The 230,686-nt window shown below is 65.7% G+C and carries 210 protein-coding genes, 3 pseudogenes and 1 riboswitch (2 of these 214 running past the window's edge); of the genes and pseudogenes, 107 read left to right on the plus strand and 106 right to left on the minus strand.

The genetic code is table 11. The features are described 5' to 3' along the window. On the plus strand, positions 1–1,337 hold the 3' portion of the coding sequence (locus ACIBW7_RS16805; protein WP_397047140.1) for a DUF4873 domain-containing protein. Its footprint begins 364 nt before the window's first position; the window shows 1,337 of its 1,701 coding nt (coding positions 365–1,701); its start codon lies off the left edge, out of view; it ends in the stop codon at positions 1,335–1,337. Here the strand turns inward: ACIBW7_RS16805 and ACIBW7_RS16810 are convergent. Then, complete coding sequence (locus ACIBW7_RS16810) at positions 1,334–2,203, minus strand: alpha/beta fold hydrolase (protein ID WP_397047141.1); 870 nt, start codon at positions 2,201–2,203, stop codon at positions 1,334–1,336. The two genes, ACIBW7_RS16805 and ACIBW7_RS16810, sit on opposite strands and share 4 nt — an antisense overlap. A 45-nt stretch (positions 2,204–2,248) precedes the next feature. Between ACIBW7_RS16810 and ACIBW7_RS16815 the strand changes: the two genes are divergently transcribed. After that, a complete protein-coding gene (locus tag ACIBW7_RS16815; protein ID WP_397047142.1) occupies positions 2,249–3,025 on the plus strand; it encodes a helix-turn-helix domain-containing protein in 777 nt (258 codons plus the stop codon). A gap of 1 nt (position 3,026) precedes the next feature. On the opposite strand, the gene glnA is transcribed toward ACIBW7_RS16815, so the two are convergent. Further along, positions 3,027–4,460, minus strand: a complete 1,434-nt coding sequence (gene glnA / locus ACIBW7_RS16820) for a type I glutamate--ammonia ligase (protein ID WP_397048130.1) — start codon at positions 4,458–4,460, stop codon at positions 3,027–3,029. Between the two features lie 643 nt (positions 4,461–5,103). Between glnA and ACIBW7_RS16825 the strand changes: the two are divergent. The 10 genes and pseudogenes from ACIBW7_RS16825 to ACIBW7_RS16870 all read left to right on the plus strand — a co-directional run bounded on the left by ACIBW7_RS16825 (position 5,104) and on the right by ACIBW7_RS16870 (position 16,614). Then, positions 5,104–6,911: pseudogene (locus ACIBW7_RS16825) on the plus strand (AMP-dependent synthetase/ligase). 19 nt (positions 6,912–6,930) lie between these two features. Further along, positions 6,931–8,103 (plus strand): PucR family transcriptional regulator, encoded by a 1,173-nt coding sequence (locus ACIBW7_RS16830; protein WP_397047143.1) that lies wholly within the window; start codon positions 6,931–6,933, stop codon positions 8,101–8,103. Between the two features lie 277 nt (positions 8,104–8,380). After that, positions 8,381–9,199, plus strand: coding sequence for a helix-turn-helix domain-containing protein (locus ACIBW7_RS16835; RefSeq protein WP_397047144.1), 819 nt, complete (start codon positions 8,381–8,383; stop codon positions 9,197–9,199). Positions 9,200–9,244: 45 nt separating this feature from the next. Next, positions 9,245–9,580 (plus strand): annotated as a pseudogene (locus ACIBW7_RS16840) (hypothetical protein); the annotation flags it as partial. After that, complete coding sequence (locus ACIBW7_RS16845; protein WP_397047145.1) at positions 9,495–9,794, plus strand: DUF6412 domain-containing protein; 300 nt, start codon at positions 9,495–9,497, stop codon at positions 9,792–9,794. The pseudogene ACIBW7_RS16840 and the gene ACIBW7_RS16845, both read left to right, overlap by 86 nt. An 88-nt stretch (positions 9,795–9,882) precedes the next feature. Further along, positions 9,883–10,761 (plus strand): membrane protein insertase YidC, encoded by an 879-nt coding sequence (gene yidC, locus ACIBW7_RS16850; protein ID WP_397047146.1) that lies wholly within the window; start codon positions 9,883–9,885, stop codon positions 10,759–10,761. 303 nt (positions 10,762–11,064) lie between these two features. After that, positions 11,065–11,715 (plus strand): slipin family protein, encoded by a 651-nt coding sequence (locus tag ACIBW7_RS16855; RefSeq protein WP_397047147.1) that lies wholly within the window; start codon positions 11,065–11,067, stop codon positions 11,713–11,715. An 873-nt stretch (positions 11,716–12,588) separates the two neighbouring features. Next, positions 12,589–13,212, plus strand: a complete 624-nt coding sequence (locus ACIBW7_RS16860) for a hypothetical protein (RefSeq protein WP_397047148.1) — start codon at positions 12,589–12,591, stop codon at positions 13,210–13,212. Between the two features lie 339 nt (positions 13,213–13,551). Further along, positions 13,552–15,786: a serine/threonine-protein kinase gene (locus ACIBW7_RS16865; RefSeq protein WP_397047149.1), complete on the plus strand. Its 2,235-nt coding sequence runs from the start codon at positions 13,552–13,554 to the stop codon at positions 15,784–15,786. A 546-nt stretch (positions 15,787–16,332) separates the two neighbouring features. Continuing rightward, entirely contained in the window at positions 16,333–16,614 is a 282-nt protein-coding gene (locus ACIBW7_RS16870) for a hypothetical protein (protein WP_397047150.1), read from the plus strand. 590 nt (positions 16,615–17,204) lie between these two features. Here ACIBW7_RS16870 and ACIBW7_RS16875 read toward each other — a convergent pair. Beyond that, on the minus strand, positions 17,205–17,603 hold the full coding sequence (locus tag ACIBW7_RS16875; RefSeq protein ID WP_397047151.1) for a hypothetical protein: 399 nt from the start codon (positions 17,601–17,603) through the stop codon (positions 17,205–17,207). 201 nt (positions 17,604–17,804) lie between these two features. On the opposite strand from ACIBW7_RS16875, the gene ACIBW7_RS16880 reads away from it, so the two are divergent. Next, positions 17,805–18,248 (plus strand): pyridoxamine 5'-phosphate oxidase, encoded by a 444-nt coding sequence (locus tag ACIBW7_RS16880; RefSeq protein ID WP_397047152.1) that lies wholly within the window; start codon positions 17,805–17,807, stop codon positions 18,246–18,248. On the opposite strand, the gene ACIBW7_RS16885 is transcribed toward ACIBW7_RS16880, so the two are convergent. Continuing rightward, positions 18,233–18,394 carry a hypothetical protein gene (locus ACIBW7_RS16885; protein WP_397047153.1) on the minus strand — a complete coding sequence of 54 codons (162 nt, stop codon included), beginning with the start codon at positions 18,392–18,394 and terminating at the stop codon, positions 18,233–18,235. The genes ACIBW7_RS16880 and ACIBW7_RS16885 overlap by 16 nt on opposite strands. A 581-nt stretch (positions 18,395–18,975) precedes the next feature. On the opposite strand from ACIBW7_RS16885, the gene ACIBW7_RS16890 reads away from it, so the two are divergent. Both ACIBW7_RS16890 and ACIBW7_RS16895 read left to right on the plus strand, forming a co-directional pair. Then, positions 18,976–21,480 (plus strand): hypothetical protein, encoded by a 2,505-nt coding sequence (locus tag ACIBW7_RS16890; protein WP_397047154.1) that lies wholly within the window; start codon positions 18,976–18,978, stop codon positions 21,478–21,480. A gap of 458 nt (positions 21,481–21,938) precedes the next feature. Further along, the gene (locus ACIBW7_RS16895; RefSeq protein ID WP_397047155.1) at positions 21,939–22,379 is read left to right on the plus strand and encodes a hypothetical protein; all 441 of its coding nucleotides are present in this window, start codon (positions 21,939–21,941) and stop codon (positions 22,377–22,379) included. Positions 22,380–22,980: 601 nt separating this feature from the next. On the opposite strand, the gene ACIBW7_RS16900 is transcribed toward ACIBW7_RS16895, so the two are convergent. From ACIBW7_RS16900 to prpD, 3 genes are read right to left on the minus strand one after another with little or no spacing between them, the layout of a single operon-like run. Continuing rightward, complete coding sequence (locus tag ACIBW7_RS16900; protein WP_397047156.1) at positions 22,981–24,105, minus strand: bifunctional 2-methylcitrate synthase/citrate synthase; 1,125 nt, start codon at positions 24,103–24,105, stop codon at positions 22,981–22,983. Further along, entirely contained in the window at positions 24,105–25,019 is a 915-nt protein-coding gene (gene prpB / locus ACIBW7_RS16905; protein ID WP_397047157.1) for a methylisocitrate lyase, read from the minus strand. The genes ACIBW7_RS16900 and prpB overlap by 1 nt, the downstream gene beginning before the upstream one ends. Further along, positions 25,019–26,521: a 2-methylcitrate dehydratase PrpD gene (gene prpD, locus ACIBW7_RS16910; RefSeq protein WP_397047158.1), complete on the minus strand. Its 1,503-nt coding sequence runs from the start codon at positions 26,519–26,521 to the stop codon at positions 25,019–25,021. Before prpD ends, prpB begins: the two co-directional genes overlap by 1 nt. Positions 26,522–26,676: 155 nt before the next feature. On the opposite strand from prpD, the gene ACIBW7_RS16915 reads away from it, so the two are divergent. Then, complete coding sequence (locus ACIBW7_RS16915; protein WP_397047159.1) at positions 26,677–28,101, plus strand: short-chain fatty acyl-CoA regulator family protein; 1,425 nt, start codon at positions 26,677–26,679, stop codon at positions 28,099–28,101. 23 nt (positions 28,102–28,124) lie between these two features. On the opposite strand, the gene ACIBW7_RS16920 is transcribed toward ACIBW7_RS16915, so the two are convergent. Together ACIBW7_RS16920 and ACIBW7_RS16925 are read right to left on the minus strand one after the other, a co-directional pair. Beyond that, the gene (locus ACIBW7_RS16920) at positions 28,125–28,814 is read right to left on the minus strand and encodes a class I SAM-dependent methyltransferase (RefSeq protein ID WP_397047160.1); all 690 of its coding nucleotides are present in this window, start codon (positions 28,812–28,814) and stop codon (positions 28,125–28,127) included. Positions 28,815–29,262: 448 nt separating this feature from the next. Continuing rightward, positions 29,263–29,751, minus strand: a complete 489-nt coding sequence (locus tag ACIBW7_RS16925) for a hypothetical protein (protein WP_397047161.1) — start codon at positions 29,749–29,751, stop codon at positions 29,263–29,265. A 235-nt stretch (positions 29,752–29,986) separates the two neighbouring features. Here ACIBW7_RS16925 and ACIBW7_RS16930 point away from each other — a divergent pair, with 235 nt between their 5' ends. After that, the gene (locus ACIBW7_RS16930) at positions 29,987–30,880 is read left to right on the plus strand and encodes a hypothetical protein (protein ID WP_397047162.1); all 894 of its coding nucleotides are present in this window, start codon (positions 29,987–29,989) and stop codon (positions 30,878–30,880) included. Positions 30,881–30,904: 24 nt separating this feature from the next. Then, the gene (locus ACIBW7_RS16935) at positions 30,905–31,087 is read left to right on the plus strand and encodes a hypothetical protein (protein ID WP_397047163.1); all 183 of its coding nucleotides are present in this window, start codon (positions 30,905–30,907) and stop codon (positions 31,085–31,087) included. 380 nt (positions 31,088–31,467) lie between these two features. On the opposite strand, the gene ACIBW7_RS16940 is transcribed toward ACIBW7_RS16935, so the two are convergent. From ACIBW7_RS16940 to ACIBW7_RS16960, 5 genes are read right to left on the minus strand one after another with little or no spacing between them, the layout of a single operon-like run. Then, on the minus strand, positions 31,468–32,355 hold the full coding sequence (locus ACIBW7_RS16940) for an aldo/keto reductase (RefSeq protein ID WP_397047164.1): 888 nt from the start codon (positions 32,353–32,355) through the stop codon (positions 31,468–31,470). Positions 32,356–32,395: 40 nt separating this feature from the next. After that, a complete protein-coding gene (locus ACIBW7_RS16945; RefSeq protein ID WP_397047165.1) occupies positions 32,396–32,917 on the minus strand; it encodes a hypothetical protein in 522 nt (173 codons plus the stop codon). A gap of 12 nt (positions 32,918–32,929) precedes the next feature. Next, the gene (locus ACIBW7_RS16950) at positions 32,930–33,304 is read right to left on the minus strand and encodes a DUF2255 family protein (RefSeq protein WP_397047166.1); all 375 of its coding nucleotides are present in this window, start codon (positions 33,302–33,304) and stop codon (positions 32,930–32,932) included. 27 nt (positions 33,305–33,331) lie between these two features. Then, a complete protein-coding gene (locus ACIBW7_RS16955) occupies positions 33,332–34,369 on the minus strand; it encodes a zinc-dependent alcohol dehydrogenase family protein (RefSeq protein WP_397047167.1) in 1,038 nt (345 codons plus the stop codon). A 51-nt stretch (positions 34,370–34,420) separates the two neighbouring features. After that, positions 34,421–34,843 (minus strand): cupin domain-containing protein, encoded by a 423-nt coding sequence (locus tag ACIBW7_RS16960; RefSeq protein ID WP_397048131.1) that lies wholly within the window; start codon positions 34,841–34,843, stop codon positions 34,421–34,423. Positions 34,844–34,995: 152 nt separating this feature from the next. Here ACIBW7_RS16960 and ACIBW7_RS16965 point away from each other — a divergent pair, with 152 nt between their 5' ends. Together ACIBW7_RS16965 and ACIBW7_RS16970 are read left to right on the plus strand one after the other, a co-directional pair. Continuing rightward, positions 34,996–35,871, plus strand: a complete 876-nt coding sequence (locus ACIBW7_RS16965) for a helix-turn-helix transcriptional regulator (RefSeq protein WP_397047168.1) — start codon at positions 34,996–34,998, stop codon at positions 35,869–35,871. A 58-nt stretch (positions 35,872–35,929) separates the two neighbouring features. Further along, the gene (locus tag ACIBW7_RS16970; protein WP_397047169.1) at positions 35,930–36,475 is read left to right on the plus strand and encodes a GNAT family N-acetyltransferase; all 546 of its coding nucleotides are present in this window, start codon (positions 35,930–35,932) and stop codon (positions 36,473–36,475) included. Positions 36,476–37,480: 1,005 nt separating this feature from the next. Here the strand turns inward: ACIBW7_RS16970 and ACIBW7_RS16975 are convergent. Both ACIBW7_RS16975 and ACIBW7_RS16980 read right to left on the minus strand, forming a co-directional pair. Continuing rightward, on the minus strand, positions 37,481–37,780 hold the full coding sequence (locus ACIBW7_RS16975; protein ID WP_397047170.1) for a hypothetical protein: 300 nt from the start codon (positions 37,778–37,780) through the stop codon (positions 37,481–37,483). Between the two features lie 222 nt (positions 37,781–38,002). After that, positions 38,003–38,155 carry a hypothetical protein gene (locus ACIBW7_RS16980; RefSeq protein WP_397047171.1) on the minus strand — a complete coding sequence of 51 codons (153 nt, stop codon included), beginning with the start codon at positions 38,153–38,155 and terminating at the stop codon, positions 38,003–38,005. Between the two features lie 459 nt (positions 38,156–38,614). Between ACIBW7_RS16980 and ACIBW7_RS16985 the strand changes: the two genes are divergently transcribed. Further along, a complete protein-coding gene (locus ACIBW7_RS16985; protein ID WP_397048133.1) occupies positions 38,615–39,124 on the plus strand; it encodes an NUDIX domain-containing protein in 510 nt (169 codons plus the stop codon). Between the two features lie 214 nt (positions 39,125–39,338). Here ACIBW7_RS16985 and ACIBW7_RS16990 read toward each other — a convergent pair whose 3' ends face one another. From ACIBW7_RS16990 to ACIBW7_RS17040, 11 genes are all read right to left on the minus strand, one after another. Then, on the minus strand, positions 39,339–40,019 hold the full coding sequence (locus tag ACIBW7_RS16990) for a TIGR00266 family protein (RefSeq protein WP_063037160.1): 681 nt from the start codon (positions 40,017–40,019) through the stop codon (positions 39,339–39,341). Between the two features lie 27 nt (positions 40,020–40,046). Next, the gene (locus ACIBW7_RS16995; protein WP_397047172.1) at positions 40,047–40,421 is read right to left on the minus strand and encodes an arsenate reductase family protein; all 375 of its coding nucleotides are present in this window, start codon (positions 40,419–40,421) and stop codon (positions 40,047–40,049) included. Positions 40,422–40,434: 13 nt separating this feature from the next. Next, a complete protein-coding gene (locus ACIBW7_RS17000; protein WP_397047173.1) occupies positions 40,435–41,967 on the minus strand; it encodes an ArnT family glycosyltransferase in 1,533 nt (510 codons plus the stop codon). 80 nt (positions 41,968–42,047) lie between these two features. Then, on the minus strand, positions 42,048–43,355 hold the full coding sequence (locus ACIBW7_RS17005; protein ID WP_397047174.1) for an aspartate aminotransferase family protein: 1,308 nt from the start codon (positions 43,353–43,355) through the stop codon (positions 42,048–42,050). Next, positions 43,356–44,498 carry an ABC transporter substrate-binding protein gene (locus ACIBW7_RS17010; protein ID WP_397047175.1) on the minus strand — a complete coding sequence of 381 codons (1,143 nt, stop codon included), beginning with the start codon at positions 44,496–44,498 and terminating at the stop codon, positions 43,356–43,358. It lies immediately after the preceding gene. Continuing rightward, a complete protein-coding gene (locus ACIBW7_RS17015) occupies positions 44,495–45,271 on the minus strand; it encodes an ABC transporter permease (protein ID WP_397047176.1) in 777 nt (258 codons plus the stop codon). The genes ACIBW7_RS17010 and ACIBW7_RS17015 overlap by 4 nt, the downstream gene beginning before the upstream one ends. Continuing rightward, a complete protein-coding gene (locus ACIBW7_RS17020; protein ID WP_397047177.1) occupies positions 45,268–46,176 on the minus strand; it encodes an ABC transporter ATP-binding protein in 909 nt (302 codons plus the stop codon). The genes ACIBW7_RS17015 and ACIBW7_RS17020 overlap by 4 nt, the downstream gene beginning before the upstream one ends. Then, positions 46,173–47,063, minus strand: coding sequence for an ABC transporter permease (locus ACIBW7_RS17025; RefSeq protein ID WP_397047178.1), 891 nt, complete (start codon positions 47,061–47,063; stop codon positions 46,173–46,175). The genes ACIBW7_RS17020 and ACIBW7_RS17025 overlap by 4 nt, the downstream gene beginning before the upstream one ends. 91 nt (positions 47,064–47,154) lie before the next feature. Continuing rightward, the gene (locus tag ACIBW7_RS17030; RefSeq protein ID WP_397047179.1) at positions 47,155–48,192 is read right to left on the minus strand and encodes a TIGR03842 family LLM class F420-dependent oxidoreductase; all 1,038 of its coding nucleotides are present in this window, start codon (positions 48,190–48,192) and stop codon (positions 47,155–47,157) included. A 19-nt stretch (positions 48,193–48,211) separates the two neighbouring features. Beyond that, positions 48,212–49,633, minus strand: a complete 1,422-nt coding sequence (hydA, locus tag ACIBW7_RS17035) for a dihydropyrimidinase (protein WP_397047180.1) — start codon at positions 49,631–49,633, stop codon at positions 48,212–48,214. 16 nt (positions 49,634–49,649) lie between these two features. Beyond that, positions 49,650–50,486: a nitrilase-related carbon-nitrogen hydrolase gene (locus tag ACIBW7_RS17040; RefSeq protein WP_397047181.1), complete on the minus strand. Its 837-nt coding sequence runs from the start codon at positions 50,484–50,486 to the stop codon at positions 49,650–49,652. A gap of 122 nt (positions 50,487–50,608) precedes the next feature. Between ACIBW7_RS17040 and ACIBW7_RS17045 the strand changes: the two genes are divergently transcribed. Continuing rightward, positions 50,609–52,060 carry a PLP-dependent aminotransferase family protein gene (locus ACIBW7_RS17045; protein ID WP_397047182.1) on the plus strand — a complete coding sequence of 484 codons (1,452 nt, stop codon included), beginning with the start codon at positions 50,609–50,611 and terminating at the stop codon, positions 52,058–52,060. On the opposite strand, the gene ACIBW7_RS17050 is transcribed toward ACIBW7_RS17045, so the two are convergent. Then, complete coding sequence (locus ACIBW7_RS17050) at positions 52,057–53,943, minus strand: CocE/NonD family hydrolase (protein WP_397048135.1); 1,887 nt, start codon at positions 53,941–53,943, stop codon at positions 52,057–52,059. The two genes, ACIBW7_RS17045 and ACIBW7_RS17050, sit on opposite strands and share 4 nt — an antisense overlap. Before the next feature lie 260 nt (positions 53,944–54,203). On the opposite strand from ACIBW7_RS17050, the gene ACIBW7_RS17055 reads away from it, so the two are divergent. Then, complete coding sequence (locus tag ACIBW7_RS17055; protein WP_397047183.1) at positions 54,204–54,923, plus strand: peptidylprolyl isomerase; 720 nt, start codon at positions 54,204–54,206, stop codon at positions 54,921–54,923. A gap of 154 nt (positions 54,924–55,077) precedes the next feature. Then, positions 55,078–55,953 carry an LLM class F420-dependent oxidoreductase gene (locus tag ACIBW7_RS17060; protein WP_397047184.1) on the plus strand — a complete coding sequence of 292 codons (876 nt, stop codon included), beginning with the start codon at positions 55,078–55,080 and terminating at the stop codon, positions 55,951–55,953. A gap of 257 nt (positions 55,954–56,210) precedes the next feature. On the opposite strand, the gene ACIBW7_RS17065 is transcribed toward ACIBW7_RS17060, so the two are convergent. The 4 genes from ACIBW7_RS17065 to arc form a co-directional block, all read right to left on the minus strand. Continuing rightward, positions 56,211–56,648 carry a VOC family protein gene (locus ACIBW7_RS17065; protein ID WP_397047185.1) on the minus strand — a complete coding sequence of 146 codons (438 nt, stop codon included), beginning with the start codon at positions 56,646–56,648 and terminating at the stop codon, positions 56,211–56,213. 113 nt (positions 56,649–56,761) lie between these two features. Further along, positions 56,762–58,282 (minus strand): ArnT family glycosyltransferase, encoded by a 1,521-nt coding sequence (locus tag ACIBW7_RS17070; RefSeq protein ID WP_397047186.1) that lies wholly within the window; start codon positions 58,280–58,282, stop codon positions 56,762–56,764. Then, positions 58,260–58,910 (minus strand): TetR/AcrR family transcriptional regulator, encoded by a 651-nt coding sequence (locus ACIBW7_RS17075; RefSeq protein ID WP_397047187.1) that lies wholly within the window; start codon positions 58,908–58,910, stop codon positions 58,260–58,262. The genes ACIBW7_RS17070 and ACIBW7_RS17075 overlap by 23 nt, the downstream gene beginning before the upstream one ends. Before the next feature lie 373 nt (positions 58,911–59,283). Then, positions 59,284–61,044: a proteasome ATPase gene (gene arc / locus ACIBW7_RS17080; protein ID WP_397047188.1), complete on the minus strand. Its 1,761-nt coding sequence runs from the start codon at positions 61,042–61,044 to the stop codon at positions 59,284–59,286. Between the two features lie 179 nt (positions 61,045–61,223). Between arc and ACIBW7_RS17085 the strand changes: the two genes are divergently transcribed. Then, complete coding sequence (locus ACIBW7_RS17085; protein WP_397047189.1) at positions 61,224–61,745, plus strand: hypothetical protein; 522 nt, start codon at positions 61,224–61,226, stop codon at positions 61,743–61,745. Between the two features lies 1 nt (position 61,746). Here ACIBW7_RS17085 and ACIBW7_RS17090 read toward each other — a convergent pair whose 3' ends face one another. Beyond that, entirely contained in the window at positions 61,747–62,580 is an 834-nt protein-coding gene (locus ACIBW7_RS17090; protein WP_397047190.1) for a tRNA (adenine-N1)-methyltransferase, read from the minus strand. A gap of 80 nt (positions 62,581–62,660) precedes the next feature. Between ACIBW7_RS17090 and ACIBW7_RS17095 the strand changes: the two genes are divergently transcribed. Next, positions 62,661–63,560, plus strand: a complete 900-nt coding sequence (locus tag ACIBW7_RS17095) for a RecB family exonuclease (RefSeq protein WP_397047191.1) — start codon at positions 62,661–62,663, stop codon at positions 63,558–63,560. Between the two features lie 2 nt (positions 63,561–63,562). Here ACIBW7_RS17095 and ACIBW7_RS17100 read toward each other — a convergent pair whose 3' ends face one another. From ACIBW7_RS17100 to metH, 11 genes are all read right to left on the minus strand, one after another. Next, positions 63,563–63,712, minus strand: coding sequence for a hypothetical protein (locus ACIBW7_RS17100; RefSeq protein WP_397047192.1), 150 nt, complete (start codon positions 63,710–63,712; stop codon positions 63,563–63,565). 201 nt (positions 63,713–63,913) lie between these two features. After that, the gene (locus ACIBW7_RS17105; RefSeq protein ID WP_397047194.1) at positions 63,914–65,077 is read right to left on the minus strand and encodes a YeiH family protein; all 1,164 of its coding nucleotides are present in this window, start codon (positions 65,075–65,077) and stop codon (positions 63,914–63,916) included. Continuing rightward, positions 65,077–65,211: a hypothetical protein gene (locus ACIBW7_RS17110; RefSeq protein WP_397047196.1), complete on the minus strand. Its 135-nt coding sequence runs from the start codon at positions 65,209–65,211 to the stop codon at positions 65,077–65,079. Before ACIBW7_RS17110 ends, ACIBW7_RS17105 begins: the two co-directional genes overlap by 1 nt. 146 nt (positions 65,212–65,357) lie before the next feature. Next, positions 65,358–66,209 (minus strand): ATP phosphoribosyltransferase, encoded by an 852-nt coding sequence (gene hisG / locus ACIBW7_RS17115; RefSeq protein ID WP_397047198.1) that lies wholly within the window; start codon positions 66,207–66,209, stop codon positions 65,358–65,360. A gap of 121 nt (positions 66,210–66,330) precedes the next feature. Then, entirely contained in the window at positions 66,331–66,612 is a 282-nt protein-coding gene (locus ACIBW7_RS17120; RefSeq protein WP_397048138.1) for a phosphoribosyl-ATP diphosphatase, read from the minus strand. Between the two features lie 95 nt (positions 66,613–66,707). After that, on the minus strand, positions 66,708–68,519 hold the full coding sequence (locus ACIBW7_RS17125) for a choline/carnitine O-acyltransferase (RefSeq protein WP_397047200.1): 1,812 nt from the start codon (positions 68,517–68,519) through the stop codon (positions 66,708–66,710). Next, positions 68,516–69,355: a class I SAM-dependent methyltransferase gene (locus ACIBW7_RS17130; RefSeq protein ID WP_397047202.1), complete on the minus strand. Its 840-nt coding sequence runs from the start codon at positions 69,353–69,355 to the stop codon at positions 68,516–68,518. Before ACIBW7_RS17130 ends, ACIBW7_RS17125 begins: the two co-directional genes overlap by 4 nt. 10 nt (positions 69,356–69,365) lie before the next feature. Further along, positions 69,366–70,229: an arpA protein gene (locus tag ACIBW7_RS17135; RefSeq protein ID WP_397047203.1), complete on the minus strand. Its 864-nt coding sequence runs from the start codon at positions 70,227–70,229 to the stop codon at positions 69,366–69,368. 201 nt (positions 70,230–70,430) lie between these two features. After that, on the minus strand, positions 70,431–71,099 hold the full coding sequence (locus ACIBW7_RS17140) for an HAD family hydrolase (protein WP_397048140.1): 669 nt from the start codon (positions 71,097–71,099) through the stop codon (positions 70,431–70,433). A 98-nt stretch (positions 71,100–71,197) separates the two neighbouring features. Next, positions 71,198–72,886 (minus strand): serine/threonine-protein kinase, encoded by a 1,689-nt coding sequence (locus ACIBW7_RS17145; RefSeq protein WP_397047205.1) that lies wholly within the window; start codon positions 72,884–72,886, stop codon positions 71,198–71,200. A 382-nt stretch (positions 72,887–73,268) separates the two neighbouring features. Next, positions 73,269–76,865 (minus strand): methionine synthase, encoded by a 3,597-nt coding sequence (gene metH, locus ACIBW7_RS17150; protein WP_397047207.1) that lies wholly within the window; start codon positions 76,863–76,865, stop codon positions 73,269–73,271. Positions 76,866–77,004: 139 nt separating this feature from the next. On the opposite strand from metH, the gene ACIBW7_RS17155 reads away from it, so the two are divergent. The 10 genes from ACIBW7_RS17155 (at position 77,005) to ACIBW7_RS17200 (ending at position 95,451) form a co-directional block, all read left to right on the plus strand. Further along, entirely contained in the window at positions 77,005–77,907 is a 903-nt protein-coding gene (locus tag ACIBW7_RS17155; protein WP_397048142.1) for a PAC2 family protein, read from the plus strand. Positions 77,908–78,006: 99 nt separating this feature from the next. Further along, positions 78,007–80,613 carry an AMP-binding protein gene (locus ACIBW7_RS17160; protein ID WP_397047209.1) on the plus strand — a complete coding sequence of 869 codons (2,607 nt, stop codon included), beginning with the start codon at positions 78,007–78,009 and terminating at the stop codon, positions 80,611–80,613. Between the two features lie 531 nt (positions 80,614–81,144). After that, positions 81,145–82,284, plus strand: a complete 1,140-nt coding sequence (locus ACIBW7_RS17165; RefSeq protein WP_397047211.1) for an XRE family transcriptional regulator — start codon at positions 81,145–81,147, stop codon at positions 82,282–82,284. A 47-nt stretch (positions 82,285–82,331) separates the two neighbouring features. Then, positions 82,332–86,273, plus strand: coding sequence for a CHAT domain-containing protein (locus ACIBW7_RS17170; RefSeq protein ID WP_397047213.1), 3,942 nt, complete (start codon positions 82,332–82,334; stop codon positions 86,271–86,273). 61 nt (positions 86,274–86,334) lie between these two features. Then, positions 86,335–86,547 (plus strand): hypothetical protein, encoded by a 213-nt coding sequence (locus ACIBW7_RS17175; RefSeq protein ID WP_040691708.1) that lies wholly within the window; start codon positions 86,335–86,337, stop codon positions 86,545–86,547. Continuing rightward, positions 86,537–86,860 carry a type II toxin-antitoxin system PemK/MazF family toxin gene (locus ACIBW7_RS17180; RefSeq protein WP_040691710.1) on the plus strand — a complete coding sequence of 108 codons (324 nt, stop codon included), beginning with the start codon at positions 86,537–86,539 and terminating at the stop codon, positions 86,858–86,860. Before ACIBW7_RS17175 ends, ACIBW7_RS17180 begins: the two co-directional genes overlap by 11 nt. Positions 86,861–87,013: 153 nt before the next feature. Then, a complete protein-coding gene (locus ACIBW7_RS17185; RefSeq protein WP_397048144.1) occupies positions 87,014–88,501 on the plus strand; it encodes a TIGR02677 family protein in 1,488 nt (495 codons plus the stop codon). Then, positions 88,501–89,916 carry a TIGR02678 family protein gene (locus ACIBW7_RS17190; RefSeq protein ID WP_397048146.1) on the plus strand — a complete coding sequence of 472 codons (1,416 nt, stop codon included), beginning with the start codon at positions 88,501–88,503 and terminating at the stop codon, positions 89,914–89,916. Before ACIBW7_RS17185 ends, ACIBW7_RS17190 begins: the two co-directional genes overlap by 1 nt. A gap of 2 nt (positions 89,917–89,918) precedes the next feature. Then, complete coding sequence (locus tag ACIBW7_RS17195; RefSeq protein WP_397047215.1) at positions 89,919–94,130, plus strand: TIGR02680 family protein; 4,212 nt, start codon at positions 89,919–89,921, stop codon at positions 94,128–94,130. Between the two features lie 16 nt (positions 94,131–94,146). Further along, positions 94,147–95,451: an MFS transporter gene (locus ACIBW7_RS17200; RefSeq protein ID WP_397047217.1), complete on the plus strand. Its 1,305-nt coding sequence runs from the start codon at positions 94,147–94,149 to the stop codon at positions 95,449–95,451. Here the strand turns inward: ACIBW7_RS17200 and ACIBW7_RS17205 are convergent, their stop codons facing one another. From ACIBW7_RS17205 to ACIBW7_RS17220, 4 genes are all read right to left on the minus strand, one after another. Next, positions 95,452–96,057 carry a D-alanyl-D-alanine carboxypeptidase family protein gene (locus ACIBW7_RS17205; protein ID WP_397047219.1) on the minus strand — a complete coding sequence of 202 codons (606 nt, stop codon included), beginning with the start codon at positions 96,055–96,057 and terminating at the stop codon, positions 95,452–95,454. A 295-nt stretch (positions 96,058–96,352) separates the two neighbouring features. Further along, positions 96,353–96,553 carry a hypothetical protein gene (locus ACIBW7_RS17210; protein WP_397047221.1) on the minus strand — a complete coding sequence of 67 codons (201 nt, stop codon included), beginning with the start codon at positions 96,551–96,553 and terminating at the stop codon, positions 96,353–96,355. Positions 96,554–96,681: 128 nt separating this feature from the next. Beyond that, the gene (locus tag ACIBW7_RS17215) at positions 96,682–97,083 is read right to left on the minus strand and encodes a hypothetical protein (RefSeq protein WP_397047223.1); all 402 of its coding nucleotides are present in this window, start codon (positions 97,081–97,083) and stop codon (positions 96,682–96,684) included. Between the two features lie 284 nt (positions 97,084–97,367). Next, complete coding sequence (locus tag ACIBW7_RS17220) at positions 97,368–99,044, minus strand: fumarate hydratase (RefSeq protein WP_397047225.1); 1,677 nt, start codon at positions 99,042–99,044, stop codon at positions 97,368–97,370. 255 nt (positions 99,045–99,299) lie between these two features. On the opposite strand from ACIBW7_RS17220, the gene ACIBW7_RS17225 reads away from it, so the two are divergent. Beyond that, the gene (locus ACIBW7_RS17225) at positions 99,300–99,770 is read left to right on the plus strand and encodes a MarR family winged helix-turn-helix transcriptional regulator (protein ID WP_063037244.1); all 471 of its coding nucleotides are present in this window, start codon (positions 99,300–99,302) and stop codon (positions 99,768–99,770) included. A 9-nt stretch (positions 99,771–99,779) separates the two neighbouring features. Here the strand turns inward: ACIBW7_RS17225 and mftD are convergent, their stop codons facing one another. After that, positions 99,780–100,973, minus strand: coding sequence for a pre-mycofactocin synthase MftD (mftD, locus tag ACIBW7_RS17230; protein WP_397047227.1), 1,194 nt, complete (start codon positions 100,971–100,973; stop codon positions 99,780–99,782). Beyond that, the gene (mftE, locus tag ACIBW7_RS17235; RefSeq protein ID WP_397047228.1) at positions 100,970–101,698 is read right to left on the minus strand and encodes a mycofactocin biosynthesis peptidyl-dipeptidase MftE; all 729 of its coding nucleotides are present in this window, start codon (positions 101,696–101,698) and stop codon (positions 100,970–100,972) included. Before mftE ends, mftD begins: the two co-directional genes overlap by 4 nt. Positions 101,699–101,764: 66 nt before the next feature. On the opposite strand from mftE, the gene mftR reads away from it, so the two are divergent. From mftR to ACIBW7_RS17270, 7 genes are all read left to right on the plus strand, one after another. Next, positions 101,765–102,382, plus strand: a complete 618-nt coding sequence (gene mftR, locus ACIBW7_RS17240) for a mycofactocin system transcriptional regulator (protein WP_397047230.1) — start codon at positions 101,765–101,767, stop codon at positions 102,380–102,382. Between the two features lie 108 nt (positions 102,383–102,490). Next, positions 102,491–103,399, plus strand: coding sequence for an STAS domain-containing protein (locus tag ACIBW7_RS17245; protein WP_040691747.1), 909 nt, complete (start codon positions 102,491–102,493; stop codon positions 103,397–103,399). A 12-nt stretch (positions 103,400–103,411) separates the two neighbouring features. Continuing rightward, positions 103,412–103,801, plus strand: a complete 390-nt coding sequence (locus tag ACIBW7_RS17250) for an STAS domain-containing protein (protein WP_040691749.1) — start codon at positions 103,412–103,414, stop codon at positions 103,799–103,801. Continuing rightward, a complete protein-coding gene (locus ACIBW7_RS17255; protein WP_040691752.1) occupies positions 103,779–104,204 on the plus strand; it encodes an ATP-binding protein in 426 nt (141 codons plus the stop codon). Before ACIBW7_RS17250 ends, ACIBW7_RS17255 begins: the two co-directional genes overlap by 23 nt. After that, positions 104,197–104,835 carry a SpoIIE family protein phosphatase gene (locus ACIBW7_RS17260; protein ID WP_397047232.1) on the plus strand — a complete coding sequence of 213 codons (639 nt, stop codon included), beginning with the start codon at positions 104,197–104,199 and terminating at the stop codon, positions 104,833–104,835. The genes ACIBW7_RS17255 and ACIBW7_RS17260 overlap by 8 nt, the downstream gene beginning before the upstream one ends. A 73-nt stretch (positions 104,836–104,908) precedes the next feature. After that, positions 104,909–107,248: a SpoIIE family protein phosphatase gene (locus tag ACIBW7_RS17265; protein WP_397047234.1), complete on the plus strand. Its 2,340-nt coding sequence runs from the start codon at positions 104,909–104,911 to the stop codon at positions 107,246–107,248. Between the two features lie 85 nt (positions 107,249–107,333). After that, the gene (locus ACIBW7_RS17270) at positions 107,334–107,666 is read left to right on the plus strand and encodes an STAS domain-containing protein (RefSeq protein ID WP_397048148.1); all 333 of its coding nucleotides are present in this window, start codon (positions 107,334–107,336) and stop codon (positions 107,664–107,666) included. A gap of 186 nt (positions 107,667–107,852) precedes the next feature. On the opposite strand, the gene ACIBW7_RS17275 is transcribed toward ACIBW7_RS17270, so the two are convergent. Further along, the gene (locus tag ACIBW7_RS17275; RefSeq protein WP_397047236.1) at positions 107,853–108,893 is read right to left on the minus strand and encodes an LLM class F420-dependent oxidoreductase; all 1,041 of its coding nucleotides are present in this window, start codon (positions 108,891–108,893) and stop codon (positions 107,853–107,855) included. A gap of 117 nt (positions 108,894–109,010) precedes the next feature. Here ACIBW7_RS17275 and ACIBW7_RS17280 point away from each other — a divergent pair, with 117 nt between their 5' ends. From ACIBW7_RS17280 to ACIBW7_RS17290, 3 genes are all read left to right on the plus strand, one after another. After that, positions 109,011–109,643, plus strand: a complete 633-nt coding sequence (locus ACIBW7_RS17280; RefSeq protein ID WP_397047238.1) for a cyclodeaminase/cyclohydrolase family protein — start codon at positions 109,011–109,013, stop codon at positions 109,641–109,643. 162 nt (positions 109,644–109,805) lie between these two features. Then, complete coding sequence (locus ACIBW7_RS17285; protein ID WP_397047240.1) at positions 109,806–110,558, plus strand: L,D-transpeptidase family protein; 753 nt, start codon at positions 109,806–109,808, stop codon at positions 110,556–110,558. A 133-nt stretch (positions 110,559–110,691) separates the two neighbouring features. Beyond that, complete coding sequence (locus ACIBW7_RS17290) at positions 110,692–112,134, plus strand: hypothetical protein (protein WP_397047242.1); 1,443 nt, start codon at positions 110,692–110,694, stop codon at positions 112,132–112,134. 3 nt (positions 112,135–112,137) lie between these two features. Here the strand turns inward: ACIBW7_RS17290 and ACIBW7_RS17295 are convergent, their stop codons facing one another. Beyond that, positions 112,138–113,046, minus strand: a complete 909-nt coding sequence (locus ACIBW7_RS17295) for an NADP-dependent oxidoreductase (RefSeq protein WP_397047244.1) — start codon at positions 113,044–113,046, stop codon at positions 112,138–112,140. A 67-nt stretch (positions 113,047–113,113) separates the two neighbouring features. Between ACIBW7_RS17295 and ACIBW7_RS17300 the strand changes: the two genes are divergently transcribed. Next, the gene (locus tag ACIBW7_RS17300; RefSeq protein WP_397047246.1) at positions 113,114–113,524 is read left to right on the plus strand and encodes a winged helix-turn-helix transcriptional regulator; all 411 of its coding nucleotides are present in this window, start codon (positions 113,114–113,116) and stop codon (positions 113,522–113,524) included. 5 nt (positions 113,525–113,529) lie between these two features. On the opposite strand, the gene ACIBW7_RS17305 is transcribed toward ACIBW7_RS17300, so the two are convergent. After that, positions 113,530–115,290 (minus strand): ABC transporter ATP-binding protein, encoded by a 1,761-nt coding sequence (locus ACIBW7_RS17305; protein WP_397047248.1) that lies wholly within the window; start codon positions 115,288–115,290, stop codon positions 113,530–113,532. An 81-nt stretch (positions 115,291–115,371) separates the two neighbouring features. Here ACIBW7_RS17305 and ACIBW7_RS17310 point away from each other — a divergent pair, with 81 nt between their 5' ends. After that, positions 115,372–115,845: a MarR family winged helix-turn-helix transcriptional regulator gene (locus ACIBW7_RS17310; RefSeq protein WP_397047250.1), complete on the plus strand. Its 474-nt coding sequence runs from the start codon at positions 115,372–115,374 to the stop codon at positions 115,843–115,845. 132 nt (positions 115,846–115,977) lie between these two features. Here ACIBW7_RS17310 and ACIBW7_RS17315 read toward each other — a convergent pair whose 3' ends face one another. Together ACIBW7_RS17315 and ACIBW7_RS17320 are read right to left on the minus strand one after the other, a co-directional pair. Further along, positions 115,978–117,768 (minus strand): exonuclease domain-containing protein, encoded by a 1,791-nt coding sequence (locus tag ACIBW7_RS17315; RefSeq protein WP_397047252.1) that lies wholly within the window; start codon positions 117,766–117,768, stop codon positions 115,978–115,980. A gap of 111 nt (positions 117,769–117,879) precedes the next feature. After that, positions 117,880–118,734, minus strand: coding sequence for a bifunctional 5,10-methylenetetrahydrofolate dehydrogenase/5,10-methenyltetrahydrofolate cyclohydrolase (locus ACIBW7_RS17320; protein ID WP_397047253.1), 855 nt, complete (start codon positions 118,732–118,734; stop codon positions 117,880–117,882). A gap of 206 nt (positions 118,735–118,940) precedes the next feature. Here ACIBW7_RS17320 and ACIBW7_RS17325 point away from each other — a divergent pair, with 206 nt between their 5' ends. From ACIBW7_RS17325 to ACIBW7_RS17335, 3 genes are all read left to right on the plus strand, one after another. Continuing rightward, positions 118,941–119,813: a YdcF family protein gene (locus tag ACIBW7_RS17325; RefSeq protein WP_397047255.1), complete on the plus strand. Its 873-nt coding sequence runs from the start codon at positions 118,941–118,943 to the stop codon at positions 119,811–119,813. A gap of 93 nt (positions 119,814–119,906) precedes the next feature. Continuing rightward, positions 119,907–120,707 (plus strand): putative protein N(5)-glutamine methyltransferase, encoded by an 801-nt coding sequence (locus ACIBW7_RS17330; protein WP_397047257.1) that lies wholly within the window; start codon positions 119,907–119,909, stop codon positions 120,705–120,707. 82 nt (positions 120,708–120,789) lie between these two features. Then, positions 120,790–121,422 (plus strand): maleylpyruvate isomerase family mycothiol-dependent enzyme, encoded by a 633-nt coding sequence (locus ACIBW7_RS17335; RefSeq protein ID WP_397047259.1) that lies wholly within the window; start codon positions 120,790–120,792, stop codon positions 121,420–121,422. A 5-nt stretch (positions 121,423–121,427) separates the two neighbouring features. Here the strand turns inward: ACIBW7_RS17335 and ACIBW7_RS17340 are convergent, their stop codons facing one another. Both ACIBW7_RS17340 and ACIBW7_RS17345 read right to left on the minus strand, forming a co-directional pair. Beyond that, positions 121,428–122,258, minus strand: coding sequence for an SDR family oxidoreductase (locus ACIBW7_RS17340; protein WP_397047261.1), 831 nt, complete (start codon positions 122,256–122,258; stop codon positions 121,428–121,430). A gap of 43 nt (positions 122,259–122,301) precedes the next feature. After that, positions 122,302–123,873, minus strand: coding sequence for a succinic semialdehyde dehydrogenase (locus ACIBW7_RS17345; protein ID WP_397047263.1), 1,572 nt, complete (start codon positions 123,871–123,873; stop codon positions 122,302–122,304). A 164-nt stretch (positions 123,874–124,037) separates the two neighbouring features. Here ACIBW7_RS17345 and ACIBW7_RS17350 point away from each other — a divergent pair, with 164 nt between their 5' ends. Continuing rightward, positions 124,038–124,733: a TetR/AcrR family transcriptional regulator gene (locus tag ACIBW7_RS17350; protein WP_397047265.1), complete on the plus strand. Its 696-nt coding sequence runs from the start codon at positions 124,038–124,040 to the stop codon at positions 124,731–124,733. Positions 124,734–124,735: 2 nt separating this feature from the next. Here ACIBW7_RS17350 and ACIBW7_RS17355 read toward each other — a convergent pair whose 3' ends face one another. Beyond that, positions 124,736–125,806: a PDR/VanB family oxidoreductase gene (locus ACIBW7_RS17355; protein ID WP_397047267.1), complete on the minus strand. Its 1,071-nt coding sequence runs from the start codon at positions 125,804–125,806 to the stop codon at positions 124,736–124,738. Next, complete coding sequence (locus ACIBW7_RS17360; RefSeq protein WP_397047269.1) at positions 125,803–126,672, minus strand: metal-dependent hydrolase; 870 nt, start codon at positions 126,670–126,672, stop codon at positions 125,803–125,805. The genes ACIBW7_RS17355 and ACIBW7_RS17360 overlap by 4 nt, the downstream gene beginning before the upstream one ends. A 104-nt stretch (positions 126,673–126,776) precedes the next feature. Between ACIBW7_RS17360 and ACIBW7_RS17365 the strand changes: the two genes are divergently transcribed. Further along, on the plus strand, positions 126,777–127,463 hold the full coding sequence (locus tag ACIBW7_RS17365) for a TetR/AcrR family transcriptional regulator (protein WP_397047271.1): 687 nt from the start codon (positions 126,777–126,779) through the stop codon (positions 127,461–127,463). On the opposite strand, the gene ACIBW7_RS17370 is transcribed toward ACIBW7_RS17365, so the two are convergent. Further along, on the minus strand, positions 127,460–128,953 hold the full coding sequence (locus ACIBW7_RS17370) for a flavin-containing monooxygenase (protein WP_397047273.1): 1,494 nt from the start codon (positions 128,951–128,953) through the stop codon (positions 127,460–127,462). The genes ACIBW7_RS17365 and ACIBW7_RS17370 overlap by 4 nt on opposite strands. Before the next feature lie 130 nt (positions 128,954–129,083). On the opposite strand from ACIBW7_RS17370, the gene ACIBW7_RS17375 reads away from it, so the two are divergent. Then, entirely contained in the window at positions 129,084–129,539 is a 456-nt protein-coding gene (locus tag ACIBW7_RS17375) for a hypothetical protein (protein ID WP_397047275.1), read from the plus strand. Positions 129,540–129,580: 41 nt separating this feature from the next. After that, complete coding sequence (locus ACIBW7_RS17380) at positions 129,581–130,108, plus strand: DUF3558 domain-containing protein (RefSeq protein WP_397047277.1); 528 nt, start codon at positions 129,581–129,583, stop codon at positions 130,106–130,108. Positions 130,109–130,148: 40 nt separating this feature from the next. On the opposite strand, the gene ACIBW7_RS17385 is transcribed toward ACIBW7_RS17380, so the two are convergent. The 9 genes from ACIBW7_RS17385 to recC all read right to left on the minus strand — a co-directional run bounded on the left by ACIBW7_RS17385 (position 130,149) and on the right by recC (position 142,110). Beyond that, positions 130,149–130,661, minus strand: coding sequence for a DUF664 domain-containing protein (locus ACIBW7_RS17385; protein WP_397047279.1), 513 nt, complete (start codon positions 130,659–130,661; stop codon positions 130,149–130,151). Positions 130,662–130,708: 47 nt separating this feature from the next. Continuing rightward, a complete protein-coding gene (locus ACIBW7_RS17390; protein ID WP_397047281.1) occupies positions 130,709–131,221 on the minus strand; it encodes a methylated-DNA--[protein]-cysteine S-methyltransferase in 513 nt (170 codons plus the stop codon). Between the two features lie 62 nt (positions 131,222–131,283). Further along, the gene (locus ACIBW7_RS17395) at positions 131,284–131,538 is read right to left on the minus strand and encodes an Ada metal-binding domain-containing protein (RefSeq protein ID WP_397047283.1); all 255 of its coding nucleotides are present in this window, start codon (positions 131,536–131,538) and stop codon (positions 131,284–131,286) included. Position 131,539: 1 nt separating this feature from the next. Next, positions 131,540–132,259, minus strand: coding sequence for a 2OG-Fe(II) oxygenase (locus ACIBW7_RS17400; protein ID WP_397047285.1), 720 nt, complete (start codon positions 132,257–132,259; stop codon positions 131,540–131,542). 11 nt (positions 132,260–132,270) lie between these two features. Beyond that, a complete protein-coding gene (locus ACIBW7_RS17405) occupies positions 132,271–132,885 on the minus strand; it encodes a methylated-DNA--[protein]-cysteine S-methyltransferase (protein ID WP_397048150.1) in 615 nt (204 codons plus the stop codon). Next, entirely contained in the window at positions 132,885–133,358 is a 474-nt protein-coding gene (locus ACIBW7_RS17410; protein WP_397048152.1) for an RNA polymerase sigma factor, read from the minus strand. Before ACIBW7_RS17410 ends, ACIBW7_RS17405 begins: the two co-directional genes overlap by 1 nt. Positions 133,359–133,413: 55 nt before the next feature. Further along, complete coding sequence (gene recD, locus ACIBW7_RS17415) at positions 133,414–135,294, minus strand: exodeoxyribonuclease V subunit alpha (RefSeq protein ID WP_397047287.1); 1,881 nt, start codon at positions 135,292–135,294, stop codon at positions 133,414–133,416. Continuing rightward, positions 135,291–138,641, minus strand: a complete 3,351-nt coding sequence (locus ACIBW7_RS17420; protein ID WP_397047289.1) for a UvrD-helicase domain-containing protein — start codon at positions 138,639–138,641, stop codon at positions 135,291–135,293. The genes recD and ACIBW7_RS17420 overlap by 4 nt, the downstream gene beginning before the upstream one ends. Positions 138,642–138,762: 121 nt before the next feature. Beyond that, positions 138,763–142,110, minus strand: a complete 3,348-nt coding sequence (gene recC / locus ACIBW7_RS17425) for an exodeoxyribonuclease V subunit gamma (RefSeq protein ID WP_397047291.1) — start codon at positions 142,108–142,110, stop codon at positions 138,763–138,765. A gap of 263 nt (positions 142,111–142,373) precedes the next feature. On the opposite strand from recC, the gene ACIBW7_RS17430 reads away from it, so the two are divergent. Further along, positions 142,374–142,571, plus strand: a complete 198-nt coding sequence (locus tag ACIBW7_RS17430) for a hypothetical protein (protein WP_397047293.1) — start codon at positions 142,374–142,376, stop codon at positions 142,569–142,571. A 234-nt stretch (positions 142,572–142,805) separates the two neighbouring features. Continuing rightward, positions 142,806–143,522 carry a tat pathway signal sequence gene (locus tag ACIBW7_RS17435; RefSeq protein WP_397047295.1) on the plus strand — a complete coding sequence of 239 codons (717 nt, stop codon included), beginning with the start codon at positions 142,806–142,808 and terminating at the stop codon, positions 143,520–143,522. On the opposite strand, the gene ACIBW7_RS17440 is transcribed toward ACIBW7_RS17435, so the two are convergent. Beyond that, on the minus strand, positions 143,509–144,990 hold the full coding sequence (locus tag ACIBW7_RS17440; RefSeq protein WP_397047297.1) for a cytochrome P450: 1,482 nt from the start codon (positions 144,988–144,990) through the stop codon (positions 143,509–143,511). The two genes, ACIBW7_RS17435 and ACIBW7_RS17440, sit on opposite strands and share 14 nt — an antisense overlap. A 231-nt stretch (positions 144,991–145,221) precedes the next feature. On the opposite strand from ACIBW7_RS17440, the gene ACIBW7_RS17445 reads away from it, so the two are divergent. Continuing rightward, complete coding sequence (locus ACIBW7_RS17445) at positions 145,222–146,661, plus strand: NAD(P)/FAD-dependent oxidoreductase (RefSeq protein WP_397047299.1); 1,440 nt, start codon at positions 145,222–145,224, stop codon at positions 146,659–146,661. 107 nt (positions 146,662–146,768) lie between these two features. Continuing rightward, complete coding sequence (locus tag ACIBW7_RS17450) at positions 146,769–147,539, plus strand: hypothetical protein (protein ID WP_397047301.1); 771 nt, start codon at positions 146,769–146,771, stop codon at positions 147,537–147,539. Between the two features lie 144 nt (positions 147,540–147,683). On the opposite strand, the gene ACIBW7_RS17455 is transcribed toward ACIBW7_RS17450, so the two are convergent. Genes ACIBW7_RS17455 through ACIBW7_RS17465 form a run of 3 tightly spaced genes read right to left on the minus strand, consistent with a single transcriptional unit; the run spans position 147,684 to position 149,728 of the window. Beyond that, positions 147,684–148,334 carry an urease accessory protein UreD gene (locus tag ACIBW7_RS17455; RefSeq protein WP_397047303.1) on the minus strand — a complete coding sequence of 217 codons (651 nt, stop codon included), beginning with the start codon at positions 148,332–148,334 and terminating at the stop codon, positions 147,684–147,686. Then, a complete protein-coding gene (gene ureG / locus ACIBW7_RS17460; RefSeq protein ID WP_397047305.1) occupies positions 148,324–149,040 on the minus strand; it encodes an urease accessory protein UreG in 717 nt (238 codons plus the stop codon). Before ureG ends, ACIBW7_RS17455 begins: the two co-directional genes overlap by 11 nt. Before the next feature lie 40 nt (positions 149,041–149,080). After that, a complete protein-coding gene (locus ACIBW7_RS17465; RefSeq protein WP_397047306.1) occupies positions 149,081–149,728 on the minus strand; it encodes an urease accessory protein UreF in 648 nt (215 codons plus the stop codon). A 123-nt stretch (positions 149,729–149,851) separates the two neighbouring features. On the opposite strand from ACIBW7_RS17465, the gene ACIBW7_RS17470 reads away from it, so the two are divergent. After that, positions 149,852–150,430 carry a phosphatase PAP2 family protein gene (locus ACIBW7_RS17470; RefSeq protein ID WP_397047308.1) on the plus strand — a complete coding sequence of 193 codons (579 nt, stop codon included), beginning with the start codon at positions 149,852–149,854 and terminating at the stop codon, positions 150,428–150,430. Positions 150,431–150,496: 66 nt separating this feature from the next. Next, positions 150,497–151,594, plus strand: a complete 1,098-nt coding sequence (locus ACIBW7_RS17475; protein WP_397047310.1) for a 4Fe-4S binding protein — start codon at positions 150,497–150,499, stop codon at positions 151,592–151,594. Here the strand turns inward: ACIBW7_RS17475 and ACIBW7_RS17480 are convergent. Genes ACIBW7_RS17480 through ACIBW7_RS17490 form a run of 3 tightly spaced genes read right to left on the minus strand, consistent with a single transcriptional unit; the run spans position 151,555 to position 154,423 of the window. Further along, positions 151,555–152,466 carry an SDR family NAD(P)-dependent oxidoreductase gene (locus ACIBW7_RS17480; RefSeq protein WP_397047312.1) on the minus strand — a complete coding sequence of 304 codons (912 nt, stop codon included), beginning with the start codon at positions 152,464–152,466 and terminating at the stop codon, positions 151,555–151,557. The two genes, ACIBW7_RS17475 and ACIBW7_RS17480, sit on opposite strands and share 40 nt — an antisense overlap. Before the next feature lie 26 nt (positions 152,467–152,492). Next, positions 152,493–152,912, minus strand: a complete 420-nt coding sequence (locus ACIBW7_RS17485) for a hypothetical protein (RefSeq protein WP_397047314.1) — start codon at positions 152,910–152,912, stop codon at positions 152,493–152,495. Between the two features lie 50 nt (positions 152,913–152,962). After that, a complete protein-coding gene (locus ACIBW7_RS17490) occupies positions 152,963–154,423 on the minus strand; it encodes an MFS transporter (protein WP_397047316.1) in 1,461 nt (486 codons plus the stop codon). A gap of 90 nt (positions 154,424–154,513) precedes the next feature. Here ACIBW7_RS17490 and ACIBW7_RS17495 point away from each other — a divergent pair, with 90 nt between their 5' ends. Further along, positions 154,514–155,191 carry a TetR/AcrR family transcriptional regulator gene (locus tag ACIBW7_RS17495; RefSeq protein ID WP_397047318.1) on the plus strand — a complete coding sequence of 226 codons (678 nt, stop codon included), beginning with the start codon at positions 154,514–154,516 and terminating at the stop codon, positions 155,189–155,191. Positions 155,192–155,216: 25 nt separating this feature from the next. Continuing rightward, on the plus strand, positions 155,217–156,230 hold the full coding sequence (locus ACIBW7_RS17500; protein WP_397047320.1) for a zinc-binding dehydrogenase: 1,014 nt from the start codon (positions 155,217–155,219) through the stop codon (positions 156,228–156,230). On the opposite strand, the gene ACIBW7_RS17505 is transcribed toward ACIBW7_RS17500, so the two are convergent. From ACIBW7_RS17505 to ACIBW7_RS17525, 5 genes are all read right to left on the minus strand, one after another. Then, positions 156,221–156,994, minus strand: coding sequence for an ESX secretion-associated protein EspG (locus tag ACIBW7_RS17505; RefSeq protein WP_397047322.1), 774 nt, complete (start codon positions 156,992–156,994; stop codon positions 156,221–156,223). The genes ACIBW7_RS17500 and ACIBW7_RS17505 overlap by 10 nt on opposite strands. Beyond that, positions 156,991–158,247: a hypothetical protein gene (locus ACIBW7_RS17510; protein ID WP_397047324.1), complete on the minus strand. Its 1,257-nt coding sequence runs from the start codon at positions 158,245–158,247 to the stop codon at positions 156,991–156,993. Before ACIBW7_RS17510 ends, ACIBW7_RS17505 begins: the two co-directional genes overlap by 4 nt. 19 nt (positions 158,248–158,266) lie before the next feature. Beyond that, positions 158,267–158,632, minus strand: a complete 366-nt coding sequence (locus tag ACIBW7_RS17515) for a hypothetical protein (protein WP_397047326.1) — start codon at positions 158,630–158,632, stop codon at positions 158,267–158,269. Positions 158,633–158,646: 14 nt separating this feature from the next. Then, positions 158,647–159,180 carry a DUF3558 domain-containing protein gene (locus tag ACIBW7_RS17520; protein ID WP_397047328.1) on the minus strand — a complete coding sequence of 178 codons (534 nt, stop codon included), beginning with the start codon at positions 159,178–159,180 and terminating at the stop codon, positions 158,647–158,649. Positions 159,181–159,344: 164 nt separating this feature from the next. Then, positions 159,345–160,025 (minus strand): O-methyltransferase, encoded by a 681-nt coding sequence (locus ACIBW7_RS17525; RefSeq protein ID WP_397047331.1) that lies wholly within the window; start codon positions 160,023–160,025, stop codon positions 159,345–159,347. A gap of 156 nt (positions 160,026–160,181) precedes the next feature. Between ACIBW7_RS17525 and ACIBW7_RS17530 the strand changes: the two genes are divergently transcribed. Beyond that, positions 160,182–160,394, plus strand: coding sequence for a hypothetical protein (locus ACIBW7_RS17530; protein WP_397047333.1), 213 nt, complete (start codon positions 160,182–160,184; stop codon positions 160,392–160,394). Between the two features lie 25 nt (positions 160,395–160,419). Here ACIBW7_RS17530 and ACIBW7_RS17535 read toward each other — a convergent pair whose 3' ends face one another. The 8 genes from ACIBW7_RS17535 to ACIBW7_RS17570 all read right to left on the minus strand — a co-directional run bounded on the left by ACIBW7_RS17535 (position 160,420) and on the right by ACIBW7_RS17570 (position 166,483). Continuing rightward, positions 160,420–161,430, minus strand: a complete 1,011-nt coding sequence (locus tag ACIBW7_RS17535; protein ID WP_397047335.1) for a hypothetical protein — start codon at positions 161,428–161,430, stop codon at positions 160,420–160,422. A gap of 4 nt (positions 161,431–161,434) precedes the next feature. Continuing rightward, positions 161,435–161,770 carry a type VII secretion target gene (locus tag ACIBW7_RS17540; RefSeq protein WP_397047337.1) on the minus strand — a complete coding sequence of 112 codons (336 nt, stop codon included), beginning with the start codon at positions 161,768–161,770 and terminating at the stop codon, positions 161,435–161,437. 123 nt (positions 161,771–161,893) lie between these two features. Further along, a complete protein-coding gene (locus ACIBW7_RS17545; protein WP_397047339.1) occupies positions 161,894–162,439 on the minus strand; it encodes a YbaB/EbfC family nucleoid-associated protein in 546 nt (181 codons plus the stop codon). A gap of 130 nt (positions 162,440–162,569) precedes the next feature. Then, a complete protein-coding gene (locus ACIBW7_RS17550) occupies positions 162,570–164,291 on the minus strand; it encodes an urease subunit alpha (protein ID WP_397047341.1) in 1,722 nt (573 codons plus the stop codon). Continuing rightward, on the minus strand, positions 164,288–164,605 hold the full coding sequence (locus tag ACIBW7_RS17555) for an urease subunit beta (protein WP_397047343.1): 318 nt from the start codon (positions 164,603–164,605) through the stop codon (positions 164,288–164,290). The genes ACIBW7_RS17550 and ACIBW7_RS17555 overlap by 4 nt, the downstream gene beginning before the upstream one ends. 7 nt (positions 164,606–164,612) lie before the next feature. Further along, on the minus strand, positions 164,613–164,915 hold the full coding sequence (locus tag ACIBW7_RS17560; protein ID WP_387292824.1) for an urease subunit gamma: 303 nt from the start codon (positions 164,913–164,915) through the stop codon (positions 164,613–164,615). 67 nt (positions 164,916–164,982) lie between these two features. Beyond that, complete coding sequence (locus tag ACIBW7_RS17565; protein WP_397048154.1) at positions 164,983–165,381, minus strand: PaaI family thioesterase; 399 nt, start codon at positions 165,379–165,381, stop codon at positions 164,983–164,985. Between the two features lie 388 nt (positions 165,382–165,769). Beyond that, positions 165,770–166,483, minus strand: a complete 714-nt coding sequence (locus ACIBW7_RS17570; RefSeq protein ID WP_397047345.1) for a hypothetical protein — start codon at positions 166,481–166,483, stop codon at positions 165,770–165,772. 109 nt (positions 166,484–166,592) lie between these two features. Here ACIBW7_RS17570 and ACIBW7_RS17575 point away from each other — a divergent pair, with 109 nt between their 5' ends. The 14 genes and pseudogenes from ACIBW7_RS17575 to ACIBW7_RS17640 all read left to right on the plus strand — a co-directional run bounded on the left by ACIBW7_RS17575 (position 166,593) and on the right by ACIBW7_RS17640 (position 182,535). Further along, positions 166,593–167,666 carry a FecCD family ABC transporter permease gene (locus ACIBW7_RS17575; protein WP_397047347.1) on the plus strand — a complete coding sequence of 358 codons (1,074 nt, stop codon included), beginning with the start codon at positions 166,593–166,595 and terminating at the stop codon, positions 167,664–167,666. A gap of 55 nt (positions 167,667–167,721) precedes the next feature. Further along, positions 167,722–168,873, plus strand: coding sequence for a FecCD family ABC transporter permease (locus ACIBW7_RS17580; RefSeq protein ID WP_397047349.1), 1,152 nt, complete (start codon positions 167,722–167,724; stop codon positions 168,871–168,873). Continuing rightward, positions 168,870–169,685, plus strand: a complete 816-nt coding sequence (locus tag ACIBW7_RS17585; protein ID WP_397047351.1) for an ABC transporter ATP-binding protein — start codon at positions 168,870–168,872, stop codon at positions 169,683–169,685. The genes ACIBW7_RS17580 and ACIBW7_RS17585 overlap by 4 nt, the downstream gene beginning before the upstream one ends. Positions 169,686–169,756: 71 nt before the next feature. After that, positions 169,757–170,149 (plus strand): BlaI/MecI/CopY family transcriptional regulator, encoded by a 393-nt coding sequence (locus ACIBW7_RS17590; protein WP_330254691.1) that lies wholly within the window; start codon positions 169,757–169,759, stop codon positions 170,147–170,149. A 64-nt stretch (positions 170,150–170,213) separates the two neighbouring features. Continuing rightward, entirely contained in the window at positions 170,214–171,152 is a 939-nt protein-coding gene (locus ACIBW7_RS17595; protein WP_063037376.1) for a M56 family metallopeptidase, read from the plus strand. Between the two features lie 120 nt (positions 171,153–171,272). Then, a pseudogene (locus ACIBW7_RS17600) lies at positions 171,273–172,622 on the plus strand (DEAD/DEAH box helicase); the annotation flags it as partial. A gap of 430 nt (positions 172,623–173,052) precedes the next feature. After that, on the plus strand, positions 173,053–173,898 hold the full coding sequence (locus tag ACIBW7_RS17605) for a DMT family transporter (RefSeq protein WP_397047354.1): 846 nt from the start codon (positions 173,053–173,055) through the stop codon (positions 173,896–173,898). A 91-nt stretch (positions 173,899–173,989) separates the two neighbouring features. Further along, positions 173,990–175,426, plus strand: coding sequence for a GuaB1 family IMP dehydrogenase-related protein (locus ACIBW7_RS17610; protein ID WP_397047356.1), 1,437 nt, complete (start codon positions 173,990–173,992; stop codon positions 175,424–175,426). A 567-nt stretch (positions 175,427–175,993) separates the two neighbouring features. Then, positions 175,994–177,367: a hemolysin family protein gene (locus ACIBW7_RS17615; RefSeq protein WP_397047357.1), complete on the plus strand. Its 1,374-nt coding sequence runs from the start codon at positions 175,994–175,996 to the stop codon at positions 177,365–177,367. Further along, positions 177,360–178,424, plus strand: a complete 1,065-nt coding sequence (locus ACIBW7_RS17620; protein ID WP_397047359.1) for a hemolysin family protein — start codon at positions 177,360–177,362, stop codon at positions 178,422–178,424. Before ACIBW7_RS17615 ends, ACIBW7_RS17620 begins: the two co-directional genes overlap by 8 nt. Next, positions 178,421–179,311, plus strand: a complete 891-nt coding sequence (locus ACIBW7_RS17625; RefSeq protein WP_397047361.1) for a 3-methyladenine DNA glycosylase — start codon at positions 178,421–178,423, stop codon at positions 179,309–179,311. Before ACIBW7_RS17620 ends, ACIBW7_RS17625 begins: the two co-directional genes overlap by 4 nt. A 146-nt stretch (positions 179,312–179,457) precedes the next feature. After that, positions 179,458–181,032: an LVIVD repeat-containing protein gene (locus ACIBW7_RS17630; RefSeq protein ID WP_397048156.1), complete on the plus strand. Its 1,575-nt coding sequence runs from the start codon at positions 179,458–179,460 to the stop codon at positions 181,030–181,032. A 2-nt stretch (positions 181,033–181,034) separates the two neighbouring features. Next, on the plus strand, positions 181,035–181,676 hold the full coding sequence (locus tag ACIBW7_RS17635; RefSeq protein WP_397047363.1) for a DUF305 domain-containing protein: 642 nt from the start codon (positions 181,035–181,037) through the stop codon (positions 181,674–181,676). Positions 181,677–181,755: 79 nt separating this feature from the next. Beyond that, positions 181,756–182,535 (plus strand): PaaI family thioesterase, encoded by a 780-nt coding sequence (locus tag ACIBW7_RS17640; RefSeq protein ID WP_397047365.1) that lies wholly within the window; start codon positions 181,756–181,758, stop codon positions 182,533–182,535. An 8-nt stretch (positions 182,536–182,543) separates the two neighbouring features. Here ACIBW7_RS17640 and ACIBW7_RS17645 read toward each other — a convergent pair whose 3' ends face one another. Genes ACIBW7_RS17645 through ACIBW7_RS17655 form a run of 3 tightly spaced genes read right to left on the minus strand, consistent with a single transcriptional unit; the run spans position 182,544 to position 185,463 of the window. Beyond that, entirely contained in the window at positions 182,544–183,560 is a 1,017-nt protein-coding gene (locus ACIBW7_RS17645) for a hypothetical protein (RefSeq protein ID WP_397047367.1), read from the minus strand. Then, the gene (locus ACIBW7_RS17650) at positions 183,557–184,891 is read right to left on the minus strand and encodes a Dyp-type peroxidase (RefSeq protein WP_397047369.1); all 1,335 of its coding nucleotides are present in this window, start codon (positions 184,889–184,891) and stop codon (positions 183,557–183,559) included. Before ACIBW7_RS17650 ends, ACIBW7_RS17645 begins: the two co-directional genes overlap by 4 nt. 11 nt (positions 184,892–184,902) lie before the next feature. Beyond that, positions 184,903–185,463, minus strand: coding sequence for a hypothetical protein (locus ACIBW7_RS17655; RefSeq protein WP_397047370.1), 561 nt, complete (start codon positions 185,461–185,463; stop codon positions 184,903–184,905). A gap of 208 nt (positions 185,464–185,671) precedes the next feature. Between ACIBW7_RS17655 and ACIBW7_RS17660 the strand changes: the two genes are divergently transcribed. Continuing rightward, positions 185,672–186,334: a hypothetical protein gene (locus tag ACIBW7_RS17660; RefSeq protein WP_397047372.1), complete on the plus strand. Its 663-nt coding sequence runs from the start codon at positions 185,672–185,674 to the stop codon at positions 186,332–186,334. Positions 186,335–186,377: 43 nt separating this feature from the next. Next, positions 186,378–186,863 carry a hypothetical protein gene (locus tag ACIBW7_RS17665; protein WP_397047374.1) on the plus strand — a complete coding sequence of 162 codons (486 nt, stop codon included), beginning with the start codon at positions 186,378–186,380 and terminating at the stop codon, positions 186,861–186,863. Positions 186,864–186,895: 32 nt separating this feature from the next. On the opposite strand, the gene ACIBW7_RS17670 is transcribed toward ACIBW7_RS17665, so the two are convergent. Both ACIBW7_RS17670 and ACIBW7_RS17675 read right to left on the minus strand, forming a co-directional pair. Beyond that, entirely contained in the window at positions 186,896–187,450 is a 555-nt protein-coding gene (locus ACIBW7_RS17670) for a hypothetical protein (protein WP_397047376.1), read from the minus strand. 422 nt (positions 187,451–187,872) lie between these two features. Then, positions 187,873–190,056 carry a malate synthase G gene (locus ACIBW7_RS17675; RefSeq protein WP_397047378.1) on the minus strand — a complete coding sequence of 728 codons (2,184 nt, stop codon included), beginning with the start codon at positions 190,054–190,056 and terminating at the stop codon, positions 187,873–187,875. Positions 190,057–190,212: 156 nt separating this feature from the next. On the opposite strand from ACIBW7_RS17675, the gene ACIBW7_RS17680 reads away from it, so the two are divergent. From ACIBW7_RS17680 to ACIBW7_RS17695, 4 genes are read left to right on the plus strand one after another with little or no spacing between them, the layout of a single operon-like run. After that, complete coding sequence (locus tag ACIBW7_RS17680) at positions 190,213–190,962, plus strand: SDR family NAD(P)-dependent oxidoreductase (RefSeq protein WP_397047380.1); 750 nt, start codon at positions 190,213–190,215, stop codon at positions 190,960–190,962. Continuing rightward, on the plus strand, positions 190,959–192,008 hold the full coding sequence (locus ACIBW7_RS17685; RefSeq protein ID WP_397047382.1) for an alcohol dehydrogenase catalytic domain-containing protein: 1,050 nt from the start codon (positions 190,959–190,961) through the stop codon (positions 192,006–192,008). Before ACIBW7_RS17680 ends, ACIBW7_RS17685 begins: the two co-directional genes overlap by 4 nt. Next, positions 192,005–192,634: a TetR/AcrR family transcriptional regulator gene (locus ACIBW7_RS17690; RefSeq protein ID WP_397047384.1), complete on the plus strand. Its 630-nt coding sequence runs from the start codon at positions 192,005–192,007 to the stop codon at positions 192,632–192,634. Before ACIBW7_RS17685 ends, ACIBW7_RS17690 begins: the two co-directional genes overlap by 4 nt. A 2-nt stretch (positions 192,635–192,636) precedes the next feature. Continuing rightward, positions 192,637–193,926 (plus strand): acyl-CoA dehydrogenase family protein, encoded by a 1,290-nt coding sequence (locus ACIBW7_RS17695; RefSeq protein WP_397047386.1) that lies wholly within the window; start codon positions 192,637–192,639, stop codon positions 193,924–193,926. Between the two features lie 5 nt (positions 193,927–193,931). Here ACIBW7_RS17695 and ACIBW7_RS17700 read toward each other — a convergent pair whose 3' ends face one another. Next, entirely contained in the window at positions 193,932–194,423 is a 492-nt protein-coding gene (locus ACIBW7_RS17700; RefSeq protein ID WP_397048158.1) for a DUF4232 domain-containing protein, read from the minus strand. 324 nt (positions 194,424–194,747) lie between these two features. On the opposite strand from ACIBW7_RS17700, the gene ACIBW7_RS17705 reads away from it, so the two are divergent. Beyond that, on the plus strand, positions 194,748–194,978 hold the full coding sequence (locus tag ACIBW7_RS17705) for a hypothetical protein (protein WP_397047388.1): 231 nt from the start codon (positions 194,748–194,750) through the stop codon (positions 194,976–194,978). A 3-nt stretch (positions 194,979–194,981) separates the two neighbouring features. Here ACIBW7_RS17705 and ACIBW7_RS17710 read toward each other — a convergent pair whose 3' ends face one another. Beyond that, on the minus strand, positions 194,982–195,662 hold the full coding sequence (locus ACIBW7_RS17710) for a winged helix-turn-helix transcriptional regulator (protein WP_397047390.1): 681 nt from the start codon (positions 195,660–195,662) through the stop codon (positions 194,982–194,984). 91 nt (positions 195,663–195,753) lie between these two features. Here ACIBW7_RS17710 and ACIBW7_RS17715 point away from each other — a divergent pair, with 91 nt between their 5' ends. The 8 genes from ACIBW7_RS17715 to ACIBW7_RS17750 all read left to right on the plus strand — a co-directional run bounded on the left by ACIBW7_RS17715 (position 195,754) and on the right by ACIBW7_RS17750 (position 201,895). Next, the gene (locus ACIBW7_RS17715) at positions 195,754–196,887 is read left to right on the plus strand and encodes an acyl-CoA dehydrogenase family protein (protein WP_397047392.1); all 1,134 of its coding nucleotides are present in this window, start codon (positions 195,754–195,756) and stop codon (positions 196,885–196,887) included. A 372-nt stretch (positions 196,888–197,259) separates the two neighbouring features. Then, positions 197,260–198,165 (plus strand): cutinase family protein, encoded by a 906-nt coding sequence (locus ACIBW7_RS17720; RefSeq protein ID WP_397047394.1) that lies wholly within the window; start codon positions 197,260–197,262, stop codon positions 198,163–198,165. A 36-nt stretch (positions 198,166–198,201) separates the two neighbouring features. Continuing rightward, positions 198,202–198,348: a hypothetical protein gene (locus ACIBW7_RS17725; protein ID WP_397047396.1), complete on the plus strand. Its 147-nt coding sequence runs from the start codon at positions 198,202–198,204 to the stop codon at positions 198,346–198,348. A gap of 51 nt (positions 198,349–198,399) precedes the next feature. After that, a complete protein-coding gene (locus ACIBW7_RS17730; RefSeq protein WP_397047398.1) occupies positions 198,400–198,945 on the plus strand; it encodes an HNH endonuclease in 546 nt (181 codons plus the stop codon). A gap of 27 nt (positions 198,946–198,972) precedes the next feature. Next, positions 198,973–199,242: a WhiB family transcriptional regulator gene (locus ACIBW7_RS17735; protein ID WP_357475418.1), complete on the plus strand. Its 270-nt coding sequence runs from the start codon at positions 198,973–198,975 to the stop codon at positions 199,240–199,242. Positions 199,243–199,326: 84 nt separating this feature from the next. Next, on the plus strand, positions 199,327–200,991 hold the full coding sequence (locus ACIBW7_RS17740) for a VWA domain-containing protein (RefSeq protein WP_397047400.1): 1,665 nt from the start codon (positions 199,327–199,329) through the stop codon (positions 200,989–200,991). A 4-nt stretch (positions 200,992–200,995) separates the two neighbouring features. Further along, a complete protein-coding gene (locus tag ACIBW7_RS17745; RefSeq protein WP_397047402.1) occupies positions 200,996–201,166 on the plus strand; it encodes a hypothetical protein in 171 nt (56 codons plus the stop codon). A gap of 48 nt (positions 201,167–201,214) precedes the next feature. Then, entirely contained in the window at positions 201,215–201,895 is a 681-nt protein-coding gene (locus tag ACIBW7_RS17750) for a hypothetical protein (RefSeq protein WP_397047404.1), read from the plus strand. Between the two features lie 267 nt (positions 201,896–202,162). Here the strand turns inward: ACIBW7_RS17750 and gcvP are convergent, their stop codons facing one another. The 7 genes from gcvP to ACIBW7_RS17785 all read right to left on the minus strand — a co-directional run bounded on the left by gcvP (position 202,163) and on the right by ACIBW7_RS17785 (position 209,599). After that, entirely contained in the window at positions 202,163–204,982 is a 2,820-nt protein-coding gene (gene gcvP / locus ACIBW7_RS17755; RefSeq protein ID WP_397047406.1) for an aminomethyl-transferring glycine dehydrogenase, read from the minus strand. Between the two features lie 187 nt (positions 204,983–205,169). Further along, positions 205,170–205,269: riboswitch (glycine riboswitch) on the minus strand. A gap of 130 nt (positions 205,270–205,399) precedes the next feature. Further along, entirely contained in the window at positions 205,400–205,999 is a 600-nt protein-coding gene (locus ACIBW7_RS17760) for a MerR family transcriptional regulator (protein WP_040689886.1), read from the minus strand. Between the two features lie 346 nt (positions 206,000–206,345). Next, positions 206,346–206,819 (minus strand): bifunctional nuclease family protein, encoded by a 474-nt coding sequence (locus tag ACIBW7_RS17765; RefSeq protein WP_327098336.1) that lies wholly within the window; start codon positions 206,817–206,819, stop codon positions 206,346–206,348. 168 nt (positions 206,820–206,987) lie between these two features. Continuing rightward, positions 206,988–207,824 (minus strand): MerR family transcriptional regulator, encoded by an 837-nt coding sequence (locus ACIBW7_RS17770; RefSeq protein ID WP_397047409.1) that lies wholly within the window; start codon positions 207,822–207,824, stop codon positions 206,988–206,990. A gap of 73 nt (positions 207,825–207,897) precedes the next feature. Further along, on the minus strand, positions 207,898–208,383 hold the full coding sequence (gene garA / locus ACIBW7_RS17775; protein WP_040689879.1) for a glycogen accumulation regulator GarA: 486 nt from the start codon (positions 208,381–208,383) through the stop codon (positions 207,898–207,900). A gap of 170 nt (positions 208,384–208,553) precedes the next feature. After that, the gene (gcvH, locus tag ACIBW7_RS17780) at positions 208,554–208,952 is read right to left on the minus strand and encodes a glycine cleavage system protein GcvH (protein ID WP_397047411.1); all 399 of its coding nucleotides are present in this window, start codon (positions 208,950–208,952) and stop codon (positions 208,554–208,556) included. A 77-nt stretch (positions 208,953–209,029) separates the two neighbouring features. Beyond that, positions 209,030–209,599, minus strand: a complete 570-nt coding sequence (locus tag ACIBW7_RS17785) for a CDP-alcohol phosphatidyltransferase family protein (RefSeq protein WP_397048160.1) — start codon at positions 209,597–209,599, stop codon at positions 209,030–209,032. 270 nt (positions 209,600–209,869) lie between these two features. Between ACIBW7_RS17785 and ACIBW7_RS17790 the strand changes: the two genes are divergently transcribed. The 4 genes from ACIBW7_RS17790 to ACIBW7_RS17805 all read left to right on the plus strand — a co-directional run bounded on the left by ACIBW7_RS17790 (position 209,870) and on the right by ACIBW7_RS17805 (position 215,416). After that, on the plus strand, positions 209,870–211,564 hold the full coding sequence (locus ACIBW7_RS17790) for a GMC oxidoreductase (RefSeq protein ID WP_397047413.1): 1,695 nt from the start codon (positions 209,870–209,872) through the stop codon (positions 211,562–211,564). A gap of 263 nt (positions 211,565–211,827) precedes the next feature. Then, positions 211,828–213,219, plus strand: coding sequence for a DUF2252 domain-containing protein (locus tag ACIBW7_RS17795; RefSeq protein ID WP_397047415.1), 1,392 nt, complete (start codon positions 211,828–211,830; stop codon positions 213,217–213,219). Between the two features lie 90 nt (positions 213,220–213,309). After that, positions 213,310–214,212: a nuclease-related domain-containing protein gene (locus tag ACIBW7_RS17800; RefSeq protein ID WP_397047417.1), complete on the plus strand. Its 903-nt coding sequence runs from the start codon at positions 213,310–213,312 to the stop codon at positions 214,210–214,212. Positions 214,213–214,777: 565 nt separating this feature from the next. Further along, positions 214,778–215,416, plus strand: a complete 639-nt coding sequence (locus tag ACIBW7_RS17805; RefSeq protein ID WP_397047419.1) for a phosphatase PAP2 family protein — start codon at positions 214,778–214,780, stop codon at positions 215,414–215,416. Between the two features lie 5 nt (positions 215,417–215,421). On the opposite strand, the gene ACIBW7_RS17810 is transcribed toward ACIBW7_RS17805, so the two are convergent. Next, a complete protein-coding gene (locus ACIBW7_RS17810; RefSeq protein WP_397047421.1) occupies positions 215,422–217,374 on the minus strand; it encodes an acyl-CoA dehydrogenase in 1,953 nt (650 codons plus the stop codon). 230 nt (positions 217,375–217,604) lie between these two features. Between ACIBW7_RS17810 and ACIBW7_RS17815 the strand changes: the two genes are divergently transcribed. The 4 genes from ACIBW7_RS17815 (at position 217,605) to ACIBW7_RS17830 (ending at position 223,216) form a co-directional block, all read left to right on the plus strand. Then, the gene (locus tag ACIBW7_RS17815; protein ID WP_357475738.1) at positions 217,605–218,240 is read left to right on the plus strand and encodes a TetR family transcriptional regulator; all 636 of its coding nucleotides are present in this window, start codon (positions 217,605–217,607) and stop codon (positions 218,238–218,240) included. Then, a complete protein-coding gene (locus ACIBW7_RS17820; RefSeq protein WP_397047423.1) occupies positions 218,240–219,172 on the plus strand; it encodes an ATP-binding cassette domain-containing protein in 933 nt (310 codons plus the stop codon). Before ACIBW7_RS17815 ends, ACIBW7_RS17820 begins: the two co-directional genes overlap by 1 nt. Next, entirely contained in the window at positions 219,169–220,806 is a 1,638-nt protein-coding gene (locus tag ACIBW7_RS17825) for an ABC transporter permease (protein ID WP_397047425.1), read from the plus strand. Before ACIBW7_RS17820 ends, ACIBW7_RS17825 begins: the two co-directional genes overlap by 4 nt. Positions 220,807–221,293: 487 nt before the next feature. Then, entirely contained in the window at positions 221,294–223,216 is a 1,923-nt protein-coding gene (locus tag ACIBW7_RS17830) for a VWA domain-containing protein (RefSeq protein ID WP_397047427.1), read from the plus strand. A gap of 37 nt (positions 223,217–223,253) precedes the next feature. On the opposite strand, the gene ACIBW7_RS17835 is transcribed toward ACIBW7_RS17830, so the two are convergent. After that, positions 223,254–224,108, minus strand: a complete 855-nt coding sequence (locus tag ACIBW7_RS17835; protein WP_387293222.1) for a TIGR03619 family F420-dependent LLM class oxidoreductase — start codon at positions 224,106–224,108, stop codon at positions 223,254–223,256. 147 nt (positions 224,109–224,255) lie between these two features. On the opposite strand from ACIBW7_RS17835, the gene ACIBW7_RS17840 reads away from it, so the two are divergent. Both ACIBW7_RS17840 and ACIBW7_RS17845 read left to right on the plus strand, forming a co-directional pair. After that, complete coding sequence (locus ACIBW7_RS17840; RefSeq protein WP_397047429.1) at positions 224,256–225,800, plus strand: threonine/serine exporter ThrE family protein; 1,545 nt, start codon at positions 224,256–224,258, stop codon at positions 225,798–225,800. A gap of 99 nt (positions 225,801–225,899) precedes the next feature. Next, complete coding sequence (locus tag ACIBW7_RS17845; RefSeq protein WP_397047431.1) at positions 225,900–226,562, plus strand: heme oxygenase (biliverdin-producing); 663 nt, start codon at positions 225,900–225,902, stop codon at positions 226,560–226,562. 3 nt (positions 226,563–226,565) lie between these two features. On the opposite strand, the gene ACIBW7_RS17850 is transcribed toward ACIBW7_RS17845, so the two are convergent. Then, complete coding sequence (locus ACIBW7_RS17850; protein WP_397047433.1) at positions 226,566–228,080, minus strand: sugar transferase; 1,515 nt, start codon at positions 228,078–228,080, stop codon at positions 226,566–226,568. Positions 228,081–228,571: 491 nt separating this feature from the next. On the opposite strand from ACIBW7_RS17850, the gene ACIBW7_RS17855 reads away from it, so the two are divergent. The 3 genes in view from ACIBW7_RS17855 to ACIBW7_RS17865 are tightly spaced (each overlapping or abutting the next) and all read left to right on the plus strand, a layout consistent with a single transcriptional unit that may run on beyond the window. Further along, positions 228,572–229,840 carry a methyltransferase domain-containing protein gene (locus ACIBW7_RS17855; RefSeq protein ID WP_397047434.1) on the plus strand — a complete coding sequence of 423 codons (1,269 nt, stop codon included), beginning with the start codon at positions 228,572–228,574 and terminating at the stop codon, positions 229,838–229,840. Then, positions 229,837–230,616, plus strand: coding sequence for a glucose-1-phosphate cytidylyltransferase (locus tag ACIBW7_RS17860; RefSeq protein ID WP_397047436.1), 780 nt, complete (start codon positions 229,837–229,839; stop codon positions 230,614–230,616). The genes ACIBW7_RS17855 and ACIBW7_RS17860 overlap by 4 nt, the downstream gene beginning before the upstream one ends. Beyond that, a protein-coding gene (locus ACIBW7_RS17865) for a PIG-L deacetylase family protein (RefSeq protein WP_397047438.1) crosses the window boundary here: on the plus strand, positions 230,613–230,686 show its start. It continues 577 nt past the right edge of the window; 74 of the gene's 651 nt are visible here — the first part of the coding sequence; the start codon lies at positions 230,613–230,615; its stop codon lies beyond the right edge, outside the window. Before ACIBW7_RS17860 ends, ACIBW7_RS17865 begins: the two co-directional genes overlap by 4 nt.

Consider the following 230,686-nt stretch of genomic DNA (forward strand, 5'->3'; position numbering starts at 1 on the left):
CGTGCGTGCCGGACTTTCCGGGGCGGGATGTGTTCCGGGGACACAGTTTTCACTCGGCGCAGTGGGATCACGGTTTCGAAGTAGCCGGCAAGCGGATCGCCGTTATCGGAACCGGTGCCAGCGCAGTGCAATTCGTACCGCAGATTGCCGAGCAGGCCGAGCAGGTCACGGTGTTCCAGCGGACACCACACTGGATCGTGCCGGAGCCGGATCGGCCGCTCTCGCCGGTGGAGCATCGGATAGCCCGGTATCTGCCGGGGGCGCAACGGCTCTACCGCTGGGCGATGTATTGGGGTTACGAGTCGATGACGCCGGCATTCATGAATCCGGAGCTCATGCGTCGCGCGGAGGTGGCGGCACGGGCGCATCTGCGTCGTCAGGTCGCCGACCCGGAGCTGCGTCGCAGCCTCACGCCGGACCACCGGCTCGGGTGTAAACGAATTCTGGTGTCCGACAATTACTATCCGGCACTGCAGCGGGACAATGTCACGCTGGTGACCTCACCTATCGCCTCGATCACCGAGTCCGGGATCGTCACCGCCGATGGTGTCGAACAAGAATTCGACGCCATCGTGTACGGGACCGGGTTCAAGATCTCCGACCGGTTCGCCGATCAGCGCATCGTCGGCGCGAATGGGCTCACTCTCCACAAGGCGTGGCGCACTGGGATGGAGGGGTTCCTCGGCGTCACCGTGCACGGTTTCCCGAACCTGTTCCTCATCATGGGCCCGAATTCCGGTGGCGGAAACCAGTCCATCGTCTTCATCATCGAGGCACAGGCCCGCTATATCCGCCAGTGTCTGGAGCTGCTGAGCAAGACCTCCAACAGTCGGATCGAGGTCCGCGCCGCGACCCAACACGAATTCAATCGACGGGTGCAGTCGAAACTGGCCGGTACCGTGTGGAATTCGGGCGGCTGCCGAAGCTGGTACCTGGACGAGCACGGGGTGAATCGGGCCGCCTGGCCGGGTTCCAGCGTCTCCTACCGGCGCGCCATGCGCCGACCGGACCCCGGCCACTACGACCTGACCGTGCCGGCGGATCGTGAACCGGCACACGAGTATTCGGGTCCGGCACTGCTCGACGCCCCGGGCGTGGAAGTACCGGTCGAGGTCACCCTCGGCGGGCATCCGGACCCGATCGACGGCCGCTACCACTGGTACGGGCGCGTCGCCCCGCGCGAAGGCCACGAGTTACCCGATCCCGGACGCGCCGAGGTACTGCTCACCCTGCCCGGCGGCGTGCCGACCGCTGGTCGCCTCCAGGAGCGCGACCCCTGGGGCAACCTCCGTATCGTCGGCACCGGCACCCCGCCCTATCCGCCGGCCGCTGTCTAGGTGGCCGGGCGCAGTAGCCAGGCGCGCAATGCCTCGGTGACCTCGTCGGGGCGTTCCTCCATGATGAAGTGGTTGCCGCCGTCGATGCGGACGAGCGTGGCGTAGGGGATTGCTTCGGCCAGTTCTCGGGCGGTGCGGAACGGGATGGCCGGGTCGCGGTCGCCCCAGATGACCGTCGTCGGGCAGCTGATGGCACCCAGTCCAGCAGCCAATTCCGGGCGGATCCGGACGCGATAGCCGGACCAGAAATGGGCGTTCCAGCGGCGACCGGCCGCGGTGTCCAAGACGGCGAGGTATCGACGCAGTTGTTCGCTGTCGAAGGATCCGTTGCGCACATACGGCGCGAGACCGACGCGATGCACCCATTGGATCCCCCGTGCGCTGACGAGCGGCCGCAGCAGTGCAGTCCGTGCCAGCACGGTCAGCAAGCCGAACAGCGTGTAGTACGGCGGCGTGAAAATACCCTGCGCCCGTGAATTCAGAATCGCGAAGCGGCGCACCCGTTCCGGATGACGCTGCAGAAACCCCAATCCGAGGAACCCGCCGTAGTCGTGACAGGCCAGATCGACGCGCTCCAAGCCGAGCGCGTCCAGCATTCGCCCGATCCGCTCGACCTCACTGTCGTAGTCACAACTCAAAGCCGTATCCCGATCGGAAGCACCCCACCCGAGCCAGTCCGGTGCGATGACCCGCCGCGATAAGGCGAGCGGCCCGATCTGGTGCCGCCATGCGGCATGGCTCTCCGGCCAGCCGTGCAACAGCACCAGCGGATCACCCTGCCCGACATCGACATAACGCAGCCGCGCGCCGTCGACCGTCACCTCCCGCAGCTCGAAGGTCGATTCCGCCTGCCCATCCAGCTTCATCTCTGATCTCCCGTCTGTCCTGCGACTTTCTGTATCGTCGCGGATATGGCGCGGTCGGCACTTCCAGAAACGTGCGCTCCCGAAACGGCGGTCACCTCCGCCCGGCTCTGGCTGCGACTCGGACACGCGATCTACATCGGGCCCGGGATGGCCTTGGGCGCGCACTCCACCGCGATCGCCGGTCTCGGGGTCGGACTCGACGCCCCGTTCCGGGTCCGGGTCGCCGACGCTCCCGACATCACCGCCCGCAGTTTCCTGTTCCGGGCCCGCGTCACGCACCACATCCTGGACACCGATGTGCCCAAGCTCTTCTGCTTCTTCGACCCGACCTCGGAAAATATGGCCCGCTGCCTCGGCGGTATGCGCCGCACCGTCAGCGGATACAGCGCCGACCATCGCAACGAGGCCGAACTGATCGAGCTGTGCGCCGACCCGGCACCGGATATCGACCGTCTCCTCGAACTGGCCAGCATCCCGGTCCCCACCATCCGCGATCCCCGCATCGCCGCCGTCGCCACGGCCATCCGCGCCGACCCCACCCAGCAGCAGCGCGCCGCCGAAAAGGCAAGTGCCGCAGGACTATCCACCTCCTACTTCCTGCGTACCTTCGCCGAACAGACCGGCACCAGTTTCCGCCGTTACGTGCAGTGGGCGCGGATGCTGCGCGTCGGCCGGGCCTATGCCGCGGGCCACGACCTCACCCGCGCCGCCGTCGACGCGGGCTTCGCCTCCCCTTCGCATTTCAGCGATACCTTCCGCGCCATGTTCGGCCTCACCCCCACCGCCTTCCGCACCATCAACGGCGAGCTCCACATCGACTGACCTATACGTCGAAGTAGAGATCGAATTCGTAGGGGTGCGGGCGGACATTGATTTCTGAGATCTCGGTATCGCGCTTGAGGCGGATCCAGGTTTCGAGCAGGTCGTCGGTGAAGACATTGCCTTCGGTCAGGTAGTCGTTATCGGCTTCCAGCCGGTCGATCACGCTTTCGAGGCTGGGTGGGGTTTGGGTGACCTCGGCGGACTCCTCCGCGGTGAGCTCGTAGAGGTCCTTGTCGATCGGGACGGGGGGTTCGATCTTGCGGCGGATGCCGTCCAGACCGGCCATCATCATGGCGGCGAAGGCCAGGTACGGATTGCCCGAAGAGTCGGGGCAGCGGAATTCCAGACGCTTGGCCTTCGGGTTCGCGCCGGTGACCGGAATGCGCACGGCCGCTGATCGATTGCGCTGACTGTAGACCAGATTGACCGGGGCCTCGAAGCCGGGTACCAGGCGCTTGTACGAGTTAACGGTCGGATTGGTGAAGGCCAGCAACGATGACGCGTGCAGTAACAGGCCGCCGATGTAGTGCCGGGCCAGATCGGACAGGCCCGCATATCCGGCTTCGTCGTAGAACAGCGGTGTGCCGTTCAACCACAGAGATTGGTGCACGTGCATTCCGGAACCGTTGTCGCCGAACAGTGGTTTGGGCATGAAGGTGACGGTCTTGCCCTCTGCCCATGCGGTGTTCTTGATGATGTACTTGTACAGCTGCAGGTCATCGGCGGCGGCCAGCAGCGTATTGAATTTGTAGTTGATCTCGGCCTGGCCCGCCGTACCGACCTCGTGGTGCCCCTTCTCCAATTCGAAGCCGGCGTTCTGCAGATTCGTGCACATCCGATCGCGCACATCGACATCGGCGTCGTACGGGGCCACCGGGAAGTAGCCGCCCTTCGGGCGCACCTTGTACCCGCGGTTGATCGTGCCGTCGGGATTATATTTGACACCGGTGTTCCAGTCAGCGGAGGACGAATCCACCTCGTAGAAAGCACCGTTCATCTTGGTGTCGTAGCGCACGGCGTCGAAGATGTAGAACTCCGCCTCCGGTCCGAAGTAGGCGGTATCGGCGATGCCGGTGCTCTTCAGATACTCCTCGGCCTTACGCGCGACATTGCGCGGATCGCGGCTATAGGCCTCGTGTGTATGCGGATCGTGCACGAAGCAGTTCAAATTCAGGCTCTTCGCGGCACGGAAGGGGTCCAATTGCGCGGTGCGCAGATCCGGGAGCAGCAACATATCCGATTCGTGGATCGACTGGAATCCGCGCACCGACGAGCCGTCGAAGGCGATCCCGTTCTCGACCAGATCCGCGCCGAATGCGACGGCCGGTATCGAAAAGTGTTGCTGCACACCGGGAACGTCACAGAACCGAATATCGACGTATTCGACTTCCGCGGCGCAGATATATTCCAGAATTCCGTCGGTGGTGGCAGTCAAGGCTGCTCCCTCGTCCAACACGGCTCCTCGCTTTCGCGGCGCAGGTCTATCCGCGGATGGCGAGGCGACCGTCGCCTGACAACCGGACCCGTCCATGGGTCACGGCAGGTCCTGCTCGCCGAGTCTCACGATACGACTTCGACATCAATGGCGGACCCGAATCCGGGCGAGAAACGGACCGATCCGGCGTATCCGCAGCCCCCCGTGCCTCGATCCTCAACTTCATCGGCGCGCACCGAAACCACCTCTCCCCCACAACCACAGCCCCCTCCTCCGCCGATTCCCGTCACCTCCCCGCCGCCGGGCCGTGCCTGATCAAGATCAGGTGGAATCCATGGCGGCATCGCCCGACAAGCCCCCGCCACCAATTCCACCTGATCTTGATCGGTGGCCGGATAATGGTGGAGGTGGGGATTCGAATGGGCGGCGTCTGGATTTGTTGTCGGTGACATGATCGGGCACGGTGGCGGGGCATTATCGGGACGTCCGGCCGGATGCTTTGGTCGCGTGCACAAGGGGAGGCCTTGCAGTCTGCGTGTTTGTCGCTAGCGCCACGGTTCGTCGATGCGTTGTGCTGATAGGTGACGACGAGGTCGCCTGCGCGGCGGTGTGACCTCGAGACCATCGAGCAGAAGGTTGGGTCTTGGTTTCATCGACAGTCCCGGCGAGCCCGGCCCGTCCGGACACGCTGTGTGCGGCTTTTCAAGCGAATGCCGCGAAGTATCCGGACGTGGTCGCGCTGCGCACCATGGGCGGTGCGGTGGCGATCACCTGGCGTGAGTACGCCGACCGGGTGCGCGGGATCGCGACCGGCCTGGCCGCCCTCGGTCTGCGCCCCGGCGACACGGTGGCGTTGATGATGACCAACCGACCCGAATTCCACCTCTGCGATACGGCGGTACTGCACGCGGGGGCACCCCGTTCTCGGTCTACAACACCAACCCCGTCGATCTGCTCGCCTACCAGTTCGGCAATGCGGGCAACAAGATCGTCATCTGCGAGCGCCAGTTTGCGCCGCAGGTCCTGGAGGCTGTGAAAACAGCTGCAGCCCATGACAATCACGTCGAGCACGTTATCTGCGTCGATGAGGCACCGGCGGGCACGATCGCGCTGTCGTCAGTGGAAGCGGCCGAGGCGAAAGGATTCGACTTCGAAACCACCTGGCGCAGTGTGAAATCCGAGGACCTGCTGACCATCGTCTACACCTCCGGTACCACCGGACCGCCGAAGGGCGTCGAACTCACCCACACCAACTTTATCGAAAACGCCCGCGTCATCGAGACATTCGGCGGTGGCAGCGGCCGAGATCGGGTGATTTCGTATCTGCCGGACGCGCACGCCGCCAACCGCTGGTTCGCGCACTATCTCACCATGTTGGAGGGCGGTGAGATCACCACCGTCGCGGATCTGAAGAAGGTCGCCGAGGCGCTGACCGAGGCGCATCCGACCGTCTTCCTCGGTGTTCCCCGGATCTGGGTGAAGGTAAAGGGTGCGCTGGAGGAACGCTTCGCCGCCGAACCCAATCCGATCAAGCGCGCCCTGGTCCGCTGGGCGGTGCACACCGGCCGCGCCCGCGCCCGGGCCGCCTCCGACGGCCGCCCACTCGGCCAACTGGAGAAACTCCGGTACGCCCTGGCCGATCGTCTGGTGCTCGCATCGATTCGCACCCGGCTCGGGCTGGATCAGGTGCGCGCCGCGGTCACCGGTTCGGTGGCCATCCCGCCCGAGGTGCACGAATTCTTCCTCGGACTCGGTCTGCCGTTGTGCGAGGGATACGGCATGACCGAGTGCACTGCGGGCGCGACGCTCAACGGTCCGGAGCGCGTCAAAATCGGTACTGTCGGCACACCACTACCTGGCGCGGAGGTCAAGCTCGGCCACGACGGCGAAGTACTGATCCGCGGCAAAATGGTCATGCGTGGCTACCGCAACGATCCGGAGAAAACCGCGGAGACCATCGACGCCGACGGCTGGCTGCACACCGGCGATATCGGGTCGATCGATGCCGACGGCTACCTCTCGATCGTCGACCGCAAGAAGGAACTCATCATCAATGCGGCCGGGAAGAATATGTCCCCGGCCAATATCGAGAACACGATCACCGAGAACTGCCCGCTCGCGGGCACCGTCGTGGTGATCGGTGAGCAGCGGCCCTACAACAGCGCGCTGATCTGCCTCGACCCCGACCTGGCGCCGGCTTTCGCCCGGCGCAACCGGCTCACCGCGACCACCGTCGCCGAATTGGCGAAGAATCCGGAGGTCTTGGCCGCAATCGAGCAAGGTGTGGCCGCCGCCAATGGCAAACTCTCCCGGGTGGAGCAGATCAAGAGGTACATCGTGCTACCCGAGGTGTGGGAGCCCGGAAGCGATGTTCTGACGGCGACCGGCAAACTCAAGCGCACTCCGATCGCCACCCGCTACACCGACACTATCGAGAGCTTGTACTCGTAGTGCGGGACGGAGAAGTTCAATGACGCCAACGCGAACCCGCGTCGTCGACGATCTGCACCGAAGAGCCGCATCGCTGGTCGACGGGTTCTACGGGAGCCTGCCGCCGTACCCGCGGATACCGCAGTCACTGGTCGAGACGGATTTCGCGCGCGGCACGAAACTCAATGTCGACCTGTTCTTCGAATATCTGCGTCGCGGCACCGACCCCTCCGAGGAGGACACCAGGGAGCTCGTCGAGCTGGCCATGGACCGGCTCCGCGACGGCACGCCACTAACCGAGGTACTGGACCGGTATCGGCTCGGCTCGGCCTTCATCTGGGACCGGCTGCGCGAAGCGGCCACCCCCGCCGAGCAGGAACTGCTGCTCGACGCCTCGCTGATGCTGCTGAAGTACATCACGCTGGTCATGACGCGCATCGCGGGCGCGGCCACCCAGCGCTCGCACGATCCGCGCTGGGAACTGTTGGAGCGTCGCCGAGGTATCGCCGACGCCCTGCTCACCGGGCGCGATCCGGTGGAGTGGGCCAACGATCCGGTCATTCCGGTCGCGGACGACTTCCTCGTCGCGGTATTCCGCCTCTGCGGCACCCGCGGCGGGCATGCTTCGGCGCTGCGGCACCGGGTCGAGGCGATTCCGGGCGTCTTCCTGCGGCTGGACGCGGGCGGGTGGACCGCATTGATCCCGCTGCAACCCGGCGATGACGGTACGGCCGCGATCATGGGTCTCACTGCGCGACTACCGGCACATCAGCCCGATCAAGCGCCGCCCTACTGGGTCGGTGTCGGTGCGGCGGCGAGCAGGGCGGAGATCCCGACGATCTTCGCCGAGGCGCGGGTGCTGGCCGAATTGGGGCGGTGCCTGACACGTCGCGAAATACTGTGCCGCAGAACGGATTTACAGTTCGAATACACGGTCGCGGTCAGTGATGCGGCACGGCCAGGGCTGGCGGCGGTACTCGCGCCACTCGACACCCAGCCGATGCTGGCGGAAACCCTCGAAGTGTTCGTCGACAGCGGTTTCAACCAGTTGGCGACGGCGCGTCAGCTCAGCGTGCACCGGAATACGGTCACCTATCGCCTGTCCCGCGTACATGAACTCACCGGCCTCGACCCGCATCGCCCCGCCGACGCCATGACCCTATCCGCGGCCCGACTGGCCCGCCGCCTCGAATCCGCTGTCTTCGCCCCCTGAGTTCGGGCACTCTGACAAACACCGCCCGCGAGTTCCCCAGCGCAACTTGGCAATCGAGGTTCTCGATGCCGACAGCGCCGATACCGCGACCACAGCCGCCCGCGAGCAGCGGCAGGGTCTGATCGCCGGCCTGCTCGCCGCGACGACCGGTTCGCCCGGCCCTTGATCTCCGAGTTCCTCGATCGCGTCGCCGTTACCCTGACAGCGGCCGTGCGGCCGGGATAGTCTCCCTGAGGGATCCGATTCGGGATTCGCAGTCACCCGGGAGCATCCGATGATGAAGGCTCTGGTTACCGACGGGGCATCCGCCTCGCCCCGATCCGTGCACTATGTCTCCGGTTCACCCGGTGAATTGCGTTGGGAGGGTACTGCATTGCTGCGCGCCGGCGTGCTCGCGTTCGGCGGCAGCATCGGCCCCACCGCATTGCACGCCCATCACGCCGTCCAAGTGGTCGCCGCGTGTACGCCGGTGGTCGTGGTGGACGCGAGCGGCATTCGGCATCGCGGCACACATGTCATCGTGCCCGCCGACGCACCGCATCGCATCGCCACCGGGGCCGAGCACGGCACCGCGATCTATCTCGATCCGGAGTCCGTCGCGGGCGCGGCCGCCGACCGCAGAGCCCACACCTACGGGTGGGCGGATTGTGAACATTCCCTGCCCATCGATCCGGAGCGGGAAACGCTCGCCGAACTGGTCGCCGAAGTCGTCGACGATCTCGAACGCGACAATTCGCACAGCATCGAGGACGAGCGCCACGAGGCAGTGACCGAGGTGCTGCGACTGCTGCCCTCCATCGTCGGCGACGGACCGATCCGCGGCGCGGATGTCGCCCGCCGGGTCGGCATTTCCGCGACCCGACTCACCCATCTGTTCACCGAACAGGTCGGAATTCCATTGCGGCCCTATATTCTCTGGCTTCGACTACATGTGGCGATCACCCGCGTCCGCTCCGGCGACGATCTCACCGCCGCCGCCCACGCCGCCGGTTTCGCCGATAGCTCCCACCTGACCCGCACCTGCCGCCGCATCTTCGGACTGCCGCCCTCGGCCCTGAACCGACGCGTCGATTGGGATCTCGGCGACGCCCGCTAGGTCCAGCCGAATCATTCGAGTCGTTCGGATCCGCCAAACATCTGGCTGGCGTCGAACGAGGGCCACCGCTTCCATCATCTGAAATTCGCCGGTATCGGCGACGTCGATTTCGGCCTGTTCACCCTGATCCGGGATCACCTGTTCCGCAACTACGCCTACGATCCGGCACGACGCTTCGGCACCGACGATCTCCGTATGGCGGCGAAACCCGACACCCGACCGGCCATGTCGACCCAGTTCGTCTACCCGTTCACACCGGACGGCGGCTGTGCAATGCAGTCGGTACGCTGTTGGCATGTTCTCGCGGGTACACCTCATGGCGTTTGCGGTCTTCGCACTCGTCGTACCCGCGCTCGCCCTGGCCGCGGCGCCGTCGAATGAGCCGGCGGCACTGGCCGTCTTCGGTGTCATCGCCGCGTCGCTCACCTTGACGCTGCTCGCCCTGCAGAGCACTCGACGTATCCCGATGGTGCTCGCACACTCGGGTCCGCCGCCCTCGGCGCAGCGTCGCCGCCGGGGCTCCTTCCTGCGTCAGAGCAATCCGGACACCGCCGGACGTCCGCGCCCACGAGCACCTGGTTCGGTCACCGCTTAGCGATCACTCGCCGCCTGGCCCCCAGGCGATTCGGCTGACCATTCCCATCGACGTGCGCATACGCACGTTCCCACAGTCAGGTGCTCTCATGCTCGACTTCATCTATTACCCGGTGTCCGCCATTCTCTGGTTGTGGCACACCACCTTCGCCGCCGTCCCGGGTCCCGTAAGCGGACTCGCGTGGGTACTCGCGGTGATATTTCTCGTGATCACTCTCCGCGCCGCGCTATTCCTGCCGTTCCTGAAACAAGCGCGAACCCAGGCGGCTATGCAGCGGCTGCAACCGCGCGTCAAAGCCATTCAGCAGAAATACAAAGACGATCCGGGCCGCCGGAATACCGAAATCCAGCAGCTGTACAAGGACAACGGCGTCAATCTCTTCGCGAGCCTGATTCCGATGATCGCCCAGGTCTTCGTGTTCGTGGGCCTATTCCATGTGCTGCGTTCGTTCGACCGCACCGGGACCTTCGACTATCTACCGTTCGGGCGTACCGCGACAATGACGGCCGAACAGAATGCCGCGACTGCGAATTATCTTTTCGGCCCGGGTGATGTGCAGTCGTTCCTGCATGCCGATCTGTTCGGCGCACCGCTGTCGGCAACACTCGCCGGTGCGGGCGAACTGCTGTCGACCGTGGCGCTCATCGCGCTTCCGCTCATGCTGATCGCCTCTGTTGCAACGCATTTCACGGCGCGCACGTCAATGGATCGGCAGACCGGGGCGACCCAGTTGCCCTTCATGCGCACGCTCAGCCTGTGGGTCTTCCCGGCGGCCGCGATTCTCGGCGGTGCGTTGCTGCCGGTGGCGATCCTGCTGTACTTCGTCACGAACAACGCCTGGACGCTCGCACAACAGCATTTCGTCTACCGCCGCCTCGATGCCGAAACAGCCGCCGAGGCGAAGCGAGTCGCCGCGGCCCGGGCCAACTCCGCCCCCAGACCCGGCGTGAAACCGAAGCGGCGATAAATCATTCGCGCACCCGTACCGCGAACCCTATGGTTGTTCCAGGTCGAGTCAAGGGGCGCAGCGGAATCTCCGCACCCGCGTTCCCCGTGTCGGGCTCGGTCTCGCACCTGGTGAAGGGCTCCAAGCCTGGATGGGTTCGATTCCCGATGCGATGCCGCCCGGTTCCGGTCGGATACGGCAAACGGCTCTGCGGGCTCCGCGGCTACGGCCGCGGGACGCCCCCGCCGCGAACCCGTGATCGGAACCGGGTGTCATCCGAAATAACAAGGCAGCCAACGACACACAACACGGGAGGAGTGAACCATGTACACGACGGTCATGGAGTGGCAGCGAACGCTGCTGTACCGCGACGGCACACTCGAGCGAGTACTCGAGCCAGGACGCCACCGCTACGACGCCAAGCGCTGCACGCTGATCGTCGTCGACATGCGGCCCCGCCTGCTGAACGTCAGCGGTCAGGAACTGCTCACCCGCGACGGACTCGCACTGCGGGTCAGCTACGCACTGAACTGGCAGGTCACCGATCCGGAGGCGTTCACCACCGGTGCACAGTACCCGGAAAGCGTGCTGTACGCGGCGGTGCAGGATGCCGCACGCCGGGCCGTGGCAAGCCATTCCCTCGACGAACTCGTTACCGACCGCACGCTGCTCGTCGGGGACATCGCCGAAATCACCACGGCCGTAACAGGACTTGGAATGCGCGTCGATGCACTCAACGCCCGCGACCTGATGCTGCCCGGCGAACTGCGCAAGGCCGCGCTGGAAACCGTGCTAGCCAAGGAACGGGGCCGGGCCGAGCTCGAACGGGCCCGCGCGGAAGCAGCCGCACTGCGGTCACTGGCCAATACCGCGCGACTGCTCGAGGAACACCCGACGCTGCTGCGGCTGCGCACCCTGCAGGTCGCAACCACTCCGGGCACGCAGGTAGTGCTCGACCCGCGCGAGCGCGCGTGAGCTGAAACCCCTTGTCCACGCGGACAAGGGGTTTCAGCGTTGGGTGATGTCAGGCGCAATCCGACCACATTTGAAAGGGACCGCGAATTCCGACGGCCGTTTCGGCGAATCGAATTGCCTTGCTTTCGGCCTCGGCGATGGTGTTGCCCCAGTCCGATCCCCAAGCGCCTTTCGGGTTGATCGCGAGTGCGATGCACGCATTTCCTACCGCGCGAGGCTCCGGGCAGGAGGGGCCACAGGCTCGCTGAACCTTACCGACGACATCGGCGAGGCTGATGTTGCTGCGGTCCGAGTAGACGTGCCCGTTGTTGTAGGTCGCTCCGATCCAGACGCTCGGCCCCTGAGCCGCAGCAGATCCGCTGCCTGCCACCAGAATCGCACCGACCGAAGCCGTTGAAGCAAGAAGTGTGATGGCGGCCGCAACCACCGCGCCGATCCGCCGGGTAGGCGGCGGCGGAGAAGACGAGTGCTGAGACCCATGGCCATGCTTGCGGGACCCATCCGCAATAGTGCAGATCACAACGATGTTGTATCACGAGTCCTCGCGCCTGCGCTCGATGGCGGGGACCGCGACCGCGTAGCGAATGCGTGACTTTCATTGTGGGCCACACACTTTCGTTGCAGCCCACCGCCTTTCCTGCAGCTGGAGGCGGGGAAAGCGCCTTTGCGCTCGTTCCACCACGCGTGCCACTCTCGATCCGCAGACCATCCACGTGCGGTAACAGGACGGCCGTCAGCCCGAGATCAGGACATTGCGACATGACGAACCATCAAGCGCCCGTTGGTGTTCGGATCGGGTCGATTACGCAAACGGAATACCGGAATAGACAAGCAGGCAGCAGCCTGTTCGCGGCAGCCCTACACTCGACGCACATGAATGCTCTCGACGGAGGTGATCGGCGGTTGAACCCCATGGATCCGCGCGACCAGCACACCGCACATTACGAAGCCGGGTATCAGCCGGGGAACTACCGTGACCCCGCGCATAGCCAGGATCACGGATACAGCCGAGACCACGGATACAGCACGTATCAGCAGTCCGACTATCCGGACCGGCAGTCTCGACCACAGCAGGGGCCGGACGTCAACATCGGTATGTTCGTCGGTGGTGTGTTCGCGGCAGCGGTGGTGACCGCGCTGGCGGGCTGGCTGTGCGCCTGGATTATCGAGATCATCGCCACCCGGGTGACCGAGAGCGGCAGTTTCGGGGTGTGGAACCCGATGGCCCAGGACGCGTACTGGTTCGCGGCCGTTGCCTTCATCTGCACGCTGCTGGCCGGGGTGCTCTGGTATCTGCTGCGCCTGGGTACTCCGTCACCGGAATTGTTCTTCAACTGGATCGTCGGAATCCTCACCGCCGCGGCGGTGATCATTCCACTCGCACTGTCGAGCCACCTCTGGGTGGGTATCTCCACCGCGATCGAACATTTGGTGATCGGGCTCCCGATCCTCAGCATGGTAGGCATGGTGGGCGCCAAGAGCGTCGTAAACCAGTGAGGAACGGCCGACCCTCCGAAGCGAGATCCGATTCCAGGGGCGGGACCTTGTCCGGCACAAGACCGCCATCACTCCACGATCAGTAGTGCTGCAGCCGACGAAGAAGAGCGTATGGTCAAGTCCCCTCCGGACTTGACCACCCACAAACGGCGGTAAGACCCGCTTGGAAACCTATCGGCCCGCGATACGACCATCGCTCGAGCGGCCGTCGGCATTCCCGGCTGTCCAGACCCGCCGCGCGCTCTGTCCCTGCACGAAATCCCTGGTCGCGGCCTCGCCGCCATGACAGACTGCATCTTGGAGATGCCTTCTGGGAATGATCGGAGGATCGGAGCGGAGTTGGAACCGACGACGAATGAGTCGGATGCTGTCCACCGAACTCGCACCTTGCTGGCATCGGTTGTCAGGCGGTTCGCCGACACCTGGGATAGGACCGGTGCGCCGCCGGACCTCGCGGAGTATCTGCCGGATGCGCCCGGATTGCGGCGGATGTGCCTGATCGAGCTGATCAAGGTCGATCTGCAGTACCGGTGGCTGCGCTACGACCATCCGAAGCGGCTCGCCCAGTACTGCGCCGAATACGCCGAACTGCGCACCGGGCCGACGCCACCCGATCTGACCTACGAGGAATTCCATGTGCGACGGCGGTCCGGACGCGACCAGGATCCCAGCACGCAGCCGACCGAAATGGCTACCACCGCGCCGACCTGGTCCGATATCAACTACCGGAGCACGCTGATCGCCCCGCCGCGGTCTCTGGAAGCGCTCAACGGGATCAGCGCCGGTGCGAGTGTGGACGATTTCGACCTGCTCGTCGGACTGGGCAGCGGCGCCTTCGCACGGGTTTTCCTGGCGCGGCAACGGTCGATGCAACGACTGGTCGCGGTGAAGATCTCGTACAACCGCGGCACCGAGCCGGAGACGCTGGCGCAGCTGGATCACGAGTACATCGTGCGGGTCTTCGATCATCGGCTGATCGAGGACGGCGAGCTCAAGTTGATGTACATGCAGTACCTTCCGGGCGGCACGCTGCTCGGGGTGCTGAATCTGGTGCGCGCCCGATCACCGGACCTGCGTAGCGGCGCCTTGCTGCTCGACGCCGTCGATAAGGCCATTCAGGACCGGGGCGGCATTGTCCCCAGTGAGACCGGCATCCGCGGCGATATCACCGGATATTCCTGGCCGGAAACGGTGGCGTGGCTGGGCAGCCGGCTCGCCGAAGCGCTCGACTACGCCGCGCGCAGCGGGGTGTTGCATCGCGATATCAAACCCGCCAATGTGCTGCTGACCGCGGAAGGCATTCCGAAGCTCGCCGACTTCAATGTCAGCTTCAGCAACCACGTGGCCGGGACCAATCCGATGGCGTACTTCGGCGGCTCACTGGCCTACATGTCCCCCGAGCAACTCGCCGCCTGCCATCCGGAGCTGCCGACCACCGCCGAAGATCTGGATCTGCGCAGCGATATCTACGCGCTCGGCGTCATGCTGTGGGAACTGCTGACCGGCCGCAGGCCCTTCGACGACGAACCGCTGGCGGGTGAATCCGAAACCTCGCTGGCACGCATGCTGGAGCTGCGCCAGCAAGACATCGAACCACAATATCTGTCCGAGCTGCCGCCGGACTGCCCGCCGACCCTGCGCCGAGTGTTGTTGAAATGCCTTGCGCCACAGCGGGACAACCGCTGGTCGAGCGGCGCCGAGTTGGCACAGCAGTTCGAGCTGTGCCTGGACCGTCGCGCCCGCGATCTCGTGGACCCGCAAGGAAGCAGTCTGCGTTCGAAAGTCGGTCCCTGGTCGCTGGGGGCGATCGTCACCCTGGCCAGCTCGACCGGAGGCTTCCTCGGCGTGCTGTACGGCAACGTGCACAACAGAGCCTTGATCGAGGCGTGGATTCCGGACGACCAGCGACAGTCCTTGCGGGCCATCAACCCGGTGCTCGAGCTGATCATCCCCCTGCTGGTCCTCATCGTGACGAACTACCTGTGCCGCAGGGTTTTTCTGGTGGTGTGGCGCGGACTGAGAAAGGGCCGGACGTTCACCCCCGAGATTCTGGCGCTGGCACGAAGGGACACCCTGTCGGTCGGTGACCGAGTCGCCTGGGTCGCCTTCGCCGGATGGAGCGTCGGCGCGATCGTGACCACGCTGGCACTGCTCAGCGACACCGGCCTGCCCCCCGGCCAGGTGGTGCACTTGTCCGCCTCACTGCTCGTCTGCGGCGCCATCGCCGTCGCCTACCCGTTCTTTCTCGTCACCCTGTTCGTCGTCCGCGCCATCTACCCCCGCCTTCTCCTGCACGGCACCACACCCGAGGATCACGACAACCTCCGTGCCCTCAGCCGCCGCAGCACCCGCTACCTCGCAGTCGCCGCATCGATCCCATTGATCGGCGTCATCCACGGTCTGATGTTCCTGAAACCGGACGAGGTCGCCCTGGTCACCGATTCGATCCGCTGGCTCGCCATCGCAGGCGTCTTCGGCTTCATCGGCAACTATTGGCTGCACCGAAAACTCGAGGATGACCTGCAAGCATTCCAACGCACCCTGTCCGGCAGCCAGCGGCAGAACCAGCGCTGACCGTGTCATTCTGCTCCCGTCGCAGCCAGATGCCGTGTCGAACCGGGCACCGGCGCGACCACCAGTGCCAGTGCGGCGGCGCATTACAGGCGCTTCGGTGTGGTCGTGCGGCGAGCGTGCCGAGCCGCTGACACCGGCAGCCTTATAGCACAGCACGGGAGAGACGGCATCGGGTCACGAGTGTGTTGCGCCGTCGCTCGGCGCGATACCTCGCCCGGTAACGCCGGATCGCCGTCACGCCAGCGGGCCCCCGAGCGCGTCGTCGGCTCGAGGTCGCGCCGTGCCGGGATCGAAGGTCCGCTGCGAGATCGGAGCCGCCGCACGCTATTACGCGGCACCCTCGAATAAATCAACCGAATTTGATCATCGAATTCAGATCAGGGAATGAAGATCAAATTGTGCTATATCGATAGTATTTAGTTAGCCCATTATTAACGGTGATTATTCACACAATGAGAGGGGTGGATTTGCAGATTTCTTCTTCATAACATTTGTGGTGCGCGCCGTGATGGCGTCGTTATCCATCCGTGAAAGGAAGCTCCGTACATGTTCTCTCGCAAGATCCTGGTCGCCGCCACCACCGTCTCCGCCGCCGCCCTGTTCTTCGGCCCGGTCGCGGTAGCCTCCGCCGCCACCTCCGCCGGCACCGGCTCCGCCTCGGGTTCGGCCGACGGTGGCTCATCCACGGGTTCGGCCGGCTCGTCCACCGGTTCCGCCACGCTCGACTCCGGCAGCTCGGCCCTCAACAACGGCACCTCCACCATCGTCAACATCATCGATGCGATCACCGGCATCCGGGACCTGACCCAGCCCAAGCCTGCTTCCTGATTCGGTTTCGGTAGATCACCGCTTCGTCCGAGCCACCTCTCGGGGCCGGATTTCTTTTGTGCCGCTACGCTACACACCGGCGAGTAGGCGCTATTGCAGTGAATTTGCCACGATCAAACCGTTCATTCGCCGTGGCCAGTAGCCACGGCTGGGTGAACTCTGACGATTCCGTTTGCGTGCCAACGAGATAGCTCTCCGCGCTGTGCATCCGGGACTTCCTTGAACACCGGGTGTCGTGCCGTTCGGAGAACTCACCGGACGGCACGAAAATTTCCGGAGAGTTCGAAACGCAAGACGTCGTGGCGGGACGCGCGACCTCTCGGCGGCGTCTGCCGCGCCGACCGCCTGCGGGGTTGACCGCGTCCGGCCCGCGATCGAGTCCTGACAGACCGGTCCGCCGAGTCCATGAACGTGAGCGGTCTCCGCACCAAGCCGCTCTCGAGGTCCTCATCCAGCCAGCGCCGAGGCCTGAGTTCCCGCTGGGGCAACGTCCGTGCGAGGTTGCCGGGCTTGTGGTCCTGACTACAGCGATATCCGCCGGCGAAGTACGTGGGCGTCGCTGACACGACTGCTCGCCAATTGCGCTGCCATCAATCAGGGCTCTGCACTTGGGTGCCCAGCGCGGTTGTGGGAACACCGTAGGGCAGGAACCGAACGCGACGGCGTTCGTCGGTATTGTCGCGATGCGCACGCAAAGCCTCGAGCTCGCTCGGAAAAACTTGCTCGACCCTGGCCTCGCCGGCGTCATCGATGCTGTAGATGACCCACACTCCACTGCCGGTCTCGCCGGTCGTCTCGCCCTCCGATTTCGGTGGCCGCGTGCGCTCCGGCGGAACAAACTGACCCAGCAGCGACGCCAGCGTACTCACGGTGGTGCGATCGATGTACTCGCCGGCCTTTCCGAGCAGGTCGCGGAATTCGATCCCCGCCTCCCGCAACGCGCGTTCGAAATCTTCCGGATCGATCCCGAAAGGCCTGTCGGATGCCATCACGTTGCTCCTGGAGTCGAATTCGGCGCTACGCCTTCAGTGTCCTCGCGTAATTCAGACTTCGCCACGTCCGGCAATGATCACGGCGCGAGGCGGCGAACTCGTCCCATTGGATCGGCTGTGCCGGGCCGCGTGTTCGAGGTTGCACGGATTCGGCATCGGCAGGCCCGCATGGTCGCCCACGGTCCGTAGACTTCGGCCGTGGGTGATATCGCGGACTTCGCTCGGCTGATCGCCGGCGATCATGGCCTTTGCGTCGTCTCGACCTCGCGGGCCGATGGCACTGTTCAGTCCTCGCTCGTCAACGCAGGTGTGTTGGCGCACCCGCAGACCGGCGAGACCGTTGTGGGCATGGTGGTCCGCGGGGGTACGCGCAAATTGGACAATCTCCGTGTTCGGGGGCGTATGACGGTTGTCGTCCGTGTCGGGTGGGCGTGGGCGGCCGTTGAGGGATCGGTGTGGATCGCGGGTCCCGACGACCCGGTGCCGGACATCGACGCCGAACGGCTGCGGCAGATGCTGCGGGAGGTTTTCACTGCGGCGGGTGGCACGCACGACGACTGGGACGAATATGACCGGGTCATGGCTGCCGAGCGCCGCGCAGTCGTTCTCGTCGTCCCGGATCGCATCTACGGCAACGGCTGAGGCGGCGAAAGAATCCCGTAATAACTGAACGGTGGATTCTGCGATTTCACCGCGCTGAGTACCAGGTTGCGCTGTTCGGTGTAGCTCGACCAGAGCGAGATGTTGTCGAACTGCATTGCGGCGCGCCGATCGGTGGCTCCAGCCACTCCGGTCGATCCTGGTAGTCGAAAACGTCATTGTTCGCCACATCCGGCCGTCGATGCGCGTATATCCGAGGTAGAGCAGCCCACTACTGGGGCAGCGTTGGTTCCGCGGCATACGAAGTCAGGATTTCGTGTCGGCCAGCGGACCGCATTCATGGAGAGAACGGTCGACATCGGCAATCGGTAACGTCGGTGCGGTCGGCGAGCAGCAGCGCCGTCGCTCCGCCCATTCCGCTGCCGACTCCGGTCACGAGCGCGACCTCGCGGCTTTGCAGGGGTGACCAAGATCGGGTGCGGCCAGTTCGTGCCGCCCGAGTTCTACTCTTACGCAGCAACATGCCAGCATCATCGGTTTACCTGAGTCGTGTGTACGTAGTCGCGGGACAGAGTGCAGCCGCTCGGAACACGTCAGGACGACGTCACCGGCTCTTCGGGTTACAGATCGGTGTCGATTGCGTACTTCTGCTGAATTGCGTACCAGCACCGCCGGATTCGGAGGCAGCAACCTCGATCCCGTGCGACGCTATAGGCCTCCGGAGGCTCGAGCCGGGGAACTATCGCAGTGTTCGAAAGGGCAGACAATTATGACGACGATCGACGACCGGGCGCACGCCACCGACGACGCCGAAGAGGAGACGACAGCTACCGACGGCGAGGTGGCGGTGACCGAGCCGGAGACCGCCACCGTGGCCGAGGTAGAAGTGCGGGACGGAGCGGGCGAAGTCGCGCTCGCTGAGAGCGAAGCCGCGGCTGAGAACGAAACGGCGGTTGCTGAAGGTGAAGCAGCCCAGGAGATTACGGTATCGGTGGCTGAGCACGATATGGCGGCCGAGTGGGAGTCCACAGCTGCGACCGAAGGTACCGAAGCGCCAGGGGCTGAATCCGCATTTACCGAGAGTGAAGTGGTGGTGGCCGAGGGTGAGACCGTCGCCGACACTGAGGCGGAACCCGTAGCTGAGGCACCCGACGCCAGTGAATCCTCCGCCGCCGAGAGCGATCCGGTTGCTGAGGGTGAGGCGGTCACCGAAAGTGCAGCAGTCGAGGGTGAGACAACCGCCGAAGACGAGCCCACAGCCGAAGATGAAGTGCCGCAACCCGACTCGACAGCCGAGGCCGGAGCCGAGCTTGCCGACACGGTCGAGGAAACAGAGGCGACCGCCGCCGAAGACGAAGCCTCCGCCGAGGTTCAACCTGAAGCTGCGGCGCCGGTCGCGGAAACCGATGCTGTTGCCGCCGAGACCGAAGCCGAAACAGCAGGCGAAAATGAAGTGCCGCAAGTCGAGGGGGCAGTCGAGGCCTACGGAGTCGAGGTCGCGGATGCAGCTGCGGAAACGGACGGGGTGGACACCGAAGACGAAGTCGCCGCCGAAACCGAAGCAGGCGAAGCCCAACCTGACGCCGAAGGCTCGACCGACGGCACAGAGTCGATGACCGAGACCGCTCCCGTCACTGCGACTGACACCGAAACAGCCGCCGAAAGTGAAGCGCCGGAAGCCGAACCGACAGCCGAGGCCTACGGAATCGAAGTCGCGGATGCAGCTGCGGAAACGGACGGGGTGGACACCGAAGACGAAGTCGCCGCCGAAACCGAAGCAGGCGAAGCCCAACCTGACGCCGAAGGCTCGACCGACGGCACAGAGTCGATGACCGAGACCGCTCCCGTCACTGCGACTGACACCGAAACAGCCGCCGAAAGTGAAGCGCCGGAAGCCGAACCGGCAGTCGAGGCCGAAGCCATAGTCGAGATCACGGAAGACGCCGACACCGGCGACGGTGGGGTGACGGTGGCCGAGGAGGAGATGGTCCGTGCCTCCGACGAGGTAGCGGTAGCTGAAGGCGGTGCGGACGTCAGGACCGAAATACCGGCCGAGGTGGACATCGCCGCAGAAGACGGCGATGCGGTAGTCGCCGAGGCTGAACCGACCGTTGCGGAGGAGGCGGAGGCCGAGGCCGAGCAGATCGCTGCGGCGGAGGTGGCCGCTGAAGCCGAGGCACCCGCACACGGCGAGGAGGTGCCCGAGGCTGAAGCAGTTGTGGGCGAAGCCGCCGACGAAGAACATGCGGCCACCGCCCCCGAGGCGGAAGCGTCCGACGTGACAGAGCTGGCGGCCGAGGTAACTGCGACGGAGTCACCCGTTGCCGAGGGTGCGGGGGTCGTCGAAGCGCTTGAACAGGGACAGGCAGTAACCGAGGGTGAGCCACCAGCGGGGGCCGAAGCCGAGGCGGAATCTGCGGTGGTGGGTGCCGAGGTAACTGCGACGGAGTCACCCGTTGCCGAGGGTGCGGGGGTCGTCGAAGCGCTTGAACAGGGACAGGCAGCAACCGAGGGTGAGCCACCAGCGGGAGCCGAAGCCGAGGCGGAATCTGCGGTGGTAGGTGTGGAAGCGGCCGAAGAATACGCAGCAGCTGACGATGAGGAGGAGGATGTCGAGACCGAAGCCTCCGCCGAGGTGGTCGCTGCCGAAAGCGAAGCGCCAACTGAGGACGAGACGGTGGCCGAGGTGGGTGACATCGAGGTAACTGAAGAAGAGAGCGTGGACCAGTCCCCCGAGGTGGAAGCCGCCGCCGAAGTACACGCGATAGCCGAGGAAGTGCCTGCGGTTGCCGAGGCAGCAGAGCCGGAGGCCGAACCGGTGGCCGAGCCAGAGGTCGCGGTTGCGGAACGTGCAGAGGTAGCCGAGGGCGAAACCGCTGGTGAGGTCGAGCAAGAGGCTGAGGACGAGGGCAGTTCCACCGAGAGTGACGTAGCCGAAGATGCGATAGCGATCGACGACGAGACAGGCGTCGAGTCCGAAGAGAAAGCGGGATTGGTGGCGGTCGGAGCAGAAGACCTGGTGACCTATTCGAGTTCAGTCGTCCTGGCCACCGAGAAACCGGCATCCGCCGGTGAGGGTGCAGCGGCGAGAATCAGCGATCACGCAGCGATCATCAGCGATCAGGCGAGGATCATCGCGAAACTTCGACGAAGGGTGACGGTTCTCGAAACCATGGTCAAAGCACAGGAGGCCCAAGCCCACTCACTGGTCGGACTCGCCGCGACCTATAGGAACGAATTGTCCAGTCTCGCTGCCGATCTCATGGATCTCTGACCCGCCAACACGAAACACCGGGAAGCGCCTGCGCGCTGGAAAGCCCACGGCGCTTCCCGGCCGATTCGGAGGGACAACACGACCTCCGCGCACACCACGATCAGGTGCGCGGCCGCCACCGGAGTGACATCGGCGGTGCCGATGAACAAGGGATCATTGGCACGAGTCGATGCCGGGCGGCGTCAGGGCGTGTGCGTAGTGGTCGAGTCCCCTCCGGACACAGTTCGACACGACAGCCGTTGCACCGCAACGGCTGTCGCTCATTTGCGGCTCAGACCCGGCTCGATTGGGACCGGTCGCCAAATCGGACCCGTCAGTGCGACCATCAGCCCCGGGCCGCCCGAACCGGCTTCCCGCATTCGGATCGGCCGCTGCCTCGATTCCACTCTTCTGCGCGGATCAGCTGAGTTCGAACCGCACTCTTCCCAAAATAGTACGCCTATGCATACTATAGGCATGTGCGTACTATTGAGATTCCCGAACAGCCGTTCGCGGACGGCATCGTGCTCATGCCGTGGAAACCCGGTCCGCGCCAGGATATTTCCGGGCGTGTGTTCGTCAGTGTGACCGACTTCCTGGCCCGGTCCGAGGAGGAAGTCCGCAGCATCTACGAGATCGGGCTCGAGCTGGGGAACACCTGGCCGGTCATGCAGGGCGCTGTGGGTCTGTGGCTGTGGGGCAGGCCCACCGAGCAGCGCGGCGGATCCATCACGGTGTGGGAATCGGAACAGGACATGCGCCGATTCGTGCGATGGCCGGTGCACGCCAAGATCGTGCGAGCCTGGCGCGGCAAGGTGGGCATCGGCACCGACTCGTGGCAGGCCGACCACTTCGAGCCGCGACAAGTACTGGAACGCGCGCGGAAAACACTCGAACGTCCACATCGCGACGCCGCATAACCTCGTTCGCATTCAATGCTCAGGATTCGCCTGTCGTCCCTCGCGTTCCGCCCCAACAGGACTCGCCCCGTGGTCGCATTTCACCGGCGGTATGCCTCCAAACCTGCCTCGACATGCGCGCGTGGTGTCCAGAGGCGTTGTTGCACAAGAGATCTCAACGCCTGCTAGCGAATCTGTCGCGGCCACTGCCTTTGCGGTGTTCGGACAGTTGCGCGCAGCCATGCTGCGGGAGGAGGACTCGATTTCACGGTAAGCTGAAACATATTTCAGCGTATGTGGAAACTTTGTCGCAGGCAGTCGGGAGAGTGCGGAAACGGCAGAGGGAGATGGCGGAGCATGGTGGCACGAGCGGGGAGAGGACCTCGCGGGGAACGTGGCGCGCAAGCGGACCACATCCTGGCGGCGGCGCGCACCTATGCCGTGGTTTTCGAGGTGGATCAGGCTGGTCGACCGCTCGACCAGCCAGTTGGCGAGTGAGCGGCCCGCGTCGAGCGCACGACGCTCGGCGAGAGTGCGCGCCGCTGCGCCGTCGCGCACGGCCGGCGCGGCGAACAGTTGTTCGTGTTCATCGAGCGAATGCTGTTCGTGCTCAGGAACAGGGTCAGGCGACGACGGAACGTTGTGGCACGCCGACGTATTCGCTCAGCGGTCGGATCAGCGCATTGGCTTCGCCCTGTTCGATGATGTGGGCGGTCCAGCCGGTGATGCGACTCATCACGAAGATCGGTGTGAACACCTCGATATCGAAGCCGAGCAGGTAATAGGCCGGGCCGGTGGGGAAATCGAGGTTGGGTTCGATGCCGGTGACCTCGTTCATGGTGCGCTCGAGGATCTCGTACATGCGCACCCACCTCTGACCGTCGGTGGCGGCGGCGATGTCGAGGAAGGCTTGCTTCATGGTCGGCACCCGGGAGTCACCGTTCTTGTAGACCCGGTGGCCGAAGCCCATCACCTTCTGCTTGTGCGCCAGCTTGTTGCGCATCCATTGTTCGGCCAGTGCGGGATCGTCGATCTCGATCATGTCGTGCATGACCGCCTCGTTTGCCCCACCGTGCAGCGAGCCTTTCAACGCGCCGATGGCGGCGGTGACCGCACTGTAGATGTCCGACAGCGTGGAGGTGACCACCCGGGCGGCGAAGGTGGAGGCGTTGAAGGAGTGCTCGGCGTAGAGGATCAGTGAAACCTCGAATGCCGTGACCAGCTCCGGCGCGGGCACCCGGCCGAAGCACATGTTCAGGAAGTTCTCGGCGAAGCCCATATCCGAGTGCGGCGCAATGGGATCCAGGCCGTGGCGGCGGCGGTGATCGGCGGCCACGATGGTCGGCAGCACCGCCATCATGCGAAGCGCCTTGGCGCGGTTGGCTTTCGGGGAGTTGTCGTCCTCGAGTGGGTCTTCGGCGCCGAGGTAGCTGATCGCGGTGCGCACCACGTCCATCGGGTGGCAGTTCTCGGGCAGTTTGGTCACCAGCGACAGCAGCGAACGGTCGGCGCGACGCGACGCGCGCTCCTGCTGGCAGAACTGGGCCAGCTGGGTGTCGTTGGGCAATTCGCCGTACCACAGCAGGTAGGCGACCTCCTCGAAGCTGCAGTGCGCGGCCAGGTCCTGTACCGCGTAGCCGCGGTAGGTCAGTGAATTCGTTTCCGGCACCACCTTCGAAATCGCGGTGGTGTCGACGACGACGCCGGCGAGACCCTTGTGAATGGTCGGTGTCGCGGTCTCCGTCATCACCGGTTCCTTCCCGGAGTGAAATTGAAGATATCGGAATCGAATTCGTTGTAGCGCTCGTACTGCAGCAGCTCGTAGAGGCGGCTGCGATGCTGCATGCGATCCAACAGCCCGGATTGTGTTCCCGCAGAGTGTATTTCGCGCAGACCGACCTCAGCGGCGAACATCGCCAGCCGCAGTGTGGTCACCGGGTAAATCACCGCGTCGTAGCCGATTTTCTCCAGCGTCGAGGCGGGGACGAGTTCGGACTTGCCGAATTCGGTCATATTCGCCAATAGCGGGGCCGATACCGCCGCACGGAACTTCTCGAAATCCGGGACGGTGTGCAGGGCCTCGGTGAAGATCAGATCCGCACCGGCGTCGGCGTAGGCCTTGGCCCGTTCGATCGCCGCATCGATGCCCTCGATCCCGGCGGCGTCGGTCCGCGCGCAGATGACGAAATTCGGGTCGCGGCGCGCGGATACCGCCGCGCGTAGCCGCCGCACCATCTCCTCGGCGGGCACCACGGCCTTACCGTCGAGATGCCCGCACCGCTTGGGGTTCACCTGATCTTCGAGATGGCAGCCGGCGATGCCCGCGTCCTCGAGGATGGTGACGGTCCGCGCCGCGCTCATGGGTTCGCCGAACCCGGTATCGGCATCGATCAGCACCGGCAGGTCGGTGACCCGGGCGATCTGCTGCCCACGCCCGGCCACCTCGGTGAGGGTGGTGAGCCCGATATCGGGCAACCCGAGATCGGCCGAGAGCACCGCACCCGAGACGTATACGCCTTCGAAGCCGATCTCTTGAATCAGCTTGGCCACCAACGGATTGAAAGCTCCAGGAAAGCGTTGAATGCGATCGGAGGCCAGACCCGCGCGAAAGGCGGCCCGTTTGTCCGCAGCGGAGGTGGTCGCAGCTAGCAGTCCGGTCATCAGAACAGTCCCTTCGGCGACTGGGGCGCGCGGGCGAGCACATCCGCGGAGACAGTGAAGGTGAGCTCCGACAGCTCACCGGCGGACAGCTCACCCGCGCGCTGGACCGCTTCGAGGAACCGGTCCTGCTCGGCGGACTCGATCACGCCCTCGGCGAGGGCGCGGAACTTGGCGATGTACTGCGCACGCGCGAACGGCCGCGTCCCGAGGGGATGTGCGTCCGCGATCGCCAGCTCGTCGACGATCACCTCACCGCTTTTCAAGGTGACCTCGGCCCGCGCCCCGAACGCCTTCTCGTTCGGATCCGTGGAGTGGTAGCGGCGCGTCCACTCCGGATCCTCGGCGGTGGAGATCTTGCGCCACAGCTCGACGGTGTCGGGCCGCTGCGCGCGTTCGGGCGCATAGGAGCGCTCGTGATGCCAGCTGCCGTCCTGCAGGGCGACCGCGAACATGTACATGACCGAGTGGTCGAGGGTTTCGCGAGATGCGGTGGGGTCGAACTTCTGCGGATCGTTCGAGCCGGTGCCGATCACCACGTGGGTGTGGTGGCTGGTGTGCAGCGTGATGGTCGCGATCTGATCCAGGTCGCCGATGCGCTCGCGCATGCGGCGGGCCAGATCGATGGGCGCCTGGCTCTGGTATTCGGCCGAATGCTGCTTGGTGTAGGAGTCGAGGATGGCGCGCTTGGGCTCGCCCGGACCTGGCAGCGGCACCGCGTATTCCTTGTCCGGACCACCGAGCAGCCAGGCGATCACACCGTCCTCGCCCTCCCAGATCGGCGACGGTGCGCCCTCACCGCGCAGCGCGCGGTCGACGGCCTCGACGGCCATCTTCCCGGCGAAAGCGGGCGCGTAGGCCTTCCAGCTCGAGATCTCGCCCTTGCGGGATTGGCGGGTGGCGGTGGTGGTGTGCAGCGCCTGGCCGATGGCCTGGTAGATGGTTTCGGTGTCCAGGCCGAGCAGGGTGCCGATACCGGCGGCGGCCGAGGGGCCCAGGTGGGCCACGTGGTCGATCTTGTGCTCGTGCAGGCAGATCGCGCGAACCAGGTCGATCTGGATCTCGTACCCCGTCGCGAGTCCGCGGATCAGATCGCGGCCCGAGCGGCCGGCGTGCTGGGCGACGGACAGGATGGGCGGAATGTTGTCGCCGGGATGTGAGTACTCGGCGGCCAGGAAGGTGTCGTGGAAGTCGAGTTCGCGCACCGCGACCCCGTTGGCCCAGGCCGCCCATTCCGGCGAGTACGAGCCGCCCACGCCGAATAGGGTCGAACCGGGCCGATAGGGGTGCGCGAGCGCTTGGGCGCGGGCGTTGACGACGGGGCGGCGGGTGAGCGAGGCCGCGGCGACCGCGGCGTTGTCGATGATCCGGTTGACGATCATCTCTTCGGTCTCAGCGGTGACCGAAACGGCATCCACGGCTACCTCGGCAATCCGCCAGGCAAGGTGCTCTTCGCGCGGAAAGTCCTCCGCGGAGCGGTGGGTGCGGACGAGATGATTCTTCACGGTCGGGGTCCTCCCAGGACGTCGATTTCACCGGCATATTTCGCACGCTACACAGCGGCGTCGACAGTGGAAATCCCCCGCAAATGCCTATTTTTGTGGAACAACACCTGTGAATTTGCGAAAGTTGTGGAAATTGCTTTTGCTACATTTTTCTTATGCAGAAGATGTACGCGGGCGGCCGGTTGCGGGCGCTGCGAGACCAGCGGGGGCTGTCGCAGTCGGCGCTGGCGAAGGCGCTCGGACTCTCGGTCAGCTACATCAACCAGCTCGAGCACGATCAGCGCCCGCTCACCGTGCCGGTGCTGCTGCGCCTCAATGCCGGCTTCGATCTGGATGTGGGTTTCTTCGCCGCCGACACCGATGCCCGGCTCATCGCCGACCTGCAGGACGTGTTCGCCGAGGATCCAGAAGGGATGTCCATCACCACCGCCGAGATGGAGGATCTGGTGGCCCGCGTTCCAGCGGCCGCGCGCCTGCTCGTCGGTCTGCATCGACGGCTGCGTGGAGCCACCGAGCAGATGGAACGTGTCGCGGCCGGAATCGATGGCAACGTCGGCGAAACCGCTGCCACGATGCCCTTCGAGGACGTTCGCGACTACTTCTACGACCGGCGCAACCACATCCCCGAACTCGACATCGCAGCCGAAGAGTTGTTCGCCCGCAACGGGCTGAGCCTCGGCGGACTCGACCTGCAACTGACCGGACTACTGCGTGAACAGCACGGCATCGCGGTGGTGATCCGCACCGACGATCCCGATCACCCCGGCCCCAAACGGGTCTACGACCCCGACGGTCGCGTACTGACACTGGCGCGACGGCTCACCGCTGGACAGCGCGCCTTTCAATTGGCCACGCAACTGGCCTTCCTCACACAGGCCGACACCATCGCGGACCTGATCGAGGCAGCCGAAACCATGCCCGAGCATTCTCGCGGGCTGCTGCGCATCGGATTGGCCAACTACTTCGCCGGGGCACTGATCCTGCCCTACACCCAGTTCCGGGACGCGGCCGAAACCCTGCGCTACGACATCGAACTACTCACCACCAAATTCGAGGTCGGCTTCGAGACCGTCTGCCACCGCCTGTCCACGCTGCAACGCCCCGGCAAGCGCGGAGTGCCTTTCTTCTTCGTCCGCACCGATCGTGCGGGAAACATCTCGAAACGCCAGTCCGCCACCGCATTTCACTTCTCCCGCGTCGGCGGCAGCTGCCCGCTGTGGGTGGTACACGAAGCATTCGCCACCCCGGGCAGCATCCGCACCCAGATCGCGCAGATGCCCGACGGACGCAACTACCTGTGGCTGGCACGCACCACCGACGAGAAAACACCCGGATATCTGTCGCCCAAAAGGGATTTCGCCATCGGACTCGGCTGCGATCTGGCCTATGCCGACAAGCTCGTCTACTCCCACGGGCTGCCCATCGACGACCCGAGCACAGCGGTGCCGATCGGCGCGGGCTGCAAGGTCTGCGAGCGCACCGACTGCGCGCAACGCGCCTTCCCGCAACTGGGTCGCCCGATTCGCGTCGACGACAACAGTTCCCTGAATATCCCCTACGTACCGACGACAGCGGCCTGAGGCCGGACAACCTCTGGTGGTTGTCACCGGATCGCTACGACCACCGCATCGGTGATGGACTGCCACGCCACCCCGGTCTCGGCGAATCCGGCCTCGCGCAGTCGAGCCCGATGCCAGGTCAGCGGATGCGGCACCCCCTTGACCCGTCCTTCGAAGATCGCACGGCTGGCGGCGAATTCGCCGGCGAGCACCGGGTCAGCGGCGACGTCGGTCCACCACTGGTCCCAATCGCGTGCTCCCTTGGCGCGGGCACGCTCCTGGTGGACGCTTTGAATGATCTCGTCCAGAGCGTTGAGCAACGGGCTCTGGGGATCGGGCATGTGATCGGCGTTGACGAAAACCCCACCCGGGCGCACCAGCGGCCGCAGCTCCGCGTACAGCCGCGCCAACGTCTCTGGTTGCATCCAGTGCGTGGATGTCGCGGTCAGCACGGCGTCGAACGGTTGGGCCGGCAGTGCCCGCGTCCACCCCGGTTCCTCCAGGTCGGCAACTACGAACGAGATGCGGGCATCCCCGTCGAAGGATCCCCTCGCCATCGCGAGCAGGGTGGGATCCCTATCCACCGCAACCGAACTCGCCTCCGGTAGCTGGGCGAAGAGCCGACGGCTGATACTGCCGGTCCCACACGCCAAATCCAGCACTCGTGGCGCCTTCCCGGCGCTCGCCTCGACCACCTCGAGCATCACCCGGAATCGCTCCTCGCGATCGGGCATATACAGCTCCTGCTGGCGATCCCAGCTTCGTTGCCACGCTTCCCAGTCCACGCATCCTCCCACCACCGAATTGATGCTCGTGCTCTCGGGTCCGTCCAGAAACAAGATCGACGACGACCGTCGATTCTTCCGAATGCCCGCGCGAACCCTGGGACAACACGCGGGCCTCGGGTCAGGCACTCAGTGATGCGGCGCCGACTTCGGAGCCGAGGTCGGTCAGCACCTCGGTCGTCGCCTTGGCGAAATCGAGGCGGTGAGCCGAACGGTGAGCGTGGTCGCCGCGATCGGCGCGTCCAAGGTCCGGCTTCCTGGGAACAGGAAGTGCGGCGGCGGCGCATTCGTTCTATAGCTGCTCTTCTGTAGTGGTTCGATGATCAAGATCATCGAGGGGAACAGGGTTGAGCGCTGGGCACAAGGCGGTTGATTCTGAGCGCGTCTTCGAACCCGGTCACCGCTTCGTGGGGTCCGTGCTACTGACGATCCTGCGGGCCTCGGTGGCAACATCGTCGTCTATCTCCTGGACAGTCCTGCTGCTGTACTCGATCGTGTCGTACTCGTCATCGAGGCAGGCGAGAGATTCGGCAAGCGGCAGTTCGTGACCGAAGGCTCGGTGGGACTGCCGGGCGAGTTGACGGGGTGTGAGCGAGCCCGCCAGCAGTTGGCGGGCGAGAGCGCGAACGGCTGCCTCGCGGGCCGTTACGGAGTCCCGGTCGTAGAACTCGAGACCTTGCTCCTCGAGAGCAGCGGGGAGGTGTTCGCGCAGGTCGTAGCCAGCGTCACGCAGGGAGATGCTCGCAAGGACCTGCAGCGCCGGACCGTCGAGTCCGGCGACCAGTGCGTCACAGGCGGCCATCACCACCTCGGCCGGCGAGCCCAAACCTGCGCTCCAGAGGGCCGTGGTGTCCTGCAGCTTGGTGGCGGCCGGGTGTGTGGCCATCCTTCATGATCGCGCACGCGTCGGTTGACGTGGGAATAGAACGGCTCTTCGCCGTTGATCTGATATCGGCACCAAACGATCGTGTCGTAGGCCAGGCTCAGCAGGTTGCGCTGCGATCTGGATACGCTTAGCGCTGCGCCGATAGATCCGGATCGGGCATGGGACAACGACGACAACTCCGGTGGCGACGACCCGAGCGATTGGTGAACGTGCATAGACCGAAAGCACCGACGACATGTTGATCGGCCTCTTCGCCGCCCTGCTCGCTTGTCTGGGTTACGGGGTGGCCTCGGTCTTGCAGGCGTACGCCGCACGCCGATCGGCTGCCACGGCCGAGGCGCGCGGTATCGGCGGGCAGTTGACCGAAACCGGCGCTCCCACTGTCGCTTCCACTGTCGCGGCGGCGTTGACAGTGTGGTTCATCGTCGGCACGGCGCTCGACGCGGTCGGCTTCGTCGGGAACTCGGTATCCGCCCGACTCATCCCACTGTTTCTCTCGCAGACGATCATGAGCGCGAACCTGATCATCACCGCCGTACTAGGGATCAGGGTGCTCGACATCCAGTTGCACCCGCGCGAGTGGATAGCGATCATCACGGTGATCCTGGCGCTGGCCGCGCTCGGCGCAGCCGCCGGACATGAGGGCGGCGGCAGCGATGACCCGGCGATGCACTGGGGGGTACTGATCGCCGCCGTAATCTTGTTCACCGTCAGCCATCTGGTCGTGCGGCACCTCGGATCCAGAGGCGCGGTCACCGCCGGACTGACCGCCGGACTGCTGTTCGGGGCCCTGGCGATCGCGGTCCGCATCGTTGGAGGCATCGATCCACTGAGCTTGCCGACACTGCTCGCCGACCCCGCCGCGTGGACGATCGCCATTGCCGGTGTCGGCGGGTTCTACCTGCACACCGTAGCGCTGCAACTCGGATCGGTGAACGGAGCCACCGCGGCACTGGTCGTCGGCGAAACAGTTATCCCAGGAATCATCGGAGTACTCCTACTCGGCGACACCGCCCGACCCGGGTGGCAATGGCTGGCGATCCTCGGCTTCGTCTTGGCCATCGGCGGCGCGGTCGCGGTCGCGGTGTTCGGGAATCTGACCGCCGTGCACGAATACGCGGACAAGTAGCACCCGGACTTACCGAAAAGCCCGATGCCACAGCCAGATTCACGGCCCACGACCGACGGACCGATCGGATTCGACCCGCTCGCGATGATCGAGATTCGGACCAGCACGGGCCACGGCAAGCAGGTATGCGCCGAACTGGCCGAGACCAGCCACCTCATCCTCACCACCGGCAGATACGAGGTGATGGCCGAGGGTCATCTGCCGTGACGTCTCCAGGTCCAGGTCGTTCACGTTCGACATCCTTTCCGCGACTTGTCGATCATCGACTTCGACCGGAAGGTCTTCACCAGCATGCCGATCTCGGCATTGACCGCCACATGCGGTGGGCGCGTTCGGGTTGGAGAGCGACTCCACACTCGGACCCGCGGCGGGACAGCGGCGCGCGATGGTCGCCGACAGGTGGACGTACACCTCTGAGGGGTTGTACTGGCTTCGGAACGCGTTCACGGCTCCGGTGATCCCGTTGTCCTCGGTGATTGCGATGGGGAACAGCGTGGCGCCACAGTCGAGGCAGCCTTGGGATCATCGCTGGTCAGCGATCATTAGTGCCGCTGACACCTGCGCCTGGTGGTTGTGTGTGCGGATTGTCAGGGTTCCGGGATGTCGCGTCCGAACCTTTCCAAGGTGATGTCGTCGGGTTCGGGACCCCCGCGGAGACCGGTGTCGAGTGCATCGATGGCGGCGAGTTCGTCGGTGGTGAGATCGAAGTCGAAGATGTGGAAGTTTTCGGTGATGCGTTGGGGGTGGGTGGATTTCGGGATGACCGAGCGGCCTTGTTGAAAGCCCCAGCGCAGCATGACTTGAGCGGGTGTTCGGGCGTGGGTGGCGGCGATCTTCGTGATGGTCGGATCGTCGAGGGTGCTGGTGTGGCCGCTGTCGCGGTAGAAGGTGATCCCGCCGATGGGTGACCAGGCTTGGGTGCGGATCGCATATTCGGTGTCGGCGGCCAGGACGTCGGATTGGCGGAAGTAGGGGTGGACTTCGATCTGGTTCACCGCGGGAACGACTGATGTCTTTTCGAGTAGCTGGTCGAGGTGGTCGCGCATGAAGTTACTGACGCCGATGGCGCGAACTTTTCCGTCAGCGAGCAGCCGTTCGAGCGCGCGGTAGGCCTCGATCGTAAGGTCGAATCGGGATGGAAGTGCTTGGTGCAGAATGAGTAGGTCGATGTGGTCGACGCCGAGTTTGGTGGCGCTTTTGTCGAAGGCGTGCAGGGTGGCGTCGTAGCCGTAGTCGCTGATCCACACTTTGGTTTCGACGAAGACCTCGGAGCGGTCGAGTCCGGAGCGGCGGATCGCGTCGCCGACTTCGCGTTCGTTTCCGTAGGCCGCCGCAGTGTCGATGTGGCGGTAGCCGGTTTGCAGGGCGGCTTCGACGGCGGCCCCGGTTTCGGCAGGCGGCGTTTGGAAGACGCCGAGTCCGATCGCCGGTATCTGGACGCCGTTGTTCAAGGTGAGCAGCGGTACAGCGGTCATTTGATCGTCCTCTCTGATGGTGGTGGCGGGTGGGGCCCACTCATGTCGAAGAGCCGTCGGACCGGTGGGTCGCTATCGGCAGTGGGTAGTCGGTGGAGGCGGCGAGGTCGGTTTGTGCTTCTAAGGCCGCGATCCGGTTGTGGAGGGTGTCGATAGTGCTGGTGAAGGCCCCGGAGCCGAGCACGATACATAGCGGGGCGGGGTCGGTATCGGTGCTTTCGATGATGGCGGTGGCCATGCGGGCAGGGTCGCCGGGGGCGAGACCATTGGCCGGATCGAGCATGGCTTGGAACGCGTGGGCGGGGTTGTTGTCGTAGGCAGGTAGCGGGTGGGCGATTCGGGCGCTGCCGTAACGGAATTCGGTCACGGCATGGGAGGCGATCAGCGCGGCCAACTGAGTCATGAGCCGGGTGCGCAGGTCGAGGTCGCTGTGGCGCCAGACCTCGTCGAAGGCGAAGTTGTCGAAGACCTCGATCAGTTCCGGATCGGTGACCTGCCAGGTGGAGACGTGGCCGGGAAACAGGGCCTCGTGGTTGGCGCGAGCGGTCTCACTGCAAGGCATGGGTCGCCTGCCTCACCGGGGATCTACGCGCATGGTCGTCTGCGCGGCGTTCGGGCTGTTGATCGAGTCGATGATCGAGGCAGCGTAGCGGCGGTATTTGTCGCGGTAGGCGGCATCGACTCGATCGTTGATCTGCCCGTCCACATCGACGAAAGAGACATCGAGGTCGAGATCGCCGACGTTCAGGCGGCCTTGATGCCGGGCCCGGGTGGATCGGTACCAGGCGGCGGTCGGGCCGTTGACCGAGCGAATGTAGACCTCGTCGCCGTCGCGGACGGCCCAGATGATGCGCGGCGAGGTCACGGAACCGTCCGAGCGCAGTGACGAGACCTCGATCTCGTCGACTCGGGCGACCGTGTCGAGTTGTTCACGGGTCCATGCGGTCATATCGATCACTCCTTGTCGAATACCCGGTCAGGGTCGAACCAGGATTTTGAGGGCTTCGCGGTTGTCCATGGCGCGGTAACCGTCGGGGACGGCATCCAGGCCGATCTCGCGGTCGAACACCTTGCCCGGATCGACGCTGCCGTCGAGCACCCCTGGCAGCAGGGTCTCGATATAGGCGCGGGCCGGGGCCGGGCCGCCGGTCAAGGTGATGTTCGGGCCGAACAGGCTGGCGAATCCGACCGGCGCGGTCTCATACTGCGGCACACCGACCCGCGAGATCACCCCGCCGGGACGCACCACACCGACGGCCTGCTCGTAGGCGGACATATGGCCGACCGCCTCGATCACCACATGGGTGCCGTCACCGCGGGTGAGCTCACGAACCGCGGCGACACCTTCCGCACCGCGTTCGGCCACGACATCGGTGGCGCCGAATTCGCGGCCGAGATCGGTGCGGTCCTTGTGCCGGCCCATCAGGATGATCCGCGGCGCGCCGAGCTGGTGCGCCGACAGCACCGCCAGCAGCCCGACCGCGCCGTCACCGATCACGGTGACCGTGGTGTCCTGGCCGACGCGGCCCTTCACCGCGGCGTGGTAGCCCGTGCCGTAGACATCCGACAGCGTCAACAGCGACGGGATCAGCGGCGAGTCCTCCGCGACCGGGACCGGGACGAGGGTGCCGTCGGCCAACGGGACTCGCACCGCTTCGGCCTGGCCACCACGCACATCACCGGAATTCCAGAACCCACCGTGCCGGCACGAGGTCGGCAACCCTTCGCGGCAGAAATCGCACGTGCCGTCCGACCACGCGAACGGCGCAATCACGAAATCGCCCTTGCGGATAGTGGTGACATCGGCGCCGACATCTTCCACCACACCGACGAATTCGTGCCCCATCGAACTGCCGTCCACGGTCGGGGACATCGAGTGATAGGGGTGTAGATCCGAGCCGCAAATACAACTGCGCACCACCCGCACCACCGCGTCGGTCGGATCCTCGAGCACCGGGTCCGGGACATCGATCACCCGGACATCGCCCGGTGCGTACATGTAGGTCGCTCGCATGAGAAAACCTTTCCTGAGCAGTGGAAAACGGATCGTCGGTGCCGGCAGGGATCAGGCGCCGGTGCGTTGGCGGTCGGCGCAGGCGTAGTCGTCGTCGCTGACGTGTTCACCCCACGTGGTTTCCGGGACCTCGGAGTCACCTGTTCCGTCCCAGATCGCCAGATGCTTCATGAAGTGCTCGGAACACGCTCCGTGCCAATGCCCCTCACCGGGCGGGGTGTAGACGGTGTCACCAGGGCGCATCACGATGACCTGCCCGTCCCGGGTGGCCACCAGACCGACACCCTCGGTGACATGCAAGGTCTGCCCGACCGCATGTGTATGCCACGCGGTCCGTGCGCACGGCGCGAAATGCACCGAATTCACGCGCGCCCGAGACGGCTCGGCCCCCTGATAGATCTGGTCGAACCACACCGGGCCGTTGAACCACTCCGCCGGGCCCTTGCCCGAGGGCGGTGAGACCAAACGCTGCATCATTACCCCGTCCAAGCGAGTCGCTGATCGATTGCTGCAATTGATGACAGGTTCGAGTACACCGCGCGAACCGCAAACGGTGGGAGTGCAGGCTGTTCCAGGTAATCGCAGTACCTCCCTGCGAGGGTCCGAACCCACCTACCGTGGAAGGCATGGACGGTCAGCGTGCTCAGGTGCGGGAATTCCTCACCACCCGCCGAGCCCGGCTCACCCCCGACCAAGCCGGACTACCCGCCTACGGTGGCAACCGCCGCGTGAAAGGGCTGCGACGCGAAGAAGTTGCACTGCTGGCAGGGGTGAGCATCGACTACTACGTGCGCCTCGAACGCGGCAATCTCACAGGCGTCTCCGAGTCCGTACTCGACAACCTGGCCCGCGCCCTGCAACTCGACGACGCGGAACGCACCCATCTGTTCGACCTCGCCCGCGCCGCCGGGCCGGCGCCCACGACGCGGCAACGACGACCGAAAACCATCCCCGGCGTCACCCCGACAATTCAGCTGATCCTCGACGCCATCACCGACGCACCTGCCTGGGTCCGCAACGCCCGTCACGACCTGCTCGCCGCCAACTCACTGGCCCGCGCCCTCTACGCACCCCTGCTCGCCGACCCTCGCCGGCCCGCCAACACCGCCCGCTTCATCTACCTCGACCCCGCCGCCCGCGACTTCTTCACCGACTGGGAACGCGCCGCCGACGACATCGCCGCCATGCTGCGTTCCGAAGCAGGCCGCAACCCCGACGACAAACACCTGATCGAACTCATCGGCGAACTCTCCACCCGCAGCGACGAATTCCGCACCCGATGGGCCGCCCACAACGTCCGCTTCCACCGCACCGGCCACAAAAAACTCCACCATCCCGTCGTCGGCGACCTCGACCTCGCCTTCGAAGCCATGGAGTTCCCCGCCCACCCCGGCCTCACCCTCCTCGTCTACACCGCACCACCGGACACCCCCACCGCCGACGCACTCGAACTCCTCGCCACCTGGACCGCCACAACCGACAACGCCCACCAGCCCACCTGAGCGGGATCAAACCAGCGATTCCGTCGAGGCGGGTCCACAACGGGTGCATTCTCAGTGCGTGGTCTTCGACTTCTCCGCCTTCCCGGTCCTCGAGACCGAGCGACTGGTACTACGTGAATGGCATCCGGCCGACGCGAGCGACATATTCGTCTTCCGCAGCGATCCCATCGCGCAGCGCTACAACTCCAGCCCCCATCGCGACGTGTCCGACGCTCAGGCCCTGATCAACACACTGCGCACCGCCTACGCCGCCGAGGAGCAAATCCAGTGGGCCATCACCAGGCGCGACAACCGCCCCATCGGCCTGTTCGGGTTCAACTCGTGGCAACGCTTCCATCGCCGCGCCGAGATCGGCTACGACCTCGCACGACCACACTGGGGACAAGGCATCGCCACCGAAGCACTCACCGCCATACTGAGATTCGGCTTCGATCACATGCACCTGCACCGCATCCAGGCCCACACGATCGCCACCAATGAACCCTCGATCCGACTCCTGACACGCCTGGGCTTCCACCGCGACGCGGTGCTACGCGAGTACTCCCTCGAAGACGACGGCCACTTCCACGACAGCACCATCTGGTCCCTCCTGGAAGGAGAATGACCATCTGCTCCACAGACCGTCGATAAGACGCCCGCGAACGGTTGTCGGCAGATCCGGCCGTCGCAGCCGCTCGTGTTCGAACCGCACCCCGAGCGCATCGAGATCGTCGGACGACCACGACGGGTTCGTGGTGTGGGGGGACGACGGGTCTGTTCCGGGCGTTCGCGGACAGGATTGTCGTGGAGGGTGGTTGGACGGGCGGCAGCCTTACTTGCGGTGCCGTCCGGGGCGAGAAGGTAGTGCCGGAGCGAGGGGTGGTAGCTGGGTTGTATCGGCCAGCGGGTCAACGCGTAGCGTCGCGATGAAGTGGTCCACTGAGACGAAGCCTGCCGCGTGGACGTACGACAGAAGTTCGAATGCGGGGGCTGTTGCGTCGGTTCGCTTCATTCTGGCTCCCTTGCCAGGCCGATGGTGTTGGCACAGGGACAAGGGAGTTGGTTCTTCAGCCCGGAACTCCCTGTCCGGTACAGCGAACGGCGGCTACAGGGACGCTTGCGCCGTCATGAGCATTCCGATTCACCGGAACGACCAGAATCGTAGCGAAAGCATGGCTATCGCAGCAGTGTTTCACCACACCCCGTCGACGTCGATTCATGCCGGCCAGCATGGCCACAGACCGACCCGAACGCCAGGCAGGGTAGCCGGGGGTGAAGCCCAGGAGATGTTCCCGGGCTTCACCACTTCGATGCAGCCGAGTCGACGGCGTCGGGCTTTGCGGGATCCCGGGTCTCGCATCGGGATCGGACCCGTTGTAAATGTGCCGCAAGTTAGCGGCGGTGTTTCAGGGTGCGCGGCATTCCAGTGCCGTTGGCGGCTGGGGCAGCTTGATTTTGGCTTCCCGGGGCCCGCGGGCAACAGTGCGGGCCGGTCACCACCGTCATCGATGACAGGTTATTTGCTGCCCACCGCCGCTGCCACGAACAGCCCATCATGCCGGTTACCGCCCGGCCCCGTCGTTTCGGACGCCGCCGCCATCGGTCCGGACCAATTGTCATCAGAGTCGGTTCATCGGCCCGTGGAGCCCTGGTCCTGCTGGCCAAGGACGAAGCCGCCTTCGCCGTTCGGGTCCAGCCCGGTGTCGAGGATCTTGTCGTCCAGGAAAGCGGCGGCCTGCTCGTCCAGGAAGACCCGTGCTCCTTCAGCCGACAAGACCTGGTCTTGCTCGTCTGGTCCAGCGGCGACTGCCATCTGCAGCGTCTCGGCGCCGCCGGTCGCGGAGATTCGCAGCCCGGCATCCGTCGGCGTGCCCTCCGCGGACGTAATAGTGCGAACGGCCTCGATCGCAGTGGGGGTTAGCAGCAACATCCGTCCAGTTCCTTCCGCTGTCGTGAAACTCCTCAATGGATGGTCAGGTCGTAATCGAGATGCCCCCCCTTGCAGCATCCTCACAGTTCGAGGTGAGGATGTCAGGGGTACTGGTGGATCGAACGCCCCCTCGTAATAGTCGCAGATCGCGCGTTGGCCCAGTCACCGATTCAGGTGTCACCCGCCGCGGACGCGGCGGACGAGCTCACTCCGAGTGCGTGGTCAGCGCGGAGGGAAGCGACGCCGGGCCTGCCAGATGGCGTGGTCGAGTTCCCAGCCGGTGTACCGGCGCTCGGTGTCCGGATGCTGGCGGCGGTTGAGCAGCTCGACGATCTCAATGATGAGCGTCGGCGAGAGCAACGTGCGGCACAACACGGTTCGACGTTCTCGCCAAGGGGCATGCCCGCACGAGAGACCAGGTGATCGCGGTCGAGCAGGTGGCAGCGACCACCGGAAACGACACCGACCGGACTCGCTCATTGTGCGCATTCACATCGAAGCAGCCTGTCGACGAGCAGGCGCTCTCAACTGGGAGGCCGCCCGGCCTCGAGCCGCAAGACCGCCTGATCCGTTTGCGCGAGAAAGGGGGAAACCGTTCGCTGGCAACCGATCTCGCCTCTTCTCATGGACAAGTTGGTCGAGCATGTCGACAGACGTGGAGGCGAGGGAGCTGCCTCTCGGGTTCTGCGCTACCGGAACGGGCGCCACGACTATCTGAACGGGCGGATCTGCACCCATAGTGCGTGCGGAGCACCATCTGGGGCGGTCCTGTCTCAGGATGGCGTGCGGAGATCAGGTTACTCTCGACCGGTGTTCGTGCACCCTCAGTCGGAGATGATCGCGGTCTATGACGCCGCGGGCCGCGAAATCGGCGCGGCCGACCGGGCCACCGTCTATCGCGACGGCATCTGGCATGCCAGTGCGGGTGTGCTCGTTCGCTCCGGCGATGGCGAACGCGTCTATGTGCACCGTCGCACCGATACCAAGATGGTCTTTGCCGGTATGCACGACTGCCTGGCCGGTGGTGTCGTCGATCCCGGCGAGACCCCGGCACAGACCGCGGTCCGTGAACTCGCCGAGGAACTCGGCATCGTCCTGCCCGCCGACGCACCACCGCTCCCCCTGCGGGCCAGCGTGTCCTGGGACGGCATCTGGCAGGGCGCGCCGATGCGCTGCCATCTGTTCGCCTACGAGTTGCGCTACGACGGGCCCATCCGGCACCAGCCCGAGGAGATCGTGGACGGCTGGTGGTGGACCGATGCCGAACTGCGCGCACATCTGGCCGACCCGAGCTGGCCGTTCGTTCCCGATACCCGCATCCTCACCGGCCAGCTGCTGGCTTGAAACGCCATCGGCCCACCAGGTCGAGGACCTGATGGGCCGATGAGCCTGCGTTCTGTCAGGCGGCGCTACCGCTCATAGCACCCATGACCTGGGTGAAGAGGTTCGCGACGACTTCGAGGAGCTCCATGTACATTCCCTTGCTGGACCCGATATGAAAGTTGCATTCTGCATGAGCTAGGTGTCCAGCAGGTAAGAGGGCCATGAAAACCGGTGACTAACCCGAGGACGCCACCGACCCCGCCCAAGCCGCGAAGGCACCCGGGTTGCGGGTCTGCAGCAGCACTCGGCCAGGGCCGGTGAAGTCGAAGACGAAGCCCTCGCCCGACTTCAGCGACTGGATCGACCGCCCGGATACCGCGCGCCGGATGGTGAAGTTCATAGCCAGGTCATAGGCCACCACATGGCCGGTATCGATGGTGATCGGCTCGCCCGGCTGCAGATCGATCACATCGATCGCGCCGAACACACCGACGACCACCTCACCCTCGCCGTGCGCGCGCAGACCGAAGCCGCCCTCGCCGCCGAACAGGTTCGCGAAACCACCCCATTTACCCTCGACCTGCACGCCATGCGAGTTCGCGATCCAACCGCCGCGGCTGATGAAGAACGGCCGATCGGGGGTGATCTGCAGGTTCAACATGTCGCCTGGCAATGCGGGCGCCACATCGACCCAGCCGCCCTGCGGCGGTGCGGTGAAGGTCGAGACGAAGAATGATTCGCCCGCCAGCACCGAACGCTTCAGCCCGGCAAGAATGCCGCCTTCGGCCTTGGCCTGCAACGAAACTCCCGCCGAATGCGCGACCATGGCGCCGCTCTCGACCCGCATGGGCTCGCCGCCGGCCAGGAAGCACCGCGCGACCGCGGAGGCCGGACTATGACGCAGTTGTACCTTCATAAATGCCGACCCTACCGGCTATTTCGGCTACGAAGGGTCGAGCGATTCCAAGGTCTGCTCATCGCGCGCGACGACCGCACCGCCGTCGGCTGTGAGCACGATCGGCCGCTGGATCAGCTGCGGATTCGCCGCCAGCGCCTCGATCCAGCGCTCCCGGTCCGCGGCGGTGCGTCCCCAGCCGGATACGCCCAGATCCTTGGCGATCTGCTCACCGGTGCGGGTGATATCCCACGGCTCGGCGCCCAGCCGCTTCAGCACGGTCCGCAATTCCGCCGCCGTAGGCGGATCGTCGAGATAGCGCCGGACCGTGTATTCCACGCCCGCCTCTTCCAGGTGTGCGGTGGCATTGCGGCTCTTGCTGCACCGCGGGTTGTGCCAGATCTCGGTTTGCCCAGATGTCATGGTCGCAGCGTACCTACAGGTGCATCCAGGTCGGCCACACCTGGGACCACGGGTGGCGCAGATCGGTACATTTCCACACGGTGACGTTCCGGGTGTTGCCCGGATAGCCGATTCGACTGTCCACCTTGGCAACTGGTTCGACGTGGTCGAAATCCCAGTGCAGGAAGGCTTCGTTCACGCCGACGGCGATCACGGCGGAGGCATTGTCCGGTGGTATGCCGAAGTAGCCGAAACCGCGGCTCGGACTGTAGATCGGTGGGAGGCGATCGCGGTCGAATTGGTCCAGGGCGCTGGCCTGCCAGTAGGTATCGGTCACGATGACGGCGTCGGTGCGTTCGGCTGGAGTGAGCGATTCATAGGCCTGCAGGACGGCGGAAGTCAGTTCCGGCCAACCGAATTCGCCGTACACACCGATATTGATGGCGGCCTCGGCGTCATCGGCGGGTGGCTGGACATGCGCGGCATCGCGCCACGGCGTCGACCACAGCACGTAGCCCGTGGCCATGGCGGCGAGCACCACACCGGCCAGTGAGACCAAGCGTCTCGGTGTGGGATTCAGGCGATCCGCGAGTTCGACGAGACCGACCGCACCCGCCGCGAGCACCACCCCGAACATTCCGGCGACGTAGTAGATCCGGCCACCGATCACCAGGAACACGGCGACGAGTATCAGCAGAGTCACGCCGAGCAACCGGTACGGCCGCAGTGAGGCATTGCGCAGCAGCGCCCACACGCCATAGACCAACAGCACCGCTCCCAGATACCCCGCCAGCAGCACCGCGAGCGGCACGAACAGTACTCGGCCGCCGAGTATGCCCTGTTCACCGCTGATCACCTCGCCCATCGACAACTGCGGCCAATCGTTGCGCGCCTGCCAGATCAGTGACGGCGCGGTCGCCGCGACCACGATGACCCCGCCGAGCCACAGCAGCGGCCGCCGGACCAGTTCGCGCGGACCGAAGACCAGCGAACTCACCGCGACGCCGATCCAGAAGAACGGAATCAGCCATTTCACCTGCATATCGACCGCCGTCACCAGTGCGGCGCACAGCAGCAGGCGATCGCGGCGGGTCCGCACCCAGCGCACCACCAGCCAGGTGATGATCACCCAGAGCACGGTGTCGACCGCGTTGGTGGTCAGCATTTTTCCTTGGAGCAGCAGAAACGGTGAGGTCGCGTAGCCGAGGGCGGCGAGCACCTGGGCCGCCGCTGCGCCGGCGAGTTCGCGCGCGATCACCGCGCACAGCACGATGCCGAGGACGGTCAGCGCGACAACGGGTAGCCGCAGCACAAAGAAGTTTCCGGGTGCGATCGTGTCCATCGCCCGCGCCAGCATCGGCAATACCGGACCTTGATCGGCATAACCGAACGACGGCCGACGTCCCGCCGCCAGAAAGTAGAGCTCATCGCCGAAATAGTCATAGCGGCTGGTCGAGAACACCAAGACGGCCGCGGACGCGGCAGCGATGACACCGATGCCCAAGGTCGCCATCGGCGGGCGCGCCTCGGTGGCGGTCGACTCCTGACGATCGGCGGTGTCGGTCACGTCAGCTCCTGCGGAGTTCCGAGGTGGACCGCTCGAATGTAGCGGGAAACAGCCATTTCCCGCGCCGGCCGGCAGGCGATTCACCCCACGTATTCGTCGGCAACCTCCAACACCTCGTCGACGATCTCCAGCCCCGTGCGCAGTTCGTCGGCCGAGGTGGTCAGTGGCGGCGCGATCTGGAAGCGGTTACCGGCATTGAACGGCCACAGCCCGCGCTCCTTGGCGGCGGCGGTGACCCGGTTCATCGGTTCGGCGGCGGAGCCGGCGGCCGCGAACGGGATGAGCGGCTCGCGGGTGTGTGGATCGCGCACCAACTCCAGCGCCCAGAAGAAGCCGAGGCCGCGCGCCTCGCCGACGCTCGGATGCCGAGACGCCAACTCCGCCAAGCCCTTTCCGAGTACATCCGCGCCGACCGTACGCACATGGTCGAGGATGCCGTCACGTTCGAAGACATTGATCGAGGCGATGCCCGCGGCACAGGCGAGGGGATGTCCGGCATAGGTGAGTCCGCCGGGATAAACCGTATTGTCGTAGCGCTGCGCGATCCGCTCGGCCATCAGTACGCCGCCGAGCGGGACATAGCCGGAGTTCACGCCCTTGGCAAAGGTGATGATGTCGGGCGCGACATCGAAGGCTTGGACCGCGAACCACTCACCCACTCGGCCGAATCCGACCATCACCTCATCGGCGATATAGACGATGCCGAATTCGTCGCACAGTTCCCGGACACCGGCGAGATAGCCCTGCGGCGGCACGAGAACACCGTTGGTGCCGACCACCGTCTCCAGGATCAGGCCCGCAATGTGTTGCGGCCCTTCCAATTCGATGACCTGACGCAGATGGTTCAGCGCCGCCGTCGTCTCTTCCTCGGGAGTGCTCGTGCCCCAAGGAGATCGGTAGGGGTAGGGCCCGAAGAAGCGGACCACGTCGACATTGGTCGGCTCGGCGCCCCAGCGCCGCGGCTCACCGGTCAGCCCGATCGCGACGCCGGTGCCGCCGTGATAGGAGCGGTAGGCGGCGAGCATTTTGGTGCGGCCGGTGTAGCTGCGGGCCAGCCGCACCGCATGTTCGACAGCCTCCGCGCCGCCCGTGGTGAACAGAATCCGGTTCAGCTCGCCCGGTGCGCGTTCCACGATCAGCCGGGCCAGTTCGCTGCGCGCCTCGTTGCCGACGGTCGGCGAGATTGTCGCGAGTTTCTGCGCCTGATCGATAATGGCCGCGACGATATCCGGATGTTGGTGGCCGATATTGACATTCACCAGTTGGGAGGAGAAGTCGAGGTAGCGTTTGCCGCTCTCCTCCCAGAACCACGAGCCCGACGCGCCGACGATCGGTACCGGATTCAGGGTCGCCTGGGCGCTCCAGGGATAGAAGACGTGATCGACCACCTATTTACCGCCTTCGGTCAGTGTCACCTGCTGCGGCGCGAATCCCGTTCCGGTGGCGTCGATTCCACCGGATTTCAGAAGGTCCAGTGCCTTGGTGACGTATTCGTTGGTGAACGCGCTCGCATCGGGATCCTGCTTCAGCACCGTGACGCCCTCCTGGTTCTTGGTCTCCTTGGCGATCTTCACGGTGCGGTCCCACGCGGACTTGTCGATCATGCCGATCCCGTTGGGCGAGGGCCAGATCAGCTTGTTGACCTCGTTGATCTGCCACTGCTGGTGACTGGCGCCGAGCGTGCTGCCCGCGGCGACGGTGATATCGCGGCATTTGTCGACATTGTCGCGGCAGAACGCCCAGCCCTTCAGCGAGGCCGCGATGAATTTGACGGTCTGGTCCTGGTATTTCGCATCCTTCAGCTTCTCCGAATTCGCCCAGATCGCGTCCTGCAGCATGGCCACGCCCTCGTCGTTCCAGTCGATGGTAGCGAAATCGTCTGCGGTGTAGAGCTTTCCGGTGGCCGGATTCTTCGTCTCCAGCAGCTGGGCGTATTCGTTGTAGGACATGGCCTGGGCGGCAGTGATGTCCTTGGCGAGGAAGGCGTTCATATCGAACTGCTGCTGGACCAGCTTGACATCCTTGGACGGATCGATACCCGCCTTGGTCATGCCCGCGAACAGCTCGAATTCATTACCGTAGCCCCAGTTTCCGACGGTCTTACCGCGCAGCGCGGCCGGGCCGGTTATGTTGTCGGACTTGAACGACACCTGTTTGGTGCCCGAGCGCTGGAACACCTGCGCCACATCGGTGATACCCGCCCCGGCCTCGCGGGATGCCAGCGCCTTGGGTACCCAGGCAATCGCATAATCGGCCTGTCCCTGGGCCAGTACCGTCTGCGGCACGATATCGGTTCCGCCATCGAGGATTTCGACGGACAGGCCCTGCTCCTTATAGAAGCCCTGATCCACGGCGGCCAGATAACCCGCGAACTGCCCCTGCTTGAACCACTGCAACTGCAAACGAACCTTGGTCAGGCCGTCTGCGGTGGTTCCGGAGCTATTGTCGGTGGTGCTGCAGCCGGTCAGCGCGGCCGCCGCCAACGCCACCAGCGCGAGACAAGCACGTAAACGGCTTGTGGCAATTCTCATTTCGATCTCCCAAAGATGTCGTGGATCAGAATGGTCCGGGGTCGGCGGGTCAATTGTTCGAGGATCAGTACGACGGCAAGGAAGAGCAGGCCGACGATCATGGCGCCGACCACATAGGCCCAGGCCCGCGGATAGGCGGTATTCGCCGCGGCGGAGGTGATTCGGCTGCCGAGGCCGTTCTGCAGGCCGCCGAAGTATTCGGCGATAATGGCCGCGATCACCGCGCCCGGCGCCGCGATGCGCAGACCGGTGAACAGGTAGGGCAGTGCTGCGGGCAACCGCACCGTGCGGGTGATCTGCCACCCGCCCGCCGCATACGAGGTCATCAGATCGGCGTGCACCTGCGGCACTTGACGCAGGCCACGGGCGGTGCTGACGAACATCGGGAAGAACACCACGATGGCCACGACCATGCGGCGCGGGGTTTCGGTGGTGGTCGAATACATCGAATTCAGCAGCGGGGCGAGCGCGACGATCGGCACGGCAGCGGCCGCAGCGGCCAGCGGCGTCAATAGCCCCTCGACCAGCCGGAACCGCACCGCGACCATGGCGGCCACCATGCCGAGGACCGCACCGACCAGCAGGCCGATGAGAGCGTTCGTACCGGTCGCGGTGGCGGCGTCGACGATGCGATCGAAGTTCTCGGTGAACTGTTTCGCAATCGCGGTCGGCGCGGGCAGCAGGAAGGACGGCACACCGGCGACGACGGTCAGCACCTGCCACAGCGCCAATCCGCCGACGCCGAACACTACCGGTGGTAGCCACGTCTTCATCGCAGATCCTGTCCCGCGACGATGATGTCGGCGGTCTCGTGTCCGCCGCGCAGAGCGGTGCGGACCGCAGCCACGGCCTCGAAAAACGCCTCGCTGGAACGGATATCGTCACCGCTGACGCCCGCCTCACGACCCCAGCCGCCGGTCGGCACGATCTCGGTGATGCGGCCGGGCCGCGGTGACATGACCACCACGCGGTCGGACAGGAACACCGCCTCCGGAATGGAGTGCGTCACGAAAACCACTGCGGCACCGGTCTCTCCGGCGATGCGCAGCAACTCGCCCTGCATGCGTTCGCGGGTCATTTCGTCCAGCGCCCCGAATGGTTCGTCCATGAGCAGCAGCGAAGGTTTGCGGGCCAATGCCCTGGCAATCGCCACGCGCTGTTGCATACCGCCGGACAGTTCCGCCGGATAGCGGTGCGCGAAGTCGGTGAGACCGGCCATCTCGAGGAGCTCCGCACTGCGAGAGCGTCTTTCGGTCTTCGGAACCTTGTGCAACTCGAGTGGTAATTCGACATTGGCCGCAACGGTGCGCCAGTCCAGGAGTCCCGCCTGTTGGAAGGCGATGCCATAGTCCTGGTCGATTCTGGCCTGCCGCGCGGACTTGCCGTGCACGGTCACGGTGCCGCTGCTCGGTCGTTCCAGATCGGCGATGATGCGCAGCAGAGTGGATTTGCCGCAGCCCGAGGGACCGATCAGCGAGACGAACTCCCCCGCAAGGACTTTCAGCGAGACATCCGTAAGCGCGGTCACCGAACCCGCGTCGAAGATCTTGCCGATATCGGTGAGGTCGACCGCCGCGACATCTTCGGCCTTCGCGACGACGGGACCCGGGTCCGGCGCCTGGATCTGCTCGTCGGCCGCATCACTGCCCGTGGTGGCCGATTCCACGTTCCCGGTCAACGGGTACCTCCTGAAGAACCGCGCGCCCCGGCGGGACGGCTGTAACGACGTAGTGCCACTTCGGCCAGGCCGACGACGGCGGTCACGGCGACACCGAGCAGTGCTGCGGCGAGAACGGCCGCATAGAGCCGGGCCGCGTCGCCGGTGGCCTGCTGGGAGAAGACGATGATCTGGCGGCCGATGCCACCCGCGGTGCCGGTCGAGATCTCCGCGACCACGGCACCGATCACCGATGCCGCGGCGGCCAAGCGCAGGGCGGGCAGAAAATGCGGCACTGCGGCGGGAAACCGCAAGTGCACCAATGTCTCCCACCAATTCGCAGAGTAGCTGTGCAGCAATTCCACCGATGCCTTGGACGGCGCCTGCAATCCGCGCAACATCCCGACCGCCACCGGGAAGAAGGCCAGATACGACGCGATGACCGCGATACTCATCCACGGCCGCCACGGCTCACCGGCAATGACGATCTTCCCGCCCCACCCGGCCACCAGCGGTGCCAAGGCGATCAACGGAACTGTCTGCGAGACAACGATGTAGGGCAGTAATCCGCGCTCGACGAAGGAGAAGCGCTGCATCACCACCGCGAGCGCGATACCGACCACCGTGCCGATCGCCAATGCCAGCAACGCGAGCCCGAAGGTGAATCCCGCTGTGCGCAGCAGTGTTCCGCCGACGGTGCCGGCGCCGTCTTTGTCACCGAGCACGGTGATGACCGACCAGACGTGCGGCAATGCCGCATCGCTCGTGCGCGGCAGAATCCGTGTGTCGCCGATGCTCACCCCGCGCTCGGGCACGAAGTACTTGACGAGTTCCCAGACCGCGACCACCAGCACCAGCACACCGACCGCGTAGCCGACCTGCCGTGCCCGCACAGCTCCCGCTCTCATTGATCACCCGCCGACACCGGAACCGACTCCGCGAGACGCCCGTCGACCAGCTCATAGCACCCCGCCGCGAGCGCCGGCGATGCCGCGGCGGTCACTCGGCGCCTGCCGTCGCCGTAACCGGATGCGCCAACCGTGGCAGCACCGACTCCCCGTACGCCTCCAGCGTGGCGGTCTTGGCATCGTGCTGGAGATAGACCGCGAACTGGTCGACACCCAACTTCTCCAGCTCGTGCAGCCGAGCCAACTGCTCATCGGGCGTGCCGATCACACAGAAGCGGTCCACGATGGCATCGGGCACGAACTCGGCATGCGTATTGCCCGCACGGCCGTGCTCGTTGTAGTCGTAGCCCTGACGACCCGCGATGTAGTCGGTGAGCGCGGCCGGAATATCGCCGTCGGTACCGTATTTCGAGACGATATCGGCGACGTGATTGCCGACCATGCCGCCGAACCAGCGGCACTGTTCGCGGGCATGCGCCGTCGCGGCATCGGACCCGTCGGTGACGTAGGCCGGTGCCGCCACACAGATTTTCACCGATCCTGGCGCACGCCCTGCCTTCTCTGCGGCCGCCCGCACCCGGGCGATCGTCCACGCGGCGATATCCGGGTCGGCGAGTTGCAGAATGAATCCGTCGGCGACCTCACCGGTCAGATCGAGTGCGCGCGGACCGTATCCGGCCACCCATACCTCGAGCCGCGACGCGCTCGCCCACGGGAAGCGCACCACGGTGTCGCCGATGCGGGCACTGCGACCGTTGCCGAGTTCCCTGATCACCTCGATGGACTCCCGCAATGTCGCCAGCGTGGTCGGTTTGCCGCCGAGGGTGCGCACCGCGGAGTCACCGCGGCCGATACCGCAGACGGTGCGATTGCCGAACATATCGTTGAGCGTCGCGAAGGTCGACGCGGTCACCGTCCAGTCCCTCGTGGCAGGGTTGGTGACCATCGGGCCGACGACCACCTTGCGGGTGGCGGCCAGAATCTGGCTGTGAATGACGTAGGGCTCCTGCCACAGCAGGTGCGAATCGAAGGTCCATACATGCGAAAAGCCGTGTGTCTCCGCCTGTCTGGCCAGTTCGACCACCCGCGAGGCGGGAGGTGTGCATTGCAGCACCACACCGATATCCATGCGGCACTCTCCAATCGGGTCAGATCAGGTTCTGCGACAGTTCGCGGGCGATGAACCGGCCGTGACCGGCTCTGCCCAGATACGAGCCGTCGTCGATGATCACGCGGCCGCGCGAGAGCACCGTGTCGACATGTCCGTCGATCTCGAAGCCCTCCCAGGCCGAATGATCCATATTCATGTGGTGGGTCTTGCCGAACCCGATGCTGGTGTGCCCGTTCGGGTCATAGATGACGATGTCGGCGTCGGCGCCCGGACTGATGACACCCTTGCGCGGATACATTCCGAACATGCGCGCCGGGGTGGTGCAGCAGACCTCGACCCAGCGCTCCAGCGATATCAACCCGTTCTTGACGCCCTGGAACATCAGATCCATACGATGTTCGACGCCGCCGATCCCATTGGGGATCTTGCTGAAGTCACCGACCCCCAACTCTTTCTGATCCTTCATGCAGAAGGGACAGTGGTCGGTGCTCACCGATGTGACATCACCCGTGCGGATATAGCGCCACAGCTCGTCCTGATGTCCCTCCGCCTTCGACCGCAGCGGCGTCGAGCACACCCACTTCGCGCCCTCGAAACCCGGTGCGCCCAAATGCTCTTCGAGCGACAGATACAGATACTGCGGACAGGTCTCACCGAAGACGTTCTGCCCGTTACCCCGAGCGGCGGCGATCTGCTCCATCGCCTGCTTGGCCGAGACGTGCACGACATACAGCGGTGCATTCGTCAACTGCGCCAACATGATCGCGCGATGGGTGGCCTCCTCCTCCATCTGCCACGGCCGGGAGACACCGTGGTAGTACGGCGAGGTCTCACCGCGGGCCAGTGCCTGCTCGACCAGCACATCGATGGCAATGCCGTTCTCCGCGTGCATCATCAGCAGCGCGCCCAGATCGCCCGCCGATTGCATGGCCCGCAGGATCTGACCGTCATCGGAGTAGAAGACACCCGGATAGGCCATGAACAACTTGAAACTGGTGACTCCCTCGGCCACCAATTCGCTCATCCCCTTGAGGGATTCGTCGTTCACCTCACCGATGATCTGGTGGAAGCCGTAGTCGATCGCGCAGTTGCCCGCGGCCTTCTCGTGCCACAGACCGAGGGTGTCCTGCACCCGCTCCCCCGGCTTCTGCACCGCGAAGTCGACAATGGTCGTGGTGCCGCCCCAGGCGGCCGCGCGGGTGCCGGTCTCGAAGGTATCCGAGGCCTCGGTGCCGCCGAAGGGCAGCTGCATATGGGTGTGGCCGTCCACGCCGCCGGGAATCACATATTTGCCGGTCGCGTCGATGACCACATCGGCGGACTCGGCGAGATCGGCTCCCAATGCGGTGGCACCGGGCTGCAGGACGGCGACAATGGTCTCGCCGTCGACGAGCACATCGAGCAATTGCGATCCGGTGGCCGAGACCACCGTGCCGCCGTGAATGAATGTTTTCGTCATATCGATATCACCAGCCTCAAGGAGCCACCATCGGTCCGTAGGCGTCGGGGCGGCGATCGCGATAGAACGCCCAGCGGTCGCGCACCACCTTGATCAGATCCATATCGAGGTCACGGATCACCAGTTCCGGATCGGTGTCCGAGGCGACGTCTCCGACGAATTTACCTTCCGGATCCACGAAATAGCTGGTTCCGTAGAAATCGTCATCGCCGTATTCCTCGATGCCGACCCGGTTGATGGCGCCGATGAAGTATTCGTTGGCGACCGCGGAGGCCGGTTGCTCCAGCTTCCACAGGTAGCCGGACAGGCCCCGCGAGGTCGCGGAGGGGTTGAAGACGATTTCCGCGCCGGCCAGGCCCAGGGCGCGCCAGCCCTCCGGGAAATGCCGGTCATAGCAGATGTAGACGCCGACCTTGCCGACCGCGGTATCGAAGACCGGCCAGCCCACATTTCCGGGCCGGAAGTAGAACTTCTCCCAGAATCCGTTGACGTGCGGAATATGGTGTTTGCGGTACTTGCCGAGGTAGCTGCCGTCCGCATCGATGACCGCCGCGGTGTTGTAGAGCAGCCCCGGCTGTTCCTGCTCGTATACCGGCAGGATCATTACCAGACCCAATTCCTTTGCGAGGGCGGCGAATCGCTCCGTCGTCGGCCCCGGCACCGATTCCGCGTAGTCGTAGAACTTCGTGTCCTGCAACTGGCAGAAGTACGGGCCGTAGAACAACTCCTGGAAGCAGATCACCTTGGCGCCCTGTGCGCCGGCCTGGCGTGCGTAGTCCTCGTGCGCCTTGATCATGGACTCTTTATCACCCGTCCAGTTCGTCTGGACGAGCGCCGCTCGAACGATTCCCATGCTTTGTTATACTTCACCGAGATCCAATTCGGTTGTGTTACAAGATTGCGGAAACAGTTTCGTAGCCGTAAACCTTGGGGCCGGTCCTCGTTCCGGCGCTGTGCCCGACGCAGAATGACGCTGTGAACTTCGATCCGACGACCGCGCCGCAGGTGCCCGCAGACGACCTGCGAGACACCGCGCCCGCACCTGTCGCGGCCGGGTCCGGCCTGTTCGACCCGGATCTCGAAGATCGCACCCCGGCCGGAATCGCGGCCGCGGTGAGCCGCCGGATTCGTTCCGGAGCAATCGAACCGGGATCGCGGCTGCCGACCGTGCGTGAGGTCGCCCGCGAGTTGCGGGTGTCCCCCGCTACCGTCAACCAGGCTTGGCGCGCGCTGGCTGCCACCGGCGCCATCGTGGCGCGAGGACGTGCCGGAACCTTCGTCGGCGAACGCAGCGCCATCCGCGCGACCGCGCCGACGGGCCGCTATCAGCGCCTGCACCCGCCTTCGGACAGCGCCTTCCGCATCGATCTGTCCCGGGGCACCCCCGATCCGCAGCTCCTACCGGATCTGGTCGCCGCACTGCGCGCGATCACCGAGCACGGACGCGGCAATGATCTCGCGGCGGACTATCTCGGCGAGGCCGTGCTGCCGGAACTGGCCGCCAAGGTGCGCACCGATTGGCCCTTTCGCGCCGAACAGCTCGCGGTCGTCGACGGAGCGCTGGACGCCATCGATCGATTGCTCACCACGCATGTGCGGCTCGGCGATGCGGTGGCCGTCGAAGATCCTTGCTTCCCACCATTTCTCGACCTGCTCGCCCGGATCGGGGCTCGGCCTATTCCGGTTCGCATGGATGAATCCGGTTTACTGCCAGACGATCTCGAGCGCGCACGTGGTGCCGCGGCGCTGATCCTGCAGCCGCGCGCACAGAATCCGACGGGCGTCTCGCTGACGGCTGCACGCACCCGTGAACTGGCCGAAATCCTGACCGGCACAGACACTCTCGTCATCGAGGACGACCACTCCGCAGGCATCGCCGCCACCGCACTGCGATCCCTCGGCTCGCGGCTGCCGAGCCGAACGGTACACATCCGCTCCTACTCCAAATCCCACGGCGCGGACCTGCGCCTCGCGGTGGTCGGCGGCCCCGCCGAGTTGCTCGATCCGATGGTCGAACGGCGCATGCTCGGCCCCGGCTGGACCAGCCGCCTGCTGCAGCGCCTGCTGCTCACCATGCTCGACGACGATACCGCCGTGCGCACCGTCGCCGCCGCCCGCACCGAATACCGCAGGCGCTCAACCGAACTCCGCCGCGCGCTGGCTCGCAAGGGCGTCGCCGTGGCCCGTGGTGACGGCATCAATGCGTGGCTCCCGGTCGCCGACGAGAACGCGGCCATGATCTCCCTGGCCGCAGCGGGCATCAAGGCCGCACCGGGCCGTCCCTTCGAGGTCGAGGACCACCCGCACGGTGACCACCTGCGCATCACCGTCGCCGCGATAACCGACGGCGAGCTGGACTGGGTCGCCACCGAACTCGCCGCCGCGACCACCGCGGCCCCCACCTACCGTCGCGTTCGTCGCGCTTAGGATCCCGGGTCGATATCGAAGCTGGTGGAGCCGTCGTCACCGGCCGGGATGATGGGCACGATCACCGAGGACGGGTGCTCGGCATCCTTGTAGATCGTCTGCGTCGCGGGCTGCGTACGGGCGCTGTCACCGAAGGGTTCGCCGGTATTCGGGTTCGGCGCATATTGCGGGTAGTCACTGCTGCTGATGGCCACCCGGATTCGATCGCCCGCCTTGAACTGGTAGCTGGTCGGCCAGATCTTGATGGTGAACGCATACGGCTGGCCGGGCACCAGCGGGGTCGGATCCGATAACGAATCCCGGAACGCGGCGCGGATGATGCCGTTGTTGAGGTTGACGGCTGATCCGTCGGGTCCGACGACCTCCAGCCGCGCGACGAAGTCGGTATCCGGCGCAGTGGACGAGGCCCACAGTTTTACCGTAATCGGACCGGTCACCTCGGTATCGGCGCCGAGCGGGTCGGTGGTGTAGGTGAGCACATCCGAACGCTGCTCGACCGCGGTCTGGTCGAACGGTCCCTGCGGACCCGATCCGACCGAGCAGCACGAATGTCCGCCGATACTCGGTGCGGGTGCGGCCGGGTCGTAGACATATCGGTCGACCGCCGCCGGCCCGCTCGGCGCGTGATCGCCGAGTTTGCCGACCCGACCGACTACGCCGTTGGCGCCGCTGTCGGCGAAGAAGTATTCCTTCCATTGTGTTTGCGGCAGTGGCCAACTCGGGGCCGACTTCCAGCGATTGGCACCCATGAGGAAGTAGTCGACACGGGGCTTGCCCGCGACGCCGTTGTTCGTGCCCACGAGGAAGTGGTCGAACCACGCCAGCATCAGCTCATTGATAGGACTGTCGCCGACCCGTCCGAGTTGCTCGAGCCGGGGCGCAATCATCGAGCTCGGCCGTCCCCAGCCGAGGTGGTCCCAGGGACCGATGACCAATCGCTGGTCCTGCCGGGCCGGTGCGGCGCCGCGTTCGACCATGCCGGTGAAGTTCTCGATGCCGCCCGCGAGGAATGCGTCGTACCAGCCCTCGATATCGAGCACCGGCACCTGCACATTCGGATAGCGGTCGCGGATGCTCCACTGCTTCCAGTAGTCGTTGCGTGCCGAGTTGCGGATCCAGTCGAAGTACCACGACGCGACGGCCGGATTATTCGGTTGCAGCGGCGGAAAGTCTTTGTAGGGACGGTAATTCAGCCACGAAGTGATGTTCTGCAGATCCGCGCGTAACTGGTTGGCGGTGACCTTGTCGTCACGTCGATCGGCGGATTCCGCGCCGATGGTGCCCATGGCCCATGGTTCGACGAAGCCGAGGCGGAAGGCGCCGCCCTCGTAGGTCCAGCCGTCGTAGTAGTCGGAGGCGGTATTCGCGGGCACGATCGTGGTCAGATGCGGCGGCGTCTCGATGGCCGCCAGCCATTGTGTCGCACCGACATACGACGAGCCGTACATGCCGACCTTGCCGTTCGAACCGGGCAGTTGCGCGGCCCATTCCACGGTGTCGTAGCCGTCGTGGATGTCATTGCCGAATTCGGTGAATGTGCCGTCCGAGCTGCCGATACCGCGAATGTCCTGGATGACCACCAGGTAGCAGTGCGAGGCGAACCAGTCGGGTGTGCGATAGCGCGACGGCTGGATCTGGGCGGCGGCCTTGCCGTACTGGGTGCGCATCAGGATCACCGGCACCGGATCGCTGGTTCGCGGGCGGTAAACATCGGCGCGCAGCACCGTACCGTCGCGCATCGTTGCCGGAACATCGGCCTGCTTGTCGACCGCACATGTGCCACGGTCATCGTCGGGTGGCCAGGCACCCGTTTGCGAGGTCGATATCGTCTCGGTACCGGCCATGCATCCGCCCACCAGTGCACCGACACACACCACCGCGATACACCAGCGAAATACGTATCCGGACAAGCCGATACACCTCCCGTGGAGGCGATGTCACCGGAGAGTCGATGCGTGCCGAGCCAGTAAGCCGATCAGATGCGCCTCCGTCGCAGCCATGCTAACCGACCACCCGCCGCACATCCGCGGATTTCCATTGCCACACAGTCGCAATACGTATCTCGTTCCGCTGGAAGCCTCGAGATGGAATGATCCGCTCAGCATCACCCGATGCGATACACAACAGAAGGAGATCCTGACCGGTGAGCAGCGAAGTGCAGGTGCGGCAATTCGACCACCATCAGCCCATCAGGCAGCACCGCAGAGTCGGGACTGCCCTGCTACGGGGCCTCGGTGTACTCGCCGTCGGCACCACCCTCGCGATCTTCGCCGCGGGCGGGGTCTCGGCGGATCCGGGCACACCGGTCGCCGGTTGCGTGGCCCCCGATTCGGCCAAGCCCGAGGGCAAGCAGTGGGCCAGCGAGCCCGCGATGGCGATCGATACGGGCGCGAAGTACACCGCGCAGCTGGAAACCACCTGCGGCACAGTCGATATCGCCCTGGAGGCCGCCCGCGCACCGCGCACGGTGAACTCCTTCGTATTCCTCGCCGGGCAGAAGTATTTCGACCACACCCAGTGTCACCGCTTGACCACCGCGGGCATCTTCGTCCTGCAGTGCGGTGACCCCACCGCCACCGGCACGGGCGGTCCGGGCTACCAGTTCCCGAACGAGAACCTGGACGGCGCCACCTATCCGGCCGGTACGGTCGCGATGGCCAATGCCGGTCCCGACACCAATGGCAGCCAGTTCTTCCTGGTCTACAAGGATTCGCAGCTGCCACCGAACTACACTCCGTTCGGCAAGATCACCGGCGGTATGGATGTTCTGGCGCGGGTCGCCAATGCGGGCGCCGCGGACGGCGAAGACGGTCGCCCGAACGCCGATGTCGTCCTGAATTCGGTGACCACCGCTCAGGGCTGATCGACATAAGCTGGTGGCGGTGTCGTCCATGGCGACACCGCCATCGGTTTTTGGTGGGCCCCCGGCGAGATCTGCGTCCCGACACTTGACTTGGAGTGCACTCCAGGTCATAGCGTTGGCAGTGCAAAATCGTCTAGTACCAGGGGATCACTTCATGGAACTCGGTTTTCACCTACCGATATTCGACATCGATGGCGGCACCACCGCCATCGCCGGTGAGCTGGCCAGGGTCGGCGCCGCGGCAGAGGCATCCGGTGCGACCTGGCTGTCGTTCATGGACCACTACTTCCAGATCGAGCCGACCGGCCTGCCTGCCGAGGCCAATATGCTGGAGGGCTATACCACCCTCGGCTATCTGGCCGCGCACACCTCCCGTATCAACCTCGGCCTGCTCGTCACCGGCGTGACCTACCGGCATCCCGGCCTGCTCGCCAAGATCGTCACCACCCTCGATGTCCTGTCGGGCGGCCGCGCGGTGCTCGGCCTCGGCGCCGCCTGGTTCGAACGTGAGCATCGCGGACTCGGTGTGCAGTTCCCGCCGATCGCCGAACGGTTCGAGCGGCTGGAGGAGACGCTGCGCATCTGTCAGCAGATGTGGGATCCGCAGAACAACGGCCCGTTCGACGGCAAGCACTACCAGTTGGCCGAGACGCTGTGCTCGCCGCAGCCGATCAACCGGCCCAAGGTGCTCATCGGCGGTGGCGGCGAGCGCAAGACGCTGCGATTGGTCGCGCAGTACGGCGACGCTTGCAATCTCTTCGGTTCCGCCCCCGAGGATGTCGGCCACAAACTCGACGTCCTGCGCCGCCATTGCGACGATGTCGGGCGCGATTTCGACGATATCCGCATCACCATCATGGCCAATAACCCGCGCCCGAATCCGGACAATCGCGACGAATTCGTCCGCCAGATGGCCGATTACGCCAAGCTCGGCGTGCACACCGTGATCATTATCCCGACCTCCGGGGCCCCGGCGGCGTGGATCGAGGACATGGCACCGGCGGTAACCCAACTCGCCGAACTCGGTTAGCGCCCGTACGGCACATGCCCTTTCGTATGGTGTTGCGACGAAAGGGCATGTGTCCTATCCGATCTCGTCACGGGCGACTCGAGTTCGCCTACCACCGATGGCGGGTTCTCGATACGGGCCGACCGCCCCCGGAACCCGATACCGGTTCCAGCGCTACCCCACCGATCACCCGGGCATCGTCGAAGCCACCTGGCCCCAACCGATCCGGTTCCTCACCGGTCTGTTCACTACCGAACAGCGCGGTGGGACAACGGATATCAATCCGAAATACCGTTCACGAAGTACACCGCTTCCCACAGGTGACCGTCGGGGTCGGCGAAGTAGCCCGCGTAGATACCCCAAGGGCGGGTCACCGGGAGCCGGATGATGGTCCCGCCCGCTTGTTCGGCCTGTTGCAGGATGCGATCGACGTCCTCGCGGGAGTCGGCGAAGAAGCCGAGGCTCATCGGCGAGCCGGCGACTCGGTCGAGGGCGATGCCCGCGTCCATTGCCAGGTCGGTGCGCGAGTAGAGGGACAGAATCAGGCCGTTGTCGAGGGTGAACATGGCGACCGACCCACCGGGGTTCTGCTCGTCGCGGACGAACTCGGTGCCGATAATCCCCGGTGAGCAGAGGCCGAGGCCGTCGCGGTAGAAGCGCAGCGACCGTTCGAGGTCGCTTACGGCCAAGGTGATTGCGCGGATATTCGTTTTCATACCGATCCTCCCGATCCTCGAACCACGGCCGGGGCGCGGCTTCGGCCCCGGCCATCGTTCAGTCAACGCGGATGGTGTTCGGATGTCTTGAACGAATCGGACAATACGGCCGGTCAGTCGAGGCGAAGGAGGTCGGACCAGACCTGTGACCAGGGTTGACGTGGGGTGCAGCGCCAGATGGTGACATTGCGAGTGACGTCCGGGTAGCCGAGGCGTGCGTCGACGCGACCAACCGGGTTCAATTCGCCACAGGTGGCACGCATTTCGTCTTCGGCATTGCCGACCCACAGCACCGTTGTCGCGGAATCCGGCGGGGTGCCGAAGTATCCGAAACCGCGGTTGGGGCTGTAGGCGGCGGGCAGGCCGAAGCGATTCCGGTCGACATCCAAAGCGCTTGCCTGCCAATAGGAATCGGTGACGATCACCGCGTTCGCGCGCTCGGCCGGTGGGAGGGCCTGGTAGGCGTCGGCGGTCGCCGCGCGCAGCTCGGGCCAGCCGAACTTGCCGTACAGGCCGATTTCGATACCGGCCTCGGCCTGACTGTCGACCGGATCGATGGACGACTCGGATTGCCACGGCATCGTGAACACTGCGATCGCCACCGAAATCGCGACCAGCGGGACAGTCGCATAGATTCGCCACCGTCCGGTGTACTCGGTCCAGCGCACCGCGCCCGCCGCCATGATCGCCGCGTAGCAGCCGGCCGCGTAGTAGGGGCGACCGTTGGTCGCGATGAATGCCACGGCGAGCAGCAGCGGCAGCGGCGCGAGGAATCGGTACGACCGCAACGTCTCTGATCGGAACAGCGCCCAGATTCCAACGACCAACAGCACTCCGCCGAACAGCCCGGCCGCGATCAACGCCAGCGGCAGCCAAGTGTAGCGGCCACCGATCGTCGCCTGCTCCGCCGCGACCACCGCACCCAGTCGCAGCTGCGGCCAGTCGTGCTGGGCCTGCCAGATCAGCGTCGGCACCATGACCAGGACGACGAAAACCGCGCCCACCCACAGCACCGGCCGCCGCAGCAGCTCGCGCGGACCGTAGATCGCCACTCCGATGGCGACGGCGATCCAGAAGAATGGAATCAGCCACTTCACCTGCATATCCAGCGCCGTGACCAGCGCAGCCCACAGCAATAGGCTGTCTCGGCGGGTGCGAACCCACCGGATCAGCAGCCAGCTGATCACCACCCACAATGCGGTATCAATCGTATTGGTGGCCAACTGAGTTCCCTGCACGAGCAGGAACGGCGAGGTCGCATACGCGGTCGCGCTCAATACCTGCGCGGTCCGCGACCCCCCGAACTCCCGGGCGATCTGGGCACTCATCAGCACCGCGGCAACGGTGACCAGTGCGGCCGGAATCCGCAGTGCCACCAGCGATCCCGGTGCCAGCACATCCATCAGCCGGGCGATCGCCGGCAGCAGCGGCCCCTGATCGGCATAGCCGAATCCGAGTCGACGCCCGGCCGACAGGAAATACAGTTCGTCACCGAAGTATCCGTACCGTCCGAGCGATGCGAACAGCATGATCGCCGACACCACGGCGATCGCGCCCACACCGAGCCACGCGAACGGCGGTGTCGTTTCGTCGTTATCTTCCCGCCGCACTTCACTTTCCACCACCGTGGTCATCACGTCCCCCCTTCCGGGTCGCCGAATCGAACAGTCGACACACATGCGCCGAGTACGTCGTCATATCGAAGTCTTTCTCCCGAATCGCCCGCCCGGCCGCGCCATCAATGGCATCGCGGATCGATTTGGCCATGACCGCCGGATCGAATTCACCGAATTCGCCGATGCGCTGGCCTTCCAGCATGATGTCGATGAGCGGTTGGATGATCTCCTGCTCTCCTTCCGCCGAGGCGAACCGCGGCTTTCCATCCGCATCACGCAGATTCAGCACCACATCGATCAGGGCCGCGACATATTTCTTGTTCGCATCGATGAAGCCGAGATTCGCCCCGATATAGGCGAGCAACTGATTCCGCGGTCCGTCCGCGGCCATCACCGCGGGCGCGATGTGCTCGCCACCGGACACATACAGCTGGATGACCAGCTGCTCCATCAGCTCGTCCTTCCCCGCGAAGTGATACGAAATGACCCCTTTGGAGATCCCGGCATGCTTCGCGATCCGCGCCAGCGAAGCCCGTCCGTACCCCACCTCCGAAATCACCTCCACCGCCGAGGCAATGATCTGCCGCCGCCGCGCCTCCTCGATGAACGACCGCTGCCGACCACTGGTCCCATCCTCTGGCCGCATGGCCAAATTTTAACCCGACCGACCAAACCCCCACATCAACCCCAAGAATGACCCCCACATACCCCACGAGGATGACCCCGAAAACGCCGAAGGGCCGCGCTTCCGAATGGAGCGCGGCCCTCGGTTCGAAAGCCGGATGCAGACGATCCGCTCGCCCGAACCAGCCGAGGGCCGTGCCCCCAGCTGGAAGCACGGCCCTCGGAGTCAGCCGATCTACAGGTACTGACCGGCATTCGACTCGGTGTCGATAGCGCGACTGGCACTGGCGTTCTTGCCGGTGAATCAGACGCAGCCGGATGTAGACGATCCGCTCGCCCGAACCAGCCGAGGGCCGTGCCCCCAGCTGGAAGCACGGCCCTCGGAGTCAGCCGATCTACAGGTACTGACCGGTATTCGACTCGGTGTCGATAGCGCGACTGGCACTGGCGTTCTTGCCGGTGACCAAGGTGCGGATGTAGACGATCCGCTCGCCCTTCTTACCCGAAATGCGGGCCCAGTCATCGGGATTCGTGGTGTTGGGCAGGTCCTCGTTTTCGGAGAACTCGTCCACGATCGAATCGTAGAGATGCTGGATGCGCAGGCCCGGGTTGCCGGTGTCGAGTACGGCCTTGATGGCGTACTTCTTGGAGCGGTCCACGATGTTCTGGATCATGGCGCCGGAGTTGAAGTCCTTGAAGTACAGGACTTCCTTGTCACCGTTGGCGTAGGTGACCTCCAGGAAGCGGTTGTCCTCACTCTCGGCGTACATCCGGTCGACGACCCGTTCGATCATCGCGCGGATGCACAGGCCCTTGTCGCCACCGAACTCTTCGAGATCATCAGCATGCAGCGGCAGATCCTCGACCAGGTACTTCGAGAAGATATCCTGTGCCGATTCGGCGTCGGGGCGCTCGATCTTGATCTTCACGTCGAGACGTCCGGGCCGCAGGATCGCGGGGTCGATCATGTCCTCGCGGTTGGACGCACCGATCACGATGACATTCTCGAGACCCTCGACACCGTCGATCTCCGAGAGCAGCTGCGGCACGACCGTGGTCTCCACATCGGAGGACACGCCCGAACCACGGGTGCGGAAGATCGAATCCATCTCGTCGAAGAACACGATCACCGGCGTACCCTCGGACGCCTTCTCCCGTGCCCGCTGGAAGATGATCCGGATGTGGCGCTCGGTCTCACCCACGAACTTGTTCAGCAGCTCGGGGCCCTTGATGTTCAGGAAGAACGACTTGGCTTCCTTGGCATCCTCACCGCGCGCCTCGGCGATCTTCTTCGCCAGCGAGTTGGCAACGGCCTTGGCGATCAACGTCTTACCGCAACCGGGCGGACCGTAGAGCAGCACCCCCTTGGGCGGGCGCAGCGCGTATTCGCGGAACAGATCCTTGTGCAGGAACGGCAATTCCACCGCATCGCGGATCTGCTCGATCTGCCGACCGAGACCACCGATATCGCTGTAGTCGACATCGGGGACTTCCTCGAGTACGAGATCCTCGACCTCGGCCTTGGGAATCCGCTCGAAGGCGAAACCGGCCTTGGTGTCGACGAGCAGCGAGTCACCCGGCCGCAGCTTGCGGATCGGCGAATCGGGATCGTCTAGATCATCGACCTCGGCGACCTTGGCCAGCGGACCCGCCAACCACACCACGCGCTCCTCGTCGGCATGCCCGACGACCAGCGCCCGGCGTCCGTCGTCGAGGATCTCGCGCAGGGTCCCGATCTCACCGACGGCGTCGAAGATTCCGGCCTCTACGACCGTGAGCGCCTCGTTGAGACGGACGGTCTGACCGTATTCGAGGGTCGAGGTGTCGATATTGGGTGAACACGTCAAGCGCATCTTGCGGCCCGAAGTGAACACGTCGACCGTCTGATCCTCGTACACACCGATCAGAATTCCGTACCCGCTCGGTGGCTGACCCAGCCGATCGACCTCCTCGCGCAAGGCCACCAGCTGCTGGCGCGCTTCCTTGAGGGTGTCCATCAGCTTGGTGTTGCGAATGGTCAGCGAATCGATACGGGCTTCCAATTCCCGTGCGCGATCCGGCGAATCGGCGAGTTGCCTGCGGAGTGCAGCCGCTTCGGCGCGTACCGCCTCGAGCTCTCTCCAGGCCGCCGAATCCGAATTCTCGATGGGGCTCATGTGCTGCTCCTCCCAGTCCCGGTCTATTAACGCTACCGGGCGCGAACCGTTCTCGCTTTCCGACATGGTTTCGTCGTGATCACATCTGGGCTGCGGTCTACGGCGGATACACCATGTTAGCCTGCCCTAATCAGTCCACGGCGACGCGCTTCGCCGACCGAACCGAAAGGTTGCTGACGATGCTCCTTCCCGCCAGGACGCTGCGTACGTCCATGGTTATCGCCGCGGCGGCGATCGCCGCTACCGTCGGGCTCACCGGTTGCGGCTCCGACGACAAGTCCGATGCCAAGGCCACGAGTACCACTTCCGCCGCCGCGTCCACCAGCGCCGCAGGTCACGGCGACCACGGCAACGCCGCCGCACCCACCGCCGAAACGCTCACCGCAGTCCTGGATGCCTTTTCCGACCCGGCGAAACCCACGTCCGAGAAGACCAAGCTGATCGTCGACGGCGAAAAGCGCGCCGCCAATATCGACCAGATGAACCAGGCGCTCGGCAGCTACGGCAAGCTCACCTACGCGGTCGCCGATATCACCACCAGCGGCAATTCCGCGACCGCCCAGGTGACCATCACCTCACCGCACGGCACCGCCCCCGCCATGCCCCTGACCTGGGAACATGTCGACAGCAGCTGGAAGCTCTCGGATGCCAGCGGCTGCCTGATGCTCGGCTTCGCGCAGGCGCCCTGCGTTCCGGCCTGATTCAGCCCTTCGACGGGCGACGCTGCGGCTTCGGGGTGACCGTCCCCTCGGCGAGCCGCCGCGCGCTGACCAGGAAGGCGGTGTGGCCCTGCATGCGATGTTCGGGCCGCACCGCCAGACCGACCACATGCCAGCCGCGCACCATCGACTCCCACGAGCGCGGCTCGGTCCAGCACTCCTGCTCGCGCAGCGCCTCGACCACTTTCGACAATTGTGTGACGGTCGCCACATAGACGATCAGCACACCGCCGGGGACCAGCGCTTTGGACACGGCGGGTAGCGCGTCCCACGGGGCGAGCATGTCCAGGACGACGCGATCGACCGGCGGGCCGTCGTAGTCGGCGACATCCGCGACGGTGATCGACCAGTTGTCCGGCCGCTCGCCGAAGAAGGTCTCCACATTGCGGATCGCGTGTTCGGCATGGTCGTCGCGGATCTCGTAGGAGACCACCTGGCCCTGCGGGCCCACCGCGCGCAGCAGCGAGCACGTCAGCGCGCCGGAGCCCGCCCCGGCCTCCAGTACGCGCGCGCCGGGGAACATATCGCCCTCGTGCACGATCTGGGCGGCGTCCTTGGGGTAGATGACCGCCGCTCCGCGCGGCATGGAGAGCACATAATCGATCAGCAACGGACGCAACGCCAAATACGGTGTGCCATTGGTGGATTGCACGACACTGCCCTCATCGGCGCCGATCAGGTTGTCGTGTTTGATACCGCCGCGATGCGTGTGGAATTCCTTACCCGGTTCCAGCACCACGGTGTAGAGGCGCCCCTTGGCATCGGTCAGCTGTACCCGGTCCCCGATGGTGAATGGCCCGGTCCGTCTGGCCGTCATGTATCTCCGTTCGCTGGTCGTCGCTGCTGTCTGCACTGAGTGGCACCGGCGTGTCGGTGCGCCCGGATAGCCTGCCAGGTATGCATTCGCCGGTATCCACGCCCCCTGCCGACACCGCGCGGGAGGTCGCACCCGACCGTCCGCGTCCGGCGCTGTCACCTTCGCGGGCAATGGATTTCAAGCAGTGCCCGCTGAAGTACCGGTTCCGGGCGATCGATCGGATTCCGGAGCCGCCGACACGGATCGCGGTGCGCGGCACGGTGGTGCACGCGGTGCTGGAGGATCTGTACGGACTGCCCGCTGGGGAACGCCGGTTCGAACGCGCTGCTGAGCTTGTCGAGCCCGCATGGGCACGGGTGCTGGCCGATAGACCGGAGAGCGCCGAAGCGGTCGCAGCGGACGGACTGGCGGGCTTTCTCGGCGAGGTGCGCGCCTTCGTCGAGACGTACTACCGGCTGGAGGATCCGACCCGGTTCGATCCGGAGTCGTGTGAGTCGCGGGTGGAGGTCGAACTCGACGACGGTGTGCTGCTGCGCGGGTTCGTCGACCGCATCGATGTGGCGCCGACCGGAGAGCTGCGCGTCGTCGATTACAAGACCGGCCGGGCGCCCGGGCTCGCCCAGGAGACCAAGGCGCTGTTCCAGCTGAAGTTCTACGCGCTGGTGGTGCTGCGCACCCGCGGCATCCTGCCCACCCAATTGCGGCTCATCTACCTGGCCGACGAACAGATCCTCACCTACGCCCCCGACGAGGACGAACTGCTGCGGTTCGAACGCACACTCTCGGCCCTGTGGCAGGCCATTCTGGCAGCGGGCCGGACCGGCGAGTTCCCGCCGAGCACCAGCTGGCTGTGCGGACATTGCAGCTACAAGAGTCTGTGCCCCGCATTCGGCGGTACACCACCGGTCTATCCGGGCTGGTCGGACGGTGGCACCGGGGAATCGCCGGACGAAACCTTCACCGACGCGGTCGCCGACTGAGCTCAGCCGAGGAACAGATTCAGATCGAGGCCATGCGAACCGAGTGCGGCGACGACGCCGATGAGCACGAGTACGCCGACGGCATCACCGATCACGATGAGCACATTGCGAATCCGCCACCACGAACCGACCGACTCGACACTCGCTTTCACTGGGCCTCCCCTGTCCTTCGGTCCCGCACGGCCTTGCCCGTCCGAGGTCTTCCATAGTTGTTTCGCACAACACGGCCCCCGTGTTTACGGCCGACCGTGAAGTTTTCGTGAGTTCCGTGGCGAACTGAACGCGCACGACACCGCTGCGATGCTCGCCGGAATGACCGGCGTGCACCGTAACGGCAGGTTGCCTGTGCGGATCTAGGCGGTGAAGTTGTGGAACAGCAACACCGACAGACCCAACCCGACGGCCAGATTGAAGACAGCCGCGGACCCGAAGACCACCACCGGACGCCAACCGGCCTCACGCAGGCCGCGCAGCGAGAACTCCAGACCGATGGAAACGAACGCGAAGATCAGGAACCAGGTACGCAGATCGTTGACGATCGCGATATGCGCCGCGCCGGTCTTCTTGTCCACCGACTGCAGATACAACGTGCCGATGACGGAGGCGGCGACGAAGCCGATCACGAACTTCGGGAACCGCTCCCAGAACTGGCGTACCGAGGGCCGCGCCGCGCCGGGGGTGCGCTCGACCCGGATGGTGAAGTAGGCGGTCAGCGCGATGGCGACAATGCCGATGAGCGCATTCTGGGTGGTCTTCACGATGGTGGCGATCTGCAGCGCCTGCTCCCCCGCGATCGCACCGGAGGCCGCAACCGCCGCGGTCGTATCGATATTGCCGCCGATCCACGCGCCTGCGACCGCGTCGGAAAGATCGAAAACATCGGCGAGCCACGGCAATACGAAGATCGACGGCAGCGCGAAGATGATCACCAGCGATGCCGCATACGCGATCTGCTCGCGTTTGGCCTGCACCGCTCCCGCGGCCGCGATGGCGGCGCTGACACCGCAGATCGAGACGGCCGAGGACAGCAGGGCGCGCAGCTTATCGTCGAGGCCGAGCCGACCGCCCAGCCACCACGTGAACCCGAAGACCGCGGTGATCAGCAGCAGCGCCTGCACGATCGACGGGCCCGCCGCGGTCACCAGGATCTTCAGGTTGATCGACGCGCCGAGCAGCACCACACCGGTCTTGATGAAGAATTCGGTGCGGAAACCGGCCGAAAGGCGTTCCCGGAGATCGAGTTTCGCGAGTACGACATTGCCGATCAGGCCGATGGCAATGGCGTACACCGGGAATTCGATCGACTTGGCGATCCGGTTGAACGGTGTACCGACGGCCCACTGCGGCACGTGGGTGTCGAAGTAGCGGGTCAGCGCGCCGAGCAGGATGACGGCCGCGATCCCGCCTCCGATCTCGGCTACCGTGGGGCGTGAAATCGATTGCAGTGCAGCAGTTTCGGATCGGACTACATCCTCGTCGACTGGGTCCGTCTCGGTCCTGGCGTCGCTCTCCGACATCACGGCACCAACCAATCCGGGATTGCGCCGGCCAGGACCAGGGCGATGAGAACCAGGCCGACGATGGCGGCCGACCAGTCCTCATTCCATGCGAATGTGCTGCCCGAAGGTTTCGCGGGCGGTGTCTGCGACACGGTGGTACTCCTTGCATTTCCTCATCGAGGCCGCAACGTACCAATCAACCGCAGGTCAGCACACCGATTGCAATCGCAGTGAATCGATTACCCGCACAAAACAACTCGGCCCCGCCGAGTGACGGGGACGAGTGGACGGAATCAGGTCAGAAGGCACGGCAGGACCGGATATCGAAGGCCAGGATCGCCTTCGCGCCGAGTTCGGCGAGCTGGTCCATCACCTCATTGCCCTGCTTGCGCGGCACCATGGCGCGGATGGCGACCCAGTTCGAATCGGCGAGCGGGGATACCGTCGGCGACTCGAGACCGGGCGTGATCTTGACCGCCTCCTCGAGGAGCTCCTTCGGGCAGTCGTAGTCCAACATGATGTACTGCTGGCCGAATACGACGCCCTGGATGCGCGCGATGAGCTGATTGCGGGCCCGTTCGTTCTGATCGGAGCCGGCGCGCTCGATGAGCACGCCCTCCGAATCGCACAGGGTCTCGCCGAAGGCGACCAGATTGTGCTGGCGCAGCGTGCGGCCCGAGCCGACCACATCGGCGATGGCATCGGCCACACCGAGCTGGATGGAGATCTCGACGGCGCCGTCGAGGCGGATCACCTCGGCCTCGATGCCGCGCCGCTGCAGATCGCTCAGGACCAGATTCGGATACGAGGTGGCGATGCGCTTGTCATAGAGGTCCTCGACCTTCCATTCGCGCCCGGCCGGGGCGGCGTAGCGGAAGGTGGAGCGGCCGAAACCGAGTGCGAGCCGTTCCTGAACCGGCGCACCGGAATCCAGCGCCAGATCGCGGCCGGTGATGCCGAGGTCGAGCTCGCCGGAGCCGACATAGATGGCGATGTCCTTGGGCCGCAGGAAGAAGAACTCGACCTGGTTGGCCGGATCCAGGACGGTCAGGTCGCGGGAATCGGTGCGCTTGCGGTAACCGGCCTCGGCGAGGATCGAGGTGGCCGATTCGGAGAGTGCGCCTTTATTGGGGACTGCGACGCGCAGCATAGGAGGGTCCTTTCAGGGAGGAGAACTAGGGATCGACGCGGCGGCACGAGCGACGCCCCCGGAGGCGGTAGCGGAGCGTAACCACGCAGGGCCCGCGAGTGCCGCAAATTCAACACCGCCGTCACAGATGTCGGTACACGTCTTCCAGCTTCAGCCCGCGGCCCACCATCAGCACCTGGACCCAGTACAGCAGTTGCGAAATCTCCTCGGCGAGTGCCTCGTCGCCCTCGTGCTCGGCGGCCAACCAGATCTCGCCGGCCTCCTCGAGCACCTTCTTACCCTGGAAATGCACGCCCGCGTCCAATGCCGCCACGGTCCCGGACCCCGCGGGGCGGGTAACCGCACGATCTTGCAGCTCGGCGAACAGGGTTTCGAAGTTCTTCACGGTGGACCATTGTTTCAGACGGGTATGCGGACCCATTGCTCCGGCCCGGCACCACCCGTCAGCTGCCCTCTTCGCACCCCCTGTGGCAGCCACAAGGGGTGCGAAGCCATGCGTCAAGCCTCAGCGAGGAGGGCCTCCAGGTCCGCTACGGCAGTGCGCAGGTGGTCGGCGAAGGCGTACATCTGGGCGGCGACCGGTTTGGGGGTGGCCAGGTAGATGTTCCAGCGGTCCGGCAGCAGGACGTAGGCGATGCCGATGCACTTCTGGCTGGTGGAGCCGAAACCGAAGTAGCGGATATTGACCGACGGTGCCGAGCTGGTGCTCAGGTAGTCGTCGCGCATGATCGTCCAGCCGGGGCTGGTGTAAAGCGGGATCGGGTCGGTGACGCCGAGTTCGCCGCCACGACGCCGCTGGATCCACTCGAGTTCCCAGAGATGCTGTTCGGGCGCGTCACCCGTCTGACACTGCTTGGCGCGTTCGACATGCGCGCTCGCGGCGGTCCGCGCGGCGGCGAGCCGGTCGGAGTGCGCGACAGCCGGATCCTGCATCGCGTCCACGAAGGCCACCATCTCCGGTGTCACCACCCGCATGGCCTCGGTACGACCGTTGCGGTACTGCCTGGTGGCAATGGATTCGTAGGTGGCTCCGGTCAATCCCTTGCTGCGCCGGTGTGCCAGCTGGTAGCTCAGCTGCGCGAACGCATCCGGTGAGATGCCGAGCTGCTTGGCGCGGGCGGTGCCGAACTCGAAAGATACTGTCGCGGTGGCGTTCTCAGCCGCATACCGGGCGAACGCCGCTCCAGCCGCCGCGATATCGGCGCGCTGCGCCGGATCGAGCACGAATTCGATCGGTTCGACGGGAGGCAACCCCTGCGGATGCGCCCCGGCCCGTTCGGCGTGTTCGGCGGCGGATGTCTGCAACAGCGTGTCGACGAAGGACAGGATGGTGGTGCCGTCGAGCCCGCAATGCTCGATATTGATGCCCGCCTGCCCATCTGCGAACACGATGAACGATACCGACTTGTCGAACCAGCGGTTGGCACTGTCACCGTGCAGCAGATGATCACAGGCCTGCAGTTCGTCGCGCGGCGTGAAATCCTCCAGGCACAGACCGAACAGCGCGGTCTCGATGGTATCCAAGGCCGCGACGTTAGCGGGTTCGGTCAGCAATCCCTGTCTACTGACAGCCCATTCGGCCCGTGCCTTGGTGGTCAGATGGCCGACGGCGGTATCGGTGCGGGCCGAGCGCGCCCCCGCCTTGAGTACCGCGCGCAGTCCGTCGGCGAGATCCTCCAGCGAGTAGGGCACACCGTCCGAACCGATCACCTCCATCCGGAACATGCTGCCGTGGAAGAACACGACGATATGCCTCGCAGCCGAGGGGCCGGGCCATTCGTCGCTGTAGGGCACCCGCACGGAATCCTGAGTCTCCCCCGGAATCCGGGTCTCCGAGAACAGGTATTTGTTCTGCCACATCGACAGCTGCTGTCCGCGCTGGGTCACCGGCGGGATCGCCTCGATATCGAGCGCCAGCTTGTAATCGACCGCGGCCGTGATGATTCCGGCCGCCCGCTCCACCTGCGACGCGCCGGTGGAGGCGGCCAGTGCGGTGTCATCGCGGAACAGGAAGAAGAAGTTGGCATTCAATGCGATGCGATCGCGACGGCCCAGGTAGCGCGACGGCCAGAACAGATCCAGCCAGCTCCCGACACCGGGGGTGGCGTCGTATTCGGCGAGTGCCGCGTGCAGCTTTCGGCCCGGACCATCGGGGCGAAGCAGGTCGGCTACCGCGGCTTCGGTGGTGGCGAATTCGTCGGCGGTCAGCAGTGGCGCACACCACTGCAGCAACCGCTCGCCGCTGTCCTCCAGCGTCGGCAGGGGCACCCTTGGCAGGTGGTCGTCGGCGGCGAAGGTGCGTTCGGTCAATGCGGGTCCTCGGGGTCGGCGTGTTTCGGTAGCGGTCGCGAGATGTACAGGTTGGCGAGCAGCCAACCTGTGCTTTCTTGGCCAGCGGTGTCGATTCCGTTGGCGGCCAAGGCATTCAGCACCTGGGTGCGTTCATTATCGGATGCGAACTTGCGTTGTTCGAACACCCCGGGGACTCGCTCGGTGCGGTAGCCGAGCGCGGCCAGCTCCGCGGCGATCGGTTCGAAACTGAACATGCGTAGTACGAAGTGTGCCATCCACGGCCGACGACGCGGATGCGCCGTCGCCACCCGCGCGAGCGTCTTCTCGGTGACATATCCGATGCAGCCGGTCGAGATGACGATATCCGCGGCCGCCAGCGTACGGCGTTGCGCTTCGGTCGGGTCGGTGGCCTCGAGATCCGCGTGCACCGTGCCGTGCAGGAATCCGGCTTCCTGGGCGTAGGCCAGCGCCGGGCGGGCGGCATCCATGCCGATGAAGCGGACGCCGGGGAACTGGTCGCGGGAGTGCAGGCGGGCCCGGTCGCGGGCGATGAGTGCGGCCTGGTCGGCCTCGTCCTCGGCACTGCCGTAGTGTTCGGCGAGTTCGCTGACGGTGGTGTCGAAGCGCAGCAGGGCCGCGTTGACGCCGTAGGAGCAACCGATATCGAGCACGGTCGGGGTGTCCACGCGCGCGGAGGCGCGGTATTCCCGAATCTGCTGCTGGAAGTATGGTTTCGCCAGTTCCGGTATGCGGTAATCCAATTCGGCCATCCGGGCGTAATAGTCGCGCGGATCGGGACGGTCGTAGATATCGTCGAAGGAAGCTTTTCCGGTCGTATGCAACGGCACTGGCATGTCGTCCCTCTCAGTCGAGCAACCGATCGCCACGGACGGCGTCGGCCGCGGCGGCTAGGTGATCGGGCAGCACGCGCCCGAACAATTGGCGGGTACGTTCCACGGTGCCGATGACACCGGGCCGATCGGTATAGGCGAAAATCGCCGAATGCCGTGCGGTTCCGCCCTCGACCGGTGAAACCCGGTGCAGCGAGAAGCGGCCCTGGAACAATTGCAGATCGCCGGGCCGCAGATCGAGGTGCCGGATCAGCTGCTCACCGGATCCGGTGAGCACATCCCGCACATCGTCGAGGTTCTCGGCGTGAGGTGAGCGAATATTGGGGCAGTACTCGAAGATTCCACCGGTCTCGGCGGGCTGGGTCAACATACTGACGGTGAATTCATTGGTGTCGAAATGCCAGGGATGCGACATTCCGGGCGCCACCACATTCAGGCACAGCCCGGCCAAAGGGTCCGCGAATTCGTGCAATTCGGCCAGTCCGAAGCAGTCCGCGACGAAGCGTTGGAACACCGTGCTGGTGTAGAGCCGGTGGATCAGAGCCTCGGCCGGAATGCGGTCGCGCGGGACGAACGCATTGCCGCGTTCCAGCACGATGCGGCCCGGATGGTCTTGTGGCAGTGCGGTATTCAGCGGAATGTTGTAGGCGTTGACCCGCTCGACCTCATAATGCGCATCCGGGGCCATCGCCTCGCCCTGAGCACGCAAGGTGTCGATCAGCTCCGGACGGATGAACTCCCGCAGTACGGTGCAGCCACTTTCGGCAAGCTCCGCCCGCGCCCGCGCCACCGCTTCCCCCCACGCCGCGCCGGTCGGATCCCCCAGCGGATACCGTGCCGTATCGACGATCTCGTCCAGGACATCCGTCGCTGCCATGGCGTCATTTTGGTAGAGCAATTGGCGACACGCCCGGGATTCGACAAAGTTGCCGGTGACTACGATCACACCTATCAACTGCGCGCACTTGCGTTGCGGCACAGTAACTCTCACTATGCCGAAGTCGGGTGTGTCGGCTCACAAACGGCGGGACTCGCGATCATGTTCCGTCCCGAAAGCGCTCCTGCTCGGGTGCGCGGTTCAACCCCTGACGCGTAGCGCGTCGTCAAGATCCTGCAGGGTCAATCCCACCAACGAATTACGGAATACCCGCCCCGGCGCCGCCGAAACCGGTATCTCACACGGGATCACGATGACCGCACAGCCGGCCGCACCGGCCGCCGCGGCGCCGGTCGGCGAATCCTCCAGTGCCACACAGTCTCGCGGGTGCACGCCGAGCAGTTCGGCGGCGCGCAGATAGATATCGGGTTCGGGCTTGCCGTGCGCGACTTCGTCACCGCAGACCGAGACGTCGAAGAAATCGCGGCCGAGCGTATCCAATCCGAATTCCGTAAGCGACCGCTTGGTATTGGTGACCAATGCGGTCGCGAGGCCCGCGGTGCGTATCAATGAGAGCGCATCCTTCGCGCCTGGCCGCCACGGGATCGGGCCTGCCATCAATTCGGTCACCCGCCGCTCGATGAATTCACCGGCAGCCCGCACCGCCTCGGGTGTCGCCTCGATACCCAAACCATCGAAAATGAGCCGCAAGGCGTTCGGTCCGGACGCACCGATCAACGCGTGCCGCAGTTCATCGGTCATCTCGTGGCCGTGCGCACGCGCCAGTTCGCGCACGGCGACATCCCACAGCTTCTCCGAATCGAGCAGGGTGCCGTCCATATCCCACAGCACCCCGGCAAGTCGCGCGATCGACGGCGCCCCGCTGGCGCTCGGCTCCGTCGCCGCCGATGCGGCTGCGCCGATGGTTCGCTCGCTTCGCTCCCTCACGTCCCTATTCGTCTCTCTAATTACACGCCCGAAGCGGCGATCAGCAATCGCCCGCTGTCCGACGCGACCTGGATCCACCGGTTCTCCGACGAGGTCGAGCCGTTCTTCAGGCTATAGGTAAGCGAAACGACCGCCCGGTTCTCACCGTTCGGTGTGACGCCGCCCACGCTCACCGAACGAACGGTGGACCAGAACTGTGAGTAAGAGCCGAAGCCACCGGTCTGAGCCTGGTACGACGGCGTCAGCTCAGACCACCCGCCCTGCACATTGCCCGGCAGCATCCCGTAATAGCCGTAGACGAATTGCGAGATCCGATCCGGGGTGGCCGGACCGAACGGGGTGGTGACGGTCGTCGGTGGTGCGGTAGTCGACGGCTTGGCCGACGGTGTCGGCGTCACCGTGGTGCTCGGCTGCGTGGTCGGCGCCGCCGTGGTCGTCGGTGCCTGCGGCTCGGGCTGGCCCGGTTGGATCGCGATCGGCGACTCCGGTCCGGTCTCCGAACTGCTGGTCGCGGGAGCCGGCGTCGTCGAGCCGCCCGCCGTACCGCCCTTGTCGTCGTTGTTCAGTGACGACACAATGACCGCGACCAGCACCAGCACCGCGACTGCGGCAGCCGCGGCCACCGCGATCAGTCGGCCACGACTCTGCTCACCGTCGCCACCACCGGCGGGCAGGGTGCCGCCGGACTTCGGCGGTGTGGGCGGCGGTGCGGCCGGACCCGCCGCGAGCGGAACGACCTGCGTCGCGTCCTCCGCCGCGGCGCCCGACTTGTTCAGGACGGTGGTCGCATCCGCGCCGGGCGCGGGCAGCACCTTGGTCACCGTCGGTGTGGTCACCAGTGCCGGAGTCCGGCCCGCCGCAACGGCTTCCAGCGCCTCCTTGGCTTCGCGCATATTCGGGCGGCCGTCGATCGAGGCGGCCAGCAGCCGCATCAGCACCGGCCCGAGTTCCCCGGCGTGCCGCGGCGGCGGAATCTGCGCCCGCGCCGCGGCGTGCAGAACCGCGAGGGCGTTATCACCCTCACCGAACGGCGGACTGCCCTCGACCGCCGCATACAGCGTGGAGCCGAGTGCGAAGACATCCGAGGCCGGTTCCGGATTCTCGCCGCGCGCCACCTCCGGCGCGAGATAGGCGGGGGTGCCCGCCAGAAATCCGGTCGCGGTGACCGTCACGTCGCCGACTGCGCGAGAGATGCCGAAGTCGGTGATCTTCACCGTGCCGTCGTCGCCGACGAGCAGATTCGCCGGTTTCACATCTCGGTGCATGATGCCGGCATCGTGTGCGGCGGCCAGCGCGCCCGCGGCCTGGGCCCCGATGCGGGCCACCTCGGTCGGTGCGAGGGTCCGCTTGCCCGCCAGTTTCGCAGCCAGGCTCGGCGCGTTCATGTACTCCATGACCAGCCAGGGCTGGCCGTCCTCCTCGGCGACATCGAAGACGGTGATCGCGTTGGGATGGTGTAGTCGCGCGGCGATGCGGCCCTCCCGCATGGCCCGCAGCTTGGCCTCCAGGGCCTGGGATCGGGACAGACCGGGCGCGAGCAGCAGCTGCTTCACGGCGACGGTGCGGCGCAGCCGGACGTCGGTGGCCCGCCACACCACACCCATAGCACCGGTGCCGATCGGATCCGACAGCCGATACCGTCCAGCGATCAACCGGTCCGCTGTCATGGTGTTGTGCCCCTCCTGCTTGCCGCCGAGCCAATTCCGCACTCCGCGCGTAAAGCGGAAATCTTCGAAAATGCTACGCGCCGAAGTCCTTTGCACCCGAATTGCCGCAGGACGTTCACATCCGCCGACTGCCCCGGATGCAGTTGCAACAGTTCCGACTGTGTCATACCCGACCGACATCCATCCACCGCCGCGCGAACCCGGAGGCAATATCCCAGGTCAGAGGCGCGTGGCCGACCGGACACACCCGCGCGTCGCATGCCCTCGTGTCGTTCCATCCGCATTCGATCTCACATATCACGAGGTAATCAAGGCCGTCACCGCACCGGAAACGCACCGATCGAACCGATTCCGATGCGGTGAGAATCACAACGTCCGGACCGGTCGGATAACGAATCCGGCCCGGAAACAGACTGGTCGGCGCTTACGCGTTGAAGTACTTGGCCTCCGGATGCAGCAGCACGAACGCATCGGTCGACTGTTCCGGATGCAGCTGCAACTCCTCCGACAGTACGACGCCGATGCGGTCGGCCTCGAGCAGGTCGACCAACTTCGCCCGGTCCTCCAGGTCCGGGCAGGCGCCGTACCCGAAGGAGTAGCGGGCGCCGCGGTAGCCGAGTTTGAAGTACTCCTGCACATCCGAGGGGTCGGAGTCGGCGATCGAATGCCCTTCCAGCACCAGCTCTTCGCGGACGCGGCGGTGCCAGTATTCGGCGAGCGCCTCGGTGAGCTGGACGCCGATGCCGTGCACCTCGAGGTAGTCGCGGTAGTTGTCCGCCGCGAACAGCTCATTGGCGAAGTCGGCGATCGGCTGTCCCATGGTGACCAATTGGAACGGCAGCACATCGACCTGACCGGTTTCGCGGGCGCGTTCACGCGAGCGGATGAAGTCGGCGATGCACAGGAACCGGTCGCGCTGCTGGCGCGGGAAGGTGAACCGGTAGCGTTGCGGCGCATCGGGATTCGGTTCGGTCAGCACGATGACGTCATCGCCCTCGGAGACCGCGGGGAAGTACCCGTAGACCAGGGCCGCATGTTGCAGCACGCCCTCGGTGGACAACCGGTCCAGCCAGTACCTCAGCCGCGGTCGCCCCTCGGTCTCCACCAACTCCTCGTAGCTCGGGCCCTCACCGCCGCGCTGACCGCGCAGACCCCATTGACCGAGGAATAGCGCGCGCTCGTCGAGCAGTCCCGAATACTCCTGCAGCGAAACACCTTTCACCACCCGGGTATCCCAGAACGGCGGCACCGCGACCGGCAGGTCCGCAGCGACATCCGAGCGCGCGGGCACCTCGATCGGCACCTCGGCCGCCTTGCGCTGTTCGGCGATCCGTTTGGAACGCTCGTGCCGCGCCTTGCGCTCGGCCGTCTTCTCGCGTTCCGCGATCGCCTCCGGGCTGTCCGGATCGATGCCGCCGCCGCGCTTGCGGGTCATGATGTCGTCCATCAGCCGCAGGCCTTCGAAGGCGTCGCGGGCGTAGTGCACATCGCCGTGGTAGACCTCGGTGAGATCGTTCTCGACATAGGCGCGGGTCAGCGCCGCACCGCCGAGCAGCACAGGGAACTGGTCGGCGACGCCCTTGGCGTTGAGCTCCTCCAGATTCTCCTTCATCACCACGGTCGACTTCACCAGCAGACCGGACATGCCGATCACATCGGCCTTCTTGTCGACGGCCGCGTCGAGAATGGTCGCGATCGGCTGCTTGATGCCGAGGTTGACGACCTCGTAGCCGTTATTGGACAGGATGATGTCGACGAGATTCTTGCCGATATCGTGCACATCGCCCTTGACGGTGGCCAGCACGATGCGGCCTTTTCCGCTGTCGTCGGTGGCCTCCATATGCGGCTCGAGGTAGGCGACCGCCGCCTTCATCACCTCGGCCGACTGCAGCACGAACGGCAGCTGCATCTGGCCGGAGCCGAACAGCTCACCGACCGTCTTCATGCCCGACAGCAGCGTCTCATTGATGATCTGCAGCGGCGGCACCTCGGTCATGGCGGCATCGAGATCGGCCTCCATCCCGGCCTTCTCACCGTCGACGATCCGGCGTTCGAGCCGCTCGAACAGCGGCAGCGCCGCCAACTCCTCCGCGCGCGAGGCCCGCGACGACGAGGCCGACACACCCTCGAACAGCGACATGAGCGTCTGCAGCGGGTCGTAACCATCGCGGCGGCGGTCGTAGACCAGGTCCAGTGCGGTCTCGCGGTGTTCCTCCGGGATGCGGGCGATCGGCAGGATCTTGGAGGCGTGCACGATCGCGGAATCCAGTCCGGCCTGGACGCATTCGTGCATGAATACCGAATTCAGCACCTGACGCGCGGCCGGATTGAGGCCGAAGGAGATATTCGACAGACCGAGGGTGGTCTGCACCTCGGGATGCTTCTGCTTGAGCAGCCGGATGGCCTCGATGGTTTCGACGCCGTCGCGCCGCGACTCCTCCTGGCCGGTGCCCAGGGTGAAGGTCAGCGTGTCGATGATGATGTCGCTTTCGCGCAGACCCCAGTTTCCGGTGATATCGGCAATGAGCCGCTCGGCGATCTCCACCTTCTTCTCGGCGGTGCGGGCCTGGCCCTCCTCATCGATGGTCAGCGCGACCACCGCGGCGCCGTGTTCGGCGACCAGCTTCATCGTCTGCTGGAACCGGGATTCGGGACCGTCACCGTCCTCGTAGTTCACCGAGTTGACGGCGCAGCGACCACCGAGATGTTCCAAACCGGCCTGCAGGACCGGGGCTTCGGTGGAGTCGAGCATGATCGGCAGGGTCGATGCGGTCGCCAGTCGCGACGCCAGCGCAGACATATCCTTGGTGCCGTCGCGTCCGACGTAGTCGACGCACAGGTCGAGCATATGCGCGCCGTCACGGGTCTGATCCTTGGCGATATCGAGGCATTTCTGCCAGTCCTCGGCGAGCATGGCCTCGCGGAATGCCTTGGAGCCGTTGGCATTCGTGCGCTCGCCGATCATCAGGACGGAGGCATCCTGTTCGAACGGCACCGCGGTGTACATGCTCGATACGCTCGGCTCGTGCACCGGTTCGCGGCGCGCGTCCAGCGGCGGCAGCGTCGGTTCCACCTCGCGCACCGCCGCGGTGACCTGACGAATATGTTCGGGCGTGGTACCGCAGCAGCCGCCGACCAGCGCCAGCCCGAATTCGGATACGAAGCCGCGCAACGCGATTGCCAGCTCTTCCGGGGTCAGCGGGTACTCCGCGCCGTTCGCGCCGAGCACTGGCAGACCGGCATTCGGCATAACCGATACCGGAACCGTCGCATGCCGAGACAGATGGCGCAGGTGCTCGCTCATCTCGGCCGGGCCGGTGGCGCAGTTCAAGCCGATCATGTCGATACCGAGCGGCTCCAGCGCGGTGAGCGCCGCGCCGATCTCACTGCCGACCAGCATGGTGCCGGTGGTCTCCACCGTGACGTGGGTGATGATCGGGATCCGCCTGCCCAGCTCGACCATCGCGCGCTGACTTCCGGTCACCGCGGCCTTGACCTGCAGAAGGTCCTGGCAGGTCTCGATCAGAATGGCGTCCGCACCGGCCTCGAGCATGCCCAGCGCCGCTTCGGCATAGGCATCGCGCAGCGCGGTGAAGGGGGCATGACCCAGTGTCGGCAGTTTGGTGCCCGGTCCCATCGAACCCAGCACGTACCGCGGGGTACCGTCCGCGCTCGGGCCCATCTCGTCGGCGACCTCGCGGGCCAGGCGGGTGCCGCGCTCGGACAGATCGCGAATCCGGTCGGCAATGTCGTAGTCGGCGAGGTTCGGCAGATTGCAGCCGAAGGTATTGGTCTCGACCGCATCCGCACCGGCCTCGAAGTACGCGCGATGGATATTGCGCAGTACATCCGGGCGGGTGTCGTTGAGGATCTCGTTGCAGCCCTCGAGACCACGGAAGTCGTCCAGGGTCAGTTCGGCCGCCTGCAACATCGTGCCCATCGCACCGTCGCCGATCACGACACGCCGCCGGAGCGTGTCGAGAAGGGTGGTATCGAAGGCGACTGGGCTGGACTCAGACATGTGATCAAGCGTAGTGGGCCGCTACGACATGCCGAACCACCATACCGGTGTCGGGCACCACACCTGCCCAGACAGCAGATGAACCGACGGTGCCGCGCCGACTGCGCAAATTCAACGCCGCGTGCTCACACGCCGTAGGCTGACCGGGGTGAACTCCAGTGAATCTCCGGTATCACCCGAGCCGGAACTGCCGACTTTGCGGGATCCTGTGCTGGTCGCCGCCTTCGAAGGCTGGAACGACGCGGGTGATGCGGCAAGTGGTGCCGTCGAGCATCTGGAACTGATCTGGGATGCCGAGCCGCTGGCCGAACTCGACTCCGAGGACTATTACGACTACCAGGTCAATCGGCCGACGGTACGTCAGGTCGACGGTGTGACCAGGGAAATCCAGTGGCCCTCCACCATGCTCTCGGTCTGCTCGCCGCCCGGCAGCGATCGCGATGTGGTGCTGCTGCGCGGTATCGAACCCAATATGCGCTGGCGCAGCTTCTGCGGGGATCTGCTCGAGTTCATCGAACAACTCGGCGTGCAGACCGTCGTCATACTCGGCGCACTGCTCGCCGACACCCCGCACACCCGCCCTGTACCGGTCACCGGATCGGCCTACAGCAAGGAAGCCGCCGAGCGGTTCAGCCTGGAGCAGACCCGCTACGAGGGACCGACCGGTATCACCGGGGTGCTGCAGGATCAGTGTGTGAAGGCGGGCGTACCCGCCGTCTCGTTCTGGGCGGCCGTGCCGCATTACGTCTCGCAACCGCCGAATCCGAAGGCGACCATCGCGCTGCTGCACCGCGTCGAGGATGTGCTCGATATCGAGGTGCCGCTCGGCGAGCTGCCCAAACAGGCCGAAGACTGGGAGACCGCCGTCAACGAGATGACCGTCGGCGACGACGAGATCAGCGAGTACGTGCGCTCGCTCGAGGAACGCGGCGACGCGGCCGTCGATCTCAACGACGCGATGGCCAAGATCGATGGCGACGCGATCGCGGCCGAGTTCGAGAAGTACCTGCGCAGGCGGGGTCCGGGCAGCTTCGGGCTGTAATCGGTTTGCGCCGTTGCGGTCCAGGTTCGGACAATTCACCGAAAGTTCGCCATGGGGCCACGCGTAGGTATGGAAAGGCTTGCCATCTAGACTTCCCGGGTGACTATTCACCGGATCGTCGCGCACCTTCGCAGTTTCGACGACCGGATCGCCGTCCTCTGCTCTCGATCTCCATCGGCGGCCGTCACAGCAGCGGAATCGGTGCCGGATGGTTTGGAGCGGATCACCTATGCGCAGCTGGCGGCACGTGTCGAGGAGTACGCGCGGCAGCTCGGAACGATCCGGCGCCTCGTCGCGCTCGCAGCGCGAAACGATATCGATTCGCTCGTCGCGTATCTCGGCGCGCTGAGCGCGGGCTGCGTCGTTCTGCTCACCCCGGAGATCACCAGTGAATTGCTGGATACCTACGATCCCGATGTCGTGATCGATGCGGGCCCACCCGATATCCGGCGGGCCCGCTCCGCGCATCGCCTGCATCCGGAGTTGGCGCTGCTGCTCAGTACTTCGGGCTCGACCGGTTCACCGAAGCTGGTGCGGTTGTCCGCGGCCAATCTGATGTCGAATGCGGACGCCATTGCCGAATATCTCGCCATCGACGCCGATGATCGCGCCGCGACGACCCTGCCGATGTTCTATTGCTACGGACTGTCGGTGGTGCACAGCCATCTGCTGCGCGGCGCGAGCCTGCTGCTCACCGACCGATCGGTCCTCGACGACCAATTCTGGGTCCAGTTCCGTCGCTACGGCGCAACATCTTTCGCGGCGGTGCCGTACACGATCGATCTGCTCGAACGCATCGGCTTCGCCGGGATGACACTGCCGAGTCTGCGCTACATCACTCAGGCGGGCGGCCGCCTGGCACCCGAGCGGGTCCGCGACTACGCCCGGCTCGGCAAGCGGGCGGGCTGGGACTTCGTCGTCATGTACGGCCAGACCGAGGCGACCGCGCGAATGGCCTATCTGCCACCGGAATTGGCCGCCGAACATCCGGACTGCATCGGCAAGCCGATTCCGGGCGGCCGGTTCACCCTGGAGCCGATGCCGGATACCGATGACGAGGAGCTGGTCTATCACGGACCCAATGTGATGCTCGGCTATGCCGACGGCCCACGCGATCTCGCCCTCGGCCGCACAGTCGAATCGCTGCGCACCGGCGATCTGGCCCGGTGCACACCCGAGGGCCTGTACCAGGTGGTCGGCAGGCGCAGCCGGTTTGCCAAGATCTACGGCCTGCGCATAGATCTGCAACGGCTCGAATCCGGTTTGGCCGCAGCCGGTTTCACGGCGTGCTGCACCGATGGTGACGACCAGTTGGTCATCGCCGCCGAATCTCCGGCGGAATCGCTCACCGCGACCGCCGCCGAACTGTCCGGTCTGCCCGCCGCAGCGATTCGCGCCTGCGCGGTCGAGGAAATACCGCGCCTGCCCAATGGCAAGCCCGACTATCCGGCGATCCGCCGACTCGCCGCACCCGAACCCGAACTGCCGCCACGCGATATCCGCGCGCTCTATGCCATTGCCCTCGGCATCGATCCGGCCCGGATCCGGCCCGACAGCACCTTCGTCGATCTCGGCGGCAACTCGCTGACCTACATCACCACCTCGACCCGCCTCGAGCGCGCACTCGGGCGACTGCCCGCGAACTGGCCGGACCTGACCGTCGCCGAACTCGAGCGAGTTCCGGACGGCCACCGGACATTCGGCCGCACGGTGGACACCCCGACCTTGTTGCGCGCCGCCGGGATCGTGCTGATCGCCAGCTCGCATATCGGCATGTTCGTGCACTGGGGCGCGGCACATATCCTGCTCGGTGTCGCCGGATTCAACTTCGCCCGCTTCGCGGTCACCATGTCCCCGCGCGCCGAACGGCTGCGGCACGCGCTGCACACGGTGGCGCTCATCGCGATTCCGACCGCCGCCTGGGTAGCGCTCACCCTGCTGTTCACCGACTATTACAGCTGGCAGAACGTGTTGCTGCTCAACAAGATTCTCGGACCGCGCCACAGCGACACCGCTGGGCACCTGTGGTTCATCGAAGTGCTTGTGCTGTTCATGGTCGTGTCCGCGCTATTGGTGCGGGTGCCGTTCATCGATGCCGTGCAGCGGCGCGAACCGTTCTGGTTCGCCATGGGGCTGGTCGGCCTCACCATGGTCTTCCGGCTGTGGTCGTTCGGGCTCTACCCGGCCAAGGATGTGCCGTTCTCGCCGCTGGCCTGCTGGTTCTTCGCTCTCGGCTGGGCTGCCGCGAAGGCTACGGCGATCTGGCAGCGGCTGCTGGTGAGCGCGGTGCTGCTGATCTCGGTGCCCGGCTACTTCGGCGTTCCCGATCGGGAGCGGCTGGTGATGTCCGGGCTGCTGTTGTTGATCTGGCTGCCCGCGGTCCGCGTGCCCGCCCTGGTGGCCGGAGTCGCCGCGCTGCTGGCCGACAGCTCGCTATTCGTCTATCTGCTGCACTGGCAGGTCTATCCGCCATTCGGGCAACACCATGTCGCGGCGCTGCTCGCATCCCTCGCCGCCGGCGCTGTCGCGACCTGGCTGGTGGCGAACCTGCGACGCAGGTCAGTCCTGGTGCACAGCTTCTTCGCCAAGAGCCTCGTCTCGAAGCGCACAGCTCTCGATGGTCCACACCTGCGCCGCCGCGTCTTGGGCCAGCTTCGCGAGCAGAATGTCTCGCGGAATCGTCTGGCCGGCAAAGTGATCGAGTGACGGCACCACCACGTGATGCGCGTCCGCCCGCTTGAGCTCCTGGGTCAGCTCGGCGAATGCCGTGCCGTCACCGGAGGTCGATTCATGGAATGTTGCGGCGAAGCAAAGCCCTTCCTCGCGGGCGAGGCTGCTCATCGCATCCTCGAGCTCTGCACTGTGGCCATCGGCCAGATCGTCACGCAAGTATCCATAGATCAACGCTTCCACCCGAACCTCCGTTGGATTGGGGATCTCGCTGTTCTCTTATGTGGATCACCCCCGTCGCCGAGGGGTATTGCGCACTTGCAAGAGCAGATGTTCTTACATCCGGAGCGTGGCTAATCTTCCGCGCCCATATCCATCATGTAGGACGCAAAACTGCGAGTGCAGGTGTCAACCCGATGACATCTGTATGCCCTATCCGGGCCACTGAGCGTTAACTGGTGCGATACTACAGACGTGGCCGCTGGAGACGATCGACCCGTCTGGGCTGTCCGAATGCGCTCCGAACGCGATGCGCGGGGGTGGTCACAAGCCGACGCCGTCCGTGTGATGCGCGCGAAGTCTTCGCACAACCTGCCGACGGACAGTACCCTGCTGCGTAATTGGCGACGCTGGGAGTCGGGCGAGTCGCGTCCGGACGATTTCTATGCCCCTATCATCGCGGCCGCATTCGATACGGTGACGGCCGCGTTCTTCCCGAAAAATCGTCCCAATCGCGACGATGAGCTGCTCTCGGCAACCGGGATGGACACCCTCGAATTCATCGGCAGGCTACGGATGTCCGACGTTTCCACGGCCACACTCGATGCCATCCGCATCACCGCGGAGCGGCTGTGCTGCGAGTATCCATTCGCCGATCCGCACGATCTGCATACCGAGGGCACATCCTGGTTGCGCCGCATCACCTCGCTGCTGGACGGCCGACTGACCCTGGCACAACATCGCGAAATTCTCGTACTGGCCGGTTGGGTTGCTCTGCTGGTCGGTTGCGTGGACTACGACCTCGGTCGGCGCACGACCGCGGAAGCCACTCGCCGCGCGGCCTATTCGCTCGGCCAGGAAGCCGAGAATGCCGAGATCACCGGCTGGAGTGCGGAAATGGCGGCCTGGTTCGCGCTGACCCAGGGCAACTATCGGGGTGCGATCGAGGCGGTCGACCCGGCGTTGACAACCAGCGGCAAACTCGGCGTCGGTGTCCAGTTATGCGCACAACGTGCGAAGGCCTGGGCACGCCTGGGTGATCGGCGCGAGGTGGAGGCATCACTGAACCGGGGGCGAGCTATTCTCGAGCGACTCGACCATCCGACCAATCTGGACAACCACTTCGTGGTCGATCCGCAGAAGTTCGACTTCTACGCCATGGACTGCTGCCGGGTCGCGGGTGAGGATTCGCTCGCGGAATCCTATGCGCGCCAGGTCATCCGCCACTCGACCCGCGCCGACGGCACGATACGCAATCCGATGCGAGTATCGGAAGCACATCTGACCCTCGCGGTGGTCGCGGTCCGCGACCGCGATCTGGAGCTCGCGCTGGACGAGGGCATGCGAGCCTTCGCGGGCAAGCGCCGGTCACTGCCGTCGCTGATGTGGATCGCGGGCGAGGCGGCGCGCGAAATCATCGAGCGCTATCCGGGCGATCCGCGCACCCGGGTGTATCTGGATCAGTTGCGGACCTTGTCCTGCGAGTGATCATTTCGGCGTACGTTTGACTCATCGCCAGCGGTAAGGGGTGGGCGATGAATCGGGTTCGCGTCATTGTGCGTCGCGATGCGAACGAATCGCTACGCACCACAGTGTTCGAGGCGGGTGCGCCCATCGGTGAACGGGTAGCGCCACTGCCTGATCTGGTGGCGTGCGCTTGGGATGCGGTGGGCGGTCAACCGGAAACGGTGCGTCGAGCGGTCGTTCAGATCGGTACCGCACTGCGTGACGCACTGTTCGAGCCGCGAACGACCTGGCAGCTGACGCGACTCGTCGACGCCTCCGATACCGAGGTCGTCTTCGATGTCGACGACGAGACGATGCTGCTCCCCTACGAGATGCTCGTGCTCGCCGACGATATGCCCCTGGCCATGCGGCCGACCGTATCCATCTCCCGCAGGCATTCGGGCAACGGGCAGCCCACCCCGGTGCTGGCGCCGGGACCATTGAAAGTCCTCGCCGCGGTCGCCGCGCCGACCGAGACCCGCACGGCCAATGTGGCATTGGATGTGGAGGCCGAGATGCAGGCGATCCTCGACGCGGTCTCACAGGTGCCGACCGCGGATGGGGGCGGCGTGCGCATTCTGGAAGTCGCGTCGCTGCAACAGATCACCGCGGCGCTGCGGGCCGAGGAGTTCCACGTGCTGCATCTGAGCGCGCACGGGTCGGCGACCATTCTGGAATTGGAGGATGAGGACGGCGATCCGGATGTGGTCGAGGCCGCGGATCTCATTGCCGCGCTGCGTGCTTCGGAGCGGGCGCTGCCGCTGGTGGTGTTGTCGAGTTGCGGCGGCGTCGACGGTGGGCCTGCCGGGTTGGCCCGCACGCTGATCAGCGGCGGTGTCGAGCGGGTGCTCGTCATGCAGACGCGGGTGTCGGACCGGTATGCCACGCTGTTGGCGAAATCGTTCTACGCCATGCTGTCCGCGCATCCGACCGGGTCGGTCGCCTTCGCATTGGGGCAGGTGCGCCAGGCCCTCGAGCAGGAGCGCCTCGCCGATGGCGCATCGGTTCCGCCCGAATGGTTCGTGCCGACGCTGCTCACCGGCGTCGATGACCGGCCGCTCTGGCATCCGACGGCACCGCCACGGCCGCTCGGGCGCCGGACGCAAGCGCCGAGCGGTGCGACGGTGCGTGAGTTGCCGGTCGGATATCTGATCGGCCGTCGTGGGCCGGTGCGCGATATTGTCCGCACGCTCGATTCGTCGCGTGGGCGGCCGGGTGTGGTGATCACCGGGATGGGCGGGCTCGGGAAGACAGCGGTGGCCGGTCGTGTGGCCGCGCGCATGCGCGAGCGCGGCTGGCATATCGCCGAACATGTGGGGCAATGGAATCCGTCCGCATTGTGCGACGCGGTCCGCACGGCGATCGAGGACGACCCGGCATTGCGCACGGTGGCCGATGCGCTCGCCCGCGACAGCGGGGAGCAGGCGCTCGAGCATGTCCATCGGTTGTTGGCAGGGAGCCGAGTGTTGTTGCTGTTCGATGATTTCGAACAGAATCTGACCCGACCGGGCGGTGCCGAATTCCTGGACCCCGGTTTCGCCGAACAGTTTTCGCGGTTGTGCCGGGTCGCCGGGACAGGCCGATTACTGGTCACCTGTCGCTATCCGATTCCCGGCGGTCTCACCGAGGTCGGCCTGGCTCCGCTGAGCCCCGCGGAGTTGAAGCGAATGTTCCTGCGGCTGCCGCAGATCAGCGGTTTACGCGCGGAGGAGCAGCGGCTGGTCGCGCGGACGATCGGTGGACACCCGCGACTCATCGAATTCGTCGACGCGTTATTACGTGGTGGGGACGGCACATTGCGGCCGGTCGATGAACGGCTGCGCCGGTTGGCCGATGAACACGCCGTCGATCTCGGCCAGGAGCGGACGCTGTCGGTAAGCCTCGACACCGCGGTGGTGCTCGGCACCCGCGACATTCTGGTCGACGCGCTGCTCGACCTGCTCGATATATCCGAACGCGAACTGCTGCTACAGATCTCGCTTTCACGGACGCCGTTGCGCGATCTGGATATCTCCCATGCCCGCTTCGGTGCCGACGCGACGCGAGACCAGCGCCGCGAAGTGATGGCGGCCATCGATACGTTGCTCAGGCTGACGCTGTTGACCACCGATGACGACCGATATCTCGTGCACCCGTGGGTCGCCCAAGCCCTCGATGCTCACCAGGGCGCTGAACGCATTCGCCGCCACAACCGAGCCCACGGGATGCGGATGGCCCGAATCTCGGCTGGCTTCCGGGAGTTCGACGACTACAGCGAGGCGTGCGGACATCTCCTCGCCGCGGGTCGGTACGCGGAACTCACCGAACTCGCCATCCCCTTCTGCCGCGAGTTGGACCAATTGCAGGTCGCCGCCCTGCTCGGCGAGATCATGCCCACCCTGCCGACCGAAACTCCCGGCTACCTCGAGCTCGGCGAGCGCGAGGTGCGCGCACTGCGCCGGACCGGGAATCTCGGTGCCGCAACCGATCGCCAGTGTGCGCTGGTCGAGGTGCTGCGGGCCCGGGTCCAATCGGCCTCGGGCAGTGCCGATGCCCGACGCGCGCTGGTCATCGGGCTGGATACCCTCGGTGAACTCGCCATGCTGGCCGGAAATCTCGGCACGGCGCGCGAGCACTACAGCCGATCCCTGCGCACCGCACGGCATCTCACGAATACCGACCCGCACAACGTCGATATGCAACAGGTCCTCAGCCGCGCACTGGAGAGCCTCGGCGATATCGCTGTGCGCACCGGCGATCTCACGGCCGCCCTCGCCCACCACACCGAGGCACTGGCCATCCGGCGCTCGCTGGCCGATAACGACCCTACCCGCGTGGACCTGCGCCGCGACCTCGCCAATGCCTGCACCCGACTCGGCGACCTGGCCGTACTGACCGCCGATCTCGACGGCGCACATTATCTCTACACCGAATCACTCACGCTGCACGGCGGTCTCATCGAATCCGGCCCCGACGCCGCAGAATCCCGCCGCGGCCTGGCCATCGCGCACGGCAAACTCGGTGATCTCGCCATGCGCGCGGGGCACGGCGAGACCGCGAGCAGGCACTATTTCGAAAAGCTGCGCATCAGTGCCGAACTCTCGCTGGCCGATCCGGGCGATACCGAGATCACCCGCGATGTCGCCATTGCCATGCAGCAGATCGGCGACACCTCATTGCTGTATGAAACTCCCGAGGAAGCGTTCACCTTCTTCACCGAATCCCTCGCCATCCACCGCGAGCTCGCCGAGAAGGATCCCGGCAACGCCGAATACCGACGCGATCTCGCCATAGCACTCAACCGATCCGGCGATGTGGCACTGCAACTGGGCGAACTCACCACCGCCTCGACCCACTACACCCAATCCCTGGCCATCCACCGCGGATTCGCCGACGCCGACCCGGGCAATGCCCGAAATCAGCGTGACCTCAGCATCTCCCATGACAAACTCGGCGACTTGGCCTTCCGCACCGGCGATTATCTGGCCGCCGACCACCATTACACCCAATCCCTCACCCTTGCAAAGCAACTCGCGGCGGCGGACCCCACCAATACCGAAAAGCAGCGCGACCTGAGCATCTCCCACCACCAGCTCGCCAGGGTCGCCGCCGCGACCGGCGCCTTCACTCTCGCCTTCCGCCACAACACCGAGGCACTCACCATTGCCCGCCGCTCGGCTACCGCCGACCCGGAGAATCTGCAACTGCACCGCGATGTCGGTCTGATCCTCTGGGCGATCGGGGACGCCGCCGAACGCGAACACGACTACGACACCGCCGTCGAGGTCTATCGCGAGGCTCTCGCGATCGCCAAGGACGTCCTCGAAACCGATCCGGCCAGCCCCCGCGCCCTCCGCGATATGGAATTCGCCTTGACCAACCTGGGGCGCGTGGTCGCCATCGTCGACCCGCCCCCGCTCGGGTCGACCCGCATCGACGCCCTGCTGGAACAGGGGAAGACCTTCCTCCGACGCCTCCTGCCGCCGACGTAATTCCGCAGGTAGTGCCCATCTCTGTACCACTATGTGCGATGTCCGCTGTAAAGTCTGCTGTATGACGGTGCGCCTGAATATCTCGATGGACGACGATCTCGCGGCCCGTCTCCGTGCGGCATCCGACGACAAGTTGAGCGACTACATCTCCAAGGCCGTGCGCAGGCAGTTGCTCGAGGATGAACTCAGGGCATTGCCGGACAGTACCGGGACCGAATGGGTGAAGGACGCCGAGCAGACCGCCGAACAAGTATTGTTCGGCCGTGCCAGCTGAACCCACGCACCAAGGCCAGATTTGGAATCTCGTAAGCCGGATCTCCGGGCGTCGCGCGACGGTGGTGATCGTGGATTCGGATGTGGTGATTCGGCAGCGGCCGATGTTGGTCGCCGCGCCGGTGCGCGAGGCTCGCGAAGTTCCGTCGCGACATCAACTGCTCACCGTCGCAATGCCGGAAAGTTCGCAGGTGATCGCGCTGTACGACATCGCCATCGTGCCGAAGGACAGTCTCACCGAGCAGGTCGGTGACCTCACCTCGGAAGTGCTCGAGCAGGTAAAGATCGGGCTGCGAGCCCGATTCGACCTGTGAGTCACCGGGTGGCGAACAGGTGCAAACCGGACGCGGCCACGCCGAATGGGGGTCGGTCTCGACACCCGCGACCGACCCGCTACTACCCTGTTCCCGGTGACCGACTCCGTTGACGGCCTGCCGTATGCCGCGCCCGCGCTATGGGATGAGCGGTTGCGGCTGTTCTCCTTCGCCACGGCCGAGAAGCGGGCGGAGTATCTGTGGGTGCTGCGGGCGTTCGACAGTGCGCGGGCGGCGTATGTGGTGTTGCTGCACGCCGACGATGTCGCGACCTGGATCGAACGCAGTGCACCCGATGCCCCGCAGCTGACCGGCGCGGAGATCGGGCCGCTGTTGGATCAGCTGCATCAGTGGGGTGTGGTCGAGCGCAGCTATGACGGCACGCGCGCCGCGACGCTCGCGGAATATCGGAATCGGCACTACGTCTATCAGCTCACACAGGCCGGATTCAAGGCATATCGGGCGGTCGCGGGTGTGCTCGAGGCACGGCTGGACGAAGCCGCGCTGTCGCGACTGGTGCTGCCCGAACTGCTCGCGGATCTGAATACCCTCGCCGAGGCGAATAAGGCCGGTGATGCGGAGCGCGTGTACCGGACGCTGCGCCGACTGGATGCCGCGCTCTCGGATATGGCGGCGCGGGCTGCGCACTTCTACCTCTCGCTCGGCGATATGGTCCGTACCACCGAGATCACTCCGGAGTCGTTCCTGGCGCACAAGGACGCGCTGCTCGCGCATATGCGCGAGTTCAGCATGGATCTGGCTCGTTTCGCGCCGCGCCTGGCCGCCGCGATCGGTGAGATCGAGGAGACCGGCGTCGAGGACCTCGTCGAGCGAGCGGCGCGCTGTGACGAACGGGTACTGCTGAGTCCGGCCGAGCGGCAAGCGGATTGGCGGGCGCGCTGGCAGGGGCTGCGGACCTGGTTCATCGCGACAGCCTCTGATATTCCCGGCGAATCGTCCTCTACCGAGGCGGATCGACTGCGGGAGGCGACCATGAGCGCCATTGCCGCCGTGCTGTCGCTGCTGCGGCGGGTCACCGATTCACGCAAGGGCGGGGTGAGTCGCGAATCGGCGCTGCGGCATCTCGCGGGCTGGTTCACCGCCGCACCGACCGCCGACAGCGCGCATGCACTTTTCGATGCCGTCTTCGGTCTCGGCAGGCCACGCCACATTTCGCTGGAACATCCGGATGCGGATCTGATTCCGGCGATCCGCTCCTGGTGGGAGGCACCGCCATTGGAGATCTCGCGCACCCTCGCCGAAACGGGCAGGCCGCCGCAGGCCGGTGCCCCCGCCCGAATTCAACGCAATGACGCGGGAATTCGCCGACTCCGCGAGGCGCAGCTCGATGCGCAGCGCGCCCGCGCCGAGGCTGCCAAATCCCTGGCCGCCGCCTCGGTCCACGAGCGCGTCCTCGACGAACGGGAGACCGAGGTGCTGCTGCGCCTGCTCGACGCCGCGTCCACTGCCTGGGTTCCAGTCAGCGGCCGAGTCGACAGCACCTCCGGCTCGGATAGCGGCGTCACCCTGACCGTCTCCGAACATCCGGGTTCGACGGTGATCCGCACCGCGCGCGGGCTACTGCATTTGAACAACCGCCGCCTCGAGGTGAAGCAGTCGACCCGCGGGCGGCGGGCATGATCAACGCCCGCCGCATCGATTCGCTCGCACTCGACAACTATCAGCGCGCCGCCCGCGTAATCCTCGCCAACCATTTGGTCACCCGGACCTATCCGGACCGGATCGCACTGCCGCTGATCCGACGCTGGGCCACCGAACTCCGCGAGGATCTGGCCGAATTGTTCGGCTACCGACTCGAGGTCACCGAAACGACGGCCCGGGTCTTCCCGATCATCGATCGACTCGATTCGGGCAAACCGGCCCGCTCCGTCACCGAGCGAGTCTTCGACCGCCGCCGCTACGCCTACCTGGCCCTGGCGCTGGCAGCGCTCGGCCGCGCCGGTGATCAGATCACGTTGTCGGAGTTGGCCGATCAGGTTGCCGCCTATACCGGCCGGGTCGACGGCCTCGAACTGTCACCCGACCGCGCCGCCGATCGCGACGCCTTCGTCGATGCCGTCGGCTGGCTCGCGCATCGGGGTGCGCTCACCCTGGCCGATGGCGATGCAGGTGGCTGGGCCGCCGATCCGGAGGCGGGTGAGGCGCTCTACGACATCGATCGCCCGGTGGTTTTCGCGCTGTTTCGACCGCCGCGCGCACTGCAGCATCTGCACAGTGTCCGTGGTCTGCTGACCGAGGACGCGCTCGCGCACGGTCCGGCCGCGAATGCGCAGGCCGCCGATGCGGCGCGGCGGGTGCGGCGCAGTCTCGTAGAGCGTCCGGTGGTGTACGCCGAGGATCTGGCCTACGACGAACGACCGCTGTTGCTGCAGGATCGGGTGGTCGCGGATGTCGAACAATTCACGGGGCTGCGGGCCGAACGCCGCGCGGAGGGCGTCGCATTGATCGATGTCTCGGGTCGCCTCTCCGATGTCCGTTTTCCGGGCACCGGCACATTGGCGCAGGTGGCGCTGCTGCTGGTCGGTGAGATCGCCGATCGTGTCCTCGATATCGACAATCCGGTACCGGTGCGTCCCGGCGCACCCGATCCGGCCGTCGCTCTTGCCGAGCAGCTCGACGACGCCATCCCGGAGTCCACCGTATTCGTGCCGCTCGCCGATCTTCCGTCCACTGATCCCGAAGGGGCGGAAGAGGTTTCCGATCCCGATGCGGAGGCGATGGCGTATGTGCGCGCGACGTACCCGTTCGTCGAAGCGAGCTGGGTCGGCGAGACCGTGCAGGCGCTGACCGACCGCTACGGTGTCACCTTCGCCGCGCAGTGGCAGGCGGATGTTCCCGGGCTGGCCAGGGAGGTTGCCGCCCTGCTGGAGCGGCTGCGGCTGGTCCAGGTGGTGGAGGACGGTCTGATAATTCTGCCCGCACTGGCTCGCTACCGCGGCGCGGTCGTCACCGTCCGCACCAAGCGGGCCGCCGAATTGTTCGTCACCGCCTCCGACACGCTCGGGGCCGACAGCGTTGGTACGGAAGGGATTTAACCATGTCGCTCATCCATGGCGGAGTGCGGTTCGTCCCGACCCGCGCGGGCATCATCAACCTGTGGGACTACCGCGACCAGGAATACTGCTTCGCCGACGGCAGGCTGGTACTGCGCGGACCCAACGGCTCCGGCAAAACAAAGGCGCTCGAGGTGCTGTTCCCGTTCGTGCTCGACGGCAGGATCGAACCGCGCAGGCTCAATCCCTTCGCGGGTGAAGAGCGCACCATGAAGTCGAACCTGTTGTACCGCAAGCAGGAATCCGCGTATTCGTACGTGTGGATGGAGTTCGCGCGCGGTAAATGGGACGATCCCGAGGTCGTCACCATCGGCATCGGTATGCGCGCCACCCGGTCCTCGGACAAGGTGACTCGCTGGTACTTTGTCGCCGACGGCCGTGCGGGCGTCGACTTTTCACTCATCGGCCCCGACGATCGGCCGCTGACCCGCAAGCAGTTGGCCGAGCAGATCGGCACCGACGCGATTGTCGATCGACCGGTCGAGTACCGCAATGCGATCGACGCACGCATGTTCGGTCTGGGCACCCAGCGCTACGACCAGCTGATCAATCTGATCCTCACGCTGCGCCGCCCCCAGCTCGCGAAAAACCTTGATCCGCGCGGACTTTCGCAGGCACTCACCGATGGTTTGCGCCCGCTCGACGAGCAGCTGATCCTGGACGCGGCGCGTTCGTTCAGCGATATGGAGGAGGTCGGGCGCACCCTGGAGGGTCTGGTCCACGCCGATACCGCCACCAGGTCGTTCGTCGATGTGTACCGGAAATACCTTGCGGTACAGGCGAAGACCGATGTCGATCAGGTACGGACCCGACTCGATGCGGTGACCCACGCCAGCACCGCACTGTTCGCCGCCACCGCACTGCGCGAACGTCGCGAGGGCGAACGCACCGCCGCCGAGGCGCGCGCCGACGATGCCGACCGCGCCTACGAACAAGCGCTCTCCGACCGGGAAACCCTGCAGCGCTCCAGCGCCTATGAGGGCAAACAGCAACTCGACGATCTCGCCGACGCGGTCCGCCGCCTGGAGACCTCGGCGGGCGTGCACAAGGATAAGGCGCTCAAAGCCCGGCAAACCCTCGATCAGCGCGGCCAGGAGGCCGAACGCGCCAAGGCGGCGGTACAGAATGCGGCCGCCGCACTGGCTCGCGGCGAGGACGAATTGCGTGCCGCCGCCGAAGAGGCGGGCATCACCTGGGCCGGATCGGCCGACCAGGCCCGTGGCGATCAGCTGACCGCCGCGGTCCGTGGACATGCCGAGGAACGCGACGCCGACGTGCGCGCGGTGCGCAAGGCGCTCGGTCTGATGGATTCCGCTACCGCCGAACGGAATCGGGCCGAACAGCTCGCCGAACGGGCTCGGGCGCTGCGCGAATCGGCCGCCGCCGAGGTCTCGGCCGCCGAGGCGGCCGTCGTGCTGGCGCGCACCGAAGCCGCTGGCGCACTGCGCACTTGGTGGGATGCGCATCGAGAGGTGTACTCCCCTGTTCAGAAAGGCCTCTTCGCAGCGCTCGACGCCGCGCTGGCCGATGCGGGCTCCGATGAGGCGGCCGGTGTCGCCGAGATTTTGGCCGAACGCGCCGAACCGCTGCTCGAGGACATTCGCACCCGCCGTCAGGAAGCGCGCGCCACCGCCACGCTGGCCGGTGACCGGCTGGCCGAACTCGATGCCGAACGAGATGAGGTCGCGGCCCAACATGACGAGGCCCCACCGGTTTCGGCCGCTCGTGCGCGGAACGCGGAGGGCCGTCCGGGTGCGCCGCTGTGGCGACTGGTCCGTTTCGCCGATTCCGTGACATCAGCACAGGCTGCCGGCATCGAGGCCGCTTTGCACGCCGCGGACCTGCTCGACGGTTGGGTCTGCGCGGAATCCGAACGGCCGGAATACACTTCCGACCAGTTCCTGGTTCCAATGCCTACCGCAGCGCGGCCGTCCGGGCGCACACTGGCCGATGTCCTTGTCGTGGAGGAAGATTCGGCCGACCGCACGGTGCCGAAGCAGGTCATCGCAGACGTGCTGGCCTCCATCGCCCTGTACGACAAGGACTCCGACCTCGGCACCGAAGTCGGCGTGAGCACCACCGGCGGTTTCCGCCAGGGCGTTCAGGTGGGCCGCCACCACAAACCCGATGCCGAGTTCATCGGCGCCACCGCCCGCGCGAAGCGCCGGGAAATCCGGCTCGCCGAGTTGGCCGCGGCAATCGAGTCCGCCGGGGAGACACAGCGGAAGGCCCAGGCCGCCGAGACCGCGGCGAGCGCCGACCTCGCGCGAATCTCCGCCGCCGCCAAGGCATTACCGCGTCCCTCGGCCGTCACCGCCGCCCTGCGCGCGGTTTCGGAAGCCGCGGGCATGATGCGCTCGCGCTCCGAGGCGGTCGCACAGGCCGAACGCGACCTCGACCAAGCGGTAGCTGAGGCGTCGGCCGTCGAGAAGAAACTTCGCTCGGTCGCCCAGGCGCACCGCACGCCGCGCGACGCCCGCGAGGTCGATGCCCTCGCCGCCGCCATCCGTCACTTCGAGAACACCGGAACGGGCCTGCTGCGCCTGCGCGCCGACCATGAACGGGAGCGCGAACGCGAACGCGAGGGTTCGGACCGCTTCGACGAAGCCCGCGATCTGGCCGAGGCCTTTGCCGAAGAGGCCGAGGCCGCCGATGCGGGCTACCAGGAGCAGCTGCGCAAACTCGAAACCCTGCGCGAGGCACTCGGCGCGGGCGCCGCCGATATCGATCGCGAACTCGAACAGGCGCGGGCGAAGATCGAGGCGACCCGGGCCGAGCAGAAGGCCGCTCGCAAGGCCGCAAATGAGGCGATCGAGGCGATCGGTGATGCGGAGGCGGCTTACCGCACCGCACACGAGTCGCTCGGTACCGCGCTCACCGAGGTTCTGGCCGATGTGAAAGCCCTCGCGCCCTACGCCCAGCCGGATCTGCTCACTCTGCTCGGCGCACCTGCCGACAGCCGCTGGCCGAGCAGCGATGCCGCCTGGTCGACTCCCGAACAACTGCTCTACCGCATTTCGGCGGCCGGGCCTGAAGTCGAACCCCAGGTGCTGCCGGATGAGGTAGCCGAACTCTTCGCCGATCTGACCGCCGCAACGTCTTCCGTGCGGGCGGGCGATGCGGCCCGCAAATCCACGCGCAGTGCGGTGACCTCAGCACTCCAGGAATTCGACGCCGCGCTGGCCGCTTCCGGCCGCGACTACCGGCTCCAATGGGATGCCGCAGACGGCCTGACCGTCGTTCAGGTACAGGACGACAATGGGCAATCGGCCCTCGCGGATTTCGCCACCCGCATCGACGCGGCCCGCCGCGATCAGGAATTGCTGCTCACCGACGCCGAACGCCGGATCCTCGAGGACGCACTGCTCACCGGCCTGGCACAGCAGATCTATGAACGCACCAGCGATGCGCGCGATCTCATCGCCCGTATGGGTGCGGAAATGAAGCAGCGACGCATGTCCTCGGGCAATACCATCGGGGTGCACTGGGTGCTCTCCGATTCGCTCTCGGATGCGGCCCGGGCCATGTGCAAGCTGTTGGATCGCGATGCGTCCTCCCTGGTCGCCGATGATCTGGCGGCCATCCGCGCCCACTTCGCCGCCGAGATCCGGGCCGCCCGCGCCGCGCATCCGGAGCGTTCCTACCCCGAAATCCTGGGCGCGACACTGGATTACCGAACCTGGCGGGTGTTCTCCTTCACTCTCATCTCCGCCGACGGCAGCGAGGACAAGCTGACCGTGGCCAGGCACAGTGCGCTCTCCGGCGGTGAACAGTCGGTCTCGCTGCATCTGCCGCTGTTCGCCGCCGCGCATGTCATGCTCGACTCGGCCGATCCACAGGCGCCGCGACTGCTCGCGCTGGACGAGGCATTCGCCGGTGTCGACGACAACGGCCGCAGCGAATTGCTCGGCCTGAGTGTGCAATTCGACCTCGACCTGTTCATGACCGGCTACGACCTGTGGATCACCTACCCGCATGTCCCCGGCTGCGCGCATTACGATCTCGCGCATTCGGCAGCCGAGAACACCGTCAGCGCGACGCTGCTGGTGTGGGACAGCGGCGATCTACTGGCCGAACACGATGGGACCGATCTCACCGCCGCGCTCGGCTCCCCCAACCGCCGCCGCGTCCCGAACTCGATCGAGGGCGGGCTGGCACTGGACAATATGCCGGGCAGCCCGGCCCCGGTCGGCTGATTGTGAATGGATAGCAGTGTCTTCGAGCTCCACCCCGCCCCACCGCAAGGTCGCCGTCGCCACCCTGGTCGGCACCACCCTCGAGTGGTACGACTTCATGCTCTACGGCACGGCGTCCGCGCTGATCTTCAGCAAACAGTTCTTCCCCACGCTGAGCCCCGCCGCCGGAACACTGGCGGCATTCAGCACTTTCGCGGTCGGCTTCGGCGCGCGACCGATCGGCGGGCTGCTCTTCGGCCACTTCGGCGATCGGATAGGTCGCAGGACCACCCTTGTGGTGTCGCTGTTTCTGATGGGTGTGAGCACCATGCTCATCGGGGTGATCCCGAGCTACGAGAGCATCGGATTCTGGGCTCCGGCACTGCTCGTCACGCTCCGACTGCTGCAGGGCGTCGGACTCGGCGGTGAAGGTGCGGGGGCGGTGGTGCTGTCGATGGAGCACGCGCCACCGGGACGACTCAACCGGTATGCCAGCTTCCCGCAGATGGGCACACCGGCCGGGCTGATCCTGGCCAATGCCATCTTCCTCGGCACCAGCGCGCTGCTCCCGGATGCGGCCTTCCTGAGCTGGGGTTGGCGAATTCCGTTCCTGCTCAGCGCGATTCTCGTCATTGTCGGGCTCTGGGTGCGACTCGGGATCACCGAATCCGTCGACTACGCCGAACTCGTCCAACGGGGCGAGATCGCGTCGTTCCCGCTTCGCGACGCACTTCGGGTAGGACCTGTACGGCTGCTGCTGATTCTGTTGGCCGCCATCGCGACCTCGGCCGTCGTCTACATCTTCATGGTTTTCACGTTGACCTACGGCACCAAGGCGCTCGGGTTCAGCCGCGACTTCCTCCTGCTCGGCATCATCGTTTCCGCAGTATTCTGGTGTGCCGCAATGCCCTTCTGGGGCTCACTCGCCGACCGCTTCGGCACGCGCCGGATATTTCTCGCGGGTACCGCCGCGCTTACGGTGTGGTGCGCGGTGTACTTTCCGCTGCTGAATACCGGCAACAAGACCGTCGTCTTACTCGCACTGCTCGGCATGGGCGTGACGCTGCCGATCGGCCACAGCGTCGGCGGCATCATCATCGCCGAGCTGTTCCCACCATCGGTCCGCTACTCCGGCACCTCGCTGATCGTGCAGATCTCGGTCGTTCTCGGCGGTGGCCTCGCCCCGCTCATCGCGACCGCACTGTGGACCGCCGGCTCGACTTCGGCGGCGGTGACCTGCTATATCGTCGCCGTCTGCGCGTTGAGCACGACCAGCACGGCGGTGCTGATCCGGGCCGCCGAGGCGAACGCAGAGATCCCCGTGCCCGTGCCGGTCGGCTGACTACAGCCCGAAGGAGCCGCTCAACCACTGCGGGAGCGGGATGGACGGCAATCCCGGGAAAACGGGCGGGATCGGCGATACCGGAGCCGGGGCGGGACCGCCCTCGCTCGCATCCGCGCGCAGCGCCGGGCAGGCGCCGCCCGGGACGGTGGCGAGTTCGAAATGCCACCATTCATTCTGATATATCCGGCACAGGCCCCAGCGATTCCCATTCGCCTCCAGCCACTGCGCCCCGGCCTGCGGCCCCACGTCGATCGCCCGGCCCTGCACATGGGTCGACTCGTTGGGCGGCAGCACCCACCGCCGCGCCTCCTCGGGACTGCCGTAGGTCCGCACCCCGTCGTCCCACAGCGCCTGCTGCTCGGCGGGCGTGCGGTAGCCGGAGTTGATGTACAGCGCGACCCCTTCGGCATGCGCCTGGTTCTCGGCCTGCGTGTACGCCGCGGCGAGCCCCGGCTGCAGCCCCTCGGTCCCGCTGGCATTGCCGGCCACCTGCACGACCGGCGCGGCCGTGGCGGCGGGCATGGACAGCCCAGCCGCGACGATCACCGGGAACAGCGCGGCGGATACGCCCAGCAGGGTCCGGGTACGAAGCGTCAGCGACATGTCAGCGATAGTAACGGCGCCGCGACTGCGGACCCCGCATCTACTCCCCCCTACGGCTCACACCCCACCGCCGATCACTGCTGGCAACACACCGGCGAACGCGAGGACACCACCCTGTCCGAACGGACGTCATTCACATAGCTTTCCACATACTCACAGCACAATAAGTCACCAATGTCCGAAACATCCTGTGCCACGCCCGATTTGTCGCAGCGGAAATCCCTCTGTCCACAATCTATTCCAGTGTTGTGGATCACGATCAACAATTCCCAGCAACCCCCGAGAAACCCGGAAACTACCGCGCCTTCACGAGTTTCACGACCTCGCCGGAATCCCCACCGTCGACGAATTCCAGCCACACGCGGTCCCCCGTATGCAGCGGCGCATCGGACTCGATCACCGCATCGCGCACCACGAACTCCTCGCACGACTCGGTGGTCACGACCCCGAAGCCGCCGTCCTGATCGGCAACCCAATGCCCCACGATCGCCCACATACGGCGCAACCCTATTGCACCGCAAGCCTTTCCGCTGCTACACGGCACATCGACGCAGAACAGGCGGCTACCGCACACAATGCATGTGCGATAGCCGCCCGCTATTTATGGTGTCGATCGGCTATGAGTCAGGGGCGCACGGAGTCCGAGCCGCGGATTGCTTCGACTGCTTCACGATTGCGGTCGATGCGCTCGATGATCTCCGGGCCGTGCGCCCGCGCGTAGGCGATGGCGATCTTGATCCTGCGGGAGTGCAGATCCGATTGCTGACTCAGGACAGCGATGCGACGTTCCTCCGGACCGTCCAGTTCCTGTAGGCGCGCAACGATTTCCCATACCTCCGGTCCCGCAGCCAGTGCCGCGCGGCGGTCGGAGATGGGGCCGCGGAAAACGATTCCGGGATGGTCGAGCTGATCGAAACCCTCCCGGATCAGGCGGTTGAGTAGTGTGGTCGAACTGGTTCCCTCACGAGCGGCGCGTTCGGCCAACCGACGGCTGGCGGATTCCGAGATACGAAACGACGTACTCATTGCCCTCCTCGACCTCCATCGACACCGGTGCAGCGATGTCCCCCTGATCAAGAGTGCATCGCTTCGGCGGGATTGTTACCCCGGCGAACGGGGTGACAATCCGGTGTCCGGACATGTGCCCTGATGGCTGACCGTTTCGAGCGACCTGCAAGCAGTCGCCAGCGGCCCGTTTCGAGCGACCTGCAAGCAGTCGCCAGCGGCCCGTTTCGAGCGACCCGCAAGCAGTCGCCAGCGGCCCGTTTCGAGCGACCCGCAAGCAGTCGCCAGCGGCCCGTTTCGACCGTTCAGACGCGTTCCTTCGAGCGGGTGCGCACCCGCAACGCAATCGGCTTCTGCGTTTCCGCGAAGAAGTCGTTGCCCTTGTCGTCCACCACGATGAATGCCGGAAAATCCTCGACCTCGATCTTCCAGACCGCCTCCATGCCCAGCTCCGGATACTCCAGTACCTCGACGGATTTGATGCAATCCAGCGCCAGTCGCGCCGCGGGACCACCGATGGAACCGAGGTAGAAACCGCCGTGTTCCTTGCACGCCTTGGTCACCTGGGCCGAGCGATTGCCCTTGGCCAGCATGACGAACGACCCGCCCGCAGCCTGGAACTGATCGACGTAGGAGTCCATCCGGCCCGCGGTGGTCGGACCGAACGAACCGGAGGCGTAGCCTTCGGGCGTCTTCGCCGGGCCCGCGTAGTACACGGCCATCTCGCGCAGATATGCCGGCATCGGCTCGCCCGCGTCGAGGCGCTCCTTGATCTTGGCGTGTGCGATGTCGCGGGCGACGACCAGCGGACCGGTCAGCGAAAGCCGGGTCTTCACTGGGTATTTCGACAGTTCGGCGCGAATCTCCGACATGGGCCGGTTCAGGTCGACCTTGACCACATCGCCGCCGAGGATGGAGTCGGTCTGCTCGGGCAGGTAGTGCGCGGGCTCGCGCTCGAGCTGCTCCAGGAACACACCCTCCGGCGTGATCTTGGCCAGTGCCTGCCGGTCGGCCGAGCAGGACACCGCGATGGCGACCGGGCAGCTGGCGCCGTGCCGAGGCAGGCGCACCACGCGGACGTCGTGGCAGAAGTACTTACCGCCGAATTGCGCGCCGATACCGAAGGACTGGGTGAGCTTGAAGACCTCTTCCTCCAGTTCCAGATCACGGAAGGCGTGTGCTGCGAGGGACCCCTCGGTGGGCAGGGTGTCCAGGTAGTGCGCGGACGCGTATTTGGCCGTCTTCAACGCGAATTCCGCACTGGTGCCGCCGATTACCACCGCGAGGTGGTACGGCGGGCAGGCAGCGGTGCCGAGCGAACGGATCTTCTCGTCCAGGAACTCCAGCATGCGCGTGGGATTCAGCACGGCCTTGGTCTCCTGGTACAGGAACGATTTGTTCGCCGAACCGCCGCCCTTGGCCATGAACAGGAACTTGTAGGACGGATGCGCGGGATCGCCCGCCGTGGAGTACAACTCGATCTGCGCGGGCAGATTGGTGCCGGTGTTCTTCTCGTCCCACATAGTGATGGGCGCGAGCTGCGAGTAGCGCAGATTCAACTTGGTGTAGGCGTCGAATACGCCGCGGCTGATCCATTCGGCATCGTCCACGCCGGTGAGCACACCCTCGGACTTCTTGCCCATCACGATGGCGGTGCCGGTGTCCTGACACATCGGCAGGATGCCGCCCGCGGAAATGTTGACGTTCTTGAGCAGATCCAGCGCGACGAAGCGGTCGTTACCGCTGGCCTCGGGATCATCGATGATCCGGCGCAGCTGCGAAAGATGCGCGGGCCGCAGGTAGTGGCTGATGTCGTGCATCGCCTCGGCGGTGAGCAGGCGCAATGCCTCGGGTTCGACCTGCAGGAAGGTGCGGCCGTTGTGTTCGAAGGTGCTGACGCCCTCGGTGGTGATCAACCGGTACGGGGTGTCGTCGGCGCCGATCGGCAGCAGATCTGAATAGCGGAAATCCGGCGCGGTCACGGACGCACTCCTTATTCGGTCTCAGGGCTGACGCACCGCCGGGGCCTCGGGAAGGTCTTCGGCAGGCTGGTCACGAGCACAAGGAGCGTATCCAGCATTAGGCGGCCGACCGTGCTTAGGCAACCCTCACTCGGTGCATCCCGCCAAAAGGTTGCACGTTCAACCCCAGCAGTGCTACCTCTCAGATCTGGCAGTTGTCGCGCGCCATCAGGCGGCGGGACAATTCAATGACATGTCAGAGTTTGGAGCGCTCTCGTGACCGATCCCCACTGGCTCGATGACATCGAAATGCGCGCATGGGTGGGATATGTGCGCACCAGGGACCTCATCGCCGCCGCGGTCGGGCGCGACTCATCCCGCGAGTCGAACCTCACCTACGTCGAATACTCGGTGCTGGCCTACCTGGCCGACGCACCGGATCATCGACTCACCTTCGCCGATCTCGCCGCCAAACTCGAATGGTCGCAGAGCAGGCTGTCCCATCAGATCACCCGCATGGAGAAGCGCGCGCTGGTCGCCAGGGAACCGATCCCGGACGACGCCCGCCGCACCGCCGCGCGACTCACGCCGCGCGGCGCCGACGTGCTGGCCACCGCCGCGCCCGCACATGTGCAGAGCGTGCGCAAACATATGGTCGACGTGCTCGACCGCCAGCAATTGGCCGCCCTCGCCGATATCTACGACACGCTGCTCGCCCATCATCGAAGAGCCGCGGCTACCGAATAATCCGCCAGGTCAAGCCGACTGCACGGCCTGCTCCGGCACCCCCAATGCCCGCTCGAACCCGTCCGGCACCACCAGATCGCCCCGATCGAGATCGCCGATGCTGGTCTTGCGCAGTCCCAGCAGCGCCGAATCAATACCGCCACGCAGGATGTCGAGCACATTCTCGACACCGGCCTGCCCGTTCGCGGCGAGGCCCCACAGGTAAGCACGCCCGATCATGACCGCGCGAGCGCCCAGCGCCACCGCCTTCACCACATCGCTACCGCGTCGGATGCCACCGTCGAGCACCACCTCGATCTGCGATCCGACTGCATCTGCCACCACGGGCAATGCCCGAATCGCGGCCGGCGTACCGTCCAGATTGTTCCCGCCGTGATTGGACACCGAGATCGCCGCGACACCGGCGTCGATCGCACGCAGCGCATCGTCGACGCGCATCACGCCTTTGAGCATGACCGGCCCGTCCCACTGTTCGCAGATCCACGCAACATCCGCCCAGTCCGGTGCGGGAGTGCCCATCCACTCGCCGTAGGCGCCGAAGAAGCCGGGCGCCGGACCGCCGCCGACGGCCATATTCGGTGCGGTGAGATCCGGAATACGGCCGGAGCGAACATAAGTGGCGAGCCAGCGCGGCCGCGCCAGGGTCTGCGGTGCGAATGTCAGCATGGTCTTGAAATCCAGCTTCTCCGGGATCACCGGGCTGCCCCAGTCGCGCCCGTGCGAGAAGGACCAGTCCAGGGTCAGGATCAGACCGACCGCACCCGCCGCCTTGGCGCGCGACATCCGTTGCAGGATCTCGTCTTTCGAACCGCACCAGTACAGCTGGAAGAATGTCGCCGGATTCGCCGCGATGACCTCCTCGATGGGCTTGCTCGCGAAGGAACTGAGCCCCATCGCGATCCCGCGTGCGGCCGCCGCCCGCGCCACGGCCACTTCACCGTCCGGATGCACCGCCTGCACGCCGGTCGGCGAGATCAGCACCGGCATCGAGAGCTGCTGTCCCAGTACGGTTGTCGACTGGTCACGATCACCGATCGGGCCCGCGCAGTGCGGTGCGAAGCCGAGTTCGGTGAAGGCCTGCTGATTTTCGTCGATGGTCTGGCCGCGCTCGGATCCGGCGATCAGTGCGCCGTACACCGACTTCGGCAGTCGTTTCTTTGCCCGCCGCTGCGCCTCGGCGACGGTTTCGAACCACGGGTTCACGTGAGGGATCCTTTCGGGGAAGCCACCGGCCACCACAGCCGGATCTGTTCATGCAGGTCAGTAGTCAGTTGGGTGAGCAGTGCAGTGCCTTCGTCGGCATTGGCGCCCGTCGGGTCGCCGAGGACACCGTTGGCGCTCACCGCGCGCACACCCCCGGCGCGCAGCAGTGGCAAAAGCTCGGCGAGCGGCCTCGTATCACCGGCGACGGCGAGGTCGGTCCGCACCGCCTCCGGGCGTAGCGCCAACTGCATCGAGGTCTCGGCGCGGCCGGCGTGCGGATCACCGGGATAGCGCGGCATGAACACCCGCACGTCCCGGGATTCGGTACGCAGCAACGCCTCCGCTTTGCGCAGGGGTTCGAGATTGCCGCCGTGCCCGTTGACGAGCACGATGCGGTCGAAAGTATCGGTGGCCGAACGGCACAACTCCACGATCAGCAACTCCAGCGCGGCCTGTCCGATCGACAGCGTGCCCGCGAAACCCGCGTGCTCACCGCTGGCTCCATACGGTATCGCCGGTGCGACGAGCACATCCGACCGCAACTCGGCCAGCCGCACACACAATGCCAGCGCGATATCGGTGTCGGTGGACAGCGGCAGATGCGGTCCGTGCTGTTCGGTCGCCCCGACCGGCACGGCAAGGATCGCGCCCGCAGCCGCGCGCGACCCGGCCTCCGGCCAGGTCAGTCGCGCGGCCACGGTGTGTTCCGCGACACTTTTCACCATGCCGCGAGATTATCGTCAGTCACTGACATAATCAAGATCCGGCGATCGACGCCATAATCGACAACCGTGACAGATGCCAAGGTGCGGGGCCGTCCACGCGGCACAACCAAGCGCGAACTCGAACTGATCGCCATGCGACTGTTCACCGAACAGGGCTACGACGAAACCACCGTCGAGCAGATCGCCGCGGCCGCGGGTATCAGCGGGCGCACCTTCTTCCGTTATTTCCCCACCAAGGCCGAGGTGCTCTGGTATCAGTTCGACGCCGAGGTCGAGTCGCTGCGCGCGGCCTTCGCCACCGTGCCCGACGAGGTACCGATGATGACGGCCGTACGCCGAGTTGTGGTGAACGCCAACCGATATCGCGCCGAAGACGTGCCCGAACTACGCGTTCGCATGCAGCTCGTCGGCGGCGATCCGGCGCTGGCCGCCACCGCGGGCGCACATTACGACGCATGGGAGCGGGCCGTGAGCGCGTTCGCCGCGCGCCGACTCGGCGTACCGCAGGACAACCTGGTCGCGCTGGCGGTCGGCCGCACCACCCTGGCCGCGGCGCGCGCTGCCTTCGATGCCTGGCTGACCCGCGCCGATGCCGACCTCACGGTCTATCTCGACGAGGCGCTCGCGGCGCTGGCACGTGGATTCGCGTCGCCGAGCGAGGATCCGGATCTACCATCGAGCTAACGGCAGGTTTCACCGGCGACCGGGATGGGGTATGACTAGGCTCGGTATCGGCGCGCAGCCGACTGCACGACTATCCCGACAATCCCGTCGAAAGGGGCTGGAATTTCCATGTCCGAGGTGTCCATGAGCCTTTCGGCGGATTCCCTGCCCGTAGGACCGGTCGACAACCTGCTTCCGCAGCTGGTCGAACACCTGCGGCAGAACCGAACCGGGCTGCGTGAAGAGTGGGCAAGGCGCATTACCGAGGCCCAGCTGCTGACCGCGATGACCCCGGAGGAAATCTTCTCCGAGGCGACCTCCATGTACGACAACTACGTCGAGGTGCTCGTAACCGGTAGTGTCGAGGCGCTGCAGGCCTACGCGCGCGATCTTTCCGAGCGCATCATTCCGAGAGGCGTCGAAACCGACGAGGTCCTCGGCATCGTGCTGCTGCTGCGCGATGTGCTGGCCCGCTCGCTGTTCGAGAAATACCAGGCCGATTTCGAAATGCTCAACGCGGTACTGGACGCGTACGAGCCCGCCGCGAACCGCATCGCGAGCACTGTGGCCATCTCGTTCGTGCAGGAGCGCGAGCGCGTCATCCGCCAGCAGCAGGAAGCCATTCGCGAGCTGTCCACCCCGGTGCTCCAGGTGCGTGAGCAGCTGCTCATCCTGCCGATCATCGGTGTGCTCGACTCGCAACGCGCCCGTCAGCTCACCGAACAGCTACTGCGCGCCATCCGCGCCAATCGCGCGAAGGTGGTCGTCATCGACATCACCGGTGTGCCCGCGATCGACTCCACGGTGGCCAATCACCTGGTGCAGACCGTCGACGCATCCGGCCTGATGGGCGCCAATGTGATCATCACCGGCCTGTCCTCCGAGATCGCGCTCACCCTGGTGACCATCGGCCTCGACCTGTCGAAGATGAACGCGGTCGGTGACCTCCAGGGAGGTATCGAAGAGGCCGAACGTTTACTCGGCTATGAGGTGACCCGAGTCACGGATCGCATGCTCACCGAGCGCGATGGGCGCTGATCGGGCCCCCCTATGCCGGTTCCGATCCTCAAACAAGGTACCTATCTGATCGCGTCGGTCCAGTCCGCCCTGACCGACGCGGATACCGAGCGTCTCCAGGACGACCTGATGAAACAGGTCAGTAGATACCGGGCGCACGGGATCATCGTGGACGTCACCGCGATCGATGTCATGGATTCGTTCGCGGCCAGATCGCTGCGTACCATCGCGCACATGACGCAGCTCCGCGGTGCCGAAACGGTCATCGTCGGATTGCAACCCGAAGTCGCGTTCGCCATGGTGCAGTTGGGCCTCACCTTCGAGGACATGCACACCGCCCTCGACCTGGAAGAGGGCTTGGCGTGGTTGAACCGCATGACTCCGGCCCGCCGCCAGCGAGATGGTCGTGACAGTGGCCGCTGAGAACTTGGTGATCGCGGTCAGGGTGTCGGGTGACATCGTGATCGCACGTCAAGCCGGACGTGAGCTGGCGGCCAAGCTCGGATTTTCACTGACAGATATGACCATGATCTCGACGGCGATCTCCGAGATCGCCCGCAACATAACCAGTTACGCGGGCAGCGGTGAAATACGTTTGCTGGTCGATGACCGGGAGGGTCGCCAGGCGCTGGTCGTTCAGGCCGAGGACCAGGGCCCCGGCATTCTCGATATCGCCCGCGCGCTCGACGACGGGTACTCCACCGGCCGCGGTCTCGGACTCGGCCTGCCCGGCGCGCGCCGGCTGATGGACCGGCTCACCGTTGATTCGGCACCCGGTCGCGGCACGTTGGTGGAGATGTGGAAGTGGGTACCCAACGGTGCATGAGGACGGGATCATCGGCCGGATCGAATGGGCGGTGGCCGGCCGTGCCCTGCCCGGTCAGCGGGTCTCAGGTGATCGCGGCGTGGTCCTCGACGCGGGCGGCGGCGCGGTGCTCTTCGCCGTCCTCGACGGACTCGGCCACGGTTCGGCGGCCGCGGACGCCGCCGACCGCGCAGCACAGGTGCTCTCGGAGAACCGCGCCGAACCGCTGGACGTCCTGATGGTGCTGTGTCATCGGGCCATGGCCGACACCCGAGGTGCGGCAGTCTCTTTGGCGCTGTTCGGCGCATCCGATACGGTGCACTGGCTCGGCGTCGGCAATGTCGATTCCCGGATTCTGACCGCGGGTCCGGTCGGGCTCGCCATGCGCGCGACAGTCCTGATGACCGGTGGCATCGTCGGCTATCGGCTACCCCAGCACCTACAGGTGCAGACCGTTCCGGTGCGTCCGGGCGATCTGCTGTTGATGTCGACCGACGGCATCGTCACCGAATCCGCCGACAGCGGCATCGATCCGTCCAAATCCACCGCCGAGATCACCGCCGAAATCCTGGCCAGGCATGCCAAGGACACCGACGACGCATTGGTGCTCGCGGCCCGCCACCGGGGCGGCGTACTGGAGGCACCAGCGTGAACGGCGGAATGCACATGAGCGAGCGCAGCGAGCGAACAAAAGGCGCAGCCGCCATCGCGGTCGAGGCGCAGACATGAGCGCGGCGCTGGCCGCATTTCTCGACGCCTACGCGGATGCGCTACGGCGGCACTTGAACGCACCGTCGCAAGCCGGTCTCGGGGAGGGTTACGAACTCGGCCGGCGGGCTCTCGTCGAGGGCATCAGCCTGCTCGATCTCACCGAAAACCATTACCGGGTGGTGCAAGCCGCGGAATCGGGCACCGCGAAGGCCGACGAATCCGCCAAACACGCCGAGACCGCACTGGAATTCCTGCTGCAGACTCTCGCTGCCCTGGACATCGCCACCCGCGGATATATCGACGGCACCCGCCGCGCCGAACAACAGCGTTCCCGCATCGACGATCTCGCCGGGCGCGACGCCTTCCGCACCGCCCTGGTGGAGTCGCTGCAGGACGGCTTCTTCGTGGCCGATGCCCGCGGCACCATCATCGAGGTCAATTCCGCCTTCGGCGCGCTGACCGGTTACGGCGCGTCGGAATTGCCTTTCCCGCTGCCGCATCCGTGGTCGACGCCGGAAGGTCCGCGCTATCCCGATCTCGGTAGCGAGGCACAGCGTTTCGTGATTCCGGTCAAACATCGCGACGGCCGCACGGTCTGGCTCGCGGTGAGTACCAGTGCGATGGTCGAACCGGAGAAGTACGAGCAGATCTTCGTCGGCACCATCCGCGATGTCACCGCCGAACACGATGCGCAGGCCCGCGATCAGGCGGCGTCACGACTTGCCACAGCGGTCGGCGCGGCGACGAGTGTGGTCGAGGTGCTCGCCGTCGGGCTGGACGAACTGCGACGCACCGTTGGCGCGGAAACCGCGGTGGTGATGGTGTGGCCCAACCGCAATACCGGTCCGGAGACGTATGTCTCGGGGGCCGAGGGCGCTCCGGAGGGCTCGGTGCTCGACGCCCGCGCGCGGGCGCTACTGGATCGGGCCCGGCGCCGTCCGGCGCGCAGCCTGTTCGCGATTCCGGAGGGCACCGAGAGTTCCGAGGGCATCGTCGCCCCGCTCGGTGAGACCGGTGACGCGGCATTGTGGCTGCGCTTCGCCGCGCCGCGCGCCATCAGCGCCGCCGATTGGACACTGTTCTCGCTGCTCATCGGACATCTGAGTCTGGCGGTGCAGCGGGCGCGCAACTTCGATCAGGCGCGTTCGACCTCGCTGACACTGCAGCGCGCCATGCTCGGTCCGATCGAACTGCCGCCGCGGTTCTCGGTGCATTACGAGCCCGCGCTGCCGCCGCTGGAGATCGGCGGCGACTGGTACGACGTGGTTCCGCTGCGCGACGGCACCATCGGCGTCGTGGTCGGCGACTGCGTCGGACGTGGCCTGTCCGCGGCCGTCGTGATGGGCCAATTGCGTACTGCCGCACGGGCTCTGCTGCTGCGCGGCGCGGGCCCGGCGCAGCTGCTCGCGGAACTCGATACCGTCGCCGGCCGGATTCCCGGCGCGATGTGCACGACGGTCTGCGCCGCCGTCCTCGATCCCGTGCGCGGACTGGTCCGCTACAGCAGCGCAGGACATATGCCGCCGATTCTGGCCGATGTCGGTCAGCCGGGCCGATTGCTAGAGGGTGGCCGCGCGGTACCGCTGGCTACTTTCGATACGCCACGGCGTCCTGAGGCCACCACGGCGCTCACACCGGGTTCGACTCTGGTGCTGTTCACCGACGGCCTGGTCGAACAGCGCGGCGTCGATATCGACGACAGTTTCGCGAAGATCTCGGGGGTGCTCGCCGATACCGCGGGCAAGCTGCCGCGTGAGGTCGCCGATGCCGTGCTCTCCCGACTGCGTCCGGCCGCGGGCTATGACGATGACGTCGCCATGGTCGTGTACCGGCAACCCCCAGCACCGCTGCGGCTCGAGATTCCGGCCAATCCGGATCAGCTCTCGGCCATGCGCAAGCGGCTCAAGGCGTGGCTCGCCGCCGCCGCGGTACCGCACGATCTCGCCTCCGACCTCATCGCCGCGGCCAACGAGGCCTGTAGCAACAGCATCGAACACGCCTACCGCAACGGCGGCGGGCCGGTCACCCGCGCGATCAGCTCCACGGCCGAACTGCTCGGCCGTGCCACCAGCGCCGCGGCGGCCACCACCGATCCTGGACTCGTCGAGTTGACCGCCGAATGTGATACCCAAAAGGTCGTCATTCTGGTCGCCGACACCGGAACGTGGAAACCGCGCTCCGCCGATCCGGGGCCACGCGGACGCGGCATCGACATGATGCGGGCTTTGACGGAAGAATTGGAGATAGACCACAGCGGGCTGGGCACCCGCGTCCGCATGTCGGTAACGTTGCCCGCGATCAAATCCCCCGTAGCGAACCCACTGCGTGGCACGAACCGCCAGGTTTCTGGCTGAGGAATGCAGCGCGAAAGGCGGGTTCATGGCAGATTGTGATGATGTGACAAACAACTCCGGAGACGCGTATCCCCTGGCGGACACGATGGCCACCACAGTCGAGGCACACGATGGCGCGACCGTGCTCACGGTTTCCGGCGAGGTCGATCTGGCGACCGCGCCAGCGCTGGAGAACACCATCGAGGCCATCCTCACCGGCAAACCGGCGGTCCTGATCATCGACCTGACCGGCGTCAGCTTCCTCGCCTCGGCGGGCATGGCGACCCTGGTCGCGGCGCATCAGCGGGCAGGCGACACAACGACCATCGTGGTGGTCGCGGACGGTCCGGCCACCAGCCGGCAGCTCAAGATGACGAGTCTGGATCAGGTGTTCGCACTGCACACCACCCTGGCCGAGGCGCTGGCCGCGCTCCGGTAGCGCGGCCTGATTTCAACCGGAACCTTTCCGATCACCTAGCCACCACGGAGCGAGTCTTACGAGCGACGTTCGCGGCCCGTCTCGCGGCCGAGTGGTCGAAGTGCATGCGACGAAGTCGCAAGTCTCGACCGCTCGGCCGCGAGACACCAGGGGACCGCGAACACGCAGCGCCACAGCCGCTGCGAATCAGCCACAGAGTTCGCGCAGTTGTTCGATCAGTTTGACCCGTTCGGCCGGGGTCGCCGCCATCGGCACCACGTTCAGCACCGTGACACCTGCCGCACGGAATGCGGCGATCCGCTCCTTTACGAATCCGGCCGGGCCGACCAGCGAGATATCCCGAACCAGATCGTCCGGGACCACCTTGACGGCCTCTTCCTTCTTGCCCGCCAGATACAGCTCTTGGATCCGGTCCGCCTCGGCGCCGTAGCCGTACTTGGTGGCCAGCGTGTGATAGAAGTTCTTGCCCTTGGCGCCCATGCCGCCGATGTAGAGCGCCAGATGCGGTTTCACGAATTCCAGTAGCGGCGTGACATTCTCGCCGATGGCCAGCGCGGGCCCGGCGTAGACGTCCAGCTCGCCGAGGGTCGGATCACGCTTGGCCAGACCGGCATCCAGTGATTCGCCCCAGATTTCCTTGGCCTTCTCCGGTACGAAGAAGATCGGCTGCCAGCCCTCGGCGATCTCCGCGGCCAACTCCACATTCTTCGGGCCGAGCGCGGCCAGCAGCACCGGAATACGTTCGCGTACCGGATGATTGATCAGCTTGAGCGGCTTGCCCAGGCCGGTGCCCCGGTCGGCGGGCAGCGGGATCTGGTAGTACTTGCCCTGGTACTCCAGCCGCTCGCGACGCCATACCTTGCGGCAGATCTCCACCAGTTCCCTGGTGCGACCAATGGGTGCGTCATAGGGCACGCCGTGGAAGCCCTCGATCACCTGCGGGCCCGATGCGCCGAGGCCGAGCACATAGCGACCGTCGGAGACGAAGTCCAGGCCGGCGGCGGTCATCGCAGTCAGGCTGGGCGTGCGGGTGTAGATCTGCAGGATGCCCGAGGCCAGCTGCAGCCGAGTGGTCTTGGCCGCCAGATATCCGAGCGCGCTCACCGCGTCGAACGAGTAGGCCTCCGGCACGAACACGATGTCGAGTCCGGCCTTTTCGAGGTCGGCCACCTCGGCGGCCGCCTCTTTGAAGCCGCCCGAGTAGTTGATGCTCAATCCGATCCGCATAGCACTCAACCTAACCGCAGCTACGCACCGGCCGCGCACCGGCCACCCCGGCGCGAGCGGTAGCGTATTCGCCGTAGTTCTCCACTGTCGTCGCAGGAAAACGAAAGGCCACTCGCCGTGTCGCAGCCCGCCTTCGCTGAGGCCACCCTCGCGCAGTACCTGACCGACCTGGCCGCGAAGGTACCCGCACCAGGTGGCGGCGCCGTCGCGGCGCTGCACGCCGCACAGGGCGCCGCACTGGTCGCGATGGTCGCGCGCTACACCACCCGGGCCAAGGATGCCGAACACCGGCCGGTCATCGACCGGATCATCGAGGCGGCCGATGCGGCTCGCGAGCGCGCGCTGGCCCTGGCCGACGCCGATGCGGCGGCGTTCACCGCCGTCGGCAACGCCTACAAGTTGCCGAAGGATTCCTCCGAGCAGGCCGCCGCGCGGACCGAAGCCATTACCGCCGCGCTGCTCGAGGCCGCCCGGGTGCCCGCCGCGGTCGTCGACGAGGCCGACGAGGTGCTCTCACTCGCCACCGAACTGCTGCCGATCGGCAATCCCAATGTGGTCACCGATATCGGCGCCGCCGCCGACGCGGCGCGGGCCGCGGCCACCAGTTCGCAGCTCAATATCGAGATCAATGTCCGCTCGCTCAGCGCCGAACAGGGCGATAAGTTCGCCACGGTGCTGATCCGCGTCGACGAGATCACCGCCCGCGCGGACGCACTGCACGCCGATGTATTGCACGCCGTCCGCGGCTGAATTAGACCGAACGGTCTGATCGTTTGTTCGGTGCTATGCCGGGTATGTCGCCCCTATACGAAACTGTGGACTTGGACGGCCGTTACAGAACCGGTACGTCGAGTTGATCATGAAGTCCTAGAATGGATTTCTGCGTCCCACACCAGCGTGAAGGGGTGGACCATGCGGAACGCACTCAGATACCTGTTCTTCGCGACCACGGTCGTCGCCTTGGCGGCGTTCGGGTCCGGAGCGGCAATCGCCACAACGATTCTGAAACCCAACGTCGACGCGGTCGCGACGATTTCCCCGTCGGCAGGCCAGATAGTCGGCATCGCGGCACCGGTGACGATTCGATTCGCCAATCCGGTCACCAACCGCGACCGAGCCGAACGACTGGTCGATATCCGAGCCACCGACCCACTCCCGGGCGCTTTCTCGTGGGCAAGTGATCGTGAATTGACTTGGACGCCAACAAGTTTCCTGCCGGCCCGGGCGCCGATCTCGGTGCAGGTCGGTAACGCGCGCACGGAGTTCCGCACCAATGCGGGCGTGGTGGCCGATGCCGACATGTCGGCGCATACCTTCACCGTGAGCATCAGCGGTGCGGTCGCGCGGTCGGTGCCCGCATCCATGGGCAAGCCTGGGTACGAGACACCGACAGGTACCTTCCCGGTGCTCGAAAAGTTCCGTTCGGTCGTCTTCGACTCGCGCACCATCGGGATCCCGCTGAGTTCGCCCGAAGGCTACGTCATCAATGGCGAGTACGCCGAACGCCTCACGTGGGGTGGCGTTTTCGTGCACTCCGCACCGTGGTCGGTGGATTCGCAGGGCTATGCCAATGTCAGCCACGGCTGCATCAACCTGGCTCCCGATGACGCCGCCTGGTACTACCAGACCGTCGGCGTCGGCGATCCGGTCACCGTGCACTGGTGAGCCGTAAGCAATCCGTTTTCCTTCGCGACACCTCCTCTCAATTTCGTCACGGGCAGCAAACCTGGCAGTATCCTGCCGAGGTTGATACAACTGCGGGACACACGTGATCGTATGACCTGATGAAGGTGGGGCGATGGATCGACCGGATATGACCTCGCGGGCGAATTCCGGCCCGCAGCCGGGCGCTGCGCCACAACAGCCGCTCGGTGCGCCGAGGGCATACCAGACTCCGACACCGCCGAACCCGTTCCATCGGATCGGCTGCACAGAGGACGACGCGCCGACCGGGCCGATTCCGCGGATCCCGCTCGACGGCGCACCCATCGACACCGGTCCACTACGCCGCGTGCCGATCGACCGCGCCGCAACACAATCCGGACCGCTGCCCCGAGTTCCGGTCGACCGTGCGCCGACGAATACGGACCCGTTCCGGCGCATTCGTGGTCAACAAGTTCCCAGCGGCCAGGCTCCGAATCCCCAGGGCGCCAGGCAAACCGGGCCGATACCGCGGATTCCGATCCAAGAAGGTCCCCCGCGTCAACCCTCGGTTCCGCACGTCTCGATGCGCCAAGCGCCGACTGCGCAGGACGACGAGCACGGATCGCTGACGTTGCCGGAACCGATCCGTCAGGTGCACGTCAGCCGGAACCCGAGCCCTCCTGCGCCCGCCGTGCCGCGTCCGCCTGCTCCGCAAGATCCGAGTTGGCATGCGCCTGTTGCCCAGGACCTGAACCGGCAGGACCCGAACCGGCAGGGACCGATTCAGCGAGATCCGATGCGCCAGAACCCGATTCACCCAAGCGTTTTCGACACAGACCCCACTCGACAAGATCCGAACCATTACGCACCGGACCCATACGAGCAGGATTTGGTGCGGCACAACCCGATTCAGGCAGCGGATGGGGAATCCGCGCAGTATGAGCTCGACTATGGAGGCGACTGGTCCGAATGGGTCGAGGAACTTCCCGCGGAGCCGAAACCGACTGCGCCGGACTACTTCCGGCATGAGGAGGCCTTGGCTGCCATGATCGATCGGTCCGGTCGGAATCGGTCGAAGCGCCGGTGGATGCCGGTGCTGGTCGGGTCGGTCGCGGCGGCCGGACTACTCGTGGTGGCGTTCGTGCAGATTCAGCCGGAGCCGCAACCGGCGACAGTGGCCTCGTCCACGCCCAGCCAGGTCGCGGTCTCCGGATCCACGTCCGCGGCACAGTGCCCGGCCGAGCGGGTCGGGGACACCATTACCGGCAACGGCGCGGGCGGGCTGGATTCCGGACCGGGTGTCATCTTCGCGTTCCAGTACGCCTATTACGTCACCCGATCCGGTGTTGCGACCCGAGAGTTCGTGGCGCCCAACGCATCCGTCTCTCCCGCCGGGACGATTCAACAGGGCATCGATGGCATTCCGGCCGGCACCACCCACTGCATCAGCATTACGCCGGGAGCCTTCGCCGGGCAGTACCTGGTGCAGGTGACCGAGCATCGACCCGATTCGACATCGATCACCTACAAACCCCAGGTCGTCACGACGGCGCGGGTGGGCAACCAGACCCTTATCACCGGAATCGGCGCGGCCTGACCGTCACACCGGCGAATTCCACGGCACCAGTACGATTTTCCCGCGGACGCGCCCGGATTCGCTCAGGTGATGGGCCTTGACCACCTCGGCCATCGGCAGCACCTGATCGATCTCCACGTGCAACCGGCCTGCCTCGAACAGGGCGGCCAGCTCGCCTAGATCGCGGCCTGACGGATTGACGTACAGCCGCTCGTACCGCGGATCCTCCTCGGTATCATTGCCCTGCGCGTCGATCAGGCGTCCGCCCGCGGTCAGCACCCGTAGCGACCGCGATCCGTAGTCATCGCCGACGAGATCGAAAACGACATCGACATCACGCACCGCCTCCGCGAAATCGGTTGTCGTATAATCGATCACCTCATCCGCGCCGATCTCCCGCAGGAATTCGTGGTTGGCGGCGCGAGCCGTACCGATCACATACGCGCCGCGGTCCTTGGCGATCTGCACCGCGAAATGTCCGACACCCCCCGCCGCCGCATGGACCAGCACGCGTTGTCCGGCAACGACTCGGGTGAGCCCCTGCCAGGCGGTCAGCACCGCGGTCGGCACGGCGGCCGCGTGGATGTGATCCAGGATCGCCGGTTTCGGCGCGAGGATATCCGCCTGCGCCACAACGTATTCCGCATAGCCGCCGGACCGGCTGAGCACCATGCCGTAGACCTCGTCGCCGACCCGGAATTGCTCGACACCGGCGCCGACCGCATCGACGATCCCGGACACATCGAAGCCCAGGGTGAACGGCGGATCCCCGAGTTTGCGTATCAGCCCGGACCGCAGCTTCCAGTCCGCCGCATTCATACCGGTGGCGGCGACTTGCACCACCACCTCGCCCGGTCCGGCGCTCGGCCGATCGACCTCGACGATTTCCAGGACCTCGGGACCACCGAATGTTTGTTGCGTGATTGCGAGCATGCCACTGATTCTGCGGTCCCCTAGTATCCAAGGGAAAGAAGGCACTTCAATGATCCCGAGGTACCCGATGGATACCATTGTCGACTGGTCCGGCTCCGACAACCTGGTCAAGAGCTATCTGACCAACTGCCCGGCGCGCGAAGTGCTGACGGTGCTCGCCGACAAATGGGTGCTGCTCGTCCTCGGCGTACTGCGCATGGCGGGCGAGCCGGTGCGCTTCAACGATCTGCGCCGTCGACTCGACGGCATCACCCAGAAGATGCTCACCCGCACCCTGCGCAACCTGGAGCGCGACGGACTGGTCCGCCGCGCCGTCTACCCCACCGTCCCGCCGCGAGTCGAGTACTCGCTGACCGATCTGGGGGCCAGCCTCGGCGAGCTCAGCCACGCGATGGGGGTCTGGTCGGTGCAGCACCAGGGCGAAATCGTTACCGCCCGTGATGAATTCGATAATCGCACCGACCCTGAACCCATCTGAACACCTCAGGCGGCCTGTAGGAGGTCACCGCCGGAGGCCAGGGCGGCGTAGCGACCGTCGGAGTCCATGAGCTCGCGGTGGGTGCCGCGTTCGATGATCTGGCCGCGGTCGAGCACGACGATCTGCTCGGCGTCGCGGATGGTGGAGAGCCGGTGCGCGATGGTGATGGTGGTTCGGCCTTCCGACAGCGCGTCGATTGCGGCCTGCACCTCCTGCTCGGTCCGGTTGTCCAGCGCGCTGGTGGCCTCGTCGAGCACGAGAATCGGCGGATTGCGCAGGATCACCCGTGCCACCGCCAAACGCTGCTTCTCGCCGCCGGAGAACCGATAGCCGCGCTCGCCGACCAGCGTGTCGTAGCCGTCCGGCAGGCTCACGATATGGTCGTGGATCTGCGCGGCCCGCGCCGCGGCGTACAACTCCTCGTCGGTCGCATCGGGTTTGGCGAAGCGCAGATTGTCCGCGACCGAGGTGTGGAACAGGTAGGTCTCCTGCGAGACCACGCCGACGGCGGCGGCGAGATCGGCAAAGGACAAGTCCCGCACATCGATTCCGTCGATCTCGACCCGGCCGGATGTCACGTCGTAGAGTCGCGCCACCAGGTAGCCGAGTGTGGTCTTGCCCGAACCGGTTTCGCCGACAATCGCCAGACTGGTCCCGGCGGGCACAGTGATGTCGATGTCCTGCAACACATTCCGCGTCCCGGATCCATAGGTGAAGCCGACGTGCTCGAAGCGGACCTCGCCCTTGACACCCGAATCCGGCACCGGCACCGGCTTCATCGGTTCCTCGATATCCGGCTCCAGGTCCAGGTATTCGAAGATCCGACCGAACAGCGACATGGAACTCTGCACCTCCACCCCGGTGTTCAGCAACTGCACCATCGGCCGCAACAGGCTCGTCTGCAAGGTCGTGAAGGCGACCAAGGTGCCGACCGAGACCAGCGGATGTCCCGCTGCCACGGTCGATCCCGCCGCCCAGTAGACGATCGCGGGCATGGCCGCCATCACGATCTGAATCGTCGACTGCCGCCACCGACCGGCCATTCCGGACCTGATCTCCAGGTCCACCAGCCCACGCGACTCCTTCGCGAAATCGTCGACCAGCGCGGGCGCGCGGCCCATCGTGCGCCCGAGCAGAATGCCACTCACCGACAGCGATTCCTCCACGATCGCCGACATGCCTGCCAATTTCTGCTGCCGCTGCGCGGTGATCTTCCTGCGTTCGTCGCCGACGCGCCTGCTGATCCAGACGAAGAACGGCAGCATGATCAGTGAGACCAAGGTGAGCCGCCAGTCGAGGGCGATCATGGCGATCACCGAGGCGACTACGGTGGTGAAGTTCGAGACCAGTGAAGTCGCGGTCGAGGTGACCGTCGATTGCATGCCGCCGATATCGTTGGCGATCCGCGACTGCACTTCGCCGGTGCGGGTAGTCGTGAAGAACGACAACGGCATTCGCTGCAACTGCGCATACACCGCGGAGCGCAGATCGTGCATGACCTCTTGACCGACCGCGGTGGAGATGTAGGTCTGGAGCACGCCGAAGATGCTCGTGAGTGCGGCGACCGCGACCATGCCTGCCGCGAGGGCGGTCAGCAGACCGGTCCGGCCGTGCGGCAGGGCGTCGTCGAGGATGCCGCGCAGCATGAACGGCGATGCCAGCGCGACCAGTGACGACAAACCGACGAGCGCGGCGACCAGTGCCAGGCGCGCGCGATACGGCCGAAACAGCCGGACGATCCGGCGAAGTTGATGTGGGGGCTGCATAGGCGCCTCCTTCCGAGGACTACGTCATGAAACTGAGCATGACTCATAATTGTTCCCGAAACAATGAGTTATGCTCAACAAATGGATATCGCGCTCGATCCCGATCTCCCCGAGCTGTTCCTGCGCACCGCGAAACGCATCCGCCGCAACCAGGTCGCGCGACTCGCTCCCCTGGGAATTACCCCAGGTCAGGCCCGCGCTCTCCGCATTTTCGGCCACCACGACGAGCCCCTGCGTATGGCGGCAATCGCCGACCACCTCGGCATCGTGCCGCGATCCGCCACCACCGTCGTCGATGCGCTCGAAGCCGCAGGCCTGGTCTCGCGCGCGCCCGACCCGGCCAACCGCCGCTCGACCCTGGTGACGCTGACCGACTCCGGCAGGGCCGCGCTCTCGCAGATGGCCGCGGCCCGCCGTGCGGCCGCCGAGGAGGTATTTGCCGGCCTGAGCGAACAGCAGCGCACAACGCTTCGCGATTTGCTTGCCGCACTCGATTCGGAGGCGTCGGTCGGCCCAACGAATATCTCGCCGACCGCATCGCCGCCCCGGGGCTGAATCGGGGCATGCTGGACTTCACGCCGTAACCCGTCTACTGGACCCCCGCGGCCATCGCCGAACCTCCGGCCTGCTTTCCACCTACCTCGTCCGCATGCAACGCGCCACCCACAAGGCCCGCCGCGGCTGGCCTCACCCCGCGACATCCACGCCGTAGCCGCGGGCCAAGGCAGCCAGGTCGGTGGTGTAGCCCTGACCTACGGCACGCAGTCGCCAGACGTCGCCGCGTAAATAGATCTCGGCCAGCAGCAGGGTTCGTTCCTCGGTCGCGGCGTCCAGGGTGGCTCGGGCGACAATTGCGCCCTCGGTGCCGGGTGTTGCCTCGATCTCGATGGCGCCGATATCGCCGAAAGTCATGCCATCGCCGTCGAGCACCGCCGCGACGACAATGCGGCAGCAGTTGTCCGGAAGGCTGTCGAGGGACAGCGCAAGGGATTGCTCGTTCGGACCGTCCGCGGCCAGGCGGGCACCGGAGGCTTCGGGCTGGTTGTAGAAAACGAAGTCCGCATCGCTGGCGACCTGCTCGGCACCGTCGACGAGGAACGCGACAAGGTCGACCTCCCAGGTGCCGCTCTGCGTCCACGACGCACGCAGGTTCCATTCGCCGCCGTGTTCCGCGATCGGCAGATCGATCACTTGCCCGCGGACGAGCAGCATGACCTCATCCGAAAGCGCGGCACCGCGAGTCGACAACGGAGTCGCCGTGGTCCCGTCGACCAGTTCCGGACCGTGTACCCGCAACCCGAGTTCGGTTGCTTTCGAATACCGACGATCACTAACTGCGCCGGCCAGCGCGAGTACGTCGACGTCGGTCACGCTCGCCGACATATTCACCGCGACCGATCCACCTAGTTCCGCGATCCGGGCGCGGGCCGATGCCGCCTCGTCATGGGTGCCACCGAGCACCAAAAAACGTGATCCAGACAGCGGTCCCTGGGGCTGCGCCGCGCGCTTCGTGGCAGGTTCTCGCGGTGCCGGCGCAGATGTGGGACCGGCTGCATCCTTGCGCCGCCCGGGCAGCACATCCTCGAGCAGTTTCAAGAATCCGGTCTCTGCGACGATCGGCGTACCGAACTCGATTGCCTTGCGCGCCTTGTCCGTTGCCGAGTTCGGCGAATTCGTCACCAACAAGCTGGTCCGTCGGCTCACCGCACCGGTCACATCCAACCCGGCCGCTTCGGCCCGACCCACCAGCTCGATTCGATCGGTCGAGGTATCACCGGTGATCGCGATCTTCATCCCCTGCACCAGTCGCCTGCCGGTCTCGAGCCGACCGGGATATACGAAGGCACACGGTATTTTGGGTCCGCTACGCGACTGCGGCATCCCCTGGCGGCTCTGATAGTTCTCCTTCGGCGGGCAGACCAACAGTGGCGGTGCGATTCCCAGCCCGGCCGCGTCGGCGATCAGCGCGCGCAGCACTGCGGCCAGCACTCGGGCATCGTCGAGTGCATTGTGCGCGTGTGCTTGTCGAACGCCATAGTGCGCCGCGAGAGTGCCCAGCTTGTAGTCGGGCGTCGGCGGCGATACTCGGCGAGCGAGCGCGAGCGTGCACAGCCGCCGCGCCACCGGGAATACCGCGCCCGCACGGGTGAACTCATCGGCGAGGAAGCCGTAGTCGAATTGGGCGTTGTGCGCGACCATGACCCGATCGGTCAGTAGACCCGAAAGTTGTTCGCGCACATGCTCGAATGGCGGCCATCCACGCAGCACATCCCTGGTCAGACCATGGATGTGCACCGGACCCGGATCGCAGCCCGGATCGATCAAGGTGTGGAACTCGTCGGCGACACTGCCGTCGCTCGCGAGCGTCAATGCCGCTACCGACAGTACGCGGTGATCGCCTGCCCGAAGCCCCGATGTCTCCACATCGACGAGGGTGAACGACCCGAATCCAGGATCGAACGGTGAACGGTGGACCATCGCATTCCCCTGCATGAGCAACGCATCGGTGCTGTGCGGGGGAATGTTGCAGCGGATCGGCGCGTCGTGCGGTTCGCGTTGCGCGTACCGAAGTCCTTGGAGCGGTGCGTGTTAGGCGGGGTGGGTGTTTTCGGCGGCGGTTACTACATGGCGCATGAGGAGGGCGGTGGTTACCGGGCCGACGCCACCGGGGACGGGACTGAGGGCGGCGGCCTTACCGCGGACGGTTTCCGCGGCTACGTCCCCGACGATTTTGCCGTCGGGGGCTTCGTTGGTGCCCACGTCGATGACGGTGGCGCCCTCGCGGATGTGTTTGCCGGTGACCAGACCGATGCGGCCGGCGGCGGCAACGACGATATCGGCGGCGGAGGTGACGGCGGGGAGGTCGGTGGTGCGGGAATGGCAGATGGTGACGGTGGCGTTTTCGGCGAGCAGGAGTTGAGCAAGGGGCTTGCCGACGATATTGGAGCGGCCGACGACGGCGACATGCCGTCCGGCGAGCGGGATTTCGTGATGCTTCAGTAGTTCGACGACGGCCTCGGAGGTGGCGGGGACGAAGCCGTCGAGACCGGAGGCGAGCAGGCCGAGCGAGAGCGGGCTGACGCCGTCGACGTCCTTGCCGGCGGCGATGGCTGAACTGACATCGTCGAGGGTGACACCGGCGGGCAGCGGGGTCTGCAGCATGATCGCGTCGATGGCGGTATCCGCGCTGCGGGCGGTGAGTTCGTCGCGGATCCGCTCGATGCTCGCGTCGGCACCGAGTTCGATGGTGTCGCAGGCGATTCCGAGACGTTCGGCGGCCTTGCGCAGCGAGTTCACGTACCACGCGCTGGCCGGATCGTCATTTGCCACGATCAAGGCCAAGCGCGGCGCGGTTCCGCTCGCGGTGAGCGCGGCGGCGCGCTGCTTGGTGTCGGCGTTGATGGCGGCGGCGAGTTCTTTGCCGGACAGCGAAACGGTATCCACGTTGTCACACCTTATCGGCTGCACCGCGGGGCCGGTTTCGGCGGGCACCCCGCGCGCCGCCCGGTTTACCCGGATACCGGAAACAACGCCTGGCAATTACCAGGTTATTGCTGTTACCAGTCGTATTGTGATTGTGCTTGCCCATGGCTAACTGTCAGCTGACTTACCGAAAGCCCCGTTTCACGCGTGGAAAGGTGTCGACTGTAGTGAAGATCTCGAGGCATTGGAAACTATGGGTCGCGACCGCGTTCGCGGCCGCGGCCATCACCGGGCTATCCGGCGCACCCGCCATCGCGGCGCCGGAAACCGACGCCCTCTACAACTCCGCCCAGCGCGCCTTCACCGACGGCGACGATGCCGCCGGCCGCGCCGAACTCCGACAGCTGATCGCCGCCGACCCGGCCGATGCCGAGGCCCTTTCGCTGCAGGCGATCTGGTCGCAGTACGCCAATGACCTGCCCGCCATGGCCGATGCGCTGGCCCGGCTCACCGCCGTCGACCCGGCAATGGCCCAGGGCACCAATAATGTGCTCGGCGCGATCGGCGCCGCGATCGCCACCCTGCCGAATCCGCTGCCATCGATTGTCGGGCCGCAGACCGGAATCGTGGTGCTCGGCTACGGCCTGCTCCCGGACGGCTCGCTGCGCCCCGAGCTGGTGAACCGGCTGACCGCGGCGTGGTTGCAGGCGGTCGCTTCGCCACTTTCACCGATCGTCGTCACCGGCGGAAACCCGCAGAACGGGATCACCGAGGCCGAGGCCATGCGGGCCTGGCTGGTCGGCAAGGGGCTGCCCGAATCCCGGATCAATGTCGAGAGCCGAGCCGGATCGACGGTGCAGAACGCGTTGTTCAGCACCAGGATGCTGCGCGATGTCGGCGCGAACAGCGCGGTCGTGGTGACCTCGCCGAACCACATCCGGCGAGCGGTCGCCGATTTCATTGTCGCGGGCACTCAGGTGGTCGGCGCGACCACCTCACTCGAGCAGCTGGTATCGCAGTTGCCGCCGCCCGCCAGGCAGGCGCAGCGCGGCATCTACCTGGACGCGACGCGGACGTTCCAGCTCGCCACCGCACGCTGAGCGCATTGGGTCCGAGCGTGCTGAAATGACGTAAATCGCGCAAATGTGCACGCTCAGACCCACCGCACCCCGTCCACACGGCACGATATCCCGATGACACCAACCGGAGATGTGGTCGCGCAACTGCGCGCGGCAGGCTGTGTATTCGCCGAGGACGAGGCGCGGCTGCTCATCGCCGCGGCAGCGGAGACCGGTGCCGATCTCAGCGACTTGGTCGCACAACGGGTTTCCGGAACACCGCTGGAATACCTGCTGGGCTGGACCGAATTCCACGGCATCCGCATCGCCGTCGCGCCTGGCGTCTTCGTACCTCGCCAGCGCACCGCCTTCCTCGTCGATGAGGCCGCCGAACTCGCCCGCGCCATGCCTCAGCACCCTGTTGTCGTCGATATATGTTGCGGCTCAGGCGCATTGGGTCTCGCGCTGGCACATGTTCTTGCCACCGAAGGCCGCCCGATAGAACTCGCCGCCACCGATCTCGAACCCGCGGCGGTCGAATGCGCCCGCCGCAACCTCACCCCGATCGGCGCGCCCGTCTACGCAGGCGACCTTTTCGAGCCGCTCCCCCGTGAATTGTGCGGCCGAATCAATATCCTGCTCGCCAACACCCCGTACGTGCCATCCGAGATGATCGCGAAAATGCCGTCTGAGGCACGCGATTACGAACCGCGCACCGCCCTCGACGGCGGACCGGACGGCCTGGATATCTTCCGCCGCGTCGTCGCCGCGTCCCGTACCTGGCTCGCGCCGGGCGGCCACCTACTGGTCGAATCCACCGAAGCCCAGGCCCTGCCATCGATCACCGTCCTCACCGCGCACGGCCTAACCGGCCGCATCGCCGAATCCGACGAGCTCTACTCCACCGTCGTCATCGGCACAAAGCCCGATGTGTGATTCAGATCACCGCCCGACGCCGATGAAATCGATATGGCTGCTCGGTCCATCCGGATGACCCATCCGAAAGGCGGAGCACACCATGACCTCTGACGAGATCCAACTGTGGACACAGGCCGAGCGCCTCGAACTCGCCGATTTCCTCGACGATCTCGAAGACCACGAGTGGGGCGTCTCATCACTGTGCGGCGACTGGACAGTGCACGAGGTCCTCGCCCACGTGACGCTGTCGAATCGCGTCACGCTCGGGCAGACGCTGCTCGGTGTGCTCCGGGCTCGCGGCGATTGGAACCGGATGACCGCCGACCTCGCCCGCGAGCGCGCCGCCCGATTCACGCCGGCCGAACTCATAGCCCAACTTCGCGAGTCGGCCGGCTCGACGCACCGGGCCCCGGGCGCCGGACCGCTCGATCCGCTGGCCGACATCATCATTCACGGCCAGGACATCGCACGACCGCTCGGACGCGTGCGGGAAGTACCGACGAAACCCGGTGTCGCCGCACTCGATCACATCATCGGGAGTCGCTTCTACGGTGCGCGCCGACGCTTGCGCGGCTTACGGTTGACTGCCGTCGAGGCCGACTGGTCGGCGGGCGACGGCCCGGACGAGATCCGCGGCCCCCTCAGCGATCTGCTGCTGGTGTCGACGGGCCGCGTGGCGGGACTGTCCGGTCTGGCCGGATCCGGCGTAGCGCGGCTCACCACGACGTTCTGAGGCCGTTACTTCTTGCGACCGGTGAACTTGTCCATCGAGTGGTACACGCCAACCGAATTCAGGAACAGATCGCGCAGCTTGATCGGCAGCAGACCGGAGATCGCCTTGTTGAGCCGGGATGTCCACGGCAGGATCACCAGCGCAGTGCCCGCTTTCATTTCGCGCCACGAGGTATCGACGACATCGTCCTGTTCGAGAATCGGCGTGAACAGGAAACCCTTTGCACCATCGAACATTCCGGTATTGATGTAGGTCGGACAGACCGTGGTGATCCGCACATGATCGTGGCCTGCCTGTTCCAGTTCGATACGCACCGAATCCGACCAGCCAAGCGCCGCCCACTTCGAGGCCGCGTACACGCTCATGCGCGGATTGGAGACCAGACCCGCCGAGGACGCGATGGTCATGACGCGCGCCGTACCCGTACCGCGCACCATCGCGGGCAGGAATTCGAGCGTAATATACATCGGCGCAAGGGAATTGATCGCCATCGTCTTATCGATATCGGCGCGATCGGTGGTGTCCCAGAAGTAGCTGTTGCCGCGCACGATGCCCGCATTGTTGATCAGGATGTCGATATCGCCGACGTCGGCGCGTACCGCCGCCGCGGCCTCGCCGATGGCGTCCTGCGCGGACACGTCGACCACATAGTGATGGATCGCGACGCCGCGGCCGGACAACTCGACCGCGGTTTCCTTCAGCGCGGATTCGTTGATATCCCACAGCACCACGGCGGCCGCACCCTCACGCACCGCACGCTCGGCGAACAGCTTGCCCAGGCCCATTGCTGCGCCCGTGACCAGGACCTTCTTATCGGCTACGGTGTCCAGTTTCATTCGTCCCCATCCTGATTTCGTCGTGAAATAGCTTCTGGCGCCATTACTTTTGGCGCAGCGCCTTCATGACGCCGAAATACAGCGTCATGGTCTTCGCCCACAGTTCCGCGGACATGCCGGGCAGCGGTGCGATCGGGAGCATCCGCTGCACCGCGATGGTCTGGGTGTCGATGTACTTCAACAAGCCCTCTGGACCGTGCCGACGGCCGGTACCCGAAATGCCGAGCCCGCCCGATGGCGCGTCCGCACTACCCCAGGCCGCGATGAAGCCCTCGTTCACATTCACCGAACCCGCATTGATGCGCGCGGCTACCTGACGACCTCGATCGACATCCTTGGTCCAGACACTCGCATTGAGCCCGTACGCGGTGTCATTGGCCTGCTCGACCGCCTCGTCGTCGCTGCCGACCCGATAGACCGACACCACCGGCCCGAAGGTCTCCTCGCGATACACCGTCATCCCAGGCCGCACCCCGGTCAGCACGGTCGGCTCGTAGAAGTACGGTCCGAGATCGGGACGCGCCTTTCCGCCCGCCAGCACCTTCGCACCCTTCGCGACGGCATCGTCGACATGCGCACTGACGGTGTCCAATTGGCGCTGGAACGTCAAAGACCCCATATCACTGGTGTAATCGAGCGCACCGCCCAATTCGATCGCCCGCACATGCTCGATGAATTCGCCGACGAACTGGTCATAGACCTTGTCGTGCACATAGATTCGCTCCATCGACTCGCACAGCTGCCCCGCCGAGGCGAAGCAGGCCCGAATCGCGATCTTGGCCGCCCTGGGCACATCCGCATCGGCCAGCACCAGCAGCGGGTTCTTGCCGCCGAGTTCGAGCGAATAGCCGATGAGCCGCTCCCCGGCCTGCTGCGCGATGGTCCGGCCGGTCGCACTGGACCCGGTGTAGTCGACATAATCGGCGCGCGCGATAACCTCACCGCCGATCACCGAACCACGACCGAGCACCGCCTGCCAGAGTCCGCGCGGCAGCCCGGCGCGCTCGGCGGCATCGATGGCCCACAGTGCGGTCAGGGCGGTCTGGTTGTCCGGCCGCGCGACGACGGCATTTCCGGCGGCCAATGCGGGCAGGGCGTCGGAGACGGCCAGGGCCAGCGGATAGTTCCACGGCGAGATCACCGCGACCACACCCTTGGGCCGATGCCGCACATCGACCTGGGTCAATACCGGCAGCACACCGCGCGGCTTGCGGGTGGCCAGCAGCTTGTTCGCGACCGACGCGTAGTACCTGGCATTGACCGCCACATCCCCGACCTCGTCGAAAGCATGCGCCCGGGACTTGCCGGTCTCGGTCTGCACGATATCGAGGATGGCGTCCTGTTCGGCCAGCACGATGTCGTGGAATTTCCGCAGCACCGCGACCCGCTCACGGACCGAGCGCCGCGCCCATACCTGCTGCGCGGTGCGCGCGGTCGCGAAGGCGGTCTCGATATCGCCGGTCGAGGACTGCGGCAGGTCCGCGATCTTGCGCCCAGTCGCGGGTGCGAAGACCTCGACCGCGGGTGCCCCGCCCGCGATCGCACGATCTAGCAGGGGTTGCACCAGGGCCGCGGGCAGGGCCTTCGGTTCGGTCAGCTGGCGGGCGGTCGTCATTGTCGGCCCTCTCCTGGGTCGGGCGCCTGTGCTGGACGAGGCGGTAAGCCGGGTTCAGCTATTTTCTGAACACTAGTGTTAGATTAATGTCGGTGCGGCACCTCGTGTCAAGCTGTCGGGTGTGGCACACAGATGGATCAGGCTTCGAGTTGTGAGGCATCACCATGTCCACTGACACTTCCCAGACGAATGGCGCGGCCCGGCGCGGCCGGCCACCACAGACCCAGGAGCAAGCCGAGGAGGTACGCGCCCGCATCGTGCTCGCCACCGCGGCGGTATTCACCCGCGGCGGCTCGCGCGGACTCAGCGTCGCCCAGATCATCGAACAGGCCGGACTGGCCCGACCCACCTTCTACCGCTACTTCGGCAATGCCACCGAACCGCTGCACGTCGTACTGGAGGCATCCAACGACGGCCTCGTCGACGGCATCCGCACAGCACTGACGGGTCCCGACGAGCCCGTCGAACTCGGCATTCGTCTCATCGATGCCTACCTCGGCTGGGCCCGCGGGCACGGTGCGATGCTGCGGCCGTTGTTCGCCGAACTGCACGACCCGGCCTCACCGGTATCGGCCTATCGCGAACGGGCACTGGACGATATCCGCGCGCTGGTGCGCGAAACGTTCACCGAATTGGGCCGCCCGGTCCCCTCACCGCTGGATCTCGATGCGGCCCTGCATGTTTGCGAGTACGTGGTCTACCGGATTTCGGCGGGTACCGCGCCCGGCGCCGAGCCGGACGCGGAAACCGTCGCCGCCGGACGGCTCACCATGATCCGCGTGCTGCTCACCACGCTCGGTACCCGCGCCGACCTCGAATACGCCATGACACTGCCGGGCATCTTCCCGGCCGCGGAGTGAATCTACAGATCGAGTTCGAGTTCACCACCGCGAGAACGCGATACGCAGGTGAGCATCGCACGGTTCCGATCGCCGGGCAGTAGCGCCCGGTCCCGGTGCTCGACCTCACCGGCGAGGACACCCGCCCGGCACGTTCCACAGAAACCCTGCTGGCAGGAGTACGCGACACCGGGCACCGCCCGCCGGATCGCGGTCAGCGCGGACTCATCGGCCGCGACATCGACCTCGGTTCCACTGCGGCGCAATCGAATACGGAACGGCGCGCCGTCGCTGACCGGTACCGCCGAGAAGCGCTCGGTGTGCAGCGAGGCCGTCGGATCGTGTAACAGCAACACCCTGCGCGCGGCTTCCGCCAATGCCGGTGGTCCGCAGACATATACCGCGGCACCGGTCGGCGTCTGTTCGAAGATCATCCGCGGATCCGGCACCCCGAACTCGTCATCGGGTCGAACCACCACATCACCACCGGTGAAGTGGGCAAGCTCGTACAGGAACGGCATCCGCGCCCGCGAGCGCCCGAAATACATGAGCCGCCACGGTATTCCGGCGCGTTCGGCGGCGGTGACCATCGGCAGAATCGGCGTGATCCCGATACCACCCGCCACGAAGAAATACTCCGGTGCTTCGATGAGCGGGAACGCATTGCGCGGGCCCCGCGCCCACAGTCGGTCGCCGACGCGCAGCTGCTCGTGGATCTCGCGGGAACCACCGTCACCATCGGGGATGTACCGCACCGCGATTCGGTAGCAGCTGCGATCCTCCGGGTCGCTGTTCAGCGAATACTGCCGTTGCCGACCCGAGGGCAGGAATACATCGATGTGGGCGCCCGGCGTCCAGGCGGGCAGGTCCGCGCCGCCTGGATCGCACAGGGTCAGGCTGACCACCTCGTCGGCCTCGGCCTCGATTCCCATGATCGCCAGCTCGAAATCGTAGCCGGTGCGCCGCACCGGCTGTGGCCGCGAAAGCAGCTGCGCCGCTTTCCCTTCGGTGAATACCCGCTTGTAGGTGTCCACTGCCGACGCGATCATCCGCAGCCCGGCTCCCGGCCGGAACTGCTCTTCCACGGCAGTCATGCGCGTGCCCGTGCCGCAGGCGACTGCGCCAGGTAGCGCAGTGCGTTATCCATCGGACCGAGTTGGGAGGGATGGAATCCCGGCCGCAGGTACCGCGGAATCTCGGTCAAGAAGGTGGTGAAGTTCGGGACCACACCGCGCAGCGAGGCGCTGGCCATCTGTAGCGGCCACCACCGACCCTTATTCGGCGATGGGTCCTGTTGGAAGAGGTAGGCACTCGAAATCACGAACAGCGCGAGCAATCCCGAACTGGCGATCAACGCCTGACGCGCCTTGCGGGCATAGCCGCCGTCGAGATGCATGTACGCGTCGTAGACCACGCTGCGATGTTCGACCTCCTCGGCGCCGTGCCAGCGGACCAGATCCAGCATTGCCGGATGCATCCCCTTGGCCGCCAATTTGTCGTTGGTGAGCAGCCATTCGCCGATGACGGCGGTGTAATGTTCCATTCCCGCGAACAGGGCCAGTCGCTCGCACAGCCATTCATGTCGGGCCCGGCCGGACAGTCCGTGGTCGCCGAGCAGCCGATCGATCAGCCAGGCGACGCGATCCACCATCGGCCCGACCTCGAGTCCGAGGCGTTCCAACTGGTGGCGGGCCTTTTCGTGGGAACCGGCGTGCATCGTCTCCTGACCGATGAAGCCACGGACCTCTTCCCGCAATCGCTCATCATCGATCAGCGGTAAGGCCTCGGCCAGCGCCTGCGCCATGGCCCGCTCGCCTTCGGGGAGCACCAGGTGCATCACATTGATGATGTGGGTTGCCATGACTTCGCCGGGGATGTAGTGCATCGGCACCGAATCGAAATCGAAGCTGACGTCCCGCGCGTTGATGGCATGAGCCTGATCGGCGTAAGCAGTGCCCATCTGATGGTCCTCACGTCTGGTCCCTGGACGATCAATGTATTGCCGACATCAAATGCTGTCAACATCACATGATGTCAACTTCCCCGCTATGGGAGGATCGAGCCATGAACGACGCCGCTTCCGATGGATCGATACCGGGGATGCGCCGCTGGCGCGGCACGCCCCCGGCCGACCGAATCGCCGCGCGCCGCGAACAGCTCGTCGAGGCCGCCATCGAGTTGATGGCCACGATCGGAGCCTCGGACATCTCCATGCGCGGGGTCTGCAGGCAGGCCGGACTCACCGAGCGCTACTTCTACGAGAGCTTCCCGAATCTGGACAAACTGCTCACCGCAGCATTGGAAGCGGTCGTGCTCGGCGCACAGGAACGCCTGCTCGCGGCGCTGGCCACCGCACCACCCGAACCGCAGAAACTATTTCGCCATGCCATTTCGGCATTCACCGATTATCTGGTCGAGGATCGCCGCCGCGGCCAGATCATGTTCGTGGAATCGCAGGCCACCCGGGTACTCGGCGACCGAGGAAATGAGCTCATCGAATTGTTCACCGCCCCGATTGCGCTCACGATCGGGTTGGGCGACGACGGACCACTTACCCCACCGGATCAGTACGAGAACAGCCTCAACTCGAACGCCATTTTCGGCGCGATGGCATATATGTACCGCCCGTGGCTGGACGGCACCATCGATATTCCACGCGAACGGTTCGACGATCACGCGACCAGCGTGTTGCGCAATATCGCGGCCGCACGGTCGGCCGAGCCGCCCGCAGGCGCTCTGACCAGCAATTAACCCTGTGTGGTTACCGAATCCCGATCCCGCGACCGTTCGAACACCATCGCGCGATCGGTGATCTTGCCGTGGCGCAGCGTGACCAGGTCGCGTAGGTAGTTCATGCGTAGGCGCCACGGCGCCTTGGCGCCCTGGATCGGGAATTGGCCCGCGGCGCGCTGTACATAACCCGGATTGAAATTCAGGAATAGCGACGCCGCGCCGACGGACGGATCGCGCACCGGCGTGCAGCGAGCGTATCCGTTGCCGTACATGTGGCGTAGCAGCCGAACGACGTACTCGCACACCAGATCCGCCTTCAGCGTCCAGGAGGCGTTGGTATATCCGATGATGTACGCGAAATTCGGCACGTCCGACAGCATCATGGCCTTATATGCCATATGTTCCGGGAGGTGCACCGACTGTCCGTCGACGGTGAATTCGATGCCGCCGAAGGCGAGTAGATTCAAACCTGTTGCGGTGATGACGATGTCGGCATCGAGGGTCGCACCGGAGGCGAGTGCCAGGCCCGTCTCGGTGAATGTCTCGACCTTATCGGTCACGATATCCAATCGACCCTTACGGATCGCGCGGAAGAAATCGCCATTCGGGGCCAAGCACAGTCGCTGATCCCAGGGGTTGTAGGTCGGGGTGAAATGGGTATCGATGTCGTAGCCCTCGGGCAGCCAGCGCCGCTGCCAACCCTTGATACGCTGGCGCATGTATTGCGGATACCGTTGGCTCAGTTGGTAAATCGCGGTTGCCAGCGCCACATTTTCGGCCCTGGCCACCGCATAGGCGGCGCGGGTCGGCAGGAATTTGCGCACCTTGACGGCGAGGTCGTCGCGGGCCGGTGCGGAAATGATGTAGCTCGGTGAGCGTTGCAACATCGTCACGTGCGCGCCCTGGTCGGTCAGGGCGGGTCCCAGCGTAACCGCGGTCGCGCCGCTGCCGATCAGCACCACCCGCTTGCCCGCGACATCCAGATCACGCGGCCAGTGCTGCGGGTGGATGATCGGCCCGGCGAAACGCTCGGTGCCCACGAATTCCGGAGTGTAGCCCTCGTCATAGCGGTAGTAACCGGAGCAGCAGAACAGGAATCCAGCTGTGAGAGTCACGGTTTCGCCCGTATCGGTGCGTTCGGCGCGCACCGTCCACCGGTTTTCCTGCGACGACCATTCGGCGCCGACGACCCGATGGCGGAAGCGGATATGGCGGTCGATCCCGCTCTCGGCGGCCGTGGCGCGCACATAGTCGAGGATGTCCGCGCCGTCGGCGATCGAATACTCCCCCAACCACGGACGGAAGCGGTAGCCGAGGGTGTACATGTCGGAATCGGAACGAATTCCCGGATAGCGGAACAGGTCCCAGGTGCCGCCGATCGCGTCGCGGCTCTCCAGAATCGTGTAGCTCTTCTCCGGGAAGGCTCGCCGCAGGTGATACGCCGCGCCTATGCCGGACAATCCGGCACCGACAATGAGCACATCGACGTGCTCACCAGCGATCCTCATCGATCTCGTCCTCCGATATTCGGCGGCGCGATTCGCACCGGCTTCACCCCCAGCCTATCCGTTGCGGTCCAGCCGAGGATCGTGACGCCGGAGGCGGCGAGAACGTCCGGTTTCGAGGATCTGTGTTTCGATGGAACCGTTTCGTCGGCGCGTGCGTCTCTATGATCAGACGGGACTAGTGGAAGGGGCCACCGCTATGGCTGTTGGCAGCGCGTTCGGCGGGTATATCGAGGATGCGAAGGCCGGGGCGCTGAAGGTGCGGATGGAACCGCAGGCGTTTCTGGATATCGACGCGGCCTGCCAGAACTTGATCGACGAGCTTACGGTCGCGCAATACGATGCCCGGTCGCTCGGCGAGAAAGAGTCCTGGGGCCTCGGCGAGAACAATCCCCGACTCACTTCCGCGATCGAGCTGGTGAAGTTGTTCCGGGACAAGGCGTTCGGCGGCCCGAACAACGCCTACGACACCCTCGGCGACTACATAACGGTCGCCACCGAGATCCAGAACCTCTTCAAAACCATCCGCGACGCCTACGAGCAGACCGACGCCGAGTTCGCTCGTCGGATCCGCGAGATCCGCGTATGAGCCGACGATCGCGACCCGATCGGCGGTCGGCTGGTGTAGCGGTGTCGGCGGCCCTGCTGGCGCTTCTCGCCGCATGCACGAACGACAAGGGCTCACCGACCCCGGAGACCACCGCATCCACCGCCGCGGCCGGCTCGTCCAGCACCACCGCGACCGCCTTCGATCCCTGCACGGCCTTGACGCCGCAATTCCTGGCTCAGCATCAATGGGATGCCCGAACTCCGGAGCACAAGCAAACAACCACCGGCGCATTCACCTGGACAGGCTGTGCCTACCTGGCGCGAGCGCGCTATACCTTCGGTATCCAGACGACCAACGGAACCCTCGCCCAGCTTCGCGAAAAGTTCCCCACCGCAACCGAACTCACCATCGACGGCCGCAAGGCCCTACGCTATGAGGCCCGCCCTGACGTCGGCGGCGGCTGCACCATCAATATCGAGATGAAATCGGGCTCCCTCTACATCCTCGTAGACGACCCCCGCGGCCTCCACCCACGCAAACTCTCCCCTTGCGATAACGTCACCGAAATCGCCGAAGCCGTCGCCCCACTCCTCCCTCGAGGCAGCTGACTGATCTCGCCGAGCGGGCCTTGCGGTTCTACCAGCCCAACTACCTGCGGCGCAGCAGAACTCCGCGAATAAAGGCGGCCTGGCCGGCGTGCTGGATATCGTCGTCCACGACGCTGATCAGCCGCACACCGAGGGTAACCGGCGGATCCCAGCGAGTGTCGACGATGCGGGGCAGGTCGGCATCGGTGAGTCCGGTTACGTAGTCGATCGTCTGCGTGTGCACCGCGTCGTAGTAGCCCAACAGCAGCTCTGCCGAAATCCCGCCGAGCTCGGCGACCTCCCCGTCGCGGTGCCCGTAGCCGGTCGCCTCATCGGCGAACGGCAGGTCGAACCTTTTGGCCCAGCCCGCCGCCGTCCACACTTGTTCGAGTCCCGCCACGTCCGCGATGTGGTCGTCTTGCACCCGGGTCAGATGCCAGATCAGCCAGGCGATGGAGTTGGCGTCCGGATCGATCTGCGCCGCCAGCTCGTCCTGTCCGAGTCCCTCGACCGCGCCGTGCACATTCTCCCGCACCCGTCCGAAGGCATCGACCAACAACTCAGCGCTCGTCATGTCCTCATGCAAGCACAGAGTCGTCGCCGATATTCCCGATCGCGCCGTCATCCGCCCAGCGGCAACAGAAGGTCGGCCGATTCGAGGTCGAGCAGTGCTCGTTTGGCAGGTAGCCCGCCCGCGTAACCGGTCAGGGATCCGTCGGCCCCGAGCACGCGGTGGCATGGAAGCAGGATCAGCAGACGGTTGCGAGCCAGCGCGCCGCCGATCTTACGGGCGTCGGCTGGAGTGCGGCCGAGTTGTCGGGTCAAGGCACCGTAGGTGGTTGTCCGGCCGTATCCCGTGGTCGCCTCGAGCGTCTGCAAGACCTCTCGATCGAACGCGCTCATATCCGTCAGATCCATCGGTACCGTGAACCACCGGCGTTCGCCGGTGAGGTATTCGTCGATTTGACCTGCGGCGGCCACCAGATGCTCACGCGCCATGGTGTTTTCGCCGATTGGTCCAGTCGGCAGCCCATCGGTGAACGCAACCAGGGTGACACCGGTCTGGTTCGCTTCGATCAGCAGATTGCCCAGTGTCGAGACGTGCACGAGTCGTGCGATGGCGGTATCGGACATGATGTTGCTCCTCTCTGTCGAGCCTTCATCAGGTAGACGCTCCCCAGCGCCGAAACGTGAGATCACCTGCCGGATTCGGCTTTCCATGCCGCGTAGGCGGCGGGCAAGCAGACCGCGCACGGGCGGTAACCGGCGGCGATGGCGGTTTGTTGGTCGGCAAAGAAGACACGGTGGGCGCGGTAGTGGCCGCGCGCCAAGGCTCGCAAGGCCGACGGGCAGTCGAGGCGGCCGTACAGCTTCCCGCGCCGGTGACCGCCGTACCGGCCCGGGGTGGGGCTGGAATACGGGCGGCCGTCGGCGCCCGTCAGGATGTACATCTCATTCGGCGTCGTGCAGAACCAGGCCCAGGGTGTGTCGGTGACCGCTGCGAATTCGACTGACGCCGTGGCGAATCGGAGCGCGGGACCAACCGCGCGACGATGCTGTCGGCCGGTCTCGGGTGGTGAAGACGAGTGCGTGGCCCTGTTCCAGGATGGTGACCGTCGGTTTGGACTGCGCGCGGGGGCGTTGTTCGACCAGGAGGAATTCACCGCCGGTGTGGTCGATGCCGGGGCGGTCCAGGCCGATCACGACTTGCAGCGGGAAGACGAGCTCGCCGTAGAGATCCCGGTGCAGCGCGTTCCAGTCACCTTCTGTGTAGCGCAACAGGATCGGAGTCGCCTTCGTTTGACCGGCGGCGTGGCAGGCGTCGAGCCAATCGTCGAAATCGTCGGGCCATGGCGTGGGGTCGCCGAGTCGGTCGGCCCACGTACGGGCGATGGGCAGCAGTTTGCGGTAGAAAGCCCTCCGCAGCCGCATGATCGGCGCGGGGACCGGATCGGCGAAGTACCGGTAGGTGCCCTGGCCGAATCGGTAGCGGGCCATATCGATCGTCGACCGGAACCGGCCAAGATCCTCCCACATGGCGGTGAATTCGGCGCACTCGTCCGGACGCAGCAGCGGGCCGGTCTGGGCGCAGCCGTAGGCGTCGATCTCCTCGGTCAGATCGTGCCACTGCTGCGCTTCGACTCGTTCTTCCAGTGCGGCAAGGGTTTTCACTGCATCTCCTTTCACGCCGCTTCGAGCGTGAGCAGGGTGGTCTTGGCGGTAACGCCGCCGACGTACTGGCCGATCGAACCGTCGCTGCGCACCACGCGATGGCACGGGATGACCACCGGCAGCGGATTGTGGGCACAGGCTGAGCCGACCGCGCGAACCGCACGCGGATTACCGACGGCCGCAGCGACATCGGCGTAACTCTCGCGATGCCCGTAACCGATATCGCTCAGATGCTCGATCACCTGGCGCCGGAATCCGACGGTCAAACGCAGATCGAGTGGCAGATCGAATTGTGTTCGCGCACCGGCGAAGTACTCGTCGATCTCACGTGCCGCGGCGTCGAGACGCCCTGGGGCGGCCAGGACGCGCGGGCTGATGCGCTCGGCGAGTGCGGCGAGCACGGTGTCGTGGTTCTCGTTGGGGTAGGCGACCCGCACCAGGCCCGCTGGGGTGGCCGCGAGCAGCAAGGCGCCAACGGGGGTGTCCAGCGTGCGGTAGGCGACGTCGAGCAGGCCCGCGGCCTGGGCGTCGGCGACCAGCCGTCGACGCAATCGGGACAGGATCTCGGCGGAGTTCGGGTTCAGGCCGTCGAAGAGGCCGTCCGGATTCCGGTCGATAGTGGCCATCATGTTCGATCCTTCGGATAGAGCTTGCGCAATGTTTTGAGGCCGTCGGCAGCGGCGCGACGGGCGGCATCGGTCGAATTACCCAGTAGCTGAGCGATTTCGGCGTGCGGTAGACCCGCCAGGTAGTGGTAGGCCACCGCTCGTCGCTGCTTGGTCGGCAGCGACGCGAGCGCGTCCCACAGATCGGGGTCGTAATCGGCCGGGTCGGCATCGGGTGCCGTGCGTTCGGGCAGCGTTTCGGCGGGAACGGGTGCGCGGGTCAGTGCGCGCCCCACATCGATCGCGCGCCGATGCGCGATGGTGACCAGCCATGCCTCGATATTCGTCTTCGGGTCGAGGTCCGGATAGGCCCGCAGGGCCGACAGAAAAGTCTCCGACCAGGCATCGGGCGCATCCGTCGGACCGAGCACGGCTCGGCACACGCGCAGCACCATCGGGCCGTATTCGGCCACCACTTCCTCGAACGGAGGCAATCTCACGCTGGGTAGACGCCGGGGACGCCGAAAACGTGAGATTCCCAGGTCAGGCTCACTGCGACTCCGGGGTGCGCGACAGGCCGCTGGCACGCAGGACGCGGCGGTCGATGGCGGCGCGGATGGAGTCGTCGGTGCCGATGATGCGTACATGGCGACGAGCGCGGGTAATGGCCGTGTACAGCAGTTCCCTGGTGAGCAGGGTGGATTCGGGTTCGGGCAGGACGACCGAGACGGTGTCGTACTGGCTGCCCTGGCTGCGGTGGATGGTCATGGCGAAGACGGTGACCACGGCCGGAAATTGGGTCGGGTGCACCAGATAGGGTTCGCTGCCGCGCTGCAGGGCCGCACGTAACGAACCGTCGGGCGTGCGCACAATCACGCCGGTATCGCCGTTGTAGATGCGCGCCTCGTGGTCGTTGGCGGTGACCAGCAGGGGTTGGCCCGGATACCACGGCGCCTGATGCGAGTCCGGCCCCGCACCACCGGCCGCGGCCCACTCGCCTGCCATACGATCCCAGCGTTCGACGCCGAAGGGACCTTGGCGGTGCGCACACAGGAGGCGGTGGGATTCGAGGGCGGTCAGTGCGGCCGCGGCATCGCCGTCGAGGGCGGCCACGGTGACCGCACGGGCGGCGCGCACCACATCGGCGCGGACGGGTGCGGTGTCCTCAGGGGTACAGAGCGAGAGTTCTTCACCTCCCGCCCGCAGCAGTGCGAGTGCGGCCTCGGCATCACCGGCGCGGACCGCGACAGCGAGTTCGGCGATTTTGCCGCCGAAGCGGCGGCCACGGGTCAGCCGGACGATGCCGCCGCGCAGCCGGATTCGCTCCAGATCGGTCAGCGCCTCCGGATTACCGTCGGCCGCAATGGATTCCGCACCGAGTACCTGTTCCAGAACCGGATTCGGTTCGCCGACAACGGGGCCGGCGACGAGATCGGCGAGTACCGCACCCGCGTCGACCGAGGCGAGCTGATCCGGATCGCCGACGAGCACCAGGCGGGTATCCGGACGCAGTGCGGCCAGCAGACTGCTCATCATCGTCAGCGACACCATGGAGGTTTCGTCGACCACGATCGCGTCATAGGGCAATCGGTTGAATTCGTGGTACCGGAACCGGGTCGCCCGGCCGCGCTGCCAACCGAGCAGACGATGCAGGGTTGCGGCGGTCAACTCTGGCAGCGCGAGCGATTCGGCCTGCTCGCGCACCGCTTCCTGCAACCGCGCGGCCGCTTTGCCGGTGGGCGCGGCCATAGCGATGCGCAGTGTGGGCAACTTAGGATGCGCCTGCTGATGCGCGTCGAGCAGGGCCAGGATGCGGGCGATGGTGTGGGTCTTGCCGGTACCCGGCCCGCCCGCCACCACCGTGGTCCAGTGCGTCGCGGCCAGTGCGGCGGCGATCCGCTGGCGGTCCGGGGCCGCACCGACCGGGGCGTCGAAGAGCCGGTCGAGCTCGCGGCGCACGATTGCCGGGTCCACCTTCGGATGGTGTCCGGAGCGCTCGGTGAGCACGCGGCGGATCGTCTGTTCCTGCTGGTAATAGCGGTCCAGATAGAGCAATGGCCCCGCGACCAGCCGCAACGGCTGCAACGGACCAGCCGGTCCCCCGCACACCAATGGACTGACCCGCAACGCGGCGACCACCGCATCGATATCCGGCCACGGCAACGTCGCCGGATCGATACCAGCACCCGCATCCCAGGTTTCATCGGCATCGATGCCGATTTCGCGCATCCGCTGCAGTTCCAGACAGACCGACCCCGAACGCACCGCCCGCACCGCGAGCGCAGCCGCGAACAGCACCTCTTGCGAGGTTTCCCGGCCCATCCGGCCCAATCGGAGAGCGACGTGCACGTCGGCGGCGGAGAGCACACCGGCCTCGTTGAATATGCGCAGCAGTCCGGTTCCCCGCTGCGCCAACTGGATCGACGTCATCGGGCAGCCTCCCCCGCCAGCAGATCGGACAGGGCGACGATCAGCGCGGCCGGTGGATTCCAGTCGAAAACACCACAGCCCGACGGAGTTTCGGGACCGATCATGCCGCGGACGAAAAGGTAGCGGGCACCACCGAGATGGCGCGTCGGATCGTAGCCGGGCAGCCGCCACCGCAGATAGCGGTGCAGGGCGACCGCGTAGAGCAGGGCCTGCAGCGGGTAGTGCGAGCGCAGCATTTCGGCGGCCATGCGGTCGTGGGTGTAGTGGTCGACGGTGAGATCGCCGGTGCCGAGCCGGTTGGTTTTGTAGTCGACGATGACGAATCGTGGTTCTGCGCCCGAGTTTTCGGTAATGCGCAGCACCGCGTCGATACTGCCGGTGAGGTAGCCGCGCAGCGGGGTGTCGTCCAGGGAGGCGAGTAGGTCGGCATAGCTGGACAAGGAATCGTCGGCCGGGAGATGGGTTCGCAGCAGATCGGCGATCCGGCGCAGCGTGACCGTATCCGCCCCCGGAATGTCGCCGCCGGCGAGCGGGAGCTCGAAGTCGAGTTCGTTGAGCCGGTCGCGGGTGGAAATCTCGGCGAGACAACCGAATCCGAGCGGGGTGTGCAGTACGGCGAGTAGGGCGTTGCCGAGTACCACCGGATCGGCCTCGGCCATCAGCTCTTCGGTGGCCGCACGGCAGCGGGTGTGCACCTCGGTGGCCAGATCCGGTGTGTCGGTATCGATTCGCTCGAGCACACCGTGCACCAAGGTGCCGAATTCGGCGCCGTAGGGCAGCGCGTTCATCAAGGACCGGGCCGCATCGGCGATCGCGGGTTCGGCTTCGGCGAGCAGGGGCATGCCGGGTTCGTCGGACTGGCCGCGGTCGTCCTCGGGTTCGGCCTCGGGAATCGCGGCATCGTGCGCACCTGCCGTCAGCGCCGAATAGGAAGTGCGACGCCACTGCAGGTCCATGGTGCGGGTGAAGTGCGCCGCGGCGATGGCCCCGGTCGGGAGCTCGCTGCGCACGCGGCGGATCTCGACCGTATCGGTGTGCTCCACGCCTGCCACCGAAATGGCGTCCGGCCTACCGGCCGCCCAGGCCGAAAGCATCGACACCGCAACGGAATCCGCGGGTACCGCCGCCTTGCTCGGCACGAGATCCCCACCGTCCGGGCGGCCGAGGACCATCCGATGCAGCGGCGCGTTGGCCGTGGTGATCGCCGGTGCCCACCAGGCGACGATCTGACACATCGCGCGGGTGAGTGCGACGTACAGCAGGCGCAGTTCCTCACCTGCCTCCTCGGTTTCACTGCGCAGCTTGCGCTCGCCGTAACCGGACGCGTCCTGGCCGCCGACATCGAGGACACGGGCGCCGTCGTCGGTGTGGAACAGCAGGGTCTGCGGGTATGGGTTCTTCGCGTTGTCCCACGCGAAAGGCAGGTAGACGATGGGGAATTCGAGTCCCTTGCTGGCATGTACGGTGGCGATCTGCACGGCCGCGGCATCGCGATCGAGGCGACGGCTGCGGTCGGCGACCGACCCGGAGGCGGGATCGCGCACGCGGTCGGCGAGCCAGCGGGTCAGCGCGGTGAGGCCGAGACCTTCGCTCAGCGCGACCTGATCCAGCAGCTGCGCGATATGCCGCAGATCGGTCAGCTCGCGTTCGCCGTTCTCGACCGAGAGCAGTCGCTGGGCCAGATTCGCTTCGGCGGAGATCTTTTCGAAGACCGCCGCGAAACCCGCGCGCGCGAACAGCCGGGCCGCCTCCCGCAGTTGGGCGGAGATGCGGCCGACCAGATCCGCACCGCCGCTGTCGATTTCGACCGCGGTCACGCCGAGCAGCGGAGTGCAAGCGGCAAGGCGGACACGATCGGAGCGATGGGGCTGTTCGAGCGCGCGCAGCAGCCAGAGCCAGTCCGTCGCACTGCCGGTGGCGAATACGCTGGTGCCACCCGCGAGTACGGACGCAACCCCGACCCGGTCCAAAGCGGTTCGCACCACGTCGATTTGAGATCGAGTCCGCACCAGTACCGCGATATCACCAGGCCCGATCGGCCGCGATCCGGTCTTCGCCTCGAACAGCGCACCGGACTCGAGCAACCGCACGATATCGGCCGCGAGATCATCGGCGACCTTCGCCCGCATGCGCCCGACCGCCGGGAATCCCGATTTGTTCAACGGCCCCGCACCGGTGCGCGGCAGACACCGCATCCGCAGCGGCGTCGTCAGTTCCTCGGGTCCGGACAGACGCGACCAGCCGCGGGTCGCGGTGACCGGATAGACCGTGATCTCCTTGTGCCCCAATGCCGCACCGCCCTGCAGATGATCCAACGCAGCAAGCAGACCCGCATCGCTACGCCAGTTGTCGGTGAGCTCCTTGCGGGTATCAGCGTGTGCGACGGCATCGAGATAGCTGAGCACCTCCGCGCCGCGGAACGCATAGATGGCCTGCTTCGGATCACCGACGAGCACCAGGGTCGAATGCCCGTGGAACGCCAACCGCAAGATGTCCCACTGCAGCGGATCGGTGTCCTGAAATTCGTCGACCAGGGCGACCCGATACCGGTCACGGATGCGGCGACAGGCCCGCGGCCCGTGCTCCGGATCGGCGAGCACATCGTGCAGCAGCACCAGCAGATCGTCGAAATCGCGCAGTCCGGCGAGGCGTTTGCGGCGCTCGGTTTCCGCGCGCACCGCGGCGGCGAAGGCGACCCGCTCCCCCGCCGGTCCCTCCCCCTTCGGCACCAATACGGCGTGGCGATCCTGCACCGCCGCCAGCGCCAGCGTATGTGCCTCCTTCAGCGAAAACGGCGGCTCCGCACGGGCATACCGGTTCAGGTACAGGTCATCGGCGACCGTGCCGATCAGATCATCGATCGTCTCGACCAAGCGCGACCCCGGATCATGTTCGCCCGCCAACCCGAGTTCATCGAGCATTCGCTGGCAGAAACTGTGCGTCGTCGCGATGGTCCCGGCATCGAAATCCGAAAGCGCGGTGAGCAATCGCCGACGCCGCAGCAGTACCTCGGCCGAATCCGCCTGCGCCAGCAGGCGAATCAGCTCATCGGTATGGGCCCGAGCTGTCTCCGGATCGGCCAGTGCCGCCGCCACCGCGACGAACCGGTCCCGCGTCCGTTCCCGCAGTTCCTGGGTGGCGGCCCGACTGAATGTCACCAGCAATAGCTGCGAAATATCGATCCCGATCTCGGCGACATACCGCACGGCCAACCCGACGATCGCATGCGTCTTACCGGTACCGGCGCTCGCCTCGAGCACTGTGGTTCCGGTCGGCAGGGGCCCGTTGGGATCGAATCGGTCGGCGTCCAGCGAGGGCGCGGCGAATGTGGTGTCCTCGATGGTCATCCCCGCCGCGCCTTTCCGTGCCTGGCAAATCCGGTGCTCGCCTCCACCGTCCACCCGACGCCCGCCCGCATCCGGGAGGCGCGCCGAACGAGGTGCCGTCCCATTCGACCAGTACGCCAACTCATGGCTGGCCCTGATTCTCGGCGGCCAACAGCGGTGCCCACATGCGACGAGCCAGCGACCCGAAGCGGGTGGTTTCCCCGGGTTCGCCCGCGGGTGCGGGGGCAGCCATGAGGTGTTCCAGCCGAGGGGCAGAACCCCAGATGTAGCGCAGGTGACGGTCGGTGTGGTCACCGAACGGCCCGGGACCGTTGGGCCCGCCGTTGAATTCGCGTTCGGCGGCGCTCACCGCTTCGTCGGCGTTCGAGCCGCGGAAGCGACGTTCGGCGTAAACGGCGCTCGCGGAAGGGGTGATCGGCAGCGGTTCGGTCAGACCGGCATCACGCAGCCGCACCAGTTCACGCAGGATCGCCAGCGCGGCAGGTGGTTCCGGAGCCACGATTTCGGAACGCCATGCGGGACGGCCGAATTGGCCGCGACCAGTGGTGACAGCGCGCCACGAGCGGTCCTCCGTGACAGCCAGTGCCAGCAACGAAACCCAGGCGGCAATGCGGTGTTTCGGAGCGAGCCGGGAGAACGTGGTGCGGACCAAGGATTCACCGCGCACCTCGGGCACCGTGCCGGTGAGCCGACGGCCATTGCCGAGATCCACCGCGATATCGACCGCGCGCGGCGCACCCTCGTAGTCCGGCAGCGCCGCCCGCACCAGCTTGTCCACCGTCGACTCGACCTCGTCGAGCACCGCACCACCGAAACCGAACGGCGGCAATGTCCCGCGCCGCCACTCGGCCGCGCGCAGCGTCGATGGATCCGCACCAGTGAGCCGCGCGGACAGCAATCGTTCGCCCAGCTCCCATTTCGCGAGGCCGTCGAGTTCGATGGGCAGCCGGTCGGCAATGTCGTCTTCGTGTTCGGGAACGCGCAGCCCGAGGCGCTGCCACAGGAAAGCCCGCACCGGATGTTCGACGAACGAAATCAGCTCGGCCAATGCAACATCCGCGGGTTCGAGTGCGGGCAGCGGTTCAGGCAGGAATACGGAACGCGGCTGTGCGGGTTGTCCAGCGGCTTGCGCGCCGGCGAGGGCGACGGTATCGAAGCTGAACGGGCGCTCGGCCGCGAAATTGCGACGGTCGAAGCCCTGCAACGGATGTCGGGTCACCACCGCGTCCATACCGGCCGCGCCGACATGCGCGCGAAGTGCATCGAGCAGTTCGGCGACCGGGATAGCGGGCGGGCGATGCGCACCGGTCACCGGGTCGGCTCCGGTGTGGAAGATCAGAAGCTGCTCCGTGGCCGCGAGCACCGCATCCAGCAGCAGCTGGCGATCCTCACTGCGCGCATCCCGTTCGCCCAGCAGCGGATTGCGTGCGAGCACGTCGTCGCCGTCCACGCCGCTGGTGCGCGGGAAGATCTCGTCGTCGAGGCCGAGCAACACCACCACTCGATGCGGCACCGAACGCATCGGCACCATCGTGCACACCGTCAGCTCGCCGGTCCGGAAATTCGCCCTGGTCGGTCGTGCCGCGAGCCGACTCGACAGCAGCAGACCGACATCCGGCAGCCGCAATGGCACATCACCCGCATGCTCGGTGGCGGCCGCCAGCTCACGGCGGGCCTCGGTGCGCACCCACGCCTGACTGTCGGGCACATCGGTGAGCAGGTCGAGGCACCGGCCGAGTACCGCCGCCCACTCGTGCGCCGGACGGGGTCCGCGTAGGTCGCGCAGGCAGACCGCGAGCCGGTCGATGAATTCCGCGAACCGGCCGGCCAGATCCACATCATTGCTGTCCACATCGTCCAGCGGCAGCGCGAGATCCAGCCAGTCCTCGGAAGATTCGTCCGCGGTGACACCGAGTAGGATGCGGTCCACCGCACTATTGAGCGTGTTCTGGGCGAAGTCGGCCAGCCCGAACGCCTGCCGCTGCCGCTGCCCGATACCCCACCGCGCACCGGATTCGGCTGCCCACTCGCGCAACCGCTCGATATCGTCGTCGTCGAAACCGCAACGGCGACGGACGGTTTCGGACGCCGCGAGATCCAGGACCTGGGTGACCGTCACCCGCCCGTCGGCGAGCTCGAGCAATACCGCGATCACCGCGAGCATCGGATTGGTCACCCCACGCCCCCGATCGGCGAGCCGCACCCGCAGCAGATGCGCGGGATGCGCCGAATCCCCCACCGACTCGACCGATCCCACCATCTTCTGCCCGAACGCCGCCCGCACCAGCGGCGCATACGCTTCCACCTCGGGACACATGATCAACACGTCACGCGGTTCCAGTGTGTGATCGGCCGCGAACAAGCCGAGCAGGCATTCGCGCAACACCTCGACCTGTCGGGCCGGCCCATGACACGAATGCACCTGCACGGTGCGGTCATCGAAGCTCGCAGGTTCGGGTGGCCACACATCGTCGCGAATCCCGGACTGCAGGGCGGTCAACAGTGTCGGACCCGAATCTCCCTGACGGCCATCCTGATTCGACGCGACAGCCGCATGGTGCCGATCCACGGCACCGACCAGCCGCTGCTGGAGCTCGCGTACGTCCCTGCCGAGCCCCGCGAGCAACGGATGCCGCACCACCGTCGCACTGACATCATCGGCCCGTGCCACCGCGGGGGCCAGTCCAGTCAACTCCGTCCACATCGTGGGACTCGGATGCGCGAGCCAGAGGTGTACATCCCGCCCCTCCCCCAGCGCAGATAACACCGCGAGTTGATCGCTCGGCAACCGCGTCACCCCGAACAACGACAAACGCCCGGGCAGATCGACCAGATCCGGCTCGTCCCGCAACCGCGCACAGGCCGCGTCCAACCGCTCGGCCGGACTCGGCACCCCGACCTCGGCCCGCAACCGCCGCCACAATTCCGGTTGCCACCGCAGATCATCCGGCACCGCACGGCCGGCACCGTCAGTATCCGAACCCGCCGCCCACTCCTTGATGAGACCTGGCCGCTGCGCCGCGTAGCTGTCGAACAGCGCCGCCAGATGCGCGGCGGTCGCATACCGCCGACCGACCCGATGTCCGGCGGGTTCCCCGACCCCGAGATGTCGCGCGAGTACCGCGCTCCACGGTTCGCCCAGCGACGCATCGATCACCCGCAGCAATGTCCACACGACCTGCTCCGACGCCCACGGATCCGCCGCCGCCGGCACGCCACTCGCCGCCGCCGATACTTCGGCGACCAACGCACCGGGAGACGGGAATTCGATATTCGCGGCAACACCGTCGGAGCGACCGGAAACGCCGAGCACCGTCGACAGCCGCTGCGTCAACCACCGCTCGACACCCTTCGCCGGCACCGCGACCACCTCGGCCACGAAGGCGTCCGGCAACGGCTCGGCAAGCAGTGCGGCCAACGCCTCCGCCAACGCGTCGGCGCGCTCGGCACGATGTATGTGCAGCGGCATCTGCGCCCTCTCGTCGGATGGTCCGGTATGTCCGCACCGCGCGTCAAGTCGCCTATCCGCACGCCTCGGCGCTTCCGCACGTTTATACGCCCAGCGACCAGCACGCAACCTCCCGGCCCCATTCCCGCGGGAGTGAAATAAGCCACACGCGAACGATTTACTTCGTCGTGTCACCCCGGATCGCGGGCGTCGATGTGCAACAGTGCTCAACCGGGGAGGAACGGGATAGCTGCACGAAAGGCTGGTTCGCGTTCATGATGGCGATGGTGATTCCCCTGATGCCGAGAGGCGGATTCACGGTCCGCCGGGTCGGTGACAGATGGGAGCTGGTCAACTCGCGCTCCTTTGGTCGCACCGTCGTCCTACACTCCTGGCCGCGGGATCAGCATGCCGAGGCCTTCGCGCACTGCTACCGCCTCAACGGTCGCACCGTCGAGGAATTGCACGCCGCATTCCGCTAGAGCGAAAGACGCTGCGGTACAAGCACGCAACGCCGTCTACCACAGCGTCGCGCAGAGCTCAAGACGTGCGTCCGGCCCGCCGATGTGCGATCGTGTTGCCTCGTGCGTCACGCCTCCGTCTCTGTCCTCGCCGCTGCGGCGATCCTGGTCCCCACTACAACCGCGCTGATCCCGTCGGCCTATGCGGCGCCTCCGGCCCATACGCAGGGCTGCATCGCTGGTTTCGATTGCGATATGAGCAGCCGAATCGCCGCCGTCGACGCGTATTTGAAGAATCGGCCCGGTGTGACCGGCTATGTGGTCCGCGACCGGGTCAGCGGTGGGGTGTACGCGAACGAGAATGCGGAGAACTCGGTCTGGACCGCCTCCACCATCAAACTGGCGATCGCCGCCGATCTGCTCAACCGCGCGCGTGCGGGCGTGATCGGTCTCGGTCCCGAGGACCGCGGCCTGATGGAATCGATGCTCGCCACCTCCAATGACCAAGCCGCCGACATCCTCTGGAACAAGTACGCCGGCCTCGATCGGATGGCCTACAACAATGCCTTCCGCGCCAGCGGCATGGTGAATCTGGTTCCGCAGCCGACGAATACCGCGATGTTCCCGGACTGGTCGTTCCAGAAGTGCACCCCCGCCGACCTGGATCGGCTGATGGATTCGATCTTCAACAATATGCACCCGGACGACCGGAACTACCTGTTCGACCGTATGCGCGCGGTCGACAGCAACCAGCACTGGGGCGTGTGGGGCGCGGGCGCAGCGATGCGTCCCGGCCTCAAGAACGGCTGGTCCGAGGAGCAGGGCGGCTGGGTGGTGAACTCGGTCGGCTTCGCAGGCCCCGGCGAGCGCTACACCCTGGCCATCATGAGCTCGCTCGGCAGCGACGGCGGCTACACCGAAGGCGCCGCGACCGACACCAAGGTCGCCGAACTCCTTTTCAGCGGCCGCTGAGCTGATCCTTTCGAGCGACTCGCAAACGATCGCCACGGCGCAAAGACATGGGCGCACCATCCCGGGGGAACGGAATCGTCGTGAATCCCCACGGCATTCGGTAATCCCCCGGGAGCTCCCATTCGTAATCCCGCACCAGCGCGGCAATGAGCGTCTTCACCTCGAATGTCCCGAAGTGCATTCCGATGCACTTGTGCGCACCCGCGCCGAAGGGAACCCAGGCGAGTCGATGCGATTTGTCCTCGCGCCGCGCTTCGCCGAAGCGTTCCGGATCGAACACCTCCGGCCGGGTCCACAGCTCCGGCAGGAAGTGATTGACCGTATACACGCAATCGATCGGCGTACCCGCCGGAATGTAATGCCCGAGAATTTCGGTGTCGCGCACCGCCCGTCGCGGCAGTCCGGGCACCGGCGGCATCAATCGCAAACTCTCCTTGATCACCAGATCCAGTTCACGCATCCGGTCCAGATCGGCGATTGTCGGTGCGGCGCCGCCGATTTCGGCATCGACCGCGTGCACCTCGGCGCGCACCCGCCGCTGCCATTCGGGATGCTTTCCGAGGTAGTAGGCCACGGCGGTGGCGGTGGTCGTCGTGGTGTCGTGGGCGGCCATGATCAGGAAGATCATGTGGTTGACCACATCCGCGTCGCTGAATTCGGCGCCGTCCTCGGTGCGCGCATGACACAGTCCGGAGAAGAAGTCCGCCGACTCGCTCCGTCGCTTGCTCGGCAGCATGTCGGTGAAGTACTGCTCGAGCACCTTGCGTCCGCGCAGCCCGGCACGCCAATTGCCGCCGGGTACCGGATGTCGAATAACCGATAGTCCGGCATGGGTGCAGTCGATGAACGCATCGATGAGCTTGCGGCGCTGCATCCCGATATCGACGCCCATGAAGGTCTCGCCCGCGATCTCCAGCGCTAATTCCTTGATCATCGGATAGAGCCGGACGGTGCCGTCGGTCCGCGGCACCCACCGATCGACGGCGGCCCGCGCCACCGGCGTCAACGCCGCGAGATGCGCCTCGAGCCGCTCCCTGGTGAAGGCCTGCTGCATGATCCGGCGATGGAACATGTGCTCGTCGAATTCCAGGAGCAGCAGTCCGCGCCGGAAGAACGGACCGATGAAGTAGTCCCAGCCCTGGCCGAAATCGCGACGCCGCTTACCGAGCACCTCATCTAGCGCCTCCGGACCGGAGACCAGCACCCGATCCAGGCCCAGCAACGAATTCAGCGATACCGGACCATAGCGGCGATACCGCTGCATCATTTCCGCCGGACCCCAGCGCAAGTAGTGCAGGCCCCGGCCGAAATACGGAAGTCCGGCATCTCCTGTCACCGCAATCGCGGTGCTACCGCGGGGTGGTGAGGCCAGCACATGGGGGCGCTCGGGGACTCGACGCAGCAGTCGATCGATCAGATGGTCTTCCGGGACGTCGATGAGCGACGCATTCTCGGATTCATGCCGCACGCTGGGCTTTCCATTCCCGCCGCGGATGTGGGCGACACGGCCACCGGCGACCATGACAAACCTCCCTGGAACGACAGGATCTATCGTATTCTCTTTTCACATTCGTTCGCTCGAAAGAATCGGCACATCAGCAACCGGGATCTCGCCGCGACGGCCGGCAGAGCGCCGACTACCGTAAGTCGGGTCAACACCGTTCGAGGGGCCGCACCCCAGGTTTGAGGAGCACCGACGATGAGCACTCAGTCTGTCCAGGAGAACCATCGCCACCGGGTGGTGGTGATCGGCTCCGGATTCGGCGGCTTGTTCGGTACCAAGCACCTCAAACATGCCGACGTCGACGTCACCTTGATCTCCAAGACCTCGACCCACCTGTTCCAGCCGCTGCTCTACCAGGTGGCCACCGGCATCCTGTCGGTCGGTGAGATCGCCCCCGCGACCCGGCTGGTGCTGCGCAAACAGAAGAACGCCCAGGTGCTGCTCGGCGATGTCATCGATATCGACCTCGAGCACAAGACGGTCACCTCGCAGCTGCTCAACCAGAACACCGTCACCTCCTTCGACAGTCTGATCGTGGCGACCGGCGCGCAGCAGTCCTACTTCGGCAACGACCAGTTCGCCACCTACGCCCCCGGCATGAAGACCATCGACGACGCGCTGGAGCTACGCGCGCGCATCCTTGGCTCATTCGAAGGCGCCGAACTGGCCACTACCCAGGAAGTGCGGGACCGACTGCTCACCTTCGTCGTTATCGGCGCCGGACCCACCGGTGTCGAATTGGCCGGTCAGATCGCCGAACTGGCCGATCGCACCCTGGAGGGCACCTTCCACAACATCGATCCGCGCGATGCCAGGGTGATCCTGGTCGAGGGCGCGGGCGCGGTGCTGGGCCCGATGGGTCCGAAGCTGGGCGGTAAGGCCAAGCGGCGGCTAGAGAAGATGGGTGTGGAGATCCAGCTCAACGCCATGGTCACCAATGTCGACGCGCACGGGGTCACGGTGAAGGATGCCGACGGCACGGTGCGCCGGATCGAATCCTCGTGCAAGGTGTGGTCGGCCGGTGTACAGGCCAGCCCGCTGGGCAAGATGCTCGCCGAACGCTCCGACGGCACCGAGACCGACCGCGCCGGACGCGTGATCGTCGAACCCGATCTGACCATCAAGGGCCACCCGAATGTCTTCGTGGTCGGCGACCTGATGTCGGTGCCGAATGTGCCCGGTCAGGCACAGGGCGCGATCCAGGGCGCGACCTATGCGGCCAAGCAGATCAAGGCCGGACTAAAAGGCCAAGCGCCGCAGGACCGCAAGCCGTTCAAGTACTTCAACAAGGGCAGCATGGCGACGGTGTCGCGGTTCAGCGCCGTCTGCCAGGTCGGCAAGCTGGAGTTCGGCGGATTCATCGCCTGGCTGGCCTGGCTCGCGCTGCACCTCTACTACCTGGTCGGCTACCGCAGCCGGATCATCACCGTCATCCAGTGGTTCGTGACCTTCCTCGGCCGCACCCGCGGGCAGATGGCGGCCACCGAGCAGTGGGTCTTCGCCCGGCTCGCGGTGGAGGCCGTGCAGGCCGATCAGCAGGATGCCGACGAACTCGCGGCCGCACTGGGGGCGCCACCCGCGGAGAACGGGAAGGCCGCGCGCACCGAGAAGGCGGCCGACCGCAAGGTAGGCTAGCCCTCAGCTAATCGTTAGCAACATCGCCGTCCTGCAAATTTTGCACCCATCCGAGAGTCCCTCGAATCCGAATGTGGGATGACATTTCTCCGGATGAAAGGCGATGCATGGGGACAGGCAAGCACAGAGCTCCTAACCCGCAGCGGCAGAAGATGGGGACGATGGTCGCGGCGGGTGCAGTACCACTCGTTCTGGCGCTGGTGGGCACCGGCACCGCGAATGCCGATCCCGCACAGTCGAATACGGTCACTCAGGAGCAGAAGCCGCAGTGGCCCGCGGCCGACGCGCCCAACGCGATGCCGTACGAGGGTCTGCACATCCCGGACGACACCAAGAGTTCGCTGCAGTGGTCGCGTCCCGCGCCGGATAAGAAGTACCTCGCGCCCGTCGGCGTGCTGCACCCGCCCGGCCCCGTGGCGCCGGTGCCGCCGATCGCGCCGCCGCCCGGCAAGTTCCGCTTCGGTGACGTCACCGTCGACGCGCCGGATTGGATCAACCAGGAGCAGGCGATCCAGATCAACGACAACTCCGCAATGGCCGAGGCCAATCTGGCGACATTCCTCGATTCGATCGGCATGGAACGCAGCCGCTCGGACCGGATCGCCGGACAGACCATCGGCACCGCCGCGATGGGTGCGATGGCGGGAGCCGGGGCGGCGATCCCGGTCGCGGCGACCTCCGCGCTGGTCGGCGGTGCCCTGGGACTGGTCTTCGGACTTGCGTTCGTGCCGGTCGGCGTGGTCGCCGGTCCGATGCTCGGGGCGGGCTTCGGCGCGGCCGTGATCACGGCCCCCGCGGCTGTGATCGGGGCGGCGGCCGGTGCGGCCGTCGGCGCGGTCAATGCGTTCAACGCGCCCTCGCGGGTCGTCGGTGACTGATCGAGCGCCGAACCAGGGTGGGAACCTGACGACGTTGTCGGGTTCCCACCTCTTTTCATTCCCCCGCCCGGCGCATGGCTACACCGTGTCGGTCCAGGCAAAAGCCCGCTGTGATGGATGACACATTGCTCGGCGAATCTGGAGCTATCGTGTACTGACGAGCAGCGGTCCCGTGCGGGTGGACAGGGTCCCGCCCAAAGCGAGCGGGAGGCGGGCCGCGACCAGGCCGTCGGTTTCCACGGGGCGGTCGTCCGGATAGACGAGTTCGCTGTCCAATGCCCTCGGTGCGGCGAGATTGTCATCGGTGGCACTACCCGCACCGAGTTCGAGTCGATGCCGCAACAGCGGCAGGGCGCCGATATCGGCGATCAGGTCACCGCGCCAACCGCCGCCGTCTTCGCCGGTGCGCCCGATCTGTACGCGTTCGCGCAGCCGTAGCTGGGCGTCGGGGGTCAATCGCACCTCGGTCACCGCGTGGTGGTGCGCGCCGCCCGCCACGATCGTCGGCTCCGGATCGAAATCCAGCTCGCCCGCGACGTCGAAATGCCAGTGCGCCAGCGACAATGGCGTGCGCATGCTCGGTAGCGCGATGGTGGCCGCGACCGAGCGCACGACCAGCCGGGCGCCCGCACCGACCACGATCTCGAGTTCGAGTTCATCGCCGCCGAGCGGGGTGGCCGCGGTGCCGATCAGGTGGACGGTGTCCGGTCCGGTGCGCCGGGCCGCCAGCCCACCGCTCGCGTGGATCTCGGGCAGCGTGCCGACGGCCGCGACAATGCGAACCTCAGTGCGCAACAGCGGATTCGGTGACTGATTTGTCCTGTTCGGCGATGGCCCGCAGCTGCTCGCGCACCCAAGCGAGCACCGCGGTGGCGGCCGGATCATCGGTCAGCGAGATCATCGCCGTGCGGCGGCCCTCGCGTACCTTCGCGGCATCGCGTGCCATGACGTCGAGGTCGGCACCGACCAGCGGGGCCAGATCGGTTTTGTTGATCACCAGCAGATCCGAGAACGTCACGCCGGGACCACCCTTGCGCGGCACCTTGTCGCCGCCCGCGACATCGATGACGAAGATCTGTACATCGATGAGGCCGGAGGAGAACGTGGCGGTGAGGTTGTCGCCGCCGGATTCGACCAGGATCAGATCCAGTGGCGGATTTGCCGCGATCAGATCGTCGATGGCATCGAGATTCGCGGTGATGTCGTCCCGAATGGCGGTATGCGGGCAGCCACCGGTCTGCACGGCGGTGATCCGCTCATCCGGCAGCACCGCGTGCTTGCGCAGGAAGTCGGCGTCCTCGGTGGTGTAGATGTCATTGGTCAGCACCGCGAGCGAGAGTTCGTCACGCAGCTGTCGGCACAGGGCGGCCACCAGGGCGGTCTTGCCCGAACCGACCGGGCCGCCGATACCGATGCGCAGTGCCTCGCCGGGCGTGCGCTCGCGCTTGGGCCGGTCGTGCGAGTGATCGTGCGGTTCGCCGTCGATCAGGTGGGGTGGCATATCGTGCTCCTTTCCGCCTTCATCCTTGCCGATTGCGCACCTAGGACGCGAACAGGGGCATATCGCGTACGACGTGTCGCTGTGCGAGCACGTCCTGTAGCGGATCCGAGAGCGCGGCGAGTTCGGTCGCGGCCGCGGCCGCGGTCCGATCGCAGAGTTCGCCGAGCCGGATCGTGCAGGCGGCGACAGCGGCGGGATCCAGCGCCAGCAACCGCTGTGCCGCCGTCGCCGCGCCGGTCATGGTCGTGTAGACGACGACCGCGGCGGCCTGCTCCGGAGTCGCACCGCAGATCTGCCCGACCACACCGAAGGCCGTCGACAGATGCGGCCGCACACCGACAACCGTCCATTCCGCCCCCGGCCAAACCTGTTTCGCCAACCGCACCAAACCACGCCCCTGTGCCCGCGACGCCGCCCGCGCGGCCGGAGCCGGTGTCCGCGCATCGGCCTCGGCTTCGGCCCGCTCGGCGGTCGACTTCCCCGCACACACCGCCGCCGCCAATGAGGCCGCCACCAGTCCGGACGTCCGGATCCGCCGCCGCAAATACAGCTCCACCGTCGCGACGTCGCGCACCACGCCGGACGCCACCGCCTCTTCCACACCGCCGGAATGCACATGTCCCCCGATCGGCAGCCGCGAGTCCGCCAACGCGAACAATGTCGCCAACCCCGCATCCGATCCGTGCACCCGTCGATCCTATGCGTGACACGGCCGGGCTCCCTCACCCCGACCGGGCCACACATGATCTTCGGACCGGAGCGGGCTCGGGATGTCTCCTGCCACCGCTGGGGGTCTGGAAACATGGGCGCGATGGGGTTCGATGAGAGCATCATGCGCGTCATCTCGGTCCGGCGCGCCGACGCGGTGACGCAGGTGATTCAGGGCATCGGCAATGCCGGAATGCGCATCGAGGTGCTCGAGATCGTCGCGCTGGCCGGGGTGTTGGCCGTGGTCGCGACGCGGAGCTGGCGGGTCGGCGGTATCGCGGCGGCGAGTCTGTTGCTGGGCGATTTCATCGCGCATTGGTTGAAGCAGGTGGTCGAGCGGCCGCGGCCGGCTGGAGATCTGACCTTGTGGCCCGAAATCCATAGCTGGGCAATGCCTTCCACTCATGCTGCGGCTACTTCGGCCCTGGCGATGGGCATATTCCTGGCGGTGGAGTGGCGCTCGCCCCGTAAGCGCCGCGCGGCGGGCACCGCACTCGTTGTGGCGGTGGTGTTCGTCGGCGGGTGCATGGTTTATCTCGGTGCACACTGGCCGACCGATGTCCTGGCCGGTTGGCTGCTCGGCGCGGGTGTCGGCGCTGCCGTCGCGTGGACGGCCGACAAGTTGCGCCCGAACCGCGATACCGCCAACCGCTTACCGTCCGACACGCCCGGAGTGCGATGAGTTTCGGGGGTCGGCGCGGTCTATCTTCCTGAGGCCGTGTCGGTCTCAGGGTTATGAGGAGGGCCGATGTCGGATCAGGAACCAACTGGACAGCGACGATTGGCGGAGCATCCGACCGTCAAGCGGATGACCGAAATGCCGCGCACAACACCGGATCCGGTGTTGAATGCGGCGCGGCTGCGCGAGCTCTGCCTCGCGGCCGGAGCCGACGATGTGGGCTTCGTACCGGTCGACGATCCGAGGGTGGCGGTCGAACTCGAGCATGCGCGCGAAATCCTGCCCTCCGCGCGCACATTCGTGACCTTCTGTGTCCGGATGAACCGGGACAACCTGCGCAGCACCATGCGCAGCCTGGCCAATACCGAATTCAACCACGCCGATGACGAGACCAACGAGGTGTCGCGCCGCATTACCAGGGCACTGCAGGATTCCGGGTACCGCGCCGTCTACCCCGCGCCCGGATATCCGATGGAGGTCGACAAGTTCCCGGGTCGGATCTGGGTGATCGCGCACAAGGTGGTGGCCGAAGCGGCCGGATTGGGCGTTATGGGTATCCACCGCAACGTGATTCACCCGAAGTTCGGCAATTTCATCCTGCTGGGCACGGTGGTCACCGATGCGGTGATCGACGAGCCGAGCGCCGCATTGGATTTCAATCCGTGTCTGGAATGCAAGCTGTGCGTATCGGCCTGTCCGGTCGGCGCGATCACCAATGACGGCGGCTTCGATTTCCAGGCCTGCTATACCCACAACTACCGAGAGTTCATGGGCGGCTTCACCGATTGGGCCGAAACCGTCGCCGACAGCGACAGCGCCGCCGAGTACCGCGAGCGCGTCACCACCGGCGAATCGTTCTCGATGTGGCAGAGCCTGTCGTTCAAACCCAATTACAAGGCCGGGTACTGCATGGCTGTCTGCCCGGCGGGCGAGGATGTGATCGGCGCCTACCTCGACGATCGCAAAACCCACCTCGACGATGTCGTGCGTCCGCTGCAGAACAAGGCCGAACCCGTCTACGTCCTGCCGGGATCGGCCGCGGAGGAGCACGTCACACGCCGATTCCCGACCAAGACGCCGAAGGCGGTGACCAATGGTTTCCCGGACGAGGTCAATGACCTGCTCGATCAGATAGGCCCGCGTCCGCGCCGGACCCGCGGCGTATAACGATCAGCGAGGAACGCGTGTTCCATGAAGCGCTGCGCCCGTCCTCGGGTCAGATCGGACCACGCCTGAACCCCCGGCGACCACCAGGGCGCGATCTTGCGTGGCTTGGCGGCCACCGCGTGACAGACCAGATCGGAGGCTTCGTCGACGGTAAGCCCGGGAACGCGGCTGAAGTCGGTCGGCGCGCTCATCCTGGTGTGCACGAGCGGCATGTAGATGGAGGTCGTCGTCACCTTGTCGGCGGCGATTTCCGCTGCGGCACTGCGCAACCAGATATCGAAGGCGGATTTGGAAGCACCGTAGGCGGCCCACCGCGGGGCGGGCGGCATGAGCACGCCCCAGGTGGAGATATTGACGATATGGCCCTGTTTGCGTTCGCGCATACTCGGCAGCAAGGTGAGCAGCAGCCGGACCGGCCCGAGATAGTTCACATCGATGGTGCGCGTGAAATCGTGGAAGCGGTCGTAGGATTCGTCGATCGAACGGCGAATCGACTTGCCCGCGTTATTGATCAGCACATCGATATGACCGTGCTCGGCGAGTAGATCGCGCCCGAGTTTTTCGACGGCGTCCATATCGGTCATATCCGTCGGGTACACGAGCGCGGTACCGCCCTCGGCGGTGATCTCGGCCGCCACCTGCTCCAGAGCGTCGACGGAGCGCGCAACCAGCAGCACGATCGCGCCGGCCGCGGCCAGTTTGCGCGCGCTCGCCTTGCCGATGCCGTGCGACGCGCCGGTCACCAGCACGGTCCGGTCCGCGACCTCCGCGCGCAGGGATTTCTCGCGCGGCCGGGAGGTCGGGTACAGCAGCCAGGACGCCACTCGCTCGGCGAGCGGGCGGCCATTGCTCGATTCGGGAGTGTCGTTCACCTCTCGACTGTATGCGCCGGCCTGCCCTATTCGCGATCATTTGCCGAGGTACGCAGGAGCTCGGGCAGATCCTGTCGGGGCAGGTAGGCCGCGATCCGCAGCCCGTCTTCGGCACGGCGCACCAGGAAGTCGCTGTAGACGTCGAGGGACCGTTCGCCGAGCGACAGCGCCCACCGGGCCGAGGTCAGCCAGCAGTGTCCACCCAGTTCGAAGGTGGTTTGCTCGACCAGCCGAGTGCGCGGCGCCGACCCCGCATCGAACTGGTCGGCCCGCGCACGGGCGCCGGCCACGAACTCCTCCCGGCTCACACAGCGACTCGATGTCGGGGTGGTCACCAGGATCACCGGTTCGAAAAGGCTTGGCAGTGCGGCGAAATCCGATGCCGCGACGATCTCGTCGTAGCTGCGGATGAAACCCTCGATCGAGGTGATGTCATGCGAAATCATGACATCTGATTATATCGCGAATCGCGGCCGAATCCGGGGAGGCGCGCCGGTCAGCGCCGGGGTGCGAATGCGGCGACCGCCGCCATCACCACCAACAGCAGCGCACCGACCGAGGTCGCGACATGCATTCCGGAGACGAAGGATTCGCGTGCGGAATCGATCAGAGCGGAATTGCCACCCGAATGCTGGATGGTCTCACCGAGCGTGTCCGCATAGTCGCCACCGGACCGGAAGACCAGTGCCGCAACCGAACCCAGCAGTGCGAGACCGAGCGCATTGCCCAATTCGAAACTGGTCTCGGAGATCCCGACCGCGGATCCGGCCCGCTCCGGCGGCACCGAGGACACCGCCACATCCGACACCAGGGTGAACGCCAAACCGTAACCGATGCCCGCAATCGTGGATCCCGCAAGGTACCAGGCGATTCCGCCGTCCACGCCGACCCCGATCAGCATCAGATTGCCGATGGCCGAGGCCAGCAGCGCCAGCACGAAGGTAGGACGCACTCCGAGCTTGTGTCCGACCCGCGCACCACCCATCGAGCACACGAACACGGCGATCGCCATCGGAATCCCGAGCAGCGCGGCCGCGAGCGGGTCACGGCCGGTCACTGATTGCAGGTAGACGCTGGTCAGATAGCTCATCGCGGCCAGCGACATCATGCCGACCAGGCTGGAGCCGATGGCGACCGAGAACTGTGCCCGCCGGAACAGTCGCAGATCCAGCAGCGGTTCGACCAGCTGCCGCTGCCGCCGCACGAAGGTCGCGAGCAGCACCGCACCGATGAGTCCGATCACGAGCGGCTCGATATCGAACCCTTCCGCAGCGATCTGTTTCACGGCGTACACCACCGGCAGAATGCCGCCGATCGACAGCAGCACACTCGGAATATCCAGCGGACCGACCACACCGACGCGATGTTCCGGCAGCACGAACGGACCGAAGGCGAGCAGGATCAGCAGCACCGGAATATTGATGAGGAATACCGAGCCCCACCAGAAGTGGTGCAGTAACAGGCCACCGAGGATCGGGCCGACCGCGGATCCGCCCGCGAAGAACGCGGTCCACACACCGATCGCGGCGGCGCGTTCGCGCGCATTCGGGAACAGACTGGAGATCAGCGCCAGACTCGACGGCAGCAGGGTCGCACCGCCCATACCCATCAGCGCTCGCGCGATGATCAACACCGCGGCACTCGGCGCGAAGGCCGCCATGATCGAGGCGATACCGAAGATCGACGCACCGGCCAGCAGAATATTGCGCCGCCCGATCCGGTCGCCGAGATTGCCCATGGTGATCAGCAGGCCCGCGATGAGGAAGCCGTAGATGTCGAGAATCCACAGCTGCTGCGCGGCCGACGGGTCGAGATCGAGGGTCAGCGTGGGCATGGCCAGGAACAGCACCGAGATGTCCATCGACACCAGCAGCACCGGCAGCAGCAATACCGCGAGACCGAGCCAAGCGCGCCGCGAACCGGTCGGCGCCGCCTGCGCGACCTCCACCTGTGTCATATCGATTTCCTCTCCGTGTCGCGTACGGCGTACGCATCAGTCCGGGTACAGTGTACGCATGCGGCCCCAAAACTGGAAGCGAGTCATGGGATGACCGAGCCGAAGCTCACCCGAGCGGCCATTGTCGACACCGCGATCGCCCTCGCCGACGAGGCGGGGCTCGACGGATTGTCCATGCGACATATCGCCGAGCAACTCGGTGTCGGGGCCATGTCGCTGTACCGGCACGTCGCGAACAAGGACGAACTGCTCGCGCTGATGACCGACGAGATCTCGGCCCGCAACCCGTATCCGTCGCCGGCGGGCAAGAACTGGACCTGGCGCGATCGGGTCCGCATTGCCGCCGAAATCGATTGGGCGCTCTACCAGAAGCATCCGTGGGTGCTGCTCACCTTCGCGATGCCCCGCTACAGCTTCGGCCCGCAGGGTCTGGCCTGTTTCGCATGGCTGGTCGAGGGGCTGCGCGAGCTCGATGTCTCGACCCGCGAGGCGTCCACCATGGCCTTCGCGGTGTGGAACTACATTTCCGGGGCCACGCTGCCGCATATCAGCGGTGCGCTGGTCGCGCGCAAGGGCATGAACCCGGAGGGCTCGAACGGACTGCGGGCGTTGCTGGAAGGAACCTCACAGCTGCCGATCCCGCCCGCGCTCGCCGATCTGAACGGAAGTGGTGTCAGCGACCTGACCTCGGAGGATCTGCTGTATATCGGATTGTCCGCGCTCTGCGACGGGTTCGAGGCACGGTGCTCGAGGTCCGCCACCGCTTGACCTGAACGGCACTTCAGGTTGCAGGGTGGGCTGGTTCGCCGACGAAATAGGAGCCACCGTGCACGCCATCCGCCTTCACACCTTCGGACCAGCCGAAAATCTGCGCTACGAAACAGTTCCCGATCCGGTGCCCGGACCGGGTGAGGTGCTCATCCGGGTCGCGGCGGCGGGCGTGCATTTGATCGATACGGCCTTGCGTCGCGGTGCGGCCGGTCCCTATCCGCCGCCCACGTTGCCGACGATCCCGGGGCGCGAAGTCGCCGGGACCGTGGACCAGATCGGACCCGACGTCGATGCGTCCTGGCTCGGTAAGCTGGCCGTCGCGCATCTCGGCCAGAGGCCCGGTGGCTACGCCGAGTTGGCCGTCACGGAAACGGCTCGGCTGCACGAGATTCCGGCCGAACTCGATCCGGCGGAGGCGGTCGCGATCGTCGGCACCGGGCGAACGACCATGGGGATTCTGTTGTTCACCGAACTCGGCCCCGACAGCGTTGTGGTGATAACCGCCGCGGCGGGGGGAATCGGGACACTGTTGGTTCAGCATGCGAGGAATGTCGGCGCGACGGTCGTCGGGCTGGCCGGTGGACCCGCGAAAGTCGAACTGGTGCAACGCAATGGCGCGAATATCGCGATCGACTACCTCCGTCCCGACTGGCCCGAGCAGGTGCGTGCCCAACTCGGCGACCGCAGGGCCACTGTGCTGTTCGACGGTGTCGGCGGCGAAATAAGCCGCACCGCAATCGATCTGCTCGGCAAGGGCGGTCAGCATCTGATCTACGGCGCGGCCGGCAGTGCTCCGCTATCGCTGTCGGAGCAGGAGTTGGCTTCGCGCGGCATCACCTCCGAGATGGTCGTCGGACCCCGCATGCTCCAGCGTGTCGGCGGCGATCTGCGCCCGCTGGAGGATAAGGCCATGGCCGAGGCCGCAGCCGGTCGGCTGCGGCCCGCGGTCCAGCGTTTCGCGCTTGCCGATGCGGCCGACGCGCACCGCGCGCTCGAGTCGCGCGGCACCGTCGGGAAGGTGGTGCTTCAGGCGTAGGAGCGGTAGCCCGGGTCGTTCTCCTCTCGGAACCCCTCGACCGTTGCGCGCATGGCTCGGTCGAGGTTGTCCGTGATGACCAGCGCGTCCGCGGGGACGGCGCTGATGGTGCCGCCACTGCGCACCAGATAGCGGCCGTCCGGGTAGTCCATGACATGGAAGCCGCGTGCGGGTGCGGGCCGGTTGTCCCAGGCCGCACCCGCATACACCGCGACATGCACGACATTGGGACGCGGCCGTTCGAAGAACTGGGCGGCCTCCTGACGCGGTGAGCGCGAACCCACGTAATACGGGCGGTCGTCATCCGCGCCGTCCTCGAGATCGTGGCGCGAAACCTCCAGCCCGGGTCCGCTGCCGCGCCGCCCGGGCGGCAGCAGATCCGCCACCCGGCGCGAAACATAGTCGGCATCCATCATCGACATGTGTACCGCCCCACCGCGATCCGGATCATCGGTGGGCTCCTGCCGCAGCCAAACCGCGTGCTGATGCCGAACCGCGACATGCACCCGCAGCTTGGTCTTGCCCAAGAATCCGGCGACCTGGATGCGCGCCTCGGGCTGTGCGAGAATACCGAGCGCGGAGCGCAGCCAGTCGTCGAGTTGGCGGTGCAGGGCGCCCGCCTCGTCCTTCCACGCCTGGTCGTATTCGGCCAAGGTCCGTTCGGTGGAGCGGTACTGCAGCGGATACGGCAGTACATCGCGTTCCATCGCCCGCCACAGCACCTTGAAGCCGAGCGGAGTAAAAGTCCAGTCCCGCACGGTCATTCGCCGATCACCGGCGGCACCGTCTTCACCCGATGCGCCTCGTCGAGACCGGTGAGCTCCTCACCGTTCTGCTGATTCACCAGGTATTCCTTAGACTTCGACTCCTTTTCGTCATCCTTGCCGCCGCCGCGGGAACCCGGCATGCCCATACCCGACATACCCGAACGGCCGGTGCTGCCGCTGGAAGTGGACGTGCCGGAGGTGCCGGAGGTGGTGACGACCGGCGGGAGGTTGAGGGTTTTACCCGGGGATGGCGTGCCCGTGGACGGGGTGCCCGTGCTGGTGCCGGGAGTGCCGGTGCTGAGGCTCGGAGTGGTCCCGGTGGGAGTCGTCGAGGTCGGAACGGTTGGTGTGTCGGTGGTGGTCGGCGTGGTCGAGGTGTTGGTCGCGCTGGGGCTGGTGCTCGAGGTGTCATCCGTCGTGGACGGGGTGGTGCTCCCTGGGTTTTCGGTGCCGGTGTTACCCGTCTTCGTCGGGTCCGTCCCAGCGGTGGGGCTCTTCGACTGGTCCTTACCCGGCGTTTTGCCGCCGGAATCGTCACCGGGTTTCTTCGTCGTGTCGTCGGGTTTGTAGACGGGGTTGTACGGCTTGGGCACCAGCGGGACACCGGTATCGGCCTCGCGCACCGACGGATAGAAGACGTTCTTGACCGTGTTCTCGGCGGCCGAGTTGTACTGCTCGTCGCGATGGCTGTTGATATTCCAGGTCGGACCCGGAATCCAGCTGGCAATGTTGCTGGTGATGGTGTGATCGGGCGCTTCCTGCACATTGGCCGTGGTGAGCTCGATCCCGGAACGGACGAGCTTCACCTTCTCAGCGACCAACTGCACCGACCCGACCAGACCGGCCGACTTGTCGACATACTCCTTGATACCGTCAGACGCCGACTTGGCCGAGGCACCGTTCCACTTGCCGTCCATCGCCTTCAGGATTTCCGGCTGGAAATTCTTCAGACCGTCGTCCAGTGCGTTCTTCATGGCATTCCACCGCTGCTCGAGCCCCTTGACATCGGTCACCGACATCGCCGAAACCCGACCGTACAGATCGTCCAACTGATCCGGGTTCACATATGCGGATTCGGGCACCTTCGAAGGCTGCGATTGCAGACCGAGCCCGGCACTCTCGATTTCCTTGATCCGATTCCGCGCCTGCGTCGCATCCGCACTCTCGTCCCGAGACGACGAACTGGGCGGACCGGACTTGCTCCACTCGTACAGCGCGATACCGATTTCCGGAAGAATTGGAAATACCACGGCTGTTCCCCCGTTCTTTTCAGTTTTTGAAGAGCTTCGAGTAGGACTCGTCCTGCGCCTCGAGCTTGTCCACGGACTTTTGGATGGTGTCGCGGATGAGGGTTACTACCTCGATGTGCTCTTTGAGCGCGGTGTCGACGTCGCCGTCGGCGCCGATCGCCTTCGCCCCCAGCATCTCAGCCAGTGCCTCGGAGCAATCGAAACGTCCGAGGCCAGTCACGCGGCTCATAATCTTCAGGTCGTTGCGCAGCGTGGTATAGAGATCGATCTGACGGTTACATACGTCGCGGCAGCTCTTGGCAACGGACGGGTCCAGATATAGCCGACCGGCTTCCGCCTCCCCGGACAGGTACTGCCAGCGCGTCTTTTCTTCTTGCATGGACACGGTTACCCCCTGATTCAACGCGGAAAGAGCGGAACAAGCGTGTCGGCTGCCACCACCGCTTGGTCGCATGCCACGACCGGCTTGTTCGGCGAAGCTTTGAATACGGAGATCTGCAGTGCACCCTGTGCGGCTGGGAAAACCAAGTCGCAGTCCTCATCGTCCTTGTCGTTGGCCGTATGGAAGCGGAAGCCATCACGCCCTTGCACCTTGATGCCAACGAAGTCGACGTTCTCCTTCTTCTTTTTGTACTCATCAACGTTGTGGATCGTGGAATACACGGTAACGGTGTAATCCCACAGCGACGGGGCGCTGTTCCACGCGCAGACTTTCCAACCTGGTTCCTCGACGCCCGCCACACCAGACTTCTTCGTGGACGGAACAACCCCGACCTTCTGCAGCACCTGATCCGAAACCTGCGTGCACGGATCCCACAGTGCCGCAGTCGCAGCCGAGGTACCCGCAGCTCCGGAACTCGGCGTGGCCGTCCCGCCCTTCGTCGATCCGCAGCCGGTCGCCACCAACAGCGCCCCCACCGCCACCACGGTCATCGTCGTCCGTCGTCCCACCAAGGCCTCCCGTTCCAGCCATCACACGTCGCTCGAAGTCTATGACGCACCCCGCCGCTGTTCGGTTCCATCCAATCACGCCAATCCGCCGCCCCCACGCCCGGATCACCGGCGAAATCGCGCACCGGAGATCCGAGCTGCCGTATTCAGTCGAGGGCCTCACCGTTGACCACGGCGTAGGCGAAACCGTCCCAGCCCTTGCTGCCGACGGTTTGCACAATGGTGGCGTCGAGGCTTGGCTCGGCGGCGAGCAGGTCCACCAGATCGCGGCTGGCCTGGACCGCCGGATCGTCCGAATGGTCGTCGGCGACAGCGCCATTGCGCACGACGTTGTCGACGATGATCACCGAGCCGGGCCGGGTCAGGCGCAGCGCCCAGAGCACGTAGTTCGAATTGTTGACCTTGTCGGCGTCGATGAACACCAGATCGAACGGCTCCGGATCCTCCTCCGCCAGTACGGGCAGACTGTCCAGCGCAGCACCCACCCGGATCTCGACCCGGTCCCCGACCTCGGCCCGATCCAGATTCTCCCGCGCCACCCGTGCGTGCCGCGGCTCGAATTCCAGGGTGATGACCTGGCCGTCCTTACCCACTGCCCGCGCCAACCAGATCGTGCTGTAACCGCCGAGCGTGCCGATCTCGAGCACCCTCCGTGCCCCGATCGACCGCGCTATCAAATGCAGGAACTTGCCTTGCGCCGGCGATACGTCGATGGCGGGTAGTCCGGCCGCCGCATTCGCGGCCAATGCCGTCGCGGTCGAATCCTCGCCTCCCACCAGAGAGTCCACGATATAGCTGTCCACGTCGGCCCACTCGAACGTCGTCATGCCATGAAGTCTGCCACCGGGTGCCCGGATAGCGCCGAATCCGAGGAGCCGACACCCGTGTTCCCCGAAACCTTGTGGGCCACACCGCCCACCCAGTGGCGTGCCCAAGAACTGAGACCAAGCCGTATCACTTTCACCGCGGATGAGGGAGCGCTCATGGAGACCCGCCGAACTGGTTGGCGCGCAACCTATATCGACACCCGCCCCCAATCCATCGGGCACGACATGTGTGCGCCGGCCGGAATCCGCTGGTTCGGCCCCGTCGTCGCCACCGAAACCCTGGTCCCCCACCACCCCACCCTCGAAGGCATGCGCGGCGTCGCCGATATCATCACCCAGGCCATCCGGTCATCCGGAGCTCTGCACTGAATCGATACGAAACCGCTTGGGGCTGTTACGCTTTCGCCGCCTCTACCTCGATCTGAGTGACCGCGGTGACAATTTTGATCATTTCACGGAGCAATGCGCCCAGGCTGATCAGCGCGGTGGTCAGTTTGAGCAGCATTCGGGAAACGCTCATGGTCGCCGTCGAGATTTCGAATACCGCACGGGCAATGAGCGCCGGTGATGCGGTGCCGGCGGATGCGATGAGAATGGCGGCGATCTCGACCAGAATTCCGGCCAGGCTGTTCAAGATCTCGGTGACGATGCCGCGAACCCCGTCCACGAGCTCACCCATCTTCTTGTTCACCTTGCTCAGCGAATTGGCGAGCGCGGCCTGGGTAGCGATCGACGCCATATGTGCGTCGGCCTTCGCCCGATAGGCGTTCGCGGCGGCACCGGTCCACGCCGCGGTGCCCTGCTTCACCTCGGTCGACCAGGTCGCCGCGACCTCCTTCAGTCGCTCCGAAATGTTCTCCCAGGAGTCGGAGTAGGCCGACACCATATCGGGATTACCGCCCAGTGAGTCGAGCGATTTCCGCATCGGCTCGACATGTTCGAGCATCCACCCCATGAGTAGCCCGCCGACGAAGTTGAACGGGTCGAATATCGCGAGAGCTCTGCCGTTGACCAGATCCGAGCCGATACTCGCGAGCTCTTTGACGTCGGCGGCGGCCGCCCACGCCTTCATGGCGCCCTCGTAGAGATTCTGGCCGGTGTCCTCGCCACTGAGCGCCAGTTTGAACTTGTGGCCCGCTTCGAACGCGTCGCCGACGGATGTGCCGGCGAGGATGCCCGCGTCGGCGTCTTCGGTCTCGCCGTCTTCCCCCTTCTTCGCTCCCTCGGGCAACCCGAGTTTCCGGAAGACGGTCGCGTCCTCCTGGTAGTACTCCTCGCGGTAGTCGACACCGTTTTCGAGCAACTCGTTGTCCGGGCGCGCATCGTCGTCGAAATTGTCCAGTTGCCCGGGCAGGGGCGGCGCATCTTCGTTGAGGAACTTGCCGACCGAATTCTCGTACGCCATTCGACTACACCTGCTGTTCGAGCTGCTCGCGCTGACGATCCGTACCGTCGGCTCGACTCTGATCGACGTTCTCGAAAGAGTCCGCGGCGAAACGAAGTTTGCGTGGCAGCGATTCGGTCTCCTCGGTCAACGTGCGCAGGCTCTCGGTGATCCGGTCGTGCAGTGGATTCAAAACCGACTTGGCGTACGGCCCCACCAGCAATCCGTATCCGTCATCCGCCTGAGCCAGATAGTCGGCGGCTGCGCGGGACAACGGCACACCCTCGATCGCCCGCTCCACCTTCTGCGCATGATCGCGCAGCTGATCCGGGTCGACGTTCACCCCATCTGAATTGCCCATATCGTCCTCACTCGCCGTACCTCGGATTCGCGCCGTCGAATGACGGCCCTCTGACTAGGACGCTCCCACCGCACATCCGGTTCCATCTGATCCGAATGGAACAGGTCGTTCGGCTCGAGCGCCCTACTCCAGCCAGGACTTGCGCTGGTAGTACAGATCCTCTTCGGTCGGCTCGTCGGGCACGACGATGTCATCGCGATTGGGCTTGCGCGTTCCCGATGGCGGCGGCTCGGACTGGAAGCTGGTGGGCGGTGGGCTGTACACCGGCGGCTCGGGCGCCCGGGTAGGAACGGGATCGACGTCCGGGAAGCGATCGGTGTATTGGCCGATGATCGCCGCACCGGCGTCGTCGTCGCCGACCGCATCGTGCACCATGTTCGTGACCTGATTGCGTAGTTTCGCCTGCGCGCGCCGCATACAGGACATGATCTCGCCGGAGATGACGGCTGGGTCCATGCCACGTGCCGCCGACGACAGCTTGATATCGGTGGGTACACCGTTGGCGTCGACGGTTACGGAGATCCGGTTGTCACTCGACGTTTCGGTTACCGTCACGGTGGCCATGCGGCCGTGCAGGCTCTGATACTGCTGAGCCTTGCGCTCGAGGTTCTCGGCCCACTTGGCGAGTTCATCCGCCGCCTGACCTGGGTCACCGCTCAGCAACTTCATCCCCTTCGCATCGTGGCACCTACGGTAGTGCCGTCTTCCGGGGTCACGAATGCTCCGCCCCCCAACGCCGGGACCGACCTTACGATGTCGAGCCGTCGCCCGGCAACCAGACCTTCCCCCGCACCGGCAATCAGAACAGGAAGTAGCGCTGGGCCATGGGCAATTCGGTGGCGGGCTGCTCGGTCCAGACCTCGCCGTCGATGCGCACGGTGAAGGTGTCCGGATCTACTTCGATCCGTGGCATGGCGTCATTGTTCGGCATATCCGCCTTGGTGACGCGACGAACGTTCTTGACGGGAGCCAGTTTTCGGCGCAGCGCCAAGCGGTCGGCGAGGCCGTCCTCGATGGCTTGTTCGGAGACGAAGTGCACCGAGGTGGCGGCGGCGGCCAGTGGTGCGGCACCGAACATGGGGCGCGGCAGCACCGGCTGCGGGGTGGGGATGGAGGCGTTGGCGTCGCCCATTGCGGCCCAGGCGATCGCGCCGCCCTTGAGGGCGGCATGTGGGCGGACACCGAAGAACGCCGGATCCCACAGCACGAGGTCGGCGAGCTTGCCCACCTCCACCGAACCGATTTCGTGGTCGAGTCCGTGGGCAATGGCCGGGCAGATGGTGTATTTCGCGATGTAGCGCCGCACGCGGGCGTTATCGGCGGCGCCGTCGCCGGCCAGCGCGCCGCGGCGGCGCTTCATGACGTGCGCGGTCTGCCAGGTGCGCATGACGACTTCGCCGATGCGGCCCATGGCCTGGGAGTCGCTGCCGATCATGGAAATCGCGCCGAGATCGTGCAGCAGATCCTCCGCGGCGATGGTGGAGGGCCGAATTCGACTCTCCGCGAAGGCGAGATCCTCCGGGATGGACGCGCTGAGGTGGTGGCACACCATGAGCATGTCCAGGTGCTCGTCCAGGGTATTGACGGTATGCGGACGGGTCGGGTTGGTCGAGCTGGGTAGCACATTGAGATGTGCAGCGACGGTGATGATGTCGGGTGCGTGCCCGCCGCCCGCGCCCTCGGTGTGATACGCGTGGATGCCGCGGCCCGCGATGGCGCCGAGCGTGTCCTCGACGAATCCGGCTTCGTTCAAGGTGTCCGAGTGCAGCGCCACTTGCACACCCGCCGCATCCGCGACGGTGAGACAGGCATCGATGGCGGCCGGGGTGGAACCCCAGTCCTCGTGCAGCTTGAAACCCGCCGCGCCACCGCGCAATTGCTCCCACATGGATTCGGCGCTGACGGTATTGCCCTTGCCCAGCAACACGATATTCATCGGCCAGGCGTCGGTGGCCTCCAACATCCGGGCCAGATGCCAGGATCCGGGTGTCACGGTGGTCGCCTTGCTGCCCTCGGCCGGGCCGGTGCCGCCGCCGATCAATGTGGTGATGCCGCCGCCGAGTGCCTCGTCCATCAGCTGCGGACAGATGAAGTGCACATGACAGTCGATGGCGCCCGCGGTGAGGATTCGGCCGTTGCCCGCGATGATCTCGGTATTCGGGCCGACCACCAGATCCGGATGCACTCCGTTCATGGTGTCCGGATTGCCCGCCTTGCCGATCGCACTGATGCGGCCGTCGCGAATTCCCACGTCGGCCTTGATGATTCCCCAGTGATCGATGATGACCACGCCGGTGATCACGGTATCGGGGGTGCCATCGGCGCGGGTCGCGCGCGCCTGGCCCATGGATTCGCGCAGCACCTTGCCGCCGCCGAAGACGGCCTCATCGCCCGCAAGTCCCGGGCCGCCGCTGCGGTCTTCGGTGATCTCGATCAGCAGATCGGTATCCGCCAGACGAATTCGGTCGCCGGTGGTCGGACCGAACAGCTCGGCGTAGCGGGCCCGGCTCAGCTCACTCATGACGCACCGTCCAAACGTCCGGGGGGATTCAGACTGATACCGTGCACCTCGCGCGCCCCGCCGAGCGGAATCAGCGACACCCGTTGGCCGAGACCGGGTTCGAAGCGCACCGCGGTACCGGCGGGAATATCGAGCCGACGTCCGTGCGCGGCCTCTCGATCGAAGCGCAGCACGGCATTGGCCTGCGGGAAATGCACATGGCTGCCGACCTGGACGGGTCGGTCGCCGGTATTCACGACGTCGAGTTCGATGCGGTCCGCTCCCGCATTCAGCTCGATAGTGCCCTCGGCGCAGAGGTATTCACCCGGAATCATGGTCGCCCTAGCCGATCGGATGGTGGACGGTGACCAGCTTGGTGCCGTCCGGGAACGTGGCCTCGACCTGTACGTCGTGGATCATCTCCGGCACCCCGTCCATCACATCGGCACGCGTGAGGACCGTTCGCCCCGAAGACATCAGCTCCGCGACCGTGCGCCCGTCGCGCGCACCCTCGAGCACATGATCGGTGATCAGCGCGACCGCCTCCGGATGGTTCAGCTTGAGCCCGCGCGCCTGCCTGCGCCGGGCCAGTTCGGCCGCGTAGCTCAGCAGCAGCCGTTCCTGCTCGTGCGGCGACAGTCGCATCCGGGCTCCTCAGCGCTCATGGATCGGGGTGACGGTAATTCTGGCACGCCCGTTCCGGGAGCGCCGATCAGTCCCGGGCGGGCAGGTTCTGCAGCCGCACCTGGCCGCGCGCCACGGTGCGCCCCTCGCCATCGGTCAGCACAACCTGCCACAGCTGCTGCAGACGGCCGCGATGCAGCGGCGTCGCCTCGCCGAAGACCTTGCCCTCGCGGACCGAGCGCAGGAAGTCGGTGTTGTTGTTCACCCCGACCACGGTGCCCTTATTGCCCTGGGCGTTGTACCAGACTCCACCGCCGACGCTGGCCAGCGTTTCGACGACCGTGCAGTACACGCCACCGTTGACAATGCCGGCCAGCTGCAGCAACTGCGGCCCCGCGGTCAACTCACCACGCACCCGATCCGGCGTGACCTCGGTGAATTCGAGGCCGATCAGATCGGTGAAGGTGTTCTTGCTGAGGTCGGTCATCAGCTCGGGCGTCACGTCGGCCAGCGACTCGATCTGGGCAACTTCCTGCTGTGTCATGCATTCACCTTGACACAGAGCGTCCCGGCCCTCGCACGACGGCTACTTCCCTGCGTTCGCTCGCCGAGACAGAGCGGCGGGCTCCACACGCACATGGAGCCCGCCGCGGCAGTGGATCGGGGGTTCACGGCAGCCCTCCGGAACACTCGGCCGATCCCAACGCCGAGCTAAGTATAGGTCAGGCTTACCTAAGTAGGCAACTCTTGACATATCGAAGACTGCTCGCAGGAACACACCGGTCAAGGCCATGCGGACTACCGGACACCTTCTGCCGGAACTCATTCCACGCTCGACGAGTACGGACCCGGCACCCGGGCATGACCGGCGACAACTATCGAACCACGCAACCCACGACGCGTCGCACGGGCAAACCGCGCTCTTCCAGCGTCGACAGCAACCCCTCACCCCGGCGCGCACCGACCAGCGAATCCGTCCGCGCCAGATCCGGCACGTAAGTGGCCGCGCCCACAATGGATTCACCGACCAGCGACCAGAACCGGCGCTCACCGAGCCCCGCGCAACCCGCCAATGTCCGCTGGATCAACCGCAGCGACGGCTCACACCTATGCGCGAGCCACACGTACATGGCCCGCTCGCACGGCAACGTGACCACCCCGGCCTCCCCCGCAAGCCGATCACCGTCGAGCACGCGAATCGTGGTGTCCGCCAAGCCCGCCCAGTCTATGCCGCCGTCGTTGTCGGTATGAAGCCACAGATTCTCCAGACCCGGATCCCAGACCCGACCCTCGGCCACCAGCAGCGCGACCACCCGGCCGATCACCGCGTGGATCAAAGCGGTGGCGACTACCTCGGCAGCGGTGTCGGCGCTGATCATCTCCGCGGCGTGCCGCCGATACATCAGTTCGATCCGGCCCTCGCGCAATCCGTCGGCCAGCCGCCACCAGCGTCGTTTGCCCTGCTCGGACATGGCGGCCACCGCATATACCCGCGGATGTTCGGGTTGCAACGAGCGCAACCGGGCACAGGCCCTACCGAATGCCACCTGGGACTGGCGAGGCATGTAGGTCGTGACTGGCTCGGACATCGAACCTCCTCGGGTCGGCTCCGTGATGGGTCGGATTGAAAAGATAGGTTAGGCTTACCAGACTTAACAACTGGAACACCACATATCGAGTCAGGAGTAGTTCGTCGCCGTGACGGCATCAGGCACCATCGCACCGGGGGCGCGACGAACGAATACGGCGCGCCGTCGCCGGCGCGGACTCGTCGCGTTGACCGCACTGCTCCTCATCGCCACCGTGGCCAGCATCGCCATCGGCACTCGATCACTGTCCCCCGGCACCGTCTACGACGCCGTGCACAATGCCTTCAGCTGCCCGGGCGGGCCGTTCACCTGTCCGGCCGGGTCGACCGCGGAGGAGATCGTGCGCGGACTCCGCTTGCCGCGCACCGCACTTGGGCTGGTCACCGGGCTTGCCCTCGGCATCGCGGGCGCGCTGATCCAGGGCTATACCCGCAACCCGCTCGCCGACGCGGGCCTGCTCGGCTTGAACGCCGGCGCGGCCTTCCTTGCAGCACTGAGCATCTACCTGTTCGCGCTGACCGCACCCGAGCAGTACATCTGGTTCGCCTTCGCGGGGGCGCTGATCGCCGGGCTGGTGGTGTTCGGCGTGTCCGCGATCGGCGGCGGCAAGGCGAGTCCGCTCAGCCTGGTGCTGGCCGGCGCCGCGGTGACCGCATTTCTGCAGGCGATGACGAATGCCGTTGTCCTCATGGACAACACTGCGCTGGACACCTACCGATTCTGGGTGGTCGGCACGGTGAACGGGCGCGATGCCGAGGTGTTCTGGCAGGTGCTGCCGTTCTTGGCGATCGGCGTTGCGCTGGCCGTCGCGGCTGCGCCCGGCCTGAATCTGCTGAGCCTAGGTGACGAGGTCGCGCGCGGACTCGGGGTGCATATCGGACGCAACCGTGCGCTCGGCCTGGCGGCGATCGTATTGCTGTGCGGTGCCGCGACAGCGGCGGTCGGCCCGATCGCATTCATCGGATTGATAGTGCCGCATGTCGCAAGGGTTTTCACCGGTCCCGACTATCGCTGGCTGATCCCGTACTCCGGACTGCTCGGTGCATTGCTGCTGCTCGTCGCCGATATGGTCGGGCGAATTGTGGCGCGACCGGGCGAATTACAGGTCGGCGTGATGATCTCGGCCCTGGGTGCACCGTTCTTCATCCTGCTCGTTCGTCGCAAGAGGTTGGTGAGCCTGTGAGGGAGATGTCACAGCGATCGCCGCGCACGAATTCGCGGGCCACCGGGGAGCATCCATGAGCGAACGAATCATGGACGAAATCTCTCCGGATAACACCGCGACCGGGGCCAGCGGTACTCCGTCGGCAGCGCCGCTGCGACGCATCCGCCCCGCGCTGCGCCTCGGCCCGGTGTCGATTGTGTTGCGTCCCACCATGGCGCTCATAGTTCTGACACTCGCCGCGATCGTGCTCACACTGTTCTGCCTCGATATCGCCTTCGGTGACACCCACATTCCGATCGGCCGAGTACTCGATGTGCTCAGCGGCGGCGGCACTCGATCCCAGCGCTTCATCGTGCTGGAGTCCCGACTGCCGCGCGCGCTCACCGCCGCGGTCGTCGGTGCGGCACTCGGCATCGCGGGCGCGATCACCCAATCGATCCTGCACAACCCGCTCGCCGCACCGGATATGCTCGGCATCACCACCGGCTCGAGCCTCGGCGCGGTCGCGGTACTGGTCGGAACCGGCGGCGCGACAACCGGACTCGCCGCGAGCCTCGGCACACCACTGGCAGCGCTGACCGGGGGGCTGCTCGCCGCGATCGTGATCTACCTCCTCGCCTGGGGCCGCAGTGTGACCGGCGACCGCGGCGTCACGCCGATGCGACTGGTGCTGATCGGCATCGGCGTGAACGCATTGTTGTTGTCCGGCATCAGCTTTCTGCTCACCCGCGCCAGCCTGCAGGACGCGGCCCGCGCGCAACTCTGGCTCAATGGCTCGCTCAACAGCGCGGACCGCACCGAACTCGTCCCGGCCGCCCTGGCCCTGGCCGTTGTCGTCGTGGTCGCGGTGGGCTCCGCGCGAACCCTTGCCGCACTGCGCCTAGGCACCGATACCACCCGGGTGCTCGGCGTGCGGATCCAGAGCCAGCAGACCCTATTGATCGGTGCGGCCGTCGTGGCCGCGTCCGTCGCCACCGCGGCCGTCGGTCCGGTCACTTTTGTGGCGCTCGCCGCACCGCAGATCGCGCGCCGACTGCTGCGAACTCCCGGCGAACCTCTCATCGGCTCGGCCCTCACCGGTGCCATCCTGGTAGTCGGCGCGGATGTGGCCTCGCGCACGCTGTTTCCGGTCGATCTGCCGGTCGGTGTCGTGACCGCCGCCTTCGGCGGACCGTTCCTGCTCTACCTGCTCGTGCGTATGAATCGGAAGGCGACCCTGTCATGACCAGCGATACGCGGCTCTCCGCACAGGAAGTCACCCTCGGCTACGGCGACCGCGTCATCGTCGACGGACTCGATATCGATATCGCACCTGGCGTCGTCACCACCGTCATCGGCCCGAACGGCTGCGGCAAGTCGACCATGCTGCGCTCGCTCGGGCGCCTACTGCGTCCGCGACAGGGTCGAATCCTGTTGGACGGCAAGGCGATTTCGACGATGAGGACCAAGGATGTGGCACGCATCATCGGCATGCTCCCGCAGTCGCCGGTCGCGCCCGAGGGGCTCACCGTCGCGGATCTCGTTGCGCGCGGGCGTCATCCGCATCAGTCCTGGATCCGGCAGTGGTCGGCCACCGACGAGGCCGAGGTCATGTCCGCACTTGCGGCGACGGGCGTCGCCGACCTGGCCGATCGCTCACTCGACGAGTTGTCCGGCGGGCAGCGCCAGCGCGCCTGGATCTCGATGGCACTGGCCCAGGGCACCGATATCCTGCTGCTCGACGAGCCGACCACTTACCTCGACCTCGCGCATTCGGTCGAGGTCCTGGACCTGATCGACCGGCTGCACGACGACCTCGGCCGCACCGTGGTGATGGTGCTGCACGATCTCAACCTGGCCATTCGCTACAGCGACCGACTCATAGTGATGCGCGACGGACGCATCGTCGCCCAGGGCGCGCCCGCCGATATCATCGATGTCGCACTGCTGCGCGAGGTCTTCGATCTCGACGCCTCGGTCCTCGAGGACCCGGTCTCCGGCCGTCCGATGATCGTGCCCATCGGAACCCGGCACGTTTTGCCCGGGTATGACAAATGACACACCAGCTATCAGGCAGTTACGACGGGGTGTAGTACGCAATTGTGTCGTTGAGTCCGTAAACTTGTGGAATGGCAGGACTTGGTGAACTCGAGAAGGCAGTCATGGACCAGCTGTGGTCCAGTGACGAGCCGCAGACCGTACGGCAGGTACACGAGGCTTTGGCCGCCCGCCGTGAGCTCGCGTACACCACGGTGATGACGGTGCTGCAACGGCTGGCGAAGAAGAACCTGGTGGTCCAGCGCCGCGACGACCGCGCCCACCGCTACGCCCCGGTACACACCCGGGACGAACTGGTGGCCAGCTTGATGGTCGACGCCTTGCAGCAGGCCGATGCGGCGGGCAGCCGCGCGGCGGCGCTCGTGCATTTCGTCGAACAGGTCGGCAGGGACGATACGGATGCGTTGCGGGAAGCACTCGCTAAGCTCGAGGCATCCGAAGATACTGCGCCGCCGAAGCAGTAGTCTTGGGATCCTGGCCTCACAATGAGGTGAGTGCCCTGGCCCCACAACGCAGTGAGCTGAGTCGATGAACGCAACCGCGCCGGTCTTCGCCGGTCTCGCTTTGCTTCTCGCGGGGCCTGCCCCAGCGCTGCTGAGCCGCGCGACCTGGCCGTATCGGACTCCGCGCGCCGCGCTCGTGTTATGGCAGGCCATCGCGCTCGCCGCCGTGCTCAGCGCATTCGGATCGGGCTTGGCCATCGCCGCCCAACTACTCGTCCCCGGACCGAACGGTCGCCCGACCACCTCACCGGCCCGGGAAATCGACGCCCTCGGACTGCCGCTGTGGCTGGCCTATGTCTTCGTCTTCGCGCTGACCCTGCTGGTCGGCGCGCGACTGATGTACGCGATCGTGCGCGTCGGGGTGCACACCCGCAGGCGTCGAGCGCGCCACCGCATGCTCGTCGATCTGCTCGACCAGAGCGGACCGCAGCGCCGCGCCGCCGATATCCGGGTACTCGCCTCGACCGAGCCGATCGCCTACTGTCTGCCCGGCCTGCGCCAGCGGGTCGTACTGAGCGAGGGCACGCTGACCAGCCTGCAGGACGCCGAGGTCACCGCCATCGTCAGCCATGAGCGCTCGCATCTGCGCGCCCGGCACGATCTGGTGCTCGAGGCATTCACCGCAGTGCACGAGGCCTTCCCCCGGGTGGTGCGCAGCAAGGCCGCACTCGGCTCCGTGAAACTGCTGATCGAACTACTCGCCGACGACTCGGCGGTGAAGGTGACCGGCCCGAAGCCGCTGGCCCGCGCGTTGGTGGCATGCGCCAAATCCACCGCTCCGCAGGGTGCGCTCGCCGCCGGCGGGCCGACCACCCTGATCCGCATCCAGCGCCTCGGTGGACGGATCGGCGATATTCGAGTCGCCTCGGCGGCGTATCTGGGGTCGGCGGCCATCCTGGTGGTCCCGACCATGGCTGTCGCGGTACCCTGGCTGGTCGAACTGGATCGACTGCTTCGTAACTGATTCCTCCGGTTCTCCCCGACACACCCGGTCCTACCGCATCCCGATGACCGGGCCCAACCATCTCGGCGGCACCACGCGTGCCCGGATCCGCCCGCGCCGAGACATGAAAGGCACACACCCCTGTTGACCTCCTCCCCCCCTGCCACCACCTTCGCGGATCTGGGCCTACCCGCCGTGCTCGTCCAGGCGCTGCGCCGCGACGGCATCGACGCCCCGTTCCCGATCCAGGCCGCGACCGCGACCGATGCGCTGGCGGGTAAGGATGTGCTCGGACGCGGACCAACCGGCTCCGGCAAGACACTGGCCTTCGGGCTGCCGATGCTCGCGCTGCTCGCGGGCGCGCAGGCCAAGCCGGGCCGTCCGCGCGGTCTGGTGCTGGTACCGACCCGGGAACTCGCGGCCCAAATCGAAAAGGCGCTGGACAGCGCGGCATTGTCGCTCGGCCTGCGGGTCGCTTCGGTGGTCGGCGGCGCACCGATCAAGCGGCAGGCCGACCGGCTCGCGCGCGGGGTCGACCTGCTCATCGCCACGCCCGGGCGGCTGGAAGATCTGATCAACCAGCGCTCCGCCGACCTGTCCGATGTGCGGATCGTCGCACTGGACGAGGCCGACCACATGGCCGATATGGGCTTCCTGCCGCAGGTCACCAAGCTGCTCGACCGGACGCCGAAAGATGGTCAGCGCCTGCTGTTTTCGGCCACCCTCGATGGTGAGGTCGACAAACTGGTCAAGCGTTACCTGCGCTCCCCCGTCACGCATTCCACCGCGCCGCCGTCGGCATCGGTCGCGACGATGTCGCATCATCTGCTGTACCTGCGCAAGGCCGATAAGCGCGATATCACCGCGCAGATCGCCGCCCGCGACGGGCTGACCATAATGTTCGTCCGCACCAAACACGGTGCGGACCGGCTCGCCAAGCAGTTGCGGGCGGCCGGAATCGCCGCCGGCGCCCTGCACGGCGGGAAGGCACAGAACAACCGCGTGCGGACGCTGGCCGCATTCGCCGACGGTACGACACCGGTGCTGGTGACCACCGATGTGGCCGCGCGGGGCATCCATGTGGACGGGATTTCCCTTGTCGTGCACGTGGATCCGCCCGCGGAATCCAAGGCGTACCTGCATCGCGCGGGCCGCACCGCGCGGGCCGGTGAGGACGGCGTCGTCGTCACGCTGGTCACCGAGGAGGAACGCGCCGAGGTCGAGAAGATGACCCGCAAGGCAGGCGTCGATGTCGACGGCGTGCAGGTCCGTCCGGGCGATCGGCGCCTCATCCAGATCACCGGCGCGAAGCAGCCGTCGGGCATAGCGATCGTCGCGGCGAACTCGGCGGTCACGCTGGGTGACGAGGGCGAATTGAAGGTCGGCAACTCGAACCGGCGATCGGGTGGTGCCGGTTCCGGCGGTCGTGGTCGCGGCGCACGCTCGGGTGGTTCGAGCTCGGCTGGTACCGGGCGACGTAGTGCCGGTTCGAGTGCTCGCGCCGGGGGTGCGAAGAAGTCCTCGGGTGGTTCGTCCAGCTCCGCCGCGACGTCGAGCCGGCGCGGTGTCGGAACTTCGGGTCGTGGATCGGCGGCCGCCCCTGCCACGGGTCGCGCAGCAGCCACGGCAACGGCTGCCCCCGGCCGGGGCGCAGGGGCCACGAAGACGGCTCCAGGGCGGACCGCGAGCGTGGCATCGGCCGCGCCGGGTCGTGCCGCCGGGTCGACGAAGGCAGCTGCCGGATCGGGCTCTGCCGCGCGTGGCACATCGGCCGGCCATGGCGCAGGGGCCACCTCCGGGCGCGGTGCCGCATCCGGGCGCACCGCTGCGACCAGCGGTGACACGCCCGGGCGTACACGTCGACGCGCCGGGCGGGCGCAGGGGGTGCCGGGCGGCCGCAATCGCGGGGCAAACTAACCAGGTGGCGAATTATCAGGTGGGCGCGATCATCTGTGCGCTGATCGCGGCGCTGCTCTTCGCGGTGGCCGCGGTCGCGCAGCAGCATGCTGCGGCCGCGGTTCCGCAGGACGAGTCGCTGATGCGTTCGCTGATGCGCAATCCGCGTTGGTGGGCCGGAATCGTCGGGGACGCGGGCGGTTACGCGATGCAGGTCGCCGCACTGGCCATGGGTGCGGTGCTGCTCGTCCAACCAATTCTGGTGAGCATGTTGGTCTTTGCTCTTCCGCTCTCCGCCCGCCTCAACCGCCGCCGCATCACCCCCCGCACCTGGGCGACCGCCATCGCCTTGGCGGCGGCCCTCGCCTGCTTCTTGATCGTCGGCGATCCGACCGAGGGCAATACCAATGCGCCCCTGCGCGATTGGATTCCGCCGATCGCCGGTCTACTCGGTCTGTTGGCGGTGGCCGTCGTCATCACCCTCGGGACCTCCGACCCGACCCGCCGCGCACTCCTGTTCGGCACCGTAGGCGGCGCCCTGTTCGGTCTGGCCGCCGCGCTCACCGAATACGTAACCGAACTCTTCGACGGCGGCCTGATCCATGTATTGGGCAGCTGGCAGACCTGGGCCCTGGTGGGATCCGGTTTGATCGGTCTCTACCTCCAGCAACGCGCTTTCCAATCCGGCCCTCTCGTCGCATCGTTGCCCGCCGTCACCATCGCCGAACCGCTGGCCGCCGCCTTCATCGGCATCACCGTTCTCGACGAACGCCTCCGCACCGACCACATCGGACTCGCGGTGATCATCGTCGCCGTAATCATCATGTGCGCGACCACAATCCAGCTCTCCCGCGTCCAAGCCCAAGCGTGAAACTCGCGGCTGTCGACCCGGTAGAACCACGGTGCCGACGGAATGCTGGGGGATTGCACGGAACTGCGGCGCACCGGTTAGAATCGGTTAAGTGCAGTTTCTCCCTGGTCACCAGCCGCCGTACGACCTGACCTACGACGACCTCTTCCTCGTCCCGAATCGGACGGATGTCGCATCACGGTTCGACGTGGATCTTTCGACCGCAGACGGGTCCGGCACCACCATTCCCATTGTCGTCGCGAATATGACCGCGGTCGCCGGACGCCGGATGGCCGAGACGGTCGCCCGTCGCGGTGGCATCGTCGTCCTACCGCAGGATCTCCCGATCGCCGCGGCATCGGAGACCATCGCCTTCGTCAAGAGCCGTTCGCTCACCGCCGATACCCCGGTCACGCTGGATCCGCAGCGTTCGGTCTCCGAGGCCGTCGCCCTGATGCACAAGCGCGCCCACGGTGCCGTGGTGGTCGTCGACGGCGGTAAGCCGGTCGGTGTGGTCACCGAGGCGTCCTGCACCGATGTCGACCGGTTCGCCCGGCTGCGCGATGTCGCCGTCACCGACTTCGTGCAGGCCTCGGCCAGCACCTCGCCCCGGGATCTGTTCGACCTGCTCGAGGCCGAGCACGCGCAGCTCGCCGTGCTCATCGCCGAAGACGGCAGCCTCGCGGGCGTGATGACCCGCACCGGAGCCATCCGCGCCGGCATCTACCAGCCCAATGTCGATGCCAACAACCAGTTGCGCGTCGCCACCGCGGTCGGAATCAACGGCGACGTGGCGGCCAGGGCAAAGGCGCTCGTCGACGCGGGCGCGGACCTGCTCGTCATCGATACTGCACACGGCCACCAGGCCAAGATGTTCGAAACCCTGAGCGCCATCCGCGATCTCGGCCTCGGCGTACCGCTGGTCGCGGGCAATGTGGTCTCCGCGCAGGGCACCCGCGATCTGGCCGCGGCGGGCGCGGACATCATCAAGGTCGGTGTCGGCCCCGGCGCCATGTGCACCACCCGCATGATGACCGGCGTCGGCCGTCCGCAGTTCTCCGCGGTGGCCGAATGCGCCACCGCCGCAAAGGAACTCGGTGTGCACATCTGGGCCGACGGCGGCGTCCGGCACCCGCGCGACGTCGCTCTCGCATTGGCCGCGGGCGCGTCCAATGTGATGATCGGCTCCTGGTTCGCCGGCACCTACGAATCCCCCGGTGACCTGCGCGTCGACCGCGACGGCAATGCCTACAAGGAGAGCTTCGGCATGGCCTCCAAACGCGCCGTCGCCGCCCGCACCGCCACCGACAGCGGCTTCGACCGCGCCCGCAAGGCACTGTTCGAGGAAGGCATCTCCAGCTCGCGCATGCGCCTGGATCCGGAACGCCCCGGCGTCGAGGACCTCATCGACCACATCTGCTCCGGCGTCCGCAGCGCCTGCACCTACGCGGGTGCCCGCAGCCTCACCGAGTTCCACGACAAGGCCGTGCTGGGCGTGCAATCGGCCGCAGGTTTCGCCGAAGGCCGCCCGCTGCCCAGCGGCTGGTAGACCGCTCAGCGCGGATAAAAGCTGAGCCATCCTGCCCAGCCGACCCCAACGGAGCGAGTCTTACGAGCGACGTTCGCGGCCCGTCTCGCATCCGAGGGGCCGAAGCGCATGCGCCGAAGGCCGCCCGCTGCCGAGCGGCTGGTAGACCGCTCAGCGCGGATAAAAGCTGAGCCATCCTGCCCAGCCGACCCCAACGGAGCGAGTCTTACGAGCGACGTTCGCGGCCCGTCTCGCGTCCGAGTCGTCGAAGCGCATGCGCCGAAGGCGCGAGTCTCGACGGCTCGGACGCGAGACACCAGGGGGCCGCAAACACGCCGCGCCGAAGGCGCGGCCAATCAGACACAGCAATACCGGCCCACGCGGGCACGCGCGTGGGCCGGTAACATAGTGGTTGCCGGTTTCCGGTTACCCAAACCCATTTGCCGAGAGGAACAAGTTGTCACCCGCGTCCGAGGGCGCCGCACAGGAGGGCTCCTCTACCGAGCCGGGTGACAAACCCGGCGCCCTTCTTCCCGCAGTCGCCCGATCCGATTCAGCTCATCGCATGTCTCGCAGGTGGTGCTGACGATGTCCGTCGTGCTCACCGTGCTCAGCCTGATCGGGTTCATCGCCCTCACCGTAGGCACCGCATTGTTCGTTGCCGCCGAATTCTCGCTCACCGCCCTGGAACGCAGCACCGTCGAATCGCATGTGCGCGCGGTCGGGGACGCCCGCTCGCGCATGGTCCGGCAGGCGCACACCACATTGTCGTTCCAGCTCTCCGGAGCCCAGCTCGGTATCACCATCACCACGCTGATCACGGGCTATATCGCCGAACCCGTCCTGGCCCGACTGCTGTCGCCGCCGTTCACCGCGCTCGGTCTGAGCGAGGGTGCGGCGCATGGTATCTCGCTCACGCTGGCGTTGCTGATCGCCACCTCGCTGTCGATGATCTACGGCGAGCTCGTGCCGAAGAACATCGCGATATCGAAGCCGCTCGGCACCGCCCGGGTGACCGCGGGCCCGATGATCGCCTTCTCGGTGGTGTTCAAGTGGATGATCCACTTCCTCAACGGCACCGCGAACTGGGTGGTCCGGCGCCTCGGCGTGGAACCGGCCGAGGAACTGCGATCGGCGCGCTCCCCGCAGGAACTCGGCTCGCTGGTGCGAACCTCCGCACTGCGCGGTGCGCTGGACCACCGCACCGCGCAACTGGTCGATCGCTCGCTGCAATTCGGTGAGCGCAGCGCCGAGGAGTTGATGACACCGCGGGTCAAGATCGAATCCCTGGACAAGTCCGACACCATCGCCGATCTGATCGCGGCCGCCAGCCGCACCGGTTACTCCCGTTTCCCGATCATCGATGGCGATCTGGACAACACCCTCGGCGTGGTGCACGTCAAACAGGCGTTCACCCATCCGGCGAATGTCCGCAACACCATCCCGCTGCATCTGCTCGCCCGGCCTGTCCCGATCGTGCCCGCCAGCCTCGACGGCGACGAGGTGCTCGAGCGGGTGCGCGCCGACGGCATGCAGGTCGCGCTGGTGGTCGACGAATACGGCGGCACCGCGGGCATCGTGACCATGGAGGATCTCATCGAGGAAATCCTCGGCGACGTCCGCGACGAGCACGACGAGGAAGAACGCGATGTCCGCCGGGTCGCCGACGGCTGGGACTGCTCGGGGCTGCTACGCATCGACGAGGTCTCCCGGGCCACCGGCTACGACGCGCCGGAGGGCGAATACGAAACCCTCGGCGGTCTGGTGCTCACCCGGCTCGGCCGCATCCCGGTTACCGGTGACGAGGTGATCCTGCCGAATCCACGGTCCTCGCATCGCTATCCGAACGATGATGACGGCGGCTGGATCGCCAAGGTCGAACGGATGGACGGGCGGCGTATCGATCGGATCCGGCTGGTCCCGGTCGCGGCCGCCGTACTGAAGGAGAACAGCCATGGGTGATCTCCTCGGTGTCCTGTTGACGGTGGTGCTGCTGGCCTGCAATGCCTTCTTCGTCGCCGCCGAATTCGCGCTCATCTCCGCCCGCCGTGACCGGCTCGAGGCGCTCGCCGCACAGGGAAAGCGCAAGGCGCACACGGTGATCCGGGCCGGTGAGAACCTGTCCATGATGTTGGCCGCCGCGCAGCTCGGCATCACCATCTGCTCGATCCTGCTCGGCCGGGTCGGCGAACCCGCGGTGGCGCATTTGCTGGAGGGGCCGTTCGAGCTGGTCGGCATGCCCGAGCAGCTGCTGCATCCGGTGGCGTTCGCCATCGCGCTCGCGATCGTGGTGATCCTGCACATTCTCTTCGGCGAGATGATTCCGAAGAATATCGCGCTGGCCGGACCGGAACGCAGTGCGCTGCTGCTGGTCCCGGCGCATCTGATGTGGTTGCGCTTGGCGCGTCCGCTCATCGCCGTTTACAACCTGGCGGCGAATCTGTCGCTGCGCATGTTGCGGATCGAGCCGAAGGATGAGCTCGAGGCGACGGTCTCGAGTGTTGAACTCGCCGAGATGATCGGTGAATCCCGTTCCGAGGGCCTGCTCGACGAGGAGGAGCACCGCCGCCTCACCCAGGCGCTCGGCACCTCCGATCGGGTGGTGGGCGATGTGATGGTGCAGCTGGCGACGACCCGCTCGGTACCGTTACGCGGCAATGGCACCACACTCGGCGATATCGAAACCGCGGTCGCCGAAACCGGTTTCTCCCGGTATCCGGTGCGCGCGAGCGACGGCTCGCTGGTCGGGTATCTGCACGTTAAGGATGTGCTCGACAAGGTCGCCGACGAAAGCGCCGGACCGAATACGCCCATCCCGCGCACCGATATTCGTCCACTGCCGACGGTGAGCGCCGGTACGCCCCTGTACGAGGCGCTGGCGCGCTTGCGCCGCACCAACTCCCACCTCGGCCGTGTCGTGGACACCCGTGGAAATACGGTGGGCATTGTGGCGCTGGAGGATCTGGTGGAAGAGTTCGTCGGCACCGTGCGCGACGGGACGCACCGGGTGATCGAATGATCGTGCTGGCCGAGTCCGAGTGGCGGACCAGGGCCGCCGCGCACCGGGCTCGGCTGGACGAGCTCGTCGGACCGTATCTCGAACGGCGCGCGGCGGGGTCGTCACATCCGGTGATCGACTTCCTGTTCACGTACTACGGACATAAGCCCGCCCAATTGCGGCGCTGGCATCCGGGATTCGGTGTCGCGTTGGCGGCCGCGCGGGAGTACGACGGGGCTCGCGGGTATCACCGGCATGACATGCGTTCCGGCGCGGGTGTCTACACCGCCGACCCTGCGTTCATCCGGCGGCGTCGCGACACCGTCGAGTTCATCGCAAAACTGCTGCGCGCCACGGCATCCCGCCCGGCGCAGCTGTCCTGCTTCGGCCTGCACGAGTGGGCCATGGTGTACAAAACCGACGAGGTCCGCCATCAACAGGTGCCGCTGCGTCTGGGCAGCACCGGTACCGATGCGGTCGTCGAATCGATGTCCTTGCGCTGCACCCACTTCGACGCATTCCGCTTCTTCACCCCGGACGCGGTCGGTCGCAACGCGGAACCGTTGACCCGTGCCGACCAGGTCGCCCGCGAACAGCCCGGCTGCCTGCACGCCAATATGGACCTCTACAAATGGGGTTTCAAACTCACCCCGCTCATCTCCTCGGACCTGTTGCTCGACTATTTCGAGTTCGCCTGCGCCGCACGCGAACTCGATATGCGCGCCAGCCCGTACGACCTCACCGACTACGGCTACGAGCCGATCCGCATCGAAACACCGGTGGGGCGTGCCGAATACGTCCGGGCGCAGTCGGCATTGGCAGAGCGGTCGATGGGACTCAGACAGTCCCTGCTCGAAGTCTGCACATCACTGCTGACAAACGACATCGAGGCACTCACCGCCAGCTGAGCGTCGTGGCGAAGCACGCCGATTACCTGGCATTTCCGCGAAAACCCATCGTGAAGTTACTGCCTGTTACTACCATTCAGTCAGTTCATGCTCCGTCTGAGTCGGCGCGGTATGTGCCCCATGATGAGGAAAGTTGGGATGCAATGATGCACCCGAAGCTGGGACTGCGCCGGGTCCGGCCCTTGGCCTTGTTCGCCACCACGATCGTGGCCGCGATGATGTTGCCGAGTAGCGCATCGGCCGATCTGCAATCCGATATCGCTACTACCGTCCAGGAATTCCTCGATGTCGGCCGGACCTCGGCACCCCGGGCGGACTGCGGACCGGGATCGATGCCGGAAACCGGTCTGCAGGGCGATGTTTCGGCCGCCGACCGAGACAGTCGGCGCAGCACCCAGGGCTACACCTGCAATATGTCGATGGTCGGCAACTATGCCGGGCGCGGCGCGGGGATCACTTCCACCAGCTTCGACCATTGTGCCTACCTGGGTTCGTTCTTTCCCGGCGACCTGATCAGCGAGGGCCGCGGCGTCCAAGTGCTCGACGTCTCCGATCCGGCGCACCCGCGCCCGACGGTAACCCTGACCGAACCCGCGATGCTCGCGGGCACCTGGGAGAGCCTCAAGGTCAATTCCGAACGCAAACTGCTGGTCGGGACCGGTGTGCCGGTCGGCGAGGGCGTCGGCTATCTGTCGGTCTACGACGTCTCCGATTGCGCGTATCCGAAGTTGCTCAATCCCGGACCGGGCACGAATCTGCTTATGCCGCTGCCGATCACCACACACGAGGGCGGCTGGTCCCCCGACGGCCGCACCTACTGGGCCTCGGGCGTCGCGCCCGGTTTCGTCAGCGCGGTCGATCTCACCGATCCGACCGATCCGCACGTCATCTGGCAGGGGCTGACCGGAATCGAGGCGCACGGCTTCGGCATCAGTCCGGACGGCAATCGCATGTACCTTTCCGCGCTCGGCGGATTCACCGTGCTCGATATCAGCGCGGTTCAGCGCCGCGATCCCAACCCGCAGGTCACCCATATCGGCCGCACCTTCTGGACCGACGGCTGGGCCACCCAGCACAGCATCCCGGTGACCTATGACGGCAAGCCCTACCTCTACACCGTCGACGAAGGCGGCTCCGGCGGTGTGAAACTCATCGATATCTCCAACGACACCGCACCGAAGGTGGCCGGGAAGGTGAAGCTGGAGATCAACCTGCTACAGAACATCGACAGCAATATCGGTAGTTCGATGGGCGGTTCGGCCTTCGCCTACGAATCGCACTACTGTGCCGCCGACCGCCCGGACAACCCCACTGCCCTCGCGTGCGGCTGGATCTCCTCCGGCATCAGGATTTTCGACGTCCGCGATCCGCACAATATTCGCGAGATCGCCTACTTCAAACCGCCCGCACGAACCGGCCAGAATCTGAGCCTGTGGAACTCACCGCATGCACTCGCGTCGATCATCGGTGTGCCGTTGATGAGCACACCACCGGCCGCACGCGCGGTGTTGGAGGGTCAATTCAATCCGTTGGACGCGCTCACCCCGCGCACCGGCAACCTCGCCTTCGGCGATGTCTCCACCGATTGGTGCTTCTCGCCGCCGGAATGGCGCGGCAACCAGCTGTATGTCGCCTGCTCCGATAACGGATTCATGGTGCTGCAACTGGAGAACGGCGTGTATACGGTGCCCGAGAATCAGCAATCGACCGTCGGATCGTAGCTGTGTCCCGTTGGTTCCGAGTCGCGGCACTTGTCTGCGTTGCGTTCGTCCTGGTTGTGCTCGGCGCGGCGCTGCGGCCGCTCGTGTTGCCGGAACAGCATACGACCGCATCGGTTCTCAACGCGGTCGAGATCGGATTCGCGCAGGATATGACCGCGCATCACCAACAGGCGCTGATCATGGTGCAGCGCCTGGATCGTGACGTGGACCCGACCGTGCTGCGGCTGGCGCAACAGCTTTCGGACGCGCAGCGCATCGAGATCGGGACCATGCTCGGGTGGCTGCGGCTGGCCGATGCGTCGCCGCTGTCGTCGCATCCGATGGCGTGGATGCACGCCGATGCGGCTGTGTCGCAACATCATCCGAGCGTGGGCCAGTCGACCGGCGATGCGATGCCGGGTATGGCGACTGCCGCCGAACTCGACGCCCTGTCCGCCGCCCGCGGTCACGACGCCGAAATACTGTTCCTGCAATTGATGTTCCGTCATCATCAAGGCGGACTGGTGATGGCTCGTGCCGCCGACGAGCTTCTGACCTCTGGCCCGGTCAAGGAAACCGCGCGCTCGATGTTCCAGAGCCAGAGCCAGGAGGCCGGTGTGATCAGCGTGCTGCTCACCCAGCTCGGTGGTCAGGCCACGCACTAGCCGGCGCGCCCCCGTTATCGGATGCGGGTCGGACACGCGACGGAAAGTGAACAGCTGTAGTTTCACTACGAAGATTCCGATGCGTCCGAATCCGGAGGTACGGTCGATCCAGATCGGCGGCACAGAAAGGCTCGAGCGACACGTGATCCAGACCGAGACAGTCACCGTCCCCGAACACGTGCACGGATATCCCGGCGTCGCGTTCGGCGGCTACGTCGCGGGCCTGCTGGCCGGGCCGTGCGAGGCCACCGAGATACGCGTCGACTTCCGCGCCAGAGTGCCGCTGGAGGACCCGATGTCATTGCGCCCCACCAGATCCGGTGGCTATGCGCTGACCGATGCCGACGGCGCGCTACTCGCCGAATCAACTCCGACGGCGCTCGCCATCGATCCGCCCCCAGCTCCGAGCTGGGCCGAGGCGAAGGCCGTCACCGACGCGGCAATGGTGTCGCGCCGCGTCACCGACTGCTATGGCTGCGGCGCCGCCTGCGCACCCGGCCGCGGCCTGCGCCTACTCACCTGGGACACACCCGATCACGACCTCGTCATCGCCGCCTGGACTCCGGATCCACGCCTGGCCGACGAATCCGGCCGACTCCCACCGGAAGTCGTCTGGGCCGCTCTCGACTGCCCCGGCGGCTGGACCGCCATGCGCAAACAAGGCATGGGCTTCGGCGGCGTAACCGCGGCCCTCACCGCCACCCAACTGCACCCCGTATACCCCGGCTCCCCCTACATCTCCTACGCCTGGCCCATCAGCCACCAAGGCCGCAAACACACCGTCGGCAGCGCACTCGCCACCCCCGCCGGCGATCTCTGCGCGGTAGCCGAAGCGCTCTGGATCCAACCCAAACCCTGAACCAGTGGTCACTTCATGGTGGCCAGATTGTGCCAGAGGTTGCGGAGGCTGTCGGTCCCGCCGAACAGCGTGGTGAAGTTAGTGGAGTCGATGAGCACGATATCGCCGGCTCGTCTGTCGGCGGGTGGCATCCAGACCAACGCATTGAATTCCGTATTGCCGGCGGCGGTGAAGGGATGGGGTCGCTGGGGGTCGACACGCTGGCGGCCCAGGACACGTAGCGAGTCGGATTCCGGCGCGGTGAGCTCGTAGTGCGGTAGATGGGGGTGGAAGTTGAATGTCGTCACGTTGTCCAGTAGCCGGGGCATGTCGAGATCGCGGAACCCGGTCAAGGGTGCGATCTCGTCGGTGCCGTCGACGACCGCGGGTCGCAAACCCCATTTGTTGTGCACCGGAACATCGAGGGCATGCATGAGCGAGCGTGTGTACTGGCCGAATCGTTGCTGCCGCGGCACCAGTGGGTCGCCGTGATGCTCGTATTCCATTTGTCGCTGCGCATAGTTGTCGGTGCACCCGACGTCGTGGTGCGGCGCCAGCAGCAGGCAGGTGCCTTCGCGTTGCAGCCAGTCGCGGATCGCCTCGATCTCGTCCGAGGCGGCTTGCTGCTCGGAGAGGACGTGATCGAGCCCGAACACCATCAGGGTGTCGGTGTCGGCCAGGATCCGCTCGTCGATCGGCAAGGTGTAGCCGGCCTGATCGATGCGCTGGAACACCGCGACTGGGTGACCAGTGGCCTCTTCGGCCAGGTGCTGAAACGCCAGCGTCGAGCGATGGAACAGCTCCAACGTGCCGGCAATGCCCTGCAGGAAGTGCGCGGCGTCGTACTCCGGAGTCTCGTAGCCCGGCCACAGTGCGTTGCGGACCTCGGTCATCGTCGAGAAGCGGTTGTATATCTCGGCGGGATCGCGTTGGGCCTCCCATGGATAGCTCCACGTCCAGTAGATGCTCATCCGCCGGCGCCCGTCGTGATTGCGCGGAATGTGGCTCTGGTTGTAGGTACGTGCCGGCGGGAGAGTGCTGCTCATGGTGTCGCCTCTCGACTGTCGAGCGTGGCCAGGTATCGCAGAGCGCTGATGCTCGGGAGGAAGAAGTACGCGCCACCCCTGAGCGTGGTGAAGGCCGGCAGTCCCTTGTGCACCTCGCGGATGGGCCGCTTGGGGATCGTGAAGTCGAGGGTGCCGTCCTGGGTTCCGCAGATAGGATCGTGTTCGTTGCCGAGCTCGTGGAATGTCTTGTCGTTGATCCAGACGTTCTGGGCGAACTCGAACTGGCGAACCAGGCTGGCGCAGATGATGAACGCGGCGATCCCGCGGTCCACTCCGTCGTCGGGGGCATCCTCGGGTAGCGCGGGCCCGTAGGTAGCGCCGCGGCGAATCATCCTGCGGCGGTTCATATTCACCGCGGTGCCACGGGGATTCAGGCGCCGCGCATGCGCACCGACTGGTACCGCGTAGCCGTGCGGATCCATTTCCTTGTAGTCGAAGTCGTTGTTGCGCATGGGATCCGCGCCCAGCGCGGGATCATCCCGGTCCGGTGCCAGCACCAGGGGGGCGCCGCTGCGCCAGCGCCCCATGAGCTTGGCAGCGAGCAACTCCTGGCCGTCCGGTGTGTCCGCGTGCTCGCGCAGATAATTCCGAAACGCGCCGACGTGTTCCTGTAGCCGCCGGTAGGCCATATAGCTCCCGTTGCGGAACAACACCTCCGGCTGTGGCAGCGCTCGCGCCGGCCCCTCCTCGTCGGGGTAGCCCAAAATGAATTCCCCGGGTTGCAGCGCCGCCCCCGAGCCGGGAGTCGGTGCCTCGCCGGATCCGGCGATCACCGGCTGGGACAACCGATCTCGGAACCCGAAATGATCATGGGCGTAGTCGAAGGGCGGCGTCGCGTTCAGATCGAGGAACGACAACACGCGCACACCGGAGCAACGGGCGACCAGTTTGTGGTGTTCGGTGGTGCAGCGCTGGTGCTCGGCATCGGTGCGGGCGAACAGGATCGCGATGGCGTGCAGATCGTCATCGGCCAGCCTGCCTACCCAGTTGTCGGGCGAACAAGCGCCCGTGTCACCCAGGATGTCGGCGCGTGCGGCCATCCCTTCGCGGAACTCGTCCGGGAAGGTGACGAGCGTTTCCTCCGGCACGCCGAGTGCCCGCAGTCCGCGCCAGGTGAAGGCCAGCGTGACCCAGCGGTCGGAACTGTCCATCGTGGCGCGCACGTCGGCCGCCGATTGCACGCGGTCGACCAGCGGCGTCAACCAAGCCCGAGCCCCGACGGGATCATCGAAGGACAGAAACTCGTAGCGGCCCGTCATCGCCGGGGTCCGGGTCAGCATGATGTGCTGAATATCGTCGAGTTCCAGCATGGGCCAAGGGATTACTGCATCTGGTCGAGCATATCGGAGAACGCCGCCTTCAGCCGCAGCGCCTTTTTGATCTCGTCGGCGGTGACGTAGGGATACTCGCCGTATTCGAGGAAGCTCGGAAACTGGTGTTCGCGAACAAATTTCACGAACGCCTCCGAATTTTCCTGCCAATCCTCCGGAAATCCCTCGAGATTGGTGAATACCGTGGTGATACCGGTCTGGGAGAACAGGGAAACGGCATCCTCGGTGTATTTGTCGAAGTCGGTGTCGAAAATGCCCTGATATTGGAAATGCAGTCCCGATCCGACGTCGAACAACACCCACCGCAGATAGTGCAGCCGCAGCGGTGCCAGCACATCCGGACCAGCTGCTATCGCATCCTGGATCTGCTTGCCGTATGCGCGAATAGCCTCCTCACGACCCGGTTTCACCTTGGCGATGATCGAGAACCCGTAGCAGGCCGGCGTTCGGGGATAGATCGGACCGTATCTGCCCCGCTCCAGCTCGAAATAGCCCTCTGCCGGGATAGCTATCGCCGCCGGTTTACTCCAGTCGGGCTCGGTCGTCGTCATATCTTCACCCACCTTCCGCACGGCAGTAAGCTGGACTTTCAATATGCTATGCCTCGGCCGGTCCGGCCGAAACCCACACGGCACCGGATACCCGTATGGAATTCAATCGACGACGTCGGTGCGTTGAATTGTGCGCCGTGAACACAACGGGGATAAGACCTGTCCGGAAATCCAGCCCACGGGCGCTCGGATTTGACAGGATGACGGCATGTCGACATCGCCGCAACACCCCGAGCCGGTGCCGCACCGGTTGTCGACACCGCGAGCGGCCGCACTGGCCGGAGTGGTCTTCGCGGTGTTGTTCGGTACAACGCTGATCTTGATCCGTATCGACATGCCCGACGGCATCGAAGGCTCGACTCATTGGCTGAACAGTCAGCAGAATGCGATCAGAACAGCGACGGTGCTCATGCCCTTCGCCGGTATCAGCTTCTTATGGTTCATCGGCGTCGTCCGTGACGGGTTCGGGCGCTACGAGGACCGGTTCTTCCTATCGGTATTCCTCGGCAGCGGGCTGCTGTTCCTAGCGATGATGTTCGTCGGCACCGCCGTCGCCGCCGGTCTGGTGTCCAGCAACACCGGCGGCGCCGACCCGGCCACCCGTGCCGAAGTGGTCGACTTCGGCAAGATGGTCGTGGTTTCGGCGTGCCAGACCTACGCACTGCGGATGGCGGCCGTATTCATGATCTCGCTCGCGACGATTTGGCTGAAGACCGGGCTTATGCCCCGCTGGCTCGCCGGTCTCAGTTATCTGGCGGCCCTGGCACTCCTGGTGGCCAGCGAAACGAGCAGATGGATGACGCTGGCTTTCCCGGCGTGGGTGCTCCTGGTCAGCGTCCTCATCCTGGTTCGCTCCCCATCGCGAACGTGACAAATACCCACCAGGTCTGCGCGACTGTGCGACAGTACCCCTTGTGGACGAGCCAGCTGCTCGCCGTTCGGCCGATCTGGAGATGGTCTACCAGACCGTGGCGGACCGACGTCTGCAATACGAGAACCTCCTCTGGCAGGTTCCCACCCTCAGTCTGACTGCCCAGGCATTCTTGTTCAGTATCGCGATGGGAGCCGCGAACGACGCCATCGCGCGGATAGCCTCGTCGCTGCTCGCGCTGATCGTGTCGATCATCTCGATCATGCTCATGGCGAGCCATCGCCTCTCCGAGCGCAAGGACGCCCGGTGGCTGGAGCGATTCGAACAGCTGCAGATCGGTGCGGGCGCCTGGGGTGCGCACGGCACCGTCTTCGAGACGCAACAGGATGGCGTCGATCTCGAAGTCGGCTGGCTGGACAAATTGATACCGATGCGGCAGATGTTCACGGTATGGGTGGTCGGACTGGCCTGTTTCGGTCTGACCGCAATCTTCATGATTATCCGAACACTGGTCGGTGCCGGGCACTGAGCTGTACAGCGATGGCGGCCTCGGCCGATCCGTCAGGTGTTTTCCACGAAGCGATACCAGGGACCGTGGAAGGGTTCGTAGCCGATGCCGCCGGGGCCGGCCGGCCCGGTACTCGGGGCGCTGTCCGGGAAGTAAGCGAAGCCTTCGGAATTGGTGGCTCCGCCACTGACGTAGAACAGGCAGGCGCCGTCGCGCCGGGTGATGTAGGTGACGGTGTAGACGCCGAGGCGGGTGCGGTGGCCCGGGTTGGCGCAAGCGGCGGCCTGATCTTCGAGGATGGGGCGAGACAGGCGCCAACCGGTGGTTTCGGGCACTTCGTACCACACCAGCGCGGCGAGGGCGGCGATCAGTAGCGGTGCGGTAAGGCTCACGAGGACAGCGTGATAGCGGATCAGGCCCAGGATGGCGAAGACGATTGCGACCAGCCCGACCACCGAAAGTCCCACCCACAGCAGCACTTTGGCCGGAAAGCTGCCCTGAGTAGCCAATTCCCAGCACAGCGCGGCACAGAGCAATGCGATAACGGTGGTGATCGCGCCCATCCAGAGCTCGAACCACAACGGTGTCGGTCGGGGGCCGCTGCTCATGCCAAAGAAGATACGTCGATCCGCCCTGTCCCCGAAGGGAATCGGCTCACCGTCTGTGGAGATATCTCACCGGGCAGAGGAAACCCCCGGCCTCGGCATCCCATCGAGGGGCCGGGACCGGGGGTCGTCGTATCAGACGTTCAGCTCGGCTATTACAGCGGCGGGAAACCGGCCGAACCGGTGGCCATCCAGTTCCAGAACATCGCCGCGCGATTCACAACCAGGGCGAATACATCAAGGACAACGCTTCCCATAAAACTTCCTCACATCCGACTGTCTCGTGCAGCGCCCAGGGTAACGGATCGTTATGTGGGTCGAAACCGGTCATCCGCCCCCGTCGACGGCCGTCGTGTGGTAGAAGAAACCCCCGCCCGGCACACTCCCGGGCGGGGGATTCACGAGTTGATCAGACGCGCAACGTCTTAGACGCAAGCCAGCGCCTTGGCCTCCCGGCGACGGCGGTGCAGGATCGGCTCGGTGTAGCCGTTCGGCTGCTTGGTGCCCTCCAGCACCAGCTCCTTCGCGGCCTGGAATGCGATGCTGCCCGCGAAGTCCGCCGCCATCGGCCGGTAGTTCGGATCGCCCGCATTCTGCTTGTCGACCACGGGCGCCATCCGCTCCAGGCTGGCCACCACCTCATCCGCGGTGACCACACCGTGGCGCAGCCAGTTCGCCATCAGCTGGCTCGAAATGCGCAGGGTCGCACGGTCTTCCATGAGACCGATATCCCGGATGTCGGGCACCTTGGAGCAGCCGACGCCCTGGTCGATCCAGCGCACCACATAGCCGAGGATGCCCTGGGAGTTGTTGTCCAGCTCCTGGCGCTTCTCCTCCTCGGTCCAGTTCGGCTCGGCCGCGAGCGGGATCTCCAGGATCTGATCGACGGTGGCGCGGCGGCCACCGGCGGCGATCTCCTGCTGCCGTTCGAACACGTCGACCTGGTGGTAGTGCGTCGCATGCAGGGTGGCGGCGGTCGGCGAGGGCACCCAGGCCGTGTTGGCGCCCGCACGCGGGTGGCCGATCTTCTGCTCGAGCATGTCGTGCATCAGATCCGGCATGGCCCACATGCCCTTGCCGATCTGCGCCTTACCGGGCAGGCCGGCGGCCAGACCGGTATCGACGTTCCAGTCCTCGTAGGACAGGATCCACTGCTGGGTCTTCATCTCGGCCTTGCGGACCATCGGCCCGGCCTCCATGGAGGTGTGGATCTCGTCGCCGGTGCGGTCCAGGAAGCCGGTGTTGATGAACACCACGCGCTCGGCGGCGGCCTGGATACAGGCCTTCAGGTTGACCGTGGTGCGGCGCTCCTCGTCCATGATGCCGACCTTGAGGGTGTTGCGGGTCAGGCCGAGGACGTCCTCGATCCGGCCGAACAGCTCGTCGGTGAAGGCGACCTCGTCCGGGCCGTGCATCTTCGGCTTCACGATGTAGACCGAACCGGTGCGGCTGTTTTTGAGCTTCGTATCCCCGAGCAGGCTGTGCTTGGCGATCAGCGAGGTGATCAGGCCGTCCATGATGCCCTCGGGCACCTCATTACCCTCGGCGTCGATGATCGCGTCGGAGGTCATCAGGTGGCCGACATTGCGCACGAACAGCAGCGACCGGCCGTGCAGCACCAGCTCACCACCGCCGAGCGCGGTGTAGACGCGGTCCGGGTTCATGGTGCGGGTGAAGGTCTTGTCGCCCTTGGTCACCTTCTCCGCCAGCTCGCCCTTCATCAGGCCGAGCCAGTTGTGGTAGCAGAGCACCTTGTCCTCGGCGTCCACCGCGGCGACCGAATCTTCGAAGTCCATGATGGTGGTGACCGCGGACTCCAGCACCACATCCTTGACACCCGCCGGATCGGTCTTGCCGATCGGCGAGGCCGGATCGATCTGGATGTCGATGTGCAAACCGTTGTGCTTCAGCAGGATCGAGGTCGGCGAGGCCGGATCGCCCAGGTACCCGACCAGTTCCGCGCCATCGGCGGCCAGCGTGGTGACCTCGTCGTTGCTCAGCGTGACTGCCAGCTTGCCGCCATCGATCGCGTAGTGGGTCGAGGACCGGTGCGAGCCGTTGGCCAGCGGGGCGGCGGTATCGAGGAACTTGCGCGCGAACTCGATCACGCGGCCACCGCGGACCGGGTTGTAGCCGGTGCCCTTCTCGCCGCCGTCGGCCTCGGCGATGGCGTCGGTGCCGTAGAGGGCGTCGTAGAGCGAGCCCCAGCGCGCATTCGCGGCATTGATCGCGAAGCGGGCGTTCATCACCGGCACCACCAGCTGCGGGCCCGCGGTGGTGGCGATCTCGTCGTCCACATTCTCGGTGGCGATCTCGAAGTCGGCGGGCGCCGCGCGCAGGTAGCCGATATCGCCGAGGAAGCTCTTGTAGGCGGCCTTGTCGTAGTTCGCGCCGGGGTGCTCGGCGTGCCAGGCATCGAGCTTGCCCTGGATCTCGTCGCGTTCGGCCAGCAGGGCGCGGTTGCGCGGAGCGAGGTCATTGATGACCTGCTCGGCTCCGGCCCAGAACGCGGCGGAATCTACGCCGGTTCCGGGGAGCGCCTCGTTCTCGATGAACTCGTGGAGAACGCTGGCCACCTGGAGCCCGCCGACCTGAATCCGCTCTGTCATCTACTGCCTCACTTTTGAGAAAGCCGGGTGGGAAAAATCGCAACCAATGTTACCCATCGGTAGTGACGTGACGGTGTGTCGGGGCCTTGATTGTATCGTCCGGCGGAATTAATGTACTGGTTGGAACATTATCGGCAGCCGAAGCAATGGAGCACGATGCCAGGACAGTCGTTAGCGGATAAGGTCGCGCTGGTCACAGGCGGTAGCCGCGGGCTCGGCCGGGAGATGGTGCTCGCCTTCGCCGCGGCCGGGGCGGACGTGGTGATCGCCAGTCGCAAACTCGACGGATGCATCGAGCTGGCCGATGAGGTGAAGAACACCCATGGTCGGCGCGCATTGCCGGTGGCGTGCAATGTCAGCGATTGGGCACAGTGCGATGCGCTGGTCGAGGCGGCCTACGCGGAGTTCGGCAAGGTCGACGTGCTGGTCAACAATGCCGGGATGTCGCTGCTGTATCCGAGCCTGGATCAGGTGAGCGAGGAGATGTTCGACAAGGTGATCGCGGTCAATCTCAAGGGTCCGTTCCGTTTGTCGACCTTGATCGGTACCCGGATGGCCGCCGCCGGTGGCGGGTCGATCATCAATATCTCCTCGATCGAGGCGGCACGACCGGAACCGCTCGCGGTGCCCTATGCGGCCGCCAAGGCCGGATTGGCCAACCTCACCGGCGGACTCGCGCAGAGTTTCGCACCGGCGGTGCGGGTCAACACGATTCAATGTGGTCCGTTCGAGACGGATATTTCCAAGGCATGGCCCGATGAGTTGCGGACGGAGCTGACTCGGCATATGGCCCTCGGGCGGGTCGGGCGCCCGGATGAAATCGTCGGCGCGGCACTGTACTTCGCGACGGACGCCTCGGCGTACTGCACCGGCGCGACCTTGGCACTGGACGGTGGCTGGCGATGAAGGCACTGACTTACGAAGGACCACAACAGATCTCCTACACCGAGGTCCCCGATCCGGTGCTGCCCGGCCGTGACGGGGCCATTGTTCGCGTGACCGCCGCCGGAATCTGCGGTAGTGATCTGCACATCTACGCCGGACACGGCTTCACCGGCGGCACCGGATACAGCGTCGGACACGAGGCGGTCGGCGAGATCGTCGAATTGGGTTCGGATATCCAGGGATTCGCGATCGGCGACCGGGTGCTGGTCTCCGCATCCGTCGGCTGTGATCGCTGCGCGAAGTGCAAGGCAGGCATCGTGGCGGCCTGCGAACGCCATCCGATGCCCGCCGACGCCTGCTACGGACTCGGCGGCTCGCTCGCGGGTGCGCAGGCCGAATATCTCGCGGTCCCCCATGCCGAGGGGAATCTGGTACGGCTGCCGGATACGGTCAGCGATGAGGCGGCGATCGTGCTCACCGACAACGCGCCGACTGCCTGGTACGGTGCGCGCCGCACCCGCATTGCGCCCGGTGAGACCGTGGTGGTGATCGGGCTGGGACCGGTCGGGCTGATGGCCGTGCAGTCGGCATTCGCGATGGGCGCGGCGCGGGTGCTCGGTGTGGATCTGGTGGCCGACCGCCGCAAGCGCGCCGCCGAATTGGGCGCGGAGATAATCGAATCCGACGAACCCAAGACCGTCATCCGCGAAATGCTCAGCGGCGGTGCTGATGTCGCGATCGAGGCGGTCGGCGCCGATGCGACCATCAAGCTCGCCATCAGCGCCGTCGGGCATCGTGGCCGGGTCGGCGTGGTCGGCGTCAGCCATAATCGCGCCTTCCCGTTCCATATGCAGTTGGCGCAGGTCAAGGAGCTCGAATTCCATATCGGACTCTGCTCGATCCAATACGAGCTGCCCGCACTGCTGCGACTCACCGCAGCCGGTCGAATCCGGCCCGAAGCCGTTGTCACACACCGATTCCCGATGTCGAACGGTGCGGAGGCCTACCGCATGTTCGCCGACCGTGCCGACGGGGTTTCCAAAGTCGTCTTGGATCCGCGCCGATGACCGAACTGGCCTCGCCTCGTCGTCGCGGTCGTCCACCGGCCGCGGAGACCACGGCCGAGGCGACCAGGGCACGCATCGTGGCGGCCGCAGTGGAACTGTTCGCCGAGCAGGGCTTCCACGGCACCGGTGTCGCGGAAATCGGTGATCGCGCCGGAGTGCAGCGCGGTGCGCTGTACTACCACATCGGTTCCAAGGAAGAGCTGCTCTGGCAGATCCTGCGCGATTACATCCAGCTCATGCTCACCGATGCACAGCGGATCTCCCGCGGCATCGACGACCCGATCGTCAAGTTGCGCAAGCTGATCCACAGCCACGTCGGGCTGATCATCGAGCACCGCCGCGAGGTCGCCATCCAATTGCGCGACGTCACCGCACTGACCGGTGAGCGCGGCGAAGAATTACAGGAAATGCGTGACGAAATACAGGCCTGCTGGCAGCGCGTCGTCGACGCGGGGCATGCGGCGGGCCTGCTGCGCACCGACGACCACGTGGTCACCAACAGTGTGCTCGGCATGCTGAACATGGTGACCTTCTGGTACCGCCCGCACGGCGGGCGCTCCCCCGACGAAATCGCCGACATTGTGGCGTCCACCGTTCTTCACGGCATCACCGACACGAAAGGCTGACCATGGCTTGGGATTTCGAAACCGATCCGGAGTACCAGCAGAAGTTGGACTGGGCGGCGGAGTTCGTCCGCACCGAGGTGGAGCCCCTCGATCTGCTCTATCCGAATCCCTACGACCGCACCGATACCGAGGCGATGGCGCTGATGCGGCCGCTGAAGGAGAAGGTGAAGCAACAGGGACTGTGGGCCTGCCATCTCGGACCGGAACTGGGCGGCCCCGGCTACGGGCAGCTGAAGCTCGGCCTGCTCAACGAGGTGCTCGGCACCTCGGTGTGGGCGCCGTCGGTATTCGGTTGCCAGGCACCGGATTCCGGTAACGCGGAAATCCTCGCGCACTACGGCACCCAGGAACAGAAGGCCAAGTACCTGGAACCGCTGCTGGCCGGTGAGATCGGGTCCTGCTATGTCATGACCGAACCGACCGGCGGCTCGGATCCGACGCTGTTCAAGACCCGCGCCGTGCGTGACGGCGACTCCTGGGTCATCAACGGCGAGAAGTGGTTCAACTCGAACGCGCAGTTCGCCAGCTTCCATATCGTCATGGTGGTCACGAATCCGGATGTCAGCCCGTACCAGGGCATGTCGATGTTCATCGTGCCCGCCGACGCCCCCGGCCTGGAGATCGTGAAGAACTTCCATGTGCACGGTTTCAGCGAGCACGAGGGACATCTGCGCTTCACCGATGTCCGGGTGCCCGCCGACCACCTGCTCGGCCAGGAGGGTATGGGCTTCATCGTCGCGCAGACCCGCCTCGGCGGCGGTCGGGTGCACCACGCGATGCGCACAGTCGCGTTGGTGCGCAAGGCCTTCGACATGATGGCCGAGCGCGCGGTCTCCCGGCCGATGCGCAAGGGGGCCCTCGCGGGTTTGCAGATGACCCAGGAACGCATCGCCGACAGCTGGATCGAGATGGAGCAGTTCCGCCTGCTCGTCCTGCGCACCGCTTGGCGCATTGATAAGGAGCAGGACTATCTGAAGGTCCGCAAGGACATTGCCGCCATCAAGGTGGCGATGCCGAAGGTGATGCACGATATCGCTCAGCGCGCACTGCATCTGCACGGCGCCATCGGCGTCAGCCAGGACCTCCCGTTCGTCGACATGATGAATTACGCCGAGGTCATGGCGATCGCCGACGGCCCCACCGAGGTCCACAAGATCACCCTCGCCAAGGAGGTCCTGAAGGACTACACCCCGGGCGACCCGGTGTACCCCAGCGGCTACCGCCCCGCCCTGCGCGAACAGGCCCGCGAACTGGTGGCCCGCCGCTTGGAACACATTGTCGGCAACCTCTGAAGTCGCTATTGCGCGGTCACCGGGTGAACGCTCAGCGTGCAGGTGTCGATAGTGGTGCTGACCGCGTGTGTATCGGTCGTGTTCGGGGCGGTGACCAAAAGCTTCGTATACATCGGGCACTGGTTGCCTTCCGCATCGACCGCGCCGCCCTCGACCACAGCCTCGGCATTGTGGTCGTGGTCCAGGACGACGGTCGGTGGCGTATCGATATCGGCCGGAAGACCGCCCAGATAGCCGCGCAATGTGCGCTCGGCGTGCAGGAGCGGCCCGCCGGGGCCGGTATCCACGCCCGGATATCCGGTCAGCGCGCACCCACCGCTGGCACCCACGACCGAGAAAAGCACGCGCACACCGCGGTGGCCCGCGCCGGGCGACATCGGTTCCACGCCGACTATGAGCTGGCTGCCGACGCATGCCGGTATCGGCGGCGACGGCGAAGCCGGTTCGCCGATCGCTCCAGTCGGTTGGCCTGTGGCTGCGGCGCGCGGCCCCGGCACGCGGCTACCGGCGCTGGTCGGTACTGCGGCCGTACCGTGGCCATGATCACCGCCCGCGCAACCGGCCAACGCAAGAACCACGCAGCAGCCAAGCGGCACTAGATATTTCACCGTCGATATCGACATCGGAACACATCCCTTGCGTATTCGATTCGAACTGGTGCCCCACCGATCCGTTGCGGACGCCACTTCCGGAACTCCCCATTCGACACGCGTTCCCCGGAGCAGACGAGCCTGTCGCGCTGTTTATCGGCCGCACCCGTCGAACGTTATCGGTGCGCACCCGAATAACCAGGTCTAACCTGGATGCCCGGAGGTAACCGAGTGATCGCATACGAGGTGCGGCGGGTGCACAGCTGCGAGTTCTGCGGCACCGACGACCAGGCCCTCGGCACCGACAGCTCGTTGGAGCGGGCCAAGTCGATCGCCGAACGCGACGCGGGCCTCGCTCTCGAATGGGCATGGTTCATCGCCGCCGGCGAGTGGCCGCTGAGCGCCGATCCTGGGGACGGCGTCTACCGCTATTACATCTACGCGCGAGCGACTGCCGTGTAAAGGTCACGAGGCGCGCACGACCGGATCCGCATATCCCGCAACGGGACTCAGTCGCAGTACCGACGGCATCCGCCGGGTGAGCGCGGTCGGCCCGGTGAATTCCACTCGGCCGGTTCGCATTGCGTGCGAGAGCGAAATGCGTCCCAGCCAAACCTGGTAGAGCGATTCGACATCGGAGCTGATGGTGACGTCGACCGGATAGCCGGGATCGGCATCGCACACCGAAGGCAGACCCGATTCGATGACGATCCAATAGCGCCGGAAGTCGTCGGTGAACCGCACGCACAACACGTGACGCTTACCGGGAAACGTGGACGTATCCAGCCGGGAGTGCATCCACCACACCAGCAGCCCGGCATCCAGTTCCTCGGGCTGTGGTTCGCCGAAGGTCCAGCGTGCACCCCATTCGCCGAGGCCGAACAGGATCGGCTCCAATTCCCGACCGGCGGCGGTGAGCAGGTATTCGCTGCCCACCTTGTCGATCAGTCCGGCCCGCTCGAATTGGCGCAGCCGCTTGGCGAGCAGGCTGCGCGAAAGCCCGGGCAGACCGCGCGCCAGATCGTTGAAGCGAGTTGTGCCGATGAGCAGATCACGCAGGATGAGCAGCGACCAGCGGTCGCCGAGCACATCGAGTGCACGGGAGATGGGGCAGTACTGGCCGTAACTTGCGGTCGTGCTGGTCATCGTCACCTCGCGAACCAGGGTCCATTTTCTGGACCGGGGAAGTCCACTTTCTGGACTATTCGGTTATCGCGGCTGTTCCTAACTTCGAAACATGACAACTATCTCCCGTGACATCACCACCACCGACTGGATCGCCCTGGCACGCCAGGTAGGGGAAACCCTGCGTGCCGATGTGGCCGCCCGCGACCGCACCGGCGACATCTCCGTCGCCGCCTTCGACCTGCTGCGGGCCTCAGGACTGTCCGCAGCACTCGTTCCCATCGAGTTCGGGGGCGGCGGTGTGTCGCACCGCGAGATGGGCGAGATCCTGCGCGAACTCGGCCGCCACGATCCGTCCACCGCGGTCGCGTTCGCCATGCACACCCACTTGGTCGCCGCGCAGGTCTGGCGGCACAACCACGGCATCGACGCCTCCGCGGTCTTCGGCAAGGTGGCGGCGGGCGCGATCCTGGTCAGCACCGGCGCTTCGGACTGGGTCGAATCCAACGGCCGGGCCGAGCGCGTCGACGGCGGCTTCCGGGTGAGCGCGCGCAAGGCGCCCGCCAGCGGCTGCGAGGTCGGCAATCTGGTGGTGACCAGTATCCGCCGCGGCGATGCGCCGGAGGGACCCCAAGTGCTGCACTTCGCGGTGCCATTGGACGCCCCCGGTATTCGCATCGAAAAGACCTGGGACACTATCGGTTTGCGGGCCAGCGGCTCCCATACCGTGGTCTTCGAGGATGTCTTCGTCCCCGATGCCGCGATCTCGCTGACCCGCCCCGCCGACATGTGGCCCCCGGTGCTGAATGTGGTGATCGGCGCGGCTATGCCGCTGGTAATGGCGGCCTATCTCGGCATCGCCGATGCCGCGGTCGACTTGACCGCCGCACTTGTCGCCGACCGCCCCGAACCGCATACGGTCCAGCTCGCGGGCGAAATGATGAACGCCTACACAACCGCCGCGGATCTGATCGCCGCCATGTTCACCGATTCGGACAATCTGCGCTTCGACAATACCGACGGCTACGGTGCCCACACCCTCAGCCGCAAGACCGTGGCCGCCGACGCACTCGTCGATACCGTCCGACTGGCCATCGAAACCGTTGGCGGCGTGGGCTTTTCGCGCAGCTGCGAGCTGGAGATGTGGTACCGCGACATCCACGGCTGCCTGTTCCACCCGCTGCCGCGGGCCAAGCAGACCCGGTTCACCGGTCGAGTTCTGTTGGGCCACACGCCCATCGGCTGACCCGACCTTCTCGAACGGCATATGCCCGAAGCCGGGACGCACGCCTCCCGATCGGGGTTCAATGGTAAGGCACACGATGATGCACGGGAGGGAGTCGTCGGTGTCCTGATAACCACCACAACCGTGGACGAGGCGGTGACTGCCCCTCGGACACGATGAAGGAGTCGCGCACCCCCTCGCCCGCGGCTCCTTCATCCCGCCGCGCCGGGCGAATCGTCGGCATTGCGCATTGTGTTAAAAATGTTCGGCGTTTGTCACGGGTTGTTCCCGCATCAACCCCTGGTCAGACCGTACGGTTGTCTCCGACGCGACGGCAGGCAGTCGCGTACGGCCCCCGGCCGCTTCGGACCTAGCAAAACCGAGGTGTGGACCATGTTTATGCGCAAGATGATCGGTGCCGTGGCGGGAACCGTCATGGTAGGTGCGGCGGGCGCCGTCGGCGGCGCCGGCGCGGCGTCGGCAGCGCCCGATGGCTGCCCCGACCTGTATGTCGTGGCGGTACCCGGCACGTGGGAGACCTCCGATGCCAATCCCGGCGAGGGCATGCTCGCGACCGTCACCGATAACCTGCCGCGAAATACCAGGACCGACTATGTGACCTACGCGGCGACCGCCTTCCCCTGGGAGACCGATGTTTACGGCCGGTCCAAGCGGCAGGCCATCGACAATGCCCGCGGCCTGGTCACGGCCATGGCCCAGCAGTGCGCCGAGACCAAGATCGCGCTGATCGGCTACAGCCAGGGCGCGGACGCGGCAGGCGATCTCGCCGCCGAAATCGGCACCGGACTGAGTCCCGTTCGGCCCGAACGCATCGCCGCGGTCGGACTCATCTCGGATCCGCGCCGCTCCCCGACCGACGCACTCGTCGGTCCACCGGTCAGTGGCGCCGGCGCGGGCGGCCCGCGCATCGGCGGCTTCGGCTTCCTCAGCCAGAAGACCCGCACCATCTGCGCCGTCGGCGACCTCTACTGTGCCGCACCGCCCACCGACTTCGCGACCCGTCTCGCCGGATTCCTGGCCCAGGCCTCCGATCCCGATCCGGCTCAGCTGTGGCGCTATCAGCAGGAGGCGTTCGCGATCTTCAACGACCTGATGGCGACCGGGGTGGCCCCGCTCATCCAGAACCAGCTCGCCGATCCGGAAATGAACGAGCGCAAGCAGGAATTCGAGCGGTTCTACAACTCGTTCGTGCACCAGAACTATCCGACCTACGTCGTGGATTCCAACGGCGCCACCGCCACCTCGTGGCTGCGGCAGTGGCTGGTCGGTCTGGCCTGAAAAACCCTTCGCCAGCGGTGGGCGCGCTGTGCCACCATGGATTTCGATGATGATCACCCGATTCCGCGGGTGCTCACGAGCATGAGGAAGGAGGCGGCGGCCGTGACCATTGTCGTATCGGGCTTGCGTCGGTATGACGCGCGGGTCGAGCAGGAACTGCGCCGCCTCCCGGCCGGTAACTGACCGACCCTCGCCTTCCGAATCCGCTCGCTCTCTCGAAACATGGTGACTCCCATGACGTTCCACCGTGCCACCGATCCGGTGGTGTCCACTGTCGACAACTGGATACACACCCGGGTTCTGGTGTTGAACGCCAGCTACGAGGCGCTCACCGAGATCAGCGCCGACCGGGCCGTGGTGCTGCTCATGGGCGGCGCCGCCGAGTCGATCGCGGATCGGGAGCCGCATTTCCCGATCCGGTCCAAACACCTCGCGCTCGCGCTGCCGGAGACGATCCGGCTGCTGCGGTACGTATACCTCGACCGTGTGACGCGAGTACACGACGGCAGTCGCGCGACGCCGGCCGGTGTGCTGCGCCGGGACCACCACCGGTGCGGATACTGCGCGTCCTGGGCGCGCACCGTCGACCACATCCGGCCCCGCAGCAGGGGTGGTCCGAACACCTGGGACAACCTGATCGCCGCGTGCGCGCCGTGCAACTCGAGCAAGGCCGACCGGACGCCGGAGGAGGCGGGCATGCGGTTGCTGTGGCAGCCGAAGGCGCCCGACCACCTGGCCAGGCGGCAGCAGCGGATCTGGAAGCAACTGGCCGCCATCTGAGCCGAGCGGGAAAGGAGAAGGCTCGAAATGACCGTCGAATTGGAGACCAGCGCGGTTGTCGATCTGACCGACCTGCTCCCGCTCTCGGATTCCCGAGAGTGGCATCGGGCGGCCTGCCGCGGTGATCCGAATCACGAGGCGTGGTTCCCGTACCCGTCGCAGGACTTCGAGTACGCGCGTGCGGTTTGCGCGGGCTGCCCGATTCGGGATGCCTGCGGGGAATTCGCCGCGCGGACTGGACAGTCCGGAGTCTGGGGCGGACACGAGTTCGACCGCGGACGGATGATCCGCCCCTAGTCGGACGTTCACGCCACGCCGTGCCGGTGCGCCGCACCGGACACACCGGCACGGCAAATCTCGCGTGAACATACACTGAGGATCGTGGGCACACATCGCAGCGGAACCAGGTCCCGGGGCGTCAGCAAAGGTCCGGTTATCGCAGTGGTTGCCGTTTTGCTGCTAGTCGCGGCGGTCTTCGCGTTTTTTCAACTCAGTGATTCCGCCGCGAACCGGGACAAGTCGGCCGCGGCGGAATGTAAGGAGGGGCCGTCGACGCTGTTCGTGACGGTCGATCCGGATATCGCCGATCCGGTGCGGGCCGCGGCGGAGCGCTACAACGCGACCAGTCCGAAGGTGCGCGATCATTGCGCGAAAGTGGTGGTGACGGCCCAGCCGTCGGCGGCGATCGCCGCCGGGTTCACCGCGGGCACACCATGGAACGGTGCGCTCGGTCCGCAGCCGGGGCTGTGGATCGCCGATTCGATGCGGTCCATCGAATCCATGCGGGTGCCCGGCCTGATCGAGGGCACACCCGTGCCGGTTGCGATGAGTCCGATCGTGGTCGCCGTTCCCGAGGATCTGCGGGGTGCGCTCGAGCAAGCCAAGATCACCTGGGCGGATTTGCCACGGCTGCAACAGGGTTCGCTGGATGAACTCGGATTGTCCGGGTGGGGTGGGCTGCGGATGGCACTGCCCGCCGGCGACTCGACCATGGCAGTGGCAGCAGCGGTCGGCTCCGCAGTTTCGGGAACCGATCCACTCACCGATCAAGTCGTGCAGTCCGGTCAGGTTGTCGCGGCGATCTCCGGGCTCGCCGCGAAAGCGCCGCAGGCGGCGGACACCACGGCCGCATTGGCCGCGATCGGTGGGACGAATTCGCCCATTCATGCGGTTGCGGCTACTGAGCAGCAACTGAAAGCTGTTGGTAGTACGTCGGAATTTCGGCCCGCGGGGACGGCACCGGTCGCCGATCATCCTGCTGCGCTCATGTCCGGGGCGTGGGTGGACAAGACCCAGAATCTGATCGCATCGCTGTTCGCCGACTACTTGCGCGCACCCCAACAGTCCTCGGCCTTCACCGCCGCCGGATTCGCCGCGGCACCGGCCACCGCCGCACCCGCCGCGCCGCGGACCGCACTGGACAAGGTGCGTGCCACACTCGCCAACCCTGTGCTCGGCGTGCAGGCTACGGTGCTGCTCGACGTCTCGTCCTCGATGGGCAACAACGACGGATCCGTCACCCGGCTCTCGAATGCACTCGGCGCGCTGCGCTCCACGATGAATGTGATGCCGCCGGACTTCGGACTCGGCGTGTGGACGTTCGGCAAGAACCTCGACGGGACAACGCCGTACAAGATCCAAACGCCCACCGCGCCACTGAACAATCAGCAGCGCACCGCGCTGGATACGGCGCTGGAGGCGGTGAAGCCCACCGAATCCCGTACCGACCAGGCCTATCCGTCACTGATCGCCGCCTACAAGTCGGCTATACGCGGATACACTCCGGGGCTCACCAATTCGGTTCTGCTCATCACCGACGGCCCGGATGACGACTCCACCACTACCGGAGCCAAACTGCTGACCGAACTGACTTCGGCCGCCGATCCGGCCCACCCGGTTCGCATCGATGTGATCGTTATCGGCGGCACCGGCACGGAAACTCTCCAAACCACCGCGCAGCGAACCGGCGGGACGTACACGCGGTTGGCGACGTCGGATGACATCAGCTTCGGAACCGCGGTAATGCATGCGTTGACAACGCCGTGAGTGAGTGATCGCCCGCGGCAATCTCCCCGACATCGTCGATGTCGAGGAGATTGTTCACTTCGCCGTGGCGCCGATCTACCACCGCCGGTTCATCACTCACGAACCGCTGACCACGCAAGACACCCTCCGCGCGGCCGGTGCCGCACCGGCCGCGGCACGCGCCGGTGCGATCTGACGGCCGATCGGGGCACAGCGGAGCACCACGCAATGCAATGATGACCCGGTGACTTCCTGGCTTCCGCTTCTCAGCTCGCTCATCGTCGCCGCCGCGGCGCTCATCGGCGTCCTGATCAACAACCGGACGAACCGCGACGCGATCACCGCGGCCGACGAGCGCAACCGGACCACACTTGATGCCGCACAGCGCAATATCGAGACAACCCACGCCGCCGCGCAACGCAACATCGACAACGCCAACGCCGCCGCAGAAAGCCGCGAACAGGACAAATGGCGACGCGAGTCGATTCTGACCGCGATCTCCTCGGTACTGCTCTCCGCCGCCGACGTCCGCCAAACCCTGTGGGACACCCTCGATTGGAAGGCCGAATCCATCGAGGAGGTGGACAGTTTCGGCAAGGAAGTACAGCAGAGCATCTCCGCGTGCAACGGCTACATCACCCGCCTGCGCGTCCTGTCGAACCCTAAGATCCCGCAGCGCTGCGAAGATCTCCTCCGCACCCTCACCGCAGCCCAGAGCATCACCGTGCAGCGCCTCAAGGTCGAACTCGACCACGAAGCAACCATGGACGACGTCAACGCGATCCGCGCACTGTGGCACAAGGCAATCGCCAACACTGTCCAAGACGAACGCGCCGTCATCGACGCAACGCGGTCGGAACTGGGAATCGAAGCCCTCAGCGAGATACCGGAACTCGAACCCGAGTCCGCGCCGGACCCGGCGTGACTCGCCGCCCTCGGAACACGACACAATCAACTCCGCACCGCCGTCGGCCTTCGCATCCGTCAATGCGAAATGCCGCGGCGGCTCGCTTGCCCATGCCGCCCCGATCATTTGCCGCATCCATCGCTACCGTGCACTGATCGCACGCTGTAGCGCAGCAGGGCGAGGGTCGGTTCGAACAATCAATACCTACGCCAAAGCGGCTGCCGCACAGTGAAGAGGGCTTCCGAGCCACACCTGCAACGGGGTCGAGGTGCGGCTCGGTAGCCGTCAGTACGCGTCCAGCGGCGGGCAGGAGCAGACGAGGTTGCGGTCACCGTAGGCGCCGTCGATGCGCCGCACCGCGGGCCACACCTTGCCCCGCGCCGGATCCAGACCTTGCGGGTACACCGCCACCTCCCGGCTGTACGGGTGGTCCCACTCCCCGACCAGGCAGGCCGCGGTATGCGGCGCACCGCGCAGCGGGTTGTCCTCGACGGGCCACACACCCGCAGCGACCTGATCGATCTCGCCCCGGATCGCTGTCATAGCGAGGATGAATTCGTCCAGCTCGGCGAGATTTTCGCTCTCGGTCGGCTCGACCATCAAGGTGCCCGCCACCGGAAAGCTCATGGTCGGCGCGTGGAATCCGTAGTCCGCCAACCGCTTTGCCACATCGTCGACTGTCACACCGGTCCGCTTGGTGATCTCGCGCAGATCCAGAATGCACTCGTGCGCGACCATCGAATTCTCACCGGTGTACAGCACCGGGAAGTGCTCGTTCAACCGGCGCGCGATGTAGTTGGCCGAGGCAATCGCGGTCAACGTGGCCTTACGCAGGCCATCCGCCCCCATCATCCGGATATAAGCCCAGGTGATCGGCAGGATCGACGCCGAACCGTACTTCGCCGCCGACACCGCGTGCGAACCCGGCTCGAGCGGGTCACCGGGCAGATACGGCGCCAGATGCGAGCGCACCGCCACCGGCCCGACGCCCGGACCGCCACCGCCGTGCGGAATGCAGAAGGTCTTGTGCAGATTCAGATGGCTGACGTCGCCGCCGAACCGGCCCGGACGGGCAAGGCCCACAAGGGCATTCAGATTCGCGCCGTCGACGTACACCTGACCGCCCGCATCATGCACCAGCGCGCACAACTCGGCGACCTCGTGCTCGTACACGCCGTGCGTGGACGGGTAGGTGATCATGATGCAGGCCAGCCGGTCGGCATGGTCGGCGATCTTGGCACGCAGATCGTCGAGGTCCACATCGCCGTTCTCCCGGCACTTCACGACCTCGACGCGCAGCCCCACCATGGTGGCCGAGGCCGCATTGGTGCCGTGCGCACTGGACGGAATGAGGCACGTATCCCGGTGTGTATCACCACGATCCAGGTGATAGCGCCGAATCGCCAACAGCCCGGCGTACTCACCCTGGCTGCCCGCATTCGGCTGCAGGCTCACCTGGTCGTACCCGGTGATGGCCGATAGCCAGCCCTCCAGATCGGTGACCACCCGCAGCAGACCGGGCACATCCTCGACCGGCGCGTACGGATGGACCCGCGCGAAACCGGGCCAGGTGATGGCCTCCATCTCGGCGGTGGCATTGAGCTTCATGGTGCAGGAACCGAGCGGGATCATGCTGCGGTCCAACGCGATGTCCTTATCGGAGAGCCTACGCAGATAGCGCAGCATCGCAGTTTCGGTGTGGTAGCTGGTGAAGGCCGGATGGGTGAGGAATTCCGAGGTGCGGGTCTCGATCGAACCGGCGGTCACGCTCGGCACATCGCCCGGATCGCCGACGCCCGATGGCAGTCCGGTGCTGAAGGATTCGAGCACCGCGGTGACATGCGCCTCGGTGGTGGCCTCGTCACAGGCGATGCCGACGTGATCGGCATCCACCAGCCGCAGGTTGATTCCGCTCGACTTCGCCTTCGCGACAACGGATTCCGCGCCGCCGGGCACGCGCACCAGCAGGGTGTCGAAGAAATTCTCGTGCACCACGACACCATCGAGCCCGGCCGCGATGGCGGCCGCGCGCGCATGAACGCGGCGGGCGATCGCGCGCAGTCCGTCGGCACCGTGGTAGCTCGCGTACATCGCGGCCACAATGGCCAGCAGCACCTGTGCGGTACAGATATTGGAGGTTGCCTTTTCCCGGCGAATGTGCTGCTCACGGGTCTGCAGTGCGAGCCGGTACGCCTTATTGCCATCCGCGTCCACGGAGACGCCGACCAACCGGCCGGGCAGCTGCCGCGCATGCTTGGTGTGCACCGACAGATATCCGGCATGCGGACCGCCGAATCCCATCGGCACCCCCAAGCGCTGTGTGGTGCCGAAGCATACATCCGCGCCCTGCTCGCCCGGCGGCGTAATCAAGGTCAGCGCAAGCAGATCCGCGCCGACCGCCACCAATGCACCACGCTCGTGCGCCGCCTCGATCACCGACCGCCAGTCCACGATCCGTCCCGACGCACCCGGAACCTGAACCAGCACGCCGAAGAACTCGCCCTCGGGCAACTCGCCACCGGACAGATCCGCCGAGACGATCTCGATGCCCAGTGGCTCGGCCCGGGTGGACAGCACGGTCTTGGTCTGCGGGAACAGATCGTCATCGATGAGCAGACGTGCGGACTTGGACTTGCCCGCGCGGCGCAGCAGCGTCATCGCCTCGGCGGCGGCGGTGGCCTCATCCAACATGGACGCGTTGGCCACCTCCATGCCGGTCAGATCCGACACCATGGTCTGGAAATTGAGCAGCGCCTCGAGCCGTCCCTGGCTGATCTCCGGCTGGTACGGCGTGTAGGCGGTGTACCAGGCCGGATTCTCCAGCAGGCTGCGCACCAGCACCGGCGGGGTCAGTGTGTCGTAGTAGCCGAGCCCGATCATCGAGGTGGCGACGGTATTGGTGTGCGCGAGCTCGGCGAGTTCGGTGAGCACCTCATGCTCGGTGGCCGCGGGCGGTAGCACCTCGAGGCCGGAGCCGTCCAGAATGCTCGCCGGCAGCGCCGCGGCGGCGAGCTCGTCCAGCGAGCCGACGCCGACGACGTCCAGAATCCGGGCGAGTTCGCCCCGGTCGGGTCCGATATGGCGGTCGGCGAAAGATCGAGTCACGGCAGCTCCAAGGTCGGGCGGGGTCGACAACAGTGGTCGACGAGTACCAGCCCTCCCCCTCTGTCGTGGAGCCTGAGAGATTCGGACGCCGCGATACCCTGCCTCGAACGGACAGGGCTCAGGACCCCTTTCCCCATGGGCGGGCGATCGCCGCGTTATGCGCCAAACACCACTTTCCAGAGACGTCGAAGCCCGTACGGTCCTTTTGCCTGAGAGATTGACGGGGAGGTGCTGCTCCTTCGGCGCCCGGACTCTTGTGAAGTCCGGAACTCTCCCGCACGGCGGCGACGCATGGTTAGTTTATGCCGCGTGCGCAATAAATGACGCCACCGGACCCCGGATGGGTGTGTAGCGCTCATCACTCCGGTGTATATGACAAGTGCCCACCGCGGCAGCGACGGGCACTCGATACGATCTCTAGCCGGTCTTCCGGTTCATCCGAGCCTTACGACGGAAGGACAGTTCGTCCTCCGGACGTTCGCTCGCACTTCCACTGACCGCCCGCTCGGCCGGGAAGTTGGCGATGGCTCCGGTCAATTCCCGCATGGCGCCGCTGACCGCGATCCCGAAGACGCCCTGCCCACCCTGCAGTAAATCGACTACCTCCTCGGGCGAGGTGCACTCGTACACCGAGGTGCCGTCGGAGAACAGCGTGATACCCGCCAGATCCTGCACGCCCCGGCTGCGCAGATGATCGACCGCGATGCGGATGTTCTGCAGCGAGATGCCCGCGTCCAATAGCCGCTTCACGATTTTCAGGACCAGAATGTCCTTGAACGAATACAGCCGCTGACTACCGGACCCCGCTGCACCTCGGATGGAGGGCACGACTAGTCCGGTCCGCGCCCAATAGTCGAGCTGCCGATACGTGATCCCGGCCACCTGGCATGCGCTGGGTACGCGGTAGCCGACCAAATCGTCGGGCACCGAATCATCCGGGAACAGGCCTGGCTGTACCACATCCTGCGATTGCTCTGCCACTGACCACTCCCTTGCTTCGCCGACGCCTTGCCTCATCGATGACCCGGCTCCGTAACGACCAACGACCGGCCATAACGAACGTGGCCCAACTATCGAGATTACTCCCCCTGATTGTCCCGGGAGCGGCATCATCCGACCAAACGCGACGCGCGGTAAGAGTCTCGACCTCTACTTTAGGGCCAGTACTTTAGGGCCAGTACACAATTCGTGTTCTCCAGAAAACTCGACCGCGGCGGAGCGAGTCTTACGAGCGAGGAGTTCGCGGCCGGTCTCGCGTCCGGGTCGTCGAAGCGCATGCGCCGCACGCGTGAGTCTCGACGGCTCGGACGCGAGACACCAGGGGGCCGCGAACACGCCGCGCCGGAGGCGCGCGGCCAAAAACTCAGCTATCGGTGGCCTTGAAATCGTCCGGCGAGACGGACTCGAGGAACTCCTTGAACTTCTCCACCTCGTCCTCGCGTTCGTCCGGCATGACCAGCCCCGCCTCCTCGAGCACCGGCTCCTCGGCATAGATGGGGCAACCCACCCGCAAAGCGATCGCTATCGAATCCGACGGCCGCGCCGAGATCCGCAGATCGTTCTCGAAAACCAGATCCGCATAGAAGGTGCCCTCCTGCAAATCCACGATCCGCACTTCCTTGAGGGTGTGCCCGAGGTCGGCGATCAAGATCTTGATCAGATCGTGAGTCAGCGGACGGATCGGGGTCACCCCCTCTTGTTCGAGCACGATCGCGGTCGCCTCGGCCTGCCCGATCCAGATCGGCAGATACCTGTCTCCGGACGCCTCGCGGAGCAACAGCACGGGCTGGTTCTGTGGCTGCTCGACACGAATGCCGATTACGCGCATCTCACTCATCGCACTGCCTCCCAATGACTCGCCGGCCGCCCGGCATGACCGCTGCAGAGCTCGCCGTACCACGAGTCTAAGCGAACCTCGAGGCGTGCAGCATTCCCTGTGCACAGCCGAAATCGGCGTGTTGTCCGTCTGGAACGCAAAGCGAACTTCGGATGCCGCCGCCGGAACTCAGCCGCCGAGCGATGATCGCACCGACGCCTTCACCAGGCAGGTGTGCAGTGTCAGCGACAATGCCGCCAACTCGCGCACCGTCTCCTCCGCACGCGCCCGCGCACCGGCATCGCGACTCTTGGCGATCGGGGCGGCAATCTGCGCCACCAGCGCGGCCTCGCGGTCCGCGGCCAGCTTGAAGGCGCGCAAATGCCGTGCCTCCAGGCCGAATTCGGCCATCGCCTTGGCGGTTTTGGCCAGCGTCACCGCATCCTCGTCGAAGAAACCGGCGGCGCCGGGGATGATCAGATTCGCTCGGATCAGATCGACGAGGAATTTCTCATCGATCTCGGCCTTGGCAAGCAGATCCGCCCGGGTGAGCCGGATTTCGTGATCGAATCGCAGCTCGTCGGGCGAGATTTCACCGGGCACGACGCCGAGTTTGCGCGGTGCCGCGGTACGTGCGCCGTGGTGCGCCGCCGGTGTTGCGGTGAGCTCGGAGTCGGGCGTGGCGTGCCCCGACTCCGGCGCACCGTTGCGGCCGGAGTGCGCCCGGGCGCGGGCTTCCCGCACGCCGAGCGTCGCCGCACCGCTGTCGATCGCTTCGAGCTGCTCCTTGATCACCTTCAAAGGCAGATACTGATCACGCTGTGCGGTCAGCACGAATCTGAGCCGCTCGCAGTCCGCGATCGAGAACCTGCGATAACCCGACGGTGTGCGCTCGGGTCGGATCAGTCCCTCGGCCTCGAGGAAACGGATCTTCGAGATGGTGACATCCGGAAAGTCCGGTCGCAGCAGGTCCAGCACGGAGCCGATCGACATGCCTCCGCGAGCCCACTGCGCCGCGCCCGTCATAGCACCGAGTCTTTCATGACACAGCGTTCTTCCCTGTCAACACTGCCGACACGCGAAATCCGTGCCGCTGATGTCACAGGCTGCCCGCACCCGCCGACGAATCGCTCTGCTGGACCCGGGGCCCAGTGAGGAAGACGAGGCGGAACTTGCCGATCTGAACCTCGTCACCGTTCTGCAACTCCGAGGAGTCCACCGGCTCCCGGTTGACGTAGGTGCCGTTGAGGCTGCCCACATCGACCACCTGGAAGGAATCGTCGTCCTGCCGGAATTCGGCATGCCGACGGCTGACGGTGACGTCATCGAGAAAGATGTCACTGTCGGGATGGCGGCCCGCCGACGTGGTCGGCTGATCGAGCAGGAACCGCGAGCCCGCATTCGGGCCTCGCTTCACGACCAAGAGGGCAGCACCAACCGGCAGACCCTCGACCCCTTGGACCGGCTGTTCGCCGGTCGCCTCAGCGGAGCGCGACGCGTCGACCTCGTTCAGGAAATCCGCGCGGAAGACCGACGTCGTCTCGGCCGCGGTCTCCCCGTAACCCGGGTCTTTGTTCTCGCTCACCGTTTCTCTCCTCCTCGAACCTGATTATCCATGCAAGCAGGTGCTGCCTTCACCGCCACGACCTGGGGATCCTGGCGCTAGAACACCGGCTACCAAGCACCGGCACATCTGTTGGCATTGACCGTACCCTGCCAGGGCGTACCCGTGCAGGTAGAACTGGGAAGGCTGGGTCAGCCCCCGATAACTCCTTGATAACCTGCGGCATCCAGTAGTTCACCGAGCGCGGCATCCACGCCGGCCTCGTCGCTCAATTCGAGCTCGAAGATCCACCCGTCGCCATAGGGATCGGTGTTCAGCGTTTCCGGCGCCGAGTCCAGAACACCGTTCACCGCAACAACTTTCGCGGCCAGCGGAGCGTAGATATCGGACACGCTCTTGGTCGACTCCACCTCGGCGATGCTGTCCGCGGCTGCCACATCTTTGTCGACCTCCGGCAACTGCACGAACACAACGTCACCGAGTTGAGACTGGGCGTAGTCGGTGATGCCCACCCGAACCCGGGTCGGGCCGATCCGCCGCACCCATTCGTGCTCTTCGGTGTAGCGCAGATCCTCGGGGGTCTGGGTCACAGGCCGTCCTTTCATCGTGCTGACCTTTTCGAGCGACCTGCAAGCAGTCGCCAGCGGGTTCCACGCAACTCTAATCGTTACTCACTGCGGTGTGGCACAGCCGGTATCGCTCGCGCGACGGCGAAAGCCTTCCAGATGTAGAGCACGCCGGTCCACACATACACCGCCGTGCCCCAGACCAGGAATGCCCCGCCAAAGGCACGACCGAAACCTGCCAGCGCCCAATCCATCTGACCGGCCAGCAACCACGGCAGCGCCGACATCAGCGCGAAGGTGGCGGCTTTACCCAGGTAGATGACCTCGGGTGGATCCAGTTGACGGCGTTTGTACACCGAAAGAGTCAAGGCCAGGACGGCGTCGCGGGCGATCAGGATCACCGCGACCCACCAGGGCAGCAACCCGCGGATCACGAATGCGGCAAGCGTGGTCACCAGATACAGCCGATCCACGAACGGGTCGAGCAGTGCGCCGAGTCGCGACGACTGGTCGAGCAGCCGGGCCAGCTTGCCGTCCAGGAAGTCGGTGACGCCGCTGAGCACCAGCAACGTGAAAGCCCAGCCGTCGGCGCGCACCACCAGCAGCAACCACAGGAAAAGTGGCACACCGGCTAGTCGCAACACGCTCAGGACATTGGGAACGGTGAAGATGCGGTCGGCGAAGACGCCGCCCGCGGCCGGATCGCCCGCATTTCCCGGGTTGTCCGCGCCGGAGCCGGCGCGTTCGCCCGGTTCCGTTTTCCCCGATTCGGTTGTCACAGCCCGTGCATACCGCACCGACCCCGGTTCACGCCATCCGGGCACGCCGGTCGCGCATACTTTCGATACCTACCTGCTGTGCGATACACCGCACCGACCCGGGTGACAGAATGAGTGTGGAACCATCTCACACGGTTATCGCACGGTTCAGAGAGGGAAACCATGCCAGCATTCGACTACGACGTGGTAGTGATCGGCTCCGGATTCGGCGGCAGCGTCAGTGCGCTGCGCCTGACCGAGAAGGGCTACCGGGTCGGAGTGCTCGAGGCCGGACGGCGCTGGCCCGCCGAGGATATTCCGAAGACGAATTGGAATGTGCGCAAATCGATCTGGGCGCCGCGGCTCGGTTTGACCGGACCGCAGCGGATCAGTGTGCTCGGTAAATGCGCGGTCTTTTCCGGCGCGGGCGTCGGCGGTGGCTCGCTCATCTACGGCAACACCCTGTACGAGCCGCTGCCGAACTTCTACACCGATAAGCAGTGGGCCCATATCACCGACTGGAAGGCCGAACTGGCGCCGTACTACGACCAGGCGCAGCGCATGCTCGGCGTGGCCCCGAATCCGCGCATAACTCCCGCCGACGAGGTGATCAGGGAGATCGCCGACGACCTGGGCGTCGGCCATACCTTCCACCCGACCAATGTGGGTGTTTTCTTCAACGAGGCCGATCCGGGCACCGAGGTCGAGGATCCGTACTTCGGCGGCGCGGGTCCGCACCGCCGCGGCTGTGTGCATTGCGCGCAATGTTTCACCGGCTGCCCGAACAACGCCAAGAACACCACTACGACGAATTACCTGTATCTGGCCGAAAAGGCGGGTGCCGAGGTACATCCGCTGACCACCGCGACCGCGGTCCGGCCGTTGTCCGGCGGTGGATATGCGGTCGAGACCGAGCGCTCTGATCGCTGGATCCGCAAGCAGCGCAAGACATTTACCGCCGAGCAGGTAGTATTCGCCGGTGCGGCGCTGGGCACGCAGAAGTTGCTGCACAAGATGCGCGACGAGGCGATACTGCCGGATCTGTCACCGCGCCTCGGTGAGCTGACCCGCAGCAATTCAGAGGCCATCCTCAATGTGGTGAGCCGGTCGCGCCGCGATTTCGCCGAGGGCATCGCGATCACCTCCTCGATCCATCCGGAGGCCGATACCCACATCGAGGTCTGTCATTACGGCAAGGGGCAGAACGCACTGTTCCCGATGTCGGTGCCGATCGTGGACGGCGGGGCGTTCCGATTCCTGCGCTTCCTGCTGGCAATCGTGTTGCACCCGTTGGTTTTCCTGCGCAGTCTCAATGCCCGCCATGCCTCGGAGAAGTCGGTAATCCTGCTGGTGATGCAGTCACTGGACAATTCGCTGACCTCCTACCGCAAGCGCGGGCAATTGAAGACCAAACAGGGCACCGGCGAACCGAATCCGACCTGGATTCCGCTGGCGCACGATATCGGCCGACGGTTCGGCGCCAAGGTGAAGGGCGATACCCACGGTCTGATCATGGATGTGCTGAATATCCCGGCCACCGCGCATTACATCGGCGGTTGTGTGATCGGCGAGGGTCCGGAGGCCGGTGTGGTCGACCCGTATCAGCGGGTATTCGGACATCCCGGGCTGCATGTCGCGGACGGTTCGGCGGTGACGGCGAACCTCGGTGTCAATCCGTCGCTGACGATCACCGCGCAGGCCGAGCGCGCAATGGCCTTCTGGCCCAATAGGAGCGAGGCCGATCCGCGCCCCGAACTGGGTTCGGCATATCAGCGGATCTCCCCGGTCGCCCCGAACCATCCGACGGTGCCCGCATCCGCCCCCGGCGCACTGCGATTGCCGATCGAACCGGTCGATCCTGCGGTGCCCGCTACCTGACGGTCTGCGTACTTCAGGAGCCCCGATACCCAACTCGCCCGACCGCAGCGGAGCGAGTCTTACGAGCGACGTTCGCGGCCCGTCTCGCATCCGCGCCGCAGGCGCGGTCATCGAACCCAGTCGAGTCGTCGAAGCGCATACGACGAAGTCGCGAGTCTCGACGGCACCCACTAGCGACTGCTTGCAAGTCGCTCGAATTGGTCAGCCACGAGACACCGGGGGGCCGCGAACATGCCGCGCCGCAGGCGCGGCAAAATGACACAGTGTCAGACAGTGGTATTGATCTTCGCTCGTATATTCCTGCCGAGGACGTGCACGCCCGCGGACGGGCGCTGCGTCAGCGGGTTCCGGTCAGTGCCCGGGATCGAGCGGTCACCTGGTCCACCCGACCGGATGTGCTCGACTTCATCGCCGCGAGCAATGCCGGTCGGTTGCCGCATCTGGTTCCGCTGCGGGTCGGTCGCATGCTCGCCTCGCCGTTCACGTTCTATCGCGGCGCGGCCGGGCTGATGGCCGCCGATCTCGCGGGCAGTCCAGACACCGGGGTGGCCGCGCAGATCTGTGGTGACGCACACGCCGCGAATTTCGGTCTGTACGGCACGCCGCGCGGTGAAATCGTCATGGACATCAATGATTTCGACGAAACGATCGTCGGCCCGTGGGAGTGGGATCTGGAGCGGCTCGCGGCCAGTCTGGTGCTGGCGGCCCGCGAAGGCGGTGCGGCCGAAGACGATTGCCTGCGGGCCGCGCGGGATGCGGCCCGGACCTATCGCCTCGCCATCGATCATCTCGCCGAGCAACCGTTCATGGAATCGTGGAGCGCGCTGCCGGACGAGTCGATCATCAGTAGGGCAAGGGCCGATGATCTGCTCGACGACTTCAAGAAGGCTGCGAAGAAGGCGCGCAAGAACACCAGCGCCAAGGTGGTCGAGAAGTGGACCGAACATCTGGAAGACCACGAGACCGGGATCAGCAAGCACCGATTCGTCAGTGACCCGCCGATTCTCACGGCGGTCGACGCCGAGGTCGCCGAGGAGATCATCGACGGGCTGGAGCGCTACGGCGACACCCTGCGCGAGTCCCGGCGCAATCTGCTGGCCCGATTCGCGGTGTCCGACACCGCCTTCCGCATTGTCGGAACCGGAAGCGTCGGACTGCACAGCTATGTGGCACTGCTGCATGGCAATGACGGCGAGGCGCTGGTGCTGCAGCTGAAACAGGCCAACCCCTCCGCGCTGGCGCCGTTCCTGCCCGCGCCGCCACCGGCGCACGAGGGTGAGCGAATCGTGCAGGGCGCCAGGCTGGTTCAGTCCGAGACCGACATCCTGCTCGGCTGGACCACACTGCGCTTGGAGACCGGCGAACTGCCTTTCACGGTGCGCCAGTTCCGCAATATGAAAGGCAGTATCGATCCGGCCGAACTGTCCTCGGACGATCTCGACGATTACGGCAGGCTGGCCGGTGCGCTGCTGGCCCGCGCACATTCGCGTTCGCTCGATCCGCGCCTGCTCGCCGGGTATTTCGACGGTGACGAGGCGTTCGAGGATGCCGTCGCGCGCTTCGCGGTTCGCTATGCCGATCGGACCGAGGCCGACCACGCCGAATTGGTCGATGCCGTGCGGGCTGGAAAGATCGCAGCGGAACAACCGCAGTGACACGCCGCGTCTGGTCGTAGGCGCGGCGAACCGGGCAGTGGTGTCCGTATCCTTGCCACCATCGAGTGATGACGTGAAGGGCGGTCGCGAATGCTCGTGCGAGTACAGAACCCGGCAGGTACCAATGCCGAGCGGGCGCTGATCGACTGGCTGCGCACCTGGAAGGATCCGGCCAGCCCGCATGGCGTCGCCACGGTGAATTGCAGTCTGTTCCACAACGATCGGCTGCATCAGTTCGACGCGGTGGTCTGGACTCCGACCAGTTGCGTGGTGATCGAGGCCGAGGCGCTGGTCGCGCGGCAGGACGGCGTGCTGGAGGTGCCGCTCAGCGGTCCGTGGACGATCTCCGGCGAACCGATCGCCAGCGAGGCTCGCGATCGCCGCACCCCGCTGGACAAATCGCGCGAACACACACTCGCACTGCAGAATTGGCTGGCGGCGCGTGGTCTCGGCCAGCGCGCGGTGCACGGTGTCGCGCTGATCGTGCCGCTGCGCGGCGCCGAGCTGTCGGTCAAACAGGAGTGGAGCGATCCGAGTTTCGATGTGATCCTCGGCACCGATCCGGAACGGCTGCGGCACTATTTCGAGACGCTGGCCGATTCCGAGAAGAACATCCACCTGTGGACGGCCAACGATGTCGCGGTGGCCTTCCGCAGCCTGGGCATCCTGCCCGCCCTGCCGGCCCCGCAGGATCTGATCAACGAGGGCTTCCTCGGCCCGATCGATATCACGCTGTGGCACGGCGGCCCGAACCAGGCGCAGGCGGAGGCCTATGCCGAGGAGCTGGCACAGGCCGAAAAGGATGCCAACACACCGGCCCTCGTCATCGAGGCACCCTGGTACAGCCCGTGGAAGCTGTATCCGCGGCAGGCCGGCGATATGGATATGGGGCGGGCGTTCATGCGCATCACGCTGGCGGCGGGCATGCTCATCGCCTTCGCGTGGGTGATCTGGTTCGTGATCACCGCGGTATTGACCTACGGGCCGGGGTGAGGACGGGCGTCGGCTGTTCCGCGGATTGTGCGTTGGGTCCACACTTGACCACGAGTGCGACGTGTAGTCGCGACGGGCAATCCAGTTTTGAGCATCACCTGCCGGACATGGTTGACCACGGTCCATTCCGAGGTCTGTAGCTACGTCGCGATCATCCGGTGCGTCATGCCGGTGGCGCGGTTCGACGATTTCGTGCTGCCGGTTGGTGAGTGCGTCCAGCGGCGATTCGACGGGCACGGTCAGGGTGGGCGCGGTGCGCGCGTAGGCTTTGTCGAATCGCTCATATGCGGCAACGGTATTGGTGAGAACGCCGACCAGGTGCACCGTCCGCCCCGAGCACAGGGCGAGGTTTCCGATCGATGCGCTCGCGTCGAATCCCTTCGGCGCGTTGGGTATCCGCGCGCATGCGGCGCGGCAGTAGGCGCGAACCGTGCTGACGAGCCGGTAGCCGATGCCGCCGCTTTCCGGCACCGCATGCTGTCGATACCGGCGCGCAGCAGTTGCGCCCCGGCGGCGTGTGCCCGCGACCGATGGTGTCTGTTCGCGGGTGCCCTATCGTCGAGCGGTGATCGTAAAATGGGAGGGGTGGCTCGGCCGGGTGCGGGCGAACCTCGTCGCGCTGTGCGTGGTGCTCGTCGGCATCGGCATCGCGGTGACGCTGCCACTCACCTTCCCCGGCGACGGCGCGGCCACCGATCTGGATCGCGCGCTCGCCCAGCCGATCCACTCGGCGCTGGACGACCATCCCGGTGGCTACGAGGCGCTGGTGATCCCCAGCAACGGCTACATCCTGATCCCGGTATTGCTCGCAGCCGCCTCCTGGTTCGGCTATCGGGGGCAGTGGCGGCGGGCCGTGGCAATGGTGGTAATTCCCGAGTTCGTCGTCGGAATCAACAGCTGGGTGCTCAAACCGCTGTGGGATCGACCGCTGCACGACTATCTCGCGTATCCGAGCGGGCATACCGTGCATCTGGTCGCGATCGCCACCGCATTCGTCGTGCTGACCGACTCGAGGCGGGCGCGCGTCGGCACCATCGTGATCGCCACCGCCGCACTGGTCTGCGCCGCGGTCGGCATGATCGGCCTCGCCTATCACCTGCCCACCGATATTCTCGGCGGTGCGGCGGTGGCGATCGCGCTGGTCGTCGTGTGTTGGAAGCTCACCGAGCGATTTCTCTCGGACCAAGCGCGCGTCGACTCCTAGATCCGTTAAACCGTCGTACGAATACTGGTCCGATCGAACACGCTCGCATCATCCAGCAGCGCCGCACGCAGCATGCTCTCCGGCACACCCATGCCCTCGACCAGCGTCAGCGCATCCGGGCGCAGCCGGTCGACCAGTTCATTGACACCGCGTCGCACGGCCTTCGCCCGTTCCACCGACATGAACCGGTGCATGATGAACCACGCCTGGTTCTCCTCGACCATCGAGTAGACATACAGATCGCAGACGGTCTCGGCGAGTTCGCGCGCCTCCGGATCCGCAATTCCGGCAATACCTTCGATGAACGCCTCGAGAATCAGTCGATCGATATGTGCGGCGCCCGCGGCGAGGATGTGGTCCTGCGCATTGTTGAACGCCTCGAACGGTGCAGTGTCCTTCGCGCGGGCACGCAGCCGGTGTCCGGCTGTGCGCACCAGATAGTCCTCGCGATCGGCGAACAGCTGCAGCTGCACCGAGCGGCGGGACAGATCGCCGTCGTCAACCGTGTCGTCACCGCGGTCGCGCAGCGTCTGGATCAGTTGGCGCACACCGGAACGCTTGCGGACCACATCACCGGCCATGGTGGCGGCGAAGCGCACCCAGCCGAGCGCGTCCAGATCGCGGATCTCATCGGAGTAGGCGGTGAGCAGTTCCTTGGCCACCAGCTGGGTGAGTACGACATTGTCGCCTTCGAAGGTGGTGAACACATCGGTATCGGCCTTCAGTGTGACGAGCCGGTTCTCGGTGAGATAGCCTGCGCCGCCGCAGGCTTCGCGACATTCCTGGATGGCACGGGTGGCGAAGCCGGTCTGTGCGACCTTGAGTCCGGCGGCCCGCTTCTCCAGGGCGCGCTGCGCGCCGGGATCGAGATCCTGACCGGTCTGCACCAGATGCATGCGGCGGACCAGATCGTTCTGCGCGAAGGCAAGCGCATACGACCGGGCAATCAACGGCAGCAGCCGCCGCTGATGACTGCGGTAGTCCAGCAGCAAGGTCTCCTGGCCGCTGTCCGGATCCGAGAATTGGCGGCGCTTCAGTGCGTATCGCGTGGCAATGCTCAATGCGACCCGCGCACCGGCGGCTGCCGCGCCACCGACGCTGACCCGCCCGCGTACCAGAGTGCCCAGCGTGGTGAAGAATCGGCGGCTCGGATTCTCGATATCGGAGCTGTAGGTACCGTCGGGGGCGACATCGGCGTACCGGTTGAGCAGGTTCTCCCGGGGAATGCGCACGTGATCGAAGACGATGCGGCCGTTGTCGACACCGAGCAGACCGCCCTTGAGGCCGTCGTCGTAGGTGGTCACACCCGGCAGGTCGGCGCCGTGTTCATCCCGGATCGGCACCAGGAAGCAGTGCACGCCCTGGCTCGTCCCCTCGGTGATCAACTGCGCGAAAACCGCTGCCATCCCGGCATGTTCGGCCGCGCCGCCGATGTAGTCCTTGCGAGCAGACGGTGTCGGCGAATCGACGACGAACTCCTGGGTCTGCGGATCATAGGTCGCGGTCGTCTCCAGATTCGCGACATCGCTGCCGTGTCCGGATTCGGTCATCGCGAAACAGCCGAGCAGATCCAGTGAGATCAGCCGCTTGACCACGTCGCGATGCCGTTCGGTCCCGAGGTTCTCCACGGCCCCGCCGAACAAGCCCCACTGCACGCCCGATTTCACCCACAGCGACAGGTCGGCGTACGCCAGCATCTCCAGTCCGATCACCGCCTCCCCCGGCTCCCCCGTACCCCCGTTCTCGCGTCGGAACCCACGCTCCGCGTAGCCCATCGATGCGATCGCCCGCATCTGCTCGAGTACCCGCGCCCGTGCCGCGCGGTAGTCGAGATACGGATCGCCGGTGAACTGGTCTCCGGCCAGTTGCACCCTGGCCTCGGCGCGAACCGCGCGCCATGGGCCGTCGAGTGCGTCGCGGAGGTGGTCCGATGTCGAGACGTTCTCGGTGTCAGGCATACCCCGACAGTAGCGTTTCGCGGACGTCCAGCGGCCGGTGGGCGCCGATCGGATGCCGTCCTCGGTATCCGCTTCCAAGGCGCTGACCAGCACATTCTACTGTCACAAATATCTTGACACGACATCTTCGCCGAACTCTTGCTTTACCATTGAACGCATGTTTAATATACTAAACATGTGTTCAACCAGAGAGCCGTATCGCAAGGACCCGCCGAGCTAGGAGGCGCCGCGTGACGTCGACCCCGAATTCGGATCTCACCACCGCCGCCCGCATTCGCGATATCGCGATCGAGGTGTTCGGTGACAACGGATTCCAGGTCGGAGTGCGCGCAATCGCCGCAGCGGCCGGTGTCTCCCCTGGACTGGTCAACCATCATTTCGGCTCCAAGGACGGCCTGCGGGCCGCCTGCGACGACCGGGTGCTGGAGTTGATCCGGGACCAGAAGTGGAAGACCGCCACCGAGACGAACGTCGCGAAAAGCATGCTCGACGCGATGTCCGAGATCGAGGCTTACGGCCCGCTGGTCGCCTACATGGTGCGCAGCCTGCAGGCGGGCGGACCCTTGGCCGAATCATTGCTCGAACACATGATCTCGGATGCCGAGGACTACATCCAGGCAGGCGTCGAGGCGGGCACCCTCAAGCCGAGCCGTGATCCGGCCGCGCGGGCCAAATATCTGACGATGGTCAATGTCGGCGCGACCGTTCTGTACTTCACCCTGCTGCAGCAACGCGGCGAAAAGCTGGACTACCGCAAGCTCGTTCGCACCTTGACCGAGGAGTTCATGCTGCCCGCCGCGGAGCTCTACACCCAGGGATTCCTTACCGACCCAACGATTTTGGACACCCTTACCAAGGAGACCTGATGTCCGACATCATCGAAGTTCGCGATCTGCACAAGAACTTCGGCCACTTCGCCGCCCTGACCGGGCTGGATCTCGCGGTCCGCGAGGGCGAAATCCATGGCTTCCTGGGCCCGAACGGCGCGGGTAAGTCGACCACCATCCGTATCCTGCTGGGGATCCTGCGCGCCAGCTCCGGCGAGGCCCGGCTGCTCGGGCGCGACCCGTGGACCGATGCGGTCGAACTGCACCGCGAAATCGCCTATGTACCAGGTGATGTCACTCTATGGCCATCATTATCCGGCGGGGAAACCATCGACCTATTGGCCAGAATGCGCGGTGAAATCAACCCGCAGCGTCGCACCGAACTCATCGAGCGATTCGATCTGGATCCGCGCAAGAAGGCACGCACCTACTCCAAGGGCAACAGGCAGAAGGTCGCCTTGATCTCCGCGCTTGCCTCCGATGTGCGTCTGCTGCTGCTCGACGAACCGACCTCCGGCCTGGATCCATTGATGGAGCAGGTCTTTCGCGAATGCGTCGAAGAGGCCAACCAGCGCGGCACCACGGTCCTGCTCTCCAGCCATATCCTCTCCGAGGTGGAGGTGCTGTGTGACCGGGTGACCATCATCCGGGCCGGACGCACCGTGGAAAGCGGATCGCTCGCGGATATGCGCCATTTGTCGCGTACCTCCATCACCGCCGAATTGCTCGGCGACCCAGGCGATCTCAGCCGGATCCCGGGTGTCGAGGACATCGAACGCGACGGCTCGACGCTGCGCTGTCAAGTGGACGGGGAACATCCCGGCGAGTTGATCCGGATCCTCGGCGATGCCGGAGTGCGCAGCCTCACCAGTGCGCCGCCGACGTTGGAGGAGCTGTTCATGCGGCATTACCACGTCGACGGCGCGACGTCCGAGCAGGCGAGGGCGACCATGGAGAAGGTGGGATCATGACAACCGCAACCGTGGGCGGCAGGCATTACGCCACGCCCGCCGGGCGCGGGTCGGCCGACTTCGCCGGTACCGCCCAATTGCTGCGACTGTTCCTGCGTCGCGACCGAATTGTTTTGCCGCTGTGGGTATTTGCTTTCGGCCTGCTGCCCGCCGCCTATGTCAGCAGCGCCAAGGCCGTTTACACCACGCAGGCCGACCTCGATCATGCGGCGCGGTCGGTCATGGAAAGCCCGGCGCTCATTGCCATGTACCGGCCGGTCTTCAGCACCGATCTGGGCTCGGTCGGGCTGTGGAAGGCCGGCCCGTTCTACGCGATGATGGCGATCGCGACGATTCTCACCGTCATCCGGCACACCCGGGTCGAGGAGGAGACCGGTCGCGCGGAACTGGTCGGCGCCACGAGTATCGGCCGCTACGCGGGGTTGACCGCCGCCATGATCATGACGGCGACCGGCTGTCTGATCGTCGCCATCCTGAGCGCCCTCGCGCTCTATGGCAGTGACCTGCCGGCCGCCGGTTCGCTGGCCTACGGCGCGACGCTCGGCAGTTCCGGTCTGGTCTGGGCCGGGGTCGCCGCCATCGCGGCACAGGTGAGCGTGGGTGCGCGGGTCGCGCGCGGGGTGGCGTTCGGCGCACTCGGCACGGCCTTCGCGTTGCGCGCGGTCGGCGACGCCGGAAACGGTGTGCTGTCCTGGTTTTCGCCGCTCGGCTGGTGTATCAATATGCGGCCGTATGCGGATGAGCGCTGGTGGGTATTGATTCCGTTGCTCACTGTCACCATCGTGACCGCGATCGCCGCGTATATGCTACTGCGGCAACGTGATACCGGATCGGGCCTGCTCGCCGAGCGGCCGGGCGCACCGGCCGCGGCGCCCACACTTTCCGGTCCGTCGGGGCTCGCGTGGCGGCTACAGCGCGGCTCTCTGCTGGCCTGGTCCATCGGCTTCCTGCTCTACGGATCGCTGATGGGTGGCGCCATCAACAGCGTCGGCGACATGCTCGACAACAGCAAGCAGGTCCGCGATGTGATCAACCGGATGGGCGGCACCGATATGCTGCAGAATTCCTTCATCACCTTCGCCCTCAGCATGCTGGCCATCGCGGCGTCGGCCTACTCCATCTCGGCGGTGCTGCGACTGCACGAGGAGGAGTCGAGCCAGCGCGCCGAGGCAACGCTGGCCGGTTCGGTGAGCCGGGAACGCTACGCGCTCAGCCATATCGGCATAGCGCTGCTCGGACCGGTGGCGCTGCTGTTCCTCGCGGGTGCGGCGGTCGGAGTCATCTACGGCATTTCGGATGGCGATCTGGCGGGCAAACTGGGCGACTGCCTAGGCGCAGCGGCGGTGCAACTGCCCGCGGTGTGGGTGCTCACCGCGATCACGGTGGCGATCTACGGGCTCACACCCCGCTACACGCCGGTCGCCTGGGGTGTGCTGAGCACGATGATCATCATCTTCGTCATCGGCGCGCTCGACGGACTCCCCCAGTGGGTCCGCGATCTCGTCCCCTTCGCGCACCCGCCGAAGCTGCCCGGCTCATCCTTCGAAGCCACGCCGATCCTGTGGCTGCTCGGGATCGCGGCCGCGCTGCTCGGGATCGGGATCGTAGGCTTCCGCCGCCGCGATCTGCGCTGAGACTCGGACAGCAGTGCCCCGCAACGAGTTTCACCGCTCGATGCGGGGCACTGTGCCGCTCGTCGAGGAGCCGCCACGCAGTGAGGGCGAGTCCGGCCCGGGGCCGTCCGGTGAGGTCGGTGAGGTCGATGCCCAGCGTCTTTCACTGGACCCGGTGAACGAGGCAGCCGTCCACGACGGCATCGAACGCCTGATGGCGGGCTCGACAGTGGTACTGGTCGCGCACCGACTGCGGACCGTCCGACGACGCCGATCACATCGTCTTCCTCGACGGCGGCCGGATCGTCGAACAAGGCACACACCACGAACTCTTGCGTCGCGATGGCCGCTACGCCGAGTTCTGGAATATCTCCCTGACACCGGGTATCACCGTGACCAGCCGGTACAGACAACCGGTTATGCCAGTGCCCGTTTCACCAATGGGAACACCCGCCCTCTATGGGTAACGTCTGCTCCGTTACCAAAGCGAAATAAGCAGACGAGGCAAATGTCGAGAATTACCCAGCGCTTTACCCGACTGACCGCGGCCACTGCTGCGAGTTTGATCGGACTCGCCGTGGCGGCACTGCCCGCGCAGGCACAGCAGAGTCCGGACAACCCGCAGTACGCGCCGACCATGCTCATTCTGGACGCGTCCGGCTCCATGCAGCGCCCCGATCCGGCGGGCACGATGATGGATGCCGCCAAAAATGCCGTGCACAACTTCGTCGGTTCCGCACCCGCGGAATCCAAAGTCGGACTTACCGTTTACGGCACGAACACCGGAAATACCGAAGCGGAGAAGACATCCGGCTGCCGCGACGTCCGGGTCCTGCACAAGCCCGAAACCCTGGACCTGACCGGACTGACCAGCGCGGTCGACGGAATCAAGGCCAGTGGTTGGACGCCGATGGGCACCGCACTGCGCCAGGCCGCCGAGACACTGCCCAAATCGGGACCGCGCTCGATCGTCCTGGTCTCCGACGGCGACGACACCTGCTCCCCGCCCGAACCCTGTGAGGTCGCCCGCGAATTGAAAAAGCAGGGGCTCGATCTCATCGTGCACACCATCGGATTCGCCGTCGACGCCAAGGCCCGCGCGCAGCTGACCTGCATGGCGCAGGCCACCGGCGGTACCTACAGCGACGCCGCCGACGGTCCCGCGCTCGAACGGACACTGCCACGCATATCCTCGGCCGCCCTGCGCAATTACCAGGCCGTGGGCATACCGATCACCGGGGCCCCGACCTACGCCGCGGCGCCGGTCGCCACCCCGGGCCAGTATCTGGACACCATCGGTCAGAAGGAAAAGCGTTACTGGGCAGTCGATGTCCCAGCGGGTGCTACCGCGTATTTCAGTGGCACCCTTTCTTTTCCGCGATTGCGCGATATCTCCCCGACCGACGATCTGAACACCCTGCAAATGCGGGTCTACGGTGCGGACGGCGAGGACTGCAATGTCTTCGAATCCGAGCTCTCCACCAAATCCAGCGACGGCGCCGCGCTCACCGTGGCCAAGGCCTTCGACGGTGCGATCAAGGAACGCAAGGGCAGCAGCGGCTCCGATAAATGCAAGGGCGGCGGCCGCTACTACTTCCAACTGACCTGGGAGAACGTATCCGCCGGTGTGCCGGAACGACTTCCGATCGAACTGATCGTCGGTATCGAACCCGCGGTGACCGACACTGGTCCGGTCGCGATCGCACCGCCGACGAGCTTCGTCGAACCGAGTGGTGCGGGTACGCCGGTATCCGGCGGCTCGTCGTTCACCGTGGCCGGCACGCTGCCGGGCAGCAGTCGCTACACCGATACGCTCCAGCCGGGTGAATTCGTGTTCTATCGCGTCAGATTGGACTGGGGTCAGGGCCTGGCGTATCGAGTTCGGTTCGGGGCCAATGGCGGTCGCGGACTCGCCAACCTCTCCAATATCCGAACCAGCCTCTACAGCCCGATCCGCGAGCAGATCGATTCGGACTTCTCGTCCTATACCGGCACCGAGGGGGTACTGCCGACGAACAAGGCGATAGCCACGGTGCCGATTCGGTACAACAACCGCAAGGCCGACCAGTTGGAGTCACGGCGGGAGGCGGTGGCCGGTTGGTATTACATTGCCGTCAAACTCGGCTCGACCTTCGAACAGGGCGAAAACCGCCCGGTTTCAGTGCAATTGGATCTCACCGTCACCGATACCAAGGAGAGCGGTCCGACGTACGCGAGCACCATCGGCGAGGGCGTTTTCGGTGAGAATTCGACCGGTGTGAAGACACCGACGAGTCGCACACCCGGTGCGGCCCCGGCGGTCGCGGAATCGAGAGCGTCCGAATCGGATTCGTCGACCGGCTTGATAGCGATCGGTGTGATCGGCGTTGCGATCGTCGGCGTGGCCGGTGTGCTGATCGGATTGCTGGTGGCACGCAGACGACGCGGTTAGCGGAAGGCCCGCTGACGCCGACGGGTGTCAGCGGGTGTCAGCGGGCTGCTTCGAGACCGAGCTTTCCGGCGAGGCGGGTCAGATATGCGCGCACGTCATCGGCATCGCGATCCGGCAGGCCGAAAACCGCTTCGGTGATACCCAATTCGGCCCACTGAGCGAGCTGCGCCGCATCGTGGCGTCCGGCCAGCGCGATGATCTCGGGGCTGCCCTCGCGCTCGTGTTCGCGCCAAACTCGGTGCAGCAGTTCGATTTTCTCCCCGAGGCCATCCTCGGTGGGGGTGGTGAGCCAGGCATCCGCATTCTTGGCCAGCCAGGTGAACGACTGCTCGGTCCCGGCCGCGCCGAGAATCACCGGAATCCGTTTCTGCACCGGCTTGGGCCAGGACCAACTCGGCCCGAAATTCACGAACTGCCCCGCGAAGCTGGCTTCCTCCTCCGACCACAACGCCCGCATGGCATCGAGATGTTCACGCAATACCGTCCTGCGCTTGTTCGCGGGCACCCCGTGATGCGCCATTTCGTCGGTATTCCAACCGAAACCGACGCCGAGGCTGACCCGGCCGCCGGACAGATGATCCAGCGAGGCGAGGGTTTTGGCGAGGGTGATCGGATGGTGTTCGGCGGGCAGGGCGACCGCGGTGGACAGCGTGATCCGGCTGGTGACCGCCGCCGCGGTGGCCAGCGCGACCCACGGGTCCAGCGTGCGCAGATACCGGTCGTCGGGCAGGCTCGCATCCCCGGTGCGCGGATGCGCCGCCGCCCGAACCACCGGGATATGGGTGTGTTCGGGCACGTAGAAGGCGTCGAATCCGGCTTGCTCGGCGGCCGCGGCCGCATCGGCGGGCGTAATGCCCCGGTCACTGGTGAACAAAACAATTCCGTACCGCACCGTGCACGCTCCCATCTCCAAATTAGAACAAGTTCTATCACTTTTGGCGGCTTCGACCAAGCGTCCGGACAACCGTCCAGCCTTAGAGATGGCCCCTCGGACCACTGCGGATGCGAACCCGGGCCTCGGTTGACTACGGTCGCGCTCATGGGTCCGGACACATTTTCAGGAGGAGACGACACCGCCCCGGGCGATCAGGCGGCCAGGCGGCCGCGATTGCGCTTCCTGCGAGCGCCCCGCGTTCCGGTCGTCAAACAGGCGGTCGATCTGCTGGTCGCCGACCGTCCGGCCACCGCCGACCACATCGTCGCCGCGCCGACGCCGCTGCAGCCGATCGATCTCACCGACGATGCGCGCGTCGCCGAGGTGCTCGATCTGGCCGTGCGGGTGGGCGAGGTGGTGCTCGCCTCGGGTACGGGTGTCAACGACACGATGACCCAGGTGCGCTTCATCGCCGCCACCTACGGACTGGCCCGCTGCGATATCGACGTCACCTATGACGCGATCAGGATCTGGGCCGACCGCGGTCCCCTGCTGCCGCCCGCCAGCAGCATGCGGGTGGTCAAATACCGCTCACTGGACCTCACCCGCCTCGCCGCGGTCGACCGGCTCACCCGTCGCATCCGCAATGAGGTCGTCCCACCCGGGGACGCGCGCGCCCGCCTGGACGCGATCACCTCCGCGCCGCATCCGTATCACCGCTGGGTCGCGACCTTCGGCTGGTCGCTGCTCGCCGCATCGATCGCGGCGCTGCTCGGCGGCGGCTGGCTGGTCGCCGCGGTCAGCTTCGGCACCACCCTGGCCATCGACCGCGTCAATCGCGTCCTGAATCGTTACGGTCTGCCGTTCTTCTTCCAGCATGTGGTGGGCGGCGCGGTCGCGGCGACACCGGCGCTGCTGCTGGCCACCCTGGCGGTAACCCTGCACATCGATGTCGACCCGACATTGGTCATCGCCGCCGGAATCACCGTGCTGCTCAGTGGTTTGCAGCTGGTCGGCGCGGTGCAGGACGCGATAACCGGCGCGCCGATCACCGCGACCGCCCGCATGCTCGAGGTCATGATGATGACCGGCGGCATTATCGCGGGCATCGCGATGGCACTGCGGGTCGGCGATATCCTCGGCGCCACGATCCCGCCGGTCTATCTGACCTCCAGCCGCGATATCACCGATCTGCCGATCAAGATCGCGGCCGGTGCGGTGGCCGCGCTGGCCTTCGCACTCGCCTGCTACGCCGAGCGTCGCGCGCTCGCCGCGGCCGCATTCGGCGGTGCCGCGGGCACCATCTGTTTTCTGCTCGTACAGCATCTCGGCTTCGGTCCGGTGATCTCCTCCGCGGTCGCCGCGACGCTGGTCGGTCTGGCCGGTGGTCTGATGGCGCGGCGGGCGCTGACTCCCCCGCTGGTCGTCGCGCTCGCGGGCATCACCCCGCTGCTGCCGGGCCTGAAGGTGTATCGCGGGCTCTATGCCCTGCTCAACGACGAGCTGCTGATCGGTGCCAATCAGGTGCTCGCGGCGGTCGGCGTCGGTTGTGCGCTGGCCGCGGGCGTCACCCTGGGCGAGTGGTTCGACCGCACCGTGCGCAGGCCGCGCATCCTGAGCCGATTCGGCTCGATCCGCAGGCCGGTCATCGTACGCATACGCCGGCTGCCGCGCCACCCGGGGCGTCGGGAATCCGGCCGTCGATCATGATGCACGGGTGGCTGCCAGGGACAGCCGGTATGGTTACGGATTAGTTAGGGTGTCCAAAGCTGCTGCGGCCCCCGTCGGCATCAGTGAGGTGGTTCAGAAATGTCGGACAAGGTCCCGTTCTCCACGGCGATCCGCACCGCTACCGCACAGCAGCACGAGGCGGCGGAGAACTCCTCGTTCATCAGTGACATGCTCGGCGGCGAACTCGGCATCGACTCCTACCACCGCTACACCGCCCAACTCTGGTTCATCTACCACGCCTTGGAAGACCGCTGGGTCGCCCTGGCCGACGATCCGATCGCGGGTCCGTTCATCCGTCCCGAACTGGCCAGGGCCGCGGAGCTGGAACGCGACCTCGCACACCTCATCGGCCCCGACTGGCGCGACGCCCTCGAAGCGCTGCCCGCCACGGCCGCCTACGCCGCCCGCATCGACGAATGCGCCCGCGAGTGGCCCGCCGGGTACATCGCGCACCACTACACCCGCTATCTCGGCGACCTCTCGGGCGGCCAGGTCATCCGGGGCACCGCCGAGAAGTTGTGGAATCTCCCGCATCGCGGCGACGGTGTGCGCTTCTACGTCTTCGACGCGCTCGGCAATCCGGCGGCCTTCAAACGCGAATACCGCGGTCTGCTCGACCAATTGCCGCTCGACGATCTCGAACGCCGCCGGGTGCTCGACGAGGGACAGCGGGCCTTCGCGCTGAATACCGCGGTATTCGCCGAACTCGCCGCCGAATTCCCGGCCCGCCGCCCCAGCTGAGTCTCAGTACGCACCCTCCCCGCGCGCAACCGCGCCGATCGTCTTGGCGATCAACAGCAGATCCAGGATCATCGACCAGTTCTCGACATAGGACAGGTCGAGGCGCACCGCATCCTCGAGCGATAGATCCGAGCGTCCGCTCACCTGCCACAGACCGGTGACGCCCGGCTTCACCAGCAGCCTGCGCCGCATATTGCCGTCGTAGGTGTCGACCTCGCGCTGCACCTGCGGACGCGGGCCGACCACGCTCATCTCACCGCGCAGCACATTGAGGAACTGGGGTAGCTCGTCGAGACTGAATTTGCGAATGATCTTGCCGATCGGGGTGATTCGCGGATCGTCCTTCATCTTGAAGAACACCGGATTGCCGCCATTCGCCTCGATGAGCGCCGCGGCATTGCGATCCGCGTCGACGTACATACTGCGGAACTTGATCATCTGGAAGGGCTTGCCGCCGCGCCCGATTCGTTCCGAGCGGTAGAAAACCGGACCGGAACTCGTCAGCTTGACCACCATCGCGATGCCCAGCATCGCGGGCAGGATCGCGAACAGCACCGCGCCGGCGAAGCACACATCGAAGACCGCCTTACCGGTCGACTTCGCGCGGTCGTACTGCGGTTTGGCGATGTGCAGCATCGGCGTGCCCGCGACCTGACGATTGGTCAGCCTGGTGCCCGCGATATCGACGACCCCCGGCGCGACGATCAACTCGACGCCGAGCGGATCGAGATCCCATGCCATCCGGCGCAATTCGACGGGCCCGAGGTGATCGGTCGCGGTCACCGCGACCGTATCGGCCCCGCTGCGGCGCACCGCGTCGAGCACCGAGCGATCGTCGCCGACCACCGAGAACGACTTTCCAGATGCCCGGATCGCATAGTCGGTCGCACCGGTGCCGCCATCCGGAATGCACACGCCGACGACCTGATATCCGGAATCCGGATCGCGGGAGAAGGCGGTCGCCATCGCCTGCGCCGCCTCGGGCCAGCCGACTACGAGTACCGACGTGCGGTATTCGCCCTGGCGCCGGCGTCGCTGTCTGGTGTGCAGTCGCCAGAGCAACCGGCTGACCATCAGTCCGACCAGACCCAACGGCAGCGCGATCGCGAGATAGCCTCGCGCGAACTCGATCTGGAAGATCAGCGACATGATCGCCAAGGCCCCGAACAGTCGCAACGTGGCCGAAACCAACCGCCGGTACTCCTCGTACCCGGACCCCACCACCTGTGGCGATCGGGAATTGCATGCCGCGAGGAAAGCGAGCCAGGTGAGCGCGAGCAACACCGAGACAACGGTGTAGCCGACCTCGTACGGCATCGGCCAGGCCAGCGGCGGCGCGGCGGGGCCGCCGAATCGGATCAGTTGTGCAAGGCCGACGGCCGCGGCGATTACCGCGAAATCCGTTGTGGCCAGGTGCCGTACATACTCTGTCTGCCAACGTTCGCGCTCGGAGCGCGGCAGGGTCGGTGATGGGCCTGCGAGATCCAGGTCGTCATCGTCGGTGAGCTCGAAGCTCATTGAACAAACACCTCCCCCTGGGAGTTTTTCGTTGCCCCCGATCCCCGTCGACCGGTCCCCTCGACGCAATTCGACCGCCCGGGGTGTTCCTTCAGTCGGCGGTCCGAAGGCGATTGTTACAGAACACAATCCGTTGCACACACCGAACAGGAAGTGCCGCAAAGTATTCCACGGAGTAGCCAACATTCGAGCGGTCTGTTTTTTCGACCTCGACACAAGTGCGTCTTCGGGAAGAGTCGGCAGGTGGCGAACCCGCACCCACACCAGATGGAAATGACAGTGGGGGCTGCGCCACCAAGAAGAGTTGATTGCCCACCAGATGCCAGCTGTCGGAGGGCCTCCAGATTCGTCTGAAAACCGCTACCGCACAATCGATTTCACGAGCTATACGCAAGCGATTCGCTGTAACGTCTCACTTGATCGCGCCGACGTCATGGGCATGCCGGTAATTCGCCGGGTCCGATCCACGCGGCAGGAGGCAGGGGGCCAGGATGCGTTGTCGACTTTGCGATTCCGAGCGTTTGTCGAGTGTGCTCGACCTCGGAGCCACACCGCCGTGCGAGAAATTTCTCGCGGTGGACGAACTCGATCTTCCCGAGCCGACCTATCCCCTGCATCTGCGGATCTGCGCGGACTGCCTACTGTTGCAGATCCCCGCATTGATCACGCCGGAGGATACCTTTACCGAATACGCGTATTTCGCCTCGTATTCCGATAGTTGGGTACGGCATGCCGAAGTCTTCGTTTCCGAAGCTATCAAAAAGCTGGACCTCGAGACCGATTCATTCGTGGTCGAGGTCGCCAGCAACGACGGGTACCTGCTGCGGCATATGGTCGCCGCGGGCATCCCGTGCCTGGGCATCGAACCCTCGGTGAATGTCGGCGCGGCCGCGCGCAAACTCGGCGTGCCGACCGAAACCGCCTTCCTCGATGAGGAATTCGCCGAGCGGATCCGCGCCCAGCACGGGCCCGCAAACCTGGTCGTCGCCAACAATGTCTACGCCCACGTCCCCGACCTGCGCGGATTCACCCGCGCACTGCGCGAACTGCTCGCCGATGACGGCTGGCTCTCGATCGAGGTGCATCACGCGCTGAACCTGATGGAGCTCGGCCAGTTCGACACCATCTATCACGAACATTTCCAGTACTACACGGTGCTCTCGGCCCAACGCGCGCTCGCCACCGCCGGATTGGCCGTGGTGGATGTCGAACTGCTTGCCACCCACGGCGGTTCGATCCGACTGTGGGCTCGGCCGGAGGCGGCAGCGGACGCACCGAGCAGCCGGGTGCGCGAGGTACTGCACCGCGAGCAGACCGCAGGCCTGCACCGCGCCGAGGGCTATCGGCACCTGGAGGCCAGCGCGCGCCGGGTCCGTCAGGAATTGCTGCGGTTCCTGCTCGACGCACGCGCGCAGGGCAAGCGGGTGGTCGGCTACGGCGCGCCCGGCAAGGGCAACACTCTGCTGAACTATTGCGGGATCCGTCCCGACCTGCTGAGCTATGCGGTCGACCGAAATCCCTATAAGCACGGGCGATTCACCCCGGGCACCCGGATCCCGATCTACCCGACCGCACGCATCGATCTCGATCGACCCGATGTGGTGCTGGTACTGCCGTGGAATCTCGAGGTCGAGATCACCGCACAACTGAGCCATATCGCCGAGTGGGGCGGCGAACTGGTCTATCCACTACCGACTTTGCACAGCGCCGTGCTCGGGGAAACGAAGAATGCTGAATCGAGGGGAAGGCACGCGCGATGAAGGTTGTGTTGTTTTGCGGCGGGTACGGGATGCGGATGCGCGACGGCTCCGACATGCTGCCCAAGCCGATGCAACTGGTCGGTCCACGGCCGCTGCTATGGCATGTGATGCGCTATTACGCGCACTTCGGCCACAAGGATTTCATTCTGTGTCTCGGCTACGGGGCCGAGCACATCAAGAACTTCTTCTTGACCTACCAGGAGTCGGCCTCCAACGACTTCGTCATCCGCGACGGTTCGGTGGAGTTGCTGCGCACCGATATCGGCGACTGGTCGATCACCTTCGTCGACACCGGTCTCGACTCGGCCATCGGCGAGCGGCTGCGCCGGGTGCGCCCATATCTCGAGGGCGAGCAGACCTTCCTGGCCAACTACGCCGACGTGCTCACCGATGCACCGCTCAACGAGATGATCGAGCGCTTCACCGCCTCCGGCGCAGCGGCCTCGATGATGGTGGTGCCGCCGCAGCAGTCGTTCCACTGCGTCGATATCAAGCCCAATGGCGAGGTCAAGGAGATCCGGCCGGTTTCGTCGATGCCGCTGTGGGAGAACGGCGGATACTTCGTGCTCAGCCACGAGGTACTGGATCTGCTGCCGCCCGGCGGCGATCTGGTGGCCGACGCCTGCGGCAGGCTGGCCGGACAGGGCCGGCTCTACGGCTATCAGCATCTGGGCTTCTGGAAGCCCGCCGACACCTTCAAGGAACGCGCCGAACTCGATGCCGCATACCGATCCGGCATCCGCCCGTGGATGGTCTGGGAGAAACAGTTCGCATGATCGCGCTGACCACCGGTCCACTGACCGAGATCGCGATGCTGGGCGCGCACTGCGATGACATCGCGATCGG

Origin of the sequence: Nocardia sp. NPDC049526 (assembly GCF_044465765.1) — a bacterium.
Lineage (GTDB): Bacteria > Actinomycetota > Actinomycetes > Mycobacteriales > Mycobacteriaceae > Nocardia.

What these genes read in the sequence shown, in the direction of transcription:
- ACIBW7_RS16810 (WP_397047141.1), bottom strand. Translation starts at nt 2,203, where the DNA reads ATGAAGCTGGATGGGCAGGCGGAATCGACCTTCGAGCTGCGGGAGGTG.
- ACIBW7_RS16815 (WP_397047142.1), top strand. Translation starts at nt 2,249, where the DNA reads ATGGCGCGGTCGGCACTTCCAGAAACGTGCGCTCCCGAAACGGCGGTC.
- ACIBW7_RS16830 (WP_397047143.1), top strand. Translation starts at nt 6,931, where the DNA reads ATGACGCCAACGCGAACCCGCGTCGTCGACGATCTGCACCGAAGAGCC.
- ACIBW7_RS16835 (WP_397047144.1), top strand. Translation starts at nt 8,381, where the DNA reads ATGAAGGCTCTGGTTACCGACGGGGCATCCGCCTCGCCCCGATCCGTG.
- ACIBW7_RS16845 (WP_397047145.1), top strand. Translation starts at nt 9,495, where the DNA reads ATGTTCTCGCGGGTACACCTCATGGCGTTTGCGGTCTTCGCACTCGTC.
- yidC (WP_397047146.1), top strand. Translation starts at nt 9,883, where the DNA reads ATGCTCGACTTCATCTATTACCCGGTGTCCGCCATTCTCTGGTTGTGG.
- ACIBW7_RS16855 (WP_397047147.1), top strand. Translation starts at nt 11,065, where the DNA reads ATGTACACGACGGTCATGGAGTGGCAGCGAACGCTGCTGTACCGCGAC.
- ACIBW7_RS16860 (WP_397047148.1), top strand. Translation starts at nt 12,589, where the DNA reads ATGAATGCTCTCGACGGAGGTGATCGGCGGTTGAACCCCATGGATCCG.
- ACIBW7_RS16870 (WP_397047150.1), top strand. Translation starts at nt 16,333, where the DNA reads ATGTTCTCTCGCAAGATCCTGGTCGCCGCCACCACCGTCTCCGCCGCC.
- ACIBW7_RS16875 (WP_397047151.1), bottom strand. Translation starts at nt 17,603, where the DNA reads ATGGCATCCGACAGGCCTTTCGGGATCGATCCGGAAGATTTCGAACGC.
- ACIBW7_RS16890 (WP_397047154.1), top strand. Translation starts at nt 18,976, where the DNA reads ATGACGACGATCGACGACCGGGCGCACGCCACCGACGACGCCGAAGAG.
- ACIBW7_RS16900 (WP_397047156.1), bottom strand. Translation starts at nt 24,105, where the DNA reads ATGACGGAGACCGCGACACCGACCATTCACAAGGGTCTCGCCGGCGTC.
- prpB (WP_397047157.1), bottom strand. Translation starts at nt 25,019, where the DNA reads ATGACCGGACTGCTAGCTGCGACCACCTCCGCTGCGGACAAACGGGCC.
- ACIBW7_RS16915 (WP_397047159.1), top strand. Translation starts at nt 26,677, where the DNA reads ATGCAGAAGATGTACGCGGGCGGCCGGTTGCGGGCGCTGCGAGACCAG.
- ACIBW7_RS16920 (WP_397047160.1), bottom strand. Translation starts at nt 28,814, where the DNA reads ATGCCCGATCGCGAGGAGCGATTCCGGGTGATGCTCGAGGTGGTCGAG.
- ACIBW7_RS16925 (WP_397047161.1), bottom strand. Translation starts at nt 29,751, where the DNA reads ATGGCCACACACCCGGCCGCCACCAAGCTGCAGGACACCACGGCCCTC.
- ACIBW7_RS16930 (WP_397047162.1), top strand. Translation starts at nt 29,987, where the DNA reads ATGTTGATCGGCCTCTTCGCCGCCCTGCTCGCTTGTCTGGGTTACGGG.
- ACIBW7_RS16935 (WP_397047163.1), top strand. Translation starts at nt 30,905, where the DNA reads ATGCCACAGCCAGATTCACGGCCCACGACCGACGGACCGATCGGATTC.
- ACIBW7_RS16940 (WP_397047164.1), bottom strand. Translation starts at nt 32,355, where the DNA reads ATGACCGCTGTACCGCTGCTCACCTTGAACAACGGCGTCCAGATACCG.
- ACIBW7_RS16945 (WP_397047165.1), bottom strand. Translation starts at nt 32,917, where the DNA reads ATGCCTTGCAGTGAGACCGCTCGCGCCAACCACGAGGCCCTGTTTCCC.
- ACIBW7_RS16950 (WP_397047166.1), bottom strand. Translation starts at nt 33,304, where the DNA reads ATGACCGCATGGACCCGTGAACAACTCGACACGGTCGCCCGAGTCGAC.
- ACIBW7_RS16955 (WP_397047167.1), bottom strand. Translation starts at nt 34,369, where the DNA reads ATGCGAGCGACCTACATGTACGCACCGGGCGATGTCCGGGTGATCGAT.
- ACIBW7_RS16960 (WP_397048131.1), bottom strand. Translation starts at nt 34,843, where the DNA reads ATGCAGCGTTTGGTCTCACCGCCCTCGGGCAAGGGCCCGGCGGAGTGG.
- ACIBW7_RS16965 (WP_397047168.1), top strand. Translation starts at nt 34,996, where the DNA reads ATGGACGGTCAGCGTGCTCAGGTGCGGGAATTCCTCACCACCCGCCGA.
- ACIBW7_RS16975 (WP_397047170.1), bottom strand. Translation starts at nt 37,780, where the DNA reads ATGTTGCTGCTAACCCCCACTGCGATCGAGGCCGTTCGCACTATTACG.
- ACIBW7_RS16985 (WP_397048133.1), top strand. Translation starts at nt 38,615, where the DNA reads ATGATCGCGGTCTATGACGCCGCGGGCCGCGAAATCGGCGCGGCCGAC.
- ACIBW7_RS16990 (WP_063037160.1), bottom strand. Translation starts at nt 40,019, where the DNA reads ATGAAGGTACAACTGCGTCATAGTCCGGCCTCCGCGGTCGCGCGGTGC.
- ACIBW7_RS16995 (WP_397047172.1), bottom strand. Translation starts at nt 40,421, where the DNA reads ATGACATCTGGGCAAACCGAGATCTGGCACAACCCGCGGTGCAGCAAG.
- ACIBW7_RS17010 (WP_397047175.1), bottom strand. Translation starts at nt 44,498, where the DNA reads ATGAGAATTGCCACAAGCCGTTTACGTGCTTGTCTCGCGCTGGTGGCG.
- ACIBW7_RS17015 (WP_397047176.1), bottom strand. Translation starts at nt 45,271, where the DNA reads ATGAAGACGTGGCTACCACCGGTAGTGTTCGGCGTCGGCGGATTGGCG.
- ACIBW7_RS17025 (WP_397047178.1), bottom strand. Translation starts at nt 47,063, where the DNA reads ATGAGAGCGGGAGCTGTGCGGGCACGGCAGGTCGGCTACGCGGTCGGT.
- ACIBW7_RS17030 (WP_397047179.1), bottom strand. Translation starts at nt 48,192, where the DNA reads ATGGATATCGGTGTGGTGCTGCAATGCACACCTCCCGCCTCGCGGGTG.
- hydA (WP_397047180.1), bottom strand. Translation starts at nt 49,633, where the DNA reads ATGACGAAAACATTCATTCACGGCGGCACGGTGGTCTCGGCCACCGGA.
- ACIBW7_RS17040 (WP_397047181.1), bottom strand. Translation starts at nt 50,486, where the DNA reads ATGGGAATCGTTCGAGCGGCGCTCGTCCAGACGAACTGGACGGGTGAT.
- ACIBW7_RS17060 (WP_397047184.1), top strand. Translation starts at nt 55,078, where the DNA reads ATGGAACTCGGTTTTCACCTACCGATATTCGACATCGATGGCGGCACC.
- ACIBW7_RS17065 (WP_397047185.1), bottom strand. Translation starts at nt 56,648, where the DNA reads ATGAAAACGAATATCCGCGCAATCACCTTGGCCGTAAGCGACCTCGAA.
- ACIBW7_RS17070 (WP_397047186.1), bottom strand. Translation starts at nt 58,282, where the DNA reads ATGACCACGGTGGTGGAAAGTGAAGTGCGGCGGGAAGATAACGACGAA.
- ACIBW7_RS17075 (WP_397047187.1), bottom strand. Translation starts at nt 58,910, where the DNA reads ATGCGGCCAGAGGATGGGACCAGTGGTCGGCAGCGGTCGTTCATCGAG.
- arc (WP_397047188.1), bottom strand. Translation starts at nt 61,044, where the DNA reads ATGAGCCCCATCGAGAATTCGGATTCGGCGGCCTGGAGAGAGCTCGAG.
- ACIBW7_RS17085 (WP_397047189.1), top strand. Translation starts at nt 61,224, where the DNA reads ATGCTCCTTCCCGCCAGGACGCTGCGTACGTCCATGGTTATCGCCGCG.
- ACIBW7_RS17090 (WP_397047190.1), bottom strand. Translation starts at nt 62,580, where the DNA reads ATGACGGCCAGACGGACCGGGCCATTCACCATCGGGGACCGGGTACAG.
- ACIBW7_RS17095 (WP_397047191.1), top strand. Translation starts at nt 62,661, where the DNA reads ATGCATTCGCCGGTATCCACGCCCCCTGCCGACACCGCGCGGGAGGTC.
- ACIBW7_RS17105 (WP_397047194.1), bottom strand. Translation starts at nt 65,077, where the DNA reads ATGTCGGAGAGCGACGCCAGGACCGAGACGGACCCAGTCGACGAGGAT.
- hisG (WP_397047198.1), bottom strand. Translation starts at nt 66,209, where the DNA reads ATGCTGCGCGTCGCAGTCCCCAATAAAGGCGCACTCTCCGAATCGGCC.
- ACIBW7_RS17130 (WP_397047202.1), bottom strand. Translation starts at nt 69,355, where the DNA reads ATGCCAGTGCCGTTGCATACGACCGGAAAAGCTTCCTTCGACGATATC.
- ACIBW7_RS17135 (WP_397047203.1), bottom strand. Translation starts at nt 70,229, where the DNA reads ATGGCAGCGACGGATGTCCTGGACGAGATCGTCGATACGGCACGGTAT.
- metH (WP_397047207.1), bottom strand. Translation starts at nt 76,865, where the DNA reads ATGTCTGAGTCCAGCCCAGTCGCCTTCGATACCACCCTTCTCGACACG.
- ACIBW7_RS17165 (WP_397047211.1), top strand. Translation starts at nt 81,145, where the DNA reads ATGCGCGCGAAGTCTTCGCACAACCTGCCGACGGACAGTACCCTGCTG.
- ACIBW7_RS17170 (WP_397047213.1), top strand. Translation starts at nt 82,332, where the DNA reads ATGAATCGGGTTCGCGTCATTGTGCGTCGCGATGCGAACGAATCGCTA.
- ACIBW7_RS17175 (WP_040691708.1), top strand. Translation starts at nt 86,335, where the DNA reads ATGACGGTGCGCCTGAATATCTCGATGGACGACGATCTCGCGGCCCGT.
- ACIBW7_RS17195 (WP_397047215.1), top strand. Translation starts at nt 89,919, where the DNA reads ATGTCGCTCATCCATGGCGGAGTGCGGTTCGTCCCGACCCGCGCGGGC.
- ACIBW7_RS17205 (WP_397047219.1), bottom strand. Translation starts at nt 96,057, where the DNA reads ATGTCGCTGACGCTTCGTACCCGGACCCTGCTGGGCGTATCCGCCGCG.
- ACIBW7_RS17210 (WP_397047221.1), bottom strand. Translation starts at nt 96,553, where the DNA reads ATGTGGGCGATCGTGGGGCATTGGGTTGCCGATCAGGACGGCGGCTTC.
- ACIBW7_RS17215 (WP_397047223.1), bottom strand. Translation starts at nt 97,083, where the DNA reads ATGAGTACGTCGTTTCGTATCTCGGAATCCGCCAGCCGTCGGTTGGCC.
- mftE (WP_397047228.1), bottom strand. Translation starts at nt 101,698, where the DNA reads ATGGTGAAAAGTGTCGCGGAACACACCGTGGCCGCGCGACTGACCTGG.
- ACIBW7_RS17245 (WP_040691747.1), top strand. Translation starts at nt 102,491, where the DNA reads ATGTCCGAGGTGTCCATGAGCCTTTCGGCGGATTCCCTGCCCGTAGGA.
- ACIBW7_RS17250 (WP_040691749.1), top strand. Translation starts at nt 103,412, where the DNA reads ATGCCGGTTCCGATCCTCAAACAAGGTACCTATCTGATCGCGTCGGTC.
- ACIBW7_RS17255 (WP_040691752.1), top strand. Translation starts at nt 103,779, where the DNA reads ATGGTCGTGACAGTGGCCGCTGAGAACTTGGTGATCGCGGTCAGGGTG.
- ACIBW7_RS17265 (WP_397047234.1), top strand. Translation starts at nt 104,909, where the DNA reads ATGAGCGCGGCGCTGGCCGCATTTCTCGACGCCTACGCGGATGCGCTA.
- ACIBW7_RS17270 (WP_397048148.1), top strand. Translation starts at nt 107,334, where the DNA reads ATGGCCACCACAGTCGAGGCACACGATGGCGCGACCGTGCTCACGGTT.
- ACIBW7_RS17275 (WP_397047236.1), bottom strand. Translation starts at nt 108,893, where the DNA reads ATGCGGATCGGATTGAGCATCAACTACTCGGGCGGCTTCAAAGAGGCG.
- ACIBW7_RS17285 (WP_397047240.1), top strand. Translation starts at nt 109,806, where the DNA reads ATGCGGAACGCACTCAGATACCTGTTCTTCGCGACCACGGTCGTCGCC.
- ACIBW7_RS17290 (WP_397047242.1), top strand. Translation starts at nt 110,692, where the DNA reads ATGGATCGACCGGATATGACCTCGCGGGCGAATTCCGGCCCGCAGCCG.
- ACIBW7_RS17295 (WP_397047244.1), bottom strand. Translation starts at nt 113,046, where the DNA reads ATGCTCGCAATCACGCAACAAACATTCGGTGGTCCCGAGGTCCTGGAA.
- ACIBW7_RS17300 (WP_397047246.1), top strand. Translation starts at nt 113,114, where the DNA reads ATGGATACCATTGTCGACTGGTCCGGCTCCGACAACCTGGTCAAGAGC.
- ACIBW7_RS17305 (WP_397047248.1), bottom strand. Translation starts at nt 115,290, where the DNA reads ATGCAGCCCCCACATCAACTTCGCCGGATCGTCCGGCTGTTTCGGCCG.
- ACIBW7_RS17310 (WP_397047250.1), top strand. Translation starts at nt 115,372, where the DNA reads ATGGATATCGCGCTCGATCCCGATCTCCCCGAGCTGTTCCTGCGCACC.
- ACIBW7_RS17315 (WP_397047252.1), bottom strand. Translation starts at nt 117,768, where the DNA reads ATGGTCCACCGTTCACCGTTCGATCCTGGATTCGGGTCGTTCACCCTC.
- ACIBW7_RS17330 (WP_397047257.1), top strand. Translation starts at nt 119,907, where the DNA reads ATGACACCAACCGGAGATGTGGTCGCGCAACTGCGCGCGGCAGGCTGT.
- ACIBW7_RS17335 (WP_397047259.1), top strand. Translation starts at nt 120,790, where the DNA reads ATGACCTCTGACGAGATCCAACTGTGGACACAGGCCGAGCGCCTCGAA.
- ACIBW7_RS17340 (WP_397047261.1), bottom strand. Translation starts at nt 122,258, where the DNA reads ATGAAACTGGACACCGTAGCCGATAAGAAGGTCCTGGTCACGGGCGCA.
- ACIBW7_RS17345 (WP_397047263.1), bottom strand. Translation starts at nt 123,873, where the DNA reads ATGACGACCGCCCGCCAGCTGACCGAACCGAAGGCCCTGCCCGCGGCC.
- ACIBW7_RS17350 (WP_397047265.1), top strand. Translation starts at nt 124,038, where the DNA reads ATGTCCACTGACACTTCCCAGACGAATGGCGCGGCCCGGCGCGGCCGG.
- ACIBW7_RS17355 (WP_397047267.1), bottom strand. Translation starts at nt 125,806, where the DNA reads ATGACTGCCGTGGAAGAGCAGTTCCGGCCGGGAGCCGGGCTGCGGATG.
- ACIBW7_RS17360 (WP_397047269.1), bottom strand. Translation starts at nt 126,672, where the DNA reads ATGGGCACTGCTTACGCCGATCAGGCTCATGCCATCAACGCGCGGGAC.
- ACIBW7_RS17365 (WP_397047271.1), top strand. Translation starts at nt 126,777, where the DNA reads ATGAACGACGCCGCTTCCGATGGATCGATACCGGGGATGCGCCGCTGG.
- ACIBW7_RS17370 (WP_397047273.1), bottom strand. Translation starts at nt 128,953, where the DNA reads ATGAGGATCGCTGGTGAGCACGTCGATGTGCTCATTGTCGGTGCCGGA.
- ACIBW7_RS17375 (WP_397047275.1), top strand. Translation starts at nt 129,084, where the DNA reads ATGGAACCGTTTCGTCGGCGCGTGCGTCTCTATGATCAGACGGGACTA.
- ACIBW7_RS17385 (WP_397047279.1), bottom strand. Translation starts at nt 130,661, where the DNA reads ATGACGAGCGCTGAGTTGTTGGTCGATGCCTTCGGACGGGTGCGGGAG.
- ACIBW7_RS17390 (WP_397047281.1), bottom strand. Translation starts at nt 131,221, where the DNA reads ATGTCCGATACCGCCATCGCACGACTCGTGCACGTCTCGACACTGGGC.
- ACIBW7_RS17395 (WP_397047283.1), bottom strand. Translation starts at nt 131,538, where the DNA reads ATGTACATCCTGACGGGCGCCGACGGCCGCCCGTATTCCAGCCCCACC.
- ACIBW7_RS17405 (WP_397048150.1), bottom strand. Translation starts at nt 132,885, where the DNA reads ATGGCCACTATCGACCGGAATCCGGACGGCCTCTTCGACGGCCTGAAC.
- recD (WP_397047287.1), bottom strand. Translation starts at nt 135,294, where the DNA reads ATGACGTCGATCCAGTTGGCGCAGCGGGGAACCGGACTGCTGCGCATA.
- ACIBW7_RS17420 (WP_397047289.1), bottom strand. Translation starts at nt 138,641, where the DNA reads ATGACCATCGAGGACACCACATTCGCCGCGCCCTCGCTGGACGCCGAC.
- recC (WP_397047291.1), bottom strand. Translation starts at nt 142,110, where the DNA reads ATGCCGCTGCACATACATCGTGCCGAGCGCGCCGACGCGTTGGCGGAG.
- ACIBW7_RS17430 (WP_397047293.1), top strand. Translation starts at nt 142,374, where the DNA reads ATGGTGATTCCCCTGATGCCGAGAGGCGGATTCACGGTCCGCCGGGTC.
- ACIBW7_RS17435 (WP_397047295.1), top strand. Translation starts at nt 142,806, where the DNA reads ATGAGCAGCCGAATCGCCGCCGTCGACGCGTATTTGAAGAATCGGCCC.
- ACIBW7_RS17445 (WP_397047299.1), top strand. Translation starts at nt 145,222, where the DNA reads ATGAGCACTCAGTCTGTCCAGGAGAACCATCGCCACCGGGTGGTGGTG.
- ACIBW7_RS17450 (WP_397047301.1), top strand. Translation starts at nt 146,769, where the DNA reads ATGGGGACAGGCAAGCACAGAGCTCCTAACCCGCAGCGGCAGAAGATG.
- ureG (WP_397047305.1), bottom strand. Translation starts at nt 149,040, where the DNA reads ATGCCACCCCACCTGATCGACGGCGAACCGCACGATCACTCGCACGAC.
- ACIBW7_RS17470 (WP_397047308.1), top strand. Translation starts at nt 149,852, where the DNA reads ATGGGGTTCGATGAGAGCATCATGCGCGTCATCTCGGTCCGGCGCGCC.
- ACIBW7_RS17475 (WP_397047310.1), top strand. Translation starts at nt 150,497, where the DNA reads ATGTCGGATCAGGAACCAACTGGACAGCGACGATTGGCGGAGCATCCG.
- ACIBW7_RS17485 (WP_397047314.1), bottom strand. Translation starts at nt 152,912, where the DNA reads ATGATTTCGCATGACATCACCTCGATCGAGGGTTTCATCCGCAGCTAC.
- ACIBW7_RS17490 (WP_397047316.1), bottom strand. Translation starts at nt 154,423, where the DNA reads ATGACACAGGTGGAGGTCGCGCAGGCGGCGCCGACCGGTTCGCGGCGC.
- ACIBW7_RS17495 (WP_397047318.1), top strand. Translation starts at nt 154,514, where the DNA reads ATGACCGAGCCGAAGCTCACCCGAGCGGCCATTGTCGACACCGCGATC.
- ACIBW7_RS17505 (WP_397047322.1), bottom strand. Translation starts at nt 156,994, where the DNA reads ATGACCGTGCGGGACTGGACTTTTACTCCGCTCGGCTTCAAGGTGCTG.
- ACIBW7_RS17520 (WP_397047328.1), bottom strand. Translation starts at nt 159,180, where the DNA reads ATGACCGTGGTGGCGGTGGGGGCGCTGTTGGTGGCGACCGGCTGCGGA.
- ACIBW7_RS17525 (WP_397047331.1), bottom strand. Translation starts at nt 160,025, where the DNA reads ATGACGACGTTCGAGTGGGCCGACGTGGACAGCTATATCGTGGACTCT.
- ACIBW7_RS17530 (WP_397047333.1), top strand. Translation starts at nt 160,182, where the DNA reads ATGGAGACCCGCCGAACTGGTTGGCGCGCAACCTATATCGACACCCGC.
- ACIBW7_RS17535 (WP_397047335.1), bottom strand. Translation starts at nt 161,430, where the DNA reads ATGGCGTACGAGAATTCGGTCGGCAAGTTCCTCAACGAAGATGCGCCG.
- ACIBW7_RS17540 (WP_397047337.1), bottom strand. Translation starts at nt 161,770, where the DNA reads ATGGGCAATTCAGATGGGGTGAACGTCGACCCGGATCAGCTGCGCGAT.
- ACIBW7_RS17545 (WP_397047339.1), bottom strand. Translation starts at nt 162,439, where the DNA reads ATGAAGTTGCTGAGCGGTGACCCAGGTCAGGCGGCGGATGAACTCGCC.
- ACIBW7_RS17550 (WP_397047341.1), bottom strand. Translation starts at nt 164,291, where the DNA reads ATGAGTGAGCTGAGCCGGGCCCGCTACGCCGAGCTGTTCGGTCCGACC.
- ACIBW7_RS17555 (WP_397047343.1), bottom strand. Translation starts at nt 164,605, where the DNA reads ATGATTCCGGGTGAATACCTCTGCGCCGAGGGCACTATCGAGCTGAAT.
- ACIBW7_RS17560 (WP_387292824.1), bottom strand. Translation starts at nt 164,915, where the DNA reads ATGCGACTGTCGCCGCACGAGCAGGAACGGCTGCTGCTGAGCTACGCG.
- ACIBW7_RS17565 (WP_397048154.1), bottom strand. Translation starts at nt 165,381, where the DNA reads ATGACCGACCTCAGCAAGAACACCTTCACCGATCTGATCGGCCTCGAA.
- ACIBW7_RS17570 (WP_397047345.1), bottom strand. Translation starts at nt 166,483, where the DNA reads ATGTCCGAGCCAGTCACGACCTACATGCCTCGCCAGTCCCAGGTGGCA.
- ACIBW7_RS17580 (WP_397047349.1), top strand. Translation starts at nt 167,722, where the DNA reads ATGAGCGAACGAATCATGGACGAAATCTCTCCGGATAACACCGCGACC.
- ACIBW7_RS17585 (WP_397047351.1), top strand. Translation starts at nt 168,870, where the DNA reads ATGACCAGCGATACGCGGCTCTCCGCACAGGAAGTCACCCTCGGCTAC.
- ACIBW7_RS17590 (WP_330254691.1), top strand. Translation starts at nt 169,757, where the DNA reads ATGGCAGGACTTGGTGAACTCGAGAAGGCAGTCATGGACCAGCTGTGG.
- ACIBW7_RS17595 (WP_063037376.1), top strand. Translation starts at nt 170,214, where the DNA reads ATGAACGCAACCGCGCCGGTCTTCGCCGGTCTCGCTTTGCTTCTCGCG.
- ACIBW7_RS17615 (WP_397047357.1), top strand. Translation starts at nt 175,994, where the DNA reads ATGTCCGTCGTGCTCACCGTGCTCAGCCTGATCGGGTTCATCGCCCTC.
- ACIBW7_RS17620 (WP_397047359.1), top strand. Translation starts at nt 177,360, where the DNA reads ATGGGTGATCTCCTCGGTGTCCTGTTGACGGTGGTGCTGCTGGCCTGC.
- ACIBW7_RS17625 (WP_397047361.1), top strand. Translation starts at nt 178,421, where the DNA reads ATGATCGTGCTGGCCGAGTCCGAGTGGCGGACCAGGGCCGCCGCGCAC.
- ACIBW7_RS17630 (WP_397048156.1), top strand. Translation starts at nt 179,458, where the DNA reads ATGCACCCGAAGCTGGGACTGCGCCGGGTCCGGCCCTTGGCCTTGTTC.
- ACIBW7_RS17640 (WP_397047365.1), top strand. Translation starts at nt 181,756, where the DNA reads ATGCGTCCGAATCCGGAGGTACGGTCGATCCAGATCGGCGGCACAGAA.
- ACIBW7_RS17645 (WP_397047367.1), bottom strand. Translation starts at nt 183,560, where the DNA reads ATGAGCAGCACTCTCCCGCCGGCACGTACCTACAACCAGAGCCACATT.
- ACIBW7_RS17650 (WP_397047369.1), bottom strand. Translation starts at nt 184,891, where the DNA reads ATGCTGGAACTCGACGATATTCAGCACATCATGCTGACCCGGACCCCG.
- ACIBW7_RS17655 (WP_397047370.1), bottom strand. Translation starts at nt 185,463, where the DNA reads ATGACGACGACCGAGCCCGACTGGAGTAAACCGGCGGCGATAGCTATC.
- ACIBW7_RS17660 (WP_397047372.1), top strand. Translation starts at nt 185,672, where the DNA reads ATGTCGACATCGCCGCAACACCCCGAGCCGGTGCCGCACCGGTTGTCG.
- ACIBW7_RS17670 (WP_397047376.1), bottom strand. Translation starts at nt 187,450, where the DNA reads ATGAGCAGCGGCCCCCGACCGACACCGTTGTGGTTCGAGCTCTGGATG.
- ACIBW7_RS17675 (WP_397047378.1), bottom strand. Translation starts at nt 190,056, where the DNA reads ATGACAGAGCGGATTCAGGTCGGCGGGCTCCAGGTGGCCAGCGTTCTC.
- ACIBW7_RS17680 (WP_397047380.1), top strand. Translation starts at nt 190,213, where the DNA reads ATGCCAGGACAGTCGTTAGCGGATAAGGTCGCGCTGGTCACAGGCGGT.
- ACIBW7_RS17685 (WP_397047382.1), top strand. Translation starts at nt 190,959, where the DNA reads ATGAAGGCACTGACTTACGAAGGACCACAACAGATCTCCTACACCGAG.
- ACIBW7_RS17690 (WP_397047384.1), top strand. Translation starts at nt 192,005, where the DNA reads ATGACCGAACTGGCCTCGCCTCGTCGTCGCGGTCGTCCACCGGCCGCG.
- ACIBW7_RS17695 (WP_397047386.1), top strand. Translation starts at nt 192,637, where the DNA reads ATGGCTTGGGATTTCGAAACCGATCCGGAGTACCAGCAGAAGTTGGAC.
- ACIBW7_RS17710 (WP_397047390.1), bottom strand. Translation starts at nt 195,662, where the DNA reads ATGACCAGCACGACCGCAAGTTACGGCCAGTACTGCCCCATCTCCCGT.
- ACIBW7_RS17715 (WP_397047392.1), top strand. Translation starts at nt 195,754, where the DNA reads ATGACAACTATCTCCCGTGACATCACCACCACCGACTGGATCGCCCTG.
- ACIBW7_RS17720 (WP_397047394.1), top strand. Translation starts at nt 197,260, where the DNA reads ATGTTTATGCGCAAGATGATCGGTGCCGTGGCGGGAACCGTCATGGTA.
- ACIBW7_RS17725 (WP_397047396.1), top strand. Translation starts at nt 198,202, where the DNA reads ATGGATTTCGATGATGATCACCCGATTCCGCGGGTGCTCACGAGCATG.
- ACIBW7_RS17730 (WP_397047398.1), top strand. Translation starts at nt 198,400, where the DNA reads ATGACGTTCCACCGTGCCACCGATCCGGTGGTGTCCACTGTCGACAAC.
- ACIBW7_RS17735 (WP_357475418.1), top strand. Translation starts at nt 198,973, where the DNA reads ATGACCGTCGAATTGGAGACCAGCGCGGTTGTCGATCTGACCGACCTG.
- ACIBW7_RS17760 (WP_040689886.1), bottom strand. Translation starts at nt 205,999, where the DNA reads ATGAGGCAAGGCGTCGGCGAAGCAAGGGAGTGGTCAGTGGCAGAGCAA.
- ACIBW7_RS17765 (WP_327098336.1), bottom strand. Translation starts at nt 206,819, where the DNA reads ATGAGTGAGATGCGCGTAATCGGCATTCGTGTCGAGCAGCCACAGAAC.
- ACIBW7_RS17770 (WP_397047409.1), bottom strand. Translation starts at nt 207,824, where the DNA reads ATGACGGGCGCGGCGCAGTGGGCTCGCGGAGGCATGTCGATCGGCTCC.
- ACIBW7_RS17790 (WP_397047413.1), top strand. Translation starts at nt 209,870, where the DNA reads ATGCCAGCATTCGACTACGACGTGGTAGTGATCGGCTCCGGATTCGGC.
- ACIBW7_RS17800 (WP_397047417.1), top strand. Translation starts at nt 213,310, where the DNA reads ATGCTCGTGCGAGTACAGAACCCGGCAGGTACCAATGCCGAGCGGGCG.
- ACIBW7_RS17810 (WP_397047421.1), bottom strand. Translation starts at nt 217,374, where the DNA reads ATGCCTGACACCGAGAACGTCTCGACATCGGACCACCTCCGCGACGCA.
- ACIBW7_RS17820 (WP_397047423.1), top strand. Translation starts at nt 218,240, where the DNA reads ATGTCCGACATCATCGAAGTTCGCGATCTGCACAAGAACTTCGGCCAC.
- ACIBW7_RS17825 (WP_397047425.1), top strand. Translation starts at nt 219,169, where the DNA reads ATGACAACCGCAACCGTGGGCGGCAGGCATTACGCCACGCCCGCCGGG.
- ACIBW7_RS17830 (WP_397047427.1), top strand. Translation starts at nt 221,294, where the DNA reads ATGTCGAGAATTACCCAGCGCTTTACCCGACTGACCGCGGCCACTGCT.
- ACIBW7_RS17840 (WP_397047429.1), top strand. Translation starts at nt 224,256, where the DNA reads ATGGGTCCGGACACATTTTCAGGAGGAGACGACACCGCCCCGGGCGAT.
- ACIBW7_RS17845 (WP_397047431.1), top strand. Translation starts at nt 225,900, where the DNA reads ATGTCGGACAAGGTCCCGTTCTCCACGGCGATCCGCACCGCTACCGCA.
- ACIBW7_RS17850 (WP_397047433.1), bottom strand. Translation starts at nt 228,080, where the DNA reads ATGAGCTTCGAGCTCACCGACGATGACGACCTGGATCTCGCAGGCCCA.
- ACIBW7_RS17855 (WP_397047434.1), top strand. Translation starts at nt 228,572, where the DNA reads ATGCGTTGTCGACTTTGCGATTCCGAGCGTTTGTCGAGTGTGCTCGAC.
- ACIBW7_RS17860 (WP_397047436.1), top strand. Translation starts at nt 229,837, where the DNA reads ATGAAGGTTGTGTTGTTTTGCGGCGGGTACGGGATGCGGATGCGCGAC.